Genomic DNA, 230,686 nt, shown 5'->3' with positions numbered 1-230,686 from the left:
CTTCCTGGATGAAACGCCTAACGTCCGCATCGGTCATCGGCATGCGGAAGAATCCGCCTTCACTGCTCGCGATCCATTCCGGGTCGAGAAATGAAAGGAGTTCCGCCTGCTGGCCTTCAATCGCTTCATGCAGATCCGCCCACTTCGGCGGAAGAGCATCCGCGACAGGCGCTTTGCGTTTTCTGACGCCCGGCGCCCAGTGTGTCCCGCGTTCATTCACCAAAATCGTCTCAAGCAGCCATTCCGTATCCTGGTCGTCCATCGGTTCTGTCAGTCGGAGTGCCGCCTGTACAGGCAGGTTCCCGCTTGGTGACTCAGGCCAGCCAAATTTCTTCAAATGATCTAGCAAGGCTGGCATCTGCTCGGTGGAGATGCCGGTGCCGCGGATCTTATCATAGAATAGCTCTTCAAGAACTTCCGCTGCTTCTGAATCGCCGAAATGGACGGCCTGCCCGTCAAACACGGCCCGTTCCCAAAGCGACGGATCGCTCCACTCGCCGGCCGCCTTGTCCATCGCTTCGATGAAATCCTCTTCATTGCCGGTTTGAGGGATGAAGTCGGCGAACGGATGAAGTTTATCCGAGAATAGATGCATCGCATCCGAAATCGGCATCATCACCTCATAGCCGCTCGTTTCGGCGGTCAGGCCGAACAGGGACCGTTCATCCGAGAAGAACAGATACGAAGCGAGCACATCGGCGGGAATCCGGGTGCCTTCCTTTGTCAAAGCGGATACGGCGTAGATCCCCGGGTTGTCCGTGATGCGGACCGATATGAGCATCTGTTTTTTCAAAGCATCCATAGAGATCATAATCGCAGATTCCCTTTCTCCATCTCTTCATTCAACGCGCGCAGCCGGCGGTATTGTTGCTGCACCGTATCGATATACCGGTTCCAGAAGTCGGTCTGGCCCGCTTTTTTCGCTCCCGTCCGCATGCGCTTGAAAAGCCGGACAGCGCGCCGGTAGCTATCCCGGTTCTTTTCATGGATGAAGCGGATCGCGAAATTATGCAGCAGCGGCATGGCGGCCATTGGTTCTTTCGCGAGGACGGTCTTGAGCATCTCGGTATCGAGCGAATCGTAATGATAGGTGAACCGGTGCATGAGAGCGGCCCATTCAGGGTACCGTTCCCGTCCGATTAGAAACTCGGCATATACTTGGACGCCCGTCTTGCCGTACAGCGCAAACAGGTTCTCCCGTTTGTCATCCGGGAAACCGGCGGCCTCAAGAAGCCCGTCCACTTTCTGAATGAACGAGGAACGGTCACGCAGCGCGGCGCTTTTCTCGTAATAATTGCCGATATGAGGGTATACCGTCTCCATGATAATGCGAAGCGCATCCTTCTGCTCCTGCTGAAGGCAATATTCCGCGAGCGGGATCCATCTGCTGAGATGTTCGCCCCCGCGCTTCTCCGCGATCGACGGAAGCTCTTCGGCGTCCCCGGCCAGAATGTGCAGGGCGAACGCGAAGTAAGGCGCATCCCTATGAGAGCCATCCTCCGCCAGCCGGTCCAGCTCCTGTTCCCTCGCGGCTTTGCCGGGAAAGAATTTCGACCAGAACAGGAGGTAGATGTGCAGGCGCATTTCAAATATGCCGTCCGTCGAGAACACGACAGTACGGACGATCTCTTTCAGCCGCTCATGGAACGCATCAGCTTCGAATAGCTTCGGTTTTGAACCGATCGCGCCCACCAGATCTTTCATCCTCGAAAGTTCCTCATTGAGCCACGTCCGCAATTGCCAATTGTCGTATTGGAAGGAGTCCGCAAAGCTGTCCCGCAGATGCATGCTTGCATACGGCAATGCGGCTTCGAGCAGGACGAGCTGGTAATAGAGCTCGAACAGCGGCTTCCATTCATACTCATGCGGGGAGAGGGGGGCGATCTGCTCGCCGATCCGGTTCTTCTCATGAAGGAACGTGATCACCGGATCGGATTCGCGCAAAGAGCGGAGAGGCCCCGTCACTGTCTTCAGCACATCGAGCCAGGCATCCGGCGTCCTCTCTGATACAGCCAGTGCCAGCTGCCGGGTCTCCGACTGACGCCAGTCATGCAGCCAATCCGACAGTGAATTGAACTGCATATACAGATGGAACACTACGGCAATCATATGCTCGCACATTGCCGGATTGCCGCATGTGCACGTCCCCTGCATCCGGCTGAACGACAGGCGCACAACCTCCTCGGGATGCACCCCGACGATGACCGTCACGCCTTCATCCTCAGGGTTATATGTGTATTTCCGCGCATCCCCGCGCCTCGCCAGCGTGACAGCACGCTGAATAAGCGCAGCATCGCCTGGATCGGATGGACGGAAATGAAGTTTGTAATGATTCATAAGCTTTTCAATTTCATGCTCATGCAAATAGGCAACACGCTCAACAGTCATTTGCAAAAGACCACTCCCTGAATATAGCATTCCCTCCATTATACTTGGTTCCACTCCCCGTCGTAAATGAATTCAGTCCAAAACAAATAGAACGCCGAATGAAAGAGGTGAAAACATGGAGACATTCATACTCGCCGTCCGCAAAGAGGAGCGGCTAGTACGCGAGGCAGTGCGGGAAAGACCTGCCGGATACGCGGACCAGCTGCAAGGAATCCTGCCCCATATCGAAGAGGGCCATATTTCATTCCGCATCAGGCAGGGGGCACCTTCGGACGTCAACGGGCGCATCGTCAAAGCACTTGAATCGCTGAACGTGCAGGCGGAGCCGCGGCAGATGAACATCCTGCTCGAGAGGCCGCCGCTTGTAAAATCCCTGCGCTAAAGAATAAATTCCATTCACAAAATCGGGTACAGTATGATAGAATGGTAATAATAATCGGAAAATTCGATACGGAGGGAGAACGATGTTATCAGTTCAGCGAATGATGCCGTTTTTTACTAGTCAGGAAGATTTCCGTCTGCGCCTCGTATTTGCGTATCAATATTTCTCGATCATTAAAGGAGGGGAAGTCTATCAATTTGTCCCGAATGAAGGGAAGGAGATCATCGTCAACATGAAGAGCCTCCAAGTCGAGAACCTTGGGGAAGTGTTCGTCTTCCAGCGGGGCAGCCGCTTCATCCGCCTCCCGCTCTACCAGCTGCTCGTCATTTCCGATCTCCATCTTCATTTATCCAGCATGCTCGAAGAAACATTCAAACTGACAATCAGCCCGCCGGAAAGCGTCATCGAGGAAGCGTCCCGCCTTACAACGGAACTTGAAGCCGCAAACCGGCAGCACATGATCGATTACGCACTTGAAACTCAAAATCGCACCCTATTCAATGAACTGACGGAAGGAATGCACTGATCGTGGATACTCAAAAAGGATAAAAACACTTATCGGAAAAAGTTCCCGGTAAGTGTTTTTCTATTGGGAAAAGAGGGTATATAGCAAGAGGCTTGCTTACTAAGCTATGAAAATATGAAGGACTAAAACGAAAATCGTTGATCCTGCGAGGCCGAAAAGGAAGTCTTGCCAGGTGAATCGATTGTTTTCTTCTTCTTTCAATCAAATCCGCTCCTTTGTCAATTTCCCGGGAAATGAAGTGAAATATCGCTCATGGGAGGAAATAAGGGATGCAAGATTTTAGCGTTTCCTGCCCGATTGACCACTCGCGGGCACGCTATGGACTTGCGCTCTGCCTCTTTGTGCTCGTTTATTAGCAGTAATCTGCCCAATTTCATCCTATTTCATTCACAGCCATTGAAAATCATGGGCAGTTTGATAAAGTAGGATTATAGGAAGTTGCAAGGTTCGGCAGAAAATCGCAGAAAGGATTGTCGCTATGTTTTTTGATTTCAAGTATTGGCATTTCGTGACCCGTCCGCGTGAGCTGGCCCTCAGCCTCCAGACGTCCGAAATGCGCAGGTACAACATGCGGGTCGTGCTCGTCCTGCTGGCAGGATTGCTTGTGTTCGCTGCTCGCAATGTGTGGGGGTGGGGAACGGAATCGCTGACACCGCTGCTCGTCACGATGTCGCCCGAGAATTATACGGTGGCGCGGATCGCTTCGCTTGCTGGAATCCTCATCTGGGCGCTTGTCTATTTTGCATTCCATTATTACGGCATTTCATACATACTCAGTTTCATCACAAAAATACCTTATCAGCAGCTGCTACCCCTGCAGCTTCTCGTAACCGGCATTTTGCTGCTGGAGAAGGCGCTGCTCTTTTTTGTGTTTGCAGTGAAAGGCATGACAGCGAGCGTCTCTTTCCTGTCATTCGGTCCGCTTGCGGCAACGATTCTCGAAAACTGGTATTTGATTTTTTTCCTGAATCAATTCAGCATCACGACCGCGCTAATCGTCGCCATCCAGTATTCGTACATACGGGGATTCGGACTTGCGAAAGGGCGTTATCTCATTTGGGCGCTCATCGGATTGCAAGTCATCTTGGCACTGATCACGGCGGCGGTCGGCTTCATTCCGTTCGAATCGCTGTTTGATAAGATGACGGGAGGTGGTTTGTGATGAAAAAGCGTTTTAGCATCACGATCGCCGTCGTTGTGAGCCTTTTCATCGGCGTCAATGCATTCCTGCTGTTTTCAAAAGACAGCAAAATCCAGAAATCCGTATACGTGCCGAAGTATGAGCGCGTGACGGAAGGCGATTTCAAGGAGACTCTTCCAAAGCAAGGCCTGATCGCGCCCCGGGAAGTATATACGGTCTACGTGGGCAATGAAGACGCGATTGATACATGGCTCGTGAAAGAAGGCGGCCAGGTGCAGGCGGGCGGCGAAATCGCGACGCTTCGGGCAGGCAGCAAAGAGGACCAGATCCGCGCATGGGAGGCGGAACAGGAAGGCCTCCTCCGCCAGCAGATCACGGTCGAGAGCACGCTTTCCTCCTTGCAGGCGGAACGCATGGGTGCAGGCGGCAACGGTTCGACTATCGATGCAACTGCAGGCGACACGGATATCAATATCAACGTCGAGGTCACCGGCATGTCGGACGGAGCATATGCCCAGGCAATTGCGGATACGGAGCGGGAACTAGCGGAAATTGAGCGGAAGCTGGCAGTCCTCGAGATGCAGCTTTCGAATCCGGAGGCAGGCGCGCTCTTCAGCCCTGCAGATGGCGTCGTTTCGGCTATTAACCGGCATGGAGCGGTTGTGTCGGCTGATCTGTTTAGCGAAGACAAGGAGATTGTCACCTACGTCGATCTGAAAGAGTGGCAGAAAATAGAGCCCGGAGATGAAGCGGTCATCCAGAAAGACTCGCTCGGCGGCACATTAAGCGGGACGGTCGTTTCCGTCGCGGAAGTGCCTGCTCCTCAATCAGAGTGGACAGACGCATATGAAGCGCTTGATCCCGGGCGAAGCAAAAACCCGCTCGAGCGGTATGAAGTACGGCTTGCCGCAGAAGAAGGCATGCCCGAAATCCCGTATGGCGCGAATGTCAATACGGTCGTCACCGTGAACGAAGCGGAAAACGCTTTGTCCGTCAAGCGCCACTGGCTGACGGGCTTGCGCGACGAGCAGGCATCCGTCTGGGTGATTGACGAAGACGGCCGTGCGGCGAAAGCGGATCTCAGCGTTCCATTCGTCTACCAGGGAAGAGCCATAGTCACGGACGGCCTGTCAATCGGCGATGTTGCGTTTGACAGCGGAAGGAGAGGGCCTCTTGCGGAGTTGAGGGAGTCCGCACCGGTCTTCCTGCCGATGCCTCTTGAAGCGCCATCGAAGGAAGCGTGGAAGTCGTTCGGCTGGAAAGATTATGTGAGACATATGTTTATACGGTGAGAGAGCGGTCCTGAAAGGGGCCGCTTTATTTGTTTTACTGAAACTTTTCGTTCTATTCGCCCGTCAAACCTTTATACTTAATAGAGTGGTAGAAAAGGGGCTGTTGGGATGAAAAAAGGGTTGATTGCACTACTATTCTTGTTAGTGGCTAGTTGTTTTATTCGCACAGAGACAGGACAGGCAGCCGGTTCTTCAGGCGGCCGCCTCATTGCGCTGCATGACCGGATCCTTCCGCTCACGGATATTCGCGTCATAGAAGGCGATACCGTCGCAGCGCTCGACGAGATGGCGCGCTTCTTGTATATGCCGGTGGAGAATGAAAAAGGGAAAATCGTCATCCGCAAGTACGGGACCGAGCTCAGCTTCGACCCGAAGACCGGCGTTACGGCAAAGGACGGCGAAAGCCTGAAATTCACGCCAATCCGGCAGCTGGACGGCAAGACGTTCATCAGCGTCAAGTACATCGCGCGAGAACTCGGCTTCGAGCTTCATTATTTCCAGAATGAAAAAACGATCCGCATCTACCGGGACAGCTACCCGCATGTAACGCATGAGGAATTCGAGAAAGTCATCGCCGCATTCCGTGCGAAGCAAGAGGCGGAAAAGCCGAAACCGGAGACATCTTTAAAGCCGGATACCGCTTCGAAACCAGCACCGGGGAAAACACCGAAACCGGTGAAAACGCAAAAGCCTGTACCGGGTAAGACCGCAAAACCGAAACCCGCAACTCCAGGTGAAACGACCGTCTACTTGACATTCGACGACGGGCCGAATAAATTCACGACTACGAATCTAGCGACGCTCAAAAAGCATGACGTGCGCGCCACATTCTTCTTCCTCGGCAAACATATGAAGACCTATCCGAAAATTGTGGAAGCGGCAGCGAACGACGGGCACTACATCGGCTCCCATGGCATGACGCATGATAAGGAGCTCGTCTACAAATCGGCTGTCGACTTCATCAAAGAAATGGACGACAGCACGAAATTGATCAAACACATCACCGGCAAAGAGACCCATCTCGTCCGCGTCCCGTATGGCAGCAAGCCGCACGTCACGCCGGACATGCAAAAGAAACTCACCGCCGGCCATTACAAAATGTGGGATTGGACCGTCGACTCAAATGACTGGCGCTACACCGAAAAAGAGGCCGGCCAGATCATCGAGAATGTGAAAAAGGGCGTGGCTGACGCCGCCAAAGCGGGAGACCGCAACATCGTCATCCTCCTCCACGACCGCGTCCAAACAACAAAAGCCCTCCCCGCCATCATCGAATGGCTCCAGCAAGAAGGCTACCAGTTCGCAAAATACGAGCCGGAGCATCATATCGTAAAGAACTTCCTGCATGATCAGACACTTTAAAAACCGCCTGAGGGCGGTTTTTTGCGTTGAGAGCGGAGCGGGGCGAAGTGAGTAATGAGGGGTGGAAAGTGAGCAATGAGGTGGCGGATGTGAGCAATGAAGCCGGGAAATAAGCAATGATGCGCGAGAAGTAAGCAATCGGGTGGCTGTAGGAAGCAATAAGGGTCATAAAGTAAGCAATAGTCTTGCCTGGATGAGCAGGCGTGATCGGTCAAGCGGAGTGCTGGGCGAAGTGAGCAATGAGGGGTGGGAAGTGAGCAATGAGGTGGCTGATGTGAGCAATGAAGCCGGGAAATAAGCAATGAGGCGCGAGAAGTAAGCAATCGGGCGGCTGTAGGAAGCAATGAGGGCCGTAAAGTAAGCAATGGTCTTGCCTGGGTGAGCAGAGGGAAACGGTCAAGCGGAGTGCTGGGCGAGGTAAGCAATAGCCATCGATTCACGGCAGGCTGTATGAAGTAAGCAATCCCCCCCTTCGAAGTAAGCTATGAGAGCTGATAAGCAAGCAATGCCGCCTGCAAAGGAATCAATGAATCCTTTGAAACTAGCAATCCCTCGTTATTAAGAAGCAACGATCATTCAATTGGACGCAATCTGCCCCTTCATGTTTTATCAAGCCTGAGGAGGGAACTCCAAAAAAGAATAGATAAATAGAAAGGGGGAGGCAGATGGCAGGAAAACGACTATTCCAGATCATCGCCATACTGTTCCTTGGATTTTTGATTCACCCGGGAGAGGGGGAGGCGGCGCAGCAGCGTCTGCTGGGCTTGCATGACCGCATTTTGCCGATTGACGATATCCGCGTGACGCATGGAGACACGAAGGTGCCGCTTGAGGAAATCAAGGGTCACTTATACCTTCCCGTCGAGACGAAAGATGGGCAAGTGGTCTTTGAGAAATACGGCAAGGTGTATGCGTTCAATCCGAAGACAGGCAAAACATCGCGGGGCGGCGTGGAACTGGGATTTCAGCCGATGGAGCAGATTGATGGAAAAACGTATATCAGTGTAAAATTCATCGCCCAGGAAGTCGGGTTGAAATTCTATTATTTCAAGCCGGAAAAAACGATACGCATCTATCGGGATCGCTATATCAGCAAAACGCATGAGCAGTTCAAACAGGTGATTGAAGCCTACCGGGCTAAGCAGAATCAAGGCAGCGAGAAGCCGCCTGTCGCCGGAACGAAAGGGAAGACGGTTTATCTGACGTTTGACGACGGCCCGACCGAGTATACGTTGACCAATGTGAAAACGCTGAATCGATATGGCTTGCCGGCGACGTTCTTCTTTATCGGAAATCAGATGAAGCGCAATCCTTCCATCGTCAAAAAAGTGGCGAGTGAGGGATTTTATATTGGATCGCATAGCATGACACATAATGAAAAGGTATTGTACAGTTCGACAAAAAATTTCATGAAAGAAATGAATGACAGCTTTTCGATCATTGAGAAGATCACCGGAAAACCGAGCCAGCTAGCGCGCGTTCCGTACGGCAGCAAGCCGTGGGTGACGCCTTCCATGCGGAAGCAGCTGAAGGCGAACGGCTATAAGCTGTGGGACTGGAATGTCGATTCGAATGATTGGCGCTATAATGTCAGCGGGGTCGATCAGATCATCGCGAATGTTAAAAACGGCGTCCGGAAAGTGGATCGCCGGGGCGGCAAAAATATTGTCATCCTGATGCACGACCGGGTGCAGACGACGAAAGCACTGCCGTCGATCATCGAATGGCTGAAAGCGGAGGGCTATTCCTTCGCAGAGTACGACCCGGATCATCATGTCGTCATGAATTTCTTTAATGATCGGCAATTGTAAAGAGGCGGCAAGGGCGCTTGGGTGCCCTTGCTGCTTTATTTTTGGAGGAGGGCGCTTGTGCATGTTCCGGCAATTAATTGCGTTAGCCTAGCGATAATCAAAAGCAAATCCGCGAATTTTGCAAGCCCTTAGCTAAGCGAGTCTTTAAACAAAACATCAGTCTTCCCGCACAAACCGCCATAAACTTAAATTTATCACCAAACGGAGAAACTTCTTTCTCGTAAACTACTTCCACATACTCCTAAAGAACCAAAACTCCCTTCCCCTCCAACAGTTCCAATTCCACGTTTATCCATACAACCATTTAACCAACCAAGCAATTACGTTACATACCCTTTGAACGATTTTTCTGAAAAGTATACAGCTATAGCACTTCCGGGTATTTTCAATCTATTTGTAATGTGCTATCTTTTGAGAGCATCACTAACTTTATTTCAATAAGGGGGAAGATCGAGTGGAGAAAGCTAGATTCACTAAGCTGTTCAGCACGTTTCTGGCGTTCGTCATGGTGTTTTCACTCATGCTGCCAGGATTTGCGTCGGCAGATGAGCTGAAAGCGGCGAATTCGCTGAAAACGGAAGCGCTTTCAAAGTCAGAAGCTGTCAAAGCTGACGATATGTCTGCGTCCGCGCTGAAGAAGTCATTCAAGCAGGCGGAGCAGAGCGAAAGCGTCATGCAGCAAAAGGCGGCGATCGCAGAGCAGCTTAATTTGCTCGGCGGCGAAGCAAAGCTGCACGAACAGCTTCAGAACGTGACAGGGGCACAGGATGTGGCAGTCATCATCCATCTATCCGAACGCTCCGTAGCTCTTGAAGAGGGGATCAAGAAGCTGCAAGGGCAGCAATTGTCCAGTGCAGAAGCACAAGCCATCAAGCAGAAGACACGTACGCAGCAGATCAACGTGAAAAAGCAGATGGCTGTGAAAGGGATTCATTTCTCCGAAGGATTTTCCTATGACACGGTCCTGAACGGCATGTCCGGGACTGTGAAGGCAGATGACCTGCCGAAACTATTAGAAATTGATGGCATCAAACTCGTAGAGCCGGATACGATCATGTATGCATCGGATCTCGGCAAAGCGAAAGCGGCATCGAAATCCAATGCGCTGAAAAAGCCGGCGCCCGGTTCCGACCTTGTGGACAAGCTGAAGCCGTCGCCAGGCGAAATGAAGCCGGCGATGGATACGAGTATCAAGTTCCTCGGCATTGAAAGACTTTGGGCAGAAGGCTATGAAGGCCAAGGCATCAAAGTCGCTGTCCTTGATACAGGGATCGATAAGGACCACCCGGATTTCGCGGGCATCTACAAAGGCGGCAAAAACTTCGTTCCGCATAACGGCAACGACTATGCACGTCCACGCAACGATGATGACGGTTCCGAGACATCTCCGAAAGACCGTCCGGCGAATAAACCTGAATTCGACGCAGACGGCCGTGCCTTCTACACATCCCACGGCACGCACGTTGCAGGAACCATCGCCGCAATCGGCAACAACCCGTACGGCATCAAGGGGATCGCACCGAAAGTGGACCTTTACTCGTACCGCGTCCTAGGCGCATACGGCAGCGGCTCGACTTCCGGCATCATCAAAGCGATCGACACGGCAGCAGCCGAAAAGATGGACGTCATCAACCTGTCGCTCGGCGGCGGACAGAACGTTGAAACAGACGGCGCTTCGTTTGCCATCAATAACGCGATGCTCGCAGGCACGATTGCAGCCATCGCAACAGGCAACAGCGGTCCGAACCGCGGCACGATGGGGACTCCGGCGACTGCCCGTCTTGGAATCGGCGTCGGGAACACGACAAACCCGGAAGCCCACTACGACGGCGACGTAACAGTCAAAGCGGGCGACTACAGCTTGTCGAAGAACATCAAGCTCATGGCAACACCATTCGGCAAGGATTTTGCTTCCCAGCTGTCTGGCGAGTTTGACATCGTCGCAGTGCCTGGGCTCGGAAAGCCTTCCGATTATGCAGGACTTGACGTGAACGGCAAAGTGGCACTCGTCTCCCGAGGCGAGATCGCATTCGTCGATAAGATTGCGGCAGCGAAGGACGCAGGAGCGGTGGCGATCATCGTCCACAACTTCGCAGGCGGCACGGGTGCACCGGGTCCTTCCGGCACATTCATCGGCGATTCATTCGACTACATCCCGGCTTTTGACATGTCGCAGACTGATGGAGACGCCATCCGCGCGGCACTGAAAAATGCACCGGGCAAAGTGTCATTCGGTTCATTTAATCAAACCTTGACGGCTGGCGACGAAGTGAACAACTCCAGTTCACGCGGACCGTCCCGCCCGAACTTCGACATCAAACCTGACGTTACGGCGCCAGGAACGAACATCATGTCGACAATTCCGATGTACAAAGCAGATTTCCCGGATGCGGACTACAGCGAGGCATTTGACCGCAAAACCGGAACATCGATGGCAACTCCACATATCGCAGGCGTCGCGGCACTCGTAAAGCAAGCGAACCCGAGCTGGTCGCCATTCGACGTGAAAGTCGCGCTATCGAACACGGCGAAACTGCTGGACAAGGAAAAATACGATGTGTTCTCGCAAGGCGCAGGACGCGTGCAGCCTTACGAAGCGGCGCACCCAAGCATCCTTGCTTACGCGCTAGACACAGCAAACAATGACGGAACAACTGTCGAGAACGTGAAAGGGACGGTCACATTCGGCCCGCAGAAGCTCGACAAGGATATCTCCGTCACAAAGCAGATCAAAGTGAAAGCGATCAAAGGCGGCGGCACGTATAATGCCACTGTCGAAACGACGAAAGGATTTGGCGACGCGAAAGTGACGATCGACAAGCCGACATTCACATTGTCCGGCGAGCAGATCTTGAACGTCACGTTGACTGCATCCAAGCAAAACACGAAAGCCGGCGATGAAATTCTCGGCTATATCCACATCACTGGCAATGGCTCAGCGATTTCCTTGCCATTCGCAGCTGATTTCAGCGGCGCAGCAGCACCGACAACTGAAATCAAGAACATGTCCATCAGTGAAACTGACCTCTCCTTCAACGGAGACGGCGTGAAAGACGAAGCGGTGCTCAAGTTCACGATCACAGGCGACGTCGGCACGAACTTCATTGAAATCTGGGACATCATGGACCCTGACGGCGGCGTATACGGCGATGGCTACATCGGCTACTTGCACGCAGGCGCTTCTCTCAAAGCGGGCTCGTATACACTGACGATCAAAGGCCAGTACACGCCGTGGTCGGGCGATGCAGCAACAACGATTCCGGACGGCCTGTACACGATCGATTACACTGCGGAAGCTCCTAGCGGCACGATCAGCGACTATGTTGGACCAGTCGTCGTGAAGTCTGCAGCAGGCACGATCACAGGCGCAATCGAAGGCAAGACAGCGACTGGCGCAATCGATGACGCGTACATCGGGTACCAGCAGGAACTTGAATTGTACGACCTCGGCTACGACATCAACACGAAGCTGAAAGCGAAATACGAAGTGAAGGAAGGCGAAGAGACAGTTTCTGCGGGCGATATCAAGCTTGAGCAGGACGGCTCGTTTACATTCGAACTTCCGGAACTTGATAAAGCGAAGCAGTCCGTCATCGTGAAATACGAAGACGCAGCTGGCAATAAAGCAGAGGAAACCATCTACAATGCAGGCGACCAGGCGGATGACGAAATCTCGGTCAACCACGAATCGCTTACGGTAGCAGTCGGCGGCACTGAGCAGCTGACAGTGACAGTGACAGAAACGAAGCCGGACGGCACGAAAGAGGACAAGGACGTAACGGCTGACGCGACATTCGCTTCCGCGGATGAAACGATTGCGACAGTAGAAGCAGGACTTGTCACTGGAATCGCTGCAGGCACGACAGACATCACAGTCACGTACAAAGAATTCACGAAGACGATCCCGGTCGAAGTAACAGCAGAAGCTGAAGACAAGATCTCGTATTCCGTGAATAAAAAGAGCGTCACGCTTGGCGCAGGCCAGCAAGAGCAAGTGAACGTCACGAAGACGATCGAGAAAGCGGACGGAACGATCGTGACGGAAGACGCGACGGAAGACGCTTCCTACAACGTCGTCAACAACAAGATCGCGAAGATCCACAAAGGCTTGATCACAGCAATCAAACCGGGCAAGACGCAGGCGCGCGTAATGATCCCTGGCGAAGAGACGATCTTCGTCGACATCGAAGTGACGCCTGAAGCGAAAGACATCGTCACGTATTCCGTGAACAAGAAGAACATGACGCTCGGCGTCGGCCAGCAGGAACAGCTTTTCGTCACAGAAACAACGGAAAAAGCGGACGGCACGGTTGTTGAAAAAGACGTAACCGGCAACCTTCGCTACAACGTCGTCAACAACAAATACGCGACAGTCCAAAAAGGCGTCGTTACGGCGAAAGCGGTAGGGAAGACGCAAGTGCGCATCCAGGTCCCAGGCAATGAAGACATCTACGTCTACCTGGATGTCGTAAAGCTTCCGCAGAACATCGTTACGTATTCTGTTGACAGAAACCACCTCACTGTAGGCGAAGGCCAGCAGGAGCAGCTGTTTGTCACGGAAACGACAACGACACCTGAAGGGAACGTCACAGAGCGCGACGTCACTGGATTCGGCACATACAAAGTGATCGACAACACCGTCGCAACAGTGAAAAAAGGCCTTGTCACAGGCATCAAAGCCGGCAAGAGCCAAGTACAGATCGTCATCCCTGAAAAGGAAACACTTTTCGTCTACGTCACCGTAACGGAAAAACCGCAAAACACAGTCACATACAAACTGAGCGAAACGGAGCTTGCCATGGAAGTCGGCCAGCAGCACCAGCTTAAAGTGACTGAAATTACGACGGCGCCGGACGGGAAGAAGACGAAGCGCGATGCAACAATTGATACGAAGTTCCAAGTCGTCAACAACAAGATTGCGAAAGTGCAAGTCGGCCTCCTCACTGCTTATGAAGCAGGCATGACGCAAGTCCGCGTCACATTGCCGAACGGTGAGATGGTTTATGTCTACCTGACTGTGTCGGAAAAAGCGGCAGCACCTGATACAATCTCGTACACTGTGAATCAAACTGATTTTGCCCTCACGGAAGGCGAAACGGCGAACATTACAGTGAATGAAACGACAACGAAAGCGGACGGCACGAAGACGGACCGCGACGTGACTGCGGAAGCGGCTTATGCGGTTGCGGATGCAGCGGTTGCTTCGGTTGATGGAGGTGTCGTAACTGCCATCGGTGCAGGTGTGACGGCAGTGACAGTCACATACAAAGACTTCAATGCAACTGTGAATGTCGAAGTTGCAGCGGCTCCGAAAGAGACAGTGGAGTATGGTCTTAATCGAGAAAACCTTCATTTGACAGTCGGCGGTCAGGACTTCTTGCAAGTTCAACAGACGACAATGCATGTGAACGGAGAAACAACGGTCGCCGATATGACAGCGGACGCTTCATACGAAACGGCGGATCCATCCGTCGTGACAGTTGACCGCGGCGCCGTAACAGCGGTAGGCGAAGGTGCAACAACCATCACTGTGAAGTATGCGGATTTCGTCGGTACAGTCATGGTGACAGTCGAAGCGGCACCAGTCGTTCAAACACCATCCCACGCAATTACAATGGACAGCATCGCGCACTTCTTGAACGATAAGAAAGCGAAGCAGATCATTGTCGACCTGATTGGAATGGAAGAGACGGCGGAAGTTCAAATCGATGCGTCTACGCTGCAGGCAATCAAAAAATCGAAGAAAGATCTCGTCATCAACAGTGGCGGAGCAGTCTTCACATTCGAAGATGATGCTGTCGAAGAAATGCTCGACCGTGCACGCGGCGACGTCACGATTGCTATCAGCAAATCAGACGCAAGCTACATGCCGGAAGCCATTTCTCATATGTACACGCTTGAATTCTACAGCGGCTTCGGCGACGCAAAACAGCAATTCAGCAAATTCGACGAAGATATCGAGATCATCATCCCAGTCGACGAATCAAAAGTACTGCGCTCGAACAAAGTGGCAGTGAAGAATGTCACTACAGGCAAAGTACTGAAAGCGAAGCTGAAAAAAGGCCAATTCTCCTTTGAAACAGAGAACGCCGGCAGCTTTGTAGCCATCAATAACTAAGGCTGCGACCCCCTTCCCGGGTGTGGGAAGGGGGTTCGTTGATTGACTGGGCTTCAGGTGAGTGAAAGAAGCAAAAAGAGCGGAAAGGTTGCAATATCCTTCAAGAAATAAGCAACGGACGGCCGTTAGGAAGCAATAGTGGTATTCAAACAAGCAACAGGAATCTTTTCGAAGCAATGAACAGCTGAAAAGAAGCAATCCGGGTTTTATGATAAACGTGAATGTGGGGGCATTCACCAAATTACTATGAATCAAGCATATTTCACGTTTACATGCTTCCCAATCGTGTATAGTAAGTTAATAGACTTCTATTGGAACGGCCACGGAACACATGAAAGGATGTGCATCCAAGATGAATCAGGCAGAACATGCGGAACGGCTTCTCGAGGAGAAGGCCGCGCAGAAACGCCTCGCACGCTATACGAAGAAAAAATACAAAACGACGTCCAAATCCCACAGCGATTATATTGTCCTCGACTTTGAAACAACCGGATTCCGCGCCGGCGCGGATCGCATCATCCAGATTGGCGCCATCAAATTTGAGAATCATGAACAGACCGAGTATTTGAACACATTGATCAACCCCGAACGCCATATACCAGGCAATATCACGAAGCTCACCGGCATCTCGAATGATATGGCCAGGTGGGCGCCGAGAATCGAAGAGAAAATCGACGAGCTGATCGACTTCATCGGCGACCTGCCCATCGTCGCCCACAATGCCGCGTTCGACATGAGTTTCCTATACGCCCTCGATAATCTAGAAGGCGTCGAAATCCCGGTTTACACGGTCATCGACACCGTGAAACTCGCCCGCAAAACGATAACAGAAACGCCGAACCACAAACTCACGACCTTGACCGCTTTCCTGGAACTCGAGCACGACGCCCACGACGCATTCGGCGACTGCCTCGCCACTGCTGCGATCTACCAATATTGCACAAACGCCAGCTGCTGAGCATGGCGTTTTTTGGTTGGGGGAGATGAAGTGAGCAATGTGGCGTGTAAAGTAAGCAATGCTGCGTGAAAGTAAGCAATCCAGCCGCCGAAGTAAGCAATCCGCCGCGGGAAGTGAGCAATGGGGGCGGATAGTGAGCAACAAGCCATGAAAAGTAAGCAATGGTCTGCTGGTTTGAGCTCGGCTGCCAGTAAGTAGCAACGCAGGTTGGAAAGTGAGCAATGATAGAGTGAAAATGAGCAATCTAATCGGCTAAGCAAGCAATCCCCCTTTGTAAACGAGCAATCATTGCATGTAAATGAGCAATCAATTCTCAATACGAAGCAATCACGCATCCATCCTGAAGAAGTCTTTACATCATAAACCTCTCCAAATCCGGGATTTGCCCGAAAAAATCCACTTTTTCCGTCACTTTAAAGCAAAACAGCCTCTGAAAACTCGAGTGTCATCCAGTATGTTCCATTTATGATTAATATATAGTAAACTAAGTAAGGAGGTGAATATGATGTGATCTACAAAAAACGGAGCATGCCCGAACAGATGAAGGGATTTCTGGCGCTGAATAAACGATTGCCGCTCCACCATCCGCAGCGACCGTACGTCAATCGCAAGCTCTATCAGTACCAGGCTGGCTATGCGGGGGAGCGCGAGTTTGACCGATACCTCACCGAGTTTAAACCGGATTATCCATATGCCATCCTGCATGATTTGACGTTGCAGCACGACGGCACCTTTTTTCAAATGGACTCTGTCTTGCTCACACCTGCCGGCATCCTGATCGCAGAAATCAAAAACATTGCGGGCAAAGTGTTCATCAAGCCGGAGCCTCTTCAGTTCATCAAGGAGCCGCCGGAAGGGGAGCGGAAGGCAATGCGCAATCCCATCACGGAACTGGAACGCAAAGTCTATCATCTATCGCACTGGCTTCGCCAAAGGGGCTGGAATGTGCCCATCCGGACCATCGTTGTTTTTGCTTATGAAAATGAATTGATATTCGAGACTGAACCGCCAGTCGATGTCCTATTCACCTATGAGGTACCGGCGTATTTGCGGAAACTTCCGGTGGATCATCGATTGACGAAACAGGATATCAAGGGGATTGCCAAGCAATTAAGACAAGAGGACAGGCCGTACTGTCCGGAGCCGCTCGCCGTGCAGCTCGCTATACCGTCCGGCGATATCCAGACAGGGATCCCTTGCCCTGCATGCGAATCCCTGGAGATGAAACGTACTCGCAGAACGTGGCAGTGCCCGCACTGCGGCCATGAAGGCAAGGCGGAACACGAGGGAGCTATCCATGAGTGGTTCTTGCTGTTCGGCGACAGATTGACGAACAGGGATTTCCGGCGTTTTGTAAAACTTGAAAACCGGAACACTGCCCGCGTTCTCCTCTCGAAAAGCGGCCTGAAGCTGATTGGCACCAGGAACCAAGCCTACTATATCCGCGAATAAACTCCTCATCCATTCTCCCCATCGCGCAAAGCACCACGTTGCCAAGCAGAAGCCTCAGCGCGCGACATATCCTCGATTATTAGCAATGACTTCTTTATATGAAGCAATCGCGGCTCGTAAGATCGCCCCCCGCGTATGCAATGAAGCAATAGGTCCCTCAAAAGCAGCAATCATCTTTGAAATGAAGCAACTGTCATTTGATAGTAAGCAACACCCTCCGCCAAGCAAGCAATCCACCTGTCAATCTAAGCAAACATTGCCGTAAAGTAAGCAATCCTGCCCAAAATCCTCCGCCCGCCGCTCCTGAAATCATGTATAATCAAACCAAACGCCATGAATTTGCCATACATTGATAGAAAGGAGCGAACGCATATGCAAAATAATCATCAACCCGCAGGCGAACAGCCGTATACGCCCGATCCGCGGTACAGGATCGCGCACCGTGAAGCGTGGATCGGCATCGGCCTGGCGCTCGTCAACTTCATCTGGTGGTTCGGGTTCGCCTATGGGCTCGGCAACCGTGCACCTGAAGACTATACATACATTCTCGGCCTGCCGGACTGGTTCTTCTACAGCTGCGTCGTCGGGTTCATTCTCGTGTCTGTGCTCGTCATCGTCGTCACGAAATTCTTCCTGACAGACATGCCGCTGGACGCAGATCCGGAAGCACCGGAAAAGGAGGGGCCGTATACGCCATGAACATCGCAGTCATCATTCCGCTCGTCATCTTCCTGATCGGGATCTTCGCCATCGGCTTCATCGCCTCGAAACAGATGAGCTCGGCGGGCGGATTCCTCCAGCAATACTTCCTCGGCGGGCGCGAACTCGGCGGCTTCGTGCTTGCGATGACAATGGTCGCGACATACGGCAGCGCGTCCAGTTTCCTCGGGGGGCCAGGCACCGCCTATACGGTCGGTTTCGGCTGGATCCTGCTCGCCATGTCGCAGGTCGTTACGGGCTATTTCGTATTGCTCATTCTCGGCAAGAAGTTCGCAATCCTAAGCCGCAAATACGACGCCGTCACGATGATCGACTTCCTGAAGGCGCGCTATAACAGCCCGGCGGTCGCAATTTTGAGCGCCGTCGCCATCATCGTCTTCCTGTTCTCCGCCATGACCGCGCAGTGGGTCGGCGGGGGGCGTCTCATCGAATCACTCACGGGCATGCAGTACACAAGCGCGCTGTTCATCTTCGCAATCAGCGTCCTCGTCTACGTCACGATCGGCGGCTTCCGCGCAGTCGCGCTGACGGATGCGGTCCAGGGCGCCATCATGGTCGTCGGCACGCTCGTCCTGCTCGTCGGTGTCATCATTGCGGGAGGCGGCGTGCCCGCGATCATGCAGGATCTGTTAAATGAAAACCCGCGCCTCGTCACGCCGTACGGGGCAGATGGCTCGCTTACCGCGGCCTATGTATCGAGTTTCTGGATCCTCGTCGGGGTCGGCGTCGTCGGGCTTCCGCAGATGGCAGTCCGCGCAATGAGCTACAAGAGCACGCGCGCGATGCACCGCGCGCTCGTCATCGGAACGGTCGTCACCGGCTTCATCATGCTCAACATGCACCTGATCGGCGTCTTTGCGCGTCCCGTGCTGCCGGGCATCGACGTCGGCGACAAAGTCATCCCGCTCATCGCGCTGGAAGTGCTGCCGCCGTGGCTCGCGGGCATTGTCCTCGCCGCCCCGATGGCCGCCATCATGTCCACTGTCGACTCGCTGCTGTTGCTCGTCAGCTCGGCGGTCGTCAAAGACGTCTACCTGAACTTCATCAAACCGAACGCGACCGAAAAAACGGTAAAACGGATGAGTTTCGGTGTCACCGGCCTGCTCGGAATCATCGTCTTCCTGCTCGCCCTGCAGCCGCCCGACTTGCTCATCTTCCTGAACCTGTTTGCGTTCGGAGGACTCGAAGCCGCCTTCATCTGGCCGGTCGTACTCGGACTGTACTGGAAACACGGCAACAAATACGGCGCGCTGCTCAGCATGCTCACCGGCATCGGCGCCTACATCGCCATCCACTTCTACAACCAGGCGAACGGCAACCTGCTCGGCGTCCACACCGTGACATTGCCTGTCGTCCTGTCGCTCATTGCGTATGTAGCGGGAAGTCTTGCGATCAAGCGGGAGGCGTATCGGTTTTAAGGAATGAAAAGCGGATTTCCGGGGGAGAGAATCCGCTTTTTACATTGTGTAAAAATAATTTTTACAAGCGGGTCTTTAAACGATATAATAGGGTATAGTAAGGAAAAGGAGGCGGCACATATGGATTTTTTTCAAAATAGAAAAAGTATCGGGGAGCACCTGACAAATCATATACGCCAGAAGGGGTACACAAAGACATCACTCTCCAAGATGGCTCAGATTTCGCGTCCGACGCTTAATCAGATTTTGGAGGGTACCAGCCCCAATCCTAACTTGTATAACCAGCAGCTGATGAAGATCACGAGTTGTTTGGAAGTGCCTGCCGATTATTTTATTTCTCCTCATCCCGAAAGGCCTGAACAATGGCAGCTCGCTACGATTCAGTATTCAGACAGATCACCGGGCATGGAAAGAAGCGCCTGGAGCCAGGAGTTACTCGGAGACCTGGATGACCTCTTAACAGTCGCCGCTTTCTATATTAAGGAGTGATCTTGTGAGGATAACACGTAAAAACCTGGATGAAACAGTGCGGATCAACCGGGAAATCAGGAAGGAGATTGATCAACATATCGCTTATATATGGAAATTTGTTGCGAAATATGGGGCGCTGTCGCCTGAAAAACAAGCCATTCATATATTAAAAGAAAATCATCTAATCCAGTTGCCGATCCCGGATGCCGATTGGGGCGGTGCACTGAAAAGACTGCCGAATGGGGTGATGATTCCTGTCATCAATACAGCACAGCCCAGAATGTACCAGTACTTTATAGGCTGGCATGAAATCTATCATCTGACCGAAAGTGGATCTGCAGGGGCGCATTTCTCCCATGAAATCTCAACTGAATTACAGCTGACAGAAAGAAAAGCCGATTACTTTGCGAGCAGAATGATGATGAATGATAAAGTGTATGAGTACTTCTATCGATCGGAAACCGGCCCCTTCATTCATCGGATTGCAAGGTGCATGGACGCATTCAAGGTCCCTTACAAAGGGGTGCTGATTGAGCTGTATGAATCAGCCATTCAATTTGAAGACGAAGAACTGCAAACGGAAATCACCGAGCATTTTGATATAACGTTCGACTGGCATAGAATCTTTCAAGAGCTGTCGTTAGACGTGGCTTTAGTTGAACCGACCTTTATCGTGGATATAAGTGAACTTAAAAGCCTGGCTCATCAGAAAAGCGAAGGCTCGCCGGATGATCGCGCATATCAGGAAACTAGAGGACTGATTGATGAGATAGAGAGGAAATTTCTCATGGTGAAAGGGAACCTGGAAAATGGAGGACACTGAGAGGCTGCATCGAGTATTTTCGCTTCTAACGATAAAGAAGTCCGTGTCTTGATACTCGATACTAACAACATCGAATTTTGCTGCCAGCATCAGGACGTGTTTCCTCCCGAGGAAGTGGCCAAAAACTACGATGTCGTGCTTGTGCCGGAATGGGTGCATGCAGAAATCTCCCATAGTGAACGCCGCCTGCAATATCTGGCGGCCATCCCCGCACCGCTTTTTGTGTTGAATGAGGCAGAAGACTATTCCAGGCTCATAAACTATCAAGATTATCGTCTTCTTCAGCTTTTTAAGCATGCATGCAGTTCTATGGACAGAGCACGCAAGATTTGCGGGCAATTAAATACGTATTACCTCAAGCATGATGATCTGCCGGAGGACTGGATTCTGTACTTGCATTTGAAACCACGATGTCCACGAAGTTGATAGAAGGTGTGCCAACTGAGGTTGAATTGAAAAAGAATGCAGGAGAGACCTCGATCTTAGTGTTGGCATATCTGATCTGTCATCGGTATGCCAGCAAAGTAAGGCAGGTCACCATATTTTCTAGTGATAAAGGAAGCCTGACGATCAAGCAAAGAATCATGGAGAATCTCGATAAAATAGAGTTGGTGCATACCTCTTCCATCCCCATCAGCTTTAAAAGTACAGATGTATTGTTAGTGGAGGCTGTAAGGGATGGTAGATTGACAGTAGGGGACATAGCCAGTATCCGAAAGAATCCAAAGACGGTGATTTATACGAAGCAACTGGGTGATATGACGTCCTGGAGAAGGGAAGATGTCAAGGGAACTCCTGAATTCATGGATATCCTCCAATCTATTGATGAATATCACATTGAGTTTTAATCGTGAGCTTTCTGATTGGCATGCCGGAAACATACTTTCGCATCAATGAAACAAGTGTACTTCCTCATGACGTGTGGTACAATATGCATAGAATAACATGGACCGGGTGCTGCGAACACCCAGTCATGGCTAGCGGCCCCGCGAAAGCGCGGTCGGCCAGAATCGAAGAGTTGTACAAAGAGTAATCACCCTTTCAGCCGGTCAGCGGAGGGTGGTTACTTTTTTCTGTCGGTGAACAGCACGATGACCGCCACAACCGTCGTCACAGCTGTCGCCATCGCCACGAAAAACTGGATCAGGATGCTGATCGCCTCGTATGTTCCCATGAGCATCACCCTCTTTCAGAGGAGTGCCAACCGCCCATCCGCCTGCCGCCGCTCTCTTAAGTCTATCATTTCTGTAATAGAAAAGCGAACATATATTCTGGTTTGCTGGTTGGGAAATTGAAATGCAGGCTGTGAATGCAGCAACCTTGCCCACCGGCGTCGCAAGCAATCCGCTGAACATGCCAAGCAATTCCGCGAACGTCGCAAGCGGGCGCTTGAACATCCCAAGCCCCACCCCGTTTACTGGTCAAGTGCATGCAGCGCGGCGGTGTACGTTCAAATAAGGGAAGCTCCGCGTACGTCCCAATCCGCCATTCCACCGCAATAACACCCATGACGCAAAAAAGCTCCGGTCAGCGTTCAGCCACCGGAGCCTATTCCTTCAATTATTTCTTGACTTTTACATAGCGGCTGTAGACATACGCTTTCTTGCCCTTGTACTCGATCTCGTACCAGCCTTTTTTATTCCCAAGGATTGTCACTTCAGTATTCTTGGAGACGGCTCCGACAATCTTCCCATAGTTGGAAGGATGGGAACGCACGTAGAGGCTGTGCGTGGAGACGGTGCCGACTGTCGCTTTCGGGCCTGCGGGCTTTTCTGGTTTTGGTGCCGGTTTGACCGGTTTAGCTGAATCCTTGTCAGGTTTCACTGCCGGTTTGCCCGGCTTAGCTGTATCCTTGCCAGGTTTTGCTGCAGGCTCTTCCGTTCCACCCTTGTCCTCAGGTGATGCCGGCTGCTTCAGCGCTTCTGCCAGAGCCACGTAGAACTCGCCTGTCGTCTTGAGTTTCGCAAACTGCTTTTCATCCACGCCCGCTTTTTCGGAGAGTGTGTGGATCAATTCAGGCGTCAAAGCTTCAATTGCATTGATGGATGCGATGTTCGTGTACTTTCCGTCCTCTGTCGCTGGTACTGTCAGAATCCCTTTGTTGACGAGCTCCGCGACAGCCTTGTGGGCAGGAGAGGATAGGTCGACACCGACGATCTTCCAGTTTTCCTGAGGAACTGGCGTATACTCGCCTTTCATCTCTTCCTTCAGATACTTGATGGAGAGGTTGCGGATCGTGCCGCCTGTCTCGCCATATGCACTCTCGTCCTTCGAAGACCACAGCATGTTGAACTTGCGCCCTTCCAGCGCCTGTCCTGGAGAAACGAGGAAGTCCATCCGGTAGGAATTCATGCCGAGTTTGAGCGGCTCATCCATCGTAATCGGCATGCCGTCAAGCGTCGTCAGGTTCTTGATGCGGCTGCCCGGCTGTTCGGACAGGTCGATGTCGTATTTGACGTTGCCGAAGTAGTCGTTCGTGCTGTATTTCGAGGAACGGCGCTTCTTGTCAAAACTAATCGTGACGTCGCCCGGTTTCGAGCTGTTGAAGTAGCCGACCGCCCATTCCATGTAATCTTTCAAATCTTGGCCGGTCACTTCATAGACGGAAACCTCGCCGCCTGCGAACTGATAGTTATACGCGATATCCTTCTTCTTGATCGGACCGACATCGAGCTTCGCTTTATCGTTGTCGATCTGATGAGCGACGACGTCAGCATCACTGTAATGGAGCATCACTTCATGGAAGAAGTCCGAAAGCGGCGTTTCCTGCACATGCACCGCAGGGATGCCTTTGATTTCATCCGCCGGAACCAAGTTCATGCCTTTCAACTGGCCGATGACGACGTTGGCATCCGCCCGGGCGAAATCATGGAACGTCTGAAGTTTTTCTTCCAATTCCTTATCCGACTCGGCAACAGTGCCATCCGCGGACTTGACAGGGATCGCCTTCGCGTCTTTGTCGATCAGCTTGAACTCGCCGTCCTTCTGCTCGAACGACAAATCGATTTGGGAGACATGCGTTCCGTATTTATTCGGTTCTGTAATCAAGACACCATTGACGATTTCCTTTTCGATCAGCACATGGTTGTGGCCGCCAAAAATAGCTGCCAGTTCGGGTGCTGCGTTCGCAACGTCGCGTACACCTGTACCCGGGATACCGTTCTCGTTTTCAAGACCCATATGCATGATGCCAATCATGACATCGACTTTGCCTTCCAATTCCTTGACGACTTTTTTCGTTTCATCTACCGGGTTCTTCACCTACCGGGTTCTTCACCACCAGGCCATCGAGATGATCGGTGCCTTTTTCGAATTCGACGATCAGCGGTGTCACCATGCCAATGACTCCGATCTTCACGCCTTCTCTTTCAAAGATCGTGTAGGCGGGCAAGAAGCGCTCTCCGTTCTCGTAGTAAACATTTCCGGCAAGTTTCACGCCGTTATACTGGCTTGAGATCTTTTCAAGCGTCTCCAGGCCAAAGTTGAACTCATGATTTCCGTAGGACCAAGCATCAAATCCCATTTCATTGAGGGCCTTTGTCATCGGAGACTCCGGCTGATCATTGAAGAGCTCAGCTGAGTTATCCTGGATCAAGTCCCCGTTATCAAGCAAAATCATATTCGGATTCTTTGCACGCACGTCTTTGATGATCGTATGCAACTGCGTTAGACTTCCGCTTGGATTCGGACCATCCACTGCATAATCCCACGGCATGAAGCGGCCATGGATATCAGACGTGGCAAGCAGCGTGACCTTTACCTCCTTTTCCGCGGCGCTCGCAGGAGCCGGGGCACTGATGGCAGCCGTGCTGAACAGCAGCAGACATGCCGTGACAAATGTGAAAAACCTTTTCATTATATAATCTCCTTTAATTCAGGTATTTTGAACCTGTCCAATCATAACACAAATCGGAGTCTTTCAATATATCTTATTTTAGCAGAGTCATAGAAGTAACATTTATAGGACTCAAACCTTGGTGCATTACGGTGATTAAAAGGAAAGTCCCACGTAAACATAGCAAGCCTGGCCGCAATCGTCCCAAGCTTCGTGCTGAAAGTTACAAGCAGATTCCTGTACAACATAAACAATCGTTGAACATCCTTAGCATCCACCCGAGTAATTCAAACGAGCCTCCCAGCACTTCCCCCACAAGCCGCATCCCGCTATAATCATAGGAAAGGAGGCGGAATCTATGAAACTACGAACCGCTGCAAGCTTGTTCGCCGCGACTCTCGCAATCTCCGCGGCAACGCCCGCTCACGCCAAAACATTCACCGACGTCCCGCAAACGCACTGGGCGTACCAAGCGATCGACAATATATCGAACAAAGGCTACATCGGAGGCTATCCGGACGGCTCGTTCGGCCTCAATCAGCCCGTCACCCGCGCCCAGGCGGCAAAGATTATCGCGCTTGCAACCGCCGCCAAGCCAACCGATGACTTCACGCCGGATTTCCAGGACGTCACGCCTGCGCACGGCGCCTATAACCATATCCGCGCCCTCACGCAGCGGGGGATCTTAGCGAACGGCACCCAGTTCCACCCGAACGACCCGCTCACCCGCGGCCAGATGGCGAAAATCATCGCACTTTCCTTTGACATCATCGTCGACGACAACGACTTGCCCCACTTCAGCGACGTCAACCGTCTCAATGGCTATAAGGGTTACATTATCACTCTAGCCGAACTTGGCATCACGACGACGAAGGAGGGCGGCGAGTTCAAGCCGAACGATGCCGTCACCCGCGCGCAGATGGCTGGTTTCGTGCAGCGCGCTATCGAGTTCGACGCCAAGCGGAAGACAGGGGAGATTTATTACGACAACGCGAAAAAGCAATATGTCGAGAAGGTCTACATAATCCCAGCCCCTCCGGCAATCAAAGACGGCACGTTCGCAGCCGACTCTATCAAACTCGTGAACGCGGAGCGCACCAAAAAGAAGCTGAAGGCACTGAAAGAAGACGCCGCTCTTTCGAAAATCGCACAGGCGAAAGCCGAGGACATGGCGAAGAACCATTACTTTGACCACGTCTCGCCGACCTATGGTTCAGTCGGCACCATGCTCGACACGTTCAAATACACATGGTCCGGCTACGGCGAGAACATCGCGAAAGGCTACACAAAGCCCGCCGACACCGTCAGCAGCTGGATGGAATCGAAAAAACACTACGACAATATCATGGAAGCGAAATTCACCAACATCGGCGCAGGCTATGCGACCGACAAGGACGGCACGGCATACTGGGTGCATATTTTTGCGAAGAAATGAAGAGCCGGGGCAGGCATGCCCGGCTTTTTTGCATATGAATAAAGAGGCGTATCCGTGTAGTAAGCAATCATCGGCCAAAAGGAAGCAACCACCACGGCAAAATCAGCAATCTGCCCTTTAAACAAAGCAACGAGGTCCTAATAGTAAGCAACATCCCGTCTAAACGAAGCAATCCACACCCGAAAGTAAGCAATCCGCTTTCACGCCTACGCCGCAATTATCCCAACCTCCACAATAAAACTCTCCAAACCCCATACCATCAGCCATCAGCAAGTCAGCAACCGTGTTCCGCCATAAAAAAATCAACAATCTCCAAATCTATCTTTACGAATCATGTCTTTAAATTCCCAAACGGGGTATAATAACTCAAAAGCTGTACACGGACACCTAAAAAACGCCCTGCCGCCAAGCGGCCGGGCGTTCGCATCCATATGCACCGCCAGCAACCAGCCAAAAAGGAGGAATTAGCCATGAGACAACTGCAAGCCATCATACTCGCCTTATTCGCACTCATCATCCTCTCCCCGTCCGCAGAAGCATCCCGCGTAGACGACATCAAATTCTTCGTGGAGAACTACTACTACGGCGAAATCCCTGAAAACCTCGACGCCATGACAAGCGTCGACGAGATCATCGCGTCCCTCGACGAATACTCGCGCTACATGAAGCCGAACGAATATGTAGACTACGTGGCGGCGGTCGGTGCGGACGATTTCGCCTTAGCCGCCCTCAGCGAACCCGCCATCGAGTCGAGCATGCTGTACGGCAACATCGGCTATATGAAGATCACGACGTTTTCCGCGAAGCTCAACCAGGACATCATCGACCACTGGCTCGCCCTCAAGAAACAGGGGGCAACAAAGTTGATTCTCGATCTCCGTTATAATGGAGGCGGCTACGTCGACAGTGCCGAAAAATTCCTCGGCCACTTCCAAGGCGTGAAGGACGCCTACTACGTCAAGACGCGGGAAGGCGAGGAGATGGTGAAGCCGATCCCGTCCAAAGTGAAATTCCCGAAACAGACCTATATTCTGGTGAATCAATACTCGGCATCCGCCTCCGAAATCGTCGCGGCTTCCGTCATCGACCAGTCAGCCGCAACCGTCGTCGGCGAAACGACGAAAGGGAAGGGGACTATCCAGACATTCTTCGAATTCGAGGACGGCAGCGCCCTCAAACTGACGGTCGGCGAATTCACAGGACCGAAGAAAAAGAAGATCCACAAGACTGGCGTCACGCCAACCATCAAGACGAAAAAAGACCAGGAACTCCTCACCATCCACGAGCGCATCTTGCATGACGATCTCGTCAAGAATCAATACAAGAAGCTCGAACAGCTCAACCAGGTGCCGGTGGACAAGACATTCCACCTCCACTTTACGCAGCCGATGAACCTTCGGGCGGCCAGCGCGTCCAATAAAGTGGAACTCGTCAAAATCGGCGGCGTCGCCGTCCCGATCACTGCCAGCGCCAATCCAAACGGCCAGCTCGATATCAAGCCGAACAAAGCGATGCAGCAGGGCGGCAGCTATATGCTCGTCGTCCACCCGGGCCTGCACGGAAAAAATGGACGCACGGTCAAACAAGGCATCTACACGCCATTTACGGTGGAATAGACACACCAAGATAGCAACCGGCATATACACTATGCTATAATCAACTATTGTTTACGCACTGCCAAACAGAAAGGAACATCACCCAATGGACAAGAAAATCTGCGTTGTCGGCCTCGGCTACATCGGCCTTCCGACAGCCGTCATGTTTGCCAACAGCGGCGCACGCGTACACGGCGTCGACATCAACGAAACAGCTGTCAACATGATTGCAAATAAGCAATTACATATAGAAGAGAACGGTCTCCAGGAGCGTCTCGACCGCGCGATCGACGAAGGGAAGTTCACCGTCTCGACAACGCCGGTGGAAGCGGACGTCTACATCGTCGCCGTCCCGTCCCCGATCAACCCGGACAACACGGCGAACCTCGAGTACATCCGCCAGGCGACGGCGTCCATCGTGCCGTACCTGAAGCCAGGCGCACTCGTCATCTTGGAATCAACCGTACCGCCAAAAACAGTCGAAAACATCATGCTGCCGGAACTCCGTAAATCGGACCTAGTGCTCGGCGAAAACCTCTTCGTCGCCCACTCGCCGGAACGCGTCATCCCGGGCAAGATCTTCGAAGAGCTCGTCAATAACGACCGCATCGTCGGCGGCATCACGCCGGAATCCGCGCAAATGACGAAAGACTTGTACCAGCTGTTCGTCCAAGGAGAAATCCACCTCACCGACGCAACGACTGCGGAACTCGTCAAAGTCATGGAGAACACATACCGCGACGTCAACATCGCGTTCGCTAATGAACTCGCAAAAATCGCCGAGCATATCGGCGTCGACATCTGGGAAGCGATCCGGTTCGCAAACTTCCACCCGCGCGTCAACATCCATACCCCGGGCCCTGGAGTAGGCGGCCACTGCATCGCCGTAGACCCATGGTTCCTTGTTGAATTAAACCCGGAAAACAGCGACATCATCCACAAGGCGCGCCTCACAAACGACGGCATGCCTGAATTCGTCGCGGAAAAAGCGAAACGCCTATTAGATGACCAGAACATCAAAAGCGGTAAAGTCGCCGTACTCGGCCTTGCCTTCAAAGGAAACGTCGACGACATGCGCGAAAGCCCGTCTCTCACTGTTATCAAAGAACTGCAAAATCGCGGCATCGAAGTGAAGTCATACGATCCGCATATCAAGAACGTGAAGCACCCGACCCAGGCAGAAACACTGGCGGAAGCGACGCGCGACGCAGATCTCATCATCCTGACGACAGACCACGACGAGTTCAAGCAGCTCAGCCCAGCTACGCTCGAAACGAAAGCACTCAAGCCGTTCGTATTAGATACGAAAAACGCCCTCGACCGCATGAAGTGGGAACAGGCCGGCTTCCATTACTACAAACTCGGCGACGGCTCTCCGGCAGGTGTCCTCGTCAAATGAAAGAACAGATCCTAGGCGTCAGCGTCAACACCGAAACTTACGATGAACTGATTCCAGAGCTCTTCCGGAACATCGACGACGGCAAGAAATCCCTTGTCGTCGCGATCAACCCGGAAAAGCTCATGAAAGCGAAAGACGACGCTGACCTAAAGGCGCTCCTCAACCGTGCGCAATTTCAAATTCCGGACGGGATTGGCGTCATCATCGCGTCCAAGCTCAAAAAAGGCAACATCACAAGCCGCGTCACCGGCGTCGACATGATGGATCGGATCGTACGGGAAGCAGCCCGCACGCAAAAGCCGATCTTCCTCTACGGCGCGAAACCAGGCGTTGCGGACCAGGCAGCAGCAAAACTGAAAGAGACTTATCCGAATCTAGTAATCGCCGGCACGCAGGACGGCTACGAGAAGGATAACGAGAAAGTGATCGAACGCATCAATGAAGTTAAACCCGACATCCTCTTCGTCGCCATGGGCTCTCCGAAACAGGAACTGTGGATCGAGCAGAACCGGGACCGGCTGCATCCTACCCTATACCAGGGAGTGGGCGGCTCATTCGATGTGCTCGCAGGCAATATTAAGCGAGCGCCAGCCGTATTCCAGAAAGTGGGCGCCGAGTGGCTATACCGCCTGCTGATCGAGCCCAGCCGTATCAAACGGCAGCTCGTCCTTCCAAAATTCCTCATAGAAATAATTGCCGGAAAAAAGTAAATCACCACTTGTAATCTAGTAACGAGGGTGATAGAATACGTAAGTGTAAGGATAATTTCCTCTGTAGCATATAACAAACGCCACGCAGGACGAAAACGGTTGGTTGACCGCACAAAAAAGCCCAACAGCTCCCATCTGTCGGGCTTTTTTGTATGTCTATATCCTCTCTGAGGTCACCTTTACGGGAGAGGCAGGGTGCAAGGTACGGCTACAGTTCGCACCCTCCAGCGAATTGTGGTATCACCTGGAAGACTGGTGACCATGCCGGGCTCCTGCTTCGCTAAGATCCGCAAGACCTGGCTCCTAACAGTTAATGACCAGTAATCCATTCTTCCAATACTTACCTACATTTATACAACTGCTACATAAATAAAACAATTAAGTGACAAAACCTACATATAAATAACACTGGATTTCAAGACAAGCTATCTATTATATGTCCTCCAAAATATACCTGCTCAATAGTATCTCCGCATAAACCAGCATAAACTCATGCTTAAAGAGATAATACGACCCCTGAAACAGCAGATTTGCGCCTTCCGCACATGTAAGTACACACTTCCTTCACAAATCGTGTAGAAATACTTGATATATAATTGAAATACGGTAGAATGATAGAAGCGGCGAATATTTTCAGAGCATTTCTGCTCTATGTATCTGGTACATTACTAAAATGTAATTGACATCCTAGCCGTGACTCTCTATACTTTACTGTGTAATGGCTTCCGTTTCCATTTTGCCGTGGGGCGGATGACAAATTATTTTTTTCGATAAGAGGAGGAAATTATTCAATGGCTAACCAACCAACGAAGTATCGTAAGTTTGTAATGGGCGCCGCTTCAGCTGCTCTAGTAGCTTCTGCTGTAGCACCAGTTGCAAGCGCGAAAGATTTCAAAGACACAAAAGGTAACACACACGAACCAGCAATCGATGCACTATCTGATGCTGGCGTCATCACTGGGTACCAAGACGGCACATTCAAGCCAAATAAAACATTGACTCGTTCTGACGTTGTCAAGTTGATGGGTAAATGGCTTGTATCTGAAGGCTACAAAGTACCTGCAGACTACAAAACTAACATGCGTTTCGCAGACTTGAAGTCTACATCTAACGATGAGTTGCTTCAATACGCAGCGCTAGTAAAAGACAACGGTCTTTTCATCGGTACTCCAGACGGGAAACTAGATCCTGCTGGCGACATCACTCGTGAAAACATGGCAGTTGTTCTTGTCCGCGCTTTCGACCGCGTACATGACATCGACCTTGCTACATACGTGGCAGGACAAGATTTCAAAAAAGACGTAACTGATCTTGGTAAAGCGAAGGCAGAAGCACGTCCAGCAATCGACGTTCTTGACTTCTTCGACATCACGAACCCTGCTGCACCACAATTCAATCCGAAGAACACAACAACTCGTGGACACTTTGCATCATTCCTTCACAAGTTCTTGAACACTGATTTCTCTGGCGTTGCTGTGAACACTGCGTTCGGTAAAGCGACAATCAATGCTGTTAACGCTACTCACGTTGAAGTAACGTTCGAAAAAGAAATCGACAAAGAATCTTTCAACAAACTCAAGTTCACAATCGATGGCTTGACTGTTGAAAACGCTGTTGCTAAGCAAACAGACGCTAAAACTGTTATCTTGACAACTGCTGTTCAAAAAGGCGGAGAGAAGTACACTGTCTCCCTAAACAACGAACCAATCGGAACATTCACTGGCGTTTCTGCAGTAGTACCTGAGAAGGTTTCTATGATCACTACTTCCCAACAAGGTGTTCTTGGTAAAGAAGTAACTGTCCGTGCAGATATCAACGTTAAAGAAGCTGGAGTACCAGTAACTTTCAACATCGTGTCTGACACAAACCGTAACCTCAACCCAGACCAAGTCGTAGAAGTTAAGACAAATGCAGACGGAATCGCTGAGTATTCTTATACACGTTATGCAGTAAGCTCTGACTCTGTTAGCGCATATGCAACTGGTAAGCCAGCTGTCCGTTCAAACGGTAAAGTATACTGGTCTAATGTAATTCAACTTTCACTTGAAGAACTTACTTCCGGTAATGACCTAGCGAACGAAACTAAAAAATCGTACAAAGTAAAAGGTGACAGAAACACTACTTACTACATTGCGATCAAAGAAAACCTAAACGTTGCTCCAGATAAGATTACAGACGTTAAAGTTCAAAACCACGGCACTCAAAACTTCGTAACTCCATACGAACTTACAACTGGTGCTACTCAATATGCAACAGTAACAACTAATAACAACGGAGAAGGCTCATTCACGATTTACGGATCGAACCTTGAAGCTACACCAATTGTTTACCTTCCAAGCTCTGTAGGTAACAAAGAAGCATACTCTCCGACTGCACTACAAGCACAAGCTGCAACTGTGAAATTCTCTCGCGTTGATCGCTTGGCTGTAGCAGTAGTAGGTGAAGGTACAGCGGATTCTGCAGAATACAACAGTGTTCCTGTAGCATACGATGCTAATTCGGCTGGTGGACGTATGTACACTGCAACTGTAACAGACAAAGATGGCAAAGTTGCACCGGTTGGAACTGTTGCTTATGTAACATTCAAAACTGGAAACGTTGCTGGTGATGTATACTTCACAACTGGCACTAAGAACTTTGTTAAAGTAACTGCAGGCACTGCTTACCCAATCACTGTAGGTAAAGATGGAAAAGCACAATTCCGCGTTGCTGGTAAAGGTGCTACTTCCTTCGCGAAACCAACTGTATTCCTTAACACTGCTGGTTCGACTACAGACATTAAATTGGATACAGGTGACGTTCAACAGGATGCTGAAGTAACTTACTTCAAGACTCCAATTGTCACAAATGCAGCTCTTAAAGTAACTGACCAATATGGCCGTGAAGTTTCTTCATTGACTGCTGGTCAAGATGCTTACTTCACATACCAGTCGGTTGACCAAAACGGTTTCGCATACCGTCCAGGCAACTACACAGTAACTGAAGGCAAAACACAAATCATCTACGTACAAGAAACACGTCCAGATGGAACAATTGTCTTCGTACCGAAAGAAGTTAAGATTGATCCGATCACTAACAATCAATACGTACTTGCGTTTGATGTTACTTCTACATTCGGAAACGCAGTCGTTAAGGATGCAAACGGCGTAACTCTTCCAGTTCACCAAAACCTTGGTAACACGAAGACATACCATGTTAACTCTAACGCAGAAGGAAAAGCGGTTGTCCGCATTACTTCCACATCTGCTGATACAGTTAGCGTAAACGTGACAGGAGCAAGCAACATCCTTCCTACACAAACAGCATCTGTTACATTCGTAAGCACATCTCAAGTGCCAGCTGCTTACACTGGAACAGTTCAATCGTTCAACGTTCAAAAGAACACATTGACATTTGCAGGTAAAGAGCCAGTTGAACTTTACGGAGCAAATATCACTTACACAGCTAATAATGGTGCACAAATTCTAACGGCTGATCAGTTCACTTCAATCTTGAGAAACGCTACAGGTACTGTAACGGTAACTCGTATTGCAAGTGGTGATACTGTAAGATTTGATGTTGTAAACACTTCTACAACAGGCACTAAGCCAGTTGATGAGACAGGTACACTTTCTGATCAGCAACTTGCTAACAATGTTATCAACCAAATCAACGCATTGCCTGCAACTAGCGCTTTGACAATTGAAAACAAAGCACTTGTTGAACAAGCTCGCGCATCATACAACGCTCTTACAGCAACTCAAAAGGCTCTTGTAACTGATGCAGCTTTGGATAAATTGGTTGCAGCTGAAGCGAAGATCAAAGAACTTGAAGAGGCAATTCCAGTTGAGTTCAAAATCACGTCTGCTGATAAGTCTTATGCAAACACAATTGCACAAGGTCTTGGACTTGCAAACATTAATGTAGAAGGAACTATTGCATCTGCAGACAAAGGTAAAGTATCTGAAGTGAAAATTTCAGTACTTCCAATGGAAGCAGACCAAGAAGTTGCTACAGCTACTGTTGATACAAATGGCAAGTTCTCTTACACAGGACTTGGTTCTAGCAAACATACTTCTGTAGAAGTATCGTATGTAGTCAACGGTGAAACAAAGAAAGCAGTTTTGAACTTGACTGACAAAGGCGTTACAAAGTAATTATCACAGCCAATAGAAAATAAAAAAATCTACAAGCCTAATAGTACATTAGGCTTGTAGACCAATTATCCACAACAAATGGAGGTAGCGCAAAGTGAAAAAAGGTATTAAATACTCGATGGCAGCTCTTATCGCAACATCTTCAATCACACCTGTGATGGCTTTTGCAGCTGAAGACAACGTTGTTCCTGCCGGAGTTTACAACAAAAGCACCGGAGAATCTCTGACACTTGCTGATTTCCAAAACCTAACAACAGCGCAAAAAGGCAAATGGCTCATTAATGCAAATGTATATGTTGTTATCGATGGTTTGGCATATAAAGGAACAAACATTGTTACTCTATCAGATGATGCTCTTTTAACATCAGGAGTACCAGCTGATACAGTAATCAATCCGACTCCAGAAGAAAATACAGACCTTAAAGTTGAATCGGTAAGTGCGATTAACGCTAGAACAATGGAAGTAACATTCGGACAAGCTGTTGATCCTGCTACAGTATTGGACGGCAATGGCAACTTTAAATCTAATATTGTGATGATTGATGGTACAAGCTTGCACACAGATACTGATTTTTACGGCGAGTTTGATTCTGCTAACAAAACACTAACAATTTACAATGAAGATGCTTCCGCTTGGACAAAAGATACTGAATACACTGTTGTCATTGATGGTGTAAAAGATAAGGAAGCAAATCTTGTACCTAAATATGCTAAAGTTGTAAAAATGGTAGACACGGTTGCTCCAACAATCGAATCTGTTAAAGCTACTACAAACGCAGACAAAACTAAAAACGTTGTTGTTGAGTTCTCCGAGCCTGTTAATTTCACAGCTGCTAAAGTAAATGGCAAATTAGCAACTGCTTCGGCTACTAATGCAAATTATGCAACTCAATGGACTTTAACTGCTGCTGATGATCTAGAAGCAGGGAAATCTTATGAAGTTGAATTTAATGGTCTGACTGACCTAGTAGGTAATGCTGCAACAGCATCTAAAACTACAGTTACTATTGTAAAGGATACTGCTAAGCCAACAGCAACAGCAACAGCTACTGGTGAAAAATCATTGAATGTCGTATTCGACAAGAAAATGAATACTGCAGTTGACGTTACATCTGTTAAAGTAACTAAAAAAGATAGCTCAGGCAATGACGTAGTAGTTCCATTGAACACACTTCCAGCATTTAAAGCTGATGGTAAAACATTAGCAATTGACTTGGCGGCAGTTCCTTTCGATAATAATAAAGAGAATACTAAAGAACTTAAAGTAACTGTGTCTGGATTAAAAGATTCGTTAGGTAACACTATGACTGCTTACACTGACACTGTCACAGTTGAAAGAGACGTTACAAAACCAACTATTGCATCTGTTTCTCAGACGCCAGGACAATACAACCAAGTTGATGTTGTGTTCTCTGAAAAGGTTGCTAAAATTACTTCTGGTGAAAATCTAACCAACATTTTCAAAGTTACAGATAATGACGGTAAGGAAGTTAAAACTGCAGCAGGTGTGACAATTACTGTTACAGGCAATAGCACTTTATCTTTAGACAGCAAGAACAAACAAACATTAACATTAAGTGCTCCACTTCCGAAAAGTGGCACGTACAAACTAGTTGTAGTTCAAAACAAACTTGAAGATACTGCCGCTGTTAAAAATACTAATGATGCACAAGTTGCGTCGTTCACGTATAAAGCAGCAACAGCAGCACCTGCACCACAATTAAAAGCTACACTGTTGGCACAAACAACAGTTGCTGGTGGTACTGCAACTGATTCAACATCTAGCAATAGAATTCTTGTTGTGAACTTTGATCAAGCTGATGTAGTGAACGGTATCGATTCAGCAACAGGAACATACAAAGCTGGTGCAGCGGATAATCCGTTGAACTACACGCTAAATGGAAGCCAATTGCCTGAGGGTACGGTTGTAACGTTTAGTAATGATGACAGCGACAACTCTGCTAATGATAGTGTTATACTTGATTTCTCAGCAGTAGCTGCAAACAAATTACCAGCAGCTTTAACAAAAGGTGGTAACATTGACGTTACTGTAAGTGGTGTTAAAACAGAAGCTGGATCTACAATTGCTTACACAGCAGAAAAGCTGACTGTAGCTGATAAGACACTTCCTACAATGAGTGAAGCTTATTTAACTGGAAACGCTATTGACGGTTATGAACTTACATTGACATTCAGTGAAGCAATGAGTTCAGTTGATAAGGACGACTTTATACTCACTGATGGAACTAATGCTGCTACATTAGCATCTGTTGCAATTGATTCAACAAATGAAACAAAGGCAGTATTCAGTGTAACTAAAGGTTCGATGGATATTTCTAAAACGTTGACTTTAAAAACAAAAGGCAGTGGATTAGCTTCAAAAGATAAAGCTGCTGGTTCTGGTAATGTATTAGAGATCGATCAAACAGGTATAACAGTTACTAATTACGCTCAGTAAGTTGACCGAAGCAAGTTTAGTGTTAGGAACTTACAAAACTCTTATAATTCGATTAACAAAGGTCTATTGAGGTAACGGTTGATTGAATGTAGGGTAATAAGAAAATAGCCAACTGTCCTTCGGGATGGTTGGCTGTTTTTTTGTTTCCACTACTCTCCCATATATTGTAATCCTGAAATAATGATTACAGCCTATTTCCATTAACTAAGGTTAAGTTCAGGTTGTCGCCTTCAAAAAATCAATTCGGCGGGAAAAATCTAATTTACGCTCAAAAATATTATCTTTTCGTCTGCCTACCTCGCGACAATTCCATTGCTTTCTACTATTATCTCCTCGACAAAAATACATAGTGAAAAAATATGCATGACAAAAAAGCCTTTTGTTAAAGGCTTAAAAAAGTTTTGTTGACGAAAATTATGCCGCCGTCTTCTGGTATGTATGATATAGTCCATTCAGTACAGGTGTTGCTTTCAGTTTTGTCTTTTCTACCTTCGTTGGTAGATGTGATTGAATCGGAACAGGAGTCTTGCCGCCAATTCCCTGATGTGTGCGGTGATGATTATAGTAAGTTACATACCCCCGAAGCAGTGAATGTAAGTGCCTTTCATGTAATGGTATGACATGATCAAGCAATTCTCGCTTAACTGTTCCAATTACACGTTCCGCATAAGCGTTTTGCCAAGGTGATCGGTAGGCTGTTCGTATTGATTTTATCTTAGAGGCTTGCAAAAAAGATTGAAAAGCTTTAGAGCGAAATATAGGATCATTGTCGTGTAACAAGTATTTAGGAACGCTACCGTAAGGCGTTGCATTACGAAACTGTTGGATTGTCCATTCTGCTGTAGGGTTGGTGGTAACGGCGAAATAGACGATTTCTCTGGTGTGATGGTGAATGATGATCAGGCCATAGAGAATCTGGAACTTGTAGGTGGGTATTGTGAAGAAATCCGTTGCCCACAGTTCCCGTTGATGGTTCTTCAAGAAAGTCTTCCAGGATTGAAGCTGCCGATCGGTAGGTGGCTTTCTGCTGACAGGAAGATACTTTGCAATGGTGTTTGGGGCAGGTGCATGTTCAATTCCGAGTTCCACCATTTGTTCATGGATTTTTTCTGGAGATAACAATGGGTTTTCTTTATGTATGCGTTTGATCATTTGGATGGTTTCCTTTGATATGGCAGGACGACCTTGTTTCTTTGAGAGTTTAGCCCAATGCCATGAAAAGGCGGTTCGATGCCAACGGACGACAGTGGCTGGTTTGAAAGAGAACAGAGTATCTTTCCAATTGATCAGTTTCTTTGAGAACAAGACCCAAAGTTGTCGGAATGCAGGTGTTGAATTTGGTTTTGGCAACTTTCTTTTTTCGTGATGTTGAACATACAAGGCGAGTTGACTTCTGAGAGCTATGTTTTCCATTCGGATTGCATACGATGATTTGAAGTGAAGTCGCAGAAACTGGTACATATAGCTTATCCACTCAATTACGTATTTGCGTATATTTTGACTGTTCATTTGAATCCCTCCGTCTACTAGTATGCCATACTGGTAGGGATGGGACTAACCAAGAGTCGGCGAGCAACTCACTTTCGTTACCGTAATAGTGCTATCTGTCCTGATGTTGCCACTCTATTTATCCTGAAATGGCTTCACAATCATCTTCCTGCTTCTCCTCAGCAAATCCTCCACATACTCAGCGGCCTCTTCACTTCTCCTGCCTTCTACCAGCGTATACCTCGCCACAACCCGCAAGGTTTCCATGACCTCACCATACGGCCCCTCGCTCTCCATCGCTTCCAACTGTCCATTTACAGCTTCCCTAGCTCTATCAGTACATGCAGCAAAGTCCTCAACCGTACAAACCCTAGCAGACCGTTCAGCAATCATCAAAGCGATCACTGCCAGGCGATACCGATAACTTTCCCGACCTTCTTCTTGGTGGAACTCACATTCTTGCCTTAGTTTGTTGAGGAAGTCGTCATACGCCTCCTGGTTATTCCTTTGTATTGGTGTTGGCATAACTGTCCCTCCTAATTTTCTCCTGTATGTTCCTAATCCATTACTTCTCTAAACCGCTACCATTTTGTTACAGACAGATCAAGCCATTTTGACATACATCATAATCTGAATTAATGTGTATCTCGGATTCACAGCTCCATTCATCAGTTTGGATGATAAAGAATGCCAACATATCGCATGGTGTCGCCTGTCGACTCATGTCCAAGAAATTGACGAAGGTCATCAATATCCATGCCAGCCATATACAGATGGTTTGCTCTGCTAATCCTGAAATGATGGATGGAGTGGAAATCAGGAATAAGATCGGGATACTGTATTTTTGTTTTTCGGATATACATACGTAAGAGTCGGCACAATTCCTGGCTGCTCATTGTACGATCATGGAAGAAAAGCCGGTCTGTAAGGGATAGCTGCTTCTCCTGCATATGTTGGCTGATCATTTCTGTAAGGAAACCTGGCAAGTGAATGGTACGCGAGCCACCAGGAGATGAGAGCCGCATGCATGGTTGCTCTGTAAAGAATACGTCTTCCGTTCGTGCATTCAAGATTTCACTTGCCTGTGCACCGGTTTCATACAACAGGCATAAGATCAAGTAATGTTCCCGCTCCGTTGCATTATGTAATTCTGGTTGCTTTAATACTTTGGCTATTGCGTCAGGTGAGAAGTAGTTGTTGGTCTTTCCGAAAATCATAATGCTTATCCTCCGAAGTTCTACATTACGGATAGCTTGGATAAATTTTACTGTTTTTAAACCGACAATTAGAAATGCAAGCTGCATCATAGCTTGGCCCTAATAAAGTTATGGAAGGAAGGGCTTCACAATAGATGTATGTTGAAATAATTTGAATGCATCTAGTTCAACCTGAAAAATACTTACTGAGTAATAGGGGTATCTGTTCCTGACTTTTATTCGTTTAAATTTGCCTAATAATGAGATACAAAAAAGACCTCTCAAAGTAGAGGTCTTTCCGCTGTGGTGTTTATTGGTAAAATACTTGCTGATGAATATTTCATTCAATATAAAGAAAGAATGCATTTATATGTCGTGTTCTTTCCGGATGATATTGGGCAAGTAAAACAACGATATTTCCGATTAAAGGTATTTATGTAATCCTAAGGGTAAATAAAGAATTACTTGTTGTTGATGTGTGTGTCCAATGGATAACTTTGCAACAACGTACCTTCATGCATATATTTTGGCCAATAGTTCCGGAAGCTTAACTCCTACAAACGAGCCTGTTTGTAGACTACACACATATTATCTGCACACTTTGTGGAGTTTATACAACCAGAAATTAATTTTACAGGAGTGGAGAAAGTGCATGGTAACTAAGGAGTACAGAACAGGTATCAGTTATTGCCGAAAGTCGGTTACTGTCAAGGGAGATGTAGAGGAACAGAGTAATGGAGTGGATTATCAACAGGAAACAATTAATAAATATGCTGGACAACATGGCATTACTATCGTTCGACAGTATCAAGATATCGGTTACTCGGGGAAAGATATTGAAAGGCCGGACTTACAGAAAATGCTGGAAGACATCAAAACTGTAGCTAAACCGATTGATTGCTTATTACTCTATTCTGTTGATCGCTTGGGACGAGATTTAGCGGGTAATGTTGGTCTCATGACAGAGATCAGTAAATATGTGAAAATGGTTATTTACGTAGCAGACGGTATCACCAGCAATTCAAACTTTTTTAAAATATTCTTCCTTATGCATTCTGGAGAGGCTCAATCAGAACGTATTCGACTGGCCAGACGTACATCAGATGGACGGAAGGCAAAAGTGATAGGGAGAAAAAGTTTCAATGGCAGCCAGCTCCCCTTAGGTTATGTAATAAAACAGGTACCTGTGCACGATATAATTCAGACAATACACTACAATTGTATAATTGGAGTCGAGAAACTGCTCATTCAATGGTGTGAGCGGTTTTTCACTGCATAGTTACCCATTTAGATGAATTGTCATAAAAGCACCTTACACAGGAACTGACATAACATAGGCACTGACATATAAAACTTTCCCAAGCTGTGGGCAGTATGTATCCAAGAAAATTGTCGCATTTACACTTTCGAGGTCTAATCCGGGGATAAAGCATACTTCATATACACTTCAAGGATAAATAGAAGAACTTATTTTTCCCAACCTGTAAGTTATTTACTTATTATTCTATCTACATTACACTCTCCTTAACAAAGAAAGGAGGAGAGATGAAGTGAAGAAGATTGTGAAACTGTTAGTAGCTTCTGCCGCGATGTTTGCCATGTTTTTGCTTGCCACATTTGCTGCTTCAGCAGCAACGCTTGAATCGGTAAAGGACGGTGAGATGGAAGGTTTTGAATATGTCCCATTGGATGAGCCCCTCTTAAAGGAATACGATGGAGAGACAGAGGTGCTGATTGGATACTTGAAGCCGATCAACACCTCGGGGGATGAAGCTTCTACAATGGATTACAGGGAGTACGATACCTGGAAAGTGTACGATCAAGGAATCACAAAGAAATGGTCGTATCTTTCCAGGTCATACTTTATTAAGAGTATTGCAAGAGGGATGACATACGAGAAGAGCACCGAGGTCTCTGCTACCATCTCCGCAACATACGAGGGGTCTTATCCAAGCGGCGCAAAGTCTGCGATCAACAGTGCTTTTAAAATTGGCGGAACAGGGACGAAAAAGGTAACTGAAAAGGTGACCTTCACCGGACCTGACGCTGGATTCTCCAGCCGTGACTTCTACTACCAGCACGGCAGACATACCCATAAAGTTAAAATTGTTCAGGAACATCGTTCAAATTGGGATGGGGTGCTTTGGACAAAGACCTATTATGCGAGTGTGGGAGTTCCGGCAATTAGAACGTATTCAGAGGATACCAGATGACGTGGATGAATAAGGTTGCGAAGTTGGCAGTCATGCTTGTTTTCCTAGTTTCCATTCTATGCTTGATCATTGTATTTCAGGGTGATTACGTTGCAGATGCACTGATGGCAAGAGCGTTGCCATTGGCTGTTCTCGCAGGCTTGACGGCAATTGCTAGTTCGAAATTTGATTGAGCTGTTTTTTCGAGGTGAAAGTGTTAGGTACCTAGGCAAGGTTTGATTCAGATTCAGGCAATATAACACAAATGCATACAGGCAGCCGAAAAACCGCTCATCTCCTGGGATGAGCGGTTTTTAATTGGATAGATGCCGATTGTCATAAAAGCACCTTACACAGGCGTCGTCACAAATCCATCCGAAAAGCCATTAGTGACAGGTACCTGCGCATGATATAATTCAGACAATACACTACAATTATATAATTGGAGTCGAGAAACTGCTCATTCAATGGTGTGAGCGGTTTTTCACTGCATAGCTACCCATTTAGATGAATTGTCATAAAAGCACCTTGCACAGGCACTTTAAAATCGTCCCTCCGCCTCCATTTTCTGCATAAACAGCAAACAATACTGGCAATACGCCCAGTTCGTCTTTTCAAACGGATGCGGCAGCAGCGTCGCCAGCAGTTCCGTGTCCAGGAAGGGGGGAGGGGTCTTGTTGTCGTCCGCGTAATACGGATACGAACTGTACGGATAGTCCTCCAATCGCTCGACCATCGGAGTCGCCGTGTCGATTGGGTTCCGGTGGATGTAGCTGCTGACCGTGAGAAGCGCTTCCGGTCCGTCGACGAGGGAGGAGTAGTACCGTTTCTCATAGATGCGACCGACGTGCCCGTAGCGCTTGGCGTAGTAGTCGCTGTATCTCCGGTTGATGTACGCCATAACTTTGCTGAGTTCGTCTTCGGACCGGATGAGTAAGTGATAGTGGTTGGTCATGACGCAATAGGCGAGCATGGTGAACTTGTATTTGGAATGTGTGTGGTTGATCGCCCGCATTAAATGGCGCTGATCCTCATCTGTCTCGAAGATGTTCTCCCGGTTGTTGCCGCGCATGACAACGTGGTAGAAGGCATTGGGGCGCCAGTTCCTCCTTCTTCTCGGCATATCACCGCACCTCCGTGGGAGCAGGTGGCAAGAGGCCGGGCGTATCCGCTTTCCACTGGATCGCTTCCTCCAGCGCCTTCCCAGAGATCGTTTCCAAACCTTCTAAATCCGCAATTGTCCTTGCGATGCGTAGCAGCTTAATCTGCGTGCGGTTGCTCCATTTCCTTTCAAAGCAGATCTGCTGGACTTGTTCCTTTTGCTGTTCATCTAATCCTGACGTCCTGTCGAGCACCCGAAAAGGCACATTACCGTTCAGCCAGCGACCTCCATAGCGCACCTGCTGCATGTCACGTGCCCGCGTTGTCCTTTCGCGGATAGAGGCTGACGATTCAGACGTACCTTGCTCCTGCAAGCCGACACTCCGCAACGTTAGAACGAAATCGAGCCGATCGAGCAGGGGGCCGGACGCTTTCAGCTGATAGGCGGTCACCTGTTTCGGCGTACAGGTGCAGTATCGCTCGTTCGAACCTGCGTAGCCGCAAGGGCATGGGTTCGTGGCGGCGATGAGAATGAAGTCTGATGGGTACGTGACGGATTGCCTGACGCGGCTGATCGTCACTTCGCCCGCTTCCATCGGCTGCCGCAGCATGTCGAGTGTCTTCCTCGAAAACTCCCCGAGTTCGTCAAGGAACAGGACGCCACGGTGTGCTAGTGAAATTTCGCCGGGCTTTGGGAATGTGCCTCCACCGACTAGCGAGACGGAAGACGCCGAGTGGTGGGGATGCCTGTAGGGAGGGCGCATCGACAAGCCGCGATTCTCCCGGGCGAGATGGTAAATACCGTATAGCTCAACGGCCTCCTCATGCGTCAAATCCGGCAGAATTGTATGGAACGCATCCGACAGCATGCTTTTCCCGCAGCCGGGCGGACCGGTGAGCAATAGATGATGCCCGCCCGCTGCTGCAATCTCCAGCGCCCGCTTCGCTTCCTGATGCCCTCGTATAGCTGCGAAGTCGGTAGTCGCTCCCTCGGCTTCACACCCATCCAAATCTTCCATGACAATCTCAGCCGACTCCTGAAACAGTGAGGGCTGTCCGCGCAGGTAGCCGATCAGCGTGTCCATATCACGAAGCGGCACCAACTCCACCTTGCCCATCCTTCTGAGGAACGACACATCGATCGGCGGAATGAGGATCCGCTTGAATCCGAGGGCAATTGCTTGCTGGATTGCTGGAATCATCCCGTGGAACGGTTTTAATTCACAATTCAAAGACAGCGCAGCGATCACGCATGTGTTTTCATCGATCGGCAATGGCTCCTTCAGCACCTGTTGCATGACCGCAAGCAGCATCGCACAATCAAACCCCGTCCCGCTTTTCTTCACATCCGCTGGCGACAGGTGGATCGTGATCTTCTTCATTTCAATATCCAACTCCAGCGCATGCAGGCAGCTCAGCACCCGCTCCTTCGACTCCTTGATAGACGCATCCGGCAGCCCGATGATGACACACTGCTCCTTCTCCACCCGAACATTCGCCTCGACTTGTACTTTGTGGCCTTTCATCCCTTGTAGGCCGACACTCATGATTGTTGACGTGATGTTCCTTCACCTCTTCATTTTACCTACTACTCTAGCGGAGTTGGGGGAGGGGGACAACCGGGCTTGATTTAGGGAAAACTGAAAATTTCATGGAAACGAGCTTTATAGGACCAAAACAAAGATTTACATAGGGACTACTGAACAACCTAATTTAAGCAACTGGAAAATTAGGCTTCATAGAAAATAAGCATAATGATTGTCGATCATAACGAAGGAAAAATGACAAAAAAGTATCCCGGAGGATCTTTTCGAGATTCATGATGACCAGTTGGAGGGCAATTGTCGTCTCACTTGTGGCTTGAAGGCGTGCTTTAATAAGACCCAGCCCATATACGCGTTTGCCTTCACCGAATTTGCCTTCGATGGCATTACGCTCGCCGTGGTCCTGTTTTTCCACCTTCTTCTGTTCTGAGAGGACATGCTGATTCTTGGCCGGTCTGCCGAGTTTCGGACCGCTCAGCCGGATGCCAAGTTCTTTACAGAACTTCCGGTTTTCCCGGGTTCTGTAGATAGTATCCGCGAGAACGGCTTCCGGATAGTAGCCAAACCGTTCCTTGTACGCCAGGATGGATTCTTGTAGAAGAGTCCCTTCGTTATAAGCATCCCATTGAAGCGTCTCAAGGTATGCATACCCATCGACCAAGCTGACTGAAAGTTTTGCACCGAATTCAACCGCTGCTTTCGCTTTCCCTCGTACAATCGGACGGATATAGGGCTGTGAAATGCTGACGATTCGGTCCTCAATTGAATGTGACCCGTTTTCGAACAGGATGGTCTGCTGACGGAACAGTTCCTGGATGACCAGCAGGTCTTTGTACTGTGCCCGTGTCAGCTTGGTAAGTCCAACTTCATCCGCTAGATTCTCTACATGCTTCAGATTTCTACGGACATAGGATAGCTGTCCCTTCAGGCAGGCCTGTATCTTCTCGTAGCCAGGTTTCCGTTGCTTGGATAAGGCGAGATACTCCTTCCGTGCTTTCTTGCGATAGGTACGCGGTTTTTTGGCACCATGAGGGCGTTCTGCGTGTAACGTATCGATCATCGTTTCAAGTTTTCCCCTCGCCTGATGCAAGAGACCGATATCCGTGGGGTATGCAATATCGGAAGGGGCACAAGTGGCGTCGATCAGAAGTTTCCCTTGTTTGTAGACAGGCGTTTCCTCTTTCGGATGCGAAGGCTCCGGGCTTACTGCTGGGCTTTCATTCCCGCCTTTCGGCTCGTCATCATCCGAATCCGTAGGATTCGCAGGTTTCCGATGTGCGGCCGTAATGGATTCATTCAGCTGATTCACAAGTTCCATGTTGAAACGCTTGCGGAAATGCGTCAGGGAAGATGCGTGAAACGGTGGTTCATCTTGAAAAGCGTGCAGTCCGATGAAGTATTGCATATAGGGATTTTCTGTTATGACTTCCACGGTTTCTTCATCACTCAAGCCAAGCCGCTCCTTGATGATCAGTGCGCCAAGTGCAAGTTGCACGGTATATGCCTTACTTCCTTGATTAGGGTCGCCAAGCGACTTCAGATAGGCTTCCTCAAGATCAGCCCAAGGAATGATAGAAGCCATACGAACCCAACGGTTATCAGGGTTCAAGTGCCCTCCGAACGGCAAAAAGAATTCGTGTGGCAGTATCATCTGGTTCGCGTTATGTTCATACATGACATGTCCTCCTAAGCGGTTCCGAAATGGATTTAATTTTTTCAGTATGCACTTATTTCGACAAATAACGTGTTAAACCCTTTATTTTATAGGGAAATTCGAGTTGTTCAGTAACCCCTACATAGGGAAAAGGCGGCAAATTAATATTTTGAAGCAGGCGAGTGTGTGGAGGAGCGCTTTGAAGATAGACTTACTTCTGATATGATCAGCAAAACGTGAGAGAGTGATCAATGGAGGTGAAGTCATGTCTGTAGATTTATTGGAGGTCGAGCTTGCGATTCATCAACTTATAAAATACAATCGCCTCTATCATAGAACGCGAAGAGCCTTCCACGATGCGATGCAGCATGGCCTGGTTGAGCTGGGAGCAAGTTTAGTAGTCTGTGTAACAAGTCGATAGAGAAGTTAGCTAACCTGCCGCTTGATGTCGAGCGGGTGTCTGGGTCTGCTATTCAAAGAAGCTGGTCGATGTGAGGCGTTATGAACGGTTGATCAATGGAAGGGTCTTGAAATATGAAATTGTGTTTGAACAGAGGAAGAGGGTATAATTCAGATAATGCAATACAACACAATTGCATAAAACTACTCTTGAATGCCAATCGTATTAATAATGATTGAACTTTTTGTTGTATTATCAAACAAGATGATGAATAGTCATAAATTCACTACGCACAGGCACCGACAAATTAATAATACCCACTCAACCATTTGAGTAGATTACAAGAAAGGACTGGCCTTCGGGTTGGTTCTTTCTTTTTTGGTTTGGTAGAATCGTTGGTAGATGGGATGGGGGAGTGAAGATATGTCATTTACAGATTTTGTTACTCTTATACTAAGTTCGGGTGTTGTGGCAGCGGTTGTTTCTTACTTATCGACACAGCATACAAACATTCGCGGTCATAAAGTGAAATACATAACAGAAGAGCGGCAGAGATGGCGTCATGACATAAAACAAAGCGTTGCAGAATTTTGTTCCACTAAAGATCAAGTAAAGAAAAGGGAGTTAAAGACCTTCATCACTTTATCTCTGAATCCTTGTGATACAGAAGATCAAGAGATTGTGAATTGTTTAAATGCGTTGTTGAAAGAAAATAGTGATGAAAAGCTTCAAGAATTGGAAAAGAAAGTCGCATTTTTATTAAAGCATGATTGGGAAAGAGCTAAAGAAGAAGTAGGTATTGAACATAAAGAAGTCGATAGGAAAAAGCAAGACTGTGAAAATAGGGATTAAAGCGAACGGGGGTGAGTGGGTATGAAAGAACGAGTGTTGGAGATTTATTCTGGTAGCCATCTTGCAAGAGCTGTCGTAAGGCAGTTATCCGTTTGCGGTATTCCAGTAGGCGATGTAATTGATTCACTTGCCGCCGAAGCGTATAACAAAATTCATATAGAACGAGCGGCCGTTTTCTTCGAAGAATTAGACAGAGGAGATATTGAGTTATCGCAGGAAGTGATCCAGAGTGAGGAGTTTTTGTTCTCTCTGTTTGCTGCATTGAAAGCTTCCTTGTATACTCGCCAAAAAGAGAAAGTCCGGTTCTTTGCGAAATTGTTTGCAAAACATCTCACTGAAAATCAGTTCAGCCAAGCGGATGAGTACGACGACTATTTAAAGATTTTAGACGAGCTGACCTTCCGGGAAATTTATATGCTCTACAGATTAAAGCAATATGAAGACACTGCCCATCTTATAGAAGTCGATGAGGATGACGAAGATAAAGATGATGAGCTACGGGTGGCAGGCAGGTATTGGAGAGATTTCTCACGAGAGATGCATGAAACGCTTGGTATTGAATACCCAGAGATTGCAGGCTTGCTAACACGGGCTGGCAGGACTGGCTGCTACGCTCCTATTACGAGCATGACACTCGGCTACCGCGGCGATCGAGGCAAGACGACACGAGTGTTTGAAAAGTTGGTGGAGATGATAGACATGAAGCGAGAAGACTTTCCATACTATCGTAAAGTCGGTTTGCTATAAAAAATAGGGACAAGAAAAGGACTGAGCGCTACTTGGCTTTAAACAGGTACCAAACAGGTAAAACAGGTACCTGTGCACAGTCTAATTCAGATAATACAACCAAATTGCATACAGTAAGACTAGAAACCGCTCACTTAATGAAAGGAGTGGTTTTTTGCTGCATAGTTACCCATATAGCTGAATTGTCATAAAAGTACCATGCACAGGTACCATCCAAATACATGCACAGGTACCATCCAAATACAGGTACCATCCACATGCAATGCCGCCACCACCCGAAAAATGCTATGATAGACACAATCATTTTTCAAGCAAGCCAAAAAGGAGGCCGCCGGGATGGATGTCCGAGAGGCGCTGACGATCGGGGAGTTGGCAAGCAGTACGATTCTGGCGGGGCATCAGGGGACCGGCCGCCGGATCACGTCCATCGAGGTGATGGAGGTGCCGGAGGTGGTCAGCTGGGTAACGCCGGGGATCCTGGTGATGACGACGTTCTACTCGATACGGGAGGATGAGCGGAAACAGGTGGAGATTGTGCGGACGCTGATCGAGAAGGAGGCGGCCGGTATCGTCATCAAGCTCGGACGGTTTGTCGAGTCGGTGCCGGTCGAGATGATTGCGGTGGCGAACCGGCATGATTTTCCGATCATCGTGATTCCAAAGACCGTGTCGTATATCAATGTGCTGACGCCGCTGTATGAGCGGCTGTACGAAGAAAAGCAGGATGCAGGGAAAGAGGTCCATCCGTTTGCGTCGTTTGAGTCGAAGACGTATGGGTCGCTCGATGAGGCGCTGGATGAAGTGCGGGAAATTGTGGGCGGCCCGCTCTATATTGAGGACATGCAAGGGGCACTTTTATATGCATCGGACGGCTTTCTAGCGGATGGCTGGCGGAAGTCGGACCGGCTGTTTTCAAGGCCTCACCATGAATCATATACCGAGCTGCTGGACGGATGGAAGCGTGAGCTGGTGCAGGCGGACAGCGCAAGGCTGCGGATTCCGGGCTTCCGGGACGCACTTATCCTGCCGCTCGTGTCCAATCAGCAGGTGATCGCGGTCGTCCATGTCCCCTATACCGCTCATTTGCAATCGTTCCATGTGTCGCCCGCGCAGTTGAAGGCACTGCTTGCAAAGCTGATGGAACTGTTCATGAACGAGCAGCTGCATCTGCAGAAACAGCGGATTGAGGATCTGGAGCGGCTGGAGGCGTTTGCAAGCGGCGGGCAGGAGGAGAATCCTTTCTTTCTAGTGCGTTTCCAGGGAGAGTGGACAGAAAAACTTGTGTCCGCGGTCCCGGCCCTGATCGATCCATCCTGTCAGGTGCTGCAGGAACTGCACCGGCTGCTGGACGGGGTGGCGGAAAGCAGAGCCATCGTGTTCGAGAAGTATTACCATTTCTATGCGGTCGTCCCGTGCATGCCGGCCGGCTATCCTACATCGCTCAGCCGGCTGAAGCGGCGGGCGGAGGAGCGTGATGACGGCCTGTTTATCGCAGCGGGTCCGCTGCAGGAAAGCGGCCGGCTGCTGGAGGAAGCGATCCGCCAAGCGGACCAGACGCTGGCGATCGGCCGCAAGCTGCGAAGCGGCGAACGGTTCTATACGTACGATCAATTAGGGATCTATGAGATTTTGATCGGAATGACAGGTGTCCCGCATGTACGCAGCTATACGGATACGCTGCTGCGTCCGCTGCTCGAGCAGCGGGATCTGCTGCACACGCTGAAGCTGTATCTCGGGGAAAACGGAAATGTGACAAAGACATCCGAAAAGCTGTTCATCCACAGGCGGACGCTGACGTACCGGTTGCAGAAGATCCAGGAGCTGCTGCATGTGGACCTCGATGATGCGGAGACTCGGTTCATGCTGCAGTTCTGTCTGAAAATCAGGCAGTTGTCATGATGAATAGTAAAGTTTAGGCTGATGGGACAGATGCTTACCCATCGGCTTTTTTGCTGTCTGGCGAAAAAATGTGACAAGATGTGCAAAAATGCGGCCTTAGTTTTTCTCACTTCTTGCATTACGTTCAATAGTGTAAATATTTATAATTACCCAAAAGGGGTGGAAACATGTTAGGAATCATTCGGGTGCTTACAACAGATGATCAGGCTATTTTGCAGGAACATGGGAGGCGGATGGAAGAGCTTCATCAAATCGACTCATGGACCAGTTGCATTGATAACCAGCCGAACGGCATATACGACGCGGCGTCGGAAGCCGAGGCGGTCCCGAAGATCGTAGCGCTCGCGCAAGAGATGGCGAAGCGGGAAGGGATCGACGCCATTACGATCAGCTGCGCGGCGGATCCGGGGCTTGCGGAGCTGAAAGGGACAGTGGATGTGCCGGTGCTTGGCGCAGGCATCTGCGGGGCGCGTGCAGCGTGTCGGGCAGGCAGCCGCGTTGCAGTGATCGGGATCACGGAAGGAATTCCGCCGAACATCCGGAAGGCGCTCGGGGATCAGTTCCATTCCTACCGCCAGGGTTACGGCTTGCAGAAGACAACGGACTTGTTCAGTGAAGAGGCGAAGGGGAAGCTGCTAGAGGCAGCCCGGGCAGCCACCGGTGAAGGGGCGGATGTTATCCTGTTCGCCTGCACCGGGTTTTCTACCATCCGGCTGAAAGAAACACTGGAGCGGCAGCTTGACGTGCCGGTCATCGATCTGGTCGAGGCACAGGCGGCTGCGTACACGCAAATTCGAAGGGAGGCGTTAGGATGAAGACAAAAACATTCGATTTTCCATTCATACTATTTTCCATCATCATTTCCGTATTCGGCGCCATTATCGGGATGCAGTTGATCACGTCCCTCGGCATCACGCCGAATACCTCCATCATCGGGGCGTTGATCGCCATGCTGATCGCACGGATCCCGATGAAACTGTTCTATAAATACCGTTCGATCGAGAACCAGAACCTCATCCAGACATCGATTTCCGCGGCGACGTTCGGGGCGGCGAACAGCCTTCTCATCCCGCTCGGCATCCCGTTTGTCATGGGCATGCCGGAGCTGATCGTGCCAATGCTGATCGGGTCAGGGATGGCGCTGCTCGTGGATGTATTCATTCTGTATAAAGTATTCGACTCCAAGCTATTCTCTGCGGATGAAACTTGGCCGCCGGGCGTTGCGACTGCGGAAGCGCTCAAAGCGGGCGACGAAGGCGGTTCGAAAGCGAAGTTCCTCGGGCTCGGTATTCTAGGCGGGCTTGTCGGTTCGCATTTCGGCATTTCGATGTCGGCGTTCGGAGTCGCGTTCATCGGCAACATCTGGGCCTTGCTCATGTTCGGGGTCGGCCTCTTGCTCCGCGGCTATTCGGACACCTTGTTCGGGGTGGACCTGAATGCGTACTATATCCCGCACGGCATGATGATCGGAGCGGGGACGGTCGCACTCTTGCAGTTCATCCTCGTCCTCGTGAAATCGAAGAAAGACAAGGTTCCTGCCGCAGAGACGGAGACGGTGCATATCAACTCCCGGACGGACAGCGATATCAAAAAAGGGTTCGGCATCGGATTCGGCCTCTATATCGCTGCGGCGGCCATCCTTGCGGTCATCAGCGGCATCATCGGAGACATGTCGGTGTTCCAGACGATCATGTTTGTCGTATTCGCGGCATTTGCCGCGCTTGCGAGTGAGATCATCGTCGGGATTGCCGCGATGCATTCCGGCTGGTTCCCAGCTTTCGCAGTCACATTGATCGCCTTGCTGATCGGCATGATGCTCGGCTTCCCGCCAGTTGCACTTGCGCTGCTCACCGGGTTTACGGCGGCGACGGGTCCTGCATTTGCAGACCTCGGTTATGACTTCAAATCAGGTGCCGTGCTGCGGAAAGGACAAAAGACGGCAATGGAGCTATTCGGACGCCGGCAGCAGCTGAAGAGTTCCCTGATCGGGTTCGGTGTAGCGATCGTCATGGTTGCTCTGTTCCATAATTCGTTCTTTGCACAAGACCTTGTGCCGCCGGTCGACCATGTGTATGCAGCAACAATCGACAGCGGCTTGACCGGCAATATTGGGATGCTCCTCTTGCTATGGGCCATCCCGGGCGCAATCATCCAGCTGATCGGCGGGCCGAAGCGGCAGATGGGGATCTTGTTTGCGACAGGTCTGTTGATCGTCAATCCGATTGCGGGCTGGGCGGTCATCGCCGGGATCATCATCCGGTTCATCGTCCTGAAAGTGAAAGGACAGGAAGCGGAAAATGCGATGTATACGATGGCAGCCGGATTTATCGCCGGGGACGCCATCTACAGCTTCTTCACATCGCTCTGGAAAGCGAAATAATGGAGGGATCATATGACTAGACGAGTATTGACGAAGGAAGATGCGAAAAAGGCGGTGTACGGCGGCTGCATCCTCGGCGGAGGAGGCGGCGGCTGGATCGAGGACGGGCTCGCGAAAGCGGAGCAGGCGTTTGCAAAAGGGGCGCCTGAACTGGTCACAATCGATGAACTGGCAGACAGCGATCATGTCGCTTGCGTCTCGCTCGTCGGCGCGCCGTCCGCAAAAGATGCGTTCACGGACGAGGACCAGCTGGTGTCGACAGTGGAGCGCATGCAGAAGGAATTCGGCGAACCGATCCGGGCGCTGATGACGAATGAGAACGGGGCGGCGACGACGGTAAACGGCTGGCTGCAGGCAGCTGCGACCGGGCTGCCGTTCCTCGATGCGCCGTGCAACGGACGGGCGCATCCGACCGGTTCCATGGGATCGCTCAATCTGTCGGAAGTGGCAGGCTACCGCTCTATTCAGGCATTCGCAGGCGGCAAGGATACTACGAAGATGGAGGGCGTCGTGACCGGCTCGCTTGACGCCTCCGCGAGCACAGTCCGGGCGGTATCCGTCCAGGCGGGCGGGATGGTCGCCGTCTGTCGCAACCCGGTGACGGTGGGCTACGTGAAAGAGAATGCCGCGGTCGGCGGGATCACGCAGGCCATCGAGCTGGGAGAGGTTTTCTTCTCGGTTCCCGAGGGGCCGGATCGGATCGAAGCGGTGGCCGCACACCTGAGAGGCCGCGTCATTCACTCGGGCACGATCAGTAGTTTCGAGCTGAAGGCGGTCAATGGGTTTGACGTCGGCTTCGTGGAGGTTGACGGCCTGGAACTGACGTTCTGGAATGAATACATGACGGCCGAGATGGACGGCGAACGCAAAGGGACCTTCCCGGACCTCATCATGACATTCGATGCAGAGACTGGTATGCCGCTCGTTTCGGCGGAACTGAGGGAAGGCATCGCCATCGCGGTGATTTCCGTGCCGAAAGAATACTTGAAGCTCAGCACGACGATGTCGAATGCAAAGCTTCTGCAAGCGATTGAACCGATCGTCAACAAACGGATAATTTGAAAGGATGATAACAAATGTCGTTGAAATATACACTTGATGTGATCGAACTGCTGGATGATGTGAATGCAAGCGGGAAATCGGTGGTTCAGCTCTTCGAAGGGTTCGAGCATTGTGAGGCATCGTATGAAACGGTAGCCGGAGAGCAAGGATCCACGGACTTCGTAAAAGTGGTGATCAAAGGGACGGGAGGCAAAGAAAGCGGCGGCAGTGCGCGCACCCTTGGGATTGTTGGCCGCCTGGGCGGGCTCGGCGCACGCCCGCAGCGGATCGGCTTCGTCTCGGACGGCGACGGGGCGGCAGCGGCAGTCGCCATCGCCTTGAAGCTCGCGAACATGTCGGTCAAGGGCGACCGCCTGCCGGGGGATGTCATCGTGACGACGCATATCTGCCCAACCGCACCGACGCAGCCACATGAACCGGTCGATTTCATGGGATCGCCTGTTGATATCCTGACGATGAACCGCTACGAAGTGGTGCCTGAGATGGACGCTGTCGTCTCGATTGATACGACGAAAGGGAACCGGGTCTTCAACCATCGTGGCATCGCCCTGTCGCCGACCGTGAAATCGGGCTACGTCTTGAAATTCGCGGACGAACTGCTGCGCATCATGGAGATGACGACAGGCGAGCTGCCGGTGACATTCACGGTGACGACGCAGGATATCACGCCGTACGGCAACGATGTCTACCATATCAACAGCATCCTCCAGCCGTCCGTCGCGACAGACGCGCCTGTTGTCGGCGTCGCGATTACAGCGAAAACTGCGGTGCCGGGCAGCGGCACCGGGGCGAGCCATGAAGTGGACATCGCGCAGGCCGTCCGGTTCTCGATCGAAATTGCGAAGGAGTTCACGCGCGGGCAGATCGAGTTCTACGATGCGCAGGAATATGAGCATCTGGAGGCGCTATACGGTTCGATGAAGCATCTTCAGACACTCGGGACGGGCAAATGACAGCAGGGACAGTAGGTGTCCTGACGATCGGCCAGTCGCCGCGCACGGATGTGACCCCGTCAATCAAAGGGATCCTGGGCAGGTCGGTCAATCTGCGGGAGAGGGGCGGTCTCGACAGCTTGACGGATGAAACGGTAGAATCCGTCGCACCGGAGGAAGGGGATACGACCTACATCTCCCGGATGCGGAGCGGCAGGTCCGTCAAGATCGGCAAACGCCGGCTGCTCCCTCTATTGCAAAAGGAACTGACCGCACTTGAAGCGGAGGCGGATATCGTGCTGATGCTTTGTACCGGAGATTTCCCCTCGTTGATTGCCGAAAAACCGATCGTCTATCCAGACAAGGTGCTGAACCATGTCGTCAGCGCCCTCCTGCAAAAGGGAACGCTCGGGCTCATCATCCCGCTTGAAGAACAGCGGGAGACACTCGTATCGAAGTGGCGACAAGAAGGCGTGACGATTATCTCGGAAGCGGCAACTCCCTACGCGGAAAGTGATATCGAAGTGGCGGCCAGGCGCTTGCAGCAGCAAGGGGCGGATCTGCTTGTACTTGACTGCATGGGATATGATGAAGAGCATAAGAGAAGGGCTGCACAAGCAAGCGGGCTGCCGGTCCTCCTGCCGCGGACGCTCGTAGCGCGTGTTATTGCGGAGTATATGCCGGTGTAACGGACAGCGGCAGAATATAGAGCAGCAGGACGCTGAATGGCGCAAAAATGCGCAAGGCGGGTCCTGCTGTTTTGGATATCGACAACTTGCAAAGTCGGAGGTGCCGCCATGCCGGTGATCGCGTTATTTGTACTGAGCCTGCTCTGGGGCTCTACGTTTTACTTCACCAAACTGCTGTTGCCTGCATTCCATCCCGTTTCCATCGTCTGTTTTCGCTGCTTATTCGGCGCTCTTATGCTGCTGCCCTTCTTCATCGCAAAGAAAGGGTATAAGGAACTGACGTCGGAAAGGCTGCCGCTGCTCGTCGGCATCGCTCTGCTCAGCGCCGGAGTGCCCTGGACCATCATGAGTCTCAGCCTGCTTCACCTGGATACAACTGCCGGGGCGGTGCTGAACGCAACCGGGCCGATATTTGGCGTCCTGATCACGTTGCTGCTGCTGAAAGGACAGGTGAACAAGCAGGAACTCATGGGTGTCGCGGTCGGTTTCGCCGGAATTTGCCTCGTGCTCCTATGGAAGCCGTCTGCCGCGTCCTTTCATGCCGGCAGCGCAGGGCTGTTGCTGCTGGCAGTCTGTCTGTATGCGTTGTCCGCAGTCCTGACGGGCAAGTTCCTGCGTTCCTATTCGGTGATCACGCTGTCCTTTGTTACAATGGCAGCGGGGACACTATTTGCCGCGCCCCTGATGCTTCTAGTCCAGCCAAGCGGAATTCCGGCGCTTACGAACCCGCAGCCTGTCTTGTATTTCTTCATGCTAGGCGCCCTGAATTCGGGTATCGGCAACCTCCTCTACTATTACATCGTGAAGGCGGGCGGCCCCATATTTGCATTGTCGATCACCTATCTCATGCCGCTCATGACAATCCTGCTAGGGGTCTTTCTTTTGCAGGAGCCGGTGAACGCGGGCACCTTGCTGGCGTTAGGATTCGTGCTGAGCAGTATCTATATCTCACAACGGAAGGATGGTAAACAATGAAAGATTTCCAGCAGACCGTATCAGCTCTCATGGTGAACAACTTTAAACTCGAGAAAGACGTCAGCATCCTCGTCATCATGGACACAAGCACCTTAGCACTCGGCAAAAAATTCGCCGGTGCCCTGGAAGCGGACGGCTGGCACGTCAGCACCTATCATATGGAGGATCGGACGAAATCAGGGGAAGAGCCGCCTCAGGAAGCGGCGGACGAAATGCTGAACTACGGCCTCGTCTTCTGCCTGACAAAACACTCCCTGACCCACACGCACGCGCGGAAGAACGCCAATGCGAAAGGCATCCGTGTGATCACGATGCCAGGCATCACGGAAGACATGTTCCTGGAGGGCGCCATGTCCGCCGATTACCGCAAAGTCGAAAAAGAGACGCTCGACATGACCGGGAAATTGACCGAGGCGAAACAAGTGGCCATCCGCACGGGCAGCGATCACAAGCTGATCATTCCGCTCGAAGACAGAGACGGCGTCCCGAGCACAGGCGTCTTCAAGGATCCCGGAGCATCCGGCAACCTGCCGTCAGGAGAAGCCTACATCGCACCACCTGAGGGTAAAGCGGAAGGGACCATCGAGATCAACGGCTCCATCGCCGGCATCGGGCTAGTCGACGAACCGGTCGTGCTGACAATCGAAAAAGGCCGAGTGACGGACGCCACAGGGAAAGACGGCGAAACGTTGCTCTCTCTTCTAGGAGACGGCGATGGCAGGTTTCTTTGTGAACTCGGCATCGGCACCAACCACGCCGCCCGCGTCATCGGAAATATTCTGGAGGACGAGAAAGCCTACAACACAATTCATGTGGCCTTCGGGTCGAATCATACGTTCGGCGGGATAGTCAAGACGGATGTGCATATTGACTGTGTGACGAAGGATCCGGTGGTGGAGTGGGAGTGAGTTGGGAGCGACAGCTAGAGAAGGCATTGAGGTTTAGGGGGTTTACAGCGATTATCGTCTGTTGATACGAGATTGATTAATAAGGAAGGTTGTTGAAAAAGTGGCGAAAGAGGAGGCTTTTATGGGCTTTGGCTGGTGGCATTGAAAGACACGCGAGGTGATCAATAGGTGAATTTAGTAATAGGTATTGGTCAGCGATTAGACTGGAGTATGAAGGGAAAGGGTAACAGCAAAACAGACAAGAGACTTGCTGCGTGAGCAGGTCTCTTGTCTGTTTTAATATCTGGACGAACATGAATTACTCATAAGTCACCTTTTTAAGAGCAGGCGGTTTGGGTCCCCAGTCTCCGGTGTCCGGGGCTCCAGGCGCATCAGGTGAAAATGTGACTCCGCACTTTTTCTTGAAATCCTCAAAAGACAGTTTATAAATTTTCGATCCCTCTTTATTGGAAGTACCATAATAATAGATTTTACTGTCGTCCATGGATAAGCTGCGAACTTCCAAATCGCGCACACATACTTTGGAATCTTCTAATTTCATCACATCAGACTTCAAATAATCAGCGATGATTATGGAATCATCTGCATCTATTGTTGTACTAGAAGTGATTTTCTTCGCAATCAGCAAACTGTCTTCCATCTCTCCGCCGTTTCCAAGTGACAGCCATCCGCCGATGCTCAATTTCGTATCATCGAGTTTAAACCGGGTGGAGGATTCGTAATCACCCAGGACAACCATATTAACATCTTCGAAATCAGTGCCATTGGTCGCCGTCACTTTTCCGCCTACGTAAATATCGGAATCATCCGCTTCGAGCGGTTTAGAGGTGTGCAGGAAGTAGCCGTCTATATGCACTGAAGAGTTTTCAATATCAGATCCATTAGCGGTATGGGCGTTGCCGCTTATGCGGACACTCGAGTTCTTAACTTTAAATAAACCGCCCCCGGAATCCAGCTTGCCGCCAATATCCAGTCGGGAGTTTTCAAATGTAGCCCCGCCGGATTCGTAGTTCGTCTTAATGCTCAGATCAGTCTTATTGAAATCGGCTTGTCCATGTGCTTTATAAGCGTTCGCACTAATGATGGAATCCTCGGTATCAGCCGCTTGGAATTCTAGTTTGTTGGTGATTGTCATCTGTGTATTCTGGACGGAAGCAGTACCGCCGCTATTGTTGAGGGAGCCTGTCTGCAAATAGGATTTATTGATCTTTGCTGCTTGATAAGCCGTGATCGTCCCGCCTACGGTTAGATGGGTATTTTCCACATCGAATGAAGCAGGGGTAAAGTCCTTTTGAATATTCATCCATGAATTCTCAATATCGACCGTGCCCCAGGAACTTAGCGTGCCAGCCATATAAATAGTGGATTTATTAATATCATAGCCGGCCTCATGTATGCTGTCGATATTGCACTTCTGATTTGCAATCTTATTGCTGGATGGTGTGCAGTTGTTCACCTGTTTTCCGATCACCTGAGGCAGCGCAGGCTGAGCAGGTGCTTTTGGTGTTCGTAATTTCGGCATATAGATGGGTGCATCGTCTGATGTGCCAGGTCCATTCGGATTATCGGTGTTCTCTCCTTTAGGGCCTTTCGGAAAGTCGAAAACCATCACGAAGTCCAGATTTTTAGGTCTCACCTGCCTGTCCACGTTTCTTGAAAGATTCCCTTGGACAGTTCCATATAATGAGATACGGTATTTGTCTTCATATTTATCTTCCGCTTCCAGTTCCGTACGGACAGCTTTCAATTGGTGATCATACCCGTTGAATAACTCGATTTGCTGATTAATATAAGATTTCGCATGATGATCCAAAAGAGGAGCAAACTCACCAACTATGTTTTCTTTAATGATTTTATTATAATCTATCGGATAGTCATCAACAGGGATGGAGTTTACGATTCGATTCAGTTTATCCTCTAGCTTAGCTTCGTCAAGAAAGTTGCTGAAGTCCCACTTATAGAAGTCCACTCCAGCTTCCGCTGACACGACTACCAGATTGTTCTCATCCACTGTTTTTTCCTGTTTGGCATTACTGATGGTTCCCCGCATGAAAACTGCTGTGATGACCAGGATGAAGACAATGGCAAACAGGACAATCAGCAACGCATATCCATTTTCATTGCTCTTCTTATTCATTGTCAATCATCTCCTTGTCCTGTTGTAATGATGCGGGAAAGTGTTGTAGATATTGTCACCCTCCTCTTTGAATTAGCCGGATCAATGACCTGCAGATCCTGCAGCTCTACATTCATTTTGGTGGAATCGACAGAGAGCGGTTTAAACCCCTCCAAATCAAAGACGGTATAGGCGAATTGATGACTGACCATACCATCATAAGAAGGGTTCATCTGTCCTTGTTCATCCTTGCAGCTTTCAACCTTGATTTCTTTCTCCGAAATATATAATTCATATGAATCGCAATGCCGGTGTCTGCTGAAGTTCTGTAACGACGTAATTCGCTTCCCGCTGCAGCTGCAACGTTGAGGTTTCCGAGATGTTGGTCTTTGTGGCAATAGCGATTGTTGTCCATATGACGCCGACAACCAATGTCACCAGCACAAGGGTGGCGAGCACCTCAACTAACGTCATTCCTTCTTCTTCCCTTGGCATGGCCCAACCTCCTATCACTCTAGTTCCAGATATCCGAAAGACTCACTAATAACTTTTCCGTCTTTTTCTACTTGTATATGAATCTTATACAACTGCTTTTTTACTCTCTGCTCTTGTCCTTCCCCGCTGCACGTCTGGTTCTTATGATCATAGCAGTCTAATTTCGTTACATACCCGTCGCTGCGGAATTCATATGTCTCGTAAAGACTTGGACTCTTGCTCTCTTTGATCTTCTTGTATTGACCTCCAATTTCACCAGTCTTTTTTAAATCCGCTAATACCATTTTTGCATTATTCATAGAGACAAGCTTTGTTTCCGTATGCTCATTCATTTTATTCATTTGGGGAAAGACTGCCATGAAACCAATAAACACGATGCCGAGGATCACAAGGGCAGCAAGTATCTCAACCAGTGTCAAGCCTTTTTCATTGTTCCAAGTTTTCATGGCGACCCTCCATCTGTCTCTCAAAAGCAGCAGCATGCCAAATACCCTACTACATGTCGAGAACTCTTGCATTATAAGTATTGTTAAGTCTATTGTCTCATTAAAACCTGTTGCAAGTAAAGAGATGAAGCAGTTAATACGAGGTTACGAGACTACAGTAAAAGACTTTGGAAAACAGATGGATTACGTCTAATAGTCATAGTAGAATAGTTACATACCTACTATTGTAAGAGGAGGATCTTTACTCAAATGAAAAAGTTTTTACTGACAGCTGCAGCCATCCTGCTGTGTCTAGGTTTGTTCCCAGCGGTTCAAGTTAATGCGGCAGACGAATGGATCGAATTGCCGTCTCTAAAGGACATCGCACCGGAGAAGGCGTTCCGCGTGGAATTCAATCGTGGTCTCACTGAAAAAGAAATAGATGGGATTGTTCTAGTTCAAAGTGGAAAGTTTATTCCCGCCACTATAGAAGTACAGGGCAAAGCAGCAACTGTTACACCAGTTCACAGTTTGCAGAAGAATACAATATACGATATGCGTATATTCATTGCAGGCAAGAAATATCGTCTGCGCATTGAAACTACAGGAAGCAGCCAGAATGACGGATTACTGTATAAGGGCAAAACGGATGTACGGAGCTTCTTTGCAGACGGAAAGATAGTGCAGAATGTCCACCACTATGTAGTCGATATGGGTACAGGACACTCCATCAATCTTTATGTCACCGATGATTATGAGAAGCAATACGGCAAAGGGTTTGCCTATGATGAAACGAAATCAGCAATTCAATCGATTGAAGCTGTACGGAAAGTAAAACCGTATGCAACGAAAGATGGCAGTCTGGATATCTTCTTCTATACGCGCGAGTCAAATACTCCGCTGCCGGACAACTATCAGGCGGCCATCAACAGCTGGCGCTCGAACACGGGAGACGGCGCCCCTTCTGAAATCATTGTGAACGGAAGCCGCATGCAGTATGATTTCCGGACGTCTTATGTCCATGAGCTTGTCCATTATTTTGATTACCAATCAAAGATCAATGAGCTGGAGAGCATGCGGACATACGAAACATTCTGGGGACCAGACTATCGCTTCTGGTTGTTAGAAGGAGGGGCAGAATACGGCGGCTATTTCTTTTATAATTATCCGCTGAATGATAAGAACAATCTGCGCACAATGTTGCTTAAGCCGACGAAGGAGTCCATTCTCACCTATGCAAAAGAGCAGGGAGGCGGTAAGAAAAACCTTCTGTATGATGTGGAACTCGATTCGTTCGATGATATCTATAAAGCCAGCAACAACAACTATGGCGTAACACTTGCGCTCTTCTGGTACCTTTCGGAAACGTATGGATATGATGCAATCTATGACTACGCAATAGACGTGGCCGATACATTTAACGGGCGCCAAACAATTTCGCAAAAAGAAAAAGAAGATCTGGCGAAAAAGCATTTTGGGAAAACAGAAGAAGCCGTCCTGAAAGACTGGCTTGCCGCATTCAACACGTTTGATGGAAAGCTTCAAGAATACAAAGAAACCACAGTTGGTACGGCGAATGCGATATTTTTGAAAAACGACCCGCGCTTCCCAATTCCAGGTTCGCTGGGCGATCGCTCTGATGGCGGTTATTCTTTCGCTGTGAATGTGGAAGAGTGGATCCCTGAAGTGGGTGATGGACAAGCGAGTTCATTTATCGTCAAATCGACCCAGCTATTTGAACTGCGGGCTCCTGGTAAAGACACTGTGCAGGTGACCAGATCAGGCGGGTTCTACACAGGCAGACTTACGAATGGGGACCATCTCTATGCATTCAACTTTGTCATCCCGGCTGAAGAGCTGCGAAAAATGGAGAAAGGGACGAAATATACACTTCATCCTGTTAACAATGATACGACGTACCGATGGGTTGTGCCGGAGAGTGTTTTGCTGGAGTGGTGACTGTGCAGGAAGTTCTACTTCAACAGGATTCGAATTGAGCTAAATAGTTAGGAGTATTGGCCGATAATAAACAGGAATATGGAACTGGTCGGCGGTCTTGTTAAAAGGGAATAGTACTAGTACATTACCTTTATTTCAGCCGCTTTCCCGGATTCTTAATTGAGAGGAGAAAAGGATGAATAAAAAAAGAGCATATGCGAAATTTGTAGGATTGCAGTTGCTGGCAGTCTTACTAGCCGTTTCAATGATCATGCCATCGCTGTCTTTTGCTGAAGAAGTTGGGCAGAGCGAGGATGTTCGTGTTTCCTTGTCGAAAACATTTATTACTGAATCGGGTATCCGGGGCGGTTCCCAAGAACTAATATTGACATTGGAGTCTGGTGAGTGGGCTGAAGATTTTAGAGATAGTTTAAAAGTAGATGGCACGATCGATAACTCCAATCCCAAAGCGAAGTTATTAATAAACAGTATGCATGCTGTATTTAATAAAACAGCGTGGGATTCTTATAAAGGAAATTTACGGATAAAAAAAGATGACCTGAATAAAAAAATAATTATAATTGAAATGTTACAGAAAGAAAATTTTACAATTGAACAGAACGAAATAATTACAGTGGACCTTCCGTCCGTCTTATTCAAAAACTGGAAGAGCGTTAATCAGTCGGTTTCTTTTGAGATAGTAGCTATGCCAAGAGTCTCTCTCGGTGGTACGATTACGGATTACATAACGTACGGTGACCTTCAGCAAGGCGGGAAAACTATAGAGATTCGGCTTCTGAATGCAGAATGGAAAAAAGAAGATATCTATAAGACGATGGGTTTCAATGCCTTTCTGGAAGGCTTTACAGTAGGTAACAACACGTGGAGTGTAGCAGAGTCTTTGAAGTATAAAGACCCTAACCAGTTCATTAGTTTTCCGGGTGACTCTACACTTTTGCTGACATTGCCACCGGTGAGCATTGATAGTAGTAATGATGAACAAAGTGTTGTGTTTAAATTAGATGACTCCTTTTATACAAAGGATATAAATAATGATGACGACTTAATCCAAGGCAGAGAGATAGGATTTACGGTACACCCAAAGACAGCTCCGAGTTCCTCAAAGTTAGAAGTCACTACTTCCCTAAAGGAGGAAGATATAATAAATGGGAGAGCGAGTCTGTCGTTAACGTTAACTGGCGCCGAATGGTCATCTTTAACAGACGAGAAAAGACTGGTTCTGATTGATGCTCTGACAGCAAAAGAACAGTCCGAACAATGGGAACAAGTTAAGGATGCAATAAAGCAGAAAGTTCTTCAAAAAGATATAGATTATAATAAGATTATTACTCTAGATGAGGTGAATAATAAGTTAATCGTAAATATTCCCGAAACAGCAGGTCTTTCTTTAGTCAAAGACCAAAATGTATCAATTAACATCCCTTACCAGCTACTGAAGACGAATGTTGAATTAAAAGAAGCATCCTTCATTATCAAGGCACAGCCTAAAGCCCTTTTAACTGGAACGGCAGTGCCTGAATTAAAGCAGGCTGATTTTGCTAAGGGCGGAAAAACAGTTATCATCTCGCTGGTCAATACCGAATGGAATAGTGATATTACAACAAATACGCAAAAAAGAGAGGCCCTATTGGACGCATTTACATGGCCAGTAGGCACAGTTAACGAAATCAAGGCTAGAGCCGATGTTCAAAGTACCGACAACCAGACTGTCACTATTACTTTGCCCTCCATTTCGGGGAAAGTAACTGGGCATATCTCTTTTGATCCCGCTAAAATTGCTGGATTGATTGCGAATGCGACATTATTTAAGAAGGAGAAAGTTGAAAAAGCGATTACCGTTCTTTCAGCTGAAAACCAGACGATGTCTGTTGCGACGACAGTCAAGTCAGAATTTGATATTGAAAAAGGCGGGAAAACTGTAACCTTGACACTCAAAAATGATTCGTGGGCAGCATCCATCATAGAAAGCAAGATCAGTATAAAGGCAAAAGACAGTTCAGGCATTAAAAAAACAATTGCTGTTACTGCTGTAGAAAGAGTTAGTGATCAAGTCTTAATAGCAACACTTGCACCTGTTTCAAAATTTACACTAAATGAAAATACAGAAGCTGAAATCATTGTTGACCCGGTATTGTTATTGGCTAATCCTGCCTCCTTGAAAGGTAACTTCAAGATATCAGCCGTCACGGCGAGTTTAAGTGGAACCGGCTTAAGTATGGATGCGGTGGATTTGCAAAAAGGCGGAAAGACGGTAATCATTACTTTAAATGGAGCAGACTTTATCAATGGAACTATTGATAATAGTAAGATAAGTTCTATTTTAATACCTGCATCTGGATCGCTTCCTTGGAAGGGAATTACAGACATCAAGGTTACAAAGAATCGGATGACCATCAAGCTGCCGCCTGTACCGAATGCAACTTTTTCAGGAAGAATAAACGTTGAAATACCAACCAGCTTAATGGTGGAAGGTCCGCAGAATTCAAAGAAAGCGGCGGGTTCCTTTACTGTTGGAGCTGAAGGCAGTGCAACCATTTCCGCTACTTCCATTTTAGAAGAGGAGATTTTAAAAGGCGGTAAAAAGATCTCTATACAACTCTCTAATGCTGCGTGGGATCCTGCTATTGAGACAAATAAAGGCAAGAAATCTGCATTGCTAAAAGGGTTCAAGACAGCAGATCAAACGAAAGAGTGGGCTCTGGTCACTTCAGCCATATCAGCTAATGGAGTATTTAAAGTGAATGGTGGAATATTAGAAATCACAATTCCAGAAGTGCCGGCTTACTCCCTAATCCGAGAACAAGTAGTGGAAATTGTTATTCCTAAAACAGCACTCTCAGACTATAAGTATGATATTCCAGTCAATCAATTGCTTACCGTGAAGCTTCCGACATACCAGGACTTGAATAAAAGCTTCGCAGAACTGTTAAATGAAGGCATTAAAGAATCTGACCTGAACGATATCCGAATAAAAGTTCCGGATAAGAAAGTACAAACGATTTCAGTAAACACAACTGATTTTCCGGCATCCGGGCAGGGGACAGATGCAAGCGTTACAACAGTTGAGATAACTGCTGCAGCTGATGTTAAGAAAGTCGAAGTGACAGTCGCAGGAGAGCAGACATCTATAATGAAAGAGGCGACTGGTTCTAACAAGTTTCTCTTTGTCTTTTCCAATGTTGAGAAAAACAGTGAATTGAAAGTGACTGTGTATGGTTCAGGGACTAAGCCGATGCAAGCGGATATCTATAAAAAAATTGGTAAAGGATCTAAGACTTATAGCGAAGTGCCTAAAAAAGATTTGGCGGGTTCTTATTCGCTATATACTCTTCTGACTGACAAATCAATGATAAAAGATATTCTTAAGTATTATACGACTTCGGAACTTGCTGTACTGAAAACGGGCAGGAGATAAGGAGATGACCTGCATGAAGATATTCAAGCGATATAGTATTCTTGCAGCCGTCATGCTGCTGCTCTTCCTGCCTTGGCAGAACACAAGTATGGCAAAGGAATGGGCATTCCAGTCTATCCACGAAGTTGACAAGGCATGGAGCGTGAAGTTTAATTTACAGCTTGACGGAACGTCGATCACTCCAAGCAGCATCTATATTACGGATGGCCATACAACCCATCCTTCCGTTGCCCGTCTGGTCGGCAATGGAAAGGAAGTGCAAGTGATACCCACTTCTTCATATGAAGTTGGAAAGTCGTATCGCTTGATGATTACAGCAGAAGTTCGATCGCTTGATGGCAAACCATTGAAAACACCAATTGAGGTACCTTTTCAAGTGGTAGATCCGACGGCGGCTATTCAGGCTATCCATAGTACTATTAGTGGTATGTTCACCACATTCGTGGTGACCACCAGTCCTGAGGTTCATAAAGTCACGGTGAACGGGCAAGAGTTGACGTATATTGGCGGCAACCAACATACCGGAACATTCATAGATATGAAACCGAATAGCACGGTAACCGTATATGGTTACGGGGACAGCAATAAACGATTACAAACACTTCGGTATACCATTCAATAACCGCATGCAAAACTGACACGCAAGTGACACCTTGCGTGTCTTTTTTAATCTTCCTGCCAAAATGCAGCCTTCGAGAAGATAGTGCGATGTAACTAATAAATGCTATAATATAGTAGGAATCAAGATACTTGCTGAACTATAAGTAAAAAAGGCTCAAACAGACATGATATGCGCCTGTTCCAATGGAGGAATGAAAAAATGTTCTGTGTTTCATGTGGGGAAAAAGTCCAGCCGCAACAGGCTTATTGCGGGGCGTGCGGGGCCAATTTAAGCAAGCCGGCAGGGGAGTCGCAAGCATCTGGTGAGCAAAACCGTCCCTATTTTCAAGAGACAGTACAGGTATCTGCCAAAACAGTGCAGACGCAAGTGAAGGAGCGATTCCTTCATGCGACGGAGAAGATCAATGCAATGGTCGGAGAGCAGGGGGCCATCCAGATTAATCTGCGGGATGTTTTTTCACAAGTCTTCAAGAAACATCACAAAGAAGAGGGAGATGCTCTCTTCATCTCAGGCACCCTTGCAACAACACCGGCAGAGAGCGAGATCTCTACCACTTGGCCAAAGCCATGGCTGTTCTCCAGGGTGTTCGTCGTGTTGGCGTTGTCGTATGTGTTTCTTTACCTTTCCGCCTATACGTTTGAAAACATGCATGCTATTCCTGGGTTGATCATGGTGGGTTCATTGGTTGCGCCGTTTTCTCTTCTCATATTCTTTTGGGAGATGAATGCTCCACGGAATATCAGTATTTATGAGACGTCCAAGATGTTCTTCATTGGCGGGACGGCATCCCTGGTGCTCACCTTGTTTTTATATTCGATTTTTCCGGTGTATGACCTAAATTACTCGGGAGCTGTTATTGTAGGAATTGTGGAGGAGGTCGGAAAGTTAGCGGTCGTCATTTATTTCATACGCAAGCTGAAACCGAAATACATATTGAATGGCTTGCTGATCGGAGCTACGATTGGCGCAGGATTTGCAGCGTTTGAGTCTGCGGGCTATGCGTTTAACTACGGCATGATGTTTGGGGACAGCACGATGATTTCCGTAATCTTCAGCCGCGCCTGGACGGCAGTCGGCACGCATGTCGTCTGGACAGCGATTGCTGGCGGAGCCCTTGTGTATGTGATGGCAGGCGAGCAGTTCCGTAAAGACCACCTGACGAACTCGAAATTTTTGAAGCTGTTTTCGGTTTCTGTCATTCTGCATGCGATTTGGGACATGCCTCTGTATCTTCTGCAGTCCTTTAATTTGATCTATCTCTCACTGATCGTGGTAGCTTGGATTTTCATTTTCAGTCTAATCAATGCAGGGTTGCAGCAGATTGTCCGCCTGCATAACAGCAAGACCGCCGAGCTGCAGGAACGGCAAGAAATGGCAGGGGAAAACATACCTGAGCCGGTTCAGGGGGAGATGTAAGGGAAGACGACTAAGCAAAATCTATTAACGATTGATAAATCTGTTGATAAAGATCAGTAAGGGTACTGGCAGCGGTGCGTATCTACTACTGGGAGAATAGAAGACTCAAAGTATAAACGGGAAGTTCACGTGATAGGCGGAGTGAAAATTCCACCTAACGAAAGGAGGTTATGAAATGAGCTCCCAAGAAGTTCGTAAAGGCATGGTCAATTACGAAGAGAACAAAAGCTTTTCTGGATTTTTCATCTTTGAGATGTTGCTGTTATGCGGGTTTGTGACATGGCTTGGCGTGTCGAAGTTTTCTTGGAACGGAATTGCCACGTTCCTCATTGCGTTCATTGTCTGTTTTATTCTTTATCAAACTCGGGTGTTCCATGTCTTCAGTTTGCTGCTCTCCTTGGCGTGGGGGGTTGCCGGGTATATACTATGCTCTTTCCTCGTTCAAGTGACCGGGGGCGGTCAGGTGCTGTCTATTGTTATAGGCGTAATCGGCTTTGTGCTCGGGGCCCTGATGAGTCTCGGAGCGAGAAGTATGGGCAAACAGTATTACGATGATATTGAATAGGGCAGATGCATAAAGTAGGGCATCCCCTTATCTATTGATATATGAAAGGAGCACCATGGATGTCCAATATTATCCCCTTTAAATCCAGGGAACAATTACAGCTTGAGCGTGAAGCGAATCTGAAGAATGCGTGGAATGCCTATTTAGGGGTTACTGAACAACTCGAATTTCCCTATAAAATAAAGGGTTTAACACGTTATTTGTCGAAATAAGTGCATACTGAAAAAATTAAATCCATTTCGGAACCGCTTAGGAGGACATGTCATGTATGAACATAACGCGAACCAGATGATACTGCCACACGAATTCTTTTTGCCGTTCGGAGGGCACTTGAACCCTGATAACCGTTGGGTTCGTATGGCTTCTATCATTCCTTGGGCTGATCTTGAGGAAGCCTATCTGAAGTCGCTTGGCGACCCTAATCAAGGAAGTAAGGCATATACCGTGCAACTTGCACTTGGCGCACTGATCATCAAGGAGCGGCTTGGCTTGAGTGATGAAGAAACCGTGGAAGTCATAACAGAAAATCCCTATATGCAATACTTCATCGGACTGCACGCTTTTCAAGATGAACCACCGTTTCACGCATCTTCCCTGACGCATTTCCGCAAGCGTTTCAACATGGAACTTGTGAATCAGCTGAATGAATCCATTACGGCCGCACATCGGAAACCTGCGAATCCTACGGATTCGGATGATGACGAGCCGAAAGGCGGGAATGAAAGCCCAGCAGTAAGCCCGGAGCCTTCGCATCCGAAAGAGGAAACGCCTGTCTACAAACAAGGGAAACTTCTGATCGACGCCACTTGTGCCCCTTCCGATATTGCATACCCCACGGATATCGGTCTCTTGCATCAGGCGAGGGGAAAACTTGAAACGATGATCGATACGTTACACGCAGAACGCCCTCATGGTGCCAAAAAACCGCGTACCTATCGCAAGAAAGCACGGAAGGAGTATCTCGCCTTATCCAAGCAACGGAAACCTGGCTACGAGAAGATACAGGCCTGCCTGAAGGGACAGCTATCCTATGTCCGTAGAAATCTGAAGCATGTAGAGAATCTAGCGGATGAAGTTGGACTTACCAAGCTGACACGGGCACAGTACAAAGACCTGCTGGTCATCCAGGAACTGTTCCGTCAGCAGACCATCCTGTTCGAAAACGGGTCACATTCAATTGAGGACCGAATCGTCAGCATTTCACAGCCCTATATCCGTCCGATTGTACGAGGGAAAGCGAAAGCAGCGGTTGAATTCGGTGCAAAACTTTCAGTCAGCTTGGTCGATGGGTATGCATACCTTGAGACGCTTCAATGGGATGCTTATAACGAAGGGACTCTTCTACAAGAATCCATCCTGGCGTACAAGGAACGGTTTGGCTACTATCCGGAAGCCGTTCTCGCGGATACTATCTACAGAACCCGGGAAAACCGGAAGTTCTGTAAAGAACTTGGCATCCGGCTGAGCGGTCCGAAACTCGGCAGACCGGCCAAGAATCAGCATGTCCTCTCAGAACAGAAGAAGGTGGAAAAACAGGACCACGGCGAGCGTAATGCCATCGAAGGCAAATTCGGTGAAGGCAAACGCGTATATGGGCTGGGTCTTATTAAAGCACGCCTTCAAGCCACAAGTGAGACGACAATTGCCCTCCAACTGGTCATCATGAATCTCGAAAAGATCCTCCGGGATACTTTTTTGTCATTTTTCCTTCGTTATGATCGACAATCATTATGCTTATTTTCTATGAAGCCTAATTTTCCAGTTGCTTAAATTAGGTTGTTCAGTAGTCCCTATTTAGAAGAGGAACGGCAGAGGGCGATGGAGTTTATAGAACAGAACGAGCATGATCTGGAGCGGTGAGAATGTTCGTTTGAAGGTATACATAGGAAAGTGACGATTCGTCAGTTGATATAAAATTGAAGAGGAAGAGTTGGCTGCAGAGCCGGTGCTGAAGCCGGCCAAGGAGGACGTGGAATGGAAGATATCTTAAGCAAAATACACAGGGAGCATGTACTGGAGGCGGTCGACTATCTGGATACCTACGGATGGGCCAAGCGGTACAACTCCACTAAATACGACATGGTGTTTAACGGATTCGCCTATCCGCCTAAAATGGTAATTCGCATTGCGGGCATCGAGGCAACGGGGCATGAACCAGTCGCTTTTGGAGGCTGTGCAATATGGCGAACCCGTCCTTGCTCGTGGCAAGTCATATCAAACCATGGAAAGACTGCAGTTCCGCGGAACGCTTGCATGTGGAGAATGGGCTGCTGCTCTGTCCGAATCATGATCGACTGTTTGATCAAGGGCTGATTACGTTTGAGGAAGATGGCAGCATGTGTATCTCGGCACGTCTTTCGGATGCAGACCGGATTCTGCTCAACTTGCATGAGTCCATGCGCATTGATCTGCAGCATGAGCGGAAACAGTTTATGGCGTGGCACCGGACGGCAGTATACCAAGATGAGTAAACGTACTACTATAAATAGGGGTTACTGAACAACTCGAATTTCCCTATAAAATAAAGGGTTTAACACGTTATTTGTCGAAATAAGTGCATACTGAAAAAATTAAATCCATTTCGGAACCGCTTAGGAGGACATGTCATGTATGAACATAACGCGAACCAGATGATACTGCCACACGAATTCTTTTTGCCGTTCGGAGGGCACTTGAACCCTGATAACCGTTGGGTTCGTATGGCTTCTATCATTCCTTGGGCTGATCTTGAGGAAGCCTATCTGAAGTCGCTTGGCGACCCTAATCAAGGAAGTAAGGCATATACCGTGCAACTTGCACTTGGCGCACTGATCATCAAGGAGCGGCTTGGCTTGAGTGATGAAGAAACCGTGGAAGTCATAACAGAAAATCCCTATATGCAATACTTCATCGGACTGCACGCTTTTCAAGATGAACCACCGTTTCACGCATCTTCCCTGACGCATTTCCGCAAGCGTTTCAACATGGAACTTGTGAATCAGCTGAATGAATCCATTACGGCCGCACATCGGAAACCTGCGAATCCTACGGATTCGGATGATGACGAGCCGAAAGGCGGGAATGAAAGCCCAGCAGTAAGCCCGGAGCCTTCGCATCCGAAAGAGGAAACGCCTGTCTACAAACAAGGGAAACTTCTGATCGACGCCACTTGTGCCCCTTCCGATATTGCATACCCCACGGATATCGGTCTCTTGCATCAGGCGAGGGGAAAACTTGAAACGATGATCGATACGTTACACGCAGAACGCCCTCATGGTGCCAAAAAACCGCGTACCTATCGCAAGAAAGCACGGAAGGAGTATCTCGCCTTATCCAAGCAACGGAAACCTGGCTACGAGAAGATACAGGCCTGCCTGAAGGGACAGCTATCCTATGTCCGTAGAAATCTGAAGCATGTAGAGAATCTAGCGGATGAAGTTGGACTTACCAAGCTGACACGGGCACAGTACAAAGACCTGCTGGTCATCCAGGAACTGTTCCGTCAGCAGACCATCCTGTTCGAAAACGGGTCACATTCAATTGAGGACCGAATCGTCAGCATTTCACAGCCCTATATCCGTCCGATTGTACGAGGGAAAGCGAAAGCAGCGGTTGAATTCGGTGCAAAACTTTCAGTCAGCTTGGTCGATGGGTATGCATACCTTGAGACGCTTCAATGGGATGCTTATAACGAAGGGACTCTTCTACAAGAATCCATCCTGGCGTACAAGGAACGGTTTGGCTACTATCCGGAAGCCGTTCTCGCGGATACTATCTACAGAACCCGGGAAAACCGGAAGTTCTGTAAAGAACTTGGCATCCGGCTGAGCGGTCCGAAACTCGGCAGACCGGCCAAGAATCAGCATGTCCTCTCAGAACAGAAGAAGGTGGAAAAACAGGACCACGGCGAGCGTAATGCCATCGAAGGCAAATTCGGTGAAGGCAAACGCGTATATGGGCTGGGTCTTATTAAAGCACGCCTTCAAGCCACAAGTGAGACGACAATTGCCCTCCAACTGGTCACCATGAATCTCGAAAAGATCCTCCGGGATACTTTTTTGTCATTTTTCCTTCGTTATGATCGACAATCATTATGCTTATTTTCTATGAAGCCTAATTTTCCAGTTGCTTAAATTAGGTTGTTCAGTAGTCCCTAAATAGGGGTTACTGAACAACTCGAATTTCCCTATAAAATAAAGGGTTTAACACGTTATTTGTCGAAATAAGTGCATACTGAAAAAATTAAATCCATTTCGGAACCGCTTAGGAGGACATGTCATGTATGAACATAACGCGAACCAGATGATACTGCCACACGAATTCTTTTTGCCGTTCGGAGGGCACTTGAACCCTGATAACCGTTGGGTTCGTATGGCTTCTATCATTCCTTGGGCTGATCTTGAGGAAGCCTATCTGAAGTCGCTTGGCGACCCTAATCAAGGAAGTAAGGCATATACCGTGCAACTTGCACTTGGCGCACTGATCATCAAGGAGCGGCTTGGCTTGAGTGATGAAGAAACCGTGGAAGTCATAACAGAAAATCCCTATATGCAATACTTCATCGGACTGCACGCTTTTCAAGATGAACCACCGTTTCACGCATCTTCCCTGACGCATTTCCGCAAGCGTTTCAACATGGAACTTGTGAATCAGCTGAATGAATCCATTACGGCCGCACATCGGAAACCTGCGAATCCTACGGATTCGGATGATGACGAGCCGAAAGGCGGGAATGAAAGCCCAGCAGTAAGCCCGGAGCCTTCGCATCCGAAAGAGGAAACGCCTGTCTACAAACAAGGGAAACTTCTGATCGACGCCACTTGTGCCCCTTCCGATATTGCATACCCCACGGATATCGGTCTCTTGCATCAGGCGAGGGGAAAACTTGAAACGATGATCGATACGTTACACGCAGAACGCCCTCATGGTGCCAAAAAACCGCGTACCTATCGCAAGAAAGCACGGAAGGAGTATCTCGCCTTATCCAAGCAACGGAAACCTGGCTACGAGAAGATACAGGCCTGCCTGAAGGGACAGCTATCCTATGTCCGTAGAAATCTGAAGCATGTAGAGAATCTAGCGGATGAAGTTGGACTTACCAAGCTGACACGGGCACAGTACAAAGACCTGCTGGTCATCCAGGAACTGTTCCGTCAGCAGACCATCCTGTTCGAAAACGGGTCACATTCAATTGAGGACCGAATCGTCAGCATTTCACAGCCCTATATCCGTCCGATTGTACGAGGGAAAGCGAAAGCAGCGGTTGAATTCGGTGCAAAACTTTCAGTCAGCTTGGTCGATGGGTATGCATACCTTGAGACGCTTCAATGGGATGCTTATAACGAAGGGACTCTTCTACAAGAATCCATCCTGGCGTACAAGGAACGGTTTGGCTACTATCCGGAAGCCGTTCTCGCGGATACTATCTACAGAACCCGGGAAAACCGGAAGTTCTGTAAAGAACTTGGCATCCGGCTGAGCGGTCCGAAACTCGGCAGACCGGCCAAGAATCAGCATGTCCTCTCAGAACAGAAGAAGGTGGAAAAACAGGACCACGGCGAGCGTAATGCCATCGAAGGCAAATTCGGTGAAGGCAAACGCGTATATGGGCTGGGTCTTATTAAAGCACGCCTTCAAGCCACAAGTGAGACGACAATTGCCCTCCAACTGGTCACCATGAATCTCGAAAAGATCCTCCGGGATACTTTTTTGTCATTTTTCCTTCGTTATGATCGACAATCATTATGCTTATTTTCTATGAAGCCTAATTTTCCAGTTGCTTAAATTAGGTTGTTCAGTAGTCCCTAAATAAATACATAACTGTTCGGCGGCTGTGCACCATCTATTTTTGGATGGCTTGCACAGCTTTTTTACGGATTTCGCTGTTCCTTGATTCTCTTATCCCTCGTGAATTATTTCTCTTGCTTTTGTCTTACATAGGTGTATACTGAAGATGTAGCTTACGTAAGACATAAGTATATTTTGGTGGGGAGATGAAGAAATTGAGTCCAACAGTAACAATTCGATTTAATGAGAGTGAGTATGCGGCCGTGCAAGAACTGGCGGGCCAGCATGGACTCTCGGTAGGTGTATTGGTGAAGGAAATGGCGATTCATGCGGCAGATTATAAGGAGGAGATGGAAGTGACAGTTGAAGAGGTACATGAAAAAGCAGCAGTATTGAAAGCGGGTGATGAATTTAAAGTGCGCGATCTTTTTGAAGAGACGGTTTGGAATTCATTTTCTATTGGCTCTCGTTTATCGCTCGGAAGGAAGTTTATCGGCAAAGTGCTGAACGATGACACGTACAAGCGATTGTATCGTTTTGTGAAAAAAGACAGCGACAATGCGGCAATTTATGAGCGGCTATAAGGATAATCTCCAGAAATGAATACTGGCAGCCTGCCAAAAATACACGTCTCCCCTACACAAATAATACGAATTCTATCAAAACATTATCTGGGTAGGTATAACTGTCAAATGGGAATCCAATAGCCGCTGAAGACACCGATTGACGTGCGTTCCAAGTAAGGTCACTGTAAACCGCCAGTAATTGACGTACATTGGAAACTAAAGCCGAATAGCACTGTTATGATCTATGGCTATGATGAAAACAATAAGCTTCTTGATACTTTCCTTCATACGATTAAGTGATGAGGACGGCAGCACCTTGGTAGGAGCAGACCGCACATAAATGTTCATGTGCGGTCTTTTTCATTATACAGAAAGAGGTTGCAACATTTATATTCTTTCTCGTAATATCACTTGAAAGCAGTGTATCCTAACCGATATAGTTACTAGGCCTAAATGGCCAAATGATATTGTAAACTATAAAAGGACGTGAACCAATGAAACAACAATTTAATTCCATCCGTGTCAAGCTGATAACAGCATTTGCACTTATTCTGATCATTCCCGCAATCAGCATCGGATGGCTGTCGTACATAGAAGCAAAAAATACGCTGGAACATCAGATTGCCGGGGAGGCAGAAGAAAATATTCATATCTTGGACTCTATCATTGACGATACGATCGCTCCAAAGATCCATGATATTGAGACGATGAGCGAGCAGGTGCAAAAAAGTATGTATGCCGGCAATGAGAGCCCCGATCTCCGAAGCAAACTGGCCCAGTACGCAGCGCTGCATCCTGAGATTTTGAGTATCTATGTCGGAACGGAGCAAGGTCATTTTATTCAGGAACCGGTCATTAATGATACGTCTGCCTATGATCCGCGGACCCGGGAGTGGTTTAAGCAATCGATGGAACGAACCGGAGACATTATCATATCGGAACCTTATCCTGATGCGTCTGTAGATGCTCTCGTCGTCACTATTTCAAAGACAGCGAAAGATCATTCCGGGGTGATTAGTGTTGATATTACGCTGGATTATATTAACCAGCTGTCTGAGCAAGTGAAGGTTGGTAATGAAGGTTATTCGTTTATTTTGGACCAAGACAAGAAATTCATTTCCCATCCGACACGTGAACCAGGATCTCTGGCGGAGGAAGCTTTCTTTGAGAAGATGTATACCGACAAACAAGGTGCCTTTGACTATGTGTTCGATGGCTCTCCAAAATTCATGGCGTTCATGACAAACGACGTCACAGGATGGAAAATTGGAGGAACGCTATATCAAAAAGAAATCCAAGCAGCCGCAGCTCCGATTCTTATGAAGACTGTTGCAGTTATTGTGATTGCGTTAATCATAGGTTCCGTGGTGACGTTCTTCATCCTCCGTTCTGTCCTGAAACCGATTGGCACTTTGAAGGAACAAGCGCTGACCATTAGCGGGGGGGACCTGACTGAAGTGATTGATATTCAATCGAATGATGAGATTGGACAGCTGGGCATGGCTTTCCGGGACATGCAGAGCAGCTTGAAGAATTTAGTGATCCGGATTGAAAAAAACACTGAAATGGTCGCAGCGTCTTCAGAAGAGCTGACTGCTAGTGCTGAACAGACGACTTATGCCACGGAGCATGTTGCTGAAGCCGTCCAAGAGGTGGCGGGCAATGCAGAAAGCCAAATGAACAGTGTGGCCTTCAATAGCGAGCTGATTCAGCAAGTTACCATGGGAGTCGCACAGATAGCGAATCGATCCAAGGCTGTACTGACGCTGGCGAACCAAATGATGGGGCAGGCAGAGACTGGCGGCCTGGCAGTCAAAGATACAGTCGGACAGATGGCATCCATTGAGTCATCTGTATCCGAGTCAAATGAGATGATCAGTTCTTTAGCGAAACGGTCTCAGGACGTGGGTACCATCCTGCATGTGATCACGGGGATAGCGGAGCAGACCAACCTGCTATCGTTGAATGCAGCTATCGAAGCGGCCCGAGCTGGAGAACACGGAAAAGGCTTTGCGGTCGTCGCAGACGAGGTGAGAAAGCTGGCAGAACAATCTCAGCAATCGGCGACTGAAATCTTTACGATCATTAAGGGAATACAACAGGACACTGAAAATGCGGTGCATATCATGGCGCAAGTGACAGAAGACGTAAAGAGCGGCATGACGATATCCAATGAAGCTATTGAGAAGTTTACCGACATTCTAGGCAGTACGCAGGAAATTACACCGGAAATGAATGAAATCTCAACTTTAGCCCAAACAGCGCGAGATCATATTCAGGAAGTAGAGGAAACAGCCCGCCAACTTCAGAACCTGGCGAAAGAGAACGCTTCTGCGTCCGAAGAAGTAGCAGCTTCCACCGAAGAACAACTGGCGTCCATGGAGGAGATTACGGCATCTGCTAAAACGCTGTCGTCGATGGCGGAAGAATTGCAAGAGCTGATTTCTCATTTCAAACATACTGAGCATAATGAAGTGAGCTGATAAGTTGCTGGTCCATAGAAGATGCTGTGCAGGAAATATGTTTCTTGCACAGCTTTTCCATATTATCTCACTGAAAAGTTCCGGTCTGCAGTACAATATACCAAAGGACTCCTAACTAGCTTGTGTATACATAACTAGATAGACAAAGGCAGTGCAATAAGTATTGAAAAGAGGAGATGACAGAATGCAAGCATCCCAAAAACTAATTTCCTACATCCCTTATTTTGAACAACTTGCAACAGACGATTCAAAGACACCCACCACAGGCGGCAGCTTGCTGTACATGGAGTACGAACCGGCAATCAATGAGTTCATCGATGATTTTTATCAAACGGATTTAGTGGACACAGACTATACGGCCACTCTGCATGAGCATGGCATACAGTCTTCCGAAGAGATGGGGAAGGCACTTCCAGGCGCCGATCTGTCGCTGCTCAAGGCCATCATGACGCAAATGATCCGGGAAGAACGGTTTGTCGCAGGAGCGATCGCTTCCTATAGTAAGAAGGGGTATTTTCTTCAGGCGCTTCAAAGACTAGCTGATCTGCTCGGCGATACAGAGTATTCTAAGGCAAAAAAGACTTTGCTGGATGCAGATTACCTGATGGAGCGCGTTGTTCCGCTTTCAGGCGATCCTGCAGACCCTTATCTGAGGCCGTTTGTTCTGGCCGCCGACCGGCATCAAGCGCATGATGCGTTTCTTATCGGGATTAATCCTGCCACTTCGATCAACCAGGAGTGCGTTCCAGTTAAAGAGTATGCGGCCATGCTGCTGGATGAGACGGAATTTGAAAAGACCTATGAGAAATTGCGCAAAGGAATGGGGAAGACGGGTGTATCGAAGACCAGATCTGGTGCGAGTCAGCTAGCAGGCCGGCTGGAGGCGGAGACGGGGGTGCCTGTCCTGCGCACGAATGTCGCCACGTATCCAACCCAGCGTGCAGACGGATTGAAGGGAATTCCCCAGGAAGAGATAGTCCGGAGTGAGCGGCTATTCTTTGACCTTCTCGAGGAGCATAAGCCCCGCACGTTACTAGTATATGGATCTGATGCATTGGAGCGGCTCGCAAAATTGCTTCAGGAAACGGGGCTGATCGGCAAAGCTCCTTCGGCCGGCGTGCGGGACATCGAGAAGTCCGCATCGCCGTGTCTGCATTTCACGTACGCAAACGGGAAAGAAGCATCCGTTTTTGCTTGCCGTCATCTCATGTATTTCGGCAGTGGAGGGAAGACGTTTGAACCGTTTGTACAGGCTGTCATCCAGCATATCAATAGAGAAGAAACAGCGTTGCTGGCTAGCTTGTTTTTGCTGACAATCGATGCAAGTGAATATACCTTGAGTTTGGTCAATCGCTCAAATGATAATGCTAAACGGATCCGCATCCATGTGAATGGTCATATGAGTGAAGAGGGCGATGTGTTTACAATGGACTACGAGAAATGCGTAGAGACACTCAAAGCGAATGAGACTCTGGCAGTCGAAACGCTGACCTCTGTAGATCTTGATTATATGACGGAATACAATGTGACCTTCACAAAGGACGGCAAGTGGTTCTGGATGCAGTTTGAGAACAGGAAGCTGCGCAATGCCGAAACGCTTGAGACAGAAGCGGGCCGGAAAGCGTGGCAGATACCTTGCTCAGCAGCAGGTTCTGCATCTGGCTCTTCCTTGCTAAGCGTCCTTTTTAAGGATGGCTATGAAATTGAGCCATCTGGAAAAGGGTCATATTTTGCAAAAATGATAGAGGAAAAACCGTTTACGGAACAGGCGCTGCGTGAACTGTACCGCTTGGCCGACTTCTATTACCGCGGCGAGGGACGAAATGATTCAAGAATCTGGGGCATGGCAGACTTTCTTCAGGAAAACCATGGCGTCCGGTTCGAACAGTCGGAAGGCACGGAGATCCTTCTGGCATATTGCATGGCGGGCCTCGACTTTTTTGGGCTGACGGAGCAGGAGATGGCGAGGATTTTTATGAAGTGCGCATTGTAAGGAACTGCTATGCCCTACCGGCTGCCTGCTAAGGTGATACAACGGCGTTCCAAGCGAACTGGACAGCAATTCACGACTTAAAAAAGTTTTCCCCCATACGAAAATCTTCTAAAAATGGTATACTGTTCGTATCATTCAAAAGATACCTAGTAAAGCCCAGCATCAAACCTGTTGGCGGCATGGAGAAGGAGAGCATTGGACAACTATGAATAAGACTGTGATTCGGACAATGGAATTGCTATATCTGTTTACTGACCACGCGGAGCTGACATTCCAGGAGATTGTGGATTTGTCGGGGATGCCGAAGAGTTCGGTGTACCGGATGCTGTTATCGCTGGAAGAGATGAAATTTCTGGAGAAACAGGGGGATGCGAAGTACCGGCTGGGGACGATCTTCCTGACATTCGGGCAGCTGGTGGCAAACCGCCTCAGCATCCGGCAGATTGCGCAGCCCATCATGCGCCGTTTACATAATGAGGAGCACCATGCGATTAACCTGGCAGTCTTGGAGGGGGACGAAGCGATCTATGTGGAGAAGATTGACGAGTTCCAGAAGGTCAAGCTGTATACTTCGGTTGGCCGGCGGAGTCCGTTGTATGGCGGAGCTTGCGCAAGGGCGATCCTGTCGTTCCAGCCTGATTCGTTCATCAACCAGTATTTGGAGCGTGTGGAGCTGCAGGCGTATACGAAGCATACGATCACGGATCAGGATATCCTCTGGGAGACCATCCGGGAGGCGCGGGACAGGGGGTATGCGTTCAGTCAGTCGGAACTTGAGAATCATACGGCTTCCCTGGCGGCTCCCATTTACAATTATGAGCGGAAGGTGATCGCTTCTTTGAGCATCGCCGGCATTGAGGCTGAGTTTTCCGATGAGGAAGTCAAGCGGCTGGCGGGTAAAGTGATGGAGGCGGCGCAGCAGATTTCCGCTGCGATCGGACATTGATCAAATAGGAAAGAGCGCCGGCTTCCCTTCGGCAAGGGGCCGGCGCTTTTGGCGTCATCTGGTATTTTGAAAGTCTTCGAACATCTGATCATAGCCATTCGAGCGGAAATCGCCCTGCTGGAAGTCTTCGGTTTTCAGTGCGTGCAGCAAGAATTCCTTTGTCGTAGGCACGCCGTCCACCCGCAGTTCCCCGAGTGCCGTGATCATTCTTTGGATGGCGTCCGGCCGGTCTTTTCCGTGGACGATGATTTTGGCGATCATGGAGTCGTAATAAGGGGGGATCGTGTACCCTGTATAGATGGCGCTGTCCACCCTGACTTGCGGTCCTGCGGGCAGGTGGGCAAATGTGATGGTACCCGGATGCGGCATGAAGTGCCTGTCCGGGTCTTCGGCGTTGATGCGGCACTCGATCGCCCAGCCGTCCATCTGCATCTCTTGTTGGGCAAGCGGCAGCGGCTGTCCGCTGGCAATCAGGAATTGCCATTCGACGAGGTCGGTGCCTGTGACGACTTCCGTGATGGTATGTTCCACCTGGATCCGTGTGTTCATCTCCATAAAGTAGAACTCCCGGGCCGCGGCGTCATAGATGAATTCCACAGTGCCGACACCGACGTATCCGACTGCCTGTGCAGCACGGACGGCAGCCATTCCGAGCTGTTCTCTCATCGGCCCGTCGATGACGGAAGAGGGGGCTTCTTCGATCAGTTTCTGCATCCGTCTTTGCGTCGTGCAGTCACGCTCCCCGAGGTGGATCGTGTTGCCGTGCTGATCGGCAGCGATCTGGATTTCGATATGTCGGAACTGCTCGATATACTTTTCAATATAGACCCCGCTGTTATTGAACACGGACAAGGCTTCGTTCTGGGCGGCTTTGAACTGGTCGATCAGCTGTTCTTCGCGAAATGCGAGGCGGATCCCTTTGCCGCCGCCTCCTGCTGTCGCCTTGATGATCAGCGGATAGCCGATGCCGGCGGCCGTTGCAAGCGCTTCTTCCAGCGATCCGATGAGTCCGTCAGACCCTTCCACAACTGGCACGCCCGATTGTTTCATCAGCAGTTTCGCCTCGTCTTTCACGCCCATGGAACGGATGGCGCGGGCGGATGGGCCAATGAACTGGATGCCCATGGTCTCACACATTTCAGCGAAGGCATCATTTTCGGACAGGAATCCGTATCCCGGGTGGATGGCGTCACAGTTTGTCGCAAGAGCCAGATGGATGATCAGGTCTTGCCGCAGATAGCTTGCGTGCGACAGGGCAGGCCCGAGGCAATACGCTTCGTCGCTGAACTGGACATGGAGCGCATCCCGGTCAGCGTCTGAGTAGACCGCGACTGTCCGGATCCCCATATTGCGGCATGTACGGATTATGCGGACGGCGATCTCCCCGCGGTTCGCAATTAACACTTTTTTAATCATCCAGATCACTTTCCTTCAGCTTCAGGACGACATCACCGTATTGGACCAGGTCTCCATGCTGGCAGAGGATCTCCGTGATTTCTCCGTCCGCCGGGGCCTGGACTTCGTTCAGCAGTTTCATCGCTTCGAGCAGGAACACGACGTCGCCTTTCTTCACTTTCTGTCCCACTTGGATCAGCGGTCCGCTGTCGCCCGGTTTCTCCAGATGCAGGTTCCCTAGAAACGGAGCTTTGCATTCAATGTCCGCCTCTCCGGTTTCCGGTTCATCCAATATTTCAATCGGCTGCGGGTCTCTTGGATCTGCATGTTTTTGATAGGAGGTGCCGGCTGTGCGGTCCTGTATCAAGGCAGACGCGCCTCCCGCATGTTTATCAAACCGGATCTGCATGCCTTCTTTTTCGAGTATCCCTGATTGCAGCGTGCTGCCATCGAGCAGTTTCAGCAGTTTTTCGATGGATTCTAGTTCAGATTGTGTAAACATTTTGCCACTCCTCATGTTGTGTGTAGTCGGTATTGAATCGATTGTCTGATTTCCTCAAGTGCTGCCCGCTGCTTCAGCATGGCCTGCTCCGCCTCCTGCATGGAAACGAAGCTGAAGCTGATTTCGTCCAGCGGCTTCAGCTGGGCGAGAGCGGAGAAATCGGCGGAGATCACCTGTCCGATTTTCGGATAGCCGCCTGTCGTCTGACGGTCCGCAAGCAGGATCATCGGTTTCCCGCTCGGCGGGACTTGGATGGTGCCGAATGCGATCGCTTCCGACAGGAGGTCTGCCGGTTCTTTCAGTGAAAGCGGCTGCTCTCCCTGCAAGTGGCACCCCATCCTGTCGCATTGATTGGAAGCGGTGTACACTTGCGATTCGAAAAGGGACAGGCTGCCAGAGTCAAACAGGGGCGTGTGGCGTGTTTTCAGCACCCGGATGGAAGTGCGCTGCTGAAAACGTTCGAAGTCTCCGAAATTCACGGACCAGTCGACAGGCTTGCCCTTCTTTTGAAGCTTGTCGAATATCGCCTGCTGCTGCGCATTCATGGGCGACAGAGGAACCTGGTCGCCCTTTTGCAAGGCCCTTCCTCCAAATCCACCGATTTTCCCTTTCACATATGTACTTTTGCTATTCAAGATGATCGGGACGTCGAAACCGCCGGCGATGGCAAGGTACGAGCGCACGCCTTGACGCGTCCCGAGGAATTGGAGTTCTTCTCCGGCTCTTACAATGACCGGGCGCCAGAGCGGCATCGCCGCGCCGCCGAGAAGCGGGGAGGCGTCGGCTCCAGTGACGGCTATGAGCCTGTCGCTTTCAAAGCGCACGGCCGTCATGCCGAACGTGATTTCAAGAGCTGCCTCGTGCACCCCGTTTCCGACCAGTGCATTGCCGACCGCAAGTGCGTGCTGATCCATTGCGCCTCCGACGACCATGCCGTACTGCTGGAACCCCCAGCGGCCCGTATCCTGGATGGACGCATGGATACCCCCGTTAATGACTTTCAGCATGTTCGGCCCCTCCCATATCAAAGAATTCCTTTTCAGAAATCGAGTAAAACTGCAGCCGGTCTCCCGCTTTCAGAAGGGAAGGGGGATGCTTTTCAGGCTGGAAGAACGGCAACGGCGATCTTCCGATGATTTGCCAGCCGCCTGGCGTTTCAATGGAATAGACACCGGTCTGCGGTCCAGCTATGCCGACCGAACCGGCAGGAATGGAGGCGGCAGGCGTCCCTTTCCGCGGGGTGGAGATTGCAGGGTCCATGCCCCCGAGGAAGGGGAAGCCGGGTGCAAACCCCAGCATATGCACGGTGTAGACGTTTCGGCTGTGGATATCAATGACCTCCTCGATTGACAGATTATGATAGTCCGCGACATAGGCCAGGTCAGGCCCGAATTGCCCGCCGTAACAGACGGGAATGCGGAGAATGCTGCCTGTCTCTGCTTCCCGAATCTGGATCTTCTGCAAGAGGTCTTCGATCATCTGGATGAACTGCTGCTGGACATCCTCCGTCCCAAAGCGCGACGCAATTTCCATAGGATCGTAGAAGATTGTCAGGTTATTGTATCCGGGAATCGATTCAATGTAGCCCGGAGGAGGCATACTGTCCAGCCGGTCCATAATGGCGTGGTGGTACGCCAGATACTTTTCGTTGATATCGTCACCGAACGAAATATAGATGCCATGGTCATTGAAAGGTTCTATTTGGTAGTTCATGTCATGCCCTCCTCTTTTATTCCCGAATAACGGGAACTAGGTTTTAAGAAATGGTACTATCATTATCAAATATTCTGTTTAGAAACACAAGAGGAAAAATACACTTGAATTCAGCTTATTTTGTGTTAGAATAAATTTTATAACTTGAAACAATAGTTTCGATATTCGGGAATGGAATGGCGGTGCATCCTTGAAAATAGTGGATATCAACTGCGACTTCGGTGAGGATTTTGGTATTTACAAGACACATGACGCAGCCAAGTTGCTGGAATATGTAGACAGTGTTAATATCGCTTGCGGTTTCCATGCGAGCGATCCGAGCAATATGCGGCTTGCCGTGGAGGCGGCCGTGCAGCATGGCGTGAAGATCGGCGCCCATCCGGGATATCCGGATCTTGCCGGATTCGGAAGGCGGGAGATGGATTGCAGTCCTGACGAAGTATACGACTTGGTACTGTACCAGATCGGGGCATTAGATGCTTTTCTGAAGAAGTATGGTAAACGGTTACATCACGTGAAGCCGCATGGCGCCTTATATAACCGGGCTGCCGGGTGCCGGAAGACGTCCGAAGCCATCGCAAGTGCGGTACTGGATTACTCGGATGATCTGATCCTCTATGCGCTGGCCGGCAGCCTGACTGTCGAAGCGGCGAAGGCGAAAGGCGTCCGAGTCTGGGAGGAAGCGTTCGTGGACCGCACCTATGAAGAGGATGGCAAGCTGACGCCGCGGAAGATCCCGGGAAGTGTCATCAGGAATCCCGGCGAGGCCGCAGCGCAGTTCCTGGAGATGGTGATTGAATCGAAAGTGACGACGCGCTCGCGCACGGCTTATCCGATTGCGGCAGATACGTTCTGCATACATGGCGATAACGGGGCGGCTGTCGAAATTCTGGAGTCACTCCGGATAGTCAGGGAAAGCTTGTGATCTATTTCATTCAGAAGGAAGTGAGAGTATGGCAGAACAATCAATCCTGCAAGTGGATGAGCTGAAAGTGGGAGTGGTCGACGGAAAGCGGAAGACGCCCATCGTGGACGGCGTCTCGTTTGCGCTGAACGAAGGGGAGACACTTGGCATCGTCGGAGAGTCGGGATGCGGAAAGAGCATGACCTCCCTGTCGCTTATGGGACTGCTGCCGAAAGGGATCGAATACATAGACGGGCATATCCATCTGGGGAATTTGAATTTCGATAATTTCTCGAAGAAAGACTGGAGAGATATTCGCGGTAAGCAGATGTCAATGATCTTCCAGGAACCGATGAGCTCGCTGAACCCGGTGTATACAATCCGCAAACAGGTGCGCGAAATGATTCTGAGCCATAAGAAGGTCAGTCACAAAGAAGCGGATGCGCGCACGCTGGAAATGCTGAAGCTTGTCGGCATCCCGCGGCCGGATGAGGTTTTGGACAATTACCCGCATCAGCTGTCCGGCGGGATGCGGCAGCGCGTGATGATTGCACTTGCCCTCGTCAACGATCCGAAGATCCTGATTGCTGATGAGCCGACCACCGCGCTGGATGTGACGATCCAGGCGCAGATTCTGGAGCTGATGAAATCGCTGCAGGAACGGCTTCAGATGTCCATCATCCTGATTACACACGACTTAGGGGTCGTAGCGGAAATCTGTGACCGGGTGGTCGTCATGTATGCAGGGGAGATCATCGAGGAAGCAGGGACGCGCACGCTGTTCGACGAGCCGTTGCACCCGTACACAAAAGGGCTGCTCGCCTCTCTCCCATCTATCCATGAAGAAAAGGAGTATCTATCGAGCATACCGGGAACGGTTCCTGCTCCCGGCAGCATCGAAGAAGGATGCCGTTTCAGGGAGCGCTGTCCGTTCGCATTCGAGAAATGTGGCAAAACCCCTCCGGTGATCGCTCATCCAAATGGCAGCAAAGTCAGATGCTGGCTCTATGAAGAGGAGGGAGTGCAATGACGGGAACCCCTTTGTTGGAAGTGCAAGGACTGAAGAAGTATTTCCCTCAGCTGGGAGGCGTGACAGGCAGGAAAGTCCTCAATGAAGTGAAAGCAGTGGACGGTGTCTCTTTCACAATCAACGCAGGCGAGACCCTCGGCATCGTCGGTGAATCGGGGTGCGGAAAGAGTACGATGGGACGCTCGGTCCTCAAGCTGCTGCAACCGAGCGGAGGAAGGATCCTGTTTGAAGGGAAAGACATCACCGATCTGTCTCCTGGGGAGATGATTCCGTACCGCAAAGAGATGCAGATCATTTTCCAGGATCCGTTTTCATCACTGAATCCGCGGATGAAAGTTTTCCAGATCATTGAAGAGCCGCTGATCAATTTCGGTATCAAGGACAAGGCGGCCCGCCGGAAACGGGTCATTGAAGTTGCTGAACAGGTCGGCCTGACGAAAGAGCAGCTGCACCGGCTGCCCCATGAATTTTCAGGCGGACAGCGGCAGCGGATCGGCATTGCGAGGGCCTTGATTTCCAAGCCGAAACTCATCATCGCAGATGAGCCTGTATCGGCCCTCGACGTGTCCATCCAGTCACAGGTGCTCAACCTGATGCGAGATCTGCAGAAGGAATATGATCTTGCGTATCTGTTCATTTCGCATGATTTAAGTGTCGTCAAGCATTTCTGCGATAGGATTGGCGTCATGTACCTCGGGAAGATGGTGGAGCTGACGGATAAGAATAGTTTGTACAACCATCCGCTCCACCCGTATGCGCAGTCGCTGCTGTCGAGCCTGCCGAAATCCCATCCAGATGAAAAGAAGGAGCGGATCGTGCTGACAGGCGACGTGCCGAGCCCCTCGAATCCGCCGTCAGGCTGTACGTTCCATCCACGATGCTTTGCCTGCATGGAGGTCTGTAAAAAGGTGGAGCCTGCATTCTTTGAAGTGGAAAGCAATCACTTCACCGCCTGTCACCTGTATCCGGATTCAAGCGAATCAACAAATAAAGAAAAACAGAGGAGTGTCACCCATGTCTAATAGAAGAATCTCATTCATGCTGCTGCTTGCACTTGTCCTTGTACTGGGCGCTTGTTCGGGCGGAAGCAAAAAGACCGGCGGGGACGGCGATACGTCCAAAGTACCGGCGGATCCGGGAAAAAATCCTGCTTCTGATAAAGGGAACAGCATTGTGGTCGCCATTCCAACAGACCCGCAAAGTTGGGATCCGATAGATACATTTTTACTCGATTGGAGTTCTGTAGGATCTTCAATATTTGAAGGTCTGGTCGACAGAGATCTCGATCTTGAACTCAAGCCTGGCTTGGCGGAATCATGGGAATATGAAGATGACCTGACTCTTCGATTTAAGCTACGTGAAGGTGTGACATTCCATAATGACGAGCCATTCAATGCCGATGCTGTTAAGTTTACGTTTGATCGGCTGCTTGGTGATGAAGGAGCAAAAGGCCCTCAGCAAGCAAACTATACATCTATTGATTCGGTGGAAGTCATCAACGATTACGAAGTGGTTTTCCACTTGAATTCTCCTGACCCAGTGCTTTTGACAAAACTTGCCGGCTACGGGGCGATGATTGTACCGCCGAAATACGTTACAGAAAACACGGATGAATTTTTCAATGATAATCCTGTCGGAACAGGACCATTCAAAATGACAGAGTATAAGCGTGACCAGTACGCAAAGCTCGAAAAAAATGAGAACTACTGGAAAGATGGGCTGCCGAAGCTGGATGGTGTCACGTTCCGCTTCATCCCTGAAGCTTCAACGCGGCTTGCAGAATTGCAGACAGGCAAAGTCGATGTCATGAAACGCGTAGAGATTTCACAAGCGAAAACGGTGAAAGATTCTCCATATATCAACCTTGAAGAAGTCGGAACACCGACTGTATTCTCCCTCCGTTTTGATCCAGGACACGGTATAGTAGACGATAAGCTTGTGAGACAGGCATTGAACTATGCAGTGGACAAAGAGGCGATCATTGATGAGATACTTGACGGTTTCGGATCGCCGATCAGCACGTACCAGAGTGACCTCTCGTTCGGGAATAACCCTGACCTGAAGCCGTATCCTTATGATCCTGAGAAAGCGAAAGAGCTTCTTGCGGAAGCAGGCGTGCCTGCAGGGACGGAACTCGAGCTTTATGTCCCGGGCAACGACGGAAACTTCAAAGAGATCGCCCAGATCATTTCTTTCTACTTTGATGAGGTCGGGATCAAATTGAATATTAACAGTGCAGACCCGACGACATTGACTTCGGAGCTGATTCCTTCCGGAAAGGCCGGTCATATGTATCGCCAAGGCTGGGGCGGCTGGACGCTTGACTTTGACAATACGGCGTATCTGATGTATTCAGAAGGCGAACATTGGAACCCTTCCTTCAAGGATCCGAAAGTTGAAGAACTGCTGAAAGCGGAACGTTCTACTGTGGATCAGGAGGAGCGCGAGAAGATCTTCATGGAATTGACGGAGCTTCTCTATGACCTGGCCCCAGAAATTAATCTTTATCAAGAAGTGATGTTATACGGTGTCAATGAAAGGCTAGTAGACTTCCAGTCTCCGCACGAAGACCGCATCCGTCTTGAGGAAGTGTCTGTACAATAATTCAACATGGAGAGGCAGTATGGCCCTGCCGTACTGCCTCTCTTCCCATTCCAATGTGCTATTTCAGATTAAGGGGGATCACCGATGTTTTCCTACATACTACGCAGACTGATCCATATGGTGTTTGTAGTCTTTTTCATTTCATTACTGGTGTTTTTCTCAATCCGTTTAACCGGCAACCCTGCGGCAGTCATGTTTGGGGCCGGTGAACCGACAGCGGAAGCGATTGCCGCTTTGAACGCGAAGTTAGGATTGGACCAGCCGCTGTACGTCCAATACGGGCTGTTTCTGAAAGGGATGCTGACGTTCGATTTCGGCGAGTCGTTCAGAAGCGGAGCGAAAGTCTCTTCGCTGATCCTGGAAAGGGCCGGTGCCACTTTGTCCCTTGCCGTAGGCGGGTTAGTGGTGGCCGTCCTGATTGCCTTTCCGATCGGCATCCTGTCTGCGGTATACCGCGGGAAGTTTGTCGACTTCTTCGGCAGGATCTTCTCTTTGATCGGCATCTCCTTTCCGAACTTCTGGCTCGGGATCATGTTCATCCTCATCTTCTCTGTCACGCTGCAATGGCTTCCGGCGTCCGGCTATGAAGGATTCTCATCTCTCATCCTGCCGTCCGTTACGCTTGGCCTGATCCTGTCGGGAATTCTGGCAAGACTGATCCGCTCCTCGATGCTCGAGGTGCTGAACCAGCAATATATTTCCACCGCCAGGTCAAAGGGCATCAAAGAATGGAAAGTCATCGTCAAGCACGCGTTCCGGAATGCCTTGCTTCCGACCGTGACGTTTTTGGGCCTCCAGCTCGGCGGCCTGCTGGGCGGTACGGTCATCATTGAGCAAGTCTTTGCATGGCCGGGCATCGGCCGTCTCATCGTAGATGCCATCAACCAACGGGATTATCCGGTCATCCAGGGCGGCGTCATTTTCCTGGCGATGATCATGGTCCTCGTCAATTTGGTCGTCGATATCAGCTATTCATTTATTGATCCGAGAATAAAAGCAGGAAAGGCAGGGGAGTGATTTGCTACAAGTTGCTAAGCAGAAAAAGGCCACGCGCATGGAGCGCGCCTGGACATTCATCAAAAAGAACCCTACCGGTGTGCTGGGGATGATCCTGACCGCCGGGAGCATACTGGCTGCGGTTTTTGCATCTCTCATCAGCCCGTTCGACTATATGAAAGCCAACTTGAAAGACCGCCTGCTTCCCCCGTCCTGGGCCGACCCTCTGGGTGAGTCCGTCTATTTCCTGGGGTCTGACCAGGTCGGCCGGGATCTGCTCAGCCGGATCATACACGGAGCGCAGATCTCCCTTATGGTCGGTTTCATGGGCGTGCTTATCGCTCTCGTGATCGGCGTGTTCTTCGGCCTGATTTCCGGTTATTTCGGAAAATGGCTGGACGATCTGATCATGCGGGTCGCGGATATCCAGCTGGCCTTCCCGTTCATCCTGCTTGCCATCATTGTCATGAGCGTCATCGGCACGGGCATGTGGAAGATCATCCTCATTTTGGGGATTACATACTGGGTGGGGTTTGCCCGGCTGATCCGTGGCCAAGTCATCTCCTTGAAGGAACAGGAATATATCCAGGCAGCCAAAGCGATCGGCGGAAGCAATTTCACGATTATCCGCAAGCATGTGCTGCCGAATGTCCTTTCCTCCATTTTGGTGCTTGGAACGATGTATATCGCGGAATTTATCCTATTGGAAGCATCCCTCACCTTCCTCGGCCTCGGGGTCGATCCGACCATTCCATCGTGGGGCGGCATGCTGGCGGACAGCCGAAACTATACGACAACCGCATGGTGGACGGCGGTCTTCCCAGGCATCGCCATCATGCTGACGGTGTTAGGCTTCAATCTTCTCGGAGACTGGCTGCGGGACCGGTTTGATCCAAATCTAAAATTGTAGGTGATGGAGATGAACGAATGGATGGAAAAAATCTGGTCGACGGACGGTATCCTCGTCGATAAGAATGCAGATGGTGTCATCGACGGGATCTCTCTCTTCGTGGACCCGGAGAATGAATACTTTCCGCCTGGGCTGTTAGATTTTTTTGCAAGGGTCGGTCATGAGACGACGGCCCTCTCCTTCAATTTTTTTGAAGGAGCGAATCAGAACATGCGGCTGTCCTGGAAAAAGAGCGACTCTGCTGCTGTGGACGTGGACGGCAACAATATCCTGATCACCTATAGGACAGAAGACGAGCTGGATCACCTGCTGTCTGAGCTGGCAGAAAAAGGGGCTGTCTCGAGGCCGGATGCGCTGATTCCTGAAGTGAAGTGCCTGGGGGATGTTTGGACATTCGCGGGATTCGGCCGCAGCTTCGAGGCATCGCCGTACCTGGAACTCAGTCTCGGCGTTCATGCGGATAAAGGTCTGTCCATGAAGACAGGCATGGCTCTTTGTGAGCTGATTGCCCGCGCTTCCTTGCTGTCGACGCAGTTCGTCCTGCCGTGGCGTGATCGCAGGTCTGCCAAAGTGAGCCTGGCGATCGAGGAGACGGACCAAGACGCCGAACTGCAGCTGGCAGCTGACAACAGGCTCGTTCTATGCGGCAAGCGGGAGGAGATCCCCGGCTTGATCCGGGCAGTCAGCCGCGCCAGGCACTGGAGCGAAGGCGGCAGCTTCGGCTTATGGACAGAAGAATTGAAGCGCCAGGAATTTCAGGATGACGTCATGTTGGAATTTGAGTGGGAAGGACGCAGTGAGCAGGAACAGATCGAAGAAGTCCTCGAGCGATACAAAGGACGTATCGAAGAAGCCTCCATTTATATCTCGAAAGACCTGGCTGCACGGGAATCGCTGAAAAAGCAGTGGGCATCAGATTATGGACTTCGTTCCATCACGGTCCGCTCGGCATTTAAGACGGCATTTCATTGGCTGGAAGAGGAACTGATTCCTAAATTTCAGGCCGAGCCGTTTGAGAAGGTACTGATCTCCGTCAGGGAAGACGATTTGCCAAACGGACTGGAGCTTCCAATTCGCTGGATCCAGGAAATATATCCTGTCGATCTGCTGATCGAGCGGGAATGGCATATGGACCGGAATCGCGTCGTTTTTGATTGCACAACGGATCAGGAGGCGACGTACATCGTGTACGGAGAGAAGGACGGAATGCGGCTGGAAATCGGGAGGCTGGATGTGCCGGTCAAACGGATCGATTACGTGGATGGCGAGAACTATGCTTATCCTTCGACAGTGGCAGTCGAACTTTTGCTGACGGACGGCGGGCGGACCACGGAACTTTTTGACAGTTCTAGGGCATCCTTTTATTCCTTCTATCTGCAAGAGGTGCTCCCTGCTGTAAAACGCGAAGTCCAAGAGTACGAACCCGGTCAGGGTCATACGATCCCATTCTTCGACCGTATCGAAATCGATGTGTGGATGAAAGAAAGCGAGAGAAAGCTGGGCCTTGACGAAGAACGGGTGTCATCACTAGAGGCCTTGCACGAAGATCTGTACTTTAATACGCTCGACTACTTTGCCAAGTGGGGCGAGGAGGCGGAAGGCAAGCCGTTCTACGCGCCTGGCGGAGTCCTGCCGTTCATGCATTTGACCGAGGAAGACGAACCTAGGGCTGTTGTGAAAGTCTATCGGTTTGAGAACAAATCGATTCCCACTGTGCGTACAGACCGGATCCTCTTCGATCCGGTATTGGGACTGCAAAGCGTACATGCAGTGAGGGACGGCATAAGAATGACGATTCCGGTCCGGGATTACAAGGTGCATTCAGCGCATGTCCACCCCAGAGTGGAAGCATTCCTCAAAAAGTGCCCGTTCAAGGCGGTTGTCCCTGCCGAGTCGTTCCGCGGGATTCAGATTCCTGTCGTAGAATGCTATCTGCCGACTGACGAAGAGTTTGAATCCAGCCTCAAAATGACGCTGCAAAAGCCGACGGTCATACTGGAAGCCGGCCATCATTCGAATGAAGTATCGAGCACGTTCGCTGTCGTGGAACTGATGGAGAGTTTTACAGCGGAGCAGTTGAAGGCTGTCAATATTGTCGTCATCCCGCTTGCCAATGTGGACGGCTACCAGTTATTGAAACGGTTGATGGCGGAACATCCGGAGTGGAAGCATCATGCTGCACGGTTCAATGCGGTAGGTCTCGAATTCTCCTACGTGCGCTTCCAGGATTCAGTGTTCGGCGAAGGAAATGTTATGCCTGAACTGCTGCGCAAGTGGGCGCCTGATGTGATTGTCGATGACCACGGCATCCCTTCCCATGAATGGGTGCAACCGTTTGCGGGCTATAACAGCCCACCCCGGTTCCCGGTGTCCTACTTCTTGCCAAGCGCCAAAATGTACGGAATCGGCCGGGTGCCGCAGTCGGCAAGCTACCCGGTCCAGACCCTGAATTTCAAAGCGATCACAGAGGTGGTCAGTGACGAAATCGGGAAGACGCCTGTCGCTGAATTGAATAAATACTGGCGGGAGCGTTTCAAAAAGTATGGAAATGACTGGCTGCCGGATATATTCCTGCTAGAAGAAGCGGGGCATCTGAATTTTTATTATGAAGAGATCCACACAGGTCCGGATTCCTATTTCAGTATAGGGAGATACCCAGACTGGATTGCTGCAGATATCATCACAGAAGCCGCCGATGAAATCGTTTACGACGATGTCCTCGATTCCTGTGTCAACGCGCAGAAAGTATTTAATGCAGCCATCATTGAACAAGTGGCACAGTCGGGCAAGCGGCAGGCAGGAACTTGCCGCGAACGGCCGATGCAGCTGATCGATTCAATTGGACAAGGGGGAATGAACAGATGAAAGTTTTATTGACAGGCTTTGTCCCGTTCCTGGATAACCCGATCAATCCGACGGAGGAGGTCGTCAAAGCCATTGCGAAGGAAGGGGTCCCGGGGCTGGAGATCATGACTGAGATCTTGCCGGTGGATTTTAACCAGTCAGAAGCGGCAGTATTAGCCGCTATCGATCGGACAAAACCGGACGCGGTCATCATGCTGGGGCTCGCCGCAGGCCGGTTCAAGATTACACCGGAGCGGATTGCCATCAATGTAAAAGACGGAGAACCGGATAACAACGGATATACACCGCTGGATGAACCGATTGATCCGGACGGTCCGGATGGCATTCTGACGACGCTTCCGGTCAGAAAGATGGTCGACCGGCTGCAGGAAGAGGGACTGCCGGCAGAGATCTCAAACACCGCAGGAACTTATCTGTGCAACAATATCATGTACGCCGCCTTGAACAAAGCGCAAAAAGAGGGAAGGCCGTACAGAGCAGGATTTATCCACATCCCGGCTTCCCACGAATTGGCCTTGATTAATAAGCGCCTGCCGAGCTGGTCTTTGGAAGATCTGGTAAAAGGAGTGCGCATCTGCCTGCAGAATTTGTGATAAGAAAAGATAAAGGGGTCGCTCCAATAAATGGAACGGCCCCTTTCCTTTGTTTGCGAAGACTCTTCTTATCCATCATAGCATCACCTGAGGAGACAGATTGGAGTGAACCAATTCATAGGGATAGTATACTCTGTTCACTACGAAAACGTAAGATAGAAAAAGATGACGGGGGATGGGAACAGGATGAGGTTGCACAATCGAAATATACTCGATAGGAATGATATGGTGCTTTCTACCATGTTCAGGGAGGGGTATATATATACGATAGTAATTGGCAGACACAGCACAGTCGTTTTGGAAGGCTGGCCGGAAGAGATTTTGGATGCTACGGTGTGCCGCTACGATTCTAGTCTGCACAGCGCCAAGAAAGGTTCATGTGACATCCTTGGGGAAAATATCGAGTTGCCGCCAATTGTGGTCAATGAAAAGCTGGATATTTATATGTTCTCGACAGCTGCTGCCGCGAGTGAGAAATGCTTGTGGTTCGACCTGTATCATATCTCGGAGTTTGAAGCCTGCGGGAAAAGTACAAAGGTTTGGCTCTTGGACGGAAGCTATGTCACCGCGGACATTCCTCTATCTTCATTCAAGATGTGGTCTACTCGTGCCTGCACGCTACGCTGTGAAGTTCAGCACCGGACGCGGTGGATGCTGGAACAAGTGCGCCGGCCATGCGAACGAAATAGAACCACTCAACTAAAAGAGCGCATGGACCATACTATTCTGATCCGTCGTGATGGCCGTAAGAAAAAGGGGTGAGCTTGTCCCCTTGCTAATTGAATAACCACAACCTGCGATGTTTTCCGCAAACTGTGACCCCCTCCGATGAGAATAGGCAGTCACGACTTCAGTGGACTAATGTGTAAAAGAGCCAGTGGATTTTCCATGGGTAATCATTCCAAAACCTAGGGAATTGTGTTACTATAGTTTTAACAAACTTTTATATAGTATGAAAAAAGAACTAATTAAAGCTATAGAGGTGCATCTTCATGAACAAGGATGAATTGATTGCTTTACAGCAGAATGTGACTTTATTGCGGGCGGAAGGGAAATATAGAGAAACGATCGAACAGGGGCAGCTTTTGTTGGATGAAGGATTTCTGGCAGATGATCATAGGTCGATACTGACGGCATATATCAATATTACAGTGTCCTACTACTGCCTTGGTGATATATCAGAGGCGTTCAATACGATGGATCTGTTCCTCGAGCAGGTGACGGAGCATGGCGATGACGCAGACCAACTGAATGGGTTTAATGTTATGTTCCTGCTGTATGAGCATAACAAGGATTATGAAAAGGCGAAAGAGACGCTACGGAAGACGATTTCTCTTGGTCAGGAACTTGGCCATTTCAATATCGTCAGCAACGCGTATAGCAATTACAGTCATCTTTGTATAACAGTTGGCGATTTTCAAACAGCACTTGATAAAGCGTTGAAAGGGCTCGACACCGCTAAACAGCATGAGCCATACACACCTATCCTCTTATTCAGGGTGCAATTGAATGTCGCGAGTTCCTACATTGGCCTCCGGCAGTTCGAGAAGGCGGAACAGGTGATTGAAGAGATGAACAGATTGCCGCTTCACTCGTTCCCTCGAGAACAAGCCCAGTTCTTAGATTTGAAAGGGCGCTTTCTGACAGCTATCGGCAGACATGAAGATGCACTCCATGCGTATAGTGAATCGGTGGAAGCAGCGAAGGAACTGGGGGATACGAAACTCCTGAAAGACGTGCAGGAGAAGCGGATGGAACTTTGCCAATTGACCGGAGACGTTGAACTAGGCTATAAAGTACAGACAGAGTACATTAAATTGCTTCAGGATATTCGGGAACATGAGATAGCGATGACCGTCGCGAGAATGGAAGTGAAGCATAGTCTCGCTGAAATGGAACGGAAAGTCCACCTCGATTACTTGACGGGCCTCTACAATCGCAGGTACATGGAGACAGTTGCGGACGAATGGATGGATAAAGCCAAGGAATCCCGGGAAAACATCATCTGCATTGCGCTGGATCTCGATAATCTGAAGCTGATCAACGACACCTATGGCCATCTTATCGGGGACGATGTGATTAGGAAAATGGCGGACGCGTGCAAAAGCCGGCTTCGCAGCACAGATTTGATGGGACGGTTCGGAGGCGATGAATTCGTCATCTTCCTTCGTCGCATGACACTTGAAGATGGTCGCAAAAAAGCACAGCAGCTAAATGGAGCTATCCGGGAACTATGCATCGAGGCGGACGGCAGGCACCTGCCGATCACTTGCAGCATTGGCATCGCGGACAACCGGCATGGAGAGATTGCAACGTTCGAGGAGCTCTTCCATGAAGCGGACATGGCGCTGTATCAAGCCAAGCAGGCGGGGAAGAACCGGATTGAGTTGGCCGATAACTTAGAGTCAGGCCTTTTTGATATTAATTCGACTGTCTCGTCTACTATCTCCAGCAAGCAGGAGCGATGAGCGCTTTTCTGTTTGTTGTCACCCCGTCAGACCATTCGGCATCGAGCAGGATGAGGCGAATGTGTTCACATGGATTGAGAAACCGGGCTATGAAAAAAGCAACCTGCAACAGTGTCAAGGAGGACTAGGGGAACGCCTTGTGGTGCCAGGTACAGACATAGTGCGCAACGCAGCATCATTATGGCCGTACCCGTCATGAACCAGTACACCGACGGGCAGTTTAACCAGAGTATTTCGGCTTTACGGACAAGTACCTTGCAAACGAAGGGATCAAGGTCCTCGATAATGACATTGTCGATGGAATCGAGTGGCTGCCCGGGCATCAGCTAGAAAGGATGTACAGCATGCGGTCTATAATGTCAGAAACAACAGCCCGAAGAAGTGGATAGTGTTTATCGAGACGCTCGAAAAGGCGTTCAGCAAGGCGCTGGGCGAGATGTCGATTTTAGCAGGTGTATGAACCGAGCAAGCCAAGGATGTCTCTGCAACCTACGTGTCGAAAGATTAGGAGCGACAACTGCGCCGGTCAATCTGCTGGCAAACCACTTGGATGTCCGCGTGCGGCTAGTGTATGACAGGTTTTCTCCTGTGACAAATTTGCAGGGGATTCAGGCGAAGTTTGATAGTGATGTGTTTGTGACGAAGTATTGATAGAAAAAGCAGCCTGCTGTGGATCAGCAGGCTGTTTGGGTTTGTTGGGGGATAAGCTAGTGCCATCAGATTTCCTTCGTGGAAACTAGCTCATTGACCAAGAATTGGCCATCCACTTGTTTGACTAAAGTGACCGTCCGGAACTTTTTTGTAACTGTGCCGTCTGTACGGTGAATATCGAATTCATCAAGTGTGGTTACCCGATAGGTGCCATTCTGTAAATCCTCTACCTTCTCCAGTTCCAAGGAAAGCAACCGTTCCGTGATTCCCTTAGATTCAAGATAATCAATATAGTCTTTTGCCTCTTTCCTGCGTGGTCCCTCTTCCGTAATATAAGATTCTACGATAGAGAAGTCGCGCGCATTGATGGCCGCGACACTTTTTTCCGTGAAATGATACATGAACTCCTCTAATTCTTCTTCCAGCTTCTTGCTTTGAGCAGCTGCCACACGTTTTCCGGAAGGTGCGTAGACGACGCCAGCTCCATTCTTCTCATCTGTAATATCATAGTAGAAGTGATTCACCGATTCACAATTGGTTATCGCCCAGTTCGAGTCGCCTTCAGAATACTGAAGATCCGCTAGGCATGTATTGAATCCTTCCTCTAGCTCTGGTGCTTCCCCGAGATCATGGAAATCCGACTTGTAATGGAGTTCTGTGAGCACTCGGATTCCTTCTGGCGTCGGGAAGATCGTCTTCCTGTCAATGGCGGCCGAGTTGAAACTGCCGGTGAAGTAATATCCTTCTTGTTGATAGTCATCAATCATGCTCGCAAGCGACGATCGATAGTCTTTGGATACGGTCGTCAGTTTGTCTGCGGAGTGTTCCGCCAGCATTTTTGCATATTCATCCCCGTACAAAGCCAGGACAGAGAGGACATCATCAATCTGCTTCTCGTCCAGGATTGCTGGCTGTACCTCATTCCAATAGCCTTCGACTGGATAGGGATCGGAAAACATTTCTCCCCAAGGCAATTGGATGCCGACTTTTACAGTCTGTGATCCGTTCAATACAAGGGGGCCAATTTCTTCGGTTGTTCCTTCATCCTGGAAGGCGATCCGCGAGTCTCCGATTTGTATCCACGGGTTGAAGGCTGCGTATTGGTTCCAGTCCTGCATTTCAAAAGAGGCATTGCCAATGTCCAGCTCCGTCTGCAGCCAAACCGCATCACTGTCCGGGTCAGCCAGTATCAGCTCCTGAGTGGAGGAGGCGCTTCCATATTCACTTGCGAATTCTGCGGTCACCTGGTAAATACCCGGGGAGAAGGGACCTAGCATGGAAGCGCCATGACGATCCCTCCATGCCGGCATTTCACTTCCATCAATGTGAAAGCTGATACCATCCGTTTCTCCTGCGATTTCCGCATACTGGTCAATCACCTTGACGGCGTGCTTTGGATAGATTCCGAATGCCTTACCGTTTGGAACGACTTCGAAAAGCGTACGAAGAGCTGTCTTTTTCTCCTGCTTGGCCAGCCGCAGGAAAGATTCTGCTTCTTTGTTGCTAAGCGGCTGTGCATCTTCCCGCACGGTCACTTTACTTAGTTTCAAAGGGTCTTTTTCCACTAAGGCGTCATCAAAACGTTTTTGGACTGCCTCTTCGGAGTAGTATTGATTGGCCCATATGCTGAAGCCGATCACAAGTATAGCGACAAAGCCGATAAGTCCGTACAATACTTTTTTCTTCGTGGATAACGGCTGTCTAGGCGCTGATTGGGGTTCTGACCCAGGAGCCGCCACGGGGAGCCGCACGCCGCATTCTGTGCAGATGATATCTTGCGCATCTGCCGGTTTCCCGCATTCTGTACAAAATCGTTTCATTTATCATCTGTCTCCCATCCGTTAATCAATTATCCCTTCCAGTTAGTCCGTAAAATACAGGTGAACTGGTGAAATAATTTCAAAACCGCCTAGGGTGCCAGGCGGTTTCTCTAGTATTATAGGTAACTCATTAATTCCCCAAGGAACGAGTCCATCATGAACAGCCCGACGATTGCCCCGAGGACAACTGTGACGACCATATAGAACAAGTAGGCATAAAAGCTGTCAAGCCCTTTGGATTTCAAGCTCAGCTGCCGGATCATCACGAAAATCGGAATGACACCGAACGCAATGGCTACCCCAAGGTAAATGAGAAGGGAGGCAACCGTGTATGATTTTAAGAGTCCGAGCAGAACGCCTGCAAGTGATAGGACGATCGGCAACCCGTAGTACCCGCCAAACTTTGTGATCACATCGGTGAACTTCAAATTTTCCGAGAATAACTTCGATGTCAGGAACACAGCGACAGCACTGATTCCGATCATGATCAGGAAGACGAGTGCTCCGTAGAAGAATACTTGGAAGAAAGATGGTCCCATATCCATATATCCGAGGATGGAGTTCCCTATGATACTCTTGATTAGTGTATAGAGGGCGATTGCGGTCAATATTACATACAGAGCAATGCTGATGAAGCTATTCTTTTGATCTGACGGAACAGAAGGTGTCTTCAGCTGCTGCATGAAATATGAGAAATACGCCCGTGACTCACGTTTGAGCTTGTCGATCTGTTCACTGTTTTGCACAGGAGGCGCTGGCTGTACTGGCTGCGCTTGCTGGACTGAAGCTGCCGATTCAAGATCTGGCGGAGTCGCTGCATGCGGCTGGCCTGCCATCCTTCCTCCGCATTTCCCACAAAAATTCCCGTCGTTCTGCGTGTGGCCGCATGTTTCACAAGATTTCATAGTAGACATTCTCCTTTGAATCAGTATTTTGTTTTCTTTGTATCCAAGTCGGTGATCTTTTCGATAAAGATTTCATCGCCTCTATAAGTGAATACATACTCTTTCGTCCGCTCATAATGAAGGGCCCCATCCGTGTTGGACGAGAAATTGAACGTCTCGAGTGATCTCAGCACATATTCATCGGCGGAAACCGCCTCGACCGAGGTAATATCATTGAGCAAGAAGTCATAGGAATAGCCGGGTATCTCGTTATGATCGACGACGAACTTCGCATAATCTTTTTTAATCTTGCTCCCGTCTTCAAAGTAATCGTCGATATAGCGGAAGTCCGCATAGTAGATCGCTGTTGAAAAGTCAGAACGGAATTGTCTGTAAACATCCTGGACCTGTTCTTTCCGCTCCGTCAATCTCTGCTCCTGCCGGAAATGCTCGAAAGGGAGGTAGATGGAATCGCTGGATAACTGGAGGATATCCGACTTCACTTCGTTTCCATCTTTGTCCTTGGATACCGCAAAGATCTCTAGGTCAGGATTGATCTGCGCAGGGAAGAGAACGTCCAGCTCGCTGACTGTCTTTCCGGTCGATTTGCCGCCGACGTACACAATGGCATCTTCCACGTCAGAGGCGACTGCAATGCTGGTGAAATTCCAATCGACATCTACCAGAACCGAGTTGTCATAATTGTTGCGGATGACAGTAGAACCCTTTCCGGCAACCGGCATCACCCCATCTTTATACAAGTAGGACCATTCGTATGTACCAGGGATGTAATCGCCGATATACATCTCTTCATCTTCCTGCCCGCTGACTACTTCATTTCCGTCAAAGGTGAATGCCATGCCGGCATAAGGGGCCTGGATCCATACTTCAGTAGGGATGACCGTGAACGTGACGTCATGGTATAAGCCGAAAAGAATAGGATTTTTATGCAGGGAGATGAATTCCCCTTCGTTATAAATAATATCGGTATGCTCTTTCCTCTTGATCTTCTCGACTTCCTCGGTCAGCTCCCTTCGGAGATTCGTCCAGCCATGCTCGTTGATGGCCGCATAGAAGTTGGGGGCATCCGCCACGGTCCCTTTCTTGAAATGGAAAGCACGGAAGAAGGCCTCTTTGTCCTGGTTGTTGTACGCCTCGTTCATCGCTTCGATTTTGTTAGCTGGATCGTAATGATTGCTCAAGAACAGGTGGGTGATGATAGCTGCGATGGCAACAAGGCCTGCTGCCGATAAAAGGATCTTCTGCAAGAGCCCCATCGGTTTGCGGGGTTTCTTAGGTGTTGGTGCAGGTGCTGGCTGTGCTGCAGGTGGCGGCGCTGAATGAGAAATGGGAACGCTTTCATCCTGAAGAGCCTGCCCGCAGTTTGTGCAGAAGCCGGTATCCTTCTTGTTTTGCTGACCACAATTTTTGCAAAACAGCATGATGTATACTCCTTTCTAAATTGTTAAATTCCAGTATACAAGATATGGGATAGGAATAATAGAGTGAGTATATTAGATTATTTGTCAAGGTGGTTTTGATTCAATATATCTATAAGTATTGAGGATGATTCTTCTTGTATAAAACAATTGTTATGCATAGATATGCTTAGATATGAAGGGGAGTGTGAGCGTGTATTGTGGGGATTAGAGTGTAATTTGATTCAGCTTGCCAGCGCTATACCATCTTAGTAATAGCAAGAGTAGAATATGCAGGTTCAGGACTGTACTTAGCAAGTTTGAACTATCTCATAAAAGTATTAAGTACTGTGCATGAATTTTCCGTGGGGAATCATCCAGAAATCTATGCAATTGTGTTACTGTAATTTTAAAAATTCATTAAAGTATTGAGGTGCATCTTCATGAATAAAGTTGAATTGATTGCTTTACAGCAGAATGTGACTTGATTGTGAGCGGAAGATAAATACAAAGAAACGATCAGACAGGGGAAGTTTTGTTGGATGAAGGATTTCTGGCAGATGATCATAAGTCGATCTTGAGGGCATATATCAATATTACAGCGTCCTGCATTTGCCTTGTTGACACATGGAGGCGTTCAATACGATGGATCTGTTCCTCGAGCAGGAACTTGTCCAATTCAATATCGTCAGCAACGCGTATAGCAATTACAGTCATCTTTGTATAGCGGTGGGCGATTTTCAACAGCGCTTGATATAGCGTTGATTGAGCTCGACACCGCTAAGCAGCATGAACCGTACACACTGACCCTCGTATTCAGGGTGCAGTTGAACGTAGAGAATTCCTGCATCGGCCCTCGATGGATGGATTTGCCGATTCGTTCGTTCCCCTCGAAAATATGATCAGTTCTATGATTTGAAAGTGTACTCTATTTTTATAGTGAATCAGTGGAAGTGAAGACGAAATTGGGAGATATGAAACTCCTGAAAGACGTACAGATCATTATTGCTGTACCCGGCAACGAACACCCGGCGGGCAGTCTCGCCAGAAAGGAACATCGCCCATGACTTGGAAAGACAGAATGAACAGATGGCTGGTGAATGTACCAAAAACTGATCCCCTATATATCGAATTGCTTCAGTACCAAGCGAATGAGAAACGGATGGAAGATAGTTTCTATAAGGACCTTGAATTCGGCACAGGCGGCATGCGAGGCATCATCGGCCCAGGCACAAACCGGCTGAACGTCTACACTGTACGGAAAGCGGCTTACGGCATTGCTCGCTATATCGCAGAATACGGGGAGGAAGCGAAAGTCCGCGGACTCGTCATCGCTTGCGACTCACGCCATATGTCGTTCGAATTTGCACGCGAGATTGCGAAGACGGCAGGGGCCCAAGGGATCCAGATCTACCTGTTCGAAGGGATCCGGCCGACGCCTGTCCTTTCATTCGCCGTGCGTTACCTGAATGCGTTCGCGGGTGTCATGATCACGGCGAGCCATAACCCCCCTGAATATAACGGGCTGAAAGTATATGGGGAAGACGGTGCACAGCTCACGCCGGTTGCCGCGGATGAAGTGATCGGGCATATCGAGGAAGCAGGGGAGCCATGGAATATCAAAACGGCGACGCTTGACGAGCTGGAGAAAGACGAGCTGCTCACGTATATCCGGACAAATGTCGATACGGCGTATATCCAGGCGCTACAGTCCGTGCAGCAGCAGGAAGGCATGACGCATGATGACCTGTCCATCGTCTACACGGCGCTGCACGGGACGGGCACGAAGCTCATGCAAGCGGCGTTCGATACATACGGCTACACGGATGTGCAGTACGTCATCGAACAATGTTTCCCGGATCCGGACTTCTCGACGGTCAAATCGCCGAACCCGGAAGAGGCGGATGCATTCCGGCTTGCTATCCAGCATGGAGCACAGCGTAATACGGACATCCTCCTTGCGACAGACCCGGACGCGGACCGGCTCGGCGTCGCGGTGAATGACGGCAAGGGCGGCTATGCGCTGCTCACAGGCAACCAGGCAGGGGCTCTTATGCTTCATTACTTGCTGGAGCAGAAGGCAAGCAAAGGAGAACTTCCGGCTAACGGCGTCATGCTGAAAACGATCGTCACGACGGAACTTGCCCGGGCGATTGCGGATAAATACAGCGTTAAGACAATTGATACGTTAACCGGATTCAAATATATTGCTGAACGGATCGAAGAGTTCAGCAAGACGGGTGAACACACTTTCCTCTTTGGGTTCGAAGAGAGCTACGGCTACCTTATCAGCGACCTCGTCCGGGACAAAGACGCCATCCAGGCGGCACTGCTCGTCTCGGAAGCAGCTTCGACCTACAAGAAGCAAGGGAAGACGCTGCTGGATGTGCTGGAAGGGCTGTATGAGGAATTTGGCTATTATCAAGAAGCGACCAAGTTCATCACGATGGAAGGGAAAGACGGGGCGGAACAGATCGCGAGGATCATGGACGATTTCAGGCATGAACCCCTTACCTCTGTCAATGGTGTGGTAATCGTAGCGCTAGATGATTATTCGATTGGCGCTCGCATCAACCAGATGACGGGCGAGCGATACTCAATAGGACTGCCGCTTACGGACGCAGTGAAATATTGGCTAGAAGACGGCTCATCGATCTGCATACGGCCATCTGGAACGGAGCCAAAATGTAAGTTCTACTTCCAGGTGAAGGGCAAAACGGAATTAGAAGCAGAGCAGAAACTGAAGAGCGCGGTCGATTCGATCTTTAACCGGCTTGAAGTGAAGCACTAGGAGGGCGCAATATATAGAGATCAAGAGTATGGATAGCGATCAATCTGGCTTGGGCCTTGGCACATTACAGCCGTCCGGACTTACTACTCTAGCCACGTAGAGAAGAGGGACAACAGGGCTAAAAGAGAGCAAACTAAAAATTCGAGAAAATGAGCATTAAGAGGCAAAATGAAGATAAATATGGAGAAAAGGCGTCAAACTATCATTTTGAGATAAGCGAGTGCATGGAGATTCACTTTGAAGATAGACTTACTTCTGATATGATCAGCAAAACGTAAGAGATTGATCAATAAAGGAGGAAGCCATGACTGTAGATTTATTTGAGGTGGAGCTTGCGATTCATCACCTCGTGAAGCGCAATCGGTTCTATCATCGAACGCGGAGAGCCTTCCACGATGCGCTGCAGCGTGACCTGTTTGAGCTGGGAGCAAGTTTTGGCCTGGTTGCCGAAAAGGAATACCCTGTGAAGGAACCGCCTGGAAGGATTGATGTCGTCTGGCGTCACAAAAACGGAAAACTCGTGATGGCGTTTGAAATTGACAGTAGTCTGCGCAACAAATCAATAGCGAAGTTAGCTAACCTGCCATTTGATGTCGAGCGGGTCTGGGTCTGCTATTCAAAGAAGCTGGTCGATGTGAGGCGTTATGAACGGTTGATCAATGGAAGGGTCTTGAAATATGAAATTGTGTTTGAACGGAGGAAGAGGGGATAGATCTCGGATAACGCATGGTTCATACGAATACATTGGGAAGCCGCTCATATAAGAATGGCTTCCGTTTTCACTTAATGCTACACCATGTCACAGCATCCAATTATCAGGCAACGCAATCTCGTAGTCCTCTATTTCTGTTCATTAAGGAAATCAGATAAATACACTAGGTTGGATTCCGCATGCAGAAACCGCTCCTCTACCGTATTGAGCGGTTTCTGCATGCAAATAGACGTCTTCAAATAGTCGAGTGTGATCAATAGTAAGCAATAAAGCTCATTAAGAAGCAAGGAAGCCTTGCTAAGAAGCAATGACCCCGCAATATAAGCAACCGGACCAAGAAAGTAAGCAATGTGCCGGCAGAAGTAAGCAATCACGTGCCCAAAGTAAGCAATCGTGCGGCAAGCGAACTCCGCTCAACGCATGGTAAAGATGCCTGCGCAGAGCTGAATTCGGATACAACACAGGCACACTACAGACGAAGCCTAAAATAGCAAGATACAGTCCTCTTCTATTCGTCTGAAAAATGATACAATGAACATATCATATGATCAGAGACTGGAATCACGAAATCCAGATCATTAAAGAACAGAGGTGGCCTATGGCTGTTGTCAAATTGCAGTGTCCGAATTGCAGCGGCAAGCTCAAGTTTACGGAGGGGCAGGCGCTGACGTGTCCGTATTGCGGGACGGAACTGATCATCAAAGAGAATACGATCCACTATGTCGACCAGTCGGTTCACAATTATTATGGAGTGCCTGCGCCAGTGAGGCCCGCGCAGCGCCCCGTAACTTTTAAAGTTTTATGGCTGCTGCCAGTCGCGCTGATCGTCCTGTTCCTGTACGTGTTTGCCAACGTGTTGTACCCGACCGATCCGCTTCCTCAGCAGGAATCGACGGTCCGCGCGATGCCGGAAAGCGGCGTGCTGCTGTTTTTCCTGCGGGATATTTTTGATAAGGGGGCGGCCTTGCCGACCGAGGAGGAGATAGCTTCCATCCGTTACCTGGCTGTTCATCACGAGGAGGATCAGTGGCATCTGACGTATAGTTTTGATGATCCTTTTACAAATCGAGAGGCCGAGCTCATCGCATATACCGTGCAGGATAAGCTGCTTAATACAGAGCGCATCCCGCAAAAGGACTTCGAGGCATTCAGCGGGCTGACGGCGCTTCATTTGATGAATGAGTATGAGATTGACCGAAGTGACTGGGGCCGGCTGCGCTATGCAAAGGGGCTGAAGAGCTATAGAGGGTCCTTCAATGAATCGTTCAGCAGCCTCTCCACGTATTTTCAGGACAAAGCCGACGTTACAGAGCTGGCTGTGCAGATCCGCAGTGATGCCGAAATGGAGATGCTGAAAGGGTTTCCGAATCTGCAGTCCCTGGATCTGACCTATGTAGCGGATGACGTGACGAATATCCGTGTGCTGCAAGAATTGCCGCTGCAGTCGCTAACCCTTCATAATATGAATGAGATCGGGTGGCTTTCATCCATGACGAATCTCACGTCGCTCACTATAGAAAGAAGCAAGGCGACGGATGTGTCGGCACTCTTCGCGATGAGCAAATTGCAGGACTTGCGCCTTTTGTGGATGGAGAATTTAAAAACGATCGACTTTGTACAGAACATGCCGAACTTGCAGGCCTTTACGCTAGAGCGGACAGAGGTCACGGGACTGGAAAGCCTGCGCGATAAGAAGTCGCTGACCCGGCTGTCTCTGGTCGACAATCCACAACTCAAATCATTTGAGGTGGTTAATTCCTTGCCGTCGCTGTCCGAGCTCACGATGAAAGGAACCCGCAACAACACCAGCGGCAGTACCACGATTACAGCGCCGGCTGTCAAGAAAGCGGAAATCTCTGCCGGCATGTTGGATCATCTCGAGGCTCCTTCCTTGCAAGTGCTCACGGTTGAACAGTTTTCGGATGAGCTGGATGTTTCCAAGCTGACCCGCTATAAAAACCTCGAAAAGCTGACAGTGGCGGGTTCCGGCAACATGGTGAATGTTCTTTCTGTGAACGAACTGCCGCTTCTGGAAGACCTCGACATCGAAGGCTCCTATTTTTATGACGAAGCAGCGAACTTGTTTGCGTTGAAGCATGTCAAGACGCTCCGTTGTGCGGACTGTCAATTCATTTCAGATCCAGGCGAAAAGGTGGCGGAAAATCAGGCCCTCCAGCACCTGGTCTTGGAAACTTCCCAATTTCGCCTAAGGGGGGATGACTCTTCGGGGAACATGCAGGCAATGATGCCCTACTTGGCCGGACAGACTGCACTGAGGGAGTTTACGTTGCAGGATAATGCACTGCAATCCCTTGATTTCATGAAAAATTGGAAGCAGCTCGAAGTGTTGCATGTCGAAAACAGTGCAATCACCGACATCGGACCGCTGACCGCCCTGCCAAACCTGAAGAAGCTGTATATTCTAGGGAATCCTGTGCAGAATCAATCTGTCCTCGGGGACGGGGTGCTGGTGTATTAGGAAGCCTGTGCCAGGCTGAATTCAGACAAAACGACATAATTGCATACTGGCAGCCGGAAAACCGATCATCTTCTGGGATGAACGGTTTTTCGCTGTGTCGTTACCCATAGAGCTGAATTGTCATAAAGACGCCTTGCACAGATACCGCCACAAAATTTAAAAGGTCGACATCAGTTGTCCGTCTTCCCAAGCTGCAACCCCAACACCACATAAATATTAGCCCCCAGCCCGCCGAGCACCGGCTGGATGTAGTGCACCCGCTCGATCATCTCTAGCTTCTCCAGCTTCCGGATGGCGCGGCGGACGGTGGAAAGTGATTTTCCGGTCGCTTCAGCCATGGCGGTATGCGCCAGGTGGGCGGCGCCGTTTTGCAGCGAGTCGTCTTTGATTAGTTCTAGCACGGCGATGTCCGAGAGAGTGAGGCGGCGCCTGTGCCGGGTGAGATGGCTGCGCACGGCTGCCTCGAGTTCTGCCGGTGATGTAAAGTTTGAGTAGCTTTGAAGTGTCTGTTTCATTTTGATAGCCCCCTTTACCCTTTATATAGAGAGTTGCGAGGCAAAAGGATACAGGGAGCGAAAATATTTTTGATTTCTTATGAAACAGCGGTCAAAAGTAAGCAATAACCATCGTTAAGTAAGCAATCAAGCCGTAAAAAGAAGCAACGCAGCCGGAATATAAGCAACTAGGCCAGTAAAGTAAGCAATGCGCCGCCTGAAGTAAGCAATCACATGCTCAAAGTAAGCAATCAGGCTGCCGGCGAACTCCGGCCAACGCAAAAAAACTGTTTAGCCTCTGCCGACAGTTGGGTATGAAAGTATATACTCTTGTAAAATAGTGGAGGTGACCAACATGAGCGAAGTGATCGTAGAGTGTGAAGTCGAAAACTGCGTGTATAACGTGGCAGGCAAGCATTGCGGCGCGGAGAAAATTCAGATCATGAGCGAAGCCGGCAAAACAGCTTCTTCAAACGAAGAAACTGATTGCCAGACATTCGAGCGCATCACCCAATAATGCGAAAGTATGCGAAGGAGCAGCCCTAGCCCGGTTGCTCCTTTTCTCTTTGATAAAGAATATCATTCTCATTTAGCCAAGTCAACTCATAACCATCTTGGGAGTCCCCCTTCCATTAATCCACAATCCCGAACATCACCTCACCATGCCGCGCAAATAACAGCTTCCGCAGAACTCCCGAATAATAGCCTTGCAACCGCTGGATCGGCTTCTTTTTTGATGCAAGCAGGGTGATCACAAGCGCACGGTATGCCGGTTCCTCGAAGAAGTCCGCATCCCCTTCGTACACATGGGCGAACATGAATGTCTTTGAAACGGACAGATAGGCGCCGTAAAATTCCCTTGCCAGCTTGTCGCATCCGAGCATGCCGCTCAGCAAGCTCTTCATCTTCGTGAACAGACTTGTGGATAACCTGGACTCGTCCACAGGAGACGTATCTGTTAAGACCTTATGGGTTTTAGATTGAAAAGAGAAAGGTTCCGTCTTGGAATAAACCTCGCCAGCCCCGTCGCCATGCGGCTTTTCCTGGGGTCCCCGGGTGGTCATTTCCCCCTGGTCATCAGCAGGCAAAATGATATAGATGTTGGCGCCAGATCCGCTCAGCACAGGACGGATCGTCGCTGCCTTTTCAATGATGCCGAGCTTCTCCAGTTTGCGAAGGGCACGGCGGACGGTCGCGTTCGATTTCCCGACCGCCTTCTCGATGGTCTCTTGTTTCAAATGAGCAGCCAAGTATTTCACGGAATAGCGGCGGATCATGTCGAGCACCGCCAAGTCCGTTTTATTCAAATCCTGCCGATGCAGTGAAATCTGCTCATGCACCGCGTTGTCCATTTCCCGTACTGAATCAAATCGGGCGTGCTCCGCCAAGTAGTGTGTCATGTCCAAAATCCCCCTTTCCCTCTATATAGAAAGTGGGAGGTGAAACGGATACTCGGGTCATAAATTTCGCGCTTTAATTGTGAACAAATTGTGAAATAATATAATATATCTAATTACATAGACAAATATAAAAATAATGGCTACAATGGTAGATAACTAGCAGTATGGATGGATATGGACGGCAGTGACTTAGGAATGTAGTCATATACTATTTTTAGGTGAATTCTAATGAGTTCGGTTTAATGAGCAGAGGAGAAACTAAGTGCCTATAGAACTTTTACTTGTAAAGCGCTTTCATTTTTCAAATGGGAAGGGGGTGAGGGAATTGGGGTAGAAAGCTACATACGTTACATCCCAGGCGAGCTAGTGTCGTAGAGGACCTGCCAGCTCACCTAGGGAGATGGATTGGAGTGAACCAATCTAATTTTAGTATACTCTGTTCACTCCGAAAAAGTAAGAAGAATAATGATAATGGTAACGGAGGTCGGGGCATAATGATTTCGGGGAAAAGAAGCGTTCTGGACGGGAACGCAATGGTACTAACTTCTGTGTTCAGGCAAGGGTATTCCTTTACGAAAGTGATCGACCGCCATGGCACAATCGTGCTGGAGGGGACACCGGAAGACGTATTGGATGCCACACTTCGCCATTACGGATCCAGTTTGCGCGGGGCGAAGGAAGGGGCCCGCGCCATTCTTGGGAAAAAAGTCGAAATGCCGCCGATCGTTGTTAGCGAGAAACTGGATATCTACTATTTCCAGACAGCCTCCGCCACAAATGAGAGACGCATGTGGTTTGATTTTTATCATATTACGTATTTTGAAGCGAGCGGTGAAAACACCAAGGTTTGGCTTTCGGATGGCAGTTATGTCATAGCGGAAGTGTCCGTGCAGGTTTTCGAATTCAGATACAACCGTGTCTGCAGGCTTCGCAGTGAAATCCAAAAAAGGACGCGGCGCATGAAGGAGCAGGTCTTCGGTAAAGCGGAACCGGTTGAGGAGCCGGGTCGAAAGAGCTACCTGAATTATACGATCTTGATTAATAGGGATGACCCTAAAAAGAACGGAATGAAAGTGAACAAGATATAACTGGGAGTAACGGCCTGCCACGCGTTTGGGCAGGCTTTTTTTGTGTTTGATCGGCAAGCAAAATACTTCAGCTTTGGAGAAGCCGGCCAGCAGGAGCGGTAAAGCGGGCAGTGAACTTGGTCAAACCCCGCTAGGAACATGGGCTAAGCCGCGATTGGTTTCCCTTCTGGATGCGTTCTATGATGAATCCACCTAGGAATATGTCGCATCGTGCACGATCGGAAAGGCCGACCGATTGGAATTTGAAGAGTTGCTAGACCAGTATGAGCCGATGATTTCGGCGATGATCCGTAAGCTTCATATCTACCGGGACTTTGATCATTTCAGGCAGACGGGACGCGTTGCGCTATGGCAGGCGTGGCAAAGTTTTGATGAAGAGAAAGGGAACTTTACACCGTTCGCGTACCGATCGATCCGGGGAGCCATGCTGGATGAGTTAAAAAGGGAAACAGGGGCGGTGAAGCGATCAAGACCGACAAAAGATGAAGTGCTCCATAACCTTTCGGAAGACGGTGATTACCGGGCAGAGGCAAGTGACTATCTATTTTCTAATGTGCTTCAATTTCTGGAGATGCACGAAAGACAGCTGCTAGTATGGCTGTTTATCAACGAGTACAGCTACGCGGAATGCGCGAAGCGGATTGGGATTTCAGTGGCAGGGGTCAAGAAGAGAAGGGAGCGCATTTTGCTGAAATTAAGGGAGCTCATGATGGAATGGATGGAGTGATAGTCTGAGCAAGAACAAAGAAAAATTGAAAAGCCTTCCGCTCAGAAAGCTTTTCACCACGTTCAATGGTAAAGGATGCCGATATACCGCTCTGTCTCACGGATCGAGCGATGCCCAAGAAAATCCTGAAGGTCCTCCATATCCATACCGGCTTGATACAGATGGTTCGCCCGGCTGATCCGAAAGTGGTGGATGGACTGGAAGTCAGGGACAAGCTCGGGGGAATGCCGTTTGACTTTCCGTATATACACGCTCAAGACACGGCATAATTCCTGGCTGGACATCTTCTGCTCGCGGAAAAACAGGCAGTCTGCCGGAGACAGCTGTTTTTCTCTAATATGCTGGCTGACCGCCTCTGCCAGGAACCCGGGCAGCGAAATAGTCCGGGTGAGTCCTGATGACGACGATAGTTGTATGGACGGATGCTCTGTCAGGCGGACATCTTGCGCTTTTGCATTCAAGATTTCTGCCGCATGCGCCCCGGTCTCATACAGCAGGCTCATCAGCAAGAAGTGTTCTTTCTCCACTGGATCTGTTAGGCAGGGTTCATTCAGTACTTTCGCAATGACGTCAGGTGAAAAATAGTTATTGGTTTTGCCGAATATCATTTTTGTCCACTCCCTATCCTGCTTGATAGCTACAGGATGGGAAACACTATGAATTTATATACATGACAAGGAATTACTTGCATAGTCGATAAGCAGGAAAGCTACAAACAGAGAATACCCGCATACGCCCTTTCGGGTAGTATGCGGGTATTCTGATATTCGGCCGTCTGCGATGGATAACCTTCAATTAGGTATGGTGATAAAATCCCCTACTGGATCAATCGCCTTCTCTGATCCTTGTACATCAGCATTCACCTGTTTAATCGTTTGGATCAACGTGCTAATCGTTTCTGATTTAAACGTCTCAGGGGCGGATTCACCGGTAGGGTTCACCCATATGTATCTGTCCTTTTCGGCATCATATGTAAATCCATGGTCAACCAAGTATTGTTTCAGTGCATCTGTCACTTCATTCGTGCCTGTCACTCGTTTCCAATAGTCTGTCGTAGCGACATAGATCTCCACGTCATCCAGGCTGGATGAAATGACTAGCATATCCGTTGGTGTATCAATGATCAATGTACCTTTCGAATGGATGCCAAGCTGCATTCCTTCTACGCCAGAAATACCATCAAGATTGACACCGAAAATTTGATTGATGAGCACCCGGTGTTCAGCACCTGTTAAGGCAAAGTCATGCGCTGTCAAATAGGCATCCATAACTTTCACTTTTGGCAGAGACATGATTTCCGCATCCGTGTACTGCATCGATTTGCGAAGGGTTTCCATAATAGCAGGCGCATAGCTATTTAATTTATTCCCATAATTGTTTCTGGAAATATTGTCTAAATCCATGTCGAATATGGCCAAGACAGCCATACGTACTTCAATCCCTTTTACTGAAGTGCCAAATGACTTGAGGTATGTATCCATTACGTCGATTTTCCGCATGGATTCAATCTGATCATCCATTTCAACGGAGTGCTTAGGAACGCCTAGATCCGCGCGGACCGCTTGCATCACGTTTAGGGGGTACTTTGTTGAAAGGCTCTGTTTGCTCCGGGACTGGCCGTGCTTGGCCTTGCCCCATGCGGTATAAATAAAAAGAGCCAAACCCGTTACGAGTGTACCTGTGAGTAGTTTGGTTGTTGTTTTCAAAAGGATGACCTCCATGGATGTTAATGTTCAGGACAGGTACTTATGTTTCAGTTATGTATTTCAAATTGACTAAAAGTATGTATACGTATATAAGGATACCATATCTCGTTAACTTATAATAGATACCTAGCAACAGGCGTGTCGCCCATAGAATTCACAATCCCTACTCACACTTCTCTTCTCCCATGATATAATCACCGTATATAGCGGGAGGCGATATCACCCATGCAAAAATCACATATCATCTGGGGCAACTACCACCCGGAGACGGAGCTCTTGATCCAGGAGCTGCAGCAACATGTATTGGATTTGATCACTGTGGTGGATGAAGAGATGGAAAGCGGGACAATGAGGAAACTGGACGATGTCATCTATGCATCGGAGGAATATATTGAAACGATGCATCTTGACGGGGTGACGGAAATCCATTATGAGTACGTCCCGCCACTGAAACGAAATGACGGCCAGGCTTGGAAAGTGCGGTCCGTCAATGGGCTTGTGCATGAGTTCATGTGCAATAAACAACGCTGAATGGGATGAAAGCTTCGCGGAGAATCAGTTTCTCCGGGAGCTTTTTTTGATGGATTGAAAAAATATTTTTACAGCATGTATCCTTTTGGCCTCCAGAACTCTATATAGAGGGTGAAAGGAGGTGGACGAACATGACAACACTCGAATTCAAAGGGGCGGTCGGCAAGGTGTACTTTGACGGCGGCCTGACGGAAGACGGCAAGATGATCCGCAAGGCGAAGACGTACCGAAACGTTGCGCAGCAGGCGACGGCAGACGGATTGTACGCTGCCCTTCAATCGCTCGCACTGCTGTCCGAGCGACCGTTTCTGCAAGCGGAAAAGGTGGAGACGGCGGAATTGGTGAACTGACCGGAATAACGCAACCAAAAAGGAAAGGGAGGATGACAAATGGCAAAAGTATTGGAATTGACGTTTGAGACGGAGGCGGGGAAGAAGACGACGCTCACCGTCGACGAGCCGCGCACTGATCTAAGTAGCGGTGACGTACAAGGGGCGATGGAGCAGATCATCGCGTCAGGGGCATTTGAGATCGAAGCCTCGCCGCTCGCTGTCATGAAAAGCGCACGCATCGTCGAGCGCAATGTGACTGACTTCGTGATGTCGTAACATAAATGGGCCCGCCAGCAATCAGCTGGCGGGCTATTTTTAACAGGAGAGGAGGGGGGCAGGTGGATATGTGGCTTGAGCTCATCCAGCAGATCGGATTCCCGATCTTTGTGTCGTTCTACTTATTGCATCGGCTTGAAGTGAAGCTGGAGGCGATCCATGATGTGCTTGTGAACTTGAAGATGGAATCGTAAATGGAATGCCAGGTAAGGACGTGTCCGGTTTTGTTCCGGGCGGGCCAAGCCTGGCATATTTTAATGTGGATGAAAAGACGGGCCGCAGATCAAGTCAGCATGGTTGGATGCTTGCAAAAGAGAGGTCCGATTAATCGGAAGACCACTTTTACATCGAGTGTTTCATCACACTGTCCGGTGAATCCGGATTCGATTCCATCGACATACCGCGCCATCTTTCCGTCCCATTGCAGTGATCTGGCTTTATCCGCCGTCCAGTCGGGCTGGGCGATTGAAAACTCATTTCCCGTATTCTTATATTGCGTCCAAATTGCGAGTTGTTTCATGACGTTATATGCCTGCAGCCATACGCCAGGGGATGCCTGTTGCTTAAATCTGCTGAAATCTATGATGAAAGAGAAGCCGGGCTGATGTGGGTGGCGGCATTCACGTACTGGTGTCGTTTCTTCTGTCCAGCCGATATGGAAGCTGAGCGGGATGCCGCAATTCGTCTGGATATCGATCCGGAAGCTGTCAATCCCGCTCGTGAATTTGCCGTTCCACCCGATTGCAGCAAGGTGAGAAAGGACAGTCGCATATTGCGGGATCACCGGTTCTGGCAGTAACAACGGAATCGTATCGGGGCGTGGCACGATCTCTTTTTTTCGATCCAGCCAATAAGACCACGTGCCGAGTTGCCAGTCGCGAGCTATTTCCTCTTTCGTAAAGGGCAACCGCGAATTCATATGGACCTTCACCTTGTTATCATGGAAGACGATAAAAGCCTTTTGCTGGCTTTCCGCACGGCCATTCCAAATGGACCTGTCCAGTTTGGTCCCTAGTATGCAATGGATGACATCACCACTTGCGATTTTTTCCATTGTTTTTCCGTAAAGGATTTGACCATCCATATATTTCTTGCCTATGTACATAGCCCACAGTCCGAATGAATCAATTAGGCCGCTTGGGGCGTCTTGGAGAAAAGGGGGCAGCGGCAATCCTGGCTGTTTTCCAAGTACATAAGGTCTCGCAGCCAAGACGATTTCCTGCTCTGTCATCTCACGCAGCCTGCTCTTATAGCCGTTTATCTCATTCCAGACAGACGAATGATGATTCGCCTGGATCAGCCAGACATTTCCGGCTGAATCAGTTCCAAGCAGGTGCAGAACGCTCTGCTTCTCAAAATCATCGTTGCCAAAAAGGAATATACAATGTCCCCATATGAAAAGCCGCCTCTTTTTCATATCAATCGTAAGTGGATTCTCGAATGTGAACGAAAGAAAATCATTGACTAGCTGTCTGTTCTCTGGGTCTGGTACTAGTGACACTGTTTTGCACCCTCCTTGTATTATTTCTATAGTACCACTTTATAGTCTCATATAACCATACATCTTAGAAATATTATAGTGAAAAATTAATTGCAGATAAGAAAGCGAATGCAAAAAGTCCTCCCGGAAGAAAATTCCTAGGAGGACTTCTTGCAATCTATTTGGTTCAGTAAGAACTGTGTTCAACAGTAAACGTAACACAGTTGCCGGCAGCGTCTTTCACGAGAACGCTCAATTTTCCCGCATCTGTTGGGGCTGCTTCAAAGGAGAAGGTTCCGTCTTGCTCAAGTTTGATTGGCGCAGCCGGCCCCTCTTCTCCATCTCGCGTAAACACGCAAGAAGCCTTCAGTTTTTCATTCACATCGAACTCTTCGCCGATTTCAGCGAGGGCTTTATTGTATTCCACATACGCATCCGTCACTTGCCCCGAAACCGTCGTCCCGCCAGGGGAGGCGGTTATGGCAGGCGGCGTCGATTTGACGAAGACCGGCCCGATGCTTGCGGTGAGCGGCTCGCCGGTCGCCATGCCTGTGAAGTCGATGGAATAGATGCCGTCTGGCAGTACAGCGGCTTCGTTCGTCCAGCTCGATGTATAGTGGCGCTGCACCGGGAATTTATGGGAGCCGAGGCTGATGCCGTTGTCGTAGAACAGGCTGTCGATCGGCGCCTTCGTCAAGTAGTCGGTGATCTCAAGGGACGGGTAGGACAGATCGCTTGTGATTGCCAGCGTCACTTCTTCTTTAGCTGATTCATCCGCAAAGGAGATGTCCTTTTGAGTGATATGGAACGTTTCGATCGCCGGGACGACGGTCGCGCCGTTGCTGAAATCAGCTGCGAAAGGAAGCGAAACATCGGTAGTGCGCTCTTCATTCAGGATATGGAGGTAGCCTAGAATTTCGTCCCGGTATTTCGGATTTGTATGTTTTGACGCGGTCAGTGTCACTTCGAGCAGCTGCTCGCCGTGTAGCGTAAAGGATGCCGGCTCGACGGTCAGCTTCGTTTCCCTGAAAGGTTGCGTAACGTCAATCGTCACGTCGTATATGCCGTTGTTCCCTGTCAGGTCTTTCACGATGACGTGTTTCGTAATCGTGATGTCTTCATCCAAAGCAACCGCTCCGAACGTGATTGCGCCTTTCCGGTTTTGGACGATCTTGCCTTCGCCATTGGCATCCACTTCTTCAGTGGAGTAGGCAAGGATCGGCGTATGGACCGCTTCGTACGGCCTGATGCGACCGGCTCCTTGGTCGAAGACGTTATAGACGCCCGTTTCAAGTACCTTGGCGTTGTTTGTCATAGCCACTTTGATATCGAGCGGCGACCAGTCGGGGTGAGCTTGCTTCATAAGAGCGGCGACACCTGTCACGTAAGGGGCTGCCTGTGATGTCCCCGTTTCGTGTTTGTATGCGTCCGGGTAGGCATCCGCTTTTCCGTAACCAGGCATCGTCGATAGAACCTCCGTACCGGGAGCGACAATGTCCGGCTTGATGTCAAAGTTCGGCCGTGAGGGACCTCGGGAACTGGAGCTGTCGATTTCGTCCGTGATCGTCGAGTTTCCGACCGCGATGCCGAGTCTCGACGTGCCGGGGGACCGGACAGATCCTCGGACTGAGCCAGTATTTCCCGCAGTGCTGACGACGACGCATCCCGAAAGGATCGCATGATTGACGGCGATGGCGAGCGCATGGTTCTCGAGGTCGCTGCTGTCGCTGAGGGACAGGTTAAGGATGTCCATCTTCCGGTCGACCGCCTCCTCGATGCCTTTCAGGATGGTCGAAACGCTGCCTGACAGGTACGCACCGAATATACGGAAAGCGTACAGATCGACCTTTGGCGCGACGCCTTTAACGCCGTTGTCATGTTTTCCCGCAATGATCCCTGCAATATGGGTGCCGTGATACGTCTCAAAACGCGTGCCGGATGCTGCAGCTTTTTCCGGTGCTCCTTCCGCCCGTTCGTCCGGCGACGTCTCGCGCGGATCATCAAATGCCCGGTCCTGCGTATAGATATCCCGGTCCGACTGATCCACGAGATTCCACCCGCCCCGGTACGCATGCTTGATGTCGGGGTGATCCGGATCGATGCCGGAATCGAGGACGGCGACCTTGACGCCCGATCCGTCGATCCCTTCCGCCCAGAGAGCCTGCACTTCCTGGTAGACAGGGTCAATCGCGTTCTCAGCGTCCTCTTTATCTGTATCCGGCAGCCCGGCAGCCATGACTTTGCCGTCAGGTTCGACCATGCGGACATCTGCCAGCGCCTCAAGTTTCGCAAAATCCCCGCATGGAACGGTCGCTGCTATTGCGTTTAGCACGGTTTTATACATATGTATGTTTTTCAGCTGGATGCCGAGATTCTCAGCTTCGCGCAGAAAACGCTGCTGCTGCAAGTGGACGGCGTGACGGGCTTGCCCTGCGCCAGGTCGTCTCGATGCCGCGGCTGGTTCTTCGGTCAAATGGATGATCATATTCATTTCTTCCGGTGCCTGTTTACTGTTTTGCATGACGTGTTCTCCTTTAGAGTCCCGTAGTTTATTCTTCAAGTAAACATACTAATTATTACATCTTACTTCAATAGGTGAGGGCAATTGTGGCAGGTTTTATGTCAGAATAGGTTGCCAGTGCAAGTAATTTTGATGAGAATTAGGAAAAGGTGCCTACTTTCATAGTGAAACTGTCGAAAAGTTAATTAGTATTGTCGATTAGGGTCGGAAAAATTAGATATTTATTCCTGTGTGGACTATAGAAAAGTTTACGCTGTATTTGTATAATGGAAGCATATTGGGACAAGTTTCCAACAAGGTATGGAGTCTGGATAGGAGGGGATCCGGTGAAGCGGTGGTGGGGGAAATGGGTGTGCAAATATAGAGGATATCATCGCATTGATTATTATTCGAACACTTGTCAGCGTTGCGGCTATGTGAGGAAGAAACAATAGAAATAGGAGATGGGGAGAAATGGAATGCGAGCGTGGAAGACGGAAGAAAATATAGAAATCATTTTTGATGAGACAGAAAACCACCGTTTCAAGTTGACATGCAGCTGGAATGACGACTTGCCGAATTGCTTGTATATCATGTTGAATCCAAGCAGTGCCGATGCAGAGACATGCGATCGGACCATTGATAAATGCATTTCATTGGCCAAGAATCAATTTTTTGGATCCATAACGATCGTAAACCTATTCTCCTGCCGATCGTCAAACCCGCAAGAGCTTTTGACGGCAGCAGAAAGAAGCAGACCCGAGAATCTGGAGTATGTCCGACAAGCGATTGAAGAGGCCGATACCATCGTGGCTGCCTGGGGGAGCAGGGCGTCTGGTTTAACGGCATATTGCCGGTACTTCATCACATCCACCTATTGGACAAGGACCTGTACTGCGTCGGCATTACCCGGTATGGCTGGCCGCGGCATCCGTTATTTGTGCCGAACACGACTTTGTTTGAGGCGTATGATTATGGCAAAGGTGCGTTGAAACGGCATGTAGGTGTTTGAAAACATACTATTAGAGATGGCCGGTCGCTGGGAAGGGGCGATTGGCTTTTTGAAGTTTATCCCTTTATCTATAGGTCTCTTTATTTTATTTAAGTTTTTGAGAAGCCGGTTCATGATTAATGAGTAGGGGGACAGAAAATGGAGTTTATCACTTACCTGCAAGAGAGACACCGTTTCGTGAATGGTGCTAAACCGATTGGAGAAGTATCGGCACGCCAATACAATAACAGGCTTGAAAACCTAGTGAAGAAAAATATTTATGCATTTGAAAGTAAGATAGATGATCAAATTAAAAAGAAGATTAATACTGCTTACGCTAACAGGACGAATGAGTATGAAAGAACCCTATCGTATTACTTAGAATATAGAAGTCATCTTCTACAACTCAATAAGCTATAACCCGCATGGACCCTGCTGTGAAAAGCTTAGGGTCTTTTTCATCTGTGCATTTCTGCCATACATACAAACTTGCCCAATCTCATATAATTCACTACAATTACTACGATACTCGAAATATACGAAACTAGGAGGATATCATGAATCAATTGAAAAAGCCGGTCATCTTGGCTGTCATCTCGCTTCTGCTGATCCTGATCGGCAGTTTCACGGCGTCACGGTTTAACAATTCAGGCGGGGACGTGGACGTGAAACGGATTTACTTTGACACGCCGCGGGGCGAATTGTCTGGTTTACTGTATAAGCCGAAACAGGCGGACCAGGAGCCGCGGCCGACGCTTGTTGCGACGCATGGCTATTTGAATTCTGCAGAAATGCAGGACGCGCAGGCGATTGAGATGTCGAAGAGAGGGTATGTCGTGCTGGCGCTCGATCAGTATGACCATGGCCATTCGACGGGGACGATGGAGAAACCCGTTCCGTTCTTCTCGTTTTGGCCGAACGCCATCTATGATGCGGTGCAGTATATGTATGACCAGCCGTTTGTGCTGAAAGATGAAGCGGGGAACGGAATCATCGCCGTTTCGGGGCATTCGATGGGCGGTTTCTCGTCGACGAATGCAGTCATCCTGGATGAGGCGGATTTCGCGGAATCCGGCATCCGCAAGATTTACAGTTCGCTGACGATGGGGTCGGATTACCAGTGGCTGAAAATGCTGGGCTATAGCGAAGAGGACATCAACCAGGCATATGGACCCCGCGCGTCCGGGAAAATTGCTGCGGAGTATGATGAATTCTTCTTTGATAGTGCAGCGGCTGCAGCCGGCAAGTCGGTTGTGAAGAAAAACTATGTCGGCACGGAAGAAGGGCAAGGGTTCCTCGGAAATCCGGCAAATCCTCAGGCCGGCGTAATCTATGAAGTGGACGGCGGCAAACGGGTCATCTACCAGCCGAGCGAGACGCATCCGTGGAACCATTTCTCGAAAGAGTCCACGGCTGATGCCATCGGTTTCTATGACATGGCGTTCGCAGACTACAGCGGCCTTGTGGCAACCGGGAAAACCGGCCAATCATGGGTGCTGAAGGAATATGCTTCGTTTGTCGCGCTGATCGGATTCTTCCTGCTGCTCATGCCGGTCGTGCTGCTGCTGTCGAAGCTTCCGTTCTTCTCCTCCATCTACACGAAACGGCCGGCGCCGCTGGCTGAACCCGTGACGCCTGGCGCGAAGCTGGCGAGGTGGCTGCTGATCGTGTTCGTCAGCCTGTTCCCGGCGCTGTTTTTCTCCGCATTATACGGGGGCGATGTTTCCGGCATGCGCTTGCTGCGGCAGCTCAGCATGATTTTCATCGCGCTGTCTGCGATTGTCCTGATCGTTTCGCTCGTGCGGAATTACAGCCGGAACGCGAAGGCAGCTTCCCTGTTCATGCTGATCTTAAGCGGAATTCAGTACATCTTTCTCCGGCAGCAGGCGCGTTTCCTTGAAACAACCGAATGGTTCGGTGCGCCGACTGTCAATCCGATTGTATACTGGGCTATCAACGTGGCGATCGTCATGCTTATGGTGACAGTCTGCTACCACTATGTATCCAAGAAAGCGGAAGGCGCGACGCTCGCAAATTACGGCGTGAAGGCGGGCGTGCTGACGATTCTCGCTTCGCTCGCGACGGCAGCTGTTACGGTCGTTATCGGCTACGGAATCCTGTATGCGGTTGATGCATTCTTCAAAGTCGACTTCCGGCTGTGGACGCTGGCGGTGAAGACGTTCGAAAGCCAGCACGTCCTCGCCATGCTCAAATACGCACCGCTGTTTTTACTCTATTATTTCATCGTAGGAATGGCTGTGAACGTGAATACGGCTGGCGCAAAATACATGGGGGTCAAAGGGTATCTCATCTCCATCCTGCATTTCGTAGGCGGCCTTGCGCTTTATCTACTCTATCAATACGGCCTCCTGTTCATCACAGGGACTGCAGGCTATCCGGGCGAGTCGCTCTCGTCCATCATCGTGATCGGCCTCGTGCCTGTCCTGCTGGTCGCAGCGATCTTCAACCGGTTCCTGTTTGAGAAGACAGGTAACGTGTATACGGGAGCGTTCCTGAATACGCTGCTGATGACGATGATTACGGTGGCGAATACCGCGTTGTATACGGTGTTTTAGACTAGAATGTACTATCGGTAATTTAGAATTAAATGATAATACCCAAAAAGGACAATGGAAATGCCATTGTCCTTTTTCGGTTTACTCATTTTACTTTAATGGTCTTTAATTCAATTGATGCACCGTAAGGGTGGATGACAACACCTGTCACGTTTGGCTTTTGCAAGTATGCTTTCCCTTCAAAATATAGGGGTCCGAGCGTACCTTGTTCGACCAACATCAGTTTCTCGGCATCAATCAACATATTCAATCGCTTTTCTTCATCCGGTTCTACACGTGCATTGTCAATAAGTTGTTTGTATCGCTCATCATAGAAGCTCCCACGTAAGCCTTTTGGTGGAACGCCATCCCAAAGACTTAAAATATCCATGGCATCGTTATAATCGGCTCCCCACCGCGAAATTCCCATCTGGTATTCATTTGCCCGCATGGCATCCAAGCGGCCGCTATATGGTTTTGTTTCGATCTGGACATCAATGCCTAGGTTTTTCTTAAATTCACTTTGCAAGAAGATGGCTGTGTCTTTTGCAATCGTATCATCTGCCGTCAATATTTTAAGAGGAGGCAGTTCACCGACTTCTGCAATGCCTTTATCCAAGTATTCTTTTGCTTTTGCAGCATCCAGTTTTACGTGGTCTCCGCTCAACTCACGGAATGTCTTGTCGCCGTTGCCATGTACACCGGCAGCCACTAGCCCGTATGCTGGAACCGACCCGTTATTGAGCACAGTCTTCGTTAATGTATCCTGATCATATGCCAGCTGGAATGCTTTACGGACATTTACATTATCAAAAGGTTTCTCCAAGAAGTTGAACTGAAGATACCAGGAGATAAATTCACTCTCTGTTCCAAATTCGTCACTATCCTTATACATATTTACGTCGGATGAAGCCAGATACACACGATCCAATTCTCCAGCTTCATATAAATTCAAGGCTGTACTTTGTTCCTTGATTACTTTCATGGACACTTTATCCACATCCACATTAGCGACATCCCAATACTCTTTGTTTTTTGCTAAAGTGACCCCTTGTGCTTGATTGTAGTCTGTCATCACGAACGGTCCATTATAAAGAATTGAATCAGCAGTAAGCGCGAACTTTTCATCTCCAATTTCAGATATGAATTTCTCGTTCAACGGAAAGTATGTGACAAACGCTGTGAGTCCTAAGAAGAAGGGGGTAGGTGTCTTTAAAGTGACTGTAATCGTCTTCTCATCTGGAACATCGATGGCGACCGATTCCGCGTCACCCTCTCCTTCTGCAAATTCTTCTGCGCCAACGATATAGTCATATAAAATATTTGCATACGCACCAGCAGTATCCGGGTGCATTGCCCGCAGCCAGGAATATTTGAAATCTTGGGCTGTAACAGGCTCTCCGTTGCTCCACTTAATACCGTCGCGCAAATGGAAAGTATACGTCAGTTTATCATCTGAGATATCGACACTTTCCGCCATTGCGGGCTGTGGTTCATTATTTTCATCAAGACGATACAGCCCTTCCATTACGTTATTCAGAATGGAGAAAGAGATGGTATCTGTCGTCAACACTTGATTTAAATCGGGTATATCGTTAGCGAGGCTTAGGTTTACAGTTTTCTCTTTAGGTGAGTCTGTTTCAGAATTACCATTTTCGTTCTTTTCTGTTCCTCCGCTGAATCCGCATCCACTGAGCATAATGGCTGCAATTAATGAAAAAATGGCTAAGAAATTCAGTTTTCGATTCATTTACAGATCCTCCGATACATCAGATTCTTGCCGTCCAGGCAGATGGTTTAGAAAGTTTTGGAAGGCGAATCCTTTTACTTCATCTTCCGTATATTTCTTTAATAGCTGATTAATTAGATTAGGATGCATAGAAGCATCTTCTAAATCAACGACTTTACTGGAAATACCATCAAAATCAGAGCCAAAACCGATTTGCTTGACTGCTCCCAAAGAGCAGAAATGGTCAATATGGGCGATTAAGTCGGAAATATGAGCTTCATCTTTTGTGACGATAAATGGCGGATTATAAACAACATGAATCAAGCCTTTTTTCTTCAAGAGGCTCACTGCTTGTTCATCAGTCAAATTTCTACGGTGGTTGCAGATCGTTTTGGAGTTCGAGTGACTGGCGATCGGATAGTCGGCAATATCAATAACATCCCAGAATGATCTCTCTGATAAATGGGATACATCCGAAAATAAAAGATGTTTATTGCAGAAACGAATAATATCTTTCCCGAAACTTGTAAGTCCGCCGCCTCTTTCTTCTCCGGCTCCGTCTGCAGCTAAGTTAGCGTTGTTCCAGGTCAGTCCGATTGAACGAACCCCAAGCTGATAAAGGATAAAGAGTTTCTTCATATCATTGCCTATTGCATCCACCCCTTCTAATGTTAGAAATACACCTATGTGATCTGTGGGCAGCGACTGGAAATCGGCCCAATCGGTTAGCAGGTGCATTGATGGGTTTTTTTCTAGTATCTCGGTGTGAAAATAATATATTTGATCCAATGCCATTTGGAACTTTTCATCGGAAGATACATCGGGTGGTATGAAAATAGCAAATGCCTGTACTTGCACTCCGCCACTTCGCAAACGTTCATGGTTGACATCCAGCTCAGGGGAATTATTGAAATCCAGTGTCCCCTTTGAATAATACATTCTTGTCAAAACATCGCAATGCAGATCAATGATTTTCAACAGTCATCTTCCTTTCATTGCAAGCGCTTATCCATGAGGTAAATAGGCGTTTTGAAATGTTATCCGCATGAGGATATACATCTTCAGGATGCCACTGGACGCCAATCACATAACGATGTATCTTGCTTTCAATTGCCTCGACAATACCATCAGGTGAACTTGCTGCAATAAAAAGTCCAGGAGCAATTTCTTTAACAGATTGGTGATGAAAGGAATTCACCAGAAATTCATTTTGATCAGTTATCGTTTGCAGTTTCGACCCTGGTTCAACCCGGACAGAATGAGATAAATGGCTGCGGGGAGCAAGCTGCATATGTTGAATCAGCGAATCATGGGTCTGCGAGTACATATCCTGATATAACGTCCCGCCTAAAACAACATTGAGTACTTGAAGTCCACGACATATGCCGAGGATAGGCTTGTCATGTTGAAGCATTTCCTTAACTAGCGCAATTTCAAAAGAATCCCGTTCCGGTGATACGCTTCCCAACTGTTGGAGCGGCTCTTCGCCGTACAGGAGGGGGTTCAGGTCCTCACCGCCTGTCAACAGGAGTCCATCAAGCATATCTGCTATTCTTCCCGCGTCGCTATCCATGCCTGTAGGCAGCAGCAGCGGAATTCCTCCCTGATCATATACTGCCTGGAGATATGCATTCTTCACAGAATGGCTTGTGTGATCGCTGAGTTGTAAAGTGACTCCGATTAGCGGCTTCATTATTTTTACCTCCCATTCTCATTAGGTATGTCTCTGTAGTACCTCCCTTCTGAACATTCAGTTAAAACTTTAGATAACCATATCAAACCCGAAACAACCTTTCAATGACTTTTTAAATAATTTTAATTTTATTTTAAATTCAGTTGTAATAGGTTGTTTAAGGGTTTATAATTGTTCGAAAATAGTAAGGAGTGAAGAAAATGTCCGAAGTGCTTGTACACGTTGAAAGAGGACCGCTCGTCGAAAGTATGCACAGAGGAGATATTGTAATTGTGAATTCAGCTGGAGAGGTCATCAGACAACTAGGGGATATTGAAAAAATTGTGTATGCCCGTTCTTCAATGAAACCGCTTCAAGCAATTCCGCTTGTCGAATCTGGGGCAGCCTCCCATTACAGTTTTGATGATGGGGATCTTGCGCTTGCCTGTGCTTCGCATAACGGGGAGTCTCAGCATACGAACCGAGTCACCTCTATATTGTCACGACTTGAAATGGACAATGGATCCTTGAAATGCGGAACTCATCCGCCTAGGCGCCAAGAAGCATTCAGAGAAGTACTGGAAAAACAATTGGAGATTACACCGATTTACAATAATTGTTCTGGAAAACATTGTGGAATGCTTGCAACCGCTAAATATTTCGGAGAATCATTGGAAGATTATTATAAACCCGGCCATCCAGTACAAAGAAGAATCCTAACTGTCATAAGTGAAATGAGTGATGTACCGGAAGATGATATCGAAATAGGGATAGACGGATGCGGCGTGCCTGTACATGGAATACCGCTAAAAAATCTCGCGTTGGCATTTGCCCGTATGGCGGATCCCGTACATATGGGTGAAAAAAGGAAGAATGCGATACAGCGTATTACAAAAGCGATGACTAGTGCCTGTGAAATGGTAGGCGGGACAGAACGTTTTTGTACGGACTTCATGAAACAAATGGAAGGGAAAGCTTTTGGAAAAGCGGGAGCGGAAGGCGTTTACTGCGTCGGTATACCTGAAAAGGGATTAGGGATTGCCGTCAAAATCGAGGACGGAAACGGCAGGGCGACATCAGCGGTTGTTCTTGAAGCAATGGAACAGTTAAATTTGCTGAGTTCCAGAAATTTAAAGGAACTTGAAGAATATCACAGACCGCCTCTTCGTAATGCCAGGAATGAAAAAATCGGTGTCTTGCGTCCAGTATTTGCTATTGAATAAAAAGGGAAAGCGAGGTGTAAGTGGATGAAGAAATTTATTTTCATCAGGGCTATAAATATTATTATTACCCTGGTTATCATAGCCACTGCTACATTCTTTTTAATGAAATTATTACCGGGCTCGCCTTTTGATGAAGAAAAGCTGGCTACCCTTTCAGATGAAGCACGAACAGAATTCTATGCTAAGTATGGTCTGGATAAACCGGTGATTGTTCAATATGGAATTTACATGGGCAAATTAGTGCAAGGTGATCTTGGAACGTCCTTTTATTTTAAAGGGCAAAAAGTAGAGTCGTTGATCAAGGACCGAATTGGGCCATCAGCCCTGCTAGGTGCACAAGCGGTACTCCTTGGCTTGTCCATAGGTATGATACTGGGGATGATTGCGGCTTTTCGCCACAATACGGCTTGGGATTATTTTACGATGTTCATTGCTGTGATCGGAGTTTCAATACCAAACTTTGTGTTTGCAGCACTTCTTCAATATTATGTAGGGTTAAAGTGGGGTATTCTCCCTGTTGCCTTCTGGGAAAGTTATAGCAGTTCCATATTACCGACACTTGCTCTGGCGATGATGGTAGTAGCGTTAATTGCTAGATTCACGCGTAATGAAATGCTTGAAGTTTTACAGCAGGATTACATCTTAACAGCAAAATCAAAAGGCCTATCTAAATGGAATGTGATCTTCAAACATACGCTGCGCAACTCACTTATTCCCATCGTCACCATTCTAGGGCCAGCTGCTGTAAGTCTACTGACAGGCTCACTAGTCATTGAAAATATATTTGGTGTTCCGGGGATCGGAAGTCTGTTTGTCGATTCTATTAAAGTGAACGATTACACTACCATCATGGGTCTTACTCTTTTTTACAGTGCCTTTTACATTCTTACTATACTAGTAATCGATTTATTGTATGGTGTGATTGACCCGAGAATACGTCTAACGGAATCGAAAGGGTGAGTATGATGATCCATGAAAGCCGTCTGAAACAGAATACGGATGAAAAACCGCAAAACCAGAAGATTGATAAAGAAATGTTCGAGGTCGTCGGCAGCCGGCGGGAGGAACAGAATGTCATATCGCGTCCGCAAGTCAGTATGTTTAAAGAAAGCTGGATCCGACTTAAAAAGAACAAAGGCGCGATGGTTAGTCTGGCAATATTGACGGTCATCATCATTATGGCAGCTATCGGTCCTTACATGAACAGTTACACGTATGAACAGACGGATTACGATAATGTCTTTCAAAAACCTAATAGTGAACATTGGCTAGGCACCGACCGTTTTGGACGAGATCAATGGACAAGGGTCTGGGAAGGAACAAGGATTTCTTTGTATATTGCGATGCTTGCGGCCGTTTTGGACCTATTGATAGGAGTCATCTATGGATCTATTTCAGCGCTTATCGGAGGGAAAGTAGACAATGTGATGCAACGAATCATTGAAATATTAGTCGGCATTCCCAACTTGATACTGATCATATTGCTGATTATGCTTATGAAGCCTGGTATCTTCACCATCACAGTAGCAATGGTGATCACTGGTTGGGTGAATATGGCAAGGCTTGTAAGATCACAGGTGTTCAAGTTGAAATCTCAGGAATTTATATTAGCTTCTAGAGCACTGGGAGCCTCGAATAGCAGGCTGATTAAAAGTCACTTTATCCCGAATACGATGGGATTGATCATTGTAAATATGATGTTCACAATTCCTTCGGCCATTTTTACTGAGGCATTTTTAAGTTTTATTGGCCTTGGTCTCCAAGAACCATTAGCCTCATTAGGTGTTCTTATCAATGATGGATTTCAAGCAATGAGGAATCACTTTTATCTTCTGTTGTTCCCTGCGTTGGTCATTGTGGGGTTGATGGTGTGCTTTAACTTGTTGGCGGACGGTCTGCGCGATGCGTTGGATCCTAAAATGAAAAAATAATTTACCTGGGGGTCATCAGATGGAACCGTTGCTCGAAGTTGAAAACCTAGAAATTTCATTCCATACACAGGCAGGAATTGTGCAAGCCGTCCGTGGGGTTACGTTTACAGTCAACGCTGGCGAGACATTAGCTATAGTGGGGGAGTCGGGTTCAGGAAAGTCGGTAACATCGAAAGCTATCATGAAACTATTGCCTGACAATGTTGCAAAATATGACAACGGGAAAGTGTTTTTCGAAGGTCAAGATCTTGTAATGGCTAAAGAAAAGAGAATGGAAGCAGTGAGGGGATCTGAAATTGCCATGGTATTTCAGGATCCTATGACAGCGCTTAACCCGACTATGACAATTGGGGACCAAGTGGCGGAAAGCGTTATAAAACATCAAGGGTTATCTAAAAAGGCTGCTCGCCAAAGGGCAATCGAGATTTTAGAGCTCGTAGGCATCCCTGATCCGGCAACGCGCGTGAATCAATACCCTCATCAATTTTCAGGAGGAATGAGACAACGGGTAGTTATTGCGATTGCAATCGCCTGTAATCCGAAATTGCTCATTGCAGATGAACCGACAACTGCTTTGGATGTTACCATTCAAGCTCAAATTCTGGATTTATTAAAAGATATTCAAAAGAAGATGGGGACTGCCATCATCTTGATCACCCATGACCTCGGTGTTGTTGCCAATATGGCGGATAAAGTAGCGGTGATGTATGCTGGGAAAATCATCGAGGAAGGGACAGTCAATGAAGTGTTCTATGAGTCGAAACATCCATATACTCTTGGACTTTTGAAATCCATTCCGGATCTTGACGCAGAACATGAATTGTATTCAATTCCAGGAGCTCCTCCTGACCTCCTTTCTCCGCCTGAAGGAGATGCATTTGCTGCGCGTAATGAGTTTGCCTTAGCGATCGACTATAAAATTCAGCCCCCTATGTTTGATGTATCTGCAACCCACCGTGCTGCGACTTGGATGTTACATCCTGATGCACCTGACATAACGAAAATTTCGATTGGCACACAACAGGTGAGAAAAGCAAAAGTGGCCAAAACACAGACCGCTATAGCTTCTGAAACGCCACTTCTCCAAGTGAGGAACTTGCAAAAGCACTTTCAATTATCTAGCTCAGCGACTCTGCGAGCAGTCGATGGAGTCAGTTTCGATATATACAAAGGCGAGACGTTAGGCTTGGTGGGGGAATCGGGATGCGGGAAATCGACAACAGGAAGAACGCTGATCAGGCTTTATGAACCAACAGATGGAGAAGTGATCTTCAATGGGGTGCCAATACACGGAGACCTTGCAAAAGAACAAGAACGAATGGTGAGACAGAAGATGCAGATGATTTTTCAGGATCCATATGCCTCGTTGGATCCAAGGAAGCGTGTACTGGATTCTGTCGCTGAGGGAATTGATATTCATGGGCTGGCAGGCTCTGAAAAGAAAAGAAGAGAAATCGTTGAGAACTTGTTGGAAATTGTAGGATTGAATAAGAGCTTCATGCATCGTTTCCCCCACGAGTTTTCGGGTGGACAAAGACAGCGGGTAGGGATTGCTCGTGCGCTTGCTGTAAACCCAGATATGATAATTGCAGATGAACCGATCTCTGCCTTGGACGTATCCATCCAGGCCCAGGTTGTCAACTTATTACGCGATTTGCAGGTTGAAAAAGATCTAACATACTTATTTATCGCCCATGATATATCTATGGTCAAATATATAAGTGATAGAATAGGTGTCATGTATTTAGGAAATTTGGTGGAACTAGCGCCTACTTCGAAAATTAGTGAGAATCCTTTACATCCATACACACAGGCTTTAATGTCAGCTATTCCAGTTCCAGATCCTTTAAAAGAAAGACAGCGAGAGAGAATTGTACTGACTGGGGATTTGCCGAATCCTATCAACCCTCCATCTGGATGCCGATTTAGAACACGATGTCCCTATGCCATGGATATCTGTAAAGAGACTCCTGTCTGGAAAGAGGCGGAGAAGGATCATTGGGTTGCATGTCACCTCATTGATTAATGCTGGACGGAAACTTATGTCAAATATCCGTTCAAACTTGCTTTTATAGATAGATCCTTTAAAATAGTAAGTTGAATTTACAGATAAATATTAGATTGAGGGAAACAAATGAAAAAAATTCAAATTATATCTATCCATGAAGGCTATTTGACGATCATTGCAAAACAGCTGAACTTGATTTTTGGAGATAAAGCAGAGATCTCTGAACTGCTCGTTAAGAATCTCGATACAGGAATCATAGCACATGATGATATCGTCATATTATCAAGACCTATCCTTATGGGTGTGGCACGCCCATTCATACCGGAAATGTGCACCATAATAATTGGAGAGCGGGAAGTCAATATTGCCAATACAAAACGGCTCATTCAACTGCCCTCCAATCAAAAACTGCTCATAGTAAATGATACTTTGGATAATGCTCAGGAAACTTTAGAGTCATTGAGAAATATATTCTTTGATCACCACTATATTGTGGATGATCCTATGGAAGGGAGTCAATTGGACAGGGAAGATATCGATTATATTGTAACTCCCGGAGAAATGGAGTTTGTACCCAGCAAGTACTCGAATGTTATTGACATAGGCCCTCGTGTTCTTTCATTCAACACGATTTCTCAAATAGGGGAAGCGCTAAAAGTCAATCTAACGACAGAACAAATTGTGAACCGGTATATAAAATCCCAAGTTTCTCTTTCTTCGGACGAACTTCCGGTTATGAAAGATAAGATAATACACGTTGAGAATGGGTTATCTAGAGATTACCGATTTATAGACAAGAAGATCGAGGAGCATGGATTTTTGAGGGAAAGCTTAGAAATTCTACGAGCTTACGATGATGGAAAAGATAATCTGCAGGCATTCGGACGTTTAAAATTAAAGAAAATGCTAGAGAAACGGCAAATCTTCCTATCGGAGCAACAAATCAGATTACGACTGGAGATTCTTCAGGAATTGAATTTAGTGCATATTAGGCAGGGAAGAAGCGGCACGACGATCACTGAAGTGGGAGAAGAATACTTGAAATCGAAATTAATGGATTGAAAATACACATGAATACATCATTGTGGAAGAAGAATTCGTAAAAAGGCTGGCCAGAGAATCCCTTGGCCAGCCCTTCCTCTTTCATATCAACATCCCCAGGTACCGCTCAAACTCCACGCCATCGACTTCCGGCGTTCCTGAAAGGACGGTATCCCGAATGGCGGCTGCAAGGAATCGCTCTGCCAGCTCGATCGACTGCGCCAGATCGTCCCCGCGCATCAAACCGCCCATCAGAATAGACGCAAACAGATCACCGGTGCCTGAATAGCTCATGCCGTTGAACGGGGTCGCCCGATATAGCGACCGCGCGCCGTCCAGATACAAGTTGCCGATTTGCGGTGTGCCGGCAAGCGGCGGCTGTACACCAGTAATGATCACTTGCGCACCGGTATCCTGCTGCAGTTTGTGTCCCGCTTCTTCAATCGCCTGAAGGTAATCCGCCTCACCCGTATAACTCTCCAGTTTTTCATAGGGAAGGCCCGTCAGCAGGCAGCACTCCGTGACATTCGGCGTGACGACATCCGCCCGCCGGACGAGCTCCTTCATCTGATCGAGCAGGCCGCCTGTGAAAATTTTATACACATCGCCGCGGTCGCCCATGACCGGATCGACGAGAAGGCGGGTCTGCTTCGTATGGAAGGAGTCAAGGAAACGGAAGATATTCGCAATCTGCTCGGCCCCCGTGACGAACCCGGTATGGATGCCGTCAAACGAGGCGCCGAGCTTGTGCCATTCCTCTTCAAAATGATGCATGCGATGGGTCAAGTCCTCGCAAAAATAACTCGGATAATCCGTCTGCGCCGTCAGAATGGCGGTCGGCAGCGGGCATGCTTGGACGCCCATCACCGAAAGGACCGGGATGGCGGCCGTCAGCGAACATTTTCCGAATGATGATAAATCCTGAATGACCGCAACTTTTTTCATGGTGTCCTCCAAATCAAGAATGTTGGTTTTATCGTACGTACAAGACCTGCTGTACAGACAGCTACCTGCTTGGGACAGCAACAGACTCTCTTTTGTCCTGGTACATGGCGGCATCCGCCCGCTGGATCAGCTCTTCGAAATTGACTCCGTCATCCGGATAGATGGAAAATCCGATTGACGCACCAGCGGGCGGATACATCTGCATGATCGCATCGTTCAGCGTCAGTTTCAGCGGTCTGTAGTACCGGGCTTCAAATGCTTCGCCGCAATTTGGCACAATCACCAGGAACTCATCTCCGCCCCAGCGCGAAATCAAATCGCCCTTTTTCGCTGAAGTGCCGATGCGGGAAGCGATGAATTGCAGCAGTTCGTCCCCTTTTTGATGCCCGTATGTATCGTTGACTTGCTTGAATTTATTCAGATCAATCACGAGGATGCCGATCTTCTGCAATTTTCGTCTGCTCCTCGTCATCTTGAGGAACGCCTGCTCGATGGTCCGGCGATTGTACGCATTTGTCAGCGGGTCCCTTTCGGAATAAAAGCGCACCCGGTCAAACTGGGTCCCGCACCACCAGGCGACCGATAAGAAAATCACGGTCAGCACGAAGAAATTCGCTTTGAAAGGCAAGCCCAAGTACTGATGGTAATAACAATAACGCACGACATTAAATAGCCCAACGACTATCACAGCGGCCATCCTGCCGGTAAATTTCAACAGACTCACTCATTTCTATTGTGTCAATTGGACTAGTATATCATGAAATGAAGAGTCTTTTTGAAAAATACGGAAATAAAGTGGCTGGCAACCGCGTCCCGGAATGGTATATAGCCCAATCACTTTAAGCGCGCCCTTCAGTCAGCGCCAGCTACTCATTGAATGGTGGGCTCAACCGTCACTTCCACATTCCCCTTCAGCACCCGGCTGATCATGCAGGAAGACTCCGCTAGATGGAACAGCTTCCCAAGACGCAATTTATCCTCAGCCGACGGGTTTTCCGGCAGCACAACAACCGGTTTATGGATGATGCGTTTGTAGGTGGTCACGCCGTTCGTCACGTCCACCACGCCGACGGATTCCATCGTCAGGCTCTCTTTCGCAATGCTGCTCCGCTCCATCATTGCAGCAAGCGTGATGATATAGCACGTAGCCGCGGCACCAAGAAGCATCTCGTCAGGATTCGTCCCGATCCCGGGTCCGTCCATTTCAGGCGGGATGGATACCTGTGTTTTCAAATTTTCCATGTCGATCTTCCCGACGTCGTTCCGCAGTCCCGGCCAATCGGCTTTCAGGTGGAATTGATGTTCTGCCATTTATACGACCTCCTTTATCATGAAGTATATACATATATGGCGTCTAAGAAAATGAATCAGGACATCCTTCTGTCCTTGTTAGTTATTTTGAATACTTTTTAGTTTTAAAGGGATTCAAAAAATATATTGAAAGGGCTTACAATATAGAAAAGTGACACATTAAAGGGAGGTCCATCAATGAAGAAAGGAACATGGTTTGTCTTTGTTGCGGCTTTGGTCTTGCTGATTTCAGGATGTTCATCGGATTCTGGAAAAGGTAGTAAAGACAAATTGACGATTTATACGGCCCGTAGTGAATCATTAAATAATGCGGTAATACCTGCTTTTGAAGAAGAAACAGGAATAAAAGTGGAGATTGTCGTTGCAGGAACCGGAGAGTTGCTGAAGCGGGTAGAGTCGGAAAAGAATAACCCGCAGGGTGATGTTCTTTGGGCAGCCGATGAAACGATGCTATCCAGTAAACAGGAATTCTTCGAGAAGTACGTATCACCGGAAGATGAAAATATGCTGCCCGAATTCCGAAATAAGACGGGATATTTCTCACCTGCCTTTGCAGACCCGACAGTCTTTATCGTCAATAAGAATGTAATTGGTGATATACCAATGAAAGGGTTTGCTGATTTGTTGAATCCTGAGCTGAAAGGTAAAATTTCATTCGGTGACCCGACTGCCTCAAGCTCTGCATTCCAGTCCCTGGCCGCTATGTTGTATGCGATGGGAGACGGTGATCCGATGTCTGACCAGGCATGGGAGTTTGTTGAAAAGTTTGTTGCAAACCTGGATGGCAAAATTTCGGGCAGCTCGGGCCAAGTGCATAAAGGCGTAGCGGATGGAGAATATCCAGTAGGCCTGACTTGGGAAGACCCAGTAGTTCAATATATCAACAATGGAGCACCGGTTGAAGTCGTATTCCCGGAAGAAGGGGCAATTTTCCCAGGAGAATCAGTTCAGATCATTAAAGATGCCAAGAACTTGGAGAACGCTAAAAAGTTTGTTGACTTTGTATTGTCTGAGGAAATTCAAAATAAAGTCGGCGGGGAGCTGACAGTGCGCCCACTTCGCCAAGACGCAAAATTGGCAGATTATATGGTGCCAACCGAAGATATCAAGCTGGCTAAGAATTATGATGAGGCCTGGGTCTCAGAGCATAAAGACGAAATTACGAAACGGTTTACCGAAGTGGTCGAGAAGTCTATGGATTAATTTCAAAGGAGAGCAGCATGCCGCTTTATGGCGCGGCTGCTCTCTTTTTATTTCAGATAGGACGTGAACACAGATGAGTGTATCAATTGATGTGAATGAAGTCGTGAAAGTGTTTGGAGATACAACAGTTATCAACGGATTATCGCTGCAGATCCGGCAGGGGGAGCTCTTTACACTGTTGGGTCCATCGGGCTGCGGGAAAACGACACTGCTGCGTATGATCATAGGATTCAATTCTATTGACGGAGGGACAATTGATATAAACGGGAAGTCGGTCAATCGGATACCTGTCAGTAAACGGAATATGGGTATGGTATTTCAAAACTATGCAATATTTCCACACATGAATGTTCGCGAGAATATAAGATTCGGCTTGAAGAATCGTAAACTAGGAAAGGAAGAGATGGATCGGCGGGTTGACGATATTTTGAAGGTGGTAAAAATCGAAGCATTCCAAGACCGCATGCCTGATCAGCTTTCAGGGGGGCAGCAGCAGCGGGTGGCATTGGCTCGTGCAATTGTCATTCATCCTGATGTATTGCTCATGGATGAACCTCTGTCCAACTTGGATGCGAAATTGCGGATTGAGATGAGAAACGCTATTAAAATGATTCAGCAGCAAGTTGGGATTACCACCGTTTATGTCACGCATGACCAGGAAGAAGCGCTTGCCATCTCTGATCGGATTGCAGTCATGAATGGTGGAGTGATCCAGCAAATCGGTCACCCGAAGGATATTTACGAGCGACCAGCAAATATTTTTGTTTCTAAATTTATCGGAACTTCCAATGTGCTGTCGGCAAGCGTGCAATCAGTCAACGAGAAGAAAATGATCCGTTTTTCCGACAGCTATTGCGTTGAGGTGCCGTTCCTATCAAGTAAAGTGAAAGATAACGACGCAGTATTTGTTTCTATCCGCCCGCAGGAATTTGTTATTACAGATGAACCGGACGGGATGCCTGCTGAGGTACGGAGCAGTATGTTCCTTGGTGTTAATACACATTATTTTGTAGATATGGGATTTGAGGATTTGATTGAAGTTGTTCAAGATGGTGAGGTGTCTGAATTGATCCCGAATGGAGAACGAATATTCCTGAAGGTAAAACCTCATAAAATTAACGTGTTTGATTTGAACGAAGCAACCTTGATTGAAGCGGGTGAGCAGCATGGAGAAAAATAAAAAAACATTCTCTATATGGAATGGCTGGACAATTGTCATCCTTCTCCTGTTTGTCCTCTTTATTGCATTCCCGCTTTTCCTTGTATTGAAGAAAAGTGTAATCGATCCAGCGACAGGCCAATTTACCTTAGAGTACTTGCTAAAGTTCTTTGAACGTAAATATTACTGGGTCACCATATTTAACAGCTTCAAGGTGACTGTCGTGACCACCTTCTTGTCGGTCGCTCTCGGCCTTCCGCTTGCTTATATGCTGAGACGTGTAAAGGTGGCGGGCAGCAAACTGGTTGAAGTACTAATCATTATTTCGTATATATCGCCACCATTCATTGGTGCTTATGCCTGGATACAGCTTCTCGGGAGAAGCGGCGTGATTACAAAGTTCATTAATTCCACCTTCAATACGAATTTTGAAGGAGTATATGGTTTTGCTGGGATTGTGCTCGTCTTGACACTGCAATCATTCCCGCTCGTTTATATATACATTTCGGGCGCCCTTAAAAATCTGGATAACTCGTTGAATGAAGCAGCAGAAAGCATGGGCTACTCCAATATGCAGCGGATTTTCAAAATCATTATTCCGCTTATCATTCCAACGATCCTCGCTAGTGCATTGCTTGTTTTTATGCGAGTCATCGCAGATTTTGGGACACCAATGTTGATTGGTGAAGGATACCGGACAATACCAGTTTTGATTTATACCCAGTTTATGGGTGAAGTCGGCGGAAATGATGGATTTGCGGCTGCACTCTGTACAATTTTTATCATCGTCACTTTGGTTTTATTCTTAATTCAGCGCCTTGTTTCCAACAGGTTCTCCTATTCGATGAGTGCGTTGAAACCGATGGGAATTGAAAGAACAACGGGTATAAATAATTTAATGGCCCATGCGTTTGTTTACCTGATTACACTTTTGGCTATTTTGCCACAGCTAGTCGTGACGTTCACTTCGTTCCTCGAAACAAAGGGCGGCCAGGTATACACAGGTAGATTCTCCCTTAAAAACTATGAGAATATCTTGATTCACAAAGATCCTGTGGTGTTTTGGAATACCTATAAGATGGGCATTCTGGCAATCATTATAATTGTTATTGTAGGTGTGCTGATTTCGTATTTGACCGTGAGGAAGAAGAATATCCTAACTTCCATTTTGGATACCGTATCGATGTTCCCTTTCATCATTCCAGGGTCGGTTCTTGGAATTGCTTTCATTTTTGCTTTCAGTGACAAACCGTTTGCATGGAGCGGAACTGTGCTGATCATGGTAATGGCGTTTGCAATCCGACGAATGCCATATACTATTCGTTCCAGTACAGCAATTATTGGACAGATCAGCCCAAGTATCGAGGAAGCTGCCATCAGCCTTGGTGCATCCGAAGCGAAAGCGTTCGCAAAGGTTGTTGTGCCGATGATGATGCCGGGCGTACTTGCAGGAGCGATTATGAGCTGGATCACCGTCATCAGTGAATTAAGTTCTTCCATCATCCTATACACAAGCAATACGCAAACCTTGGCAGTGTCTATCTATACTGAAGTCATCCGGGGGAATTACGGAAATGCTTCTGCGTATTCAGCTATATTGACGATCACTTCCATTTTGTCATTGCTTTTGTTCTTTAAATTGACAGGTAAGAAGGAGATCAGCGTGTAAGACAAATGCCGAGTGTTGTTCCGTGTTTGTGCTTTCTTTATACTGAGAGTACAACGGTCAACGCTCGCTTTTTTATAGAAATGGGTGAAAGGATATGAGAAAACCAAGAAAGTATTTGGACTATATCAAACGGATGTTCATCGCACACTCCATGATTGTGATGGTGATCATCTTTTGCTTATACCTTGCCACCCTTCTGGTTTCTTATCAGATTCTAGTTGTTCAGAAGACGACTGCTGCCAACCAAAGGATCCATAGTATAGTAAAAACTGACCTAAATGCATTAAATAGGGAAATGGAGCAGTTTGTCAACGAGCCTTCCACAAAGCAGGCTTTTAACGATTCCTCCCTTATTTCAAGTGTAAACGAGAGGCTTTATGCATTTCGGAAAACTCGCACTTTTAAAATCAATTTTGCTCTGGTAAATCAACAGGGTACTGTGTTATCGACCAATTTGTATGCTAATAATCAAAAAGTGCTTGAACAATCTTCGCTCAAGTCAAGAATTATGAAACAGCTCGATAAAGGTATGCCTGTTCAGCAGAGACTTGAAATATCGGATTTGTCATACGGACAGGAGAGCCGTTATCTATTTGGCTATCCAATTTTAAATGGTGAGCAGATTCTTGGATATTTACTTCTTTTTTTGGAGTCCGATCAAACTTCTGTGCCTGCTATCACCGAGTTTACCTTGCTTACAGACCGATTCGGAAATGTCATCTACACATCGGATAGTCTTCTGGTCTCAAAGCTCGGAAAAGGGCCTCATGAATTACAGATAGGCCAATCATCAATTCAAATCGGGGAACAGCAGTACTTTGTTATCGGTTCAGCGTTGCAGAATGGATTTGTTGTCTATAATTTGACGCCTGTTCGGCTCTTTCGACAAGTTATCCTTATTGGAATTGCTTCTTTTACATTGATTCTTATCATCTTATGTTTGCTGATGATCGGACTGTCTCCGGAAATTATGAGGGAAAGCAGAAGTTCTTTTGCAAATCTGCTCACATTTATTGAAAGTCCCAAGGCAGTTAGAGGTGAGCAGAGCTTTTTGGAATTCCAGCAGATTGAAGAGGCGTTCAGAAAGAAAATGATACAGATTGATGATCTGATACTCCGAAATCAATTAATGGAAGAAACAAAAAGAAAGATGGAAATAAAACAATTGGAAAATCAGTTTAATCCTCATTTTGCATTTAACGTACTTGAAATGCTTCGTTATGAAATTGGATTTGATCCGAAAAATGCACAGGAAATGATTATTTCTTTTGCTAATCTTATGCGATACAGCACATATTACGGCGACACGACAGTACTGCTTGCCACGGACTTGAAATATGTAAGCGATTATTTGAAATTACAAAAGATGCGTTTTCAGGATCGGCTGGACTATACGATATACGTCGAAGAGGGGTTAGAGCAGGCGGCAGTACCCAAACTGTTGTTGCAGCCGATCATCGAGAATAGCATTAAGCATAATATTGAAGCGGTTAGGCGCCTGCTACTGGATATTCACATTTATCGTATTCGAGGAGATTTGCAGATTACCGTAACTGACAGCGGACTCGGCATAGATTCATCCACGTTATATCAACTCAAGAAGATGTTGAGTGGTAAAAAGGAGACTACCGGACAATATGGCCTGTTTTATTGCCAAAGGATAATTGAATTGGAATACGGTAAGGCATACGGTTTAACAATTAAAAATAACGAGACAGAAAGTGGGACATGTGTCGTCATTACTTTACCATTCCACAGGGAGGGGAGCACAAATTGTTAAAAGTGCTAATCGTGGAAGACGAAATGATAATTAGGAAGGGTCTCCTTTATGAAATGGATTGGATGCAGCAAGGCTGTATGGTCGTTGGGACGGCTGGGGACGGAGAGGAAGGCTTGGAGCAAATCAAAAAACTGCAACCAGATCTTGTGATCACGGATATTCGTATGCCATTTAAAGACGGTCTGGAAATGATAAGGGACGGACTGGCCTTTCATTCCTTCAAATCAATAATCCTGACCGGCTATAGCGAATTTGATTATGCCAAACAGGCAATCAGTCTGGGAGTTGTTGAATATATAGTAAAGCCAATCGATTTTACTTTGCTGCGTCAGGCATTGGAGAAAGTAAACCATGGAATTAAGGAAGAGAAGGATCGGGCTGAACTTAACTTTATTGAATGGTTAGAGACGAAGAGGTCCGCGCGAATCTCAGCCCCTGCAAGGAAGGCAATTGAATTGATTCAAGAACACTATGCAGAGAAAATTACACTTCGCCATGCCGGGGAAGTCTGTAGCGTATCCACTGTACATTTGAATACGAAATTAAAAGAGGATACCAATTTAACTTTTAACGAACTTCTAAATCGGTATAGGATTATGAAAGCGGTTGAAATGATACGCTCTGGGGATCAGCTGGTGTATGAAATCGCAGAAAAAGTCGGTTTTAAAGACTATAAATATTTTAGTCAAGTTTTTAAAAAGTATACGGGCCAACCACCTTCAAGTTTTATAAAATAGTAACTGTAATTATAAAGCCAGCAGAGAGACATATCTGCTAGCTTTTCTTTACTCTTGTTTGAATACGGCTGTAAAGCCATAAAACTATCCGTACAACCGCAAGGCACACTACAGCCCCTGCCATATCCAGTATGACATCCTGCATGGTGGGCGTGCGTCCGCCGGTCAGGGATTGGTGGAATTCGTCAGCGGAGGCGGCGAGGAATATCAGGAACAGTGCGAGCAATGTTCGGAGTTTCCACCTCGGCAGCGTGAAATAGATGGCTATGCAGAGAAGCCCGAACGTGAAGAAATGCGCCGCTTTCCGGAGCAGGAATTCGATGAAGTGATAGTAGCCCCGCTCTTCGACGGAGATGGTCTTGCCCCAGTACGGAATTTCAAGTCTCGACAGCAGGCCTTCGAGCGGTTTGCCCGGAAGCCGTTCTTTTAATTGGGGGATCAGTGTCTGCTGTTCGTATGTCTGGCCGGACGAGATGAAAAGTGCCGCCAGGACAGCAAGCAGAACAGCTGCGAATAGGAATTTTCTCATGTCTTTACTGTATCATATTTTTGAGGGATGGCTGTACTGATGGAAGGTCACTTACTGAAATCGGCGAGTCCGCATGGAAAGAAGCAATCTTCATGGAGAATGAAGCAACTGCCCTCCGAATGAAGCAATCTCGCAATCGAATGAAGCAATCGGCAAGCTAACGTAAGCAAACGTAGCTCTTTTCGAAGCAACCTCGCCGCCAAACGAAGCAATCTCCAAATTCCTGCCGGCCTGTCTGAATGGTCAAGTGCATTGCGCGCGGCCGGGCGGAGCCGAAAGGCGGAAAGCGCCCCGCGTCCGCCGTAACTTTGCCGCCGGACCTCCCAAGCTGCCCGCGTATATGAAGGTGCCTGACAGAAATGTCTCACTCCAAGCCGTACGTCTGACTATCCCGGCTTAACCTTTCGCACCGCCAGCCCCCTCCGCCATTTCCTGTCGAAATATGAAGTTTTTCTCGTTGACGGCAATTGTCAAAATCGCTATACTTGTAACAATCCCGTTAATACCGGCGGGAATTTAAATATAATTCCGGGTAGAGACGATGAGAACCCGGCGAAGCGAAATGTGCCTGTCCTAGGATAGGTGTGTCTTTTTCTGCTTTGCCGGGTTTTTTGTGCTGCCTAGAAGGAGGTTTGGGGAAGCCTAGGTCTACAGGGATGGCAGATTGTCACAGGGGAGCTTTGCAAATTTCAATAGGAAAAGGGGAGTTTACATGGCATTCGATTATTTGGATGCACCTGCGGATCCGCAGAAACTGGAAAAGTTTCAGCGGAAGGTGAAGATTGTATCGGCAGGCGGAACGTTTTTGGACGGGTTCGACTTGACGATCATCGCGGTTGCGATGCCTTTGATTTTAAAACAGTTTACCGTGTCGCCGGGCGAGCAGAGTTTGCTCACAGCGTCCGCGATCATCGGTTCGTTCATCGGGGCTGCTTGGCTGGGCCGTTTGACGGATTCCTTCGGGCGGAAGGCGATGATCACCATCGACTTGATCGCGTTTGTGCTGTTCGCTGTTTTGACAGCGGTTGCACCGAATGTGTTGTGGTTGATCGTGTTCCGGTTCTTGCTGGGGATCGGCATCGGGGCGGATTATCCGATTTCCGCTACGCTGGTGTCTGAGTTCAGTTCGACGAAAAACAGGGGCAAGCAGGGGACGTTCCTCGCTGCCATGTGGTTCGTCGGCGCGGTTGTCGCGTATATGAGCGGGATTGCGTTTGCGCCGCTCGGTGATAATGCGTGGAGATACATGTTCCTGCTAGGGGCAGTTCTGGCTTTGATCATCTTCATTTTCCGGATCGGCCTTCCTGAATCGCCGCGCTGGCTCGTGTCGAAAGGACGCGAGAAGGAAGCGCAGGATGTCATCTACAACATCACAGGCAGCAAGGTGGAAGTCCTGCCGGAGCCTGAAACGAAGAAGGTTCCGCTTAGCACGTTGTTCTCGAAGAAATTGATCAGACGGACGATTTTTGTGACAGGCTTCTGGTTCTGTTACGCGACGTCCTATTACGGGATTTCGATGTACACACCGACCATCTTATCGGGCTTTACGCAAGGATCCTTGCAGCAGACGTATATTGCGTCTTCCATCGTCAGCATTCTGGGCCTATTCGGCGCAATCATCGGGATGAACCTCGTGGAGCGCTGGGGACGCCGGCCGCTGTTGATCACATCGTTCACAGGGCTTACAGCAGGGCTTGCAGTATTGACATTCAATCCGCATCCGACGCTTCAGTTCCTCGTCATCCTGTTCAGCATCGCGGTATTGTTCGCGAACATGGGCGGCGGGATCTTGAACTTCGTATATCCGACGGAATTGTTCCCCACAAGCCTCCGGGCAGGGGCTTCCGGTTTCGCGACGTCTGTCAGCCGGATCGGATCCATTCTCGGTGTGCTCGTGTTCCCGAACGTAGTCGCACACTGGGGCAATGCAGCCGCGCTCGGCGTTTTTGCGGGCGTCGCACTGGTCGGTCTGATTATCACCGTTATATTGGCGCCTGAAACGAAGGGCAAGAAGCTTGAGGAAATCAATGCCGAGTTCGAAACGGAAAACAAATGACCGAAGGAGTGACATCATATGGAAAAGTGGTTAAGTCTCTGGTCAGCAGGCCAGACGAAAACAGAGAAGAATTTCGCGGCAATTAAGGAAGCTGGATTCCACGGGGTGGAAATCTGGGCGGAACATCACTCGGCGCGCGAGGACATGAAGCTTGCGCACGGAGCGGGACTCGCAATTGGCCTGCACCTGCCGTTCCATGACCTGAACCTGGCATCCCCTTATGAGGAAGTCGAGAACCTGATTTTCCGCGTGAACCGGGAATGGCTCGAGGAACTGAAGGGATACGGGGGCGGACATGCTGTCATCCACGGCGGCATGGCGTGGGCGTCCGAAGGCAAGGAAGAGGCGACAAGCCTCGTGATCGACCGGCTGCGCCGCACGCGTGAGATGGCGGAATCACTTGGCACGACGCTTCTGTTTGAGAACCAGATCCCGGACAAGTTGAACTATACGCATATCTTCCCGTCCTCAGTTGATGAGTGGCTGCATATCCTTGAAGAGAGCGGAACGGATGCATGCCTTGATACAGGCCATCTGGCAGTGCTAGGTGCGCCGCTCGAAGAGACGATCGCCCGCCTTGGAAAGCGTCTGGCGTCTGTCCATTTCTCTGACAACGATGCAAAAGGCGATCTCCATCAGCTGCCGGGTGACGGCGTGACAGGGCTTTCGACAGAGAAGCTGAAAGGCATCCTTGAGGAACATCACTACGGCGGACCGCTCGTATTTGAGATCAATCCATACTTGTATGGACTGTCTGACATACTCGCGCATCCGTCTGCACAATAATCGTACGGGACTAGCGGGGGAGGGGGTGAGTCAGTGGGATGGTTCGATTTTTCGCATATTGAAATGATCACGAAGCTCAGCATATCGGGGATTTTAGGCCTGGTGATCGGACTGGAACGGGAATTGAAGCGCAAGCCGCTCGGGCTCAAAACGAGTCTCGTCATTTCGATCATCAGCTGTCTGCTGACGATCGTGTCCGTGGAATCGGCGTATTCATTCCCGGGAAACGATGACATACGGATTCAGATGGATCCGCTGCGGCTCGCTGCGCAAATCGTGTCCGGCATCGGTTTCCTCGGCGCAGGTGTCATTCTGCGCCGCGACAATGAACGGATCTCCGGCCTGACGACAGCGGCGATGATCTGGGGAGCGGCCGGCATCGGCATCGCGGTCGGCGCAGGCTTTTACATCGAAGCGATCTTCGGGGTTCTGCTGCTTCTGATCAGTGTCGAATTGATCCCCCTTCTCGTCTCCCGCTTCGGTCCCAAGCACTTGAAAAAGCGCGACTTGACCCTTCGCATTACAGTGAACGGGCAGGAAGGGATCGAGACGGTGATGGAGGAGATGCAGGAGCAGCGGTTCTCCATTTCACAGTCGCGCATCAAAGACCTGTCCGCGGAAGGGCTGCATCTTCTTGAAATCAAAACAAGGGTGAACGCACGGCATTCGCTGCCGCAGCTCTATTATTTGATCAAGAAGATCGACTATGTCCAAAGCGTGGAAATCATCAGTTGATAGTGAGGTAATCAGGGTGACGAGAGGATACATTTTTGATTTGGATGGAACGATCTATCTGGATGACGAACTGATCCCGGGGGCTGCAGAAGCGATCCGGCTATTGAAGGAAAGAGGCGACAAGGTCGTGTTCCTGACGAATAAATCGATCGCGCGCCGTACGGATTATGTAACGAAATTGAACGGCCTCGGCATCGACGTGGATCTTTCGGAAGTCATCAACTCGAACTACATTACGGCGCATTATCTGAAAGACAAGGTGGCGCCGGGGGAAACGGTATACGTGGTCGGCGAGCAGCCGCTGGTCGACGAGCTCGTCGAGGCGGGAATCCCGCTGACGCATCATGCGGCGGGTGCCGCTTACGTCGTGCTCGGCTGGGATCGCAAATTCACGTATGAAAAGCTGAATGACGCATTCCAGGCGTGGAAGAACGGCGCGACGATCATCGCAACCAATCCTGACAGGACGTGCCCGGTGAAGGGCGGCGAGCTGCCGGACTGCGCAGCGATGATCAGTGCGCTGGAAGGGGCGACAGGGGAGCCGGTGACACTCGTCACGGGCAAGCCGTCGAGACTCATGTCGGAGTATGTCTTGAAAGATGTTCTCGGCATGCCGGCGGAGCAGTGCTTCATGGTCGGCGACCGGCTGGAGACGGATATCCGCATGGCGAATGACGCGGGCATAGCTTCCGTGCTCGTCATGACGGGCATCACGACGGACGGCATGCTGAAAGAAGCAGCCGACCGCCCGGTGCATGTCCTGAAAAGCGTGCGGGAAGTTCCCGGCTTATAAGTCGAAATTCCACATCGCAGGATCTCCTGACGAGACTGCAAGCGCACCGGCTTCAAGGGCGGCATGCACTTCTGCGATGTCCGAGATGAGTCCGCCGGCAATGATCGGAAAATCGAGATCACGCGACATCTTGTCAATGATCTTCGGCATGATTCCGGGCAGGATTTCAACAGCGTCCGGCTTGCAGGAGTTGACCATTTCCATGCCTTTATGGATGGCCGCCCAGTCAAGGAGGAAGATGCGCTGGATCGTCTTGAGGCCGACGTCATTCGCCATCTTCACAATATGGCTTTTCGTTGTGATGATGCCGGTCGGGTTCCAATAAGCCTTCACGTAGTTCAGGGCATTCTTGGAATTGGACAGGCCGTCGATGAAATCGAGGTGCAGGAAGACATGCTTCCCGGCAGCCCGCAGCTGCTGGATGTAGTCGGCGATCGTCATGAGATTGCCGGTGAGAAGGAATACGATATTACAGTGGGAATCAAGTGCAGCCTGGAGGTCCTCCTCTTTTTTGACGGAGGCGATCATCTGGGATTCGACCATATCGACAAGACGCAAGTTATTCATCCTTTCCGGTAGATAATGTACCTTCATTTTACCATAGGGATTTCAAAAAAATATAGGGCAGTTTAGGCCAGAGACGATGAGAAGGCCATTACAATCCCCGCAAATGCGCGGGGCTCTTGTGATGGCCATTTTTTTATAGAGGAGTGCATAGATATGAGAACTTTTTCGTTTCAGGATAGAGAAGCGATACTGAAAGGACTTGAAGGCAGTACGTACGACGTAGTGATCATCGGCGGCGGCATCACGGGCGTCGGGATCGCGCTGGACGCGGTGACGCGCGGGCTGAAGACGGTGCTTGTCGAGATGCAAGATTTCGCTGCGGGGACATCGAGCCGGTCGACGAAGCTTGTGCACGGGGGCCTTCGGTATTTGAAGCAGTTCGAGGTCGGCATGGTTGCGGAAGTCGGCAAGGAGCGGGAAGTGGTGTACCGGAATGCGCCGCATGTGACGCACCCCGAGTGGATGCTGCTGCCGATCTATAAGAAAGGGACGTTCGGCAAGTATTCGACGTCGGTCGGCCTGAAGGTGTATGACTTCCTCGCGGGCGTCAAGAAGGAAGAGCGGCGGAAGATGCTGGACCGCGAGGAGACGCTGCATAAGGAGCCTTTATTGAAACAGAAAGGGCTGCTTGGCGGCGGCTACTACGTCGAGTACCGCACGGATGATGCGCGTCTCACCATCGAGGTCGCGAAAAAGGCGGCGGAGCTCGGCGCAGATCTGCTGACGTATGCGAAAGTGGAGGCATTCACGTATGATCCGGCGGGGCAGGTGGACGGCCTCTATTTCGAGGACGTGCTGACTGGAAATCGGCACCGCGTGAAAGGGTCGGCGATCATCAACGCGACAGGCCCGTGGGTCGAGAGCCTGATCGGAATGGACCGGAAGATCGAAGGGAAGAGCCTGTTCCATTCGAAAGGCGTCCATATCGTCATCGACAGCACGAAGTTCCCGCTCCGGCAAGCCGTCTATTTCGATACGCCGGATGGCCGGATGGTGTTCGCGATTCCGAGGTACGGAAAGACGTATGTCGGCACGACGGATACGGAATATAAAGGGGACTTGCAGCATCCGGAGGCGACGGAAGAGGATATCAGCTATATTCTAAAGTGCATCCATTATATGTTCCCGGATGTGAATGTTACGGAAAACGACGTTGAATCGACGTGGGCGGGCGTCCGGCCGCTGATCCGCCAGGAGGGGAAAGGGCCTTCTGAGATTTCGCGGAAAGACGAGATCTGGACGTCGGATACAGGCTTGATTACAATCGCGGGCGGCAAGCTGACGGGCTACCGGAAGATGGCGGAGACGGTGACGGATCTGCTTTGCAAGAAGCTTGCAGAAACCGGCGCCGCGTGCAAGGGCAGCGTGACGAAGGAACTCAAGCTGTCCGGGGGAGATTTCCGCGACCCGCTCGACTATGAGCGGTTTGTGCCGGAGGAAGCGAGGAGACTCACGAATCTCGGCATCGCAATCGAAGACGCGACGAGCATCGCGGCGAATTACGGCACGAACTCACGCGTCATTGCAGGGCTTGCGCGCGAAGTACGGAAGGACGCGCAGCTGCCGATGTCCATCAAGCTCGTCCTCGAGTACGCCATCCGTTATGAGATGGTGATGACGCCTGCTGACTTCTTCATCCGCCGGACAGGCGCGGTATTTTTCGACATGGCCTGGGTGCAGATGTGGAAACAGCCGGTCATCGACTATATGGCTGCCGTGATGGACTGGACGGATGAGGAGACGAAGGAGTACGCGGCGGAGCTGGACGGATTGATCCAAGAAAGCGCGCCGCAGTAAATAGAATTAGGATGTAATGCCGCCGGGCGCTGCCCTGGCGGCTTTTTGCCGTTTGTGCAATATGTGCCAGTCGCCTGCGAGGGGAGGTGTTTTCGCGCGAGTAAGCAATGAAAGGCGAAAAGCAAGCAACCCGGTGCCGTCAGGAAGCAACAGGTGCAAGGAAGCGAGCAATACGCATACAAAAACGAGCAATAATGCTAGCGAGTAAGCACTGATAGACGAAAAGTAAGCAATCAAGGCCGGACTTGCTTGAATGGTCAAATGCATTTCGCGCGGCATGATGGCCCGTGAGGCCAGGGATGTTACCGCGAGCGTGCCAGTAAGCAATGAACGGCGAAAAGTAAGCAACCTGGCGTCGTGAGGAAGCAACAGGTGCCAGGAAGTGAGCAATAGGCATGCGAAAACGAGCAATACTGCTCGCGAGTAAGCAACGTGAGGCGAAAAGTAAGCAATCAAGGCCGGACTTGCTTGAATGGTCAAGTGCATTATTCGCGGCATGACGGTTCGTGAGAATAGAGAAAGCACCGCGGACGTTGCATACTTTCCGACTCACGAGTGCCTCTCTCGCAACATGCCAAGCCCCCTTCCTTTTCCACATTACTTTCATTTGAATGAACAGTCTGCCAATGATATACTTAGGAAACCGAAATAGTTTACAAGAAGGGTGGAGTTGGGATGAATCAAGAGGAACAGGTGCTGCTGGATTTTCTGAAGGTGAATTCGGCGTATGACGCGAGTGCAATTCCGGGCAAAGGGGAGTTCACGTTCATTACAAAAAAGACGGGGCTTCCGCAAGTATGGAAGCTGGATGAGCAGGGGGAGCCGTATCAGTTTCTTAAGACGCATGACCGGGTGATGAATGTGTTCCATTCACCGGACGGTTCGCGGATGGTCGTGGGAATTGATTCGAAAGGGAATGAGAAGCAGCAGTTGTACATTGCCGGAGGCGACGGTAAGGATTTGGAACCGCTTGTCGTGTCGCCTGATCATTTCCACGCGTGCGGCGGCTGGTCGCCAGGCGGGAAGCTTGTGTCGTATGCGAGCAACCGGCGCCATCCCGGGCATTTTGATGTGTTCGTGATCGATGCGGATACGAAAGAGACCCGCCAGGTGTTCGAGTCGGATGCGAATTGTGCGCCGCTCGGCTGGCTGAGTGATGAGGAGCTTTTCATTACATTGAAAAACTCGAATATCGACAGCTCCCTTTATGTGCTGAACATCACAGACGGGTCGACTGCTCGCCTTGGCAGCACCGATCAGCCAGCGCGATATGAGTCGCCGATTGCGCGAAAGGGGTCGCGGACGGGCTATCTTCTGACCGACTACGGCGAGGAGACGGTGTATATCGCGAAGTTCGACGCGGAAAACCCTGCTGAACTCAAAAAGCTCGCCCACTGGGATAAATGGGATATCGATGAGATGGCGCTGTCGCCGGACGGGGATTCGCTCGCGTTCTGCCTGAATGAAGGCGGGGTCTCAAGGCTCGGCTTCTATAATACGAATGACGGCACGCATATGCTGACGAATGAACTGCCGATGGGCGTGATCAGCTCGATGTCGTGGCTCACCGGAGAAACAGTCATCTTCACGCTCAAGACGCCTGTGAGCCCTGGGGATATCTGGTCGTATGACGTGCAGGCAAAGCAGGTGGAAAGAGTGACGCATTTCGGGGAATCAGCGTCTGTCGGCGAGCTGTGGCGTAATCCTGAATTGCATACGTTTTCGTCGTTCGATGGTCTGGAAGTGCCGTATTTCCTTTATACGTCGGAAGAAGAGCAGGACCGGCCGGCGGTCATCTATGTGCATGGCGGACCGGAAAGCCAGGTGAAAGCGGAGTACAACCCGGTGATCCAGTATTTGATGTATCAAGGATTTGCCGTGGCAGCGCCGAATATCCGCGGCAGCAAAGGGTACGGCCGCACGTATTTGAAGCTGGATGACGCAGATAAGCGGCTGGACGCGGTTGCGGATCTGGCAGCGCTTGCGGAGGAGCTTTCAGCTGCGCATTCCGTCAACAAAGAAAAGATCGGCATCATGGGCCGCAGCTACGGCGGCTACATGGTCCTCATGGCGCTGACCCATTATCCGGACGTCTTTGCGGCGGGTGTCGATATCGTCGGCATGTCGAATTTGCGGACTTTCCTCGAGAACACCGGCGAGTGGCGCAGATATTTGCGCGAAGCCGAATATGGTTCGCTCGCGGAGCATACGGACTTTTTCGAGAGGACTGCACCGATGAACCTGACCGACCGGATCGAGGCGCCTCTGCTCGTCTTCCACGGACGCAACGACACACGCGTCCCCGTCAGCGAGGCGGAGCAGCTTGTCCGTGACCTGAAAGAACGCGGCCGGAACGTGGAATTGACCATTTTTGAGAATGAAGGGCACCAGACCGAGCGGATCGAAAACCATATTACGATGCATACCGAAACGGTTGGGTTCTTTAAACGGTATCTGGGGAAGGAAGAGGCTGCTCGGACATAAAAATTCAAATTACGTATTAATATGCAAGTAAGTATTATTTGATTGAATAAATAACCAATAAAGATCACCTGGACGAATAGTAAATAGTCCGGGTGGTCTTTTTTATTTCACTGCTTCATAAAATGACAGGTGCTCGAGGAAAACTCATACTTCATAATTCGAAGTAATATAGTATGCAAGAGGCGGAACATTTGTTACAATCAATCTATTGTAGGTTGCTAACCTATAAGATGATTAAAAGAAAGGGAGATGGAGTATGAAACGGTTTTTATGGAGTTTCTTGGCAGTCCTATTAGCGGTATCGCTTGCACTGCCGGGAATGCCGGTCTCAGCAGGGACGGCAGAGGCGGTCACGCAGGATCAATCGATCGCACTCGATGTCAGCCAGTCGAAATTGGCGTTGACAGAAGTCCGGACAGTGACGCTGTCAGCTGATTTTGGACATGCGGTTGATCTAGAGAAAGTGGAAGTGCAGTTTGGCGGAAAGCCACTCGACGACTGGAAGAAGTGGGATGCGAAAGCTGCGAAATTTGAAGGTGAGCCTTTCATTACAGTGAAAGAAGCGCCGCATCTTGTAGATGGTAAAGTCGAGGCAGTCGTGGAATTCGGACTGCCATTCGGAACAGATGACCTATCGCCGCGCTCGATCCGCGTGCAGTACAAACAGCTGCTGGGCGACTATGAGCTGGCACTTATCGATACGGAATCCGGCGAGAAAGCCGCAGCAGAGGTTAAGCTGAATGTCTATGACGAATTCCTTGAATGGGATGAGCTTAAGCCGAATATCGATCGAATCATCGATGAGGCGAAAGGTGCAAATTCGCGGTATGTGCATTATGAAAGCCCTGGGAAGTCGCCGGAAGGACGGGATTTCCACGTCGTTGTCCTCGCTAAAGATGAGGGGGCCGTCGACAAGTATCTGAATGAAACACTGCCGACCGCGCTTGAGACGCCGGAGGAATTGATTGCGAAGCTGAAGGAAGGCAAGATGGGCGATTACCAGGTGCCTGTCTGGTTCAATAATATCCACCCTGACGAAGCGGAAGGAATCGATTTCCAGACGGAACTTCTTGAGAAATTTGCTCTTACGGATGAAGTGACGTTCACGACGACGAACAAAGACGGGAAGGACGAGGAAGTCGTTCTGAATGTCAATGAAGTGCTGGACAATCTGATTCTGATCTTTAACTTTTCTCATAATCCGGACGGACGCGCACACAATACGCGCGCGAACGCAAACGGTTTTGACGTCAACCGGGACAACGCCTATCAGACGCAGCCGGAGACCATCCAGCTGAACCCGCTCATCGCGAAGTGGACACCGCTTTCGATGATGGAAGGACACGGCTATGTCAAAGGGTTCCTGATCGAGCCTGCGACACCGCCTCATAATCCGAACTTTGAATACGATTTATTAATGCAAGGCGCGATTCCGCAGGCACATGCGATGGGCCAGGCGGGAATCGGCAGCTCCGCGCTTGATTCGTATTTCCTCGCATCCGAAGGGTATAAGGACGGCTGGGACGATATGGGTCCTGCCTACACGCCAATCTTCTCGATGCTTCACGGGACCCTTGGCCATACGGTAGAAGTGCCGACGCTTGGGCAAGAGTCCTACAAAGCGATGGTCGGAGCGGGTCTAGGAATGATTCATTTTGTACTTGAGAATAAAGACGACCTGTACGGCCGCCAGCTAGAGATTTTCAAGCGCGGTGTGAACGGGGAGGATAACCGTGCTGTCGATGCACTCCTTACGAACGCAGCAGGCGAATCGATCGGACGGGTGCGCGGGGAGCATGAGAACTTCTTCCCTGACTACTACGTCATGCCGATCGGAAAAGGCCAAAAGAACATCTCTGAAGTGTACAACATGGTCGAGTACTTGCTTCGTAACGGAGTAAAGGTTGAACAGACGGCGGAAGACGTGACGATTGACGGAAGCGTTTATCCGAAAGGATCATATGTCGTGCCGATGAAGCAGGCGAAACGCGCGCTTGCGAACGCAATGCTCTACAAAGGCGACGATGCGTCCGACTGGGAAGCGATGTATGATCCAATCATCGCAAACTTCCCGGCGCTCCGCGGATTTGATATCGCAGACGTGCGCATGGGAGAAGAAGACGCACTTGCTGGTAAAACAGCGGCAGTTAGTGAAGTCGTCCGCCCTGCAAGCAAAATCGACGCGCGAAAAGCACGCCAAGTCTTGAAGAACAGCAACAACGACACAGTCAAGCTTGTGAATGAACTATTGAAAGACGGCAAATCGGTTGGCGTCATCCAAAAGGGCGCATCCGGTTATCTGATCGGTGAATTCGTCGTCCGTACAGAAGACCTGCTTCCATATGCGGATCAGTATGTCTTCGACGCAGTTCCGCTGCCGTCCTATGTGGAGCTGGACACAAAGTGGATCGCACAGCCGAAAGTCGCGTCAAGCGGTGCAGGTCAGCTGCTGTTCTCCTTGAAGGAACTAGGCTTCAATATCACGGAGGAAGCGGATGCAGATGTGATCATCTCTGACACGAAACTGCCGAAAGAAATCGCAGGCAAATCCTTTGTCGGCATCGGCAACAGTGTATTGAAAGCGGTGAAAGATGCAGGAGTCATCGAAGGATTTGATTACAAAACGACCCGGGGCGGCCATGAAGGGCTCATCAAGGCGGATATCGACTTCAACCACCAACTGATGTCCGGCTATGATCGTGAAGAGGAGCTCTACACAACAAGAGGCTCATGGATCACGGCTGTCCCTGCCGGCGCGGAGGTTTTGGCAACCGTAAAAGACTCGCCTGACTTCTACGTCGCAGGCTGGTGGCCGGGCCACGAAGGTGCGCAAGGCCAGACGCTCGCTTTCACCAAAGCTCTTGAAGACGGATCGATCACGTTGTTCGCAAACGACGTAGCGTTCCGCGCTCACACGAAGCAGTACTACCGCATGCTCGCCAACAGCATTTTCGCTGCGGCGGAAGAAGTGGAAGCGCCTGCGAAGGAATGGGATACGAACTGATCTGATGAAACCCCCTGCGGAGAAATCTGCAGGGGGATTGGTTTTGTGCCGGGGATAAAATGAAATCTAAATACCCATCTGTTTAGTTTGGAAAAAGAAAAAGATAAATAGCAGGTGATAGATTTGCGGCTTAGAGGAAAGAAGTTTTGGAGCTGGGTGATTGGAAGCGAAGACGATGAAAGAACGGTTATTTTCTATGCTGATATGTGCGGATTGGCACATTTCTGTGATACAATAATGGAAAGAGGGAAAGGAGTGCTAAACGATGGCAATTCTAACACCGGAAAGTAAAGGGTTTAAAATTGTTCAAAAAAGAAATAAAATGCGTGCCTCCTCCCATCATCGAACAAATGAGTTGTTAGAAAGAGCTGAAAAGTTAGGTTTAATTGACACCTATGTGGATAAAAACGGAAGAATTCGAACAAAAAAAGAAAAGTGATTGGACATGTTCCATAAGGTAATGCCCCAAGTAGGTTTAGCACCTAATAGGGGCATTTTGTTTTCCACTTGTAATATGCTCACATAGTAATCTTTTACTCATGACAACGCCTTAATCCCCACAACGCCCACTACAATGAGCAGCACGCTCGCCATTCGTCCAAGACTTTTGGATTCCCCGAAAAAGAACATGTTGATCAGAACCGCGCCGGCTGTTCCGACGCCGATCCATACGGCGTACGCGGTGCTCACTTGCAGGTAATGGAAGGATTGATAAAGGAAGGCGAAAGCCGCCCCGAAGCCTGCGTAGTAGCCGATGGCGCGCCAGATGGATTTCTTTTCGTTGTATTTATTCAATCCGATGACGCCTAGAAATTCGCTGATCGCAGCGAGTACGACAAATAGCCAGCCCATCAGCAGACCTCCTTCGCTTTGGTTTTCGCGTCTTTGCTGTCTGCGAGCTGCAGTCCGATGACGCCGGCGACAAGGATTGCGATGAAGCCGATTTTCGCGGGGCTCAGCGTTTCGCCGAATGCGAAGACGTCCAGCAGGGCGGTGCCGACTGTGCCGACCGCTGCGAAAATGGCGTACACAGTGCCGGTCGGCAAGTTTTCACAAGCTTTCGCGAGGAAGTGGAAGTCGAAGAAGATAAAGATTACGATCGGAATCCAATGCCACCATTCGCTTGCCACGTTGAAGCCGTAAATCCAGACGAGCTCGAAAAAGCTGGTGAGCGCGACGTATATCCATGATTTGTTCATTTGTAAAACACCTTTCGTGACTGAATGTCAGTCAGTTTTGCCGGCAATGGCCAGTATTCAGGCCAGTTGCAGAGCGTGACGCAGGAATGCGTTCACTTCGGATTTTTGAATTGCTGCCATATCTTCTTTGTTGGCATCGTATAAATAGATCTGCTCAGCCGCTGATTCGATGAGGCCGATGACGAGTTTCGCCGTCCGCTCGGGGTTCACCGACTCACGGATGGAGCCTGCCAGTTTTGCGGCAGCGAGTTTTTCGCTCAGCCATTTATAGAACGGTTCGTAGACAGTTTCCCATTCTTTCAAGTGCTCTGTCGAAGCCAGCCCGGAGTAGATGAGTGCCTGGATTTCGTGATATTCGGCATTGACCGCAAAGATGGTATCGACGAGCTGCTTTAGCTGCACCCGGAAATCGGCATGTTCTGAAACGGAAGCCTTGATCATCTCCATCGTCTTCTCGATCATCACTTCGGCGATCGCCGGCATGAGCGACAGTTTGGAAGGGAAGTATAAATAGAAAGTGCCTTGGGCGATGCCGGCGACTTTCACGATATCCGAGATCTTCGTCTTCTCGATTCCCTGGTCCATGAACACCTCTATGGCCGCCCGGACAATGAGATCCTTTTTATTCGGTGGCATTTCATAACCTCCAGAACTGAATGACTGTCATTCATTTTACCATGTGAATTGCGGATAAGCAATGGTGTAGCGGGCAGACTCTTAGGATAGACTGAGGTGTGACGTTGATTATATAGATAATTGTCTTCCTTGAAGTACAAACCGAATAATGTTATGACTAGAATAGCATAAAATACTAGTGTGGAATGGGGAGCTGTATATGGAGAGGAACTATAAGAACTCGCTGGAAATGCATAGATTGAATAAAGGGAAGATGGAAATCGCGTCAAAGGTGCCGTTGGAGAATAAACATGACCTTAGCCTCGCCTATTCTCCAGGTGTTGCGGAGCCATGCGTCGTTATCGCGGAAGACCCTCGCGCGGTGTATGAGTATACCATTAAAGGGAACACGGTCGCTATCGTGACGGATGGGACGGCGGTTCTCGGCCTCGGCTCGATCGGCCCTGAAGCGGCGCTGCCGGTCATGGAAGGGAAGGCGCTTTTATTGAAACGGTTTGCGGGCGTTGACGCGTTCCCGATCTGTCTTGATACGGAAGACGTCGATGAGATTGTAGAAACAGTCAAGCGCATCAGCCCGACGTTCGGCGCCGTCAACCTCGAGGACATTTCCGCCCCGCGCTGTTTTGAAATTGAAGAGCGCTTGAAGAAGGAATGCAAGATCCCCGTGTTTCACGATGACCAGCACGGCACCGCGATTGTGGTCGGGGCGGGCCTCGTCAATGCGCTGAAAGTCGTCGGCAAGCAGGACAAGGACATTTCCATTGTCATCAACGGAGCGGGAGCTGCAGGCATCGCGATCGCGAAACATCTGCGTACTCTCGGTTACCGCAACTTGATCATGTGTGACACGAAAGGAGCCATTTACGAAGGGCGTCCCGTCGGAATGAACCCGGTAAAAACGGAAATCGCGTCGTTCACGAATGCGGAGCGGAAAGAAGGCTCCCTCGAAGACGTACTGGCGGGTGCGGATGTGTTCATCGGCGTCTCCGTCGCGAACTTGCTGACAGAAGAGATGATCAAAAGCATGAATGCCGATCCGATCGTGTTTGGCCTCGCCAATCCGGATCCGGAAATCACATTCGATGACGCGAAGCGATTCGGCGTCAAAGTGATCGCGACCGGCCGTTCCGATTACCCGAACCAGATCAACAACGTCCTCGCGTTCCCAGGCATTTTCCGCGGCACGCTCGATGTCCGCGCAACGGATATTAATGAAGAGATGAAGAAAGCGGCGACCCACGCAATCGCCACGCTGCTCACGGATGACGAAATCCACGCCGACTACATCATCCCCGACCCATTCGATCCGCGCGTCGTCGAAGCGGTCACGGAAGCGGTCAAAGAGGCAGCCGTGCGCAGCGGGGTTGCCACGCTGGAGAACTAATAGGAAAAACGTTGCCAGATGGTCTGGCAACGTTTTTTTTTGGCAGACAGGAGATTCTACAGGTGGCGAGGGCAAGTAAGCAATGACTTGTCCATTTGAAGCAATCCAGCTTGAAAAGCGAGCAATCCACCGTCCGAAAGAAGCAACTAGCACTGCCAAGTAAGCAACGGGATGCCAATAGTAAGCAACCCTCGCGCCAAACGAAGCAATCGGCCCGCGCCGAGCCACGCGGCTTGCCAAATCAGCAATAGGTTGTCCGATCGAAGCAATCCAGCTTGGAAAGCGAGCAATCCACCGCCCGAAAGAAGCAACAAGCGCTGCCAAGTAAGCAACAGGACGCTAAAAGTAAGCAACCCCCGCGCCAAACGAAGCAATCGGCCCGCCCGAGCCACGCGGCTTGCCAAGTAAGCAATGGGTTGTCCGTTGTAATCAATCCAGCTTGAAAAGCGAGCAATCCACCGCCCGAAAGAAGCAACTAGCACAGCCAAGTAAGCAACAGGACGCTAAAAGTAAGCAACCCCCGCGCCAAACGAAGCAATCGGCTCTCGCTGAGCCACGCGGCTAGTCAAGTAAGCAATGACTTGTCCGATCGAAGCAATCCAGCTTGAAAAGCGAGCAATCCTCCGCGCGAAAGAAGCAACTAGCACTACAAAGTAAGCAACACGTCGCCAAAAGTAAGCAACCCGCACGCCAAACGAAGCAATCGGCCCGCGCCGAACCAAGTGGCTTGCCAAGTAAGCAATGGGAGGTCCATTGGAAGCAATCCAGCTTGAAAAGCGAGCAATCCACCGCCTGAAAGAAGCAACAAGCACTACAAAGTAAGCAACAGGACGCTAAAAGTAAGCAACCCTCACGCCAAACGAAGCAATCCCCCGCACGCCAAGCATTCCTTTCCTTACTTCACAACCGCCCGTTTCCCAAGCAAGCTAAGCTCGTTCGTCCAGTATTCCTCCGGGTGCACGGTATGTTGGATTTTACCTGCAGCCCGCAGCCAGTCCTGCAGCTCGCTGTAGTAGTCGGCAGACATTGAAAAGTCGAACGTGAAACAAGGGAGCGTCGCATCCATCGTCTTGACGGCAAGCGCATCATCGCCTGCCTGAATGTACTCCAGATAGATCGCCTTGGCTTCCTCTTGATTCGTAAAAATGAAATCAATCGCTTTCCGGAAGACGCGGACAAATTTATGGAGGCTCTCCTCGCGCTCCCTCAGCACCTTCGAATTAGTGATCAAGATCAGCTGGCAGAAATCAGGGATGCCCCAGTCCTTCAGCGCAAAGAAATCGACATCGAGCCCTCTATGCCGTGCTTCTGTCACTTCAAAATTGTTGAAGATCAGCGTCGCGGCATCCGCTTTGCCGCTCTCCAGCGCATCCGTATGATAGAAACCGTTATTGACCGGAATGAAATCATCATAGCTGCACGCGGCGCCGTCATGCTCTGCCATCGTCCGGACAATCGCGAGCCCGCCGAGCCCCGGCGCACCCGGATATTGGATGCGCTTGCCGATCAGATCACGCGGCCGCTCGATCCCTTTCCCTTTTTCGAACATCACACCGCCGTTCGTATGCAAAAAGCGCGCGAACCCGACGACATCCTCGCCCGCCGCCCGGTCCTCGACCAAGTGAAGAGGCTCCGTGATCGCGATATCCATCTTGCCCGCTTTGATTTCATCAATGGCATCAAAATGCTCCTCCGGCTCGACCATTTCAATCTCCAGCTGCTCGTCCGCGAACCAGCCTTTCTTCATTCCGATAATGAGCGGCATATGATCCGGATTCAAGAACCATTCCAGCCCGATTGTAATTTTCTCCATGTGTTTCGTCCCCCTTTAGGTGATCAATTCATTCAATGAATACAGATACAAAAAAACGGATTCCGCCCGGAAAGGGGGAATCCGCCTACTACACCAATATTGTGTGATATGCATGCCCGCTTTCCTACGCTGGTATGAGCCAGATCAGGTTCAAAGGGTCAAAGGCACCGGCCTTCTCTCAGCTTCCTCACGAAGCACCCCTAGCAGTCTCGTATTCATTTGGCTTCATCATAGCATAGGCACAGGGGGAGGGGAAGGGAAACACGAGGTTCGCCTCCTTCAGCACCATCTTACCTAAACGCCCTCTCGATCACATCTGCGTGAAGCCCGCTCACGGAGGCTTGTCCGGCAAGTCCCATCGTCAGATCAAAATCCGCCAGCATGTTCTGCAGCACTTCCTTCACGCCTTCTTGTCCGGCAACGGCAAGTCCATACATCGCAGGCCGGCCGATCAGCACGGCAGATGCTCCAAGCGCGAGCGCCTTCAAAATATCCGCTCCTCTCCGGATGCCGCTATCCATCAAGACGGGCACTTTCCCGTCCACGGCTTCGCAAACTGCCGGCAATGCATCCAGAGCACCGACAGCTCCGTCCACTTGCCGCCCGCCGTGATTCGAGACGATGATGCCGTCGACGCCTTTTTGCAAAGCTAGCTTCGCGTCTTCAGGGTGAAGGATCCCTTTTAAGATGATCGGCAGCGTTGTATGCTCTTTCAGGAAATCAATATCCTCCCATGTGAGCCCCGTATTGCCGAAGATGGTAGTCCAGTGCATGATGGCAGCCGTCGGATCTTCTTCAGGCGGCGCAGAAAGCTTTGAACGGAACGCCGGGTCGGTGAAATAGTTGCCGACGCCTTCTCCGATTAAAAATGGCAAATACGCATTGCGCAAGTCATGCTCCCGCCACGCCATCATCGCTGTATCAAGGGTCACAACAATCGCCGAATATCCGGCGTTTTCCGCGCGCTCCAAGAAGCTGGCAGTAACCTCCTTGTCGCGACCCCAATAGAGCTGGAACCAGCGAGGCGCGTCCCCGACGGCTTCAGCGATTTTTTCCATTGGGACAGTGGAGGCAGAACTCGCGATGAACGGAATGCCAAGTTCCGCGGAAGCCTTTGCAGAAGCCACTTCACCGTGCTCATGGATGATGGACTGGACACCGACCGGAGCGAGCAGGACGGGGAACGGATAGGTCTTGCCGAACAGGTCGACCGATAGATCACGCGTATCCACATTCCGCAGCATGCGGGGCACGATATTCCATCTATCAAAGGCCTCGCGGTTATTCTTCTCCGTCTGTCCGCTGCCTGCAGAACCGGCAATATAATAGTACGGACCGTCTTTCAGCTTCTCGCGGGCCTTTTCCTCCCATGCCTCCACCTGTACAGGCAGCCGGTCCGGACCGGGCTGGATCATGTTCATATAGATCTGGTACTGCACACTATTTCCGATGTTTTGCAAGATATGATTCTCTCCCTTCATCAATTGTTTAAATTGTATCATATTTTCAGAACTTCGTAGAGAGGGGAGGGTACAGAGGGCTGGCGGCCACTGCTGAATAGTAAGCAACAACCTCCTTTCCTGCTGACGCAATCAATCTAAACCTTTGTAAGCAATCAACAGGCAAAACGAAGCAACTTGCTCTTTATTACAAGCAATTAACGCCAACAAGAAGCAATCCTTATCGCAAAATAAGCAATCACTCCTTCGAACGAAGCAACCTTGCCCCAAAAGGAAGCAATCGTTCCTCCCGGCTAGACAAAAAAGAAAGACGCCGACTCGAAGCCGCACGCCTTTCATTCATGTATTCAATCAAATCACAATGACACCTAGCAAAACAGAAACAATCAGCAACACAATGCTCAGCCCCCACATCATCATGAAGGAATAGCGGATATGCTTGCCCATCTCGAGTCCTGCGAGTCCGAGCGCGAGCCAGAGGGCAGGCGACAGCGGGCTGACGAAGGTGCCGATGATGTTGCCGACGATCATGGCGTATGCCGTGGACAGCGACGGGATGCCGAACGAGCTTGCGACTTGTTCAACGATCGGCAGCAATGCAAAGTAATAGGCATCTGTGCTGAGCAGCAAGTCGAACGGCAAGCCGAGCGCCCCGATGATGAGGTGCAAGTACGGACCGACGAAAGCCGGCAGGACGGAGACGAGGTCTGTCGCGATGGACGTCAGCATGTTCGTCCCGTTCAGGATGCCGAGGAAGGAGCCTGCGGCAAGGATGATGGAAGCCATCAAAATTCCGCCTGGCGCGTGCGCTTTGATGCGCGCCATCTGGTCGTCGACTTTCGGGAAGTTCAGCGGCAATGCGATACTGACGCCGATCATGAAGGCGAAGCCGGCCGGGATGATGCCCCAGACAAGGACGCCGATGACCGCGATGGCGAGCAGCGCGTTGATCCAGATCAGGTTCGGACGGGCGAGGCTGACTTCCGCAGCGGCCGCAGCCGTTTGGGCGCCAGCGACTGACACGTCGTCCAGTTCATCTTCCGCTAGAGCGCCCGCTTTGCTTTTCTTAGCGATACGCCGTTTCTCACGGTATCCGAGAGCAACAGCGATTCCAATCAGCAGCACAAGTCCGATGATCTGGATCGGGATGAGCGGCCGCCATAGCTCGGTCACGTCGACATCGAGCACGGAAGCGGTCCTGCCGAGCGGCCCGGCCCACGGGACCATGTTCATGATCGAGGCGGCTGTCCCGACGAGCATGAGCAATAAATACGGATTCATTTTCAAGCGTTTATACAGCGGCAAAAGCGCCGGAATCGTGATCAAAAATGTCGATGCGCCTGAGCCGTCCAGATGGGCGATTGCCGCGATAATGACGGTGGCGACGGCGACCGCGATGACATTCCCGCGGCTGATGGCGATCATGCGATTGATGAGCGGGTCGAACAGCCCGACGTCCTGCATGATACCGAAGAACAGGATAGCGAAGATGAACATGATCGCGACACTCGCGACTTTTGACGTCCCTTCGGTGAAGAACACGCCGATCTGGTCAAATCCAAAACCTGCGGCGAACGCGCCTGCAATCGGCACGAGGACGAGGCCGACGACAGGGGAGACTTTCCCGCTGATCAGTAATGCAACAATGATGACAATGGTGATTAATCCGATAATACTAAGCATAAAAGCTCCTTTCCAGTGTATGGATATCCACTTATGAAATAGAGGAGCAATGTAAGCGGATACAATCACCGGCAAACAAAAAGGCCTCTCTATTTCTAAATATTCTCTTGAGAGAAATTTATCATAGAGAAGCTTAGCAGGATAAGTTTATTTACGTTAAAACACTAATGGCCGTTCTGCTCGTTTTGTTCATTTTGTCCACGCCATGTATTTCCTTTCGGGCCGGCCGATGTCGCCATATTTCAGCTGGGCATCCGCTTCGTTGACAGAGACGAGGTACTCCAGATAGCGGCGTGCAGTCGAGCGGCTGACGCCGACTGCCTTTCCTGCTGCGAGCGCCGTGATGCCGTCTGTTCCGCTTGCCATAAGTGCCCGCTTGATCCTTTCGAGTGTGATCTGGTCAATCCCTTTCGGCAGAATGACGCCGCTGCCGGGTTGCGCTCGCTCCGCGTGAAGACCGGTCAGGCGGTCGATCTCCTCCTGGGCGAGCTCACGCTTTGAGGCGAGCAGCTCTTTCTGTTCCCGATACCGGCGCAACGTCTGTTCGAACCGCTCAAAGTCGGCAGGTTTCACTATGTAATCAAAGATTCCGCCCTGCAGCGCTTCTGTCACGGTTTCCACTTCCTTGGCAGCCGTGATCATGATGACATCGGTCTCTTTGAATTCATTCCGCAAGGTCCAGAACAGCTCCAGTCCCGCCACGTCAGGGATATAGACGTCCAGTAAGATCAAATCCGGCAATTCCGAGGCTTCCCGTAAGTAGGAGAGTGCCTCCGCGCCCGTCTTCGCGGTTGCCGATACGGTAAAACCGCTTACGCGTTCGACGAATTGCCGCTGGATATCAGCTATCCGGAAATCGTCTTCGATGATTAATACATGGATCGATTCACGCATCCGTCTCACTCCTTTCTCGCTCATCTTTCGGAAGGGTCACGACAAAACTGGCTCCCCCGAGATCGCCCTCTTCCAAGTAAAGCGTGCCTCCCGCATCCTCGATCAGCCGCTTTGTCAGGGCGAGGCCAAATCCTCGGTGCTGTCCTTCTTTTGACGTAACGCCGACATCAAAGAGGGTGTCGCTGATCTCGTCCGGCACGCCGCTGCCCGCGTCGTCTATTTCGAAGAGGATATCATTGCCGATATCCGTGAAAAAGACCTTGATCTTCCGCGCAGCAGCCGGGTTCCCCCTCACCGCATCCATCGCATTATCAATTAAATTCCCGATAGCGGTCAGTAGGGCTTCGCTCTGCTGCTCCTGAAGAGGGGCGGATAATAGGCTATCCTCTTGGATCGTCAAATCGATTCCAAGCTCACTTGCCTGATTTAATTTGCCAAGAAGCAGCCCGCTGATCATCGGATCGGCCACTTTCTGGATGAGCAAGTAGATTGTGTTTTTTTGCAAGGAGCTCTCCCGCTGAATATAGCGGATCGCCTCCTCTTTTTTATCGAGCTGCAGCAGTCCGATGATCGTATAGAGCTTATTTGAAAACTCATGTGTCTGGGCCCGCAGCGCATTGGTGTACTGCTTGACGGAAGCGAGTTCCTTCGTGAGGGAATCAATTTCCGTCTTCATCCGGAACGTGAAAACAGTTCCGACGAGAGCTTCCTCGTAGAAAATCGGCACTTTATTCACAAAAACAGCCGTCGCACCGACCACCATTTCCTGATCGATCCAGGCGTTTTCATCGCGCAGGAGAGGGAGCAGATGCCGGGCAGCTTCCATATCTTCGAGCGGCCGGCCCTCAAAACCTTCAGGCGGCTCCGCTATGCCGAACAGCAGATGGCGGGCCGCGAAATTGATCATCGTGATAACGCCGTTCTGGTCTACAGCGATAATCCCTTCATGCGCCGACTGGAGAATCGTCTCCTTTTGGATGAATAAATGGGCGATTTCCTCCGGCTCCAGTCCGTATAACACCTTCTTGATGTACGACGCGATCAGGCCCGCGCCGATAGCGGCGATGACTCCGAACAAAAGCAGGACGATCCACAGTTTTGTCGTATAGGACTGAATGATCAGCTGAACATCGTTGACGAGAAAACCGACCGACACGACACCGACGATCTCGCCGCCTGAGCGGACAGGCACTTTCGCACGCACGGAGCGGCCGAGGGATCCCGTCGCCTTCGAAACATACGACTCCCCGTGGACGAGCGCGCGCTCATTATCCTCACCGACCATCCGTTTGCCGATTTTAGCCGGATCCGGATGCGCATACCGGATTTCCTCCGTATTCCCGACAACGATGAATTCCGCTCCTGTCGCCTGCTGGATCGGCGCAACGAGAGGGGAGATGATCGAAGCCGGGTCTTCCGCTGCGAACGCGCCGGCAAGCTCCGGAATATGCGCCACGCTCTCCGCCACACTCATCGCACGCTCCCCGACCTGTTCCTCCAAGGTGACCGATATGAAGTGGCCGATAAAAAGCCCGATCACCGCAATGATGGCCATTGTAAACGCACCGACTAAAAGAAAAAGCTTCGTTTTAAAATTAATGAGGATGATCGGCTGGATATGTGGATTCCTGTTTCTCCTGCGTGCCATAGCTGTCCGCTCCTTGTAGTGCAATTCATTATTAATGAATAACAGATTGGGCGGGGAATAGCAATACAGTACACAGCGGGGAAATGTCAAGGACATGGCTAAAGACCTTATAATGGCCAAGTGCATGGATCGCGAAGATATTAGTGGCAGGGGAGACGGTATGCCACCGCGAATACATGTGGCAGTAATGGAAGTAAGCAACAGGGGGCGGAAAGGCAGCAATCGGACGCTGAAAATAAGTAATGACATGTCGGAAACAAGCAATCGGGCGTCTGAGGTAAGCAATGGCATTGCAGAAGTAAGCAGTAGATAGCCAAAAGTAAGCAATGGAGCGTAGCCGAAACTGGCAATCGGACGCTAAAAATAAGGTGTCTTCTGAAAGTAAGCAATGGAACGCCTGAATCATGCAATAGCAGGGCCTAAGGAAGCAATCAAACGCTAGAAACAAGCAATGGCCTTGCGTTAGAAGCAACGGCGGGCCATAAGTAAGCAATCAGGGATTGTAAAGTAAGCAATGGATCATCGCAAGCTCCTCCCTGCAATCAATCAAAAAATCAGAGAAGCGCCATTCCGGCACTTCTCTGTAACTACCACATTACAATTTAAACCGCCGGACAAGCCCGCTGAGCTCTTCTGCAAGCGTGCTGAGCTGTGAGGAGCTGTCCGCGATTTCTTCCATGGAGCTGGCGGTCTGCTGGACGGAGGCGGAAGTCTGTTCGACGCCGGCCGCGGCTTCTTGCGAGACGGATGCGATTTCGTCGATCGTTCCGTTGATGCGCGAGGTGCTGTCCGCAATGGTCTGCATGTTGCCGGTGACGGTCTGGATGCTGTCACCCATTGCGGAGATGGCGTCGCTGATCGTGTTGAAGGTGTGGCCGGTTGAGCGGATTTGCTCGGTGCCGGATTCGACCTCTTTGTAGCCGTCTGCGAGCGCGTCCGATACCGAATGTGTCTCTTGTTGGATGCGGTTGACGATGCTCGAGATGTCGGACACGGAGCTTGTGACTTGCTCGGCGAGTTTCCGTACTTCATCCGCGACGACCGCAAATCCTTTGCCGTGCTCGCCGGCCCGTGCCGCTTCAATCGCTGCGTTCAGCGCGAGCAGGTTGGTCTGTTCGGCAATCTGGTCGATGACAACGACGAGCTTCGTGATTTCGCTGGAACGCACCGCAAGCCCTTTGATCTGCTCGACGGATTGATGGACAATGCCTTGGATCTTCTCCATCTGCCGCTCGGACGCTTCCATCATGCCTTGCCCTTCAGTGGTGAGATCCAGGACAGCGCCGGAATTCCGGAGGACCGTCTCGCTGTTCTCGTTCGCTGCTTCGACATTCTCGCCGAATTGCTCGAGCAGGATGGCGATATCGCTTGCGCTGTTTGCCTGGGTTTCCGCACCGGCGGAGAGTTCCTGCATCGTCGCAGCGATCTGCGTGGTGCCGATTTTCACTTCATTCGAAGACTGCGTGAGCTCCTCGCTGTGGGAGGAGACGGTCGCCGCAACATCGTCGATCTGCCGGATGACGCTGTTCATATTGCTGTTCATCTGATTCATGGCCCCGACGAGCTGGCCGATTTCGTCCCGCGATTTCGTCATGAGCGGCTCCTGGCCGATATCGCCATCCGCCATTTGGCGCATGCGGCCTGCGACTTCGTTGACCGGCCGTGAGATGCTGCGGGCTGTGAGAACAGCAGCTAAGATTGAAATGAGCGCAATAAGAAGGGAGCCGTACATCGTGATGTTGCTGGAAGTTTCACCAGCCCGGATGACATCCGCCCCGATCTTTTCCATCTCCTTCACCCGCTGTTGCGCAATATCCGCATAGCCGCCTTTGATCGTCATGATTTCCTGCCCGGCTCTCCTGAGGTTCATCTGGGCCTTTTGGGTATCGCCTGCATCATATACTGCAAAAACGTTCTCTTCTATGTACTTTCGCCAATCATGTGTCCGGTCGCTGAGTTCATCGAATTCCGGATTTGTGCCGAACGAGCGGATAGTTTTCTCGTTTTCCTGGCCCGCTTCTGTGTATAAATCAAAATAGTTCTTGTACACCGCGTCGCCGGTAAGCACGTAGCCTTGCGCCATGGAGAGTCGTTCGCCGATGGAAGCCGCAAGATGTTCGCTCGCGAGTATGAGGGTCTGCTGTTTATTGACAATATCCTCTACTGCCTTGTTAGTGCCCTGATTCATGTAGTAATTGTAGGAACTGTACACTCCCGTGAGAAGGATGACTAACCCAAAGCCGAAGAAGATCTTTCTAGATATACGTTTGAATGAAAACATGATATTCACCTTTCCAGTAAATTGCTATTGACGTTTTGATCTAGTAGTGACAAAGAAGAATATACCATGACGATATATCTATTGTAAACATATATATGAGGGACATTTTATCTATTGTGATAGGAGGGCTATCAGGTGATTTTTTTTGAATCAATAGCACTGAGAGCATCCGGCCCGAGAAGTAAGCAATACCGGCCCTGTTTACAGCAATCAAAGCCTGAACTAAGCAACACGGGGCCGCAAGCTAGCAATCAGCTCCAGAAGTAAGCAATCCCCCGTCAGAAGTAAGCAATCTTCACCGCCAATGAAGCAATAACCACAGCCGCGTCATCTCTCCAGCCCGAATGAACACGGAAATGTACAGAATCAGCCCAAGCAGGCGCGGTTGATTGTCCCCAGCAGCCTGAAAGCATTACAATACAGACAATAGTCAAAAGAATAGAGAGAGTGGAAGGGGGCGGCAAAATGAGTGAATTGCAGCGCGTAAATGCGGAGGAATTGACGAAGATTCTTGAAGAGAGCACCATCCCGGTCGTCATCGATTTTTCGACGGAAGGGTGCGGGCCGTGCCAGATCGTCGCGCCGCTATTAGCGGAGCTACAGGAAGAGTTCGCGGGTAAAGTGAGGATCGTGAATCACGACGTCCATATTGACGAAGTGCTTAACAGCAGCAACAAGCATGCGCTTGCATACGATGTGATGGGATTTCCGACGCTCGTCGTGCTGAAAGATGGCGAGGTTGTCGACAACCTGATCGGCATTTCAGATGCGGAGACGCTACGCTCGAGCATTGAGAAAGTCTGCTAACAGCGAAGTTACATAGATTTGCGCATGGAACCGGTCATCGCGCCGGTTCCATCACATGTTGAAGGAGGGGCTAGTATGACGGAGAAAACGACGGACAGCCGGCTGGTGAACGGCATGCATGTGCAGTTGATCAAGTCGGATAAATTCAAGACGAATACAGTTGAAATGAAGTTTATGGTGGACATGGACCGCCTGATGGCGACGCGCCGGGCACTGTTGCCGAAGGTGCTGTTTAAGGGGTCGGAAGCGTATCCGACGCGGCCTGAGATCCAGGACAAGCTGGATGATCTATACGGCGCGACGCTCGGAATGGGCGGCTGGCGCATGGGATCTAAGTATGTCTTCAATGTACAGATGGATTATGGGAATGAGCGGTTCATCCCAGGGGAAAAGACGCTTTCGCGAGATGTGCTTTCATTTTTGAATGAAATGATTTTCCGTCCGCTTGTGAAAGACGGGGCGTTCGACGAAGCGATCGTGCGCCAGGAGAAGGAGACGCTCCGCCGGCAATTGCTTGCGGAAAAGGATGATAAGATGTCATACGCCGCGCGCCGGATGATCGAGGAGATGGCGAAGGACGAAGATTACTCGGTCCGCGACCAAGGGTACCTTGAAGACATTGACGGCATCACAGGCAGCACGCTGTTTGACGCGTACAAGCAGATGATGGCAGAAGCGCGCGTCGACCTGTTCATCGTCGGTGATTTCGATGCGCAGCGGATGGAGCAGGATATCGCTTCAGCGCTGACCGGCTTTGGTGAGTGGAATGCAGGAGACGCGGCGGAGCAAGTCGTACAGCCGGCTGAAAAGAAATCAGCGGAGGCGCCGAAGGAATTCACCGAACATGATTCCGTGCAGCAGGCGCGCCTGAATATCGGCTACCGGTCGCATGCAACGTTCGCGGATGATGAACTCGCGGCGGTGACCGTGATGGCGGTCGTCTTCGGTGGACATGGCGGATCGAAACTGTTCCAGCATGTGCGCGAAAAAGAGAGCCTTGCCTATTACATCAACTCGGACATCGACCTGTTCAGCGACAAGATTTTCGTCTACGGCGGAATCGCTCCTGCCGACTGCAAGAAGGCGATGGACATCATCGACGAGCAGCTGGAAGCGATACGCGCAGGCGAAATCACGGAGACGGAACTGCAGGAAGCGAAGACGATTTTGATCAACCAGCAGCGGGCTTCCGTGGACAGTGCGATGGGGCTGATCGACAATGCCTATAAACAGATCGTCGGCGCAAGAAAGCGTTCGGCTGAACAGTTCATCGAGGAAATCGAACAGGTATCGAAAGGGGACGTCGTGGAAGCGGCGACACGCCTGCAGAAGGACACGGTATTCCTGTTGACGAGCGAGGAGGGGAATTAAATGCAGAAACTAGCGTTTGATCAGATTGGTGAAACGATTTATACAGAGACATTGGACAACGGCCTGAACGTCTGCCTGATCCCGAAAGAGTCGGTGACGAAAGTGTTCGCGACGTTCACGACCGACTTCGGTTCCGCGGATTTGCGGTTCATCTCGCCACTGACAGCGGAAGAAGTGACCGTGCCGCCGGGCGTCGCCCATTTCCTCGAGCACAAGATGTTCGACAAAGGCGAGTATGACGTCACCCAGGTGTTCGCTAAGTACGGCGGGCAGCCGAATGCGTTCACGAGCGCGTCGGAAACGACGTATTACTTCGGCGGTACGAGCCATCTTTATGAAAATGCGAAGACGCTTCTCGATTTCGTGCAGGAACCGTACTTCACGGACGAAACCGTCGACAGGGAAAAGGGCATCATCTCGCAGGAATACCAGATGTACGCGGACGACCCGTCGATGCGCCTGTACACGGAGATGCTGGACAGCCTCTTCAGTGAGAATGAAGTGAAATACCATGTGCTCGGCACGCTTGATTCCATCAACAATATGACGAAAGAGGATCTGCAGGCGGCGTATGACACGTTTTACCATCCGTCCAACATGGTCTTCTGCGTGACAGGCAACTTCGATCCCGAAGAAATGATGGCGTTCATCAAGGAAAACCAGGCAGAGAAATCATTCGCGGCGCAAGGCCCGGTCCAGCGCATCCAAACCGCGGAACCGGTTGCCGTCGCTCAGCGCGAAAAGACCGTCCATATGCAGGTGAGCACGCCGAAAGTGATGGTCGGCATCAAGGAATACGGCAATCCGATTGAAAGCGCGGAGCTCAACAAACGCATCAATTTGACCGAGCTGACGATGGACTGCTTCTTCAACCGCAGCGGAAAGTTCTATCAGGAGCTATACAATGCCGGTCTGATCGACAACTCATTCAGCTACGTCGTTGATTTGAATAAAAACTTCGGCTTCACGGCGCTCGAAAGCAGCACCGACGAACCGGAAAAGCTAGCATCCGAAATCAAGCGCCTCCTTCACGCGCTGAAGGGCGAACGCCCAAGCGAGCTTCAATTCGAACGCCTCAAAAAACGGGCGATCGGCCGCGCGCTCCGCGGCATGAACAGCATCGAAGGAAACGCCCAGCAGTACGTCTGGCACGCCGTCCGCGGTCTTGACTATTACAAGACAATCGAGGACATCCAGGCACTCACGATGGATGAATGGCTTGCGTTCCTAGCAGACTGGATCGACGAAGACCGCCTTGCGGTTTGTACGATCCGTGAATAAAATATAACCCCGCCTTGCCGCTCTGATGAAGGAGTGGCAAGGCGTTTTTGATTGGTCGGGGGGGGACCGTGGAGTAAGCAATGACCAGTGAAAAGTAAGCAACGTGCAGCCGGAAGTAAGCAATGACCAGTGCCAACTAAGCAACGCACCCGGCAAATTGAGCAATCAAGCATAAATGTAAGCAATCCACCGCGCAAAGTAAGCAATCGGTCGCCTGCCGTGAGCAATCAATCCAGCCGGCTCGCCAGGCTGTGGAGTAAGCAATGAACAGTAAAAAGTAAGCAACGTGCAGCCGGAAGTAAGCAATCTAGCATGAAAACTAAGCAACGCGCAGCCGGAAGTAAGCAATGACTAGTGCCGACTAAGCAACGCACCCGGCAAGTTGAGCAATCAAGCATAAATGTAAGCAATCCACCGCGCAAAGTAAGCAATCGCATTCTACTGGTCGGCAATTAATCCTGCCAGCTCGCCAGGCTGCGAAGTAAGCAATGACCAGTGCCAACTAAGCAACGCGCAACCGGAAGTAAGCAATGACTAGTGGAAACTAAGCAACGCACCCAACAAACTAAGCAACAAACCGCAAAACGAAGCAATCCACCGCCAAAAACACGCAATCCAAAAACACGTACCAATCACCGCAGCTCAACTTGGAGCCCCCGCCCCCTCCTCGCCCTTTATTCCACGCCACACAAAAACTTCTCCCCAAACACTATCAGCATTAGACAAAGGTCGCTGTCGAACAAACTGGACGCGTGGAGAGCGGCTGCGAAATACGGATTTCCGCCGCGGTATTTATCAGAATTTTTTAATTTAAAACCAGCCACAAATCAGGTACAGTGGAAAAAAGAGATGTCTTGGGGGAATGGGAATGTGGAGCAAGGTGGCAGCGATCGGGTTCTCGGCGGTGGGGTTCGCCATCTCGGCGGTCTTGCTGTTCGGGGTGGCGGCAGCGGGCGAGTGGGCTGTGCCGACGGAGGCGAAGGGGACGCATATTTTTGACGGGACGATCGAGGAGCAGATGCTGAAGTGGCAGGAGGAGATGGGAAGCGGCGGTTTCACGCCGGCCGAAGTGGAGATCGGGCAGGACGCCATCCGGTTGTATGTGACGGGGACGGGACTTGCGGTGAAAAGGGACAAGAAATAAAGGGACGGCACCGGGCCGTCCCTTTTTCACATATAACCGAGCTTGCGTTTGACGTCTCGTAATTGTTCGATGTGCCGCTTTTCATGGTAGGCGGCAAATGGAATCCATTGGTACAGGTTCACTTCGCCGAACACGGGATGCGTGAAGGAGCGGGCGCGGAGTTCCGCTTCGTCCGCCTGTTCAGCGACATGTTGCAATGCGGCATGCGACTGCGCAAGCTTGTCCTTCAGCTCAGTGAGAGGCGCAAAATCATCGCTTGGATTGACAAACGTCGGCGCTTGCACTTTCACCGAACGGTCCACCGTCCGCTCGATCGGTTTATCGGGGACAGTCGTCACGTCTCCTGCCTTCAGCTGATGTGCGATGGTTTTCGCGATCATGCCTTCCATCAAATATAAATGCTCCAGGATTTGCTTGATCGACCACTCCGCATCCGAGGGCTTGCGGTTCAGCTGCTCATCTGACAGCCCCTCGGATTCATCTAGCAACTCCTTGCGAGTTAGATCATTGATGTTCATACATATCCACTCCTTTATCAGGACAGCATACCATTTTTTAAATGAATGAATGAAATATGAAAGACCGCGGGCCTGCACACTCCGCTCACTCTTGCTCCACGCTCTCAATCACCGATGTCACCTCAAACACGTTGCCATCCTCATCCGCCACATACTCCCGCTTGATCTCCCCGTAGCCAGGCGCGAAATAGCTGCGGCTGACGGCGCCATCATCGTAATCATGCTCAAGTACGATGACATTGTCGAACATGCGCAGCGGCGTTTCAAGCGTCGCGTCGACGTCCTTCACGGTCCACTCGTCAAACGTGCTGCCCTTTTCGATCGGGAACTCCAGGTAAGTGCGCAGCGGCGATAAATGCTCTACGTCGTCCAGGCCGATCTGCACGTCATCGTTTTCCAGCGGTTCTTCCTGCAGCACGAGAATCTTATCGTTATCAAGCTGGTAGGATTTCGCGACTAGGACACCGCCGTTATCCTCATACAGCGTCACATGGGTATCGTCCAGCCAGTCGGTGCGGACGGTGTACGTCGCAAATTCGTTTCCTTCCCCTTTAAAATAAGCCGTCGCGCCGTCCTTCAGGAAAAAGGCAGAGAGGTCATCGCCCTTCAGCGCATCCGGTTTCGGCTCCTCGGCGTCATTTGTCGTTTCCGTATTCCCCCCGGAATCAGGCTTCTCCCAGGCAGGCGGCGCCGATTCTTCCTTTGCGCTGCAAGCTCCAAGAGTCAAAGCTAAGACCGTCAAAACCATCCATTGTCTCACGGACTCCGTCTCCTTTCATTCCAATAATTCTGGCATTCCTTTCTATAAACATGCCTCTTTCTCCCGTTCCCTAATCAAAGGCGGAACAATCATTTCGACGAATGCTTTGCGGAATGCACCTCATATCTGGTACGTTACTAGAAAACAAGCAGGGAAGGGGGACGACCCGATCGATACATGGAAACTGATCGAGCATATCCGGGAAGGCGACCTGAAAGGCGCCATCCGGTACAAGAATGAAGAGATCCCAAAAGCTTTATATAAATACTATCCGCTATTTGACCATCGCTTCAGTTCGTTTGAAGAGGAGAACGACAAACGTCTCCGCATACTCGAGAACGGCGAATTCTGGCTCTCGTCGTATTTTAATCTCAATGACCCATACGAGATGAAGGCGCTGCTGTATGATGAAAGCCGGCTGGCTCCTCCGGGGACGGACCTGACGCGGCTCCACGACTACGTGAAGGAGCAGCAGGCCAAATACGGAATCGGCAGCTTCAGCACGAACTTCAGCCGAAATATGCCGATGTGGGCGCATTATGCGAATAACCATAACGGTTACTGCGTGGAATATGAGGTCATCGATCCGCGCTATCTGTTCAAAGTGTTCTACGAGAAAAACCGGCCGACGACGCCGGAGCTTCCGGAAGAAATGTTCGAGGAAGTGCGTGTGGCGATGCAGAGCGGCAGACGGCCATCCGTCCGGACTGAGGGCATCCTGCTGCTGCTGTTCCTGACCAACTTTGTGAAGCATGACGTTTGGTCTTATGAAGATGAATACCGGATCCTCTACAACTTCCACAAACAGATCGGCATCGGCCAGCCGATCGCCACCGGCAAGCTCGGCATCCGCCCGAAACGCATCTACCTCGGCCTCTCGATCGGCAGCAGCCACCGCGATAAACTGCTCGCCATCGGCAAAACGCTCTCCTGCGAAGTGTGGCAGATGGTCTTCGATGAGGCGATTGCGCAATTTGAACTGAAGGCAGAGCGGCTAGTGTAATTATGAACAACAAAGCATCCCCAAGCGAGGATGCTTTGTTGTTGTATGTATTGAATGGTAAACAGAACTAATCAGTTTTCCACTTGCTGCCCAAGACTTCTCTCCTCAAACACCTCACCCGCCATCCCCATCGCCTGCACAGCTTTCGGGAAGCCGACGCAGCCGACGCAATGGATGATCAGTTCGATGATCTCCTCTTTTGTCATGCCGACGTCAAGCGCGGCTTCCAGATGCACTTTCAGTTGCCCGAACGCGCCTTGCGTGATCAGGGCGGTCAGGGTGATGTACTCCCGCTGTTTCAGGGAGAGCGCGGGTCTCGCGTATAAATCGCCGAAGCCGAATGCGACGATCATGTTCCAGAGGTCCGGGGAGATCGATTTGATATACTGCATATAGTTGCGCGTATCTTCCGTGAAGAGCTCCTCCATGACGCGTGCGCCGGCTGCATATCGCCCGTTTGTCATTGCCTCCCCATCGTCGGCGGGATTTCGTCTTCGTCCACCAATGCTTCCACAACGACCGGTTTGTGTGTTGCCGCAATCTCTTGAAGCGCTTCCCGGATCTGATCACGCAATTCGAATGGATCTCGGGAGGTGTAAGCTGTCAGCCCCATCGATTCGGCGAATTTTGCTGCGTTCATCGGCGTCTCATAAATGCCGCCGATCGACGTGCCGATCATTTTCCGCATCCCTTTTTCCACCATGTCGAGGCGGCCATTGTTGACGACGAGGAAGAGGACAGAGGCGTTGTAATTGTATGCTGTCGAAACTTCCGTGCCATGCATGAACATGCAGCCGTCGCCGACGAGGCAGACGATCGTCTTGTCAGGAGCCGCGAGCTGCGCCCCGATCGAATAGCCGATGCCGTTGCCCATCGCGCCGAAGATATCGTCGAAAAAGAACGTTCCCGGCTCCTCGATGTCAAAGTTCTGGATGGCGTAGAACGAATGGCTGCCGTCATCCCCGAAGACGATGGCGCCGGGTGGCAATTCATTCCGCAATGCGCGCAGCACCTGGACGGCGGACATCCGCTTGCCCGGCCCGTTTTCTTCTAACGGCAGCTCCTCGCGAACGGGAAGAGGAGCGGACTCGCCGGCTTCCGGCGCGTAATCCAGCAGCAGCCTGACGTTCGCCTTAATATCTCCGAGGACGGGGGTCGTTTGAACAGGTATGGACTTGCCGATATACGTCGGATTGTAATCGAACTGGATGATCTGCTCCGGGTACATCGCCTCGGACAAGCCGGCCGTGGACATATCGCTCAAAGAGCTGCCGACGACCACCAGCACATCGACATGGTTTTGGAAATAAGCGGTCGCTTCCGGAGTCCCGCCAAGCCCGAATGCGCCGAGTGAAAGCGGGTGGCGGGACGGGAACGTGCCTTTTCCGCCCGGCGTTGTCACGACCGGGATATTCCAGCGTTCCGCCAGCTGCCTGACCTCTTCATACGCCTTGCTGGAATGGACCCCTTTCCCGAGGAATAAGAGGGGACGCTCCGCCCGGCTGAGCAGTTCCGCCGCGTCCTCGATCAGCGTCGAAACCATGTCATACGGCTTCGGCAGCTCAAGCAGGAACGGGTCGATCTCCTCCAGCAGCACGTCAAACGGAATGGACAGATGCACCGGACCTTTCACGCCGGACACCGCCTTCTCAAGCGCATGCTGTAAAAACGGACGGAGCATGTCGCCGCGCTCCACGCGCGCGCTGAATTTCGTCACATGCTGGAACATGTTCGTAAGATCGGTCCCGAACAGGCTCGAGTCCTGGCCGAGCGATTTCCCTGTATCTTTCATCGACGGATGCCCGGTGATGATGAGAAGGGGGATGTTCGACGCAGACGCCTGCCCGGCTGCAGTGATCAGATTCGTGCCGCCTGGACCCGACGTTCCGACCGCGACGCCGATTTTCCCGTTCATGAGCGCATAACCGGCCGCTTCGAAACCGGCCGCCCCTTCATGCTTGCTCAGGACAAATTCAATTTCCCTTGGAATCATCTCAAAAAGGATCGGGGAGACCGCCTTTCCGGGTATTCCGAAAACATGGTGCACGCCCCAGTGTAAAAAGTTTTCCGTTAAAACAGCAGCTGTTGTAGCCATTCGTTTCCTCCGTTTCCCGCTTTCATTCGGCGAGGTATTCTCTTTCTATGTCACTGGCCGGAAGCGGTTTGCTGAAATAAAACCCTTGCACAAAGTCACATTGCTGATCAATCAGGAAATCCAGCTGCTCCTTTGTCTCCACGCCTTCCGCAATCACTTTCATCTGCAAGTTATGCGCCAGCGTGATGATCGCTTTGACGATGAACGCATTATGGCCGCCGTTCATGAGATCGCCTACGAAAGATTTGTCGATTTTGATGGCGTCGATCGGGAAGTTATGCAAGTAGGTCAGGGAACTGTAGCCTGTCCCGAAATCGTCGATACTGATGCCGATGCCCAGCTCTTTCAGCTGTTTCATCACATGTAAGGAATACTCGTATTCCATCGCCATATATTCCGTGATTTCCAAAATGAGGTAGCGGGGATCGAGCCCTGTCCGCGCGAGCGTCTCTTTGACATGCGACACCAGATCCTTCGTCAGAAACTGCTGCGTGGACAAGTTGACGGACATGCTCACCGGTGTCAGGCCCGCATCCTGCCACGCCTTGTTCTGGACACATGCCTCCTGGATGACCCACTTCCCGATCTGGGTGATCAACCCATTTTCCTCGGCAAGGCCGATAAATTTGCCGGGAGGCAGAAGTCCAAGTTCCGGATGCTCCCATCTGATAAGCGCTTCCAGCCCGAAGATTTCGCCCGTGGCCGGATTAAGCTGCGGTTGATAATGCAAGACGAATTCTTCATTCTCAATGGCCTTATGCAAATCCGTTTCCAGCCGGTACTCATCCTTCAAGCCGGCAAGAAGTTCGGACGTATAGACGACAAACCGATTTTTCCCTTGTTTCTTTGCCTGGTACATCGCATTATCCGCATAGACGAGAAGCTTTTCCGCAGTGATCGGATAGTCGGGATAGATGGCGACCCCGATGCTCGCGGTCGTATGCAGCTCATCGTCCCCGATATAGAACGATTCAACAAACAGGTCAAGCACCTTTGCCGCAAATTCGGCGGGGTAGCCGGGTTCCTCAAAATCTTTCAGCAGGAAGACGAATTCATCTCCCCCCATCCGCGCAAGAACATCATGTTCTCCCAGGCATTCGGACAGGCGCTTGCTGGATTTCTGAAGAAGGATATCCCCGTAAGAATGGCTGAAATTGTCATTGATCACTTTGAACCTGTCCAGATCGATAAAGAGGAGGGCGAGCGATCGCGCAGCCCCGTCCTGAATGTCTGTGACAATCCTCTCCAGCTCCTCTTTTATGAAGCGCCGGTTAGGCAGGCCTGTCAAATCATCGTGATACGCTAAATAATTGTATTTCTCCTTCAGAAAATGGCGTTCCGATATATCCCTGAACTGGCCGAATGCCCCGATCATCCTCTGGCCTTCGTAGATCGGCTGGGCGTCGAACAGGCAGACGACTTGCTTTCCATTCAACGTGAAAGAGATCTCTTCATTTGTATAAATGGTGCCGTTCTTAAGAACCTCTTTAAAGAAACGTCCTGTAATTGGGGAATTGCTTATATTGCGGCCGATGACATCCTGCCGCCGGTTCCCTGAAAGTTCCTCGGCGAAATCATTGAACTCGATTGTAATCCCGTGCTCATCCGTAATGACAATCCCATTCCGCGTCCGGCTGAGCATGATCTGGTTGAGCATATTAAGTTTGCGGTTCTGCTTCCGGAGCAGCAATTCCCGTTCGATCGAATCAACCGCCTGTGTCAGCATCGTCAGGAACATCGGATTCTGGAACTGGATCGGCATCATGATGGAAACACTGCCGAGGAGATTGTTCTCATCGGTGTAATGAAAAGCCGTGCCGTAGCAGGCGATCTCGTGAAGGAACGTATGATAATGCTGCGGTCCAAGAATGGAAATCGGATGCTTCTGCTGCAAGGACAGGCTGATCACGTTCGTCCCTGTGTCCTCCAGCGTGAACAAACTGCCGATCTGGATTCCAAACTGCTCGATCGTCTGCTTGATCGTCTCATCTCCATCAATGGCGAGCAGATATCCTTCTGCGTCCGAGACGACGACCAGAATCGGGGTCCCTTTCAATGAATCCAGCAGCTTATTCGAGAAATAGCGGACAATCGACAAAATCTCCGAATACGACGACCTCTTCGCTTCGAGTTCATCGCCTTCCAAGAAATGTTTTGGTTTCGAAACGACATGCGGATCCATACCGGCTTCTTCACAATACCGGTTTGACGCATCAATATAAGAATAGTCAAGATGACTCATAAATTCCTCCAAGATAGTCAGTCAGTCATATTGAAAAAAGTAACTCTTCCACCTGATTTACAGGAATGGAAACGTTACTAGTTCCTTCATCCGCCATCCATGCAAGCGGGACTGAAATATCAATTCATTTTAACGTTATTAAATAAGTATAGAGTTAGTAGAAGGGAAATTCAATTGCGAGACAAAGGAAAAGTTGAAAACCATTTGGGAAATGTTTCATTAAAAAACGAGCAGGGCAAGAGAGGATACCGAACCTGACCTAGCAAGCGAATCTCATTACGGATGATTTCCTTTAGAAATACGGGGTACTCTTTCTATAGTGCCTGTATTGGCTGAAAATAGAGAGGAGAGATACGATGGAATTCAAAAATATTACAGTGGCGGGGAGCGGCGTGCTCGGAAGCCAGATCGCATTCCAGACGGCATCCAAAGGTTTCCATGTGAGCGTCTACGACATCAATGACGAAGCGCTTGGCAAGGCCAAAAAGCGGATCCGCGCCCTGCAGCCGTACTACGAAAAAGATGTCGGCATGACCAGCGGAGACTTCGACAAGGCGTACGAACGTTTGTCGTTCTCTAGCGATTTGGCGGAAGCCGTGAAGGATGCGGACCTTGTGATCGAGGCAATCCCGGAAGTCGTGAGCATTAAGACATCGTTCTACGAGCAACTTGGGAAAGTCGCACCGGACAAGACGATCTTTGCGTCCAATTCGTCGACATTGCTGCCGAGCCAGTTCGCGGAGGCGACCGGCCGTCCGTCCAAATTCCTAGCCTTGCATTTTGCCAATGAAATCTGGAAGAACAACACGGCGGAAATCATGAAGCACCCGGGCACGGACCCGGCCGTATTCGACAGTGTCATCCAGTTCGCAAAAGAAATCGGCATGGTGCCGCTTCCGCTCCAGAAAGAGCAGCCGGGCTACATCCTCAATTCGCTGCTCGTCCCGTTCCTCGACGCAGCGGAAATGCTGCTCGTCAAGGAAGTGGCAGATCCCGAGACGATCGACAAGACATGGATGATCGGAACCGGAGCACCCATGGGACCATTCGCCATCCTCGATGTCGTCGGCATCACGACCGCCTACAACATCGTCAAAGCGAAGGCGGAGGCGACCGGCCAGGAAGAATTCAAGAAACTGGCCGACCTGCTGCAGCGCGACTACATCGACAAAGGAAAACTCGGCCGTGCCACCGGCGAAGGCTTCTACAAATACCCGAACCCCGCCTTCATGGAGCCGGATTTCCTGAAATAAATGGCGGCAACCCCCTGATTCAGCGTGGATCAGGGGTTTTTCATGCGGCTGCCGGTCTTGTGTGAGCATTGGACGGCCCGAAAGAAGCAATGACCGGCTAAAACGAAGCAATGAGCGACCAAATGAAGCAACCCGCCGCCCGAACAACGCAATCCTCCCTCGTTAAGAAGCAACGAGCATGCCAAACGAAGCAACCCGCCGCCCAAACAACGCAATCCTCCCTCGTTAAGAAGCAACGAGCATGCCAAACGAAGCAACCCGCCCGCCAAACGAAGCAATCGCCGTCCTGCCGCCCAGCTTTTTATTTGTCAAAAGCATGCAGCACGCCAGCGGAAAGGGGGCCAGCCTGAAAGAAGCAATAACCGGCTAAAACGAAGCAATCAGCGACCAAAAGAAGCAACCCGCCGCTCAAACAGCGCAATCCTCCCTCATTAAGAAGCAACTAGCGTGCCCAACAAAGCAACCCGCCCGTCAAACGAAGCAACCGCCGGCACGATGCCCAGCTTTTTATTTGTCAAAAGCATGCAGCGCGCCGGTGGAGGGGAGAGGGGCCGGATGACTTTCCGCGACCATCAAAATCTTTCGCCTGAACACAAAAAACTCCGGGCCGCCGCCCGGAGTTTCATCTCAAATTCTTAACAAGGAATCCGCCGTTAAATGTGCTTGGTTCATACGAAATGATAAAAGCTTTCGGATCGATATCGAGCACTTGCTTGCGCAATTTCTGCTCGTCTTTCCGCTTGGCGAGGACCTTCATCATGAGCCGCTTGCCGTCTTTTCCGTCAGCGAGCCACGAAGTGACCCCGTACCCGAGGGTGCGCAAATGCCGCGCGAGCTCCATATCGGTGTTGTTGATCACCACTTCGAACGCGATGTAGCCAAGCGCGAGCTTCGCTTCGATCCGGCTGCCGATATAGACGCCGAGCCCGTATCCGAGACAGTAGGCAGCGATGTTCAATGGTTTATCCAAGTTGTCGAGCACAAGCGTCAAACCCATCAAGTAGATGAATACTTCTGCAATGGAGACGAGAGACGCAATGACGCGCAAGCCTTTGAACGTAAAGAGGACCCGCAGCGTAAACAGGGAGACATACGCTATGTTGATGACGATAATGGTCAGGATCATAGTTAACAAATTAAAACCGCCCCTAGCCTTTTTTTGGTTGGTTCCCATTGTAACATACGCAATCCGCGCTTTCTAACGATTCGGGCAGGAAGACTTACGGAATCCAAAGCGGCCGACCGGTCAGCTTGCGAGAGATCCGCTCCCTCTAAACGGCGGCCAACCCGCCGCTCCTTATCCGTTATCCTAGGAGAACCGAGTATATTGTGATATACTAATTCGGTTCTTTTTTTATTGATGGAGGTCCTAATTTTGAATCAACCCCTACTAGCTCAATCGTCCAGAAAAAAGCGGACGATTCTCTATAGCATTCTCTTCCTGGCCGTGGCGATCGGCGGCCTCGCGTATGTAAAGTGGTTTCCGTATTACGGAAAAAGCATGACGGCGATCACGACGCACTCGATCGGGGACTCGATCCTCGGCAACCCGAACGAATCCAAGTCTTTCTCCTGGCATGAGGCGTATACCTATGCGCTGACTTATTTCAAAGCCGTCTGGAAAGCGGCGGTGCTCGGCATCGTCCTCGGCTCGCTCATCCAGGTGCTGGTGCCGACGAACTGGCTCATGAAAGTGCTCGGCAAGACGTCGTTCGGCAGCACGGCGGCGGCAGGACTCGCGTCGCTTCCCGGCATGATGTGCACTTGCTGCGCAGCACCGGTTGCAGCGGGTCTCAGGAAGAAAAACGTATCCGTCGGGGCGGCCCTTGCCTTTTGGCTCGGCAACCCGCTGCTGAACCCAGCAACGCTCATCTTCATGACATTCGTTCTATCATGGAAATTCACACTGCTGCGCGTCGTTTTCGGCGTCGTCATAACGTTCGGTGTCAGCTACTGGGCCAACCGCTTCGCACCGAAAGTGAAGCAGGCAGATTTGCAGGATGTCATTGATCTGCCGGAAGAAGATAAGCCGGCACAGCCGTTCCTGTCCAGATGGCTGAAAAGCCTGGGGCAGATGACGCTCTACATCGTGCCTGCCTATGTCCTCTCCGTCCTGCTTATGGGGGCGGCGCAGGGGATTTTATTCCCGCATATGGACCGGTTTGCCGGAGACACGTTGCTGCTCATCCTGATCTTCGCGATCGGCGGCATGCTGTTCGTCATCCCGACCGCAGCGGAGATCCCGATCATCGGCACGATGATGGCATTCGGGCTTGGAGGAGGTCCGGCAGCAGCGCTTCTCATCACGCTGCCCGCCGTCAGCCTGCCATCCCTGCTCATGGTCGGCAAGTCATTCCCTCTAAAGGCGCTGCTTTTTGTCAGTAGCGCTGTTGTGGCGGCCGGCGTACTCGCGGGACTGCTCGGGTTAGCCATACTATAAGAAGGAAGCCGTCTCAACACACTAGGACGGCTTTTTTCAATGATCGGCAGGAGAGATACCCAGACCATTCCTAAGCGCTCTGCGGACTTTCCTTACTCAACAAGCGGATAAAATAATCAATCATACACCCGTACAGCAACCACAAAACGAAGTGCAATAAAAAACCGGATTCCCCTAAAGAAACCCGGTCTTTCTTCAATCAATACTGGGCAATCCGCTGCGCTGCCGGCAACCGAACAAGTCTCGCTGCAACGACGACGCCGATGATCGAGCCGCTCACACTCGAAACGAGGAACGGCGGCATGAAGAAGAAGGCGGTGGCCGTCGTACCCATCAGAAGGGCGGCGTACGGGACGGCGAGCAGGGAGGCGATGATGCCGGTGCCGATCGCTTCGCCGACAGCTGCCATCCAGAGTCTGCCGGATTTCTGGTAGAGAAGCCCGGCGAGAAGGGCGCCAATCATGCCGCCCGGGAAGGCGAGAAGGGAGCCGGTTCCTGTTAAAACACGGACCAATCCGGTCAGGAAGGCGATGATGACAGCCGGCACCGGCCCGAGCAGCACGGCCGCGATGACATTCACAGCATGCTGGATCGGGTAGGCGCGGGCGATGCCGGCCGGGAAGGAGACGAAGACGGACCCGGCGACGGCGATGGCGGTGAAAACGGTCATGAGCACAAGTTTGCGTGTGCTCATAGGATTCCGCTCCTCTCGAGTGAGGCGCCTATGACGATCTCTTTCAGCTGTCTAGCCGCGCCTTTCGGATCTGGGCTAGCCGCGATGCCGGAGATGACGGCGACGCCGCTTGCGCCAGCCGCGATGACAGGAACTGCGTTATCTGCCGTGATGCCGCCGATCCCGACGATGGGCAAATCGGGCAGCAGCTGGCGGACCGCTATGATCCGCGCCGTCCCGGCAACCGGTTTTGCGTCATCCTTCGAGAATGTCTGATATACGGGCCCCATCCCGATATAATCCGCGCCCGCTTCCTTAGCTGCTAACGCCTCTTCTACGGAATGGACGGAAACGCCCAGCCATTTATCAGGGCCGATCCATTCGCGCACCGAGGAAGCCATCGCGTCATCCTGGCCGACATGGACGCCGTCCGCCCCGGCCTCCAGGGCAAGCGCCGCATCATCATTCACGATGAACGGCACGCCATACGCGCGGCATAGCCGCTGACAGCTTTCCGCAAAAGCGGTTTTTTCGGAACCTGTGAGCGCCCCTTTGCCTTTCTCGCGGAGCTGGAAGCAGGTGATGCCGCCTTCCAGCGCTGCTTCGAGGACCGCCAGCGGCTCTTCCGCGTTTATCGATCCCATGATGAAATATACCGACAGATCAATGTCTCTCAATGAGTTCCACTCCTTCCATCGCATCATTCCCGAGCAGGCGGTAGGCCGCGTGATTTGTCGGCCCGTGCCCGTTCCCAAGCCCTAGCCCGTCTTCAATCGCCGCATGGATGAATTTCTTCGCAGTGATGATGGCGTCCGGAAGCGCCTGTCCTTTTGAAAGTTCAGCGGTGATGGCGGCCGCGAATGTGCAGCCTGTCCCGTGGGTATCCTTCGTCGCAATCCGCGGCGTGCGCATGAGGAATCGCTCGCCGGTGCCCGTCACGACGAGGTCCTCAGCAAAAGGCGTATCGCTGCGGTGCCCGCCTTTCATCACGACTGCGCGGCATCCCATCCCGAGCAATTTCTCTGCAGCCCGCTCCATTTCCTGCAATGTCCGGATCTCCATCCCCGTCAGCGCCTCCGCCTCCGGTACATTCGGCGTCAGCAGGGCGGCCCGCGGTATCAGATGCTCTTTGAGCGCCTCCGCCGCGGAATCCGTAAGCAAGGAAGCGCCGCCTTTCGCGATCATTACCGGATCGACGACGAGCGGGAAGGCTGCGTGCCGGCTGAGGCTGCCGGCAACCGCTTCGATGATGTCAGACGAAAAGAGCATACCGGTTTTCGCTGCGCCAACGCGGAAATCCGACAAGACGGCGTCGATCTGGGCGGCGACAATTCCCGGATTGATGGGCTGCACCGCGTGGACGCCGAGCGTATTCTGGGCCGTGATGGCGGTGAGCGCGGATGTCCCGAAAGCCCCAAGTTCCTGGAACGTCTTCAGGTCGGCCTGGATGCCGGCCCCTCCGCCGCTGTCCGATCCTGCGATGGTCAGTGCAACTGCATGTGTCATGCCAATTCCTCCTTCAGTATTTCGCCATAATTAACTGCATCATCCGTGAGAGCATATAATTCATTCAACAAATGGACAGGCAGATCGCCCGGCCCGCGTCCTTGCGCGGCGGCACGCTCGCCCGCCCGCTTATAATAGGCGAGACTCGCAGCAACTGCGTGAAGCGAATTTTCCGGATGAAGTGCCAGGAATGCAGCGGAAAGGGCGCTTAGCAGACAGCCGGAACCCGTGATGCGCGTCATCAGTTCGCTGCCTCCGTGGATGAAAACTCCCGCTTTCCCATCCGTCACAAAATCCGTCTCCCCGGTCACCGCTACAATGCACCCAAAGCGTGCGGCCGCGTCTTTCGCCATGCGCGGGACATCTCCAGACCCAGCACCTGCGTCGACTCCTTTCGCCGACCAGTCAGCTCCAATAAGAGCTGCAATCTCCCCGGCATTGCCGCGGATCAGGGCAATATCGACTTCTTCGAGCAGGCGGGCCGTCATCTCCTTGCGGAAAGCGGTCGCCCCCGCGCCGACCGGGTCGAGTATGACAGGGCGGCCGTGCGCGTTCGCGCTCTTTCCGGCCCGCAGCATGGAATCGATTTTCGCAGCATTCAGCGTCCCGATATTCAGCAGAGTGCAAGAGGAAAGAGCGGCAACATCCGCCGCCTCCTCCGGCGCATCCGCCATGATCGGCGACGCACCTGCAGCCAGCAAGCCGTTCGCCTGGAAATTCGCCACGACAATATTCGTCATGCAATGGACGAGCGGATTCTTCAGGCGGAGTTCCTCCAGATATGTGAATCCTGTCTCGGTTTGGTTGATCATCAACATCACTCCCCGTTCATTCTAAAAACCAAAAAAGCCGCCTCCATCAACGACAACGTTGAGGAAGCGGCTCGCAATGTAAGCAGAAGTCACCATCAGTAGACATGCGAATCCACTTCCCTCCGCTGGTATCATCCAGATCAGGTTCAAAGGGTCCGCGCATCGATACACGTCTCAGTCTTTCACAAAGACACCCCTAGTGGTCAACTCTTTTCAGTTTTCAACAACACTATATCATAGATTGGGAGAGAGGGGAACTTAGTGGGGGATCCATGCATCATGCTGCGAGGCACAAAGTGAGCAATAGCCATGCTGATATGAGCAATGAACGTAGAAAGGAAGCAAGCAGCATCGTGAAGTGAGCAATGGGCGGCATAAAGTAAGCAATCAGCCTGCTGAATTAAGCAATGGACAGTTAAAAGGGAGCAATGGGCCAGTTAAAGTATGCAATACACTCGCTCAAAATATCGCGCTGGAAGTAGTAAGCAATAACAGCTGTAAAGTTAGCAATCAGTCCCATAAAGTGAGCAATATCCGCTAGATAAAGAGCAACAGGCCGGTTCAAGTAAGCAACCGGCCTGCCAAAATAAGCAATAAACCTATAAAAGCAAGCAATCCGCCTGCTCAACTTGTGACGCCTGAAGAAGTAAGCAACATCACCCCTGAAGCAAGCAACCAATCCTGTAAAGTGAGCAATACCCGCCAGAGAATGAGCAACAGGCCGGCTGAAGTAAGAAACCGGCCCGTAAATGTAAGCAAACACCCCGCCCAAGTAAGCAATGCGCCCGCTGAAGACGTCACGCCTGAAGAAGTAAGCAATCGCAGTCGAAAAGGAAGCAATCACTCCTGCGAAGTAAGCAACACGCACTGATTAACAAGCAACAGGCTGGTCCAAGTAAGCAACCGCCTGTAAATATAAGCAATCAACCTATAAAAGTGAGCAACCCGCCAACCAAACGTCCTTACGTATCCGAACTGACACAGATAAAATACGCATCCACGTCTCCCGGGTTATGCCAGTAGTGGGATTCCGAAGCATCATAGAACAGCGATTCACCGGCTGACAGCTCGCGTCTCACGCCCGACAGCTCGACGGACAGGATCCCTTCGAGCACATAGACGAATTCGTGGCCGGGGTGGGTGATTGGCTGCCCGCCTTGTTCGCCGGGTTTTAGGGTGATCCTCATCGGCATGAAGTCGGGGGATGAAAACCCGGGTGCAAGGTTCTGGTAATGGATGCCGTACTCAGCAATCCGCTCCTCCATCACAGAACCATCCGGCCTGCCTTCAGGCTCCTCAAAGAAATGAGCGGGACTCATGCCGAGCGAGGCGGCAATCTTTTTTAATGACTCAAGGGTAGCGGAGGATTTCCCGCGCTCGAGCTGGGACACGAAGCTGATGGAGAAACCGGTCGCATCGGCAATGTCCTTCAATGTTTTCTTTCGGTCTTTCCGCGCTGCCCGAATACGGTTTCCGAGGTGCTGGGTCATGGACTATCATCCTTTATTTAAAAAATACCATTGACAGAAATTTTGAACTCCCGTAGTATTATACAATAATTGAAGCATTACTTCAATTCGGCAATTGGAAGCGTTTTCGAACATTGCGTGTCGATAGTTGCAACCGGTTTTTCTATTTATTTACTAATTGAAGTATCACTTCAATTTAATTACAAAGGGGGATTTTTATCATGCAGAAAAAGGATATGCGGCGCATCTTGATCGCGAGCCTTGTCGGCAGTTCCATCGAATGGTTCGACTATTTCCTATACGGAACGGTCGCCGCTCTTGTATTCAACACGATGTTCTTCGTGGCGGAGGATCCATCGATCGGATTGATCCTTGCCTACGCATCATTTGCGCTATCGTTCTTTATCCGTCCTCTCGGCGGGGTCATCTTCAGCCATATCGGTGACCGGATCGGCCGGAAGAAAACACTTGTCCTGACGCTCAGCCTGATGGGTGTCGCGACATTTGGTATGGGGCTCTTGCCGACGTATTACGCAATCGGCATCTGGGCTCCGATCCTGTTGATCACACTGCGCTTGATACAAGGTCTCGGGATTGGCGGCGAGTGGGGAGGCGCGATGCTTCTTGCAGTCGAGTATGCTCCGAAGGAAAAGCGCGGCTTGTTCGGCTCTGTCCCGCAAATGGGGGTCACGATCGGGATGGTGCTCGGTACGTTCGCACTTTCCGTCATGACATTGCTGCCGGAAGACGCATTCATGAGCTGGGGCTGGCGTGTGCCATTTTTATTAAGCGCATTGCTCGTCCTGTTCGGCCTCTGGATCCGGAAAGGCATCGAAGAGACGCCTTCGTTCAAGAAGGTACAGGCGGAAGGATCCATCCCGAAAGTGCCTGTTGTCGATACGTTCAAGTATCACTGGCGGGAAGTGCTGATCGCAGTCGGCGCGAAAGTCGTCGAGACGGCGCCGTTCTATATCTTCGGCACATTCGTCGTATCGTATGCGACGAAAAATGTCGGCCACTCAAACAATGAAGTGCTGATGGCCGTCATGATTGCAACGATCATCACGACGATTTTGATTCCCATCATGGGCCGGCTGTCGGATAAAGTCGGAAGAAAGCCGCTCTATATTTATGGAGCTGTTGCGATGGCACTTTTCGCCTTCCCATACTTCTGGATGCTGCACCAAGGGTCGAATATCATGATGTTCCTCGCGACCATCATTGGACTCGGCATCATTTGGTCTCCGATCACAGCGGTGCTAGGAACGATGTTCTCGGAAATCTTCTCGGCTGAAGTCCGCTATACTGGCATTTCGCTCGGCTACCAGATTGGAGCGGCGGTTGCCGGAGGGACGGCGCCATTGATCGCTGCGGCATTATTGCTAAAATTCAACGATTCGTATGTACCGGTTGCCCTTTATATCATCTTTACCGCTATGGTGTCGCTGCTAGCCATCTGGGCAGTGCGCGACCGAAAGGATCAGAATTTAGACGAAATCACACTTGCCCAAGAGACGGTTGAATCGAAGAAGGAAAACAATATGGAGCTGGTTCAAAAATGATTACGATGAATGAAAAGCAGATCATGGATATGTATGGAATGAAGGAGGCGATCCGGGACGTAGGCAGCGTCCTCGGATCGCTGGCGGCAGGAAAGGTGGAAAATCCGCTTCGGACGGTCATCGAATTTCCAGAAAGGGATGCATCCGTTCTGTATATGCCATGCGCAGACTTCGCGGAGGGGATTGCGACAAGCAAAACCGTGTCCATTTTCCCGGAAAATCCGAAAAGCGGGCTGCCGACGACACAAGGAGTCGTCCTCGTGACGGACGCCAAGGACGGCCGCCATCTCGCATTGCTCAACGCCTCTTACTTGACGAGGCTGCGGACAGGCGCCATGAGTGCGATTGCAACAGATCATCTCGCTAAAAAAGAGGCATCCGTCCTGTGCGTCATCGGCACGGGCGGCATGGGGTATGAGCAGGCGCTCGGCGTACTGGCGGTTAGGGAAATCAAAAAAATTCTGCTCGTCAACCCGACCCGCTCCAAAGCGGAAGCGTTCGGAAAGCGACTTCGCGCAGAGAAGAGGATCGGGGAAGACGTGAGCGTGGAAATCGTCGAAGCTGTCGACGAAGCGGTACAGCAGGCGGACATTATCAATTGCGCCACGCGTTCCGTCACGCCGGTATTCTCAGGAAAAGCCGTACAGCCGGGCACTCATGTCAACGGCGTCGGCTCCTATTTGCCGCATATGCAGGAAGTGGATACGGAATTCATCCAGCGCTGCTCGAAAATCGTGGCAGACGATACGCATGGAGTGGAGGAAGAGGCGGGAGAGCTCATCCACGCGGCGCGCGAAACAGAATGGTCATTCGATGATCTTCATGGCGAGCTATATCAGCTGGCAGCTGGCGTCGTGGATGGCCGGGAAAACGAAGAGGAGATCACCTTCTTCAAATGCGTAGGCGCCGCTTATTTCGACATGGCCGTCGCAAAAGGCGTCTATGAGAAAGCGGAACGGGAAGGGCTTGGCGTCCGGGTGGATATTTGATTGTCAAACAAACTTCAGGCTTGTGCGGCGCATTAGTAAGCAATGGAGGCCCTAAAGGAAGCAACTGGTCCTTCTTAGTAAGCAATGCCTTGCGCAAAGTGAGCAACCGCCGCGAAAAGGCAGCAATCGGCCTGCCGAAACAAGCAGCAAGCATGTGAAAGTAAGCAATCCGCCAGCTTGAATTGGCACGCCGCGAAAAGTAAGCAATCAGCTTCCTAAAATCGCGCACCGCGAAAAGCGGCAATCAGCTTTCTAAAATTGCACGCCGCGAGAAGTAAGCAACAGTACCTGTTAAGTAAGCAATCAATCCCACAAAGCAAGCAACACACTATTCAAAAGAAGCAATCAGCCTAGCAAAGTAAGCAACACGCCACCAAAAACAAGCAATCGACCATCCAAAGTAAGCAACCAGCAAAAATGGTCAAAGGCTTCAGCGCGAATACAATATCCGCGTACAGAAGAGTAGCTCCCGCGAATACTGCACCAATTAGAAAACCCTGCCAGCGCACAATCCGCTGGCAGGGTTTCTACTATATTAATATATCGCTTCCTCAAATCCTCGTGCTTCGATAGTGCCGCGCTCGATCTCTTCAACGAAATGGCAGGCGGCTTCGTGGCCGGCTTCCATGTCGAGATGGGTCTTCAGCTCAGGCGTGTCCACCCGGCATTTCTCCTGCGCGAACGGGCAGCGGGTGTGGAACCGGCAGCCGGCAGGCGGGTCGATCGGGGAAGGTACGTCGCCGGTGAGGACGATGTGCTTTTTCTCCCGCGTCGGATCAGGAACCGGAATCGCGGACAGAAGCGCCTTCGTGTACGGGTGCTTTGGATTGTCGAAGATCGAGCGCTTGTCGCCGATCTCCACAATCTTCCCGAGATACATGACGATGACACGATCCGAAATATGCCGCACGACGCCGAGGTCATGCGAGATGAAAAGATAGGTCAGTCGGTATTGCTTCTGCAAGTCTTTCAGCAAGTTGAGCACCTGCGCCTGGATTGACACATCGAGTGCAGAGACCGCTTCGTCGCAAATGACGAGTTTCGGATTGACGGAAAGCGCCCGGGCGATGCCGATCCGCTGGCGCTGCCCGCCGGAGAATTCATGCGGGTAGCGGTCCGCCTGGTATTCATTCAGCCCGACCGTCTCGAGCAGCTCGATGATCCGCTCGCGCCGGTCGCGGGCGGGGAGCACGTTCTGGATGGCCATCGCTTCATTCAAGATATCGGAAACGGTCTGGCGCGGGTTGATGGACGCGTATGGATCCTGGAAGATGATCTGCAAGTCCTTCCGTTGTTTGCGCATCTCCCGTTTCGACAGCGTCGTCAGCTCTTCCCCATTGAACATGACAGATCCTTCCGTCGGTTCCTCAAGCCGCAGGATGGCGCGCCCGGTCGTCGATTTACCACACCCGGATTCCCCGACGATGCTGACCGTTTCGCCTTCATAGACGGTGAAGCTGATATCATCGACAGCCTTGACGTGGTTGACCGTCCGGCCCATGAAGCCGCCTTTAATCGGAAAGTACTGTTTCAGCCCTTCCACTTTCAGCAATTCGTTTCTCTCCATACACTTCCACCTCCTTCGGCCCGTCCCATTTATCGGAATAAATCCAGCAGCGGACGTCATTCCCGTCATGATCTTTCATTAAATCAGGCAATGACTGCCTGCACAGCTCCGTTGCCGCAGGACATCGCGGCGCGAACCGGCATCCGATCGGCATCTCTTTCGGGTTCGGCACATTGCCCCGGATCGGTTCCAGTTCCTCGACCTCGACATCATGCCGCGGCAGGGAATTCATAAGTCCGATCGTATACGGATGCTTCGGCCGCTCGAACAGCGTCACGACGTCCGCATACTCCACGACTTGCCCCGCGTACATGACGGCAACATAGTCGCATGTCTCCGCGACGACCCCGAGATCGTGCGTGATCATGATGACACTCATGCCAAGCTTTTTTTGCAGTCCGCGGATGAGACCGAGGATCTGCGCCTGGATGGTGACGTCGAGTGCCGTTGTCGGCTCGTCCGCAATCAGGATCTCCGGATTGCAGGCGAGCGCCATGGCGATCATGACCCGCTGCCGCATGCCGCCGGACAGTTCATGCGGATATTGCTTCACCCGCTTGTCCGGGGACGGGATGCCGACAAGTTTCAGCAAATCGATGGAACGCAGGAGCGATTCCTTTTTCGACAGGCGCTGATGTTTCATGATCGACTCGCTGATCTGCTGCCCGACCGTAAAGACGGGATTCAGAGACGTCATCGGCTCCTGGAAGATCATCGAGATAGCATTGCCGCGCATCTCACGCATTTTCTTGTCGCTGTAAGCGAGGATGTTCTCCCCTTTGAAGAGGACGTCGCCGCCGATGATTTTTCCGTTGGCCGCAAGCAATTTCAGGATGGAAAGGGCAGTGATGCTCTTTCCGGATCCGGACTCGCCGACAATGCCGAGCGTTTTCCCCGCGGGCAATGAAAAGCTGACGCCGTCGACCGCTTTCACTTCGCCTTCATCGGTGAAGAAGGACGTCCGGAGATCACGGACTTCCAGCAATGTTGGTACCATAGTCGACTCCTCCTTCTTAGTTCAGTTCAATCCGCTTATTCAGCAGTCTGTATGAAATATCGACGAGCAGGTTCACGAATACGAACAGGAACGAGATGATCAGGACAGTCCCCTGGACGATCGGGAAATCCCGTGTCCGGATGGCGTCAATCGTCAAGCGTCCCATGCCGTTGATCGCAAAAATCGTCTCGGTCAGCACCGCACCGCCGAGGAATCCGCCGAACTCAAGTCCGACGACCGTAATGACGGGGATCAAGGCGTTCTTCAAGGCGTGCCGGTATACGACAACGCGTTCGCCCATCCCTTTCGCGCGTGCAGTCCGGATATAATCCTGTCCGATCACTTCAAGCATGGAAGAGCGGGTCATCCGTGCGATGATCGCAGCGCCGCCGGTACCCAGCGTCACGACGGGCAGGATGACTTGCCGCCAGTCGTCGCCCCAGCCGGAAGGCCGCATCTTCATGAAGTCCGGCATCCACTCAGGGCCGATTGCGAACCACTGGATGAGCATGAGGCCGAACCAGAAATTCGGCATCGACAGCCCGAACAGCGCAACGAGCATGATGGAGATGTCCGACCATGTGTAATGCCGGACCGCTGAGACGATGCCCGCAATCAGACCGATGAATACGGCGAGGATGGTGGCATAGAAAGACAGCTCCACGGTCACCCAGAACCTCGCTTTAATCTCATCGATGACAGGCCGTCCGCTGCGGATCGAGTTGCCAAGATCGCCTTGGACGACATTCTTCATATAACTGAGGTATTGCACGGGAGCGGGTTCGTTCAGGCCGAGTTTCTCCCGGATCTGTTCAACGGTCTGCGGCGAAGCCCCTTCCCCCGCAATAATCTGCGCAGGGTCGCCCGGTATGAGATACATAAGTGAAAAGACGAGGATGGAAACGCCGAGCAGGACGGGTATCGTCTGGACCAAGCGTCTGATTATGAACTTTGTCATCTACTGTGCGCCCCCTTACTTTTTCATTTTCGGATCAAGCGCATCGCGCAAGCCGTCGCCAAAGATATTGAATGCAAGTACAACCAGGACAATCATCAGTCCCGGGAATAAAACAAGATGCGGCGCTTCCCGCATAAATGCACGGCCTTCACTCAGCATCGCGCCCCATTCCGGTGTCGGCGGTTTTGCGCCGAGCCCGAGGAAGGCAAGTCCGCTCGCTGTCAGGACGGCAGTCGCAATCCGGAGCGTCAGCTGGACGATGATCGGAGACATGACGTTCGGCAGGATATGCTTGAAGATGATCCGGCTGTCTGACGCGCCGAGCGCCTTCACTGCATCGATATATTCCAGTTTCCTGACGGATAGCGTCGAGCCGCGGACAATCCGTGCGAACGCCGGCACCGAGAAGACACCGACTGCAATGATGACGTTCTGCAGGCTTCCGCCAAGGACGGACACGATGGCAAGCGCCAGCAGGATTCCTGGAAATGCAAGCAGGACATCCATGACCCGCATGATGAGCGTATCAAGCCAGCCTCCGTAATATCCTGAGATGATGCCGAGGAAAACCCCGATCACGCCGCCGAGCGCGACGGAAAGGAATCCGACCTTCATGGTGATCGCCATGCCATGGATGATCCGCGTGAAAATGTCACGGCCGTAGTTATCTGTTCCGAACCAATGCTCGGCGGATGGCTTCTGCAATTTGATGGCGATCTGCGGCTCATTCGGGTCCGCTGTCGTGAGGAGGGGACCAAATAGTGAAACAAGAATGAAGACCAAAATGAATGCCCCGCCGACAACGGCCGCTTTATTCTTTGCCAGCCGCTTCCAAAATGTCTTGGCTGCCGCGAGACGCGAGCGTGTCCTTTTGCGCTCCATCGTCACCGCGGGCGTCTGCTGTACCATATCATGCACCCCCTGGATTCTATTACATATGTGTAAACATATTTACAGTAGCATAGCATGGAAAACAGTTTTGGGGAATGCTATTTTTTGTAGAACTTTGTCGATTTAGAATTAAATGATTTGCATATAGTAGAAGAATTATTATATCTAGACAAATATTTCTGAAATGTATTGTCTGATTTCAAGGGGTATGCTATATTCCTAGTAACTATTGTATTTCCATGAATCCATTGGAAGTGCTGTAGGAGATTAAAAGAGATGGGGGTAAGAATATGGGCTTGAAAGGGAATTTGAAGTGGTTATTATTCATTGTCATGACGCTGTCCCTTGTCCTTGCTGCGTGTGCAGGCGGTTCGTCCAACGGGGATAAGAAAGAAGCATCCGAAAAAGGGACCGAAAAGACCGGTTCCGAAACCGAATCCAATGTGGATGAAGGCAAAGGCGACGGATCGGAAGGCGGCGATCTTGTGCTGGCTGTCCTGTCTGACGCATCATCGCTCGATCCTGCAGGTTCGAACGACGTGCCTTCCTCGGTTGTCCAGGCGAACATCTATGAAACACTGGTGAAACGGGACGATGACAACAATATCATCCCGGGCCTTGCCGAATCATGGGAAGCGCTTGACGACACGACGTATGAATTCAAATTGCGCCAAGGCGTGAAATTCCATGACGGCGAAGCGTTCAACGCAGATGTCGTCAAGAAGAACCTCGAGCGCGTACTTGATCCTGAAGTCGCTTCACCGCGCTATTTCCTCTATGAAATGGTGACGGATATCGAAGTCGTGGATGAGAACACAGTACGTATCAAGACCGAGTATCCATTTGCCCCGCTTCTTGCGCACTTGTCGCATAACGGCGGCAGCATGGTGAGCCCGAAGTCGATCGACGAAGACTATGAGGCGATGAAAGGCGGAAAAGATGCAGGTTCTGTCGTTTCGACAAATCCTGTCGGCACCGGCTATTTCAAGTTCGACAGCTGGACGCCAGGCTCTGAGATCAAACTTGTACGCAACGACGACTACTGGGGCGACAAAGCGCATGTCGACACAGTGACATTCAAAGTCGTACCTGAAAGTGCGGTCCGTAACGCAGACCTAGAAACAGGCTACGTGCATATCGCAGATCCGGTGCAGCCGAACGAAGTCGCTGCCATCAACGACGGCAGCTATGCACAAGTGAACCAAAAAGCATCTTCCAGCCTTGCGTACCTTGGATTCAATACGGAAAAAGAACCGTTCAACGATCCGAAAGTACGCCGCGCTATCTCGATGCTTGTGAATAAAGACGATATCAGCCAAGGCGTCTACGACGGCTTCGGCGTACTTGCGAAAGGCCCACTTGCACCAGGAATTTTTGGATTCAATGAAGACGCAGAGCCGATCGCATACAACCCGGACGAAGCGAAGAAACTTCTTGAAGAAGCTGGATACGCAGATGGCTTCAAGACATCCATCTGGACAAACGACAACCCGCAGCGTCAGCAGATCGCGGTCCTCGTCCAGTCGGAACTTAAGAAATTGAACATCGAAGCGGACATCAACGTCATGGAATTCGGAGCATACCTCGACAAGACAGCTGCAGGCGAACATGACATGTTCATCCTCGGCTGGTCGAACCCTACAGGAGATGCGGACTACGGCTTGTACGCATTGTTCCACTCCTCCCAAAAAGGAGACCCGGGCAACCGTTCCTTCTATGAAAACGCAGAAGTCGACAAGCTTCTCGAAGAAGGACGCCGCGAAGCGGATCCTGAAAAACGGATCGAAATCTACAACAAAGTACAAGAGCACTTGATCGAAGACGCTCCAATGGCGTATATCATCCACACGGAATACCTCACAGGCGTCAGCAACAAGATCAAAGGCTTCTCGATCGACACATCGGGCATCTATCAGTTGAAGGATGTTCAGTTTGTCGAGTGATGAGTTGAAATCCAGGTGATAATATCGAGTGAATATGAGAGAGCGGCAAGTCACAAAATTGGTGGCTTGCCGCTCTTTTGTTTGCGTTTGATGAATGTAAACAGACCTTTCATCTGTCCATTTGGCTGATAATACTGCTAGTCAATTTATTATATTATAAACATATTGACTTACTATAATAACTGATATATTCTGATACTTAAATACTGTATACAGTGTACAGAGATGAGGTGAGAGCTTGTCGAAAATAGCGCCGCTCAAAAGGACGACGTTAAAAGAGCAAGTATATGAGTACTTGAAGAACGCTATCATAGTCGGAGATTTTCATCCAGGTGAGAGGCTTATAGAAGAAAAGATCGGCGAGACATTGCAAGTGAGCAGGAGTCCGATCCGTGAGGCGGTACGGCTGCTGGAGAAGGACGGTCTGCTCGTTGTCCATCAGACAGGAGGTGTCACAGTCATCGATCCGGCGGTGGAAGATTATCAAAAGCTTTTTGAAATTCGTGTCGAGATGGAATCACTTGCCGCTTATTATGCAGCAGAACGCAGGGGAGAAGACGAACTCCAGCTGATGAGGACATCTATAGAGGAAATGGAAAAGGAATTTTCTGTAGGGAATTTACGCGGACTGCTGCAAGCGAATTTTAACTTCCATGAAATTATTGTTCATGCTAGCAAAAATCAATTCATAATTCCCATGACTATGCAATTAAGGGGGATCAACAGCTTTTACAGACGTGCGATTGTGCAAGGCAGCCAGCGGAATATCGAGAATGCTTTGGAAGATCATAAAGAGATTTTCAAGGCGATTGTCGAGAAGGACAAAGACCGGGCACGCGAATGCATGAAGGAACATATACAACATGATTATCAGGCGTTTATCAAAGAGACGTCGAATCAAGGAGGAACAGAGACTTGAGAGGGAAAAAGCCACTTGAGGGAGTGACGGTGCTGGAACTGGGCAATCTTGTCGCAGCGCCATTTGCAGGGAAATTGTTTTCAGAGTTCGGAGCGGATGTCATTAAAGTTGAGGAACCGAAGAATGGGGATCCGTTGCGAAATTGGCGTGTCATGCATAAGGACACGTCGGTCTGGTGGTATGTACAAAGCCGGAATAAGAAATCAATCACCATTAATCTGCGCGAGAAGGAAGGACAGGATATTGTAAAGTCCCTTCTTCCACATGTAGACGTCGTTCTTGAAAATTTCAAGCCGGGCACGCTGGAACGATGGGGGCTTGGATATGAAGAGATGAAAAAAGAGAACCCAGGAGTGATCCTGACAAGAATTTCAGGCTATGGACAGACAGGGCCATACAAGGAGAAGCCCGGATTTGGAAGTGTTGCCGAAGCGATCGGCGGCCTGCGCTATCTGACAGGCTATCCGGACAGACCGCCTGTACGGGTCGGCATTGCGATCGGGGACATGATTGCAGGACTTTATGCGGTAATTGGTACCTTAATGGCGCTGCGTGCTCGTGATACGGACGAGAGGAAACAAGGCCAAGTTGTTGACGTGGCACTGTACGAAGCAGTGTTCAGCCTGCTGGAAGGAATTTTGCCAGAATATGATCTTACAGGGGTTGTGCGTGAACGGACAGGCAGCACATTGCCAGGAATCGCCCCTTCGAATACATATAAATGTGCGGACGGAAAACATGTTGTCATCGGAGGGAACGGCGACCGCATTTTCCAGCGGCTCATGACAGCGATCGGGCAGGAAGATATGGCGAACAATCCGCTTTACGCTTCGAACCAGGGCAGGGCTGACCATGTGGATATTATCGATAACGCGATCGAGGCCTGGACGCTGCAATATCCGTTCGAGACGGTCCAGCGCATTTTAGATGAAGCATCTGTACCGGTCGGGCCGATTTACGGCATCCAGGATATCGTAAAAGACGAACAATACAAAGCACGTGAAATGCTAAGAGAAGTGACATTGCCGGATGGCGGGAAATTAACGGTGCCAGGCATCGTTCCAAAGCTTTCAGAGACTCCCGGCGATATTGATTGGAGCGGGCCAAGCCTGGGTGAGCATAACGCGGATGTCTATAGCAAACTGGCTGGTTTTACGGAGGAAGAGATTGCTCGGCTGAAAGAGAGGGGGATCATATGAAAGAGACTGTCACTATCATTGACGTCAGCCCGCGGGATGGACTGCAGATTGATCCGCGAATTGCTTCCACCGCGGAAAAAGTGGAGCTTGCCCAGAAGCTAAGGGATTCAGGAATCCAGCGCGTCGAAGTGACTTCTTTTGTACACCCGGCAAAAGTTCCCCAGATGGCAGATGCATCCGAAGTGCTTGATGCTGTTACGTCTGCAGAGGGCCTCAAGGCGATCGCTCTTATTCCAAACCGGAAAGGCTATGAGCGGGCAAGGGTGCACAAGCCTTATGAGGTGAACTGGGTGAGTGCGGCTACGGAAACGTTTAATGAAAAGAATATCGGTTTGTCGATTGAAGAGAACTTGGCGCAATTCAAAGAGATTGCGAAGGAAGCGGAAACGGACGGAATCCTGACATGTTTTTCGGTTGCCGTGAGCTTTGGCTGTCCCTATGAAGGGGAGACCGCAGAGGAAAAAGTGCTGGAAATTGTAGAACAGGCATTAAAGGCCGGAGCAGGCCGGATCAGTATCGCTGACACGATTGGCATTGCGGCTCCCGATCACGTCCAGCGGCTTATGAAGAAAGTACTTGAGAAGGCGGGCGATACGCCGGTCGCCATCCATCTTCATGATACGCGGGGACTTGGCCTGGCGAACGCCTATGCAGCATTTGAAGCCGGTGTCCGTACATTTGAGACTTCGGCAAGCGGCATCGGCGGCTGCCCATTTGCACCTGGAGCGGCAGGGAATCTGGCGACTGAGGATTTGGTATATTTGTTCAATCGGATGGATATCGACACAGGTATTGATTTCGACAAGCTATTGGATGCAGCGGACTTTGCGGCCAGCCTGTCGACAAAGACGCCGCTTGGCCGGATCCGTCATGTTGAAAATAAAAAAGTAAAGGGGAATGCGGAATGAAAAAATGGTTATTTGGTTTAATGGTAACTGCCATGGCGATGTTCGTATTGTCTGCTTGTGGAGATACGAAAGGGGAAACAAAGGAAAACTCTTCAGGCGGTGACGCAGGAGATGGATATGAGGATGTGACAATCCGCCTTGCATACAACTTGCCGCAAGACCATCATATCGCAGTAGGTGTAGAAAATTTTGCGAAAGAAGTAAAAGAGAAGTCTGACGGGAAAGTGAATATTCAAGTGTATCCCGCAGGCCAATTACTAAGTGATAAAGATATGAACCAGTCGATCCTATCGGGCGGCGTCGAAATGGGCGTCAACTCTTCAACACTTTGGGCATCCACAGTGCCTGCGATGGGCGTCTTCGATGTTCCGTATATCTTCAATGATTATTCGGCAGTCGGTGAAGCGCTGAATGGAGAATTTGGCGATAAGCTGCGCGGTGCAATGGAAGAGAAAGGCGCGAAAGTATTAATGTTCGCGGATTATGGATATGTGCAATTCGCCAATAATAAACGCAAACTTGAATCTCCGGCAGATTTCAAAGGATTGAAGATCAGAAGTATTGGTGACCTTCCTTCCGAATTGATCCAAGCGTATGGTGCGTCTCCTGTCTTCATGGGCGGAGGAGAAGTGTATATGGCTCTTCAGCGTAACACGGTAGATGGCGCGACATCAGGCACGACTGCGATGCTGCAAAGAAAATACGACGAAGTGACAAAGTATCTGACGATCAATAACTATGCCTACCTAGAGTTCTTGCTAGCTGTGAATAAAGATTTCTGGGATAAGCTCCCTGAAAAAACACAGACATTGCTGACGGAAACTGCTGCTGAAACAGAAACATGGATCCGTGAACAGGCTGAAAAGGAAGACAAAGAGTCGGCAGATGAACTTGAGAAGAAAGGCATGGATGTCTACGTCGTTCCTGAATCCGATTTACAGGAATGGAAAGATGCAGCTGCCCCAGTTCGTGATGTTTTCGTGAAGAATGCAGGCGATCTTGGACAGGAGCTTCTTGACCTGGTAGACGAGAACTGACGCGGTGAGGAGGGACAATTTTTGAAAAAGGTCTATGTATTTCTGGATTCGCTGATCCGCTGGGGGGCTTATATCGCGGGTGTGCTAATCCTGCTGACGACAGCCATGACATTTTACGAGGTTGTATCAAGGTCCTTTTTCCATAAACCGACGTCTTGGGCGACGGAATTGTCGATCTATGCGATTCTTGGCAGCTGTTTTCTGGGCAGTGCGTTTGCGGTTCGGACATATTCCCATATTACGGTGGATTTAGTAGTGAATAATGTGAATGACCGGATCAAAACAATCCTGGCCTATGTTACCAACACACTCGGTCTGGTGTTCAGTGTCATTTTCACAATCTATAGCTATACACATGTACTAAAGACATTTGATCTTGGCGTAAAATCGTCGTCATTGCTAAGGATTCCCATGTATCTGCCGGAATCGTTTCTTGTGATTGGCGGAGTGCTGCTGTGCATCGCATTCATCTTGCAGCTCATTGACGGAGGGGTTCATCGGGGAGGGGAGCAACTATGAATATATTTTTCGCAGGCGGTTTAGGTGTTCTCCTCTTGATCGGTCTTCCAGTCGCATTTACGCTCAGTCTGCTGGCGATCGCAGGCATGTTTTTCTTCAATGGCGGCACATTCGCTTTCAATCAGATACCAATCATTTCGTATAAATCGCTTGATGATTTCACACTGACGGCTTTGCCGATGTACGTCCTGATGAGCCAAGTGTTGCTCGTCAGCGGTGTAGGCAGGGACTTGTATGAGATGGCGAGCCGCTGGTTCAGACATTTGCCCGGTGGCCTTGCCATTGCAACGCTATTCTGCTGTACCATCTTTTCCGCCATATCAGGCTCGAGTGTTGCGACAGCTGTAACAGTCGGTTCTGTTGCATTGCCGGAAATGGTGAAACGTGGATATTCACGTCGGCATGTGCTGGGCTTGCTGGCTGCTGGCGGTACGCTCGGCATCTTGATCCCTCCTAGTATCCCGATGATCATTTACGGGTCGGTCACAGGAGAATCGGTCGGAAAGCTATTTGTTGCCGGAATCATTCCAGGTATCGTGCTGACTGTTGCGTTCATGCTCTTTTCAGCCTATCAAACGAGGCATATCAAAGACACTCCTGCAACTATGCAGGAGCGCATGGAAGCATCAAAGAAAGCGATTTGGGGATTGCTGCTGCCAATCTTGATTATCGGAGGTATTTACGCGGGAATCTTTACTCCGACAGAAGCTGCCGCAGTTGGTGTCGTTTTAAGTTTCGCAATCGCCATCTTCGTTTATCGGAGCTTGAATATGTCGTCGCTTCGTGAGATTTTGATTTCTACAGTGAAGACAAATGCAATGATTTTGTTCATCATCATTGGTGCAATGCTGCTCGGTTACATCATGACAATCTTGCAAATCCCGCAGACGATCGTCAACTTTGCGACAAGCCAAGACATCTCACCATGGATCATCTTCATTTTGATCAATATCGTGCTGTTGATTCTTGGAATGTTCCTGGAAACTGTATCAATTCTTGTCATCACGCTGCCGATTCTGTATCCGATCATCATGGCTCTTGGCTTTGATCCGATATGGTTTGCAATCATCATGGTTATCAATATGGAGCTCGCACTGATTTCCCCGCCTGTCGGTATGAACCTATTTGTTCTAAAAGGATTGAACAAGGAGAATACGATCAGCGAGATTGTGAAAGGGGTCATTCCCTACGCAATTATTATGGTCGTTTTCATGATCATCTTATCGTTCTTCCCGGAAATTGCGACAGTGCTGATCCATAAAGATATTAAATAAAAGAGCGCCAGGCTAATCGCCTGGCGTTTTTGAATGCATTAAAATTCCCTCTTCCAGACCGGCAGGAACCATTTGACGCCGCGCCTGTTCGCAGGGAGAATTTTCATATCTGAGATCAAGTGGCTTGCGTAGCCGAGCGTTCCTGCCGCCACCATCCCGTCGAGCGGCCATTCTTGCTGGAATTGATTTATCATGATGAAGAAGTAGGCAAGTCCAAGCAAAGAATGGGTATACGAGCGGTGCGGCAGGAAGGAGGCAGCGGCGATATAGATGCCTGCTAGCAGGATCGCCGTCGAATGGGCGACGAACAAGCCGAGGGCAATGACAAGTGCGCCTGTGATTGTCAGTTTTCTGCGCTGGGAAAGGAAGCGCGCTGCCATCAGGGAAACAATGCCTGATGCCGCAAAATAGGCGGGTATTGTTGGATCAGTCGCCTGGAAATATTGATATACCGCCAGGAACAGAAGTACCAGGCCTGCTGATTGCAGAAGGTTTCGGCTAGCTTTCCGCGAGATCGTGATCCGGTTGCTTGCCATGCCGTTCGTGTCTAGATCGGGGGCGATGCCTGCAATTGCACCGATGCCCGCGCATGTAAGTATTGTCAACGGGTCAGCAGTCGCCTGAAATCCGGCGATGGCGCCAACCGCGAGACCGATTGTGAAATGAGTCTGGCCTTTCATGGATGCTCCTCTCATAGATGTCGAAACCATTTCCATGGTTCTACTAATTTATCTACAAAGCTCCTTTGTAGATATCTAGTTTGTCATATTGTACAGGTGATTTTCAACTAGCCGTCGAAAAAACTCGTTATTCCCCGGGAAATATGACGTGAATTGCAAAATATATAGACCATGTCCTATCCCTTTTGCCGATTAAACTCTATATATACAGTGAGGGAGGAAAAATACAAAGGAGTGATCGAATGGTCAAGATTGCGCTGGATGCAGGACACGGGCTGAATACGGCGGGAAAGCGGACGCCGGACGGGGAACGGGAATGGAGTTTCAATGATCAGGTCGTGCGGGCATGCATCGGGAAATTAAGCAGCTACGAAGGTGTACAGGCGTTACGTGTGGATGACCCATCAGGTAAAACAGATGTACCATTGAAAGAAAGGACAGATCGAGCGAATGGGTGGGGTGCAGATGCATATGTTGCTGTCCATCACAATGCCAACACAGGCAGCTGGGGCGGTTGGACAGGCGTGGAGACGTATGTGTTCGATTCCCCTAGTGTCAGCCCCAAGTCCATTGAGCTGGCAAAGCTTGTACAGCCAAGGATTGCGAAGGCGATGGGTCTTGCGGACCGCGGCGTAAAGAGGGCGAACTTCCATGTGTTGCGTGAAACAAACATGCCGGCCATTTTGACGGAAGGCGGCTATATGGATTCGGTGATCGACATCAAAGCGCTGCGACCTGCTGAAAGGCTGAAGGCACAAGGACAGGCGTTAGCCGAGGCGCTCGCCGTGTTTTTCAAGCTTCAGCCAAAGCAGGAAAATGAGCCCGAACCCCCCGTGCCGCCAGGGAAATTCGATCCGCCGTCCAAACAATTCGAAGCTGATTTTCTGGAAGCGGTCCGGCTCGGCATCACAAACGGTGAATATCCGAAGCGCGAGGCGACCCGTGAGGAAGTGGCCGTTATGATCATGCGGGCAATTCGCGTACTGCGGACCCGCGGCTGACGCCTAGAAAAGGTGAGTGCGCCAATCGCGCGAGCGTGAGAACTGTTCGAACGAAGCAATCCGGCCACGAAACGAAGCAACGCATCGCCCGAACGAAGCAATAGGCAGCGGAAAAGAAGCAATCAAGCCCTGAAACGAAGCAACGCGTCGTATAAATGCCGATCAGCCGTTCAATATAGTAGCTGCGCCGTCGAACGAAGCAATCCGTCCACGAAACGAAGCAACACAACGCCCGAACGAAGCAGTAGGCAGCGGAAAAGAAGCAATCAAGCCCTGAAAAGAATCAATGCTGGCATAAATGAAGCAATCCTGCCCTAAAACGAAGCAACGCGGCGGGCATTGACTACGGGGGCTTCGTTGTGGACACCCCTTATTGGTCCAAGACCGCCTTATTTTGCAAATCCGCGGTATGAGATGGAACAGCCGATTGTTTGAAAAACTGCCGGGCGATTCAGTGGTCGCTTGGCTTTTTTAATGAAAGGATTTCGGAAAAGATGGGTAGAGATACATAAGGCTTTGAATGGAAAGCAGGTGGAGAAATGAAATGGATAGAAGATACATTGACATGGCCGGGCAAAATCGCAACCGCTACGTTCGGCATGGGCTGTTTCTGGGGTCCGGAAGCGCGGTTCGGCAGTTTGCCGGGCGTCGTCCGGACACGTGTCGGCTATACGGGCGGGACCACGGACCACCCGGCGTACCGGAACCTAGGAGACCATACCGAAACGGTAGAGATCGATTTTGCGCCGGCACTCTTGCCGTATGAGGAGGTGCTGCGCCACTTCTGGCGGAACCACTACCCGAACCGGGATGAGTACAAGGGCCGGCAGTATATCTCCCTGCTCCGTTACCATGATGAAGAGCAGCGCGAGGCGATTGAGCGTGTGAAGCGGGAGATGGAGGAGGAACTGGGAGAGTCGATCGAAACCGATATCGGGCCTTTAGATATATTCACACTGGCGGAGGAGCGGCATCAGAAATACCATCTGAAACGCTATCCGAATGCGGTCGAACAGCTTCGCCCGCTTTATCCGGATGAACAAGAGCTTGTCCATTCGACATTCGCGGCACGTTTGAACGGTTTCGTGAAGGGATTCCGGACAAAGGACAGTGTGCGCGACGAGCTCGCGGCATGGCAGATGGACGAGCAGGAAAAGCGCAAGCTCCTGAATCAGTTTGAACAGATGAAATGGTGAGAATGAAGTGCCAGGAAGACTGAGCATGGGTAATCTTAGCGCTGGGAGGGAATTGCAGTGACAAAAAACAAACTGGTTTTTACCGGGTATTTCCTCGTCTTTCCGGCAATTTTCATCATCAGTTCCCTTGTATGGCGGCTGTTGATCCGGCATGAGGTGTTACTCGTTTCACTCGCCGATACATTATCCATCCTGGCGATCTACTACTTCATCGCCAGTGCTTTCTTCGTAATCCGCATGAAGTGAGCGGGAGGCAGGCCAGTTGAATAAGTTGCGCAGCAATTGTATTTTCTGGACTATTTAAAGAGGCTATGACCAAATTTAAAAACGGTGAACTTGACGGCTATAAAGAAAAAGATGTGACAAAATACGTCTACGCCATCATGTATAATTGGGGTGGTGAAAAGTACATCGAATTAGAAAAACGGTATTTGACTGAAAATGAACTGGAAGAGGTTAACGGGAAATTGATTGACGAAAAGGATGTGGATTGAAATGAAAATCAGTAGACAAGCCGAAGCTGAATTTCCCGATTTTGATAGTCATGAAAATGCTCTAAGATAAAAATAAATATGACGATAATTTTGTTACAACAAAAAGTGGTTGTTCAATAGACGGACCAGAATTATGTACTTAAGAAAAGAGAGATTTAAAAAGTATTTAAATATTGGATAAAGAACAGGGTAAACGGTCTAATAGGGTGGAAAATAAAGATTTTATTGGAGGTTAGGTAAATATGAGAGGTATATCTTTTGAGATTCCAAATGAATACGGTAAATATTTGGCTGAAATATTGGATGATGTTAACGTAGAAAAATTCGATTGGAAACAAGGTGGTTTGAATGAATCTTATGTGATAGAGGATGGAGAATTAGGGAAAAGTTTGTTCAATGATTCGATTGTGAGCGGTGAAATATTTCGTAGATTAATTTCGGAACAAGAGTATTATTTAATATTTGTTGATATAAAAGCCTTTCCAAAAAACTCATTGACATCTGTAAGAACTGTATCCACATACGAAGAGTTTCTGGAGAGTGATTGCCAAATTATTTTTTTGTTAGTTGATTCAACTCATGCTTTTATTTATTTAAAAGATCAAATTATAACTGAAAACATATATTCCAAGGCAGTAACCATTGGTTTTAAAAACGTGGCATATATAACAGATGAAAATGATACAAATCATTCTTTGTCCAATTAAAAATAGACATTGGTCTTTAACCAATGTCTATTCCCACTTTATTTAATGTCCACTTCTTTTTCCGTTAACCCATGTGTGTCTGTGTGGAAATTTATAATTTCCAGGATGGTCATAATCTATGTCTTCGTCTGCTTTTCCGTTTTTATCATAATATCTTCTTTGTTTTAATTTACCGTCTTGTACTAAGTCTTTTGAAGATAAAGGATTACCTGTTGTAGGTAAAACATTATCGGCACTACCTTTTTTAGTGTTTTTAGTTGAATGGTTTGCTGTCTTTGTTCCTTCTTTTTTAGCTTTGTCATATGCTTTTTGTTCAAAAAATTCAACGACAGCATTGTATACCCATGAACCGGCAGCGATCACCGCACCACCGACAATAATTGCTCCCCCAACAGTAACTACAACTTCTCCAACAACCGGAATATACCAAGTTCCTGCTATCAGCGGAAGGACAGCTGCTGTCGCTGATACTTCACTATCATTTGAAAATTTGTTTATAGGTATGGCTGGATAAAAAGGCTCTTCTAAATATATTGCTTGTTCAAGTAGATTACTAAATTCTTCTTTAGTATAAAATGTTTTATCAATGTAAATACCCTCATCGGTTATAAGTACTTTGTAACCGTCAAGTAGAATTCAACAGTTTTCAACAAATAAGATTCAACAGTTTTTAGTTTGTTTCTCAATCGGTTTCTTCGAATAGTGTCTTTCTGTATTTCATGCGAATGCTGGGTTGTTCCTCCCCAAATGTGATGATCTCACTTCGATGGAGTAACCGATCTAAAACGGCAGTGGTTAGCACAGAATCGCCTAGAAACTTTCCCCATTCCGCCGGTCCTTTATTTGATGTCAGGATAAAAGCAGCCTTGTCATACATTTCATAAATGAACTGGAAGAATAGATGAGCTTCCTCCTGCTCATATGCCATATACATAACATCATCTATGATGATCAAATCAGCGGTGATCAGCCGTTTGTAACGTTTTTTGGATTTGCTGATATACTCTCTGGATTTCAAAATATAGATCAGCCGGTCCATCGATATGAAGATGGCCTGCCGGCCATTCTCGATCGCATGGATGCCTAGCGCTGTAGCCAGATGGGTTTTCCCGACTCCGGTTGGCCCCATCATGATTAGGGTGTAACACGCATCCACCCATGATAGTTCTTTTAGTATGTTTAACCGCTTTTCGCCAATCGCATTCTGCTCTTCGAGCCGGAAGCTCCCGAATGTCAGCACATCCGGGAATTCGGCCCATTTCATCAGCTTGTCGCTAGTCTTTCTCTCCCTGCACTGCGTCTCGTAGTTCAATACCGCAAGGATGAACTCATGATATGTCCATCCTTTGGCCTCTGCTTCTCTCAGAAACGTTGGCAGTTCTTTTGCTGTCTCAGCGAGGCGCAGAGCACGGCACATGTCCTGCAGTTCTGTATATGGTGTTGTCATCATCTACCGCTCCCTTCTAGGATCGTTCGGTAGATGTCCTCCTTGCGCTCCGGTGCCGTGTATTGCTCGTACTTCGCATTCATTACTCCCTCTTTAGGCAATTCCTTATGGCTCCTAACTTCGAGCGAAGTGGCGATATCCCGGAATTCGTGGGCACTTTTCATCCCAAGGCGTTTCATGGTACGCAGTGCCTCGGTCGCTTGATTAGGATAGGCAAGGATAGTGGCCTGTACAATCCGTAATTGATCCATGACATGTCGAGGATACTGGGCAGTCAATATCTCAATTAGCCATGCGGCATCCGGAGATTCCCCGAACGACTCGAGAACCTGGCGGATCATTTGATTTCGCTTGGTCAAATCGCGTTCTCGGTGGACAGGATCAGAGATCAATTTCCCTTTTTCCGTCGAGAGTGGATGCCTTGCGATAGGATGCCCATTCTCTTGCAGCCGGATCAGTAGGTAGCCGTTCTCCTCAGATACATAGGCATGATTGGGTGCCCCTTTTCGGTACGTACCAAGCGGTACGCTATAGCGGTTCCCCCCATGGCGGATGACGTTGTCCTTCTGTATTAGTTTTGGTATACTGGACGCAAAGTTACCTTCCACAAGATAGGTACCGGAGACATTTCGAAGCTGTTGCTTTTCCAGGGCGTGCACTTCGAAGGGTCTCTTTTTTGTATTGTGATGCATTTTGTAATTCCCTGTACGTGTGAGCCAGCGCATGGAGTCCTCCTGCCAATCGTCCAGGTTGTCGAAAATGCGATGCTTCGCAAAATTATTTTTCACATACTTCACTACCTGTTCAATCTTTCCTTTGGACTGTGGATCAGCCGCACGGCACAGATAGATCTTGAAGTCTCTTGCCTGCTGGTATCGGGTGAAATCTGCCGTGAGAATCAGATCACCTGCATTTTCACTGACTGTAAGTAGACGATCCTGGTCGTAGACCATTTCGATTGGAATGCCGCCGAAATACCGGAAGGCATTCTCATGAGTTCTGATCAAGTCTGCTGTTGTAAAGGGACGATCCAGCCATTCAACATACTTGTACCTAGAGTGGGCGAGTATGAAGGCAATGAAATAGAGTCGTCTGTATGCGCCGGAGGTGGTTTCTTGGTTTGTCTGGCCGAAATCCACCTGGATCTGCTGCCCCATTGGCAGCTCTGGGACGGCACTAAATTTACGTTCCTCCATCTTTTTGGGGAGATGATAAACCTCCCGCAATTCCCGCAGATAATTTCGCACAGTTCCTTCCGTGACGAAGGCAGGATCCATTTTCTCCTTCTCAATCAGCCGATCATATATCTGAGCGCCACTGAAATCGGGATGTTCCTTGAGCCAAGCCAGGATCTGCTTTTGGTAGGCGTCCAGTTTCTTGCTTCTGTTCTGTAATGATAGGCTGAAGAGGAGGAACTCCTCCGGTGACATCTTCGCGTAGTCAATTACCAGATTGCGGGAGACCTGTAGTTTGCTTGCGATCTTGCTTTTTGAAAATCCTTCCTTGCGCAATCTATGTATCTCGTTATATAACATCCATCTTTCCACTCCTCGTACCTCACTTTCTATAGACTCTCTCAAGTATATAAAAAATGGGCGAATTTAGGTAAACTGTTCAATCTTATTTATCGAAAACCGTTTACTCTTATTTGTGGAAATCTGTTGATTCTAGTTTATCGTTTACATACTTCCTTTTGATTAATGGATGCACGCTCTAACTTGTCAGATTTTAAGAGAGCATTTGCACTGACACTGCTATTAGTTCCAAATACCAAAACGACCAACATAATCACACTTAAATAAGATTTAAATTTCTTTTTCATAAGCATCTCCTTTTTCGTAGTATATTTTTGTAATAGTGTTACTGAAATTTCCTTGTAAGTAAAAGGAAAAATGGTTATTTAATAGTTTTTTAAAAAATATTGCGACAAATAAGTGAAGGGAGCAGTGGATATCCATTGCCTCCCTTTTTATTCTTCGGCCAAAAGTGTAACTTGCTGCAGAAGAATAAACGTGGCAATTGTCAACGGTAAATGTCTGACTGGAGCGTCAGCGGAAGGAATTTTAGGAGTTGACAATTTCGCTGCACCCGAACCCTCTTGGCTCGTCAAAAGGCAACACCATGCGGGAGCTTTCCCCGCATCTTTTTTTGCCGTTTGGAGAGGGGATTGCTTCGTTTTTGGACGCGATTGCTTCGTTTTGACAGGCGGTTGCTTCCAACTGAAGATGGTTGCTTCGTTTGCCGGCCGGATTGCTTAAAGTACGCCCAGTATTGCTTCTTTTCGCGGAAAATTGCACTGTTCCTCGAGCGGCACCATAAAACATGGAAAGATTCAGCTGCCGACTCAGTACATTCATACGAAAGGTTGCAATGTTTGCCCACAAGCTTGCATCGCTCACAAAAGAATAAGACACTCCCTCGCTCCATTTCGACGCTCACCCGCACTCAATCCACTCCCGCAATCCATTGCGCCATTCACCCGCAGCTCCCTCCAATCACCCAAACTCCCTCCTAGAACTTTAGCACTCTCTTTCAAAATTGTAATTGACACTGATTCTCATTATCATCTATACTCATGTCAATGAGAAGAGTTCTCAACTAAAAGGAGGATACAGACAGATGAAGAAGATGTTCATTTACATAGCGATGACCGCATTGATAGCGGCTCTCGCGGCTTGCGGCAATGATGCGGCAGGAGATAAGGCGGCGGCAGATACGGTGAAGGAGAAACCGACAGATTCTCAAGCAGCTGAAGTAATTGAGAATGAGAAGATTGAAGTGCAAGATGCGACGGGGCGAGTGGTGACGTTCGAAGAGCAGCCGGAGACGTTTGCGGCCCTCAGTGCGGGAGACCTGGATATTCTGATGGCGCTTGGCGCAGAAGTTGTCGGGCGTCCGACTTCGCACGGCCCTGCTGTAGCTGAACTGGAATCAATCGAGCAGATCGGCAATCCGCACCAGCCGAATTTTGAAAAGATCGCCGAAGTGAATCCCGACGTGATGATCGCTTCGCCGAGCATGAAAGCGCATGAAGCGAACCTCGAGCGGCAAGGGACGAAAATGGTGTACACCGCCGCGAACAGCGTAAGCGATATCCAGCAGACGATTTCGACAGTCGGGCAGCTGCTGCAAAAAGAGAGCGATGCCAAAGCGCTGAATGACAAGATCGATAGCGAACTTGCCGCAGTGAAGGAAGGCATCAGCAAAACTGGCGCGAAGGCGCTGCTCGTCTACGGAGCCCCTGGAACGTATCTGGCAGCATTGCCGAACTCCCTTTCCGGCGACTTGCTGGAGCTTGCGGGCGGCGAGAATATCGCCAGCGACTTCCCGAATGAAGATAAATATCCGCAGTATGCGAGCCTGAGCGTCGAGAAGATCATTGAACGCAACCCGGAAGTCGTCATGTTGATCACGCACGGGGAGCCGGAAGCGGTGAAAGCGGCATTTGAAGAGGAAATGATGAAAAATCCGGCATGGAAAAACCTTGATGCGGTGAAAGAGGGGCGTGTCGTCGTCCTCCCGTCCGATCTGTTCGGAACGAACCCGGGAACGAGAATCGTAGATGCATTCAAAGTGATGAAAGAGAGCCTGGAAGAGGGCGCGGCGAAATGATCGCAGCTGCTGAAACGCCGCGGAAGGACAGACATCCGCTTGCGCGCAAGCGGTTCGTCGTCCTGATCACGGCTGGTTCGCTGCTCGTCGTGGCGGCGCTCGCCAGCCTGATGATCGGGGCGGTTTCCTTCTCGCTTCCTGAAATTTGGAATGGCATATTTTCATCGGCGGATTCTCTTGAGCGCCGAATTGTCTGGGAACTGCGGGTCCCCCGGATGCTTGTCGGATTGATTGTCGGCATGTGTCTTGCATCTGCGGGAGCCATTTTGCAGGGGATCATGCGCAACCCGCTCGCAGACCCCGGGATTATCGGAGTGTCTTCGGGTGCGGGTCTTGCGGCGACCGTAATCATGATCCTGTTTCCGGCGTACATCATGCTTCTTCCGGCAGCCGCTTTCCTCGGCGCGCTCGTCACGGCGCTGATCATCTACGCGATGTCCTGGAAGGGGGGCGCGTCCCCGGTGCGCATCATTCTGGTCGGTGTCGCCATCAATGCGGTCATCGGAGCGGTCATGAGCGCGCTGATGCTGCTTTACAGTGACCGGGTCCAGGCGGTGCTTCCATGGCTTGCGGGCGGCATCGCGGGAGTCGGCTGGGTGCAGTTCTAGATGATCATTTACTACGCGTTAGCAGCACTCGTCCTCGCGCTGTTCGCCATTCCGCATATCCGGATCCTGCGTCTCGGCGACGAGATGGCGAAGCTGCTTGGCCACAAAGTCGAACGGAGCCGTTTCTTCCTCATCCTCCTGAGCACGCTGCTCGCAGGGATTGCGGTCAGCGTCTCGGGGCTGATCGGTTTCGTCGGTCTCGTCGTCCCGCATATCGTGCGGACGATGGTCGGCGGCGATTACCGGTATCTGCTTCCGATTTCGGCGCTCGGCGGCGGACTGCTCGTCGTTGTCGCCGATACGATCGCCCGCAGCGCATTCAATCCAATCGAGCTGCCCGTCGGCATTCTGCTGTCATTCCTCGGAGGGCCGTTCTTCTTATATCTGATCCAGAAACGGAGGAATTCATTTGCTGACAACTGAATCACTGGCGTACAGCCATTCGGCGGACTTCAGTCTGTCCGGTATCGACCTGACGATCAAACAGGGAGAAATCGTCAGCTTGATCGGCCCGAATGGCTCTGGAAAATCGACGTTCCTGCGTCTCATCTCGCGTCTCATCGCCCCTGACAGCGGCACGGTACTACTCGACGGGCGCCAAATTGAACAGATGAAAACAAAGGAAGTGGCGCAGACGCTTGCGATGCTGCCGCAAATGCAGGACCACCAAATCGATCTGACCGTCGGCGAACTCGTCGAATTCGGCCGGCACCCGCACCGCAAGGCGTACGGCAAACCGAGTGGGGAGGACCGGGAGATGATCGAATGGGCGCTCGGCGTGACCAAGCTCACGTCCTACCGCAACCGGATGATCCATACACTGTCGGGCGGCGAGCGGCAACGGGCCTGGATCGCTATGGCGATCGCCCAGCAACCGAAGATCCTGCTGCTCGACGAACCGACGACCTACCTCGACATCTCGCATCAGCTGGAGGTCATGGAGCTGGTGAAATCGCTCAATGAAACCGCAGGAATGACGGTCGTCATGGTGCTTCACGACATCAACCAGGCAGCGCGCTACAGCGACCGGCTCATCGTCCTCAAGGAAGGGGAGATCCGGTTCGACGGCATCCCGCAGTGCGTGTTCTGTAAGGACATGTTCCGGTCGATCTTTGAGATTGATGCGGATATTTTCATGAAAGACGGGCAGTACTTTTTCACTCCAAATAAATTACGGAAGGATGATTGCTGTGAGGCAGGAAGGCATGAAGAAAGAACAATTGGACAGTGAGCTGGTGCGCGCATTCGTCATAGCGGCACATGGGAATTTTGAAGAAGTGAAGGCGTTGCTGAACAGGGAACCGGATCTCGTCAACGCGGTGATGAACTGGGGCGGGGACGACTGGGAAAGCGGGCTTGGCGCGGCTGCTCATACTGGGAACCGTGATATTGCAGAGTATTTGATTGCACATGGAGCTTGGATCGACATTTTCGCTGCCGCTATGCTCGGCGAACTGGAAATCGTCAAAAGCATCATCTACAGTTACCCGGAGATGGTTCATGCGAAGGGAGCGCACGGCATTCCGCTCATCCGCCATGCAGAACGCGGGGGCGAGCAGGCGCAGCCGGTGCTTGATTTCTTGAAGAATATGAGTGAAAGTCTGCAGATGCAGGCATTATAAAGGAGGAAATGAACATGCAAATGATGACAGCTGTGAACACGATCCAGATCGAGAAAGGGAAGGGCGACGAGGTGGCAAGCCGCTTTGCTGTCGCAAAATCGGTCCATACATTTGAAGGGTTCATCCGCATGGAAGTCTGGATGAAGGAAAATTCTCCGGATTATGATGAACTCAAAGTGTGCACGACCTGGGAGGACCGCAGTTTCTTCGACAACTGGCTGAAGAGCCGTGAATCGGAGAAAGCGCACGGCGGTGAGCGCGCGAAGAAGCCGGAAGGGAAAGGCCCGATCCTCGGAAGTGAATTGACGACGTTCACCGTGAAAGTCCAGCATCTTCCTGCAGAGAAAATAGTGCAACAATAAGGTGGACAGCCGGTATCCCGCGGGAGCCGGTTTTTTTAATTGGACTGCAAAAATGCATCCGGGCCACAAACACAGTATACTGATGGGTAACCATTCCGCCCCCGTGGGTGAAACGTGGATGAAGGAGCTGAGAGCGATTTGGCTGCATGCAAAGTAACAGTGATCGGCAGCATCAACATGGATTTAGTGACGAGTACGAGCCGGATCCCGCAAGTGGGGGAAACCGTGACGGGTGATTCGTTTCTTACGATACCTGGCGGGAAAGGCGCGAATCAGGCTGTTGCCGCGGCACGGCTTGGTGCAGCTGTCACGATGATCGGTGCTGTGGGGGATGACCCTTTTGGAAAAACGTTAGTGGAGCACTTGAAGGCGCAGGGGATTAACACGGATTTGATCATGGAAGTCCGGGGGTGCTCGACCGGAATCGCTTCGATTACGTTATCCGACAGGGATAATAGCATCATCGTCGTACCTGGCGCGAATAGCTATGTCACTCCGGAGATGGTCGAACAACATGAAGAGGCGATCAGGAATAGTGATATTCTTTTGCTGCAGCTGGAAATTCCGCTTGCGAGTGTGATCAAGGCCGTGGAACTTGCACATAAACATCGCGTCCCTGCCATCTTGAATCCTGCGCCGATTCAAGAGCTTCCCATGGAGCTGCTGGAGATGGTCGATTATGTAACGCCGAACGAGCATGAGCAAACTCTTCTATTCGCGGCAATAGACGGACCCGGAGGGCAACTTGAAAAGATAAAAGAAAAGTGCATTGTCACGAAAGGGTCCAAAGGGGTTATGCTGTACAAAGATGGCGACTCTGTAACGATACCCGCTGCCAAAGTCGAAGTCGTCGACACTACAGGAGCGGGGGATACGTTCAATGGTGCATTGGCCTATGCGTTATGCGAGGGCTTTGCAATGGAGGAAGCCTGCCAATTTGCAAATGTGGCCGCAGCCATTTCTGTTACGAAGCTCGGAGCGCAGACAGGCATGCCGACGAAAAGAGAAGTGGAAGATTTCTTGAAGGCCTATCCATTACTTTGATTTGAAACGGAGGAATTAAGATGAAACCAGTCATACTAGACGTTGACACCGGAATTGATGATGCGATGGCGATCGCGTATGCCATGCATTCCCCGGAGCTCGATGTAATCGGGCTGACGACATGCTTCGGGAATAACTCGGTTGAAAATACGACACGCAATACACTAGCGGTCCTGGAAAAGATAGGGAAGACGGCGCCTGTGTATAGGGGTGCTGCAAAGCCGCTCAAACGCGATATAGGGAATTTCCCCCTGCATGTTCACGGAGAAGATGGGCTCGGGAATAGCTTTGTTCCACTTCCTGCAGCAAAAGCGGAGCAAGAACACGCGGTGGATTTCATCATCCGCCAAGTGAAAGAGCGTCCGCATGAAATCACGATGATCCCTGTCGGCCCGCTTACGAATCTTGCGCAAGCCATCCAAAAGGATCCTGCCATCGTCCCACTTTTCAAAGAGATCATCCTGATGGGCGGTGCCGTTTTCGTCCCTGGAAATGTCACGCCGTTCAGTGAAGCGAATATACATACGGATCCGGAAGCGGCTGAGCTTGTCTTTTCCTCCGGGCTGCCAGTCACTGTAGTTGGCCTGGATGTAACGATGAAGACCCTTTTACCAGAAGAGGCCTTAGAGAGCTGGCGTGCTAAAGGAACTGACGAAGCCCGGTTTTTTGCGGACATGACGCGTTTCTATATGGCAGCCTATGAGACATTCGAACCGGGCATCGGAGGGTGCGCCTTGCATGATCCGTTAGCTGTGGGCGTTGCAATCAATCCGGATTTTGTCCAAACGGAAGAGTGGAATGTAACGGTTGTCCTGGAAGGGGAAGAGACAGGGAAAACGGTACCGTCATCTAGCGGCAATCCAAAAGTCCAAGTGTGCACCGAGGTCAAGGCGGAGCAATTTCTTCACCACTTCCTGGAGCGGGTTTTATAGACGGGTCGGAAATCCAGGGAGGAATGTGAATGAAACATGTATACGATCATACGGGAATTGCTGTCAGAAGCATTGAGGACGCCCTTCCTTTTTATCTGAATGTCCTGAACGGATCGCTGGAGGACCGGTACACAAGCACAGCGCCGGGCGTGGAAGTGCATGTGGCGGTCGTGAGGACGGAAGAGCAGCTGATCGAACTGCTGGAACCGACGAATAAGAACTCTCCGATCGCCCGTTTCATCAGGCAGCGGGGAAAAGGGGTCCACCACATTGCGTACCGAGTCGATGACCTCGATCAAGCGATTGCAGACGCCAGAAGTAACGGAGTGCGTTTCCTGGAAGATACATTGCGGACCAATGCGAGGGGCAGAAGACTGATTTATATCAATCCGATTTCCACGGATGGCACGTTAGTGGAGCTTTGCAGTTATCCAGAGGCTGGCGGGGTTGATTGAAAGGAAAGGAACCATGACCTTGACTTACCATCCAGGAAACTATACGATGGGGCTATAACTGAATGATATGCACTAGGGGTGTTATGTAACTGAGACGAGTTTGACTCGAACCCTTTGAACCTGAACTAGTTCATACTAGCGTAGGAAAGTGTAAACTCGATACATATAATGTGGGCGCGTATGCCTTGTTTTTGATATGTACATAATGACTTTACGCAACTTTCCTACGGGAAGGCTGCGTATTTTTTTGTTTGATCAACTAAAGAAGTGGGAGTGTTCAAGATGAGCAGAACAGTAGTAGTGACAGGCGGGAGCAGAGGACTCGGCGCAACAATCGTGCAGACATTGGTGGAGCAAGGATTTCAAGTGGTCATCAATTATAACAAGAGCCGGGAGGCGGCAGAGCAGCTTGCAGCTGAAGCGGACGGGAAGGCGATTGCCATCCAGGCAGACGTGACGAACCGGGAAGAAGTGGACCGGATGATGACAGAGGCGGCGGACCATTTCGGCGGCATAGACGTCGTCGTCAACAATGCCCTCGTAGACTTTAAATTCGATCCGACAAAACAGAAAGCCTTCAAGGATCTGTCGTGGGACGATTATCAGAAACAGCTGGATGGCACGTTGAAAGCGGCATTCAATATCTCGCAAAGTGTAATTCCGCAATTCATGGAACGAAAGAGCGGCGGTATTATCAGCATTGGCACCAACCTGTTCCAAAACCCGGTCGTGCCGTATCACGAATACACGACTGCGAAAGCAGGGTTGATCGGCTTTACGCGTAATCTTGCGGCAGAACTCGGCCAATACGGCATCCGAGCGAACGTCGTATCGGGCGGTCTATTGAAAACGACGGATGCCAGCAGCGTGACAACGCCGGAAGTGTTCGACTTGATTGCACAATCCACTCCGCTGAAGAAGGTGACGACGCCTCAAGATGTCGCAAGCACGGTCGTTTTCCTTTGCTCAGAGCAGGCAGACGGCATTACGGGTCAGAACATCACCGTGGATGGCGGCCTGACCATGAATTGACCGCGTAATTTCAGGCGGACAGAGGTCTTCCTCCAAGTCTTGTATCACTATCAGCATGGCTACTTTACTTAGCAGTATAAACAGCAGTTAAAACGCACAGTGTTGTCTGTGCGTTTTTACTTGCTATGTACTATTCAACAATCGCGCCAGATGGTTGAAGTATCCACTTTTTAAGATCCTTTGCTTTCTTTCGGCTTTTTAACACTGAAATATGCTCCTAAAATTAAACCTAACGCTGACAATCCATAAATAACAGATGTAATGTCAGTATGAATATTTAAACTGGATGTAACCACAGCCAGTACGAGAGAAATCAAAATCAATAAATACTTCATTTTACCCATCCCTTTCTCAATAAAATTTACTGTTTATATACTTCCACAGGAGTGCGGTATACCAAATAAATCGAGATAAGTGTACTCGAAATCCCCATCTACTAGCCGGTGGGGATTTTTGCGCTTACCAAAGATGTACACTCCCTACTCCAGAATGGCGCCTTATTATGGAACAAGGGGCAAATAGCCTGTGTATTACAGTTCTTTATTTTTATCTATTGCACTTTTAGTCTTGAGTTGGATCTATGTCAATATCCTGGACACAAAAATGTTAAGTCGTTGTCAGAAACGGCATCCATTCATGGATGGTCCTGTATCCAGCGAAACCAGTCAAGTGAAAGCCCGCACTTGACAGCTTTCGCTGGATACAGGAAGTACAGTCCATGGATGTCGTTCCTGAAAAATGTGTAGGTAGGTTGAATCGAAGTCCTAATGACATCTAACGATCAAGCAGCTACCTGTCTGCACTGATCCTCGAGTTGCTGCGGCGTCAAGTAATCAATTGCCCCATGGATTCGTTTCCGGTTATACCAGGATTCAATGTACTGGAAGAGGGCAATTCGTGCTGCTTCAAAATCTAGATAAGTGGTTTGATAGATTTCTTCCTTCTTTAATGTGGCATGAAAAGACTCGATGCAGGCGTTGTCATACGGACAGCCTTTTCGACTGAAAGAGTGTTCCATTTTCGCTGCTTTTACTGCTTTTTGAAAGTCCTCGCTCGTATATTGGCTGCCTAAATCGGTATGAAGGATCAGCCCCTCTTCAGGCTGCTGGACATCAATTGCGTTGGCTAATGCTTGTAAGACGAGTTCTGTTGTCATGGATTTAGAAAAAGAATAACCTACAATTTTCTTCGTATGTAAATCCAATACAGAGGCCAGGTAGCACCAACCGTCTCTCAGTGTATGGATATACGTAATATCGGCCACCCATTTTTCATTGATGGTCGTCGTTTTAAAATCTTGATCTAATACATTGTCGCGTTCTTCTACTTGGCTGTCCGATGAAGTTGGACGGTATTTCTTCGTGATGACAGATCGAATTCCTTCTGTTTTCATAAGGCGCTGGACACGCTTTACGCTGACAGCGTAGCCTTCCTTTTTGAGAAGTTGATGAATTTTAGGCGCACCATAGCGGCCTTTACTCTCCGCATGTATGATTTTTATGCGTTCTAAAATCGCCTCGTTTTCCGTTTCATACGAGGATTTCACTTTATGGAATGATTGATAGTACGTACTTCTTGGCATGTCTAGCACGTCACACAAAACTTGAACAGGGTGGTTTTCTTTCTCCTGTTCGATATGGTCGATAATCTCTTGGTCGGTCACTTTTTCGCGAATATGGTCATAGCCTTTTTTAGAATGTCTACCTCCTGCTTGAGGCGTAGATTTTCCTTTTGGATCTCCGCAATTTCAGCGGGTGTCAAACCGTCTCCATTTTCAATTGGGGAGTGCGCTTTGATCCATTTGTAAATGGTCACTTCAGATACACCATATTCGCGGTTGAGATCACTCACAGGCGTGCCAGCTCTGTAGAGTTCGACGATTGTTTGTTTGAATTCGTGGTTGTAACGTTTTTGTTTCATTCCGGACACGTCCTCTCTATTGTTTAGGATAGAGACTTAACTAACTTGTGTCCATACATCTATACTAGCTCCAAGTAGAGAATAGATATCTTTGATAGTAAGAATAAGTAGTCCTGTGGCAAGCAACCATAGAAAATATATTTTGTTATGAAGATTGGCTACTAAATATTCATAGTATTTATACGCAAAGTAGCAATTCACTAGTAGCAATAGCAGGTCACTACCTACAAACGCTATCCCTCTTTTTTCTTCTTCATGTTTAAAGAAGTTAGATAGGATCAGCCTCACAAATAGGATGATTGCCAGGAGACTTGTATAAGTGACCATATCCGCTGTAAAGTTACGATCAAAGTCCATGGATCTCGTCCTTTCCTATTAAAATTTTTCACCAAAGAATCTATGAAGCTAAATGAAGCTAAAGGCATTGGTTGTGTAATAAGCGCCACTATATACTCCAATTGACTTTGAATAATCATTCATTTACTCACATTGCATTATATTATTAGAGCTTCCTGCTCATAATGCCCGTAAAGTTGAACAAAACGACTTCTTCTATCCCTATTTTATCACAAAACCATTTGTTTCCTTTGAAATAATCAGATTTTCACAAAAGAAGTTTCAGGTATCTTATTAAGATGCTTATAATCGGAGTTGTGATAACCTAGCTAATAACTACATGGATTCACCTAAATTACAATTTAAGACGTTGATATATCAATGAAAACAGGGACACCCATTATATGCGGATGCGTCCCTGAGCGTTGTATGATTTTATTTTTCTCCCCGTGTTCAGAACCCCTTACATTCAGAGAGGGGCTCCTTATTCATATTTCCCTTTGAGCGGCACAAACCGCACGTCTCCCAGAACCTCCTTAGACAGCATTCCGCCCGCCTCTTTCCTCACACGCAATAACTGCTGCAAAGACGGCGGTCCGACAGGGATGATCAGGATGCCTCCTTCAGCCAGTTGCTCCGTCAATTCCTCAGGCAGTTCAGCAGCCGCGGCGGTGACGATGATCCGGTCAAACGGCGCATGCTCGCTCCAGCCCGTGCTTCCGTCGTCCAGCTTGAAATGGATATTTTCCAGCCGCATCTTTTGCAGTCGCTTTTCCGCGGCTGTTGCCAGCGGTTCAATCCGTTCCACGGTATAGACTGACTTCACGAATGGTGCCAGCATAGCTGTCTGATAGCCGGACCCTGTGCCGATTTCCAATACGCGCGCTTCTGGATCCAATTCAAGAGCCAGTGTCATCTCCAGCACGAGAGAGGGCTGGGAAATCGTCTGCTCATGCCCGATCGGTATCGCTTCATCCAAGTAAGCGAACTCCTGCAAGTCGTCCATGAATAACGAACGATCCAATTGCATGAAGTGCTCTCTGATTGCTTCCGATTGATCCTTCATTAGAAATTCTCCTCCTGACTCTCCAATCTATTCTAATAATTCCTAACTACTTCCATACCTTTATTTAATAAAGATAAACCAAAAGCGTAATATTTAGAGTTTATTCATCAATAGGACGGGTAGTGGAAGAACGTAGGGACTACTAGAGTTCCATTTGGTACAGGGAGGAGGTGATACTGTGAAGAAACTGCTCTCGATTGGCGGCGGTTTATGTGCGAGCCTATTGCTGGTGCCAACCCTAGTACACGGTGAGGAAGTAGAAAGCAAGACGAAAAAAGAGAGGCCGAAGGGTCTTGTGACCGGTCTTCTGGAAGGCGTCGGAAAGACGGCCAAAGGTACGCTCGAGTCCGTCGGCGGCCTTGTGGAGACGACAGTCGGGACGGTCGATCAGACGCTGCGCGATACGGTGGATTTTACAACAGAAACAGTGGAATCCGTCGTCCGTCCGACGTCGGATAAGCCCGTATCCGATCTGCTTGAGAGGACCGGGAAGTTTGCCGGGAAGACGGTCGAGAACGTTTCGCCTGTCGTGGAGTCGACAACGGGTACAGTCAAGACGGCGGTATCCGGCGTGAACGAAACTGTCAGCAGCCTGCCGGATGTGCCGGTTGTGAAGCCGGTCGCTGAGAAGGCCGTACAAACGGTTGAAAAGACAGTCGGCGGAGCAGATCAGACTGTGAAGGCGGCGGTCGACGGGGCAGGAAAGACTGCGCAAGACACGCTTGAATTCACTTCGACAGCTGTCAAGACGGTTACAGATCCGGCATCAGGCAAGCCGGTCGTGGATCTGCTTGAAGAGACCGGGACATTCGTGGATACGACGGTCACGAATGTCAAGCCAGTCGTGGAATCCACGACACATACAGTCCGGGAGACGGTGTCCGGGGTGAATGAAACGGCAGCCGAATTGCCGGACATCCCGGTCGTGACCCCAGTAACGGACCGGCTGGGCAAGACGCTGGAAGAGACAGTCGATTCGGCAGATGACCTTGTCGTCACGACAGTCGATTCGGTGAATCAGACGGTTCAGGATACGGTCACACTGACCTCCAAGACGGTGGACAGCCTGACAGATCCGGCTGCCAGACCTGTACGTGATCTCGTGACCAATACCGGTGATTTCCTGGATTCCACATTGACGAATGCGGGCTCCATTGTGGAAAGCACGACGGATACGGTCGGAACCGTACTGGAAGGCGGCGCGGAAACGGTTCAGGAACTGCCGGGCATTGTGATCGGAAAACCGGAACAACCGAGGAATCCGGAGACGCCTGAAAAGCCGGATGCTGAACAGGCGGATGAGCCGGAAAAACCGGGTGTTACACCGAACCTGCCTGCAGAGAAACCTCAGCAAAAGCCGGTAAAGCCGGACAATCAACCTGGTGAGGGAACCCAGGCAGGCGAGGAAGCGGCGGTGCCAAGCGCGAAACCGCAAGTCCTGCCTCCTGCGCAAGTGGACCAGGCGAAGGATCAAACCCATTCCCAGCAGGGGATTACTGGATCGCCTTCTGCAAATGGGCAGGCAGTACCCGGTTCAGCCATGGACCGTTCGGAGGGAATCCCTGCGTTCGTCATAGATACCGACGCGGTTGTGCCCCGCGGCGATTCAGATGGCGCACAGGAGGAAACCGAACTCACGGCTGAGCGGATGAATGCCCTTTCGTACACGGAGGAACCGGCGAATCTCATGAATGGCAACCTGCAGGCTGCAGGTGATGTGCTTGTCCCGGTGAAAGCCGAGCGCAGCATGAAAGCAAAAGCGGAACCGGACGCTCAGGCAGCGGAAACTAATCCGATTCCATCGTTCCCGGCATGGCAGAATTTCACCGACGGGACATATGGCGGATCCCCGGCAGTCATGACGGGCGGATCGGCGCAAGCCTCTTCGGCGATGACGATGACAGGCGGCAGTTCCGATATCGTGCCTGGCATCTTATCCAAGATCATGATGAGTGATCTCATGCAGCGGCAGTATTGGGCTTTGCAGGAAACGAAATTGACCACGCAATGGGACCATGCCCCGCCTGGCCAGCCACCCGCGTTCTCCCTTTTTTTACTACTCAACAAATAAAGTAAAAAAAGGAGAGAACAATCATGAAAAATAAATGGAGCTGGAAGCATAGTTTCTTGTCACTTGGTGTGTGCACTGCGATCATGGCTGCCCCAACACTCGCGAATGCAGAGGAAGGAAAAGGGAAAGGCCTGCTGGGACTTGATGTCAATCTGCTGAATAAGAAGGAAGGGAAATCCTCCCTGCTTGACGTGGAATTGAAGAATGTCCCGGTGGTCGGCGATGTGAAAGTGAAGATTCCGTCCGAACCGGAGAAGGGGGACGATGGCGAGAAGAAGAGTTCTCTCGCCAATGTGAATGTCAGCGGCGGCATCTTGGATGATGTGACTGTGACAGCCCTCGAGAAAAAGGAGAAGACTGACAGCGATAAAACCGCATCCAAAGGGTCGCTCGTGTCAGTGGGCGTGAAATCCGATATTACGAAGGATGTCAACATCGACGTAGCATCAAGTGAAAAGAAAGATGGAGAAAGCTCATCATTTGACGGTGGTTTGGTGGAAGTGAATGCGGAAGATCTGCCGGTGCTAGGCGAGACGCATGTCGGCGTGCTCGATAAGCATGTATCCGTAAGTGAAGAAGGCGAATCCGTCTCAGGCGGTTTGCTACAAGCGGATCTCGACAATGAACTGCTTGAAGACACATCCGTCAAAGTGCTGGCGGGTGAAAAGTCGTCTAGCGACGAAGGCGAAAGCGGCATGTCCGCAGTCGCTGACGTCCATGTCGGCGGAGGCGTACTCGAAGGCGTCGTCGATGAACTGGACGTCTCGGTGCTCGAGAAAAAAGGCGAAGCGACGGACGAATCCGTGTCCGCAAAGGATTCCCTCGTATCAGTCGGCGTGAAGTCGCCCGTGACGAATGACGTGAATGTCGACATCGCGTCAGGCGCGTACCAGGCAGATGAAGATTCATTCACGTATGACGGGGGTCTAGCCGAAGTGAACGCAGAAGACCTGCCGATCCTCGGTGAGACGCATGTCGGCGTGCTAGACAAGCATGTTTCTACAAGTGAAGAAGGCGAATCCGTCTCAGGCGGTTTGGTACAAGCGGATCTCGACAATGAACTGCTGGAAGACACATCTGTCAAAGTGCTGGCAGGCGAAAAGTCGTCGAATGACGATAGCACAAGCGGCATGTCCGCAGTCGCTGACGTCCATGTCGGCAGAGGCGTGCTCGAAGGCGTCGTCGATGAACTGGACGTCTCGGTGCTCGAGAAAAAAGGCGAAGTGACGGACGAATCCGTGTCCGCCAAGGATTCGCTCATATCAGTTGGCGTGAAGTCGCCCGTGACGAATGGCGTGAATGTTGATGTCGCGTCGGGCGAGTTCCAGGCAGATGAAGATTCATTCACATACGATGGCGGCCTGGCCGAAGTGAACGCGGAAGACTTGCCGATCCTCGGGGAGACGCATGTCGGAGTGCTGGACAAGCATGTATCTGTAAGCGAAGAAGGTGAGTCTGTCTCAGGCGGTTTGATCCAGGCGGACCTCGACAATGAACTGCTGGAAGACACATCTGTCAAAGTGCTGGCAGGCGAAAAAACGTCTAGCGACGAAGGCGAAAGCGGCATGTCCGCAGTCGCTGACGTCCATGTCGGCGGAGGCGTGCTCGAAGGCGTCGTCGATGAATTGGACGTCTCGGTGCTAGAGAAGAAAGGCGAAGCGACGGATGAATCCGTGTCCGCCAAGGATTCTCTCGTATCGGTCGGCGTGAAGTCGCCCGTGACGAATGACGTGAATGTTAACGTTGCATCAGGCGAGTTCCAGGCAGATGAAGATTCATTCACATACGACGGCGGCCTGGCCGAAGTGAACGCAGAAGACTTGCCGATCTTAGGCAAGACACATGTCGGCGTACTCGACAAGCATGTGGCGGTCGAAGGGGAAGAGGTCTCTTCCTCTTCCTCGCTGGTCGACCTCGGCCTGCTGGGCGGATTGCTTGACGGAACAGGTCTCGGCATTTTGAAACAAGAGGCGGAGACGACAGACGAAGGCATCCTCCAGACGAACACCGGCCTGGGCCTGACACTCGGTTTGCCGCTCTTAGGTCCCATCAACATTGACCTGTTAAAATGGCAGACGCTGATCCCGGCTGCTGTTGATCCTGACGAAGGCACGAATCCAGGGGAAGGCACAACAGACCCTGATGAAGGCACAAATCCAGGAGAAGGCACAACAGATCCTGACGAAGGCACAAATCCAGACGAAGGCACAACCGATCCGGATGAAGGCACAAATCCAGGAGAAGGCACAACAGACCCTGACGAAGGCACAAATCCAGGAGAAGGCACAACAGACCCTGACGAAGGCACAAATCCAGGGGAAGACACGACAGACCCTGACGAAGGCACGAATCCAGGGGAAGGCACAACAGACCCTGACGAAGGCACAAATCCAGGGGAAGGCACAACAGATCCGGATGAAGGCACAAATCCAGGAGAAGGCACAACAGACCCTGATGAAGGCACGAATCCAGGGGAAGGCACGACAGATCCGGATGAAGGCACGAATCCAGGAGAAGGCACGACAAATCCAGGCAATGAAACCCCGGCTCCGGGAGAAGGCACAACAACACCCGACAACGGCGGGACAGCCCCTGGTACAGATGAAGGCACCGCAAACCCGGATCCTGGTGAGACAGGAAATGAACCGGGAACTGATGAAGAAGACACTGGCATGCCACCGCTTGTGACAGGCCCAGGAGAAGGGACGGATGATGAACCGGCTTCTGGCAGCATGGACGGCATGGAGGGCAATTCAGGTACGCCTGGCCAGTCTTCTGTTACTGGAGTGACGCAGAATCCGGGCAGCGCTTTGCCTGGCATGAAGGAAAGCGGCAGCATGGGGGCCCCGGGAAGTATGGTCCTGAACGAGCCGGATCTGCGCACGTCCTTGCCAAAAACAGGCGGCGCCTGGGATGCAAAACGACTTGCCTTGCTTGCAGGACTCCTGCTGCTGGCTGGCGTGCTGCTGCTAGCTGCCAGCGGAAGAATCCATTTCCGCCGCAATGACGCACGGGAGTGATGATGCGATGAAACGATTCATGCGATACAGCGGCAGCATTCTCATTCTTGCGGGAGCCGGGCTTCTCGCACTGCTCCTGCAAGGGAATGCCAAACAAGCGCAGCATGACCAGGAATTGATGGACGCTTTCCAATCGGTGCAGGCCATGGAAATGGAGCCTGAACCGGCTTCGCAAGACGCCATCCGGAAGCAGACTGCGGAGCCGCCGCTTCATCCCGAGCTTGCGGGAATGGAGGGCATCCTGTCCATTCCGTCCATCGACCTCGAAATGCCTGTCCTTCTCGGAGCGGACCAAGCCACTTTGGCCAAGGGGCTTGGCGCCATTCCGGGGATGGACAAACCGGGCGACATGAACGGAAGTTACGCCATCGCCGGGCATCAGGCGCGCGTCATCGGAAAGCAGTTCAACCGGCTGCATGAGTTGGACGTCGGTACAACGTTCACCTTCCAGACGGTTGATGACGATCTTTCCTTCCGGGTATTTGACCGTAAAATCGTCAAGCCCGATGAAGTGGAAGTCCTCAAGGCGCAACAAGGCAAGGCAATGCTGTCTTTGATCACCTGCTACCCCGAGTATTCCAATGAATACCGGCTCGTCGTGCAAGCAGAACGAATCGGCGGCAAAAAGTAAAAGACTGGCGTGTTCCCTTGATAAAAGGAAACGCCAGTTTTTCATTTTGCTTTTGTATACTTTTTGACAGCCGGCAGGATGTCCGTGCCAATCAATTCGAGATTGCGCTGCAGCTTATCAAACGGCATGCCGCCGAAATCGATCTGGGCGACGTATCTCTGATGCCCGAACACTTCATGCTGGTAGAGGATCTTTTCGATGATCTCCTGCGGGCTGCCGACGTTCATGATATTGCTCCGTTCAGCGCCTTCTGCGAAGAGATGCCAGGAGAACCCGCGGCCGTTCGTCTTTTTCATGCCTTCATTGATATACGGATACAAGTCCTCGATCGCCTGCTGCGAGCTCTCCGCAGCGTAGAAGAACCCGGCCGTCGCGACAGGCAGACTGGCCGGATCATGTCCCGCAAGCCTTGCCGCTTCCCGGTACGCATCGACCGTCCCTTTGAAAGCCTCTGCAGGTCCGCCCAGATGGGCCATGAACATCGGCACGCCGGCTTGGCCCGCTTTGATGGCACTGGCCGGAGTGCCGCCTACCGCCCGCCAAATCGGCAGCGACCCTTCCTCGGGGCGCGGCAGGATTTCGGCGTTCCGCAACGGGGCCCGATAGTCGCCGTTCCAGTTGACGACAGTTTCCTGGTTGATTTTGAGCAGAAGATCGAACTTCTCCTCATACAGCGCTTCGTACTCCCGGACGTCGTAGCCGAGGAGCTCGAACAGGCCGATCCGTGAAGCGCGCCCGGCGACAATTTCCGCCCTCCCGCTTGAAATCAGATCGATCGTCGCGAAATTCTCATACACTCGCACAGGATCCGATGTACTGATGATTGTGGAGGAACTGCCGATCTTGATCCGCTCTGTCGCCTGCGCAATCGCGGCAAGGACAACAGCATGCGCCTGCGTGGCAAAGTACTCCTGATGACTCTCCCCGACACTGAAAAAGTCGAGCCCTGCCTGTTCCGCGAGCTTCGCATACTCAATGATCTGCCGCACCCGCTCACCCGCAGAAATCCGCTTGCCTGTCAGCGGATCCGGCAAATGATCGCCGAGCGTGTAAATCCCGAATTCCAGCCCGTTTTCAGGGTGTATTCTGTATCGTTCCATGCTTGCACCTCTTTCTTCTATAGTAGACCTATGACCCAGATGCATTCACCATCTTTTCCTTGCAAGTAGTGTACTATAGGATGAAAGGTTAGGGATATTGAAATGCATGCAAGGGGAGGTGGCCTTTTGATGCAGAGTGTCGCATCGATAGAGCTGCGCTGCAGTGTACATGTTGTTCGAACAAACTGCCAGCACCCGCGTTACGCCGGATTGCTTCGTTTGAAGGAGGAATTGCACCATTCCAGCTACGGATTGCTCCGCTTTGCGGCATTGTTGCGGTGATAGCGCAAGGGATTGCTTCTTTACCAGGCAAGTTTGCTTCTTTCCAGCGGCTATTGCTTGTTTTCTGCCGCTGGGCATGACACCGGCTTTCAGAGGATTGGTACAAATTACCTCCCTCGAAATCTTTCGCAATCTATCACGCGTGAGAGAATCTATGATAGGGTAAAGGTATTAAGAGAGTCATGCCTAGAAATGCCTAAATGGGATGGAATGGAGTTGATCATGTGTATGTTGTCCTCTAAAAATTCCGCGGCCTTAATCACCTTTCTGCTTGTTGCCGGCATGGGCGCCTGGCTGTATGTCTTCCACGATGACCGCCATCTACGCATCATCGGTTCAGCGGGCTTCCCTATATTGGCGAGCAGCCTCGGTATATATTGGCTGCTGCGAAAAGCGGCCAACAAGCCGGCGAGACGGAAAAAGTTTGCAGGTTTTCTGGCATGCGGGATTGCTTTGTATCTGCTTGCCAACCTGATGATGCTGTCGCATCTCTTTCGCGAGATGGATTACTCCAAGATGACCAATTTCCTATGGATCGCTTCCTACATGGTCTTTGCTGCAGCGCTCCTCTATTATTTGCGCCAGCTGGACCGTAATGATACGACCTTCTATTTCAATGTGGCGATTTTCATGGTTGCTTCTATATCCATCAGCAGCCATTATTTCATTTCCCCGATCATTGGTCTGGCGGATCATTCTTTCACATTCTTCCTGTTCAATTTAGGTTACCCATTGCTGGACTTATTGTTATTATTTTTGCTTGTTAATATCTTCTATCTGCGGCCTCCAACAGGAGATGGAATGATTTTGGTGGCAGGTATCGGTTTTGCAGTATTGCTGATTGCCGACACCATGTACATACCCACTTTCATGACAGGCACCTACAGTCCTGGCCTGTATACCGATCCATTATGGATGCTGGCGATGCTGCTGATCGGACAGTCAGCGTTATATTCGGATGATGTCCAGATGGAAGGTGCTCAACAGTTGCGTAAATCTCGCAGAAGATCTGGCATCCTTCTCAATTTGAGCATCATCGTCCTATTGCTGCTGGTCATTAAGGAAAATGGCTGGGGATGGGATCCTTTGGTTTCAGGTTTTTTCATCATTCTCGTCATGCTTCTCATCCGCCAGCTGCTGAATATGAAGCAGATGACAGAATTACTGGACCGGCTTTGGCGCCAGGCATATATCGACGAATTGACCGGGCTGCCGAACCGCGCCTATTTCCTTGATCAAATCGACGAAGTCATTGAGACTGCAAGCGTTTCAAATTCAAAAGTAGCCTTGCTGCTGCTGGATCTCGATCATTTAAAGCAGATCAACGACACACTCGGTTACGAAATCGGAGATCAGCTGATAAAAAACGGGGCGGCTCTCGTGACAGAAGCGGTGGCAGAGGAAGGAGCGGTCTATCGGCTGCGCGGCGATGAATTTGTGCTTCTACTCACCGATGCGACCCGGAGCGACGTGAAAACCCTGGCGGAAAGGCTGCTGCTCCAGCTTCACCGGACTGTTGAAATCGGAGAGTATGCTATTCTGCTGACGCCGAGCATCGGCATCACGATGTACCCGGACGACGCAGAGACCCGGGACATGCTCATGCAGCGGGCGGATGCTTCGATGTATCAAGCGAAGCGGGACGGCAGGGGCGGGTATAAGTTCTATGACAGTGAACTGCACGAGAAAATCCTCCGCCGCATGACGATTGAGACGGAGCTGCGGCATGCATTGGAACTCGGCCAGCTGTCTTTGCATTATCAGCCGAAAGTGAAACTTGCCACCCGGGCAGCTGTCGGGATGGAGGCCCTGCTGCGCTGGCGACACCCGGAGCTCGGGGATGTCCCGCCCGGCGAATTCATTCCCGTCGCAGAGGAGTCCGGCGAAATCGTGGCGATCGGAGAGTGGGTCGTCCGGGAAGCATGCAGACAGACGAAACAATGGCATTTGGCGGGATATCCGGATTTATGCGTCTCCGTCAACGCCTCTGTCCGGCAATTCCTGCATAATGATTTTGTGGCGACTGTCGAGCAGGCTTGCTTTGACGCCGGGTTGCCGCCCGGCAGGCTGGAAATCGAGATTACAGAGAGCATCATGCAGAACAAGACAGAATCCCTGCTGATCCTGGAAGGGCTTAAACGGATCGGCGTGCAAGTGTCCATCGACGACTTTGGGACAGGCTACTCGTCGCTCGGCATCTTGAAGTCGCTGCCGTTCGATGTGCTGAAAATCGACCGATCGTTCATTTCAGATATGACAAGTGATTCGGAATGGTCTATCGTCGGCTCGATCATCACCATCGGCCGTAAAATGGATCTTGGGATTGTTGTTGAGGGTATTGAAACCCGGGAACAGGCGGAGCTCCTCTGGAAGTATGACAGCGGCCTCATCGGCCAAGGCTATCTGTTCGGACGGCCGATGCCGGCGGTGGAGTTCGGCGAATGGCTCAAGCTTCATTCATGAATCAAAAAAAGCAGGCTGGCGGGATGAACCCGCTGCCTGCTTTTTGCTGTTACGCCCTGGAAGGCTTCTCTTTCCGGTCGACCACCGCAGCGCCGACGATATCGCCGATGACGTTCGACGCGGTTCCGCCCATGCCGATGATCGCATCGACTCCGGCGATCAGCGCGACGATCTCAAGCGGAAGTCCGAACATGGCGAGCACCGCCGACAACGTGACGAGTCCGGCTGCAGGCACGCCCGCTGTCCCGATTGAGAGCAGCGTGCCGATGATGACGATGATGAACAGGTCGGAAGGCGACAGCTGCAAGTTGGTGATGGATGCAGCAAATACAATTGAGACGCCCATCCGCAGCGCGCCGCCGTCCGAATTGAAAACGGCCCCGAGCGGCAGTGCGAAGTTTGCGGTCTTCTCGGAAACACCCGCCCGCTTCGCTGCGTCGATGGCAATCGGCAATGTCGCAAGGCTGCTCGATGTAAAGAACGCAGTGGCATACGCTTCTTTCGTGTCCTTGAAAAAGCGCAGGACCGGTGTGCCGGAAAACCGCAGGAATCCGGAATAGACGACGACCCATAGGATGATGATCCCGAGATAGAACACGCCCGTGAACGACAGCAATGACTTGAACGTTTCCCAGCCCTGGCTGCCGAATGCGACGGCGCTGATGCCGAAGACGCCGAACGGGGCGTAGAGGAGGATCCCCTGCAGCAGCTTGCTGAACAGGTCGCCGAGTGCACTGACGAGCCGCTCGAGCCATTCCGCACTTTTCATCATCTGGGCATCCGTTGAGAACTTCATCGACGACAATGTCATCCCGATGATGATGGCAAGGAACAGGATGGCCATGAGATCACCGCCAGCAAAGGCTTGGAACAGGTTGCTCGGCACCATCTGCAGGATGATTTCCGAAATATGCGGCGTCGCTTTCGGCTCGACAACGACATCCGGCAGCGTCATATGCTGTCCCGGCTTGAAGAGGAGCGCGAGGCCTACTCCGATGCCGACAGCGGTTGCAGTCGTCACCGCATAATAGAGGATCAGCTTCCAGCCCATGCGTCCGAGCTGGGCGATGCTCATCTGATCGACCGCCTTTACGACGGTCAAAAAGACGACAGGAACGGCGACCAGGCTGAGCAGATTGATCAAGATCGTGCCGAGAGGCCGGAGCACCTCAGCGCGCGTGCCTAGCAGCAGGCCGGCGACGATGCCGAGCGCAAAACCGGCCAGCATTTTCAGGGCGAATGGAATGGCGCGATACCGTTTCCAAATTTGTACCATATATAACCCTCTCTTTATGGATAAAATGAATTTTAGGATAGCGCATGAAGTATAGACGAAAAGACACGCATGGTCAAGTTTGCCATCCAACAGCCTATTGGGGTTTGCCTGAAATTATTCAGGGAAAGGGTGAAATAAAAGAGTTGACATCTGTCCGACGGGTCTTTATTATACTTAGAGTACGAAATGTTCGTATGCGAAATACTTGATGTGCGAGGATGTGAAATCGTGAAAAATGCATATAATAGCGATATTTTAAACTCATTTTCGTCAATCAACCAGATGATGTTCAAAATAGCGAGGCAGGACGCAGAAGCGAACGGATTGACGGTGCCGCAACTGAAGGCATTGTACAAGATCGCGTCGCAGCCGGATATCGGGCTGGTGGAACTTGCGGAAAGCCTTAAGCTGACGAACAGCACCGTGAGCGGGGTCGTCGATCGGCTTGTCCAGCAAGGGCTGGTCCAGCGGCATGCAGCTCCGCATGACCGCAGATCGGTGACCATCCGGCTGACAGAAGCCGGCGAAGGGAAGCTGGATGAAATCGTCCACCATGAATCAGTGCTTGTGAAAAAGCTCAAGACCATAGAACAGCTGCCAAAAGAGCAGATTGAACAGTTGCTGTCGACGCATCAGCAGATTGTGGACATACTGACTACAGAAGAATAACAGGAGGAAAAACATATGAGTGCAAAACGCATGGTAATCATGAACGTAATCCTGCTCATCGTCCTGGTGGGCGGCGGATTTCTCGGCTATTACTATTACAACCGGTCCGTGACGTATTTGACGACCGATAACGCACAGGTCACCGGCCAGCAAGTACGTATAGCATCACCAGTGAACGGACAATTGAAAGAGTGGAATGGCGAAACTGGCAAGACATTCGCGAAAGGCGATAAAATCGGTTCGGTCGCTATGCAAAGCGACAATGGCCCGGTTTCTATGGACATTACAGCGCCGGCTAACGGAACAATCGTCCAGACGAGCGCTGTTGAAAACACGATGGTCGGAGCAGGAACACCGCTTGCGACCAGCTACGATCTTGATTCCCTTTGGGTGACCGCTAATATTGAAGAAACGAAAATCAATGACGTGAAAGTCGGACAGGATGTCGATATTTACGTCGATGCGTTCCCGGACATGACGCTGCGCGGTACAGTCGAAGAGATCGGCCTTGCGACAGCGGGCACGTTCTCGCTTCTGCCATCGTCCAACGCATCTGGAAACTATACGAAGGAAACACAAGTCATTCCGGTGAAAATCTCGATCGACGGGTACATCGAGCAATTGATCCCAGGAATTAACGTCTCAGTCCGGATCCATAAGTAGGTGGAGGCGATGACTATCTATCTGATCGGCTATATCGTAATCGCGGCGCTCGTCCTACTCACAGCCAACTACATCATGAGAAATCGCCTGGTCAGGACCCCGGCCGCGAAGCCGGCAGGCGTTTCCGCGGATGCGAAGATGGAGCTTGATGAGACGGACCAGCAATCCGCGTTAACGGAACCCGTCATAGCCGGAGAACCGCCGGTCACTGCACCTGCTGAAGGTGACCTTGACTGGGCGGCGCGTATCGAAGCGAGCCGCGGCAAAATCGTCTTGACGATGATGCTCGGCGCATTTGTCGCGATTCTGAATCAAACCTTGCTGAACGTCGCCATTCCGCATATCATGAATGACTTGAACGTCTCGGCAAGCACCGTTCAATGGCTGTCGACAGGCTATATGCTGACAAACGGGATCTTCATCCCGATCACGGCGTTCTTGATCGCCAGGCTCGGCACCCGGAAATTGTTCATGTTCGCGATCGGGTCGTTCACAGCAGGCTCCATCATCTGCTCGCTGTCGACGACGTTTTCGCTCCTCATGATCGGACGCGTCGTGCAAGCGGCAGGAGCAGGTGTCATCATGCCGCTGCTGATGACCGTATTCTTGACCATTTACCCGCCGGACAAGCGGGGAGCGGCCATGGGCATGTTCGGCGTCGCGGTCCTGTTTGCGCCAGCAATCGGCCCGACTCTATCGGGCTGGCTCATCGGCCATTACTCTTGGCGGATCCTGTTTGACATCGTCATCCCGTTCGCCCTCATCGCGCTCATCTTGGCGTATTTCTGGATGGTGGACGTGACGAAGATCACCAAACCGAAATTCGACACATGGGGCTTCATCTTTTCGACCATCGGGCTCGGCTCGCTGCTCTACGGCTTCAGTGAAGCGGGGAACAACGGCTGGGATAGCCGCATTGTCCTTATATCGCTTGCCATCGGCGTGGTCGGCATGATTGCGTTCGTCTGGCGCGAACTGACGACGGACGAACCGATGCTGGAACTGCGCGTGTTCAAATACGATATTTTCACGCTGACGACCATCATCAGCTCGATCATCAACATGGCCATGTTCGCGGCGATGCTGCTCTTGCCGATCTACTTGCAGAACATCCGCGGCTTTTCAGCGCTCGATTCCGGCCTGCTCATGCTTCCAGGCGCGATTGCCATGGCAGTCATGCTGCCGATTTCCGGGAAGCTGTTCGATAAATTCGGCGCACGCTGGCTGGCGGTATTCGGCCTTGCCGTAACTGTCGTGACCACTTGGCAGTTCACGACTCTGTCAATGTCCACGTCCTACGGGTTCATTATGCTGCTGTACATTTTACGGATGTTCGGCATGTCATTCCTGTCCATGACCGTCAATACGGAAGGGATGAACCAGCTGCCGACAAGGCTCGCGGGCCACGGCACATCCGCCTCCAACACAGCGAGGACGGTCGCCGGCAGTATCGGCACCGCCTTCCTCATCACCGTCATGACGACCAGAAGTGCATTCCACCAGGCGTCCTACGGAAATGTCATCACCAGCGACAATCCGTTCATCACCGGCAAGCTGGCTGAACTCGGCCAAGGCCTGTCCGCTGCAATGGGCGTCCCTGTCCAGCAAGGGCAGACGCTCGCCACGACACTCATCTACAGCGAAGCCGTGAAAAATGCAACGGTCCAAGGCA

General features: G+C 50.1%; 196 protein-coding genes, 2 pseudogenes and 3 riboswitches (2 of these 201 running past the window's edge). Of the genes and pseudogenes, 129 read left to right on the top strand and 69 right to left on the bottom strand.

Translation table 11 applies throughout. The features are described 5' to 3' along the window. Positions 1–811, bottom strand: the beginning of a protein-coding gene (locus ACZ5FK_RS07425) for a DEAD/DEAH box helicase (protein ID WP_464807257.1). It extends 1,925 nt beyond the left edge of the window; only the first 811 of its 2,736 coding nucleotides appear in the window; the start codon lies at positions 809–811; its stop codon lies beyond the left edge, outside the window. Then, a complete protein-coding gene (locus ACZ5FK_RS07420) occupies positions 808–2,394 on the bottom strand; it encodes a hypothetical protein (protein WP_464807256.1) in 1,587 nt (528 codons plus the stop codon). The genes ACZ5FK_RS07425 and ACZ5FK_RS07420 overlap by 4 nt, the downstream gene beginning before the upstream one ends. 109 nt (positions 2,395–2,503) lie before the next feature. On the opposite strand from ACZ5FK_RS07420, the gene ACZ5FK_RS07415 reads away from it, so the two are divergent. From ACZ5FK_RS07415 to ACZ5FK_RS07345, 15 genes are all read left to right on the top strand, one after another. Further along, complete coding sequence (locus ACZ5FK_RS07415) at positions 2,504–2,770, top strand: hypothetical protein (protein ID WP_464807255.1); 267 nt, start codon at positions 2,504–2,506, stop codon at positions 2,768–2,770. Positions 2,771–2,852: 82 nt separating this feature from the next. Further along, entirely contained in the window at positions 2,853–3,296 is a 444-nt protein-coding gene (locus ACZ5FK_RS07410; RefSeq protein WP_464807254.1) for a transcriptional regulator, read from the top strand. A 478-nt stretch (positions 3,297–3,774) separates the two neighbouring features. Further along, positions 3,775–4,458, top strand: a complete 684-nt coding sequence (locus tag ACZ5FK_RS07405) for a hypothetical protein (protein ID WP_464807253.1) — start codon at positions 3,775–3,777, stop codon at positions 4,456–4,458. Next, positions 4,458–5,729 carry an efflux RND transporter periplasmic adaptor subunit gene (locus ACZ5FK_RS07400; protein WP_464807252.1) on the top strand — a complete coding sequence of 424 codons (1,272 nt, stop codon included), beginning with the start codon at positions 4,458–4,460 and terminating at the stop codon, positions 5,727–5,729. Before ACZ5FK_RS07405 ends, ACZ5FK_RS07400 begins: the two co-directional genes overlap by 1 nt. A 108-nt stretch (positions 5,730–5,837) precedes the next feature. Further along, positions 5,838–7,091, top strand: coding sequence for a polysaccharide deacetylase (locus tag ACZ5FK_RS07395; RefSeq protein ID WP_464807251.1), 1,254 nt, complete (start codon positions 5,838–5,840; stop codon positions 7,089–7,091). Positions 7,092–7,756: 665 nt separating this feature from the next. Further along, positions 7,757–8,902 carry a polysaccharide deacetylase family protein gene (locus tag ACZ5FK_RS07390; protein WP_464807250.1) on the top strand — a complete coding sequence of 382 codons (1,146 nt, stop codon included), beginning with the start codon at positions 7,757–7,759 and terminating at the stop codon, positions 8,900–8,902. Positions 8,903–9,356: 454 nt separating this feature from the next. Beyond that, the gene (locus ACZ5FK_RS07385; protein ID WP_464807249.1) at positions 9,357–15,020 is read left to right on the top strand and encodes a S8 family serine peptidase; all 5,664 of its coding nucleotides are present in this window, start codon (positions 9,357–9,359) and stop codon (positions 15,018–15,020) included. Between the two features lie 352 nt (positions 15,021–15,372). Further along, positions 15,373–15,978, top strand: coding sequence for a 3'-5' exonuclease (locus tag ACZ5FK_RS07380; protein WP_464807248.1), 606 nt, complete (start codon positions 15,373–15,375; stop codon positions 15,976–15,978). A 507-nt stretch (positions 15,979–16,485) separates the two neighbouring features. Then, positions 16,486–17,430, top strand: coding sequence for an NERD domain-containing protein (locus ACZ5FK_RS07375; protein WP_464807247.1), 945 nt, complete (start codon positions 16,486–16,488; stop codon positions 17,428–17,430). Between the two features lie 372 nt (positions 17,431–17,802). Continuing rightward, a complete protein-coding gene (locus ACZ5FK_RS07370; RefSeq protein WP_464807246.1) occupies positions 17,803–18,129 on the top strand; it encodes a YhdT family protein in 327 nt (108 codons plus the stop codon). Beyond that, positions 18,126–19,568, top strand: a complete 1,443-nt coding sequence (panF, locus tag ACZ5FK_RS07365; RefSeq protein WP_464807245.1) for a sodium/pantothenate symporter — start codon at positions 18,126–18,128, stop codon at positions 19,566–19,568. Before ACZ5FK_RS07370 ends, panF begins: the two co-directional genes overlap by 4 nt. A 120-nt stretch (positions 19,569–19,688) precedes the next feature. Then, positions 19,689–20,057, top strand: coding sequence for a helix-turn-helix domain-containing protein (locus tag ACZ5FK_RS07360; RefSeq protein WP_464807244.1), 369 nt, complete (start codon positions 19,689–19,691; stop codon positions 20,055–20,057). A 4-nt stretch (positions 20,058–20,061) separates the two neighbouring features. Further along, positions 20,062–20,862 carry an ImmA/IrrE family metallo-endopeptidase gene (locus ACZ5FK_RS07355; RefSeq protein ID WP_464807243.1) on the top strand — a complete coding sequence of 267 codons (801 nt, stop codon included), beginning with the start codon at positions 20,062–20,064 and terminating at the stop codon, positions 20,860–20,862. Between the two features lie 48 nt (positions 20,863–20,910). Beyond that, a complete protein-coding gene (locus ACZ5FK_RS07350) occupies positions 20,911–21,288 on the top strand; it encodes a hypothetical protein (RefSeq protein ID WP_464807242.1) in 378 nt (125 codons plus the stop codon). Continuing rightward, complete coding sequence (locus tag ACZ5FK_RS07345; protein ID WP_464807241.1) at positions 21,285–21,710, top strand: hypothetical protein; 426 nt, start codon at positions 21,285–21,287, stop codon at positions 21,708–21,710. The genes ACZ5FK_RS07350 and ACZ5FK_RS07345 overlap by 4 nt, the downstream gene beginning before the upstream one ends. A 712-nt stretch (positions 21,711–22,422) precedes the next feature. On the opposite strand, the gene ACZ5FK_RS07340 is transcribed toward ACZ5FK_RS07345, so the two are convergent. Next, on the bottom strand, positions 22,423–22,578 hold the full coding sequence (locus ACZ5FK_RS07340) for an SH3 domain-containing protein (RefSeq protein WP_464807395.1): 156 nt from the start codon (positions 22,576–22,578) through the stop codon (positions 22,423–22,425). 192 nt (positions 22,579–22,770) lie between these two features. Continuing rightward, a pseudogene (locus ACZ5FK_RS07335) lies at positions 22,771–24,718 on the bottom strand (bifunctional metallophosphatase/5'-nucleotidase); the annotation flags it as partial. A 337-nt stretch (positions 24,719–25,055) separates the two neighbouring features. Here ACZ5FK_RS07335 and ACZ5FK_RS07330 point away from each other — a divergent pair. From ACZ5FK_RS07330 to ACZ5FK_RS07305, 6 genes are all read left to right on the top strand, one after another. Beyond that, positions 25,056–26,132 carry a CAP and S-layer homology domain-containing protein gene (locus tag ACZ5FK_RS07330; protein WP_464807240.1) on the top strand — a complete coding sequence of 359 codons (1,077 nt, stop codon included), beginning with the start codon at positions 25,056–25,058 and terminating at the stop codon, positions 26,130–26,132. A gap of 470 nt (positions 26,133–26,602) precedes the next feature. Then, positions 26,603–27,748: a S41 family peptidase gene (locus ACZ5FK_RS07325; RefSeq protein ID WP_464807239.1), complete on the top strand. Its 1,146-nt coding sequence runs from the start codon at positions 26,603–26,605 to the stop codon at positions 27,746–27,748. Positions 27,749–27,833: 85 nt separating this feature from the next. After that, entirely contained in the window at positions 27,834–29,126 is a 1,293-nt protein-coding gene (locus ACZ5FK_RS07320; protein ID WP_464807238.1) for a nucleotide sugar dehydrogenase, read from the top strand. Further along, positions 29,123–29,836 carry a WecB/TagA/CpsF family glycosyltransferase gene (locus ACZ5FK_RS07315; RefSeq protein ID WP_464807237.1) on the top strand — a complete coding sequence of 238 codons (714 nt, stop codon included), beginning with the start codon at positions 29,123–29,125 and terminating at the stop codon, positions 29,834–29,836. Before ACZ5FK_RS07320 ends, ACZ5FK_RS07315 begins: the two co-directional genes overlap by 4 nt. Before the next feature lie 791 nt (positions 29,837–30,627). After that, the gene (locus ACZ5FK_RS07310; protein ID WP_464807236.1) at positions 30,628–33,972 is read left to right on the top strand and encodes an S-layer homology domain-containing protein; all 3,345 of its coding nucleotides are present in this window, start codon (positions 30,628–30,630) and stop codon (positions 33,970–33,972) included. A 94-nt stretch (positions 33,973–34,066) separates the two neighbouring features. Then, positions 34,067–36,430 carry an Ig-like domain-containing domain gene (locus ACZ5FK_RS07305; protein ID WP_464807235.1) on the top strand — a complete coding sequence of 788 codons (2,364 nt, stop codon included), beginning with the start codon at positions 34,067–34,069 and terminating at the stop codon, positions 36,428–36,430. A gap of 414 nt (positions 36,431–36,844) precedes the next feature. Here the strand turns inward: ACZ5FK_RS07305 and ACZ5FK_RS07300 are convergent, their stop codons facing one another. From ACZ5FK_RS07300 to ACZ5FK_RS07290, 3 genes are all read right to left on the bottom strand, one after another. Beyond that, positions 36,845–37,939, bottom strand: a complete 1,095-nt coding sequence (locus ACZ5FK_RS07300) for a transposase (protein ID WP_464807234.1) — start codon at positions 37,937–37,939, stop codon at positions 36,845–36,847. A 114-nt stretch (positions 37,940–38,053) separates the two neighbouring features. Continuing rightward, the gene (locus ACZ5FK_RS07295; RefSeq protein WP_464807233.1) at positions 38,054–38,443 is read right to left on the bottom strand and encodes a hypothetical protein; all 390 of its coding nucleotides are present in this window, start codon (positions 38,441–38,443) and stop codon (positions 38,054–38,056) included. Positions 38,444–38,586: 143 nt separating this feature from the next. Further along, on the bottom strand, positions 38,587–39,135 hold the full coding sequence (locus ACZ5FK_RS07290) for a tyrosine-type recombinase/integrase (RefSeq protein ID WP_464807232.1): 549 nt from the start codon (positions 39,133–39,135) through the stop codon (positions 38,587–38,589). Between the two features lie 631 nt (positions 39,136–39,766). On the opposite strand from ACZ5FK_RS07290, the gene ACZ5FK_RS07285 reads away from it, so the two are divergent. The 3 genes from ACZ5FK_RS07285 to ACZ5FK_RS07275 all read left to right on the top strand — a co-directional run bounded on the left by ACZ5FK_RS07285 (position 39,767) and on the right by ACZ5FK_RS07275 (position 41,500). Continuing rightward, positions 39,767–40,393, top strand: coding sequence for a recombinase family protein (locus ACZ5FK_RS07285; RefSeq protein WP_464807231.1), 627 nt, complete (start codon positions 39,767–39,769; stop codon positions 40,391–40,393). A gap of 271 nt (positions 40,394–40,664) precedes the next feature. Beyond that, positions 40,665–41,327, top strand: coding sequence for a hypothetical protein (locus ACZ5FK_RS07280; protein ID WP_464807230.1), 663 nt, complete (start codon positions 40,665–40,667; stop codon positions 41,325–41,327). Further along, positions 41,324–41,500, top strand: coding sequence for a hypothetical protein (locus tag ACZ5FK_RS07275; RefSeq protein ID WP_464807229.1), 177 nt, complete (start codon positions 41,324–41,326; stop codon positions 41,498–41,500). The genes ACZ5FK_RS07280 and ACZ5FK_RS07275 overlap by 4 nt, the downstream gene beginning before the upstream one ends. A gap of 347 nt (positions 41,501–41,847) precedes the next feature. Here ACZ5FK_RS07275 and ACZ5FK_RS07270 read toward each other — a convergent pair whose 3' ends face one another. The 3 genes from ACZ5FK_RS07270 to ACZ5FK_RS07260 all read right to left on the bottom strand — a co-directional run bounded on the left by ACZ5FK_RS07270 (position 41,848) and on the right by ACZ5FK_RS07260 (position 45,626). Continuing rightward, a complete protein-coding gene (locus tag ACZ5FK_RS07270) occupies positions 41,848–42,429 on the bottom strand; it encodes a transposase (protein ID WP_464807228.1) in 582 nt (193 codons plus the stop codon). Between the two features lies 1 nt (position 42,430). Further along, a complete protein-coding gene (locus ACZ5FK_RS07265) occupies positions 42,431–43,894 on the bottom strand; it encodes a YifB family Mg chelatase-like AAA ATPase (RefSeq protein WP_464807227.1) in 1,464 nt (487 codons plus the stop codon). 226 nt (positions 43,895–44,120) lie between these two features. Then, entirely contained in the window at positions 44,121–45,626 is a 1,506-nt protein-coding gene (locus tag ACZ5FK_RS07260; RefSeq protein ID WP_464807207.1) for an IS5 family transposase, read from the bottom strand. A gap of 802 nt (positions 45,627–46,428) precedes the next feature. Between ACZ5FK_RS07260 and ACZ5FK_RS07255 the strand changes: the two genes are divergently transcribed. The 10 genes from ACZ5FK_RS07255 (at position 46,429) to ACZ5FK_RS07210 (ending at position 56,449) form a co-directional block, all read left to right on the top strand. Continuing rightward, entirely contained in the window at positions 46,429–46,857 is a 429-nt protein-coding gene (locus tag ACZ5FK_RS07255) for a hypothetical protein (RefSeq protein WP_464807226.1), read from the top strand. Between the two features lie 21 nt (positions 46,858–46,878). Next, entirely contained in the window at positions 46,879–47,604 is a 726-nt protein-coding gene (locus ACZ5FK_RS07250; protein ID WP_464807225.1) for a hypothetical protein, read from the top strand. A 336-nt stretch (positions 47,605–47,940) separates the two neighbouring features. Beyond that, entirely contained in the window at positions 47,941–49,503 is a 1,563-nt protein-coding gene (locus tag ACZ5FK_RS07245) for a PucR family transcriptional regulator (protein WP_464807224.1), read from the top strand. Positions 49,504–49,670: 167 nt separating this feature from the next. After that, entirely contained in the window at positions 49,671–50,318 is a 648-nt protein-coding gene (locus tag ACZ5FK_RS07240) for an aspartate/glutamate racemase family protein (protein WP_464807223.1), read from the top strand. After that, positions 50,315–51,883, top strand: coding sequence for an OPT/YSL family transporter (locus tag ACZ5FK_RS07235; RefSeq protein WP_464807222.1), 1,569 nt, complete (start codon positions 50,315–50,317; stop codon positions 51,881–51,883). The genes ACZ5FK_RS07240 and ACZ5FK_RS07235 overlap by 4 nt, the downstream gene beginning before the upstream one ends. Positions 51,884–51,895: 12 nt before the next feature. Then, positions 51,896–52,945: a DUF917 domain-containing protein gene (locus ACZ5FK_RS07230; protein ID WP_464807221.1), complete on the top strand. Its 1,050-nt coding sequence runs from the start codon at positions 51,896–51,898 to the stop codon at positions 52,943–52,945. 14 nt (positions 52,946–52,959) lie between these two features. Next, a complete protein-coding gene (locus ACZ5FK_RS07225) occupies positions 52,960–53,898 on the top strand; it encodes a DUF1177 domain-containing protein (RefSeq protein WP_464807220.1) in 939 nt (312 codons plus the stop codon). Continuing rightward, complete coding sequence (locus ACZ5FK_RS07220; RefSeq protein ID WP_464807219.1) at positions 53,895–54,566, top strand: AroM family protein; 672 nt, start codon at positions 53,895–53,897, stop codon at positions 54,564–54,566. The genes ACZ5FK_RS07225 and ACZ5FK_RS07220 overlap by 4 nt, the downstream gene beginning before the upstream one ends. Before the next feature lie 36 nt (positions 54,567–54,602). Beyond that, positions 54,603–55,541, top strand: a complete 939-nt coding sequence (locus ACZ5FK_RS07215; RefSeq protein ID WP_464807218.1) for a DMT family transporter — start codon at positions 54,603–54,605, stop codon at positions 55,539–55,541. Continuing rightward, entirely contained in the window at positions 55,538–56,449 is a 912-nt protein-coding gene (locus tag ACZ5FK_RS07210) for an aminopeptidase (RefSeq protein WP_464807217.1), read from the top strand. Before ACZ5FK_RS07215 ends, ACZ5FK_RS07210 begins: the two co-directional genes overlap by 4 nt. Positions 56,450–56,747: 298 nt before the next feature. On the opposite strand, the gene ACZ5FK_RS07205 is transcribed toward ACZ5FK_RS07210, so the two are convergent. From ACZ5FK_RS07205 to ACZ5FK_RS07190, 4 genes are read right to left on the bottom strand one after another with little or no spacing between them, the layout of a single operon-like run. Then, a complete protein-coding gene (locus tag ACZ5FK_RS07205; RefSeq protein ID WP_464807216.1) occupies positions 56,748–58,586 on the bottom strand; it encodes a hypothetical protein in 1,839 nt (612 codons plus the stop codon). Positions 58,587–58,588: 2 nt separating this feature from the next. Continuing rightward, positions 58,589–58,798 carry a hypothetical protein gene (locus ACZ5FK_RS07200; RefSeq protein ID WP_464807215.1) on the bottom strand — a complete coding sequence of 70 codons (210 nt, stop codon included), beginning with the start codon at positions 58,796–58,798 and terminating at the stop codon, positions 58,589–58,591. Between the two features lie 58 nt (positions 58,799–58,856). Then, a complete protein-coding gene (locus ACZ5FK_RS07195) occupies positions 58,857–59,060 on the bottom strand; it encodes a hypothetical protein (protein WP_464807214.1) in 204 nt (67 codons plus the stop codon). Positions 59,061–59,074: 14 nt separating this feature from the next. After that, positions 59,075–59,506, bottom strand: a complete 432-nt coding sequence (locus tag ACZ5FK_RS07190; protein WP_464807213.1) for a PulJ/GspJ family protein — start codon at positions 59,504–59,506, stop codon at positions 59,075–59,077. A 249-nt stretch (positions 59,507–59,755) separates the two neighbouring features. Here ACZ5FK_RS07190 and ACZ5FK_RS07185 point away from each other — a divergent pair, with 249 nt between their 5' ends. The 13 genes from ACZ5FK_RS07185 (at position 59,756) to ACZ5FK_RS07125 (ending at position 79,216) form a co-directional block, all read left to right on the top strand. After that, positions 59,756–61,444: a hypothetical protein gene (locus ACZ5FK_RS07185; RefSeq protein WP_464807212.1), complete on the top strand. Its 1,689-nt coding sequence runs from the start codon at positions 59,756–59,758 to the stop codon at positions 61,442–61,444. A gap of 175 nt (positions 61,445–61,619) precedes the next feature. Then, positions 61,620–64,859 carry a hypothetical protein gene (locus tag ACZ5FK_RS07180; protein WP_464807211.1) on the top strand — a complete coding sequence of 1,080 codons (3,240 nt, stop codon included), beginning with the start codon at positions 61,620–61,622 and terminating at the stop codon, positions 64,857–64,859. Positions 64,860–64,872: 13 nt separating this feature from the next. Next, the gene (locus ACZ5FK_RS07175; protein ID WP_464807210.1) at positions 64,873–65,481 is read left to right on the top strand and encodes an Ig-like domain-containing domain; all 609 of its coding nucleotides are present in this window, start codon (positions 64,873–64,875) and stop codon (positions 65,479–65,481) included. Positions 65,482–65,679: 198 nt separating this feature from the next. Next, the gene (locus ACZ5FK_RS07170; RefSeq protein WP_464807209.1) at positions 65,680–66,897 is read left to right on the top strand and encodes a PrsW family glutamic-type intramembrane protease; all 1,218 of its coding nucleotides are present in this window, start codon (positions 65,680–65,682) and stop codon (positions 66,895–66,897) included. A 175-nt stretch (positions 66,898–67,072) separates the two neighbouring features. Next, entirely contained in the window at positions 67,073–67,462 is a 390-nt protein-coding gene (locus ACZ5FK_RS07165) for a hypothetical protein (protein WP_464807208.1), read from the top strand. 264 nt (positions 67,463–67,726) lie between these two features. Further along, a complete protein-coding gene (locus ACZ5FK_RS07160) occupies positions 67,727–69,232 on the top strand; it encodes an IS5 family transposase (RefSeq protein ID WP_464807207.1) in 1,506 nt (501 codons plus the stop codon). Between the two features lie 410 nt (positions 69,233–69,642). Then, positions 69,643–69,933, top strand: a complete 291-nt coding sequence (locus ACZ5FK_RS07155; protein ID WP_464807206.1) for an HNH endonuclease — start codon at positions 69,643–69,645, stop codon at positions 69,931–69,933. A 135-nt stretch (positions 69,934–70,068) separates the two neighbouring features. Further along, positions 70,069–71,574, top strand: a complete 1,506-nt coding sequence (locus ACZ5FK_RS07150; RefSeq protein WP_464807205.1) for an IS5 family transposase — start codon at positions 70,069–70,071, stop codon at positions 71,572–71,574. 145 nt (positions 71,575–71,719) lie between these two features. Further along, on the top strand, positions 71,720–73,225 hold the full coding sequence (locus tag ACZ5FK_RS07145) for an IS5 family transposase (protein ID WP_464807205.1): 1,506 nt from the start codon (positions 71,720–71,722) through the stop codon (positions 73,223–73,225). Positions 73,226–73,443: 218 nt separating this feature from the next. Next, positions 73,444–73,812, top strand: coding sequence for a DUF1413 domain-containing protein (locus ACZ5FK_RS07140; RefSeq protein WP_464807204.1), 369 nt, complete (start codon positions 73,444–73,446; stop codon positions 73,810–73,812). A gap of 476 nt (positions 73,813–74,288) precedes the next feature. Further along, complete coding sequence (locus tag ACZ5FK_RS07135; protein WP_464807203.1) at positions 74,289–76,277, top strand: methyl-accepting chemotaxis protein; 1,989 nt, start codon at positions 74,289–74,291, stop codon at positions 76,275–76,277. A gap of 184 nt (positions 76,278–76,461) precedes the next feature. After that, positions 76,462–78,270 (top strand): DUF6508 domain-containing protein, encoded by a 1,809-nt coding sequence (locus ACZ5FK_RS07130; protein WP_464807202.1) that lies wholly within the window; start codon positions 76,462–76,464, stop codon positions 78,268–78,270. A gap of 205 nt (positions 78,271–78,475) precedes the next feature. Then, positions 78,476–79,216 carry an IclR family transcriptional regulator gene (locus ACZ5FK_RS07125; protein ID WP_464807201.1) on the top strand — a complete coding sequence of 247 codons (741 nt, stop codon included), beginning with the start codon at positions 78,476–78,478 and terminating at the stop codon, positions 79,214–79,216. A gap of 54 nt (positions 79,217–79,270) precedes the next feature. Here ACZ5FK_RS07125 and accC read toward each other — a convergent pair whose 3' ends face one another. From accC to pxpB, 4 genes are read right to left on the bottom strand one after another with little or no spacing between them, the layout of a single operon-like run. Then, positions 79,271–80,632 carry an acetyl-CoA carboxylase biotin carboxylase subunit gene (accC, locus tag ACZ5FK_RS07120; protein WP_464807200.1) on the bottom strand — a complete coding sequence of 454 codons (1,362 nt, stop codon included), beginning with the start codon at positions 80,630–80,632 and terminating at the stop codon, positions 79,271–79,273. Then, positions 80,625–81,113, bottom strand: a complete 489-nt coding sequence (locus ACZ5FK_RS07115; RefSeq protein ID WP_464807199.1) for an acetyl-CoA carboxylase biotin carboxyl carrier protein — start codon at positions 81,111–81,113, stop codon at positions 80,625–80,627. Before ACZ5FK_RS07115 ends, accC begins: the two co-directional genes overlap by 8 nt. A gap of 11 nt (positions 81,114–81,124) precedes the next feature. Beyond that, the gene (locus ACZ5FK_RS07110) at positions 81,125–82,120 is read right to left on the bottom strand and encodes a 5-oxoprolinase subunit C family protein (RefSeq protein ID WP_464807198.1); all 996 of its coding nucleotides are present in this window, start codon (positions 82,118–82,120) and stop codon (positions 81,125–81,127) included. Beyond that, positions 82,104–82,826, bottom strand: a complete 723-nt coding sequence (gene pxpB, locus ACZ5FK_RS07105; protein ID WP_464807197.1) for a 5-oxoprolinase subunit PxpB — start codon at positions 82,824–82,826, stop codon at positions 82,104–82,106. The genes ACZ5FK_RS07110 and pxpB overlap by 17 nt, the downstream gene beginning before the upstream one ends. A 199-nt stretch (positions 82,827–83,025) precedes the next feature. Between pxpB and ACZ5FK_RS07100 the strand changes: the two genes are divergently transcribed. The 12 genes from ACZ5FK_RS07100 (at position 83,026) to ACZ5FK_RS07045 (ending at position 95,847) form a co-directional block, all read left to right on the top strand. Continuing rightward, positions 83,026–83,751, top strand: a complete 726-nt coding sequence (locus ACZ5FK_RS07100; RefSeq protein ID WP_464807394.1) for a 5-oxoprolinase subunit PxpA — start codon at positions 83,026–83,028, stop codon at positions 83,749–83,751. A 28-nt stretch (positions 83,752–83,779) separates the two neighbouring features. Beyond that, a complete protein-coding gene (locus ACZ5FK_RS07095; RefSeq protein WP_464807196.1) occupies positions 83,780–84,760 on the top strand; it encodes an ABC transporter ATP-binding protein in 981 nt (326 codons plus the stop codon). Further along, entirely contained in the window at positions 84,757–85,782 is a 1,026-nt protein-coding gene (locus ACZ5FK_RS07090) for an ABC transporter ATP-binding protein (protein WP_464807195.1), read from the top strand. The genes ACZ5FK_RS07095 and ACZ5FK_RS07090 overlap by 4 nt, the downstream gene beginning before the upstream one ends. After that, positions 85,775–87,364 carry an ABC transporter substrate-binding protein gene (locus ACZ5FK_RS07085; RefSeq protein ID WP_464807194.1) on the top strand — a complete coding sequence of 530 codons (1,590 nt, stop codon included), beginning with the start codon at positions 85,775–85,777 and terminating at the stop codon, positions 87,362–87,364. The genes ACZ5FK_RS07090 and ACZ5FK_RS07085 overlap by 8 nt, the downstream gene beginning before the upstream one ends. Before the next feature lie 84 nt (positions 87,365–87,448). Then, complete coding sequence (gene nikB / locus ACZ5FK_RS07080) at positions 87,449–88,381, top strand: nickel ABC transporter permease (RefSeq protein ID WP_464807193.1); 933 nt, start codon at positions 87,449–87,451, stop codon at positions 88,379–88,381. 37 nt (positions 88,382–88,418) lie between these two features. Beyond that, positions 88,419–89,270 (top strand): ABC transporter permease, encoded by an 852-nt coding sequence (locus ACZ5FK_RS07075; RefSeq protein WP_464807393.1) that lies wholly within the window; start codon positions 88,419–88,421, stop codon positions 89,268–89,270. A gap of 9 nt (positions 89,271–89,279) precedes the next feature. Further along, the gene (locus tag ACZ5FK_RS07070; protein WP_464807192.1) at positions 89,280–92,135 is read left to right on the top strand and encodes a M14 family metallopeptidase; all 2,856 of its coding nucleotides are present in this window, start codon (positions 89,280–89,282) and stop codon (positions 92,133–92,135) included. Further along, positions 92,132–92,728: a pyroglutamyl-peptidase I gene (gene pcp / locus ACZ5FK_RS07065; protein WP_464807191.1), complete on the top strand. Its 597-nt coding sequence runs from the start codon at positions 92,132–92,134 to the stop codon at positions 92,726–92,728. Before ACZ5FK_RS07070 ends, pcp begins: the two co-directional genes overlap by 4 nt. A 186-nt stretch (positions 92,729–92,914) precedes the next feature. Then, positions 92,915–93,490, top strand: coding sequence for a competence protein ComK (locus tag ACZ5FK_RS07060; RefSeq protein ID WP_464807190.1), 576 nt, complete (start codon positions 92,915–92,917; stop codon positions 93,488–93,490). Between the two features lie 230 nt (positions 93,491–93,720). Next, positions 93,721–95,196 (top strand): tetratricopeptide repeat-containing diguanylate cyclase, encoded by a 1,476-nt coding sequence (locus tag ACZ5FK_RS07055; protein ID WP_464807189.1) that lies wholly within the window; start codon positions 93,721–93,723, stop codon positions 95,194–95,196. 307 nt (positions 95,197–95,503) lie between these two features. Then, positions 95,504–95,656, top strand: a complete 153-nt coding sequence (locus ACZ5FK_RS07050; RefSeq protein ID WP_464807188.1) for a hypothetical protein — start codon at positions 95,504–95,506, stop codon at positions 95,654–95,656. Further along, complete coding sequence (locus ACZ5FK_RS07045; protein ID WP_464807187.1) at positions 95,653–95,847, top strand: hypothetical protein; 195 nt, start codon at positions 95,653–95,655, stop codon at positions 95,845–95,847. The genes ACZ5FK_RS07050 and ACZ5FK_RS07045 overlap by 4 nt, the downstream gene beginning before the upstream one ends. Positions 95,848–95,912: 65 nt before the next feature. Here the strand turns inward: ACZ5FK_RS07045 and ACZ5FK_RS07040 are convergent, their stop codons facing one another. The 3 genes from ACZ5FK_RS07040 to ACZ5FK_RS07030 form a co-directional block, all read right to left on the bottom strand. Beyond that, positions 95,913–97,667, bottom strand: a complete 1,755-nt coding sequence (locus ACZ5FK_RS07040) for a TcaA NTF2-like domain-containing protein (RefSeq protein ID WP_464807186.1) — start codon at positions 97,665–97,667, stop codon at positions 95,913–95,915. Between the two features lie 116 nt (positions 97,668–97,783). Further along, positions 97,784–98,572: a hypothetical protein gene (locus tag ACZ5FK_RS07035; protein ID WP_464807185.1), complete on the bottom strand. Its 789-nt coding sequence runs from the start codon at positions 98,570–98,572 to the stop codon at positions 97,784–97,786. A gap of 20 nt (positions 98,573–98,592) precedes the next feature. After that, positions 98,593–99,993, bottom strand: a complete 1,401-nt coding sequence (locus ACZ5FK_RS07030) for a TcaA NTF2-like domain-containing protein (protein WP_464807184.1) — start codon at positions 99,991–99,993, stop codon at positions 98,593–98,595. A gap of 1,039 nt (positions 99,994–101,032) precedes the next feature. Here ACZ5FK_RS07030 and ACZ5FK_RS07025 point away from each other — a divergent pair. The 3 genes from ACZ5FK_RS07025 (at position 101,033) to ACZ5FK_RS07015 (ending at position 105,951) form a co-directional block, all read left to right on the top strand. After that, the gene (locus ACZ5FK_RS07025) at positions 101,033–102,760 is read left to right on the top strand and encodes a phospho-sugar mutase (RefSeq protein ID WP_464807183.1); all 1,728 of its coding nucleotides are present in this window, start codon (positions 101,033–101,035) and stop codon (positions 102,758–102,760) included. 304 nt (positions 102,761–103,064) lie between these two features. Further along, the gene (locus ACZ5FK_RS07020) at positions 103,065–103,472 is read left to right on the top strand and encodes a hypothetical protein (protein ID WP_464807182.1); all 408 of its coding nucleotides are present in this window, start codon (positions 103,065–103,067) and stop codon (positions 103,470–103,472) included. Between the two features lie 598 nt (positions 103,473–104,070). Further along, positions 104,071–105,951, top strand: coding sequence for a leucine-rich repeat domain-containing protein (locus tag ACZ5FK_RS07015; protein ID WP_464807181.1), 1,881 nt, complete (start codon positions 104,071–104,073; stop codon positions 105,949–105,951). 170 nt (positions 105,952–106,121) lie between these two features. Here ACZ5FK_RS07015 and ACZ5FK_RS07010 read toward each other — a convergent pair whose 3' ends face one another. Then, entirely contained in the window at positions 106,122–106,466 is a 345-nt protein-coding gene (locus tag ACZ5FK_RS07010; RefSeq protein WP_464807180.1) for a winged helix-turn-helix transcriptional regulator, read from the bottom strand. 334 nt (positions 106,467–106,800) lie between these two features. Between ACZ5FK_RS07010 and ACZ5FK_RS07005 the strand changes: the two genes are divergently transcribed. After that, positions 106,801–106,962 (top strand): DUF1540 domain-containing protein, encoded by a 162-nt coding sequence (locus ACZ5FK_RS07005; RefSeq protein ID WP_464807179.1) that lies wholly within the window; start codon positions 106,801–106,803, stop codon positions 106,960–106,962. A gap of 115 nt (positions 106,963–107,077) precedes the next feature. Here the strand turns inward: ACZ5FK_RS07005 and ACZ5FK_RS07000 are convergent, their stop codons facing one another. Further along, a complete protein-coding gene (locus ACZ5FK_RS07000) occupies positions 107,078–107,845 on the bottom strand; it encodes a helix-turn-helix domain-containing protein (RefSeq protein ID WP_464807178.1) in 768 nt (255 codons plus the stop codon). A 494-nt stretch (positions 107,846–108,339) separates the two neighbouring features. Between ACZ5FK_RS07000 and ACZ5FK_RS06995 the strand changes: the two genes are divergently transcribed. Together ACZ5FK_RS06995 and ACZ5FK_RS06990 are read left to right on the top strand one after the other, a co-directional pair. Continuing rightward, positions 108,340–108,933, top strand: a complete 594-nt coding sequence (locus ACZ5FK_RS06995) for a competence protein ComK (protein ID WP_464807177.1) — start codon at positions 108,340–108,342, stop codon at positions 108,931–108,933. A gap of 235 nt (positions 108,934–109,168) precedes the next feature. Beyond that, positions 109,169–109,660, top strand: a complete 492-nt coding sequence (locus ACZ5FK_RS06990) for a sigma-70 family RNA polymerase sigma factor (RefSeq protein WP_464807176.1) — start codon at positions 109,169–109,171, stop codon at positions 109,658–109,660. 62 nt (positions 109,661–109,722) lie between these two features. Here ACZ5FK_RS06990 and ACZ5FK_RS06985 read toward each other — a convergent pair whose 3' ends face one another. Together ACZ5FK_RS06985 and ACZ5FK_RS06980 are read right to left on the bottom strand one after the other, a co-directional pair. Beyond that, complete coding sequence (locus ACZ5FK_RS06985; RefSeq protein WP_464807175.1) at positions 109,723–110,268, bottom strand: tyrosine-type recombinase/integrase; 546 nt, start codon at positions 110,266–110,268, stop codon at positions 109,723–109,725. A gap of 183 nt (positions 110,269–110,451) precedes the next feature. Further along, entirely contained in the window at positions 110,452–111,366 is a 915-nt protein-coding gene (locus tag ACZ5FK_RS06980) for a hypothetical protein (protein WP_464807174.1), read from the bottom strand. A 225-nt stretch (positions 111,367–111,591) separates the two neighbouring features. On the opposite strand from ACZ5FK_RS06980, the gene ACZ5FK_RS06975 reads away from it, so the two are divergent. The 4 genes from ACZ5FK_RS06975 (at position 111,592) to ACZ5FK_RS06960 (ending at position 112,699) form a co-directional block, all read left to right on the top strand. Beyond that, positions 111,592–111,897 (top strand): hypothetical protein, encoded by a 306-nt coding sequence (locus ACZ5FK_RS06975; protein ID WP_464807173.1) that lies wholly within the window; start codon positions 111,592–111,594, stop codon positions 111,895–111,897. A 131-nt stretch (positions 111,898–112,028) separates the two neighbouring features. Next, positions 112,029–112,247, top strand: a complete 219-nt coding sequence (locus ACZ5FK_RS06970; RefSeq protein WP_464807172.1) for a DUF1659 domain-containing protein — start codon at positions 112,029–112,031, stop codon at positions 112,245–112,247. Positions 112,248–112,286: 39 nt separating this feature from the next. Continuing rightward, positions 112,287–112,505 (top strand): DUF2922 domain-containing protein, encoded by a 219-nt coding sequence (locus tag ACZ5FK_RS06965; RefSeq protein WP_464807171.1) that lies wholly within the window; start codon positions 112,287–112,289, stop codon positions 112,503–112,505. Positions 112,506–112,573: 68 nt separating this feature from the next. Then, a complete protein-coding gene (locus ACZ5FK_RS06960; protein WP_464807392.1) occupies positions 112,574–112,699 on the top strand; it encodes a YvrJ family protein in 126 nt (41 codons plus the stop codon). Between the two features lie 89 nt (positions 112,700–112,788). Here ACZ5FK_RS06960 and ACZ5FK_RS06955 read toward each other — a convergent pair whose 3' ends face one another. After that, entirely contained in the window at positions 112,789–114,006 is a 1,218-nt protein-coding gene (locus tag ACZ5FK_RS06955; RefSeq protein WP_464807170.1) for a hypothetical protein, read from the bottom strand. Positions 114,007–114,172: 166 nt separating this feature from the next. Further along, the gene (locus ACZ5FK_RS06950; RefSeq protein WP_464807169.1) at positions 114,173–116,506 is read right to left on the bottom strand and encodes a S8 family peptidase; all 2,334 of its coding nucleotides are present in this window, start codon (positions 116,504–116,506) and stop codon (positions 114,173–114,175) included. Between the two features lie 443 nt (positions 116,507–116,949). Between ACZ5FK_RS06950 and ACZ5FK_RS06945 the strand changes: the two genes are divergently transcribed. The 3 genes from ACZ5FK_RS06945 to ACZ5FK_RS06935 all read left to right on the top strand — a co-directional run bounded on the left by ACZ5FK_RS06945 (position 116,950) and on the right by ACZ5FK_RS06935 (position 120,052). Continuing rightward, positions 116,950–117,477 (top strand): DUF1643 domain-containing protein, encoded by a 528-nt coding sequence (locus ACZ5FK_RS06945; RefSeq protein WP_464807168.1) that lies wholly within the window; start codon positions 116,950–116,952, stop codon positions 117,475–117,477. 158 nt (positions 117,478–117,635) lie between these two features. Then, on the top strand, positions 117,636–117,896 hold the full coding sequence (locus tag ACZ5FK_RS06940) for a hypothetical protein (protein WP_464807167.1): 261 nt from the start codon (positions 117,636–117,638) through the stop codon (positions 117,894–117,896). 137 nt (positions 117,897–118,033) lie between these two features. Continuing rightward, positions 118,034–120,052, top strand: a complete 2,019-nt coding sequence (locus ACZ5FK_RS06935) for an alpha/beta fold hydrolase (RefSeq protein WP_464807166.1) — start codon at positions 118,034–118,036, stop codon at positions 120,050–120,052. An 85-nt stretch (positions 120,053–120,137) separates the two neighbouring features. Here the strand turns inward: ACZ5FK_RS06935 and ACZ5FK_RS06930 are convergent, their stop codons facing one another. The 3 genes from ACZ5FK_RS06930 to ACZ5FK_RS06920 are packed head-to-tail and all read right to left on the bottom strand — an operon-like array spanning position 120,138 to position 123,453. Further along, positions 120,138–121,781: a peptide ABC transporter substrate-binding protein gene (locus ACZ5FK_RS06930; RefSeq protein WP_464807165.1), complete on the bottom strand. Its 1,644-nt coding sequence runs from the start codon at positions 121,779–121,781 to the stop codon at positions 120,138–120,140. Beyond that, on the bottom strand, positions 121,782–122,738 hold the full coding sequence (locus ACZ5FK_RS06925; RefSeq protein WP_464807164.1) for a dipeptidase: 957 nt from the start codon (positions 122,736–122,738) through the stop codon (positions 121,782–121,784). Then, complete coding sequence (locus ACZ5FK_RS06920) at positions 122,725–123,453, bottom strand: gamma-glutamyl-gamma-aminobutyrate hydrolase family protein (protein ID WP_464807163.1); 729 nt, start codon at positions 123,451–123,453, stop codon at positions 122,725–122,727. The genes ACZ5FK_RS06925 and ACZ5FK_RS06920 overlap by 14 nt, the downstream gene beginning before the upstream one ends. A 200-nt stretch (positions 123,454–123,653) precedes the next feature. Here ACZ5FK_RS06920 and ACZ5FK_RS06915 point away from each other — a divergent pair, with 200 nt between their 5' ends. The 5 genes from ACZ5FK_RS06915 to ACZ5FK_RS06895 all read left to right on the top strand — a co-directional run bounded on the left by ACZ5FK_RS06915 (position 123,654) and on the right by ACZ5FK_RS06895 (position 129,656). Continuing rightward, positions 123,654–124,655: an asparaginase gene (locus ACZ5FK_RS06915; RefSeq protein WP_464807162.1), complete on the top strand. Its 1,002-nt coding sequence runs from the start codon at positions 123,654–123,656 to the stop codon at positions 124,653–124,655. Positions 124,656–124,679: 24 nt separating this feature from the next. Next, positions 124,680–125,615, top strand: a complete 936-nt coding sequence (locus tag ACZ5FK_RS06910) for an ABC transporter permease (protein ID WP_464807161.1) — start codon at positions 124,680–124,682, stop codon at positions 125,613–125,615. A 5-nt stretch (positions 125,616–125,620) separates the two neighbouring features. After that, complete coding sequence (locus ACZ5FK_RS06905) at positions 125,621–126,586, top strand: ABC transporter permease (RefSeq protein WP_464807160.1); 966 nt, start codon at positions 125,621–125,623, stop codon at positions 126,584–126,586. A 19-nt stretch (positions 126,587–126,605) separates the two neighbouring features. Further along, positions 126,606–128,612: a dipeptide ABC transporter ATP-binding protein gene (locus tag ACZ5FK_RS06900; protein WP_464807159.1), complete on the top strand. Its 2,007-nt coding sequence runs from the start codon at positions 126,606–126,608 to the stop codon at positions 128,610–128,612. Between the two features lie 108 nt (positions 128,613–128,720). Beyond that, on the top strand, positions 128,721–129,656 hold the full coding sequence (locus ACZ5FK_RS06895; RefSeq protein ID WP_464807158.1) for a winged-helix domain-containing protein: 936 nt from the start codon (positions 128,721–128,723) through the stop codon (positions 129,654–129,656). A gap of 81 nt (positions 129,657–129,737) precedes the next feature. On the opposite strand, the gene ACZ5FK_RS06890 is transcribed toward ACZ5FK_RS06895, so the two are convergent. The 3 genes from ACZ5FK_RS06890 to ACZ5FK_RS06880 all read right to left on the bottom strand — a co-directional run bounded on the left by ACZ5FK_RS06890 (position 129,738) and on the right by ACZ5FK_RS06880 (position 131,891). Next, the gene (locus tag ACZ5FK_RS06890; protein ID WP_464807157.1) at positions 129,738–130,580 is read right to left on the bottom strand and encodes a pyridoxamine kinase; all 843 of its coding nucleotides are present in this window, start codon (positions 130,578–130,580) and stop codon (positions 129,738–129,740) included. Between the two features lie 61 nt (positions 130,581–130,641). Then, positions 130,642–131,277, bottom strand: coding sequence for a GGDEF domain-containing protein (locus ACZ5FK_RS06885; protein ID WP_464807391.1), 636 nt, complete (start codon positions 131,275–131,277; stop codon positions 130,642–130,644). Positions 131,278–131,450: 173 nt separating this feature from the next. Beyond that, the gene (locus tag ACZ5FK_RS06880) at positions 131,451–131,891 is read right to left on the bottom strand and encodes an OsmC family protein (protein WP_464807156.1); all 441 of its coding nucleotides are present in this window, start codon (positions 131,889–131,891) and stop codon (positions 131,451–131,453) included. Positions 131,892–132,068: 177 nt separating this feature from the next. Between ACZ5FK_RS06880 and ACZ5FK_RS06875 the strand changes: the two genes are divergently transcribed. The 5 genes from ACZ5FK_RS06875 (at position 132,069) to ACZ5FK_RS06855 (ending at position 138,439) form a co-directional block, all read left to right on the top strand. Beyond that, positions 132,069–133,094, top strand: coding sequence for an ABC transporter substrate-binding protein (locus ACZ5FK_RS06875; RefSeq protein ID WP_464807155.1), 1,026 nt, complete (start codon positions 132,069–132,071; stop codon positions 133,092–133,094). Positions 133,095–133,167: 73 nt separating this feature from the next. After that, on the top strand, positions 133,168–134,274 hold the full coding sequence (locus ACZ5FK_RS06870; protein ID WP_464807154.1) for an ABC transporter ATP-binding protein: 1,107 nt from the start codon (positions 133,168–133,170) through the stop codon (positions 134,272–134,274). Beyond that, positions 134,261–135,922 carry an ABC transporter permease gene (locus tag ACZ5FK_RS06865; RefSeq protein WP_464807153.1) on the top strand — a complete coding sequence of 554 codons (1,662 nt, stop codon included), beginning with the start codon at positions 134,261–134,263 and terminating at the stop codon, positions 135,920–135,922. Before ACZ5FK_RS06870 ends, ACZ5FK_RS06865 begins: the two co-directional genes overlap by 14 nt. Positions 135,923–136,016: 94 nt before the next feature. Further along, complete coding sequence (locus ACZ5FK_RS06860) at positions 136,017–137,702, top strand: sensor histidine kinase (RefSeq protein WP_464807152.1); 1,686 nt, start codon at positions 136,017–136,019, stop codon at positions 137,700–137,702. A gap of 2 nt (positions 137,703–137,704) precedes the next feature. Continuing rightward, positions 137,705–138,439: a response regulator transcription factor gene (locus tag ACZ5FK_RS06855; protein WP_464807390.1), complete on the top strand. Its 735-nt coding sequence runs from the start codon at positions 137,705–137,707 to the stop codon at positions 138,437–138,439. Positions 138,440–138,476: 37 nt separating this feature from the next. Here ACZ5FK_RS06855 and ACZ5FK_RS06850 read toward each other — a convergent pair whose 3' ends face one another. Further along, on the bottom strand, positions 138,477–138,968 hold the full coding sequence (locus ACZ5FK_RS06850; RefSeq protein ID WP_464807151.1) for a VanZ family protein: 492 nt from the start codon (positions 138,966–138,968) through the stop codon (positions 138,477–138,479). Between the two features lie 712 nt (positions 138,969–139,680). On the opposite strand from ACZ5FK_RS06850, the gene ACZ5FK_RS06845 reads away from it, so the two are divergent. The 4 genes from ACZ5FK_RS06845 (at position 139,681) to ACZ5FK_RS06830 (ending at position 143,338) form a co-directional block, all read left to right on the top strand. Further along, complete coding sequence (locus ACZ5FK_RS06845) at positions 139,681–141,024, top strand: MFS transporter (RefSeq protein WP_464807150.1); 1,344 nt, start codon at positions 139,681–139,683, stop codon at positions 141,022–141,024. Positions 141,025–141,042: 18 nt separating this feature from the next. Beyond that, the gene (locus ACZ5FK_RS06840; RefSeq protein WP_464807149.1) at positions 141,043–141,810 is read left to right on the top strand and encodes a sugar phosphate isomerase/epimerase family protein; all 768 of its coding nucleotides are present in this window, start codon (positions 141,043–141,045) and stop codon (positions 141,808–141,810) included. A 63-nt stretch (positions 141,811–141,873) separates the two neighbouring features. After that, positions 141,874–142,545, top strand: a complete 672-nt coding sequence (locus ACZ5FK_RS06835) for an MgtC/SapB family protein (RefSeq protein ID WP_464807389.1) — start codon at positions 141,874–141,876, stop codon at positions 142,543–142,545. A 16-nt stretch (positions 142,546–142,561) separates the two neighbouring features. Next, the gene (locus ACZ5FK_RS06830) at positions 142,562–143,338 is read left to right on the top strand and encodes an HAD-IIA family hydrolase (RefSeq protein WP_464807148.1); all 777 of its coding nucleotides are present in this window, start codon (positions 142,562–142,564) and stop codon (positions 143,336–143,338) included. Here ACZ5FK_RS06830 and ACZ5FK_RS06825 read toward each other — a convergent pair. Continuing rightward, a complete protein-coding gene (locus tag ACZ5FK_RS06825; protein ID WP_464807147.1) occupies positions 143,333–143,905 on the bottom strand; it encodes a glycerol-3-phosphate responsive antiterminator in 573 nt (190 codons plus the stop codon). The two genes, ACZ5FK_RS06830 and ACZ5FK_RS06825, sit on opposite strands and share 6 nt — an antisense overlap. 153 nt (positions 143,906–144,058) lie before the next feature. Here ACZ5FK_RS06825 and ACZ5FK_RS06820 point away from each other — a divergent pair, with 153 nt between their 5' ends. From ACZ5FK_RS06820 to ACZ5FK_RS06805, 4 genes are all read left to right on the top strand, one after another. Next, positions 144,059–145,702 (top strand): glycerol-3-phosphate dehydrogenase/oxidase, encoded by a 1,644-nt coding sequence (locus tag ACZ5FK_RS06820; protein ID WP_464807146.1) that lies wholly within the window; start codon positions 144,059–144,061, stop codon positions 145,700–145,702. 675 nt (positions 145,703–146,377) lie between these two features. Continuing rightward, positions 146,378–148,186 carry a S9 family peptidase gene (locus tag ACZ5FK_RS06815; protein WP_464807145.1) on the top strand — a complete coding sequence of 603 codons (1,809 nt, stop codon included), beginning with the start codon at positions 146,378–146,380 and terminating at the stop codon, positions 148,184–148,186. Between the two features lie 256 nt (positions 148,187–148,442). Further along, a complete protein-coding gene (locus ACZ5FK_RS06810) occupies positions 148,443–151,190 on the top strand; it encodes a M14 family metallopeptidase (protein ID WP_464807144.1) in 2,748 nt (915 codons plus the stop codon). A 265-nt stretch (positions 151,191–151,455) separates the two neighbouring features. Continuing rightward, positions 151,456–151,629 carry a hypothetical protein gene (locus tag ACZ5FK_RS06805; RefSeq protein ID WP_464807143.1) on the top strand — a complete coding sequence of 58 codons (174 nt, stop codon included), beginning with the start codon at positions 151,456–151,458 and terminating at the stop codon, positions 151,627–151,629. A 98-nt stretch (positions 151,630–151,727) separates the two neighbouring features. Here the strand turns inward: ACZ5FK_RS06805 and ACZ5FK_RS06800 are convergent, their stop codons facing one another. From ACZ5FK_RS06800 to ACZ5FK_RS06790, 3 genes are read right to left on the bottom strand one after another with little or no spacing between them, the layout of a single operon-like run. Next, positions 151,728–152,042: a DMT family transporter gene (locus ACZ5FK_RS06800; protein ID WP_464807142.1), complete on the bottom strand. Its 315-nt coding sequence runs from the start codon at positions 152,040–152,042 to the stop codon at positions 151,728–151,730. Then, positions 152,042–152,389 carry a DMT family transporter gene (locus ACZ5FK_RS06795; protein WP_464807141.1) on the bottom strand — a complete coding sequence of 116 codons (348 nt, stop codon included), beginning with the start codon at positions 152,387–152,389 and terminating at the stop codon, positions 152,042–152,044. Before ACZ5FK_RS06795 ends, ACZ5FK_RS06800 begins: the two co-directional genes overlap by 1 nt. A 57-nt stretch (positions 152,390–152,446) precedes the next feature. After that, positions 152,447–153,025, bottom strand: a complete 579-nt coding sequence (locus tag ACZ5FK_RS06790; protein ID WP_464807140.1) for a TetR/AcrR family transcriptional regulator — start codon at positions 153,023–153,025, stop codon at positions 152,447–152,449. Between the two features lie 199 nt (positions 153,026–153,224). Between ACZ5FK_RS06790 and ACZ5FK_RS06785 the strand changes: the two genes are divergently transcribed. After that, a complete protein-coding gene (locus ACZ5FK_RS06785; protein ID WP_464807139.1) occupies positions 153,225–154,409 on the top strand; it encodes an NAD(P)-dependent malic enzyme in 1,185 nt (394 codons plus the stop codon). A gap of 895 nt (positions 154,410–155,304) precedes the next feature. Here ACZ5FK_RS06785 and ACZ5FK_RS06780 read toward each other — a convergent pair. The 6 genes from ACZ5FK_RS06780 to ACZ5FK_RS06755 form a co-directional block, all read right to left on the bottom strand. Beyond that, positions 155,305–156,222 (bottom strand): ABC transporter substrate-binding protein, encoded by a 918-nt coding sequence (locus ACZ5FK_RS06780; RefSeq protein ID WP_464807138.1) that lies wholly within the window; start codon positions 156,220–156,222, stop codon positions 155,305–155,307. 104 nt (positions 156,223–156,326) lie between these two features. Beyond that, positions 156,327–156,434: riboswitch (TPP riboswitch) on the bottom strand. A 78-nt stretch (positions 156,435–156,512) separates the two neighbouring features. Further along, entirely contained in the window at positions 156,513–157,724 is a 1,212-nt protein-coding gene (locus ACZ5FK_RS06775) for a lactate 2-monooxygenase (protein WP_464807137.1), read from the bottom strand. A 309-nt stretch (positions 157,725–158,033) separates the two neighbouring features. Further along, positions 158,034–159,365: a CitMHS family transporter gene (locus ACZ5FK_RS06770; RefSeq protein ID WP_464807136.1), complete on the bottom strand. Its 1,332-nt coding sequence runs from the start codon at positions 159,363–159,365 to the stop codon at positions 158,034–158,036. Between the two features lie 189 nt (positions 159,366–159,554). Beyond that, positions 159,555–160,259, bottom strand: coding sequence for a response regulator (locus ACZ5FK_RS06765; protein ID WP_464807135.1), 705 nt, complete (start codon positions 160,257–160,259; stop codon positions 159,555–159,557). Then, the gene (locus ACZ5FK_RS06760; RefSeq protein ID WP_464807134.1) at positions 160,252–161,907 is read right to left on the bottom strand and encodes an ATP-binding protein; all 1,656 of its coding nucleotides are present in this window, start codon (positions 161,905–161,907) and stop codon (positions 160,252–160,254) included. The genes ACZ5FK_RS06765 and ACZ5FK_RS06760 overlap by 8 nt, the downstream gene beginning before the upstream one ends. A 595-nt stretch (positions 161,908–162,502) precedes the next feature. Then, positions 162,503–164,188, bottom strand: coding sequence for a methyl-accepting chemotaxis protein (locus ACZ5FK_RS06755; protein WP_464807133.1), 1,686 nt, complete (start codon positions 164,186–164,188; stop codon positions 162,503–162,505). A 465-nt stretch (positions 164,189–164,653) separates the two neighbouring features. On the opposite strand from ACZ5FK_RS06755, the gene ACZ5FK_RS06750 reads away from it, so the two are divergent. From ACZ5FK_RS06750 to ACZ5FK_RS06735, 4 genes are all read left to right on the top strand, one after another. Further along, positions 164,654–164,995 (top strand): thioredoxin family protein, encoded by a 342-nt coding sequence (locus tag ACZ5FK_RS06750; RefSeq protein WP_464807132.1) that lies wholly within the window; start codon positions 164,654–164,656, stop codon positions 164,993–164,995. 75 nt (positions 164,996–165,070) lie between these two features. Further along, positions 165,071–166,366: an EF-P 5-aminopentanol modification-associated protein YfmF gene (gene yfmF / locus ACZ5FK_RS06745; protein ID WP_464807131.1), complete on the top strand. Its 1,296-nt coding sequence runs from the start codon at positions 165,071–165,073 to the stop codon at positions 166,364–166,366. Continuing rightward, positions 166,367–167,647 carry an EF-P 5-aminopentanol modification-associated protein YfmH gene (gene yfmH / locus ACZ5FK_RS06740; protein ID WP_464807130.1) on the top strand — a complete coding sequence of 427 codons (1,281 nt, stop codon included), beginning with the start codon at positions 166,367–166,369 and terminating at the stop codon, positions 167,645–167,647. It begins immediately after the preceding gene. 868 nt (positions 167,648–168,515) lie between these two features. Then, a complete protein-coding gene (locus tag ACZ5FK_RS06735) occupies positions 168,516–168,791 on the top strand; it encodes a hypothetical protein (RefSeq protein ID WP_464807129.1) in 276 nt (91 codons plus the stop codon). A 26-nt stretch (positions 168,792–168,817) separates the two neighbouring features. Here the strand turns inward: ACZ5FK_RS06735 and ACZ5FK_RS06730 are convergent, their stop codons facing one another. After that, complete coding sequence (locus ACZ5FK_RS06730) at positions 168,818–169,309, bottom strand: DinB family protein (RefSeq protein WP_464807128.1); 492 nt, start codon at positions 169,307–169,309, stop codon at positions 168,818–168,820. A gap of 85 nt (positions 169,310–169,394) precedes the next feature. After that, positions 169,395–170,069, bottom strand: a complete 675-nt coding sequence (locus ACZ5FK_RS06725; protein WP_464807127.1) for a hypothetical protein — start codon at positions 170,067–170,069, stop codon at positions 169,395–169,397. 106 nt (positions 170,070–170,175) lie between these two features. Here ACZ5FK_RS06725 and ACZ5FK_RS06720 point away from each other — a divergent pair, with 106 nt between their 5' ends. Continuing rightward, positions 170,176–171,072: a DUF2971 domain-containing protein gene (locus tag ACZ5FK_RS06720; protein ID WP_464807126.1), complete on the top strand. Its 897-nt coding sequence runs from the start codon at positions 170,176–170,178 to the stop codon at positions 171,070–171,072. A gap of 71 nt (positions 171,073–171,143) precedes the next feature. On the opposite strand, the gene ACZ5FK_RS06715 is transcribed toward ACZ5FK_RS06720, so the two are convergent. Genes ACZ5FK_RS06715 through ACZ5FK_RS06705 form a run of 3 tightly spaced genes read right to left on the bottom strand, consistent with a single transcriptional unit; the run spans position 171,144 to position 175,409 of the window. Continuing rightward, complete coding sequence (locus tag ACZ5FK_RS06715) at positions 171,144–171,536, bottom strand: carboxymuconolactone decarboxylase family protein (protein ID WP_464807125.1); 393 nt, start codon at positions 171,534–171,536, stop codon at positions 171,144–171,146. Next, positions 171,533–173,167, bottom strand: a complete 1,635-nt coding sequence (locus ACZ5FK_RS06710) for a thiamine pyrophosphate-binding protein (RefSeq protein ID WP_464807124.1) — start codon at positions 173,165–173,167, stop codon at positions 171,533–171,535. Before ACZ5FK_RS06710 ends, ACZ5FK_RS06715 begins: the two co-directional genes overlap by 4 nt. Positions 173,168–173,189: 22 nt before the next feature. Further along, the gene (locus ACZ5FK_RS06705; protein WP_464807123.1) at positions 173,190–175,409 is read right to left on the bottom strand and encodes an EAL domain-containing protein; all 2,220 of its coding nucleotides are present in this window, start codon (positions 175,407–175,409) and stop codon (positions 173,190–173,192) included. Positions 175,410–175,765: 356 nt separating this feature from the next. On the opposite strand from ACZ5FK_RS06705, the gene ACZ5FK_RS06700 reads away from it, so the two are divergent. Together ACZ5FK_RS06700 and ACZ5FK_RS06695 are read left to right on the top strand one after the other, a co-directional pair. Continuing rightward, on the top strand, positions 175,766–176,662 hold the full coding sequence (locus ACZ5FK_RS06700) for a 3-hydroxyacyl-CoA dehydrogenase (RefSeq protein WP_464807122.1): 897 nt from the start codon (positions 175,766–175,768) through the stop codon (positions 176,660–176,662). 241 nt (positions 176,663–176,903) lie between these two features. After that, positions 176,904–177,032, top strand: a complete 129-nt coding sequence (locus ACZ5FK_RS06695) for a hypothetical protein (protein WP_464807121.1) — start codon at positions 176,904–176,906, stop codon at positions 177,030–177,032. Positions 177,033–177,284: 252 nt separating this feature from the next. Here ACZ5FK_RS06695 and ACZ5FK_RS06690 read toward each other — a convergent pair whose 3' ends face one another. Beyond that, entirely contained in the window at positions 177,285–177,788 is a 504-nt protein-coding gene (locus ACZ5FK_RS06690; RefSeq protein ID WP_464807388.1) for a DUF2179 domain-containing protein, read from the bottom strand. Positions 177,789–178,022: 234 nt separating this feature from the next. Between ACZ5FK_RS06690 and ACZ5FK_RS06685 the strand changes: the two genes are divergently transcribed. Continuing rightward, positions 178,023–179,102, top strand: a complete 1,080-nt coding sequence (locus ACZ5FK_RS06685; protein ID WP_464807387.1) for a permease — start codon at positions 178,023–178,025, stop codon at positions 179,100–179,102. Positions 179,103–179,301: 199 nt separating this feature from the next. Here ACZ5FK_RS06685 and thiW read toward each other — a convergent pair whose 3' ends face one another. The 6 genes from thiW to ACZ5FK_RS06655 all read right to left on the bottom strand — a co-directional run bounded on the left by thiW (position 179,302) and on the right by ACZ5FK_RS06655 (position 183,583). Then, positions 179,302–179,796 carry an energy coupling factor transporter S component ThiW gene (gene thiW, locus ACZ5FK_RS06680; RefSeq protein WP_464807120.1) on the bottom strand — a complete coding sequence of 165 codons (495 nt, stop codon included), beginning with the start codon at positions 179,794–179,796 and terminating at the stop codon, positions 179,302–179,304. Further along, positions 179,793–180,476 carry a thiamine phosphate synthase gene (gene thiE, locus ACZ5FK_RS06675; protein ID WP_464807386.1) on the bottom strand — a complete coding sequence of 228 codons (684 nt, stop codon included), beginning with the start codon at positions 180,474–180,476 and terminating at the stop codon, positions 179,793–179,795. Before thiE ends, thiW begins: the two co-directional genes overlap by 4 nt. Then, the gene (thiD, locus tag ACZ5FK_RS06670) at positions 180,439–181,281 is read right to left on the bottom strand and encodes a bifunctional hydroxymethylpyrimidine kinase/phosphomethylpyrimidine kinase (RefSeq protein WP_464807119.1); all 843 of its coding nucleotides are present in this window, start codon (positions 181,279–181,281) and stop codon (positions 180,439–180,441) included. The genes thiE and thiD overlap by 38 nt, the downstream gene beginning before the upstream one ends. Beyond that, entirely contained in the window at positions 181,278–182,093 is an 816-nt protein-coding gene (thiM, locus tag ACZ5FK_RS06665) for a hydroxyethylthiazole kinase (RefSeq protein WP_464807118.1), read from the bottom strand. The genes thiD and thiM overlap by 4 nt, the downstream gene beginning before the upstream one ends. Positions 182,094–182,193: 100 nt before the next feature. After that, positions 182,194–182,301, bottom strand: a riboswitch (TPP riboswitch). A gap of 207 nt (positions 182,302–182,508) precedes the next feature. Continuing rightward, entirely contained in the window at positions 182,509–182,961 is a 453-nt protein-coding gene (locus ACZ5FK_RS06660) for a hypothetical protein (RefSeq protein WP_464807117.1), read from the bottom strand. Between the two features lie 94 nt (positions 182,962–183,055). Beyond that, on the bottom strand, positions 183,056–183,583 hold the full coding sequence (locus ACZ5FK_RS06655; protein ID WP_464807116.1) for a helix-turn-helix domain-containing protein: 528 nt from the start codon (positions 183,581–183,583) through the stop codon (positions 183,056–183,058). Between the two features lie 200 nt (positions 183,584–183,783). Here ACZ5FK_RS06655 and ACZ5FK_RS06650 point away from each other — a divergent pair, with 200 nt between their 5' ends. Both ACZ5FK_RS06650 and ACZ5FK_RS06645 read left to right on the top strand, forming a co-directional pair. Beyond that, positions 183,784–185,124 (top strand): MFS transporter, encoded by a 1,341-nt coding sequence (locus tag ACZ5FK_RS06650; RefSeq protein WP_464807115.1) that lies wholly within the window; start codon positions 183,784–183,786, stop codon positions 185,122–185,124. Beyond that, complete coding sequence (locus ACZ5FK_RS06645; protein ID WP_464807114.1) at positions 185,121–186,113, top strand: ornithine cyclodeaminase family protein; 993 nt, start codon at positions 185,121–185,123, stop codon at positions 186,111–186,113. Before ACZ5FK_RS06650 ends, ACZ5FK_RS06645 begins: the two co-directional genes overlap by 4 nt. A 535-nt stretch (positions 186,114–186,648) precedes the next feature. On the opposite strand, the gene ACZ5FK_RS06640 is transcribed toward ACZ5FK_RS06645, so the two are convergent. Genes ACZ5FK_RS06640 through nikC form a run of 4 tightly spaced genes read right to left on the bottom strand, consistent with a single transcriptional unit; the run spans position 186,649 to position 190,544 of the window. Then, complete coding sequence (locus tag ACZ5FK_RS06640) at positions 186,649–187,680, bottom strand: ABC transporter ATP-binding protein (RefSeq protein WP_464807113.1); 1,032 nt, start codon at positions 187,678–187,680, stop codon at positions 186,649–186,651. Next, complete coding sequence (locus ACZ5FK_RS06635) at positions 187,625–188,677, bottom strand: ABC transporter ATP-binding protein (protein ID WP_464807112.1); 1,053 nt, start codon at positions 188,675–188,677, stop codon at positions 187,625–187,627. The genes ACZ5FK_RS06640 and ACZ5FK_RS06635 overlap by 56 nt, the downstream gene beginning before the upstream one ends. Before the next feature lie 16 nt (positions 188,678–188,693). Then, the gene (locus ACZ5FK_RS06630; RefSeq protein WP_464807111.1) at positions 188,694–189,635 is read right to left on the bottom strand and encodes an ABC transporter permease; all 942 of its coding nucleotides are present in this window, start codon (positions 189,633–189,635) and stop codon (positions 188,694–188,696) included. Positions 189,636–189,650: 15 nt separating this feature from the next. Next, positions 189,651–190,544, bottom strand: coding sequence for a nickel transporter permease (nikC, locus tag ACZ5FK_RS06625; protein WP_464807110.1), 894 nt, complete (start codon positions 190,542–190,544; stop codon positions 189,651–189,653). 272 nt (positions 190,545–190,816) lie between these two features. Here nikC and ACZ5FK_RS06620 point away from each other — a divergent pair, with 272 nt between their 5' ends. The 7 genes from ACZ5FK_RS06620 (at position 190,817) to ACZ5FK_RS06590 (ending at position 198,325) form a co-directional block, all read left to right on the top strand. Next, entirely contained in the window at positions 190,817–192,469 is a 1,653-nt protein-coding gene (locus tag ACZ5FK_RS06620) for a glutathione ABC transporter substrate-binding protein (RefSeq protein ID WP_464807109.1), read from the top strand. 238 nt (positions 192,470–192,707) lie between these two features. Beyond that, the gene (locus ACZ5FK_RS06615) at positions 192,708–193,388 is read left to right on the top strand and encodes a GntR family transcriptional regulator (protein ID WP_464807108.1); all 681 of its coding nucleotides are present in this window, start codon (positions 192,708–192,710) and stop codon (positions 193,386–193,388) included. Next, on the top strand, positions 193,385–194,587 hold the full coding sequence (locus ACZ5FK_RS06610; protein ID WP_464807107.1) for a CaiB/BaiF CoA transferase family protein: 1,203 nt from the start codon (positions 193,385–193,387) through the stop codon (positions 194,585–194,587). Before ACZ5FK_RS06615 ends, ACZ5FK_RS06610 begins: the two co-directional genes overlap by 4 nt. Next, positions 194,584–195,495 carry a hydroxymethylglutaryl-CoA lyase gene (locus tag ACZ5FK_RS06605; RefSeq protein ID WP_464807106.1) on the top strand — a complete coding sequence of 304 codons (912 nt, stop codon included), beginning with the start codon at positions 194,584–194,586 and terminating at the stop codon, positions 195,493–195,495. Before ACZ5FK_RS06610 ends, ACZ5FK_RS06605 begins: the two co-directional genes overlap by 4 nt. Further along, positions 195,492–196,532 carry a TRAP transporter substrate-binding protein gene (locus tag ACZ5FK_RS06600; protein WP_464807105.1) on the top strand — a complete coding sequence of 347 codons (1,041 nt, stop codon included), beginning with the start codon at positions 195,492–195,494 and terminating at the stop codon, positions 196,530–196,532. The genes ACZ5FK_RS06605 and ACZ5FK_RS06600 overlap by 4 nt, the downstream gene beginning before the upstream one ends. Positions 196,533–196,553: 21 nt before the next feature. Then, positions 196,554–197,051, top strand: a complete 498-nt coding sequence (locus ACZ5FK_RS06595; RefSeq protein ID WP_464807104.1) for a TRAP transporter small permease — start codon at positions 196,554–196,556, stop codon at positions 197,049–197,051. Next, positions 197,048–198,325, top strand: a complete 1,278-nt coding sequence (locus ACZ5FK_RS06590) for a TRAP transporter large permease (RefSeq protein ID WP_464807103.1) — start codon at positions 197,048–197,050, stop codon at positions 198,323–198,325. Before ACZ5FK_RS06595 ends, ACZ5FK_RS06590 begins: the two co-directional genes overlap by 4 nt. Before the next feature lie 38 nt (positions 198,326–198,363). On the opposite strand, the gene ACZ5FK_RS06585 is transcribed toward ACZ5FK_RS06590, so the two are convergent. Further along, positions 198,364–199,005, bottom strand: coding sequence for a metal-dependent hydrolase (locus ACZ5FK_RS06585; protein WP_464807102.1), 642 nt, complete (start codon positions 199,003–199,005; stop codon positions 198,364–198,366). A gap of 242 nt (positions 199,006–199,247) precedes the next feature. On the opposite strand from ACZ5FK_RS06585, the gene ACZ5FK_RS06580 reads away from it, so the two are divergent. The 5 genes from ACZ5FK_RS06580 (at position 199,248) to ACZ5FK_RS06560 (ending at position 202,403) form a co-directional block, all read left to right on the top strand. Beyond that, the gene (locus tag ACZ5FK_RS06580) at positions 199,248–200,006 is read left to right on the top strand and encodes an N-acetylmuramoyl-L-alanine amidase family protein (protein WP_464807101.1); all 759 of its coding nucleotides are present in this window, start codon (positions 199,248–199,250) and stop codon (positions 200,004–200,006) included. Between the two features lie 539 nt (positions 200,007–200,545). Further along, the gene (locus ACZ5FK_RS06575; RefSeq protein WP_464807100.1) at positions 200,546–201,202 is read left to right on the top strand and encodes a peptide-methionine (S)-S-oxide reductase MsrA; all 657 of its coding nucleotides are present in this window, start codon (positions 200,546–200,548) and stop codon (positions 201,200–201,202) included. Between the two features lie 57 nt (positions 201,203–201,259). After that, complete coding sequence (locus ACZ5FK_RS06570; protein ID WP_464807099.1) at positions 201,260–201,448, top strand: hypothetical protein; 189 nt, start codon at positions 201,260–201,262, stop codon at positions 201,446–201,448. 65 nt (positions 201,449–201,513) lie between these two features. After that, entirely contained in the window at positions 201,514–201,696 is a 183-nt protein-coding gene (locus ACZ5FK_RS06565; RefSeq protein ID WP_464807098.1) for a hypothetical protein, read from the top strand. A gap of 242 nt (positions 201,697–201,938) precedes the next feature. Continuing rightward, positions 201,939–202,403, top strand: coding sequence for a DUF2691 family protein (locus ACZ5FK_RS06560; protein WP_464807097.1), 465 nt, complete (start codon positions 201,939–201,941; stop codon positions 202,401–202,403). Between the two features lie 42 nt (positions 202,404–202,445). On the opposite strand, the gene ACZ5FK_RS06555 is transcribed toward ACZ5FK_RS06560, so the two are convergent. The 4 genes from ACZ5FK_RS06555 to ACZ5FK_RS06540 form a co-directional block, all read right to left on the bottom strand. Beyond that, the gene (locus tag ACZ5FK_RS06555; protein WP_464807096.1) at positions 202,446–202,766 is read right to left on the bottom strand and encodes a hypothetical protein; all 321 of its coding nucleotides are present in this window, start codon (positions 202,764–202,766) and stop codon (positions 202,446–202,448) included. A gap of 319 nt (positions 202,767–203,085) precedes the next feature. Beyond that, a complete protein-coding gene (gene istB / locus ACZ5FK_RS06550) occupies positions 203,086–203,850 on the bottom strand; it encodes an IS21-like element helper ATPase IstB (protein WP_464807095.1) in 765 nt (254 codons plus the stop codon). Then, entirely contained in the window at positions 203,850–205,385 is a 1,536-nt protein-coding gene (gene istA / locus ACZ5FK_RS06545; protein ID WP_464807094.1) for an IS21 family transposase, read from the bottom strand. The genes istB and istA overlap by 1 nt, the downstream gene beginning before the upstream one ends. Before the next feature lie 137 nt (positions 205,386–205,522). Next, positions 205,523–205,672: a hypothetical protein gene (locus ACZ5FK_RS06540; protein WP_464807093.1), complete on the bottom strand. Its 150-nt coding sequence runs from the start codon at positions 205,670–205,672 to the stop codon at positions 205,523–205,525. Positions 205,673–206,469: 797 nt separating this feature from the next. On the opposite strand from ACZ5FK_RS06540, the gene ACZ5FK_RS06535 reads away from it, so the two are divergent. The 9 genes and pseudogenes from ACZ5FK_RS06535 to ACZ5FK_RS06495 all read left to right on the top strand — a co-directional run bounded on the left by ACZ5FK_RS06535 (position 206,470) and on the right by ACZ5FK_RS06495 (position 213,517). Continuing rightward, positions 206,470–207,462, top strand: a complete 993-nt coding sequence (locus ACZ5FK_RS06535; RefSeq protein WP_464807092.1) for an ABC transporter substrate-binding protein — start codon at positions 206,470–206,472, stop codon at positions 207,460–207,462. Beyond that, positions 207,462–208,493: pseudogene (locus tag ACZ5FK_RS06530) on the top strand (FecCD family ABC transporter permease). Before ACZ5FK_RS06535 ends, ACZ5FK_RS06530 begins: the two are co-directional and overlap by 1 nt. Then, positions 208,480–209,301 (top strand): ABC transporter ATP-binding protein, encoded by an 822-nt coding sequence (locus ACZ5FK_RS06525; RefSeq protein WP_464807091.1) that lies wholly within the window; start codon positions 208,480–208,482, stop codon positions 209,299–209,301. Before ACZ5FK_RS06530 ends, ACZ5FK_RS06525 begins: the two are co-directional and overlap by 14 nt. Then, complete coding sequence (locus ACZ5FK_RS06520; RefSeq protein WP_464807090.1) at positions 209,276–209,692, top strand: ankyrin repeat domain-containing protein; 417 nt, start codon at positions 209,276–209,278, stop codon at positions 209,690–209,692. The genes ACZ5FK_RS06525 and ACZ5FK_RS06520 overlap by 26 nt, the downstream gene beginning before the upstream one ends. Before the next feature lie 14 nt (positions 209,693–209,706). Then, the gene (locus ACZ5FK_RS06515; RefSeq protein WP_464807089.1) at positions 209,707–210,054 is read left to right on the top strand and encodes an antibiotic biosynthesis monooxygenase; all 348 of its coding nucleotides are present in this window, start codon (positions 209,707–209,709) and stop codon (positions 210,052–210,054) included. A 177-nt stretch (positions 210,055–210,231) separates the two neighbouring features. Further along, a complete protein-coding gene (gene rbsK / locus ACZ5FK_RS06510; protein WP_464807385.1) occupies positions 210,232–211,098 on the top strand; it encodes a ribokinase in 867 nt (288 codons plus the stop codon). 20 nt (positions 211,099–211,118) lie between these two features. Continuing rightward, positions 211,119–212,030, top strand: a complete 912-nt coding sequence (locus ACZ5FK_RS06505; RefSeq protein WP_464807088.1) for a nucleoside hydrolase — start codon at positions 211,119–211,121, stop codon at positions 212,028–212,030. Positions 212,031–212,059: 29 nt separating this feature from the next. Continuing rightward, the gene (locus ACZ5FK_RS06500; protein WP_464807087.1) at positions 212,060–212,485 is read left to right on the top strand and encodes a VOC family protein; all 426 of its coding nucleotides are present in this window, start codon (positions 212,060–212,062) and stop codon (positions 212,483–212,485) included. Between the two features lie 64 nt (positions 212,486–212,549). Beyond that, positions 212,550–212,649: riboswitch (TPP riboswitch) on the top strand. Positions 212,650–212,767: 118 nt separating this feature from the next. After that, positions 212,768–213,517 (top strand): 3-oxoacyl-ACP reductase, encoded by a 750-nt coding sequence (locus ACZ5FK_RS06495; RefSeq protein WP_464807086.1) that lies wholly within the window; start codon positions 212,768–212,770, stop codon positions 213,515–213,517. A 781-nt stretch (positions 213,518–214,298) separates the two neighbouring features. On the opposite strand, the gene ACZ5FK_RS06490 is transcribed toward ACZ5FK_RS06495, so the two are convergent. Both ACZ5FK_RS06490 and ACZ5FK_RS06485 read right to left on the bottom strand, forming a co-directional pair. After that, a protein-coding gene (locus ACZ5FK_RS06490) for an IS3 family transposase (RefSeq protein WP_464805437.1) occupies positions 214,299–215,437 on the bottom strand; the annotation gives its coding sequence in 2 pieces (ribosomal slippage) (positions 214,299–215,212 and positions 215,212–215,437; 1,140 coding nt in all). Between the two features lie 820 nt (positions 215,438–216,257). Then, positions 216,258–216,839, bottom strand: a complete 582-nt coding sequence (locus ACZ5FK_RS06485) for a protein-L-isoaspartate(D-aspartate) O-methyltransferase (RefSeq protein ID WP_464807085.1) — start codon at positions 216,837–216,839, stop codon at positions 216,258–216,260. 178 nt (positions 216,840–217,017) lie between these two features. On the opposite strand from ACZ5FK_RS06485, the gene ACZ5FK_RS06480 reads away from it, so the two are divergent. The 3 genes from ACZ5FK_RS06480 to ACZ5FK_RS06470 are packed head-to-tail and all read left to right on the top strand — an operon-like array spanning position 217,018 to position 222,561. Then, positions 217,018–218,910, top strand: a complete 1,893-nt coding sequence (locus tag ACZ5FK_RS06480) for a hypothetical protein (protein WP_464807084.1) — start codon at positions 217,018–217,020, stop codon at positions 218,908–218,910. A gap of 23 nt (positions 218,911–218,933) precedes the next feature. Then, positions 218,934–221,930 carry an ICP22 family protein gene (locus tag ACZ5FK_RS06475; RefSeq protein WP_464807083.1) on the top strand — a complete coding sequence of 999 codons (2,997 nt, stop codon included), beginning with the start codon at positions 218,934–218,936 and terminating at the stop codon, positions 221,928–221,930. A gap of 7 nt (positions 221,931–221,937) precedes the next feature. Next, positions 221,938–222,561: a class D sortase gene (locus tag ACZ5FK_RS06470; protein ID WP_464807082.1), complete on the top strand. Its 624-nt coding sequence runs from the start codon at positions 221,938–221,940 to the stop codon at positions 222,559–222,561. 41 nt (positions 222,562–222,602) lie between these two features. Here the strand turns inward: ACZ5FK_RS06470 and ACZ5FK_RS06465 are convergent, their stop codons facing one another. Continuing rightward, the gene (locus ACZ5FK_RS06465; RefSeq protein WP_464807081.1) at positions 222,603–223,661 is read right to left on the bottom strand and encodes an LLM class flavin-dependent oxidoreductase; all 1,059 of its coding nucleotides are present in this window, start codon (positions 223,659–223,661) and stop codon (positions 222,603–222,605) included. A gap of 504 nt (positions 223,662–224,165) precedes the next feature. Here ACZ5FK_RS06465 and ACZ5FK_RS06460 point away from each other — a divergent pair. Then, positions 224,166–226,406: a putative bifunctional diguanylate cyclase/phosphodiesterase gene (locus ACZ5FK_RS06460; protein ID WP_464807384.1), complete on the top strand. Its 2,241-nt coding sequence runs from the start codon at positions 224,166–224,168 to the stop codon at positions 226,404–226,406. A 49-nt stretch (positions 226,407–226,455) separates the two neighbouring features. On the opposite strand, the gene ACZ5FK_RS06455 is transcribed toward ACZ5FK_RS06460, so the two are convergent. Further along, positions 226,456–227,682 (bottom strand): dicarboxylate/amino acid:cation symporter, encoded by a 1,227-nt coding sequence (locus tag ACZ5FK_RS06455; protein WP_464807080.1) that lies wholly within the window; start codon positions 227,680–227,682, stop codon positions 226,456–226,458. Between the two features lie 228 nt (positions 227,683–227,910). On the opposite strand from ACZ5FK_RS06455, the gene ACZ5FK_RS06450 reads away from it, so the two are divergent. The 3 genes in view from ACZ5FK_RS06450 to ACZ5FK_RS06440 are tightly spaced (at most 15 nt apart) and all read left to right on the top strand, a layout consistent with a single transcriptional unit that may run on beyond the window. After that, positions 227,911–228,351: a MarR family winged helix-turn-helix transcriptional regulator gene (locus tag ACZ5FK_RS06450; protein WP_464807079.1), complete on the top strand. Its 441-nt coding sequence runs from the start codon at positions 227,911–227,913 to the stop codon at positions 228,349–228,351. Positions 228,352–228,366: 15 nt separating this feature from the next. After that, a complete protein-coding gene (locus ACZ5FK_RS06445; RefSeq protein ID WP_464807078.1) occupies positions 228,367–229,014 on the top strand; it encodes an HlyD family secretion protein in 648 nt (215 codons plus the stop codon). 9 nt (positions 229,015–229,023) lie between these two features. Then, positions 229,024–230,686, top strand: partial view of a DHA2 family efflux MFS transporter permease subunit gene (locus ACZ5FK_RS06440; RefSeq protein WP_464807077.1) — the 5' portion only. Its footprint extends 101 nt past the window's final position; the window shows 1,663 of its 1,764 coding nt (coding positions 1–1,663); its start codon is at positions 229,024–229,026; its stop codon lies beyond the right edge, outside the window.

Source organism: Sporosarcina sp. GTC18466, from assembly GCF_055389225.1.
The sequence above is the reverse complement of the archived record's forward strand: the minus strand, read 5'-3'. Positions and strand labels throughout refer to the sequence as shown.

Bases quoted from the DNA above. Each gene is read 5' to 3' on its own strand.
- ACZ5FK_RS06950 (WP_464807169.1), bottom strand. From the start codon at position 116,506: ATGCAAAACAGTAAACAGGCACCGGAAGAAATGAATATGATCATCCAT.
- ACZ5FK_RS06495 (WP_464807086.1), top strand. From the start codon at position 212,768: ATGAGCAGAACAGTAGTAGTGACAGGCGGGAGCAGAGGACTCGGCGCA.
- ACZ5FK_RS07185 (WP_464807212.1), top strand. From the start codon at position 59,756: ATGAAAAAGTTTTTACTGACAGCTGCAGCCATCCTGCTGTGTCTAGGT.
- ACZ5FK_RS06565 (WP_464807098.1), top strand. From the start codon at position 201,514: ATGACCAAATTTAAAAACGGTGAACTTGACGGCTATAAAGAAAAAGAT.
- ACZ5FK_RS07255 (WP_464807226.1), top strand. From the start codon at position 46,429: ATGTCATTTACAGATTTTGTTACTCTTATACTAAGTTCGGGTGTTGTG.
- ACZ5FK_RS07165 (WP_464807208.1), top strand. From the start codon at position 67,073: ATGAGCTCCCAAGAAGTTCGTAAAGGCATGGTCAATTACGAAGAGAAC.
- ACZ5FK_RS07175 (WP_464807210.1), top strand. From the start codon at position 64,873: ATGAAGATATTCAAGCGATATAGTATTCTTGCAGCCGTCATGCTGCTG.
- istA (WP_464807094.1), bottom strand. From the start codon at position 205,385: ATGTTATATAACGAGATACATAGATTGCGCAAGGAAGGATTTTCAAAA.
- ACZ5FK_RS06965 (WP_464807171.1), top strand. From the start codon at position 112,287: ATGGCAAAAGTATTGGAATTGACGTTTGAGACGGAGGCGGGGAAGAAG.
- ACZ5FK_RS06940 (WP_464807167.1), top strand. From the start codon at position 117,636: ATGGAGTTTATCACTTACCTGCAAGAGAGACACCGTTTCGTGAATGGT.
- ACZ5FK_RS06985 (WP_464807175.1), bottom strand. From the start codon at position 110,268: ATGATATTCGGCAAAACCAATAACTATTTTTCACCTGACGTCATTGCG.
- rbsK (WP_464807385.1), top strand. From the start codon at position 210,232: ATGGATTTAGTGACGAGTACGAGCCGGATCCCGCAAGTGGGGGAAACC.
- ACZ5FK_RS07130 (WP_464807202.1), top strand. From the start codon at position 76,462: ATGCAAGCATCCCAAAAACTAATTTCCTACATCCCTTATTTTGAACAA.
- ACZ5FK_RS06540 (WP_464807093.1), bottom strand. From the start codon at position 205,672: ATGAAAAAGAAATTTAAATCTTATTTAAGTGTGATTATGTTGGTCGTT.
- ACZ5FK_RS06655 (WP_464807116.1), bottom strand. From the start codon at position 183,583: ATGACCCAGCACCTCGGAAACCGTATTCGGGCAGCGCGGAAAGACCGA.
- ACZ5FK_RS06890 (WP_464807157.1), bottom strand. From the start codon at position 130,580: ATGAAAAAAGTTGCGGTCATTCAGGATTTATCATCATTCGGAAAATGT.
- ACZ5FK_RS06760 (WP_464807134.1), bottom strand. From the start codon at position 161,907: ATGGCACGCAGGAGAAACAGGAATCCACATATCCAGCCGATCATCCTC.
- ACZ5FK_RS07290 (WP_464807232.1), bottom strand. From the start codon at position 39,135: ATGATTTTCGGAAAGACCAACAACTACTTCTCACCTGACGCAATAGCC.
- ACZ5FK_RS06975 (WP_464807173.1), top strand. From the start codon at position 111,592: ATGCAAAAATCACATATCATCTGGGGCAACTACCACCCGGAGACGGAG.
- ACZ5FK_RS06630 (WP_464807111.1), bottom strand. From the start codon at position 189,635: ATGACAAAGTTCATAATCAGACGCTTGGTCCAGACGATACCCGTCCTG.
- ACZ5FK_RS07320 (WP_464807238.1), top strand. From the start codon at position 27,834: ATGGACAAGAAAATCTGCGTTGTCGGCCTCGGCTACATCGGCCTTCCG.
- ACZ5FK_RS07090 (WP_464807195.1), top strand. From the start codon at position 84,757: ATGACGGGAACCCCTTTGTTGGAAGTGCAAGGACTGAAGAAGTATTTC.
- ACZ5FK_RS06640 (WP_464807113.1), bottom strand. From the start codon at position 187,680: ATGGAGAGAAACGAATTGCTGAAAGTGGAAGGGCTGAAACAGTACTTT.
- ACZ5FK_RS07020 (WP_464807182.1), top strand. From the start codon at position 103,065: ATGACTGTAGATTTATTTGAGGTGGAGCTTGCGATTCATCACCTCGTG.
- ACZ5FK_RS06825 (WP_464807147.1), bottom strand. From the start codon at position 143,905: ATGAATAACTTGCGTCTTGTCGATATGGTCGAATCCCAGATGATCGCC.
- ACZ5FK_RS06815 (WP_464807145.1), top strand. From the start codon at position 146,378: ATGAATCAAGAGGAACAGGTGCTGCTGGATTTTCTGAAGGTGAATTCG.
- ACZ5FK_RS06800 (WP_464807142.1), bottom strand. From the start codon at position 152,042: ATGGGCTGGCTATTTGTCGTACTCGCTGCGATCAGCGAATTTCTAGGC.
- pxpB (WP_464807197.1), bottom strand. From the start codon at position 82,826: ATGAACTACCAAATAGAACCTTTCAATGACCATGGCATCTATATTTCG.
- ACZ5FK_RS07095 (WP_464807196.1), top strand. From the start codon at position 83,780: ATGGCAGAACAATCAATCCTGCAAGTGGATGAGCTGAAAGTGGGAGTG.
- ACZ5FK_RS06635 (WP_464807112.1), bottom strand. From the start codon at position 188,677: ATGGTACCAACATTGCTGGAAGTCCGTGATCTCCGGACGTCCTTCTTC.
- ACZ5FK_RS06650 (WP_464807115.1), top strand. From the start codon at position 183,784: ATGCAGAAAAAGGATATGCGGCGCATCTTGATCGCGAGCCTTGTCGGC.
- ACZ5FK_RS06945 (WP_464807168.1), top strand. From the start codon at position 116,950: ATGGGGAGAAATGGAATGCGAGCGTGGAAGACGGAAGAAAATATAGAA.
- ACZ5FK_RS07415 (WP_464807255.1), top strand. From the start codon at position 2,504: ATGGAGACATTCATACTCGCCGTCCGCAAAGAGGAGCGGCTAGTACGC.
- ACZ5FK_RS07250 (WP_464807225.1), top strand. From the start codon at position 46,879: ATGAAAGAACGAGTGTTGGAGATTTATTCTGGTAGCCATCTTGCAAGA.
- thiE (WP_464807386.1), bottom strand. From the start codon at position 180,476: ATGCGATGGAAGGAGTGGAACTCATTGAGAGACATTGATCTGTCGGTA.
- ACZ5FK_RS07125 (WP_464807201.1), top strand. From the start codon at position 78,476: ATGAATAAGACTGTGATTCGGACAATGGAATTGCTATATCTGTTTACT.
- ACZ5FK_RS06805 (WP_464807143.1), top strand. From the start codon at position 151,456: ATGGCAATTCTAACACCGGAAAGTAAAGGGTTTAAAATTGTTCAAAAA.
- ACZ5FK_RS07135 (WP_464807203.1), top strand. From the start codon at position 74,289: ATGAAACAACAATTTAATTCCATCCGTGTCAAGCTGATAACAGCATTT.
- ACZ5FK_RS07195 (WP_464807214.1), bottom strand. From the start codon at position 59,060: ATGCCAAGGGAAGAAGAAGGAATGACGTTAGTTGAGGTGCTCGCCACC.
- ACZ5FK_RS07210 (WP_464807217.1), top strand. From the start codon at position 55,538: ATGAAAGATTTCCAGCAGACCGTATCAGCTCTCATGGTGAACAACTTT.
- ACZ5FK_RS07025 (WP_464807183.1), top strand. From the start codon at position 101,033: ATGACTTGGAAAGACAGAATGAACAGATGGCTGGTGAATGTACCAAAA.
- ACZ5FK_RS07380 (WP_464807248.1), top strand. From the start codon at position 15,373: ATGAATCAGGCAGAACATGCGGAACGGCTTCTCGAGGAGAAGGCCGCG.
- ACZ5FK_RS07030 (WP_464807184.1), bottom strand. From the start codon at position 99,993: ATGCTGTTTTGCAAAAATTGTGGTCAGCAAAACAAGAAGGATACCGGC.
- yfmF (WP_464807131.1), top strand. From the start codon at position 165,071: ATGACGGAGAAAACGACGGACAGCCGGCTGGTGAACGGCATGCATGTG.
- ACZ5FK_RS06960 (WP_464807392.1), top strand. From the start codon at position 112,574: ATGTGGCTTGAGCTCATCCAGCAGATCGGATTCCCGATCTTTGTGTCG.
- ACZ5FK_RS07235 (WP_464807222.1), top strand. From the start codon at position 50,315: ATGAAGACAAAAACATTCGATTTTCCATTCATACTATTTTCCATCATC.
- ACZ5FK_RS07205 (WP_464807216.1), bottom strand. From the start codon at position 58,586: ATGAATAAGAAGAGCAATGAAAATGGATATGCGTTGCTGATTGTCCTG.
- ACZ5FK_RS06810 (WP_464807144.1), top strand. From the start codon at position 148,443: ATGAAACGGTTTTTATGGAGTTTCTTGGCAGTCCTATTAGCGGTATCG.
- ACZ5FK_RS06470 (WP_464807082.1), top strand. From the start codon at position 221,938: ATGAAACGATTCATGCGATACAGCGGCAGCATTCTCATTCTTGCGGGA.
- istB (WP_464807095.1), bottom strand. From the start codon at position 203,850: ATGACAACACCATATACAGAACTGCAGGACATGTGCCGTGCTCTGCGC.
- ACZ5FK_RS07180 (WP_464807211.1), top strand. From the start codon at position 61,620: ATGAATAAAAAAAGAGCATATGCGAAATTTGTAGGATTGCAGTTGCTG.
- ACZ5FK_RS06690 (WP_464807388.1), bottom strand. From the start codon at position 177,788: ATGATCCTGACCATTATCGTCATCAACATAGCGTATGTCTCCCTGTTT.
- ACZ5FK_RS06710 (WP_464807124.1), bottom strand. From the start codon at position 173,167: ATGGCTACAACAGCTGCTGTTTTAACGGAAAACTTTTTACACTGGGGC.
- ACZ5FK_RS06580 (WP_464807101.1), top strand. From the start codon at position 199,248: ATGGTCAAGATTGCGCTGGATGCAGGACACGGGCTGAATACGGCGGGA.
- ACZ5FK_RS06835 (WP_464807389.1), top strand. From the start codon at position 141,874: ATGATCACGAAGCTCAGCATATCGGGGATTTTAGGCCTGGTGATCGGA.
- thiD (WP_464807119.1), bottom strand. From the start codon at position 181,281: ATGACACATGCAGTTGCACTGACCATCGCAGGATCGGACAGCGGCGGA.
- ACZ5FK_RS06620 (WP_464807109.1), top strand. From the start codon at position 190,817: ATGGGCTTGAAAGGGAATTTGAAGTGGTTATTATTCATTGTCATGACG.
- ACZ5FK_RS06700 (WP_464807122.1), top strand. From the start codon at position 175,766: ATGGAATTCAAAAATATTACAGTGGCGGGGAGCGGCGTGCTCGGAAGC.
- ACZ5FK_RS07005 (WP_464807179.1), top strand. From the start codon at position 106,801: ATGAGCGAAGTGATCGTAGAGTGTGAAGTCGAAAACTGCGTGTATAAC.
- ACZ5FK_RS06600 (WP_464807105.1), top strand. From the start codon at position 195,492: ATGAAAAAATGGTTATTTGGTTTAATGGTAACTGCCATGGCGATGTTC.
- thiM (WP_464807118.1), bottom strand. From the start codon at position 182,093: ATGATCAACCAAACCGAGACAGGATTCACATATCTGGAGGAACTCCGC.
- ACZ5FK_RS07240 (WP_464807223.1), top strand. From the start codon at position 49,671: ATGTTAGGAATCATTCGGGTGCTTACAACAGATGATCAGGCTATTTTG.
- ACZ5FK_RS06605 (WP_464807106.1), top strand. From the start codon at position 194,584: ATGAAAGAGACTGTCACTATCATTGACGTCAGCCCGCGGGATGGACTG.
- accC (WP_464807200.1), bottom strand. From the start codon at position 80,632: ATGATTAAAAAAGTGTTAATTGCGAACCGCGGGGAGATCGCCGTCCGC.
- ACZ5FK_RS07260 (WP_464807207.1), bottom strand. From the start codon at position 45,626: ATGTATGAACATAACGCGAACCAGATGATACTGCCACACGAATTCTTT.
- ACZ5FK_RS06460 (WP_464807384.1), top strand. From the start codon at position 224,166: ATGTGTATGTTGTCCTCTAAAAATTCCGCGGCCTTAATCACCTTTCTG.
- ACZ5FK_RS07230 (WP_464807221.1), top strand. From the start codon at position 51,896: ATGACTAGACGAGTATTGACGAAGGAAGATGCGAAAAAGGCGGTGTAC.
- ACZ5FK_RS06875 (WP_464807155.1), top strand. From the start codon at position 132,069: ATGAAGAAAGGAACATGGTTTGTCTTTGTTGCGGCTTTGGTCTTGCTG.
- ACZ5FK_RS07295 (WP_464807233.1), bottom strand. From the start codon at position 38,443: ATGCCAACACCAATACAAAGGAATAACCAGGAGGCGTATGACGACTTC.
- ACZ5FK_RS06770 (WP_464807136.1), bottom strand. From the start codon at position 159,365: ATGCTTAGTATTATCGGATTAATCACCATTGTCATCATTGTTGCATTA.
- ACZ5FK_RS06850 (WP_464807151.1), bottom strand. From the start codon at position 138,968: ATGAGAAAATTCCTATTCGCAGCTGTTCTGCTTGCTGTCCTGGCGGCA.
- ACZ5FK_RS06475 (WP_464807083.1), top strand. From the start codon at position 218,934: ATGAAAAATAAATGGAGCTGGAAGCATAGTTTCTTGTCACTTGGTGTG.
- ACZ5FK_RS07160 (WP_464807207.1), top strand. From the start codon at position 67,727: ATGTATGAACATAACGCGAACCAGATGATACTGCCACACGAATTCTTT.
- ACZ5FK_RS07270 (WP_464807228.1), bottom strand. From the start codon at position 42,429: ATGCCGAGAAGAAGGAGGAACTGGCGCCCCAATGCCTTCTACCACGTT.
- ACZ5FK_RS06445 (WP_464807078.1), top strand. From the start codon at position 228,367: ATGAGTGCAAAACGCATGGTAATCATGAACGTAATCCTGCTCATCGTC.
- ACZ5FK_RS07390 (WP_464807250.1), top strand. From the start codon at position 7,757: ATGGCAGGAAAACGACTATTCCAGATCATCGCCATACTGTTCCTTGGA.
- ACZ5FK_RS06915 (WP_464807162.1), top strand. From the start codon at position 123,654: ATGTCCGAAGTGCTTGTACACGTTGAAAGAGGACCGCTCGTCGAAAGT.
- ACZ5FK_RS06485 (WP_464807085.1), bottom strand. From the start codon at position 216,839: ATGAAGGATCAATCGGAAGCAATCAGAGAGCACTTCATGCAATTGGAT.
- ACZ5FK_RS07060 (WP_464807190.1), top strand. From the start codon at position 92,915: ATGAGGTTGCACAATCGAAATATACTCGATAGGAATGATATGGTGCTT.
- ACZ5FK_RS06865 (WP_464807153.1), top strand. From the start codon at position 134,261: ATGGAGAAAAATAAAAAAACATTCTCTATATGGAATGGCTGGACAATT.
- ACZ5FK_RS06840 (WP_464807149.1), top strand. From the start codon at position 141,043: ATGGAAAAGTGGTTAAGTCTCTGGTCAGCAGGCCAGACGAAAACAGAG.
- ACZ5FK_RS07110 (WP_464807198.1), bottom strand. From the start codon at position 82,120: ATGCTGAAAGTCATTAACGGGGGTATCCATGCGTCCATCCAGGATACG.
- ACZ5FK_RS07395 (WP_464807251.1), top strand. From the start codon at position 5,838: ATGAAAAAAGGGTTGATTGCACTACTATTCTTGTTAGTGGCTAGTTGT.
- ACZ5FK_RS06995 (WP_464807177.1), top strand. From the start codon at position 108,340: ATGATTTCGGGGAAAAGAAGCGTTCTGGACGGGAACGCAATGGTACTA.
- ACZ5FK_RS07000 (WP_464807178.1), bottom strand. From the start codon at position 107,845: ATGACACACTACTTGGCGGAGCACGCCCGATTTGATTCAGTACGGGAA.
- ACZ5FK_RS07015 (WP_464807181.1), top strand. From the start codon at position 104,071: ATGGCTGTTGTCAAATTGCAGTGTCCGAATTGCAGCGGCAAGCTCAAG.
- ACZ5FK_RS07075 (WP_464807393.1), top strand. From the start codon at position 88,419: ATGGAGCGCGCCTGGACATTCATCAAAAAGAACCCTACCGGTGTGCTG.
- ACZ5FK_RS06790 (WP_464807140.1), bottom strand. From the start codon at position 153,025: ATGCCACCGAATAAAAAGGATCTCATTGTCCGGGCGGCCATAGAGGTG.
- ACZ5FK_RS06880 (WP_464807156.1), bottom strand. From the start codon at position 131,891: ATGGCAGAACATCAATTCCACCTGAAAGCCGATTGGCCGGGACTGCGG.
- ACZ5FK_RS07200 (WP_464807215.1), bottom strand. From the start codon at position 58,798: ATGAACCCTTCTTATGATGGTATGGTCAGTCATCAATTCGCCTATACC.
- ACZ5FK_RS07285 (WP_464807231.1), top strand. From the start codon at position 39,767: ATGGTAACTAAGGAGTACAGAACAGGTATCAGTTATTGCCGAAAGTCG.
- ACZ5FK_RS07330 (WP_464807240.1), top strand. From the start codon at position 25,056: ATGAAACTACGAACCGCTGCAAGCTTGTTCGCCGCGACTCTCGCAATC.
- ACZ5FK_RS06785 (WP_464807139.1), top strand. From the start codon at position 153,225: ATGGAGAGGAACTATAAGAACTCGCTGGAAATGCATAGATTGAATAAA.
- ACZ5FK_RS07410 (WP_464807254.1), top strand. From the start codon at position 2,853: ATGTTATCAGTTCAGCGAATGATGCCGTTTTTTACTAGTCAGGAAGAT.
- ACZ5FK_RS06905 (WP_464807160.1), top strand. From the start codon at position 125,621: ATGATCCATGAAAGCCGTCTGAAACAGAATACGGATGAAAAACCGCAA.
- ACZ5FK_RS06730 (WP_464807128.1), bottom strand. From the start codon at position 169,309: ATGAACATCAATGATCTAACTCGCAAGGAGTTGCTAGATGAATCCGAG.
- ACZ5FK_RS07325 (WP_464807239.1), top strand. From the start codon at position 26,603: ATGAGACAACTGCAAGCCATCATACTCGCCTTATTCGCACTCATCATC.
- ACZ5FK_RS06860 (WP_464807152.1), top strand. From the start codon at position 136,017: ATGAGAAAACCAAGAAAGTATTTGGACTATATCAAACGGATGTTCATC.
- yfmH (WP_464807130.1), top strand. From the start codon at position 166,367: ATGCAGAAACTAGCGTTTGATCAGATTGGTGAAACGATTTATACAGAG.
- ACZ5FK_RS06560 (WP_464807097.1), top strand. From the start codon at position 201,939: ATGAGAGGTATATCTTTTGAGATTCCAAATGAATACGGTAAATATTTG.
- ACZ5FK_RS06755 (WP_464807133.1), bottom strand. From the start codon at position 164,188: ATGTTTTCATTCAAACGTATATCTAGAAAGATCTTCTTCGGCTTTGGG.
- ACZ5FK_RS07190 (WP_464807213.1), bottom strand. From the start codon at position 59,506: ATGAAAACTTGGAACAATGAAAAAGGCTTGACACTGGTTGAGATACTT.
- ACZ5FK_RS06900 (WP_464807159.1), top strand. From the start codon at position 126,606: ATGGAACCGTTGCTCGAAGTTGAAAACCTAGAAATTTCATTCCATACA.
- ACZ5FK_RS06500 (WP_464807087.1), top strand. From the start codon at position 212,060: ATGAAACATGTATACGATCATACGGGAATTGCTGTCAGAAGCATTGAG.
- nikB (WP_464807193.1), top strand. From the start codon at position 87,449: ATGTTTTCCTACATACTACGCAGACTGATCCATATGGTGTTTGTAGTC.
- ACZ5FK_RS06895 (WP_464807158.1), top strand. From the start codon at position 128,721: ATGAAAAAAATTCAAATTATATCTATCCATGAAGGCTATTTGACGATC.
- ACZ5FK_RS06685 (WP_464807387.1), top strand. From the start codon at position 178,023: ATGGAGGTCCTAATTTTGAATCAACCCCTACTAGCTCAATCGTCCAGA.
- ACZ5FK_RS07400 (WP_464807252.1), top strand. From the start codon at position 4,458: ATGAAAAAGCGTTTTAGCATCACGATCGCCGTCGTTGTGAGCCTTTTC.
- ACZ5FK_RS06775 (WP_464807137.1), bottom strand. From the start codon at position 157,724: ATGATACAATTTAAACAATTGATGAAGGGAGAGAATCATATCTTGCAA.
- ACZ5FK_RS06590 (WP_464807103.1), top strand. From the start codon at position 197,048: ATGAATATATTTTTCGCAGGCGGTTTAGGTGTTCTCCTCTTGATCGGT.
- ACZ5FK_RS07405 (WP_464807253.1), top strand. From the start codon at position 3,775: ATGTTTTTTGATTTCAAGTATTGGCATTTCGTGACCCGTCCGCGTGAG.
- panF (WP_464807245.1), top strand. From the start codon at position 18,126: ATGAACATCGCAGTCATCATTCCGCTCGTCATCTTCCTGATCGGGATC.
- ACZ5FK_RS07220 (WP_464807219.1), top strand. From the start codon at position 53,895: ATGACAGCAGGGACAGTAGGTGTCCTGACGATCGGCCAGTCGCCGCGC.
- ACZ5FK_RS07170 (WP_464807209.1), top strand. From the start codon at position 65,680: ATGTTCTGTGTTTCATGTGGGGAAAAAGTCCAGCCGCAACAGGCTTAT.
- ACZ5FK_RS06455 (WP_464807080.1), bottom strand. From the start codon at position 227,682: ATGGTACAAATTTGGAAACGGTATCGCGCCATTCCATTCGCCCTGAAA.
- ACZ5FK_RS06750 (WP_464807132.1), top strand. From the start codon at position 164,654: ATGAGTGAATTGCAGCGCGTAAATGCGGAGGAATTGACGAAGATTCTT.
- ACZ5FK_RS07085 (WP_464807194.1), top strand. From the start codon at position 85,775: ATGTCTAATAGAAGAATCTCATTCATGCTGCTGCTTGCACTTGTCCTT.
- ACZ5FK_RS07035 (WP_464807185.1), bottom strand. From the start codon at position 98,572: ATGAAATCTTGTGAAACATGCGGCCACACGCAGAACGACGGGAATTTT.
- ACZ5FK_RS07040 (WP_464807186.1), bottom strand. From the start codon at position 97,667: ATGAAACGATTTTGTACAGAATGCGGGAAACCGGCAGATGCGCAAGAT.
- ACZ5FK_RS07245 (WP_464807224.1), top strand. From the start codon at position 47,941: ATGGATGTCCGAGAGGCGCTGACGATCGGGGAGTTGGCAAGCAGTACG.
- ACZ5FK_RS06645 (WP_464807114.1), top strand. From the start codon at position 185,121: ATGATTACGATGAATGAAAAGCAGATCATGGATATGTATGGAATGAAG.
- ACZ5FK_RS06885 (WP_464807391.1), bottom strand. From the start codon at position 131,277: ATGGCCGCTGTGATAGTCGTTGGGCTATTTAATGTCGTGCGTTATTGT.
- ACZ5FK_RS06535 (WP_464807092.1), top strand. From the start codon at position 206,470: ATGAAGAAGATGTTCATTTACATAGCGATGACCGCATTGATAGCGGCT.
- ACZ5FK_RS06735 (WP_464807129.1), top strand. From the start codon at position 168,516: ATGTGGAGCAAGGTGGCAGCGATCGGGTTCTCGGCGGTGGGGTTCGCC.
- thiW (WP_464807120.1), bottom strand. From the start codon at position 179,796: ATGAGCACACGCAAACTTGTGCTCATGACCGTTTTCACCGCCATCGCC.
- ACZ5FK_RS06585 (WP_464807102.1), bottom strand. From the start codon at position 199,005: ATGAAAGGCCAGACTCATTTCACAATCGGTCTCGCGGTTGGCGCCATC.
- ACZ5FK_RS07155 (WP_464807206.1), top strand. From the start codon at position 69,643: ATGGCGAACCCGTCCTTGCTCGTGGCAAGTCATATCAAACCATGGAAA.
- ACZ5FK_RS07115 (WP_464807199.1), bottom strand. From the start codon at position 81,113: ATGTTTACACAATCTGAACTAGAATCCATCGAAAAACTGCTGAAACTG.
- ACZ5FK_RS06935 (WP_464807166.1), top strand. From the start codon at position 118,034: ATGAATCAATTGAAAAAGCCGGTCATCTTGGCTGTCATCTCGCTTCTG.
- ACZ5FK_RS07360 (WP_464807244.1), top strand. From the start codon at position 19,689: ATGGATTTTTTTCAAAATAGAAAAAGTATCGGGGAGCACCTGACAAAT.
- ACZ5FK_RS06780 (WP_464807138.1), bottom strand. From the start codon at position 156,222: ATGGAGAAAATTACAATCGGGCTGGAATGGTTCTTGAATCCGGATCAT.
- ACZ5FK_RS07055 (WP_464807189.1), top strand. From the start codon at position 93,721: ATGAACAAGGATGAATTGATTGCTTTACAGCAGAATGTGACTTTATTG.
- ACZ5FK_RS06520 (WP_464807090.1), top strand. From the start codon at position 209,276: ATGAAGAAAGAACAATTGGACAGTGAGCTGGTGCGCGCATTCGTCATA.
- ACZ5FK_RS06870 (WP_464807154.1), top strand. From the start codon at position 133,168: ATGAGTGTATCAATTGATGTGAATGAAGTCGTGAAAGTGTTTGGAGAT.
- ACZ5FK_RS06845 (WP_464807150.1), top strand. From the start codon at position 139,681: ATGGCATTCGATTATTTGGATGCACCTGCGGATCCGCAGAAACTGGAA.
- ACZ5FK_RS07150 (WP_464807205.1), top strand. From the start codon at position 70,069: ATGTATGAACATAACGCGAACCAGATGATACTGCCACACGAATTCTTT.
- ACZ5FK_RS06715 (WP_464807125.1), bottom strand. From the start codon at position 171,536: ATGACAAACGGGCGATATGCAGCCGGCGCACGCGTCATGGAGGAGCTC.
- ACZ5FK_RS07010 (WP_464807180.1), bottom strand. From the start codon at position 106,466: ATGAAACAGACACTTCAAAGCTACTCAAACTTTACATCACCGGCAGAA.
- ACZ5FK_RS06795 (WP_464807141.1), bottom strand. From the start codon at position 152,389: ATGAACAAATCATGGATATACGTCGCGCTCACCAGCTTTTTCGAGCTC.
- ACZ5FK_RS07275 (WP_464807229.1), top strand. From the start codon at position 41,324: ATGACGTGGATGAATAAGGTTGCGAAGTTGGCAGTCATGCTTGTTTTC.
- ACZ5FK_RS06575 (WP_464807100.1), top strand. From the start codon at position 200,546: ATGAAATGGATAGAAGATACATTGACATGGCCGGGCAAAATCGCAACC.
- ACZ5FK_RS06970 (WP_464807172.1), top strand. From the start codon at position 112,029: ATGACAACACTCGAATTCAAAGGGGCGGTCGGCAAGGTGTACTTTGAC.
- ACZ5FK_RS07310 (WP_464807236.1), top strand. From the start codon at position 30,628: ATGGCTAACCAACCAACGAAGTATCGTAAGTTTGTAATGGGCGCCGCT.
- ACZ5FK_RS07145 (WP_464807205.1), top strand. From the start codon at position 71,720: ATGTATGAACATAACGCGAACCAGATGATACTGCCACACGAATTCTTT.
- ACZ5FK_RS07225 (WP_464807220.1), top strand. From the start codon at position 52,960: ATGTCGTTGAAATATACACTTGATGTGATCGAACTGCTGGATGATGTG.
- ACZ5FK_RS06705 (WP_464807123.1), bottom strand. From the start codon at position 175,409: ATGAGTCATCTTGACTATTCTTATATTGATGCGTCAAACCGGTATTGT.
- ACZ5FK_RS07070 (WP_464807192.1), top strand. From the start codon at position 89,280: ATGAACGAATGGATGGAAAAAATCTGGTCGACGGACGGTATCCTCGTC.
- ACZ5FK_RS06820 (WP_464807146.1), top strand. From the start codon at position 144,059: ATGAGAACTTTTTCGTTTCAGGATAGAGAAGCGATACTGAAAGGACTT.
- ACZ5FK_RS06910 (WP_464807161.1), top strand. From the start codon at position 124,680: ATGAAGAAATTTATTTTCATCAGGGCTATAAATATTATTATTACCCTG.
- ACZ5FK_RS06930 (WP_464807165.1), bottom strand. From the start codon at position 121,781: ATGAATCGAAAACTGAATTTCTTAGCCATTTTTTCATTAATTGCAGCC.
- ACZ5FK_RS06505 (WP_464807088.1), top strand. From the start codon at position 211,119: ATGAAACCAGTCATACTAGACGTTGACACCGGAATTGATGATGCGATG.
- ACZ5FK_RS06695 (WP_464807121.1), top strand. From the start codon at position 176,904: ATGCCAAACGAAGCAACCCGCCCGCCAAACGAAGCAATCGCCGTCCTG.
- pcp (WP_464807191.1), top strand. From the start codon at position 92,132: ATGAAAGTTTTATTGACAGGCTTTGTCCCGTTCCTGGATAACCCGATC.
- ACZ5FK_RS06465 (WP_464807081.1), bottom strand. From the start codon at position 223,661: ATGGAACGATACAGAATACACCCTGAAAACGGGCTGGAATTCGGGATT.
- ACZ5FK_RS07300 (WP_464807234.1), bottom strand. From the start codon at position 37,939: ATGAACAGTCAAAATATACGCAAATACGTAATTGAGTGGATAAGCTAT.
- ACZ5FK_RS07215 (WP_464807218.1), top strand. From the start codon at position 54,603: ATGGCGCAAAAATGCGCAAGGCGGGTCCTGCTGTTTTGGATATCGACA.
- ACZ5FK_RS06515 (WP_464807089.1), top strand. From the start codon at position 209,707: ATGCAAATGATGACAGCTGTGAACACGATCCAGATCGAGAAAGGGAAG.
- ACZ5FK_RS07370 (WP_464807246.1), top strand. From the start codon at position 17,803: ATGCAAAATAATCATCAACCCGCAGGCGAACAGCCGTATACGCCCGAT.
- ACZ5FK_RS07315 (WP_464807237.1), top strand. From the start codon at position 29,123: ATGAAAGAACAGATCCTAGGCGTCAGCGTCAACACCGAAACTTACGAT.
- ACZ5FK_RS06765 (WP_464807135.1), bottom strand. From the start codon at position 160,259: ATGCGTGAATCGATCCATGTATTAATCATCGAAGACGATTTCCGGATA.
- ACZ5FK_RS06920 (WP_464807163.1), bottom strand. From the start codon at position 123,453: ATGAAGCCGCTAATCGGAGTCACTTTACAACTCAGCGATCACACAAGC.
- nikC (WP_464807110.1), bottom strand. From the start codon at position 190,544: ATGGTACAGCAGACGCCCGCGGTGACGATGGAGCGCAAAAGGACACGC.
- ACZ5FK_RS07045 (WP_464807187.1), top strand. From the start codon at position 95,653: ATGAACCGAGCAAGCCAAGGATGTCTCTGCAACCTACGTGTCGAAAGA.